This window comes from Flavobacterium sp., from assembly GCF_040383245.1.
Lineage (GTDB): Bacteria > Bacteroidota > Bacteroidia > Flavobacteriales > Flavobacteriaceae > Flavobacterium.
On the sequence record NZ_JBEIDX010000001.1, the window covers coordinates 1 to 216,063 of the forward strand.

General features: G+C 33.3%; 190 protein-coding genes and 6 tRNA genes. 104 read left to right on the forward strand and 92 right to left on the reverse strand.

Annotated elements, in window-relative coordinates; all coding sequences use genetic code 11:
• Positions 1–842: 842 nt before the first annotated feature.
• Positions 843–1,451, forward strand: coding sequence for a recombinase family protein (locus ABWO08_RS00005; protein ID WP_353082733.1), 609 nt, complete (start codon positions 843–845; stop codon positions 1,449–1,451).
• Between the two features lie 2 nt (positions 1,452–1,453).
• On the forward strand, positions 1,454–1,765 hold the full coding sequence (locus ABWO08_RS00010) for a hypothetical protein (protein WP_353082735.1): 312 nt from the start codon (positions 1,454–1,456) through the stop codon (positions 1,763–1,765).
• A gap of 16 nt (positions 1,766–1,781) precedes the next feature.
• Here the strand turns inward: ABWO08_RS00010 and ABWO08_RS00015 are convergent, their stop codons facing one another.
• On the reverse strand, positions 1,782–2,261 hold the full coding sequence (locus ABWO08_RS00015) for a hypothetical protein (protein WP_353082737.1): 480 nt from the start codon (positions 2,259–2,261) through the stop codon (positions 1,782–1,784).
• 130 nt (positions 2,262–2,391) lie between these two features.
• Positions 2,392–3,003: a hypothetical protein gene (locus tag ABWO08_RS00020; protein WP_353082739.1), complete on the reverse strand. Its 612-nt coding sequence runs from the start codon at positions 3,001–3,003 to the stop codon at positions 2,392–2,394.
• 300 nt (positions 3,004–3,303) lie between these two features.
• On the opposite strand from ABWO08_RS00020, the gene ABWO08_RS00025 reads away from it, so the two are divergent.
• From ABWO08_RS00025 to ABWO08_RS00040, 4 genes are all read left to right on the forward strand, one after another.
• Entirely contained in the window at positions 3,304–3,807 is a 504-nt protein-coding gene (locus tag ABWO08_RS00025) for a hypothetical protein (protein ID WP_353082741.1), read from the forward strand.
• A gap of 170 nt (positions 3,808–3,977) precedes the next feature.
• The gene (locus ABWO08_RS00030; protein ID WP_353082743.1) at positions 3,978–5,432 is read left to right on the forward strand and encodes a DNA modification methylase; all 1,455 of its coding nucleotides are present in this window, start codon (positions 3,978–3,980) and stop codon (positions 5,430–5,432) included.
• Positions 5,433–5,449: 17 nt separating this feature from the next.
• A complete protein-coding gene (locus ABWO08_RS00035) occupies positions 5,450–5,665 on the forward strand; it encodes a hypothetical protein (RefSeq protein ID WP_353082745.1) in 216 nt (71 codons plus the stop codon).
• Between the two features lie 2 nt (positions 5,666–5,667).
• The gene (locus tag ABWO08_RS00040; protein ID WP_353082747.1) at positions 5,668–7,227 is read left to right on the forward strand and encodes a recombinase family protein; all 1,560 of its coding nucleotides are present in this window, start codon (positions 5,668–5,670) and stop codon (positions 7,225–7,227) included.
• On the opposite strand, the gene ABWO08_RS00045 is transcribed toward ABWO08_RS00040, so the two are convergent.
• From ABWO08_RS00045 to ABWO08_RS00055, 3 genes are all read right to left on the reverse strand, one after another.
• A tRNA-Asn gene (locus tag ABWO08_RS00045) sits at positions 7,193–7,266 on the reverse strand. The genes ABWO08_RS00040 and ABWO08_RS00045 overlap by 35 nt on opposite strands.
• Positions 7,267–7,405: 139 nt before the next feature.
• Positions 7,406–8,749 carry an RIP metalloprotease RseP gene (gene rseP / locus ABWO08_RS00050; RefSeq protein ID WP_353082749.1) on the reverse strand — a complete coding sequence of 448 codons (1,344 nt, stop codon included), beginning with the start codon at positions 8,747–8,749 and terminating at the stop codon, positions 7,406–7,408.
• A gap of 76 nt (positions 8,750–8,825) precedes the next feature.
• The gene (locus tag ABWO08_RS00055) at positions 8,826–10,748 is read right to left on the reverse strand and encodes a M1 family metallopeptidase (protein WP_353082751.1); all 1,923 of its coding nucleotides are present in this window, start codon (positions 10,746–10,748) and stop codon (positions 8,826–8,828) included.
• A gap of 176 nt (positions 10,749–10,924) precedes the next feature.
• Here ABWO08_RS00055 and serS point away from each other — a divergent pair, with 176 nt between their 5' ends.
• From serS to mgtE, 5 genes are all read left to right on the forward strand, one after another.
• Positions 10,925–12,196, forward strand: coding sequence for a serine--tRNA ligase (gene serS, locus ABWO08_RS00060; protein ID WP_353082753.1), 1,272 nt, complete (start codon positions 10,925–10,927; stop codon positions 12,194–12,196).
• A gap of 81 nt (positions 12,197–12,277) precedes the next feature.
• On the forward strand, positions 12,278–14,056 hold the full coding sequence (locus ABWO08_RS00065; protein WP_353082755.1) for a tetratricopeptide repeat protein: 1,779 nt from the start codon (positions 12,278–12,280) through the stop codon (positions 14,054–14,056).
• A gap of 11 nt (positions 14,057–14,067) precedes the next feature.
• Positions 14,068–14,391 carry a DUF4286 family protein gene (locus ABWO08_RS00070; protein WP_353082757.1) on the forward strand — a complete coding sequence of 108 codons (324 nt, stop codon included), beginning with the start codon at positions 14,068–14,070 and terminating at the stop codon, positions 14,389–14,391.
• Positions 14,392–14,430: 39 nt separating this feature from the next.
• Positions 14,431–15,210 carry a 16S rRNA (adenine(1518)-N(6)/adenine(1519)-N(6))-dimethyltransferase RsmA gene (rsmA, locus tag ABWO08_RS00075; protein WP_353082759.1) on the forward strand — a complete coding sequence of 260 codons (780 nt, stop codon included), beginning with the start codon at positions 14,431–14,433 and terminating at the stop codon, positions 15,208–15,210.
• A complete protein-coding gene (gene mgtE, locus ABWO08_RS00080; RefSeq protein WP_353082761.1) occupies positions 15,200–16,552 on the forward strand; it encodes a magnesium transporter in 1,353 nt (450 codons plus the stop codon). Before rsmA ends, mgtE begins: the two co-directional genes overlap by 11 nt.
• A gap of 1 nt (position 16,553) precedes the next feature.
• Here mgtE and ABWO08_RS00085 read toward each other — a convergent pair whose 3' ends face one another.
• The 3 genes from ABWO08_RS00085 to ABWO08_RS00095 are packed head-to-tail and all read right to left on the reverse strand — an operon-like array spanning position 16,554 to position 19,796.
• Positions 16,554–17,636: a hypothetical protein gene (locus tag ABWO08_RS00085; protein ID WP_353082763.1), complete on the reverse strand. Its 1,083-nt coding sequence runs from the start codon at positions 17,634–17,636 to the stop codon at positions 16,554–16,556.
• 3 nt (positions 17,637–17,639) lie between these two features.
• On the reverse strand, positions 17,640–19,316 hold the full coding sequence (locus tag ABWO08_RS00090) for a DUF6029 family protein (RefSeq protein WP_353082765.1): 1,677 nt from the start codon (positions 19,314–19,316) through the stop codon (positions 17,640–17,642).
• Between the two features lie 3 nt (positions 19,317–19,319).
• Positions 19,320–19,796 (reverse strand): TlpA family protein disulfide reductase, encoded by a 477-nt coding sequence (locus tag ABWO08_RS00095; protein WP_353082767.1) that lies wholly within the window; start codon positions 19,794–19,796, stop codon positions 19,320–19,322.
• A 98-nt stretch (positions 19,797–19,894) separates the two neighbouring features.
• Between ABWO08_RS00095 and ABWO08_RS00100 the strand changes: the two genes are divergently transcribed.
• Genes ABWO08_RS00100 through ABWO08_RS00110 form a run of 3 tightly spaced genes read left to right on the forward strand, consistent with a single transcriptional unit; the run spans position 19,895 to position 21,978 of the window.
• Positions 19,895–20,722: an Omp28-related outer membrane protein gene (locus tag ABWO08_RS00100; RefSeq protein ID WP_353082769.1), complete on the forward strand. Its 828-nt coding sequence runs from the start codon at positions 19,895–19,897 to the stop codon at positions 20,720–20,722.
• Between the two features lie 56 nt (positions 20,723–20,778).
• Positions 20,779–21,231, forward strand: a complete 453-nt coding sequence (locus tag ABWO08_RS00105; RefSeq protein ID WP_353082771.1) for a 6-pyruvoyl trahydropterin synthase family protein — start codon at positions 20,779–20,781, stop codon at positions 21,229–21,231.
• Positions 21,232–21,978, forward strand: a complete 747-nt coding sequence (locus ABWO08_RS00110; protein WP_353082773.1) for a UDP-2,3-diacylglucosamine diphosphatase — start codon at positions 21,232–21,234, stop codon at positions 21,976–21,978.
• Positions 21,979–22,047: 69 nt separating this feature from the next.
• On the opposite strand, the gene tsf is transcribed toward ABWO08_RS00110, so the two are convergent.
• The 4 genes from tsf to rplM form a co-directional block, all read right to left on the reverse strand.
• The gene (tsf, locus tag ABWO08_RS00115; RefSeq protein ID WP_353082775.1) at positions 22,048–22,872 is read right to left on the reverse strand and encodes a translation elongation factor Ts; all 825 of its coding nucleotides are present in this window, start codon (positions 22,870–22,872) and stop codon (positions 22,048–22,050) included.
• Between the two features lie 105 nt (positions 22,873–22,977).
• On the reverse strand, positions 22,978–23,835 hold the full coding sequence (rpsB, locus tag ABWO08_RS00120; protein WP_353082777.1) for a 30S ribosomal protein S2: 858 nt from the start codon (positions 23,833–23,835) through the stop codon (positions 22,978–22,980).
• Positions 23,836–24,008: 173 nt separating this feature from the next.
• Complete coding sequence (rpsI, locus tag ABWO08_RS00125) at positions 24,009–24,395, reverse strand: 30S ribosomal protein S9 (RefSeq protein ID WP_353082779.1); 387 nt, start codon at positions 24,393–24,395, stop codon at positions 24,009–24,011.
• Positions 24,395–24,850 (reverse strand): 50S ribosomal protein L13, encoded by a 456-nt coding sequence (gene rplM, locus ABWO08_RS00130; RefSeq protein ID WP_353082781.1) that lies wholly within the window; start codon positions 24,848–24,850, stop codon positions 24,395–24,397. Before rplM ends, rpsI begins: the two co-directional genes overlap by 1 nt.
• 241 nt (positions 24,851–25,091) lie before the next feature.
• Here rplM and ABWO08_RS00135 point away from each other — a divergent pair, with 241 nt between their 5' ends.
• Positions 25,092–26,114 carry a LacI family DNA-binding transcriptional regulator gene (locus ABWO08_RS00135; protein WP_353082783.1) on the forward strand — a complete coding sequence of 341 codons (1,023 nt, stop codon included), beginning with the start codon at positions 25,092–25,094 and terminating at the stop codon, positions 26,112–26,114.
• On the opposite strand, the gene ABWO08_RS00140 is transcribed toward ABWO08_RS00135, so the two are convergent.
• Positions 26,101–26,838 carry a nicotinamide mononucleotide transporter family protein gene (locus ABWO08_RS00140; RefSeq protein ID WP_353082785.1) on the reverse strand — a complete coding sequence of 246 codons (738 nt, stop codon included), beginning with the start codon at positions 26,836–26,838 and terminating at the stop codon, positions 26,101–26,103. The genes ABWO08_RS00135 and ABWO08_RS00140 overlap by 14 nt on opposite strands.
• A gap of 45 nt (positions 26,839–26,883) precedes the next feature.
• Positions 26,884–29,742 carry a DNA polymerase I gene (gene polA, locus ABWO08_RS00145; RefSeq protein ID WP_353082787.1) on the reverse strand — a complete coding sequence of 953 codons (2,859 nt, stop codon included), beginning with the start codon at positions 29,740–29,742 and terminating at the stop codon, positions 26,884–26,886.
• A 167-nt stretch (positions 29,743–29,909) separates the two neighbouring features.
• Here polA and ABWO08_RS00150 point away from each other — a divergent pair, with 167 nt between their 5' ends.
• Positions 29,910–31,133: a metallophosphoesterase gene (locus tag ABWO08_RS00150; RefSeq protein WP_353082789.1), complete on the forward strand. Its 1,224-nt coding sequence runs from the start codon at positions 29,910–29,912 to the stop codon at positions 31,131–31,133.
• 84 nt (positions 31,134–31,217) lie between these two features.
• Complete coding sequence (locus ABWO08_RS00155) at positions 31,218–31,514, forward strand: thioredoxin family protein (RefSeq protein ID WP_353082791.1); 297 nt, start codon at positions 31,218–31,220, stop codon at positions 31,512–31,514.
• On the opposite strand, the gene ABWO08_RS00160 is transcribed toward ABWO08_RS00155, so the two are convergent.
• Together ABWO08_RS00160 and ABWO08_RS00165 are read right to left on the reverse strand one after the other, a co-directional pair.
• On the reverse strand, positions 31,511–32,149 hold the full coding sequence (locus ABWO08_RS00160; RefSeq protein ID WP_353082793.1) for a polysaccharide deacetylase family protein: 639 nt from the start codon (positions 32,147–32,149) through the stop codon (positions 31,511–31,513). The two genes, ABWO08_RS00155 and ABWO08_RS00160, sit on opposite strands and share 4 nt — an antisense overlap.
• A 67-nt stretch (positions 32,150–32,216) precedes the next feature.
• The gene (locus ABWO08_RS00165; protein ID WP_353082795.1) at positions 32,217–35,417 is read right to left on the reverse strand and encodes a glycosyltransferase family 117 protein; all 3,201 of its coding nucleotides are present in this window, start codon (positions 35,415–35,417) and stop codon (positions 32,217–32,219) included.
• Between the two features lie 215 nt (positions 35,418–35,632).
• Here ABWO08_RS00165 and ABWO08_RS00170 point away from each other — a divergent pair.
• Positions 35,633–35,703 (forward strand) — tRNA-Gln (locus ABWO08_RS00170).
• A gap of 102 nt (positions 35,704–35,805) precedes the next feature.
• On the opposite strand, the gene ABWO08_RS00175 is transcribed toward ABWO08_RS00170, so the two are convergent.
• The gene (locus ABWO08_RS00175) at positions 35,806–36,630 is read right to left on the reverse strand and encodes a universal stress protein (protein ID WP_353082797.1); all 825 of its coding nucleotides are present in this window, start codon (positions 36,628–36,630) and stop codon (positions 35,806–35,808) included.
• Positions 36,631–36,800: 170 nt separating this feature from the next.
• On the opposite strand from ABWO08_RS00175, the gene rimP reads away from it, so the two are divergent.
• Genes rimP through infB form a run of 3 tightly spaced genes read left to right on the forward strand, consistent with a single transcriptional unit; the run spans position 36,801 to position 41,286 of the window.
• The gene (rimP, locus tag ABWO08_RS00180; protein ID WP_353082799.1) at positions 36,801–37,268 is read left to right on the forward strand and encodes a ribosome assembly cofactor RimP; all 468 of its coding nucleotides are present in this window, start codon (positions 36,801–36,803) and stop codon (positions 37,266–37,268) included.
• An 8-nt stretch (positions 37,269–37,276) separates the two neighbouring features.
• The gene (gene nusA / locus ABWO08_RS00185) at positions 37,277–38,518 is read left to right on the forward strand and encodes a transcription termination factor NusA (RefSeq protein ID WP_353082801.1); all 1,242 of its coding nucleotides are present in this window, start codon (positions 37,277–37,279) and stop codon (positions 38,516–38,518) included.
• A gap of 38 nt (positions 38,519–38,556) precedes the next feature.
• Positions 38,557–41,286, forward strand: a complete 2,730-nt coding sequence (infB, locus tag ABWO08_RS00190) for a translation initiation factor IF-2 (RefSeq protein WP_353082803.1) — start codon at positions 38,557–38,559, stop codon at positions 41,284–41,286.
• A gap of 47 nt (positions 41,287–41,333) precedes the next feature.
• On the opposite strand, the gene ABWO08_RS00195 is transcribed toward infB, so the two are convergent.
• Positions 41,334–41,723, reverse strand: coding sequence for an SPOR domain-containing protein (locus ABWO08_RS00195; protein WP_353082805.1), 390 nt, complete (start codon positions 41,721–41,723; stop codon positions 41,334–41,336).
• A gap of 209 nt (positions 41,724–41,932) precedes the next feature.
• On the opposite strand from ABWO08_RS00195, the gene ABWO08_RS00200 reads away from it, so the two are divergent.
• From ABWO08_RS00200 to queG, 10 genes are all read left to right on the forward strand, one after another.
• Positions 41,933–43,288: a c-type cytochrome gene (locus tag ABWO08_RS00200; RefSeq protein WP_353082807.1), complete on the forward strand. Its 1,356-nt coding sequence runs from the start codon at positions 41,933–41,935 to the stop codon at positions 43,286–43,288.
• Between the two features lie 33 nt (positions 43,289–43,321).
• On the forward strand, positions 43,322–46,381 hold the full coding sequence (locus ABWO08_RS00205; protein WP_353082809.1) for a TAT-variant-translocated molybdopterin oxidoreductase: 3,060 nt from the start codon (positions 43,322–43,324) through the stop codon (positions 46,379–46,381).
• Positions 46,382–46,417: 36 nt separating this feature from the next.
• Complete coding sequence (gene nrfD, locus ABWO08_RS00210; protein ID WP_353082811.1) at positions 46,418–47,821, forward strand: NrfD/PsrC family molybdoenzyme membrane anchor subunit; 1,404 nt, start codon at positions 46,418–46,420, stop codon at positions 47,819–47,821.
• Between the two features lie 8 nt (positions 47,822–47,829).
• Positions 47,830–48,357, forward strand: coding sequence for a DUF3341 domain-containing protein (locus ABWO08_RS00215; RefSeq protein ID WP_353082813.1), 528 nt, complete (start codon positions 47,830–47,832; stop codon positions 48,355–48,357).
• 6 nt (positions 48,358–48,363) lie between these two features.
• Positions 48,364–48,927, forward strand: coding sequence for a c-type cytochrome (locus tag ABWO08_RS00220; protein ID WP_353082815.1), 564 nt, complete (start codon positions 48,364–48,366; stop codon positions 48,925–48,927).
• Between the two features lie 27 nt (positions 48,928–48,954).
• Positions 48,955–50,454, forward strand: a complete 1,500-nt coding sequence (locus ABWO08_RS00225; RefSeq protein ID WP_353082817.1) for a quinol:cytochrome C oxidoreductase — start codon at positions 48,955–48,957, stop codon at positions 50,452–50,454.
• 19 nt (positions 50,455–50,473) lie between these two features.
• Positions 50,474–51,640 (forward strand): cytochrome c oxidase subunit II, encoded by a 1,167-nt coding sequence (locus tag ABWO08_RS00230; RefSeq protein ID WP_353082819.1) that lies wholly within the window; start codon positions 50,474–50,476, stop codon positions 51,638–51,640.
• 22 nt (positions 51,641–51,662) lie between these two features.
• On the forward strand, positions 51,663–53,468 hold the full coding sequence (locus tag ABWO08_RS00235; RefSeq protein WP_353082821.1) for a cytochrome c oxidase subunit I: 1,806 nt from the start codon (positions 51,663–51,665) through the stop codon (positions 53,466–53,468).
• 80 nt (positions 53,469–53,548) lie between these two features.
• A complete protein-coding gene (gene ruvB / locus ABWO08_RS00240) occupies positions 53,549–54,571 on the forward strand; it encodes a Holliday junction branch migration DNA helicase RuvB (protein WP_353082823.1) in 1,023 nt (340 codons plus the stop codon).
• Between the two features lie 2 nt (positions 54,572–54,573).
• Positions 54,574–55,506, forward strand: a complete 933-nt coding sequence (gene queG, locus ABWO08_RS00245; RefSeq protein ID WP_353082825.1) for a tRNA epoxyqueuosine(34) reductase QueG — start codon at positions 54,574–54,576, stop codon at positions 55,504–55,506.
• Here queG and recJ read toward each other — a convergent pair.
• From recJ to ABWO08_RS00260, 3 genes are read right to left on the reverse strand one after another with little or no spacing between them, the layout of a single operon-like run.
• Complete coding sequence (recJ, locus tag ABWO08_RS00250; protein WP_353082827.1) at positions 55,503–57,194, reverse strand: single-stranded-DNA-specific exonuclease RecJ; 1,692 nt, start codon at positions 57,192–57,194, stop codon at positions 55,503–55,505. The genes queG and recJ overlap by 4 nt on opposite strands.
• A 16-nt stretch (positions 57,195–57,210) precedes the next feature.
• Positions 57,211–57,888: a 16S rRNA (cytidine(1402)-2'-O)-methyltransferase gene (rsmI, locus tag ABWO08_RS00255; RefSeq protein ID WP_353082829.1), complete on the reverse strand. Its 678-nt coding sequence runs from the start codon at positions 57,886–57,888 to the stop codon at positions 57,211–57,213.
• Positions 57,889–58,851 carry a DUF8457 domain-containing protein gene (locus ABWO08_RS00260; RefSeq protein WP_353082831.1) on the reverse strand — a complete coding sequence of 321 codons (963 nt, stop codon included), beginning with the start codon at positions 58,849–58,851 and terminating at the stop codon, positions 57,889–57,891. It lies immediately after the preceding gene.
• Between the two features lie 187 nt (positions 58,852–59,038).
• Between ABWO08_RS00260 and ABWO08_RS00265 the strand changes: the two genes are divergently transcribed.
• The 7 genes from ABWO08_RS00265 to ABWO08_RS00295 all read left to right on the forward strand — a co-directional run bounded on the left by ABWO08_RS00265 (position 59,039) and on the right by ABWO08_RS00295 (position 67,133).
• Positions 59,039–59,656, forward strand: coding sequence for a thymidine kinase (locus ABWO08_RS00265; RefSeq protein WP_353082832.1), 618 nt, complete (start codon positions 59,039–59,041; stop codon positions 59,654–59,656).
• 11 nt (positions 59,657–59,667) lie between these two features.
• Positions 59,668–62,112 (forward strand): bifunctional UDP-N-acetylmuramoyl-tripeptide:D-alanyl-D-alanine ligase/alanine racemase, encoded by a 2,445-nt coding sequence (locus ABWO08_RS00270; RefSeq protein ID WP_353082834.1) that lies wholly within the window; start codon positions 59,668–59,670, stop codon positions 62,110–62,112.
• Positions 62,113–62,188: 76 nt separating this feature from the next.
• On the forward strand, positions 62,189–62,584 hold the full coding sequence (gene mscL / locus ABWO08_RS00275; RefSeq protein ID WP_353082836.1) for a large conductance mechanosensitive channel protein MscL: 396 nt from the start codon (positions 62,189–62,191) through the stop codon (positions 62,582–62,584).
• Positions 62,585–62,744: 160 nt separating this feature from the next.
• Positions 62,745–63,734 carry an aspartate-semialdehyde dehydrogenase gene (locus ABWO08_RS00280; protein ID WP_353082838.1) on the forward strand — a complete coding sequence of 330 codons (990 nt, stop codon included), beginning with the start codon at positions 62,745–62,747 and terminating at the stop codon, positions 63,732–63,734.
• Positions 63,735–63,783: 49 nt separating this feature from the next.
• A complete protein-coding gene (locus tag ABWO08_RS00285; protein ID WP_353082840.1) occupies positions 63,784–64,128 on the forward strand; it encodes a hypothetical protein in 345 nt (114 codons plus the stop codon).
• Positions 64,129–64,175: 47 nt separating this feature from the next.
• Positions 64,176–66,554, forward strand: a complete 2,379-nt coding sequence (locus ABWO08_RS00290; RefSeq protein ID WP_353082842.1) for a TonB-dependent receptor — start codon at positions 64,176–64,178, stop codon at positions 66,552–66,554.
• A 12-nt stretch (positions 66,555–66,566) separates the two neighbouring features.
• Positions 66,567–67,133 (forward strand): type 1 periplasmic binding fold superfamily protein, encoded by a 567-nt coding sequence (locus ABWO08_RS00295; RefSeq protein ID WP_353082844.1) that lies wholly within the window; start codon positions 66,567–66,569, stop codon positions 67,131–67,133.
• A 59-nt stretch (positions 67,134–67,192) separates the two neighbouring features.
• Here the strand turns inward: ABWO08_RS00295 and ABWO08_RS00300 are convergent, their stop codons facing one another.
• The gene (locus ABWO08_RS00300; RefSeq protein WP_353082845.1) at positions 67,193–67,996 is read right to left on the reverse strand and encodes a TIGR00266 family protein; all 804 of its coding nucleotides are present in this window, start codon (positions 67,994–67,996) and stop codon (positions 67,193–67,195) included.
• Between the two features lie 175 nt (positions 67,997–68,171).
• Here ABWO08_RS00300 and ABWO08_RS00305 point away from each other — a divergent pair, with 175 nt between their 5' ends.
• A complete protein-coding gene (locus ABWO08_RS00305) occupies positions 68,172–68,546 on the forward strand; it encodes a DoxX family membrane protein (protein ID WP_353082847.1) in 375 nt (124 codons plus the stop codon).
• Positions 68,547–68,577: 31 nt separating this feature from the next.
• Here the strand turns inward: ABWO08_RS00305 and mtgA are convergent, their stop codons facing one another.
• The 3 genes from mtgA to ABWO08_RS00320 form a co-directional block, all read right to left on the reverse strand.
• On the reverse strand, positions 68,578–69,291 hold the full coding sequence (gene mtgA / locus ABWO08_RS00310) for a monofunctional biosynthetic peptidoglycan transglycosylase (RefSeq protein WP_353082849.1): 714 nt from the start codon (positions 69,289–69,291) through the stop codon (positions 68,578–68,580).
• Positions 69,292–70,404, reverse strand: coding sequence for an NAD(P)/FAD-dependent oxidoreductase (locus ABWO08_RS00315; RefSeq protein ID WP_353082851.1), 1,113 nt, complete (start codon positions 70,402–70,404; stop codon positions 69,292–69,294).
• 83 nt (positions 70,405–70,487) lie between these two features.
• Complete coding sequence (locus ABWO08_RS00320; RefSeq protein WP_353082853.1) at positions 70,488–72,260, reverse strand: 1-deoxy-D-xylulose-5-phosphate synthase; 1,773 nt, start codon at positions 72,258–72,260, stop codon at positions 70,488–70,490.
• A gap of 37 nt (positions 72,261–72,297) precedes the next feature.
• On the opposite strand from ABWO08_RS00320, the gene ABWO08_RS00325 reads away from it, so the two are divergent.
• Positions 72,298–72,741 (forward strand): nucleoside deaminase, encoded by a 444-nt coding sequence (locus ABWO08_RS00325; protein ID WP_353082855.1) that lies wholly within the window; start codon positions 72,298–72,300, stop codon positions 72,739–72,741.
• 3 nt (positions 72,742–72,744) lie between these two features.
• Here ABWO08_RS00325 and rpoN read toward each other — a convergent pair whose 3' ends face one another.
• The 3 genes from rpoN to ABWO08_RS00340 all read right to left on the reverse strand — a co-directional run bounded on the left by rpoN (position 72,745) and on the right by ABWO08_RS00340 (position 78,182).
• On the reverse strand, positions 72,745–74,205 hold the full coding sequence (gene rpoN / locus ABWO08_RS00330; protein ID WP_353082857.1) for an RNA polymerase factor sigma-54: 1,461 nt from the start codon (positions 74,203–74,205) through the stop codon (positions 72,745–72,747).
• Positions 74,206–74,279: 74 nt separating this feature from the next.
• Entirely contained in the window at positions 74,280–75,716 is a 1,437-nt protein-coding gene (asnS, locus tag ABWO08_RS00335; RefSeq protein WP_353082859.1) for an asparagine--tRNA ligase, read from the reverse strand.
• A gap of 48 nt (positions 75,717–75,764) precedes the next feature.
• Positions 75,765–78,182 (reverse strand): efflux RND transporter permease subunit, encoded by a 2,418-nt coding sequence (locus ABWO08_RS00340; RefSeq protein WP_353082861.1) that lies wholly within the window; start codon positions 78,180–78,182, stop codon positions 75,765–75,767.
• A 186-nt stretch (positions 78,183–78,368) separates the two neighbouring features.
• Here ABWO08_RS00340 and ABWO08_RS00345 point away from each other — a divergent pair, with 186 nt between their 5' ends.
• A complete protein-coding gene (locus ABWO08_RS00345; protein WP_353082863.1) occupies positions 78,369–80,639 on the forward strand; it encodes a cation:proton antiporter in 2,271 nt (756 codons plus the stop codon).
• Between the two features lie 88 nt (positions 80,640–80,727).
• Here the strand turns inward: ABWO08_RS00345 and frr are convergent, their stop codons facing one another.
• Complete coding sequence (frr, locus tag ABWO08_RS00350; protein ID WP_353082865.1) at positions 80,728–81,288, reverse strand: ribosome recycling factor; 561 nt, start codon at positions 81,286–81,288, stop codon at positions 80,728–80,730.
• A 29-nt stretch (positions 81,289–81,317) separates the two neighbouring features.
• Complete coding sequence (gene pyrH, locus ABWO08_RS00355; protein ID WP_353082867.1) at positions 81,318–82,025, reverse strand: UMP kinase; 708 nt, start codon at positions 82,023–82,025, stop codon at positions 81,318–81,320.
• Between the two features lie 144 nt (positions 82,026–82,169).
• Here pyrH and ABWO08_RS00360 point away from each other — a divergent pair, with 144 nt between their 5' ends.
• Positions 82,170–82,790 carry a thioredoxin family protein gene (locus ABWO08_RS00360; protein ID WP_353082869.1) on the forward strand — a complete coding sequence of 207 codons (621 nt, stop codon included), beginning with the start codon at positions 82,170–82,172 and terminating at the stop codon, positions 82,788–82,790.
• On the opposite strand, the gene truB is transcribed toward ABWO08_RS00360, so the two are convergent.
• Genes truB through ABWO08_RS00380 form a run of 4 tightly spaced genes read right to left on the reverse strand, consistent with a single transcriptional unit; the run spans position 82,756 to position 85,410 of the window.
• Complete coding sequence (gene truB, locus ABWO08_RS00365) at positions 82,756–83,445, reverse strand: tRNA pseudouridine(55) synthase TruB (RefSeq protein WP_353082871.1); 690 nt, start codon at positions 83,443–83,445, stop codon at positions 82,756–82,758. The two genes, ABWO08_RS00360 and truB, sit on opposite strands and share 35 nt — an antisense overlap.
• Positions 83,445–84,242, reverse strand: coding sequence for an undecaprenyl-diphosphate phosphatase (locus ABWO08_RS00370; protein WP_353082873.1), 798 nt, complete (start codon positions 84,240–84,242; stop codon positions 83,445–83,447). Before ABWO08_RS00370 ends, truB begins: the two co-directional genes overlap by 1 nt.
• Complete coding sequence (locus ABWO08_RS00375) at positions 84,243–84,479, reverse strand: DUF3098 domain-containing protein (RefSeq protein WP_353082875.1); 237 nt, start codon at positions 84,477–84,479, stop codon at positions 84,243–84,245. It abuts the gene before it with no gap.
• A 55-nt stretch (positions 84,480–84,534) separates the two neighbouring features.
• The gene (locus ABWO08_RS00380) at positions 84,535–85,410 is read right to left on the reverse strand and encodes a cell division protein FtsX (protein ID WP_353082877.1); all 876 of its coding nucleotides are present in this window, start codon (positions 85,408–85,410) and stop codon (positions 84,535–84,537) included.
• A gap of 141 nt (positions 85,411–85,551) precedes the next feature.
• On the opposite strand from ABWO08_RS00380, the gene leuS reads away from it, so the two are divergent.
• Positions 85,552–88,386 (forward strand): leucine--tRNA ligase, encoded by a 2,835-nt coding sequence (gene leuS, locus ABWO08_RS00385; protein WP_353082879.1) that lies wholly within the window; start codon positions 85,552–85,554, stop codon positions 88,384–88,386.
• A 6-nt stretch (positions 88,387–88,392) separates the two neighbouring features.
• On the opposite strand, the gene ABWO08_RS00390 is transcribed toward leuS, so the two are convergent.
• The 3 genes from ABWO08_RS00390 to ABWO08_RS00400 form a co-directional block, all read right to left on the reverse strand.
• Entirely contained in the window at positions 88,393–88,671 is a 279-nt protein-coding gene (locus tag ABWO08_RS00390; protein ID WP_353082881.1) for a hypothetical protein, read from the reverse strand.
• A gap of 125 nt (positions 88,672–88,796) precedes the next feature.
• Positions 88,797–89,399 (reverse strand): 50S ribosomal protein L25/general stress protein Ctc, encoded by a 603-nt coding sequence (locus ABWO08_RS00395; RefSeq protein WP_353082883.1) that lies wholly within the window; start codon positions 89,397–89,399, stop codon positions 88,797–88,799.
• Between the two features lie 30 nt (positions 89,400–89,429).
• Positions 89,430–90,371 (reverse strand): ribose-phosphate pyrophosphokinase, encoded by a 942-nt coding sequence (locus tag ABWO08_RS00400; RefSeq protein WP_353082885.1) that lies wholly within the window; start codon positions 90,369–90,371, stop codon positions 89,430–89,432.
• A 267-nt stretch (positions 90,372–90,638) separates the two neighbouring features.
• On the opposite strand from ABWO08_RS00400, the gene ABWO08_RS00405 reads away from it, so the two are divergent.
• The 5 genes from ABWO08_RS00405 to ABWO08_RS00425 all read left to right on the forward strand — a co-directional run bounded on the left by ABWO08_RS00405 (position 90,639) and on the right by ABWO08_RS00425 (position 97,018).
• Positions 90,639–90,718: transfer RNA gene (locus ABWO08_RS00405), tRNA-Leu, on the forward strand.
• Positions 90,719–90,809: 91 nt separating this feature from the next.
• Positions 90,810–92,237, forward strand: coding sequence for a glycoside hydrolase family 30 protein (locus ABWO08_RS00410; RefSeq protein WP_353082887.1), 1,428 nt, complete (start codon positions 90,810–90,812; stop codon positions 92,235–92,237).
• Between the two features lie 28 nt (positions 92,238–92,265).
• Complete coding sequence (gene bglX, locus ABWO08_RS00415; protein ID WP_353082889.1) at positions 92,266–94,485, forward strand: beta-glucosidase BglX; 2,220 nt, start codon at positions 92,266–92,268, stop codon at positions 94,483–94,485.
• Positions 94,486–94,578: 93 nt separating this feature from the next.
• A complete protein-coding gene (locus ABWO08_RS00420; protein ID WP_353082891.1) occupies positions 94,579–96,099 on the forward strand; it encodes a DUF5106 domain-containing protein in 1,521 nt (506 codons plus the stop codon).
• Between the two features lie 13 nt (positions 96,100–96,112).
• Positions 96,113–97,018: a pseudouridine-5'-phosphate glycosidase gene (locus ABWO08_RS00425; RefSeq protein WP_353082893.1), complete on the forward strand. Its 906-nt coding sequence runs from the start codon at positions 96,113–96,115 to the stop codon at positions 97,016–97,018.
• On the opposite strand, the gene ABWO08_RS00430 is transcribed toward ABWO08_RS00425, so the two are convergent.
• From ABWO08_RS00430 to aspS, 18 genes are all read right to left on the reverse strand, one after another.
• The gene (locus ABWO08_RS00430; protein WP_353082895.1) at positions 97,013–97,453 is read right to left on the reverse strand and encodes a LexA family protein; all 441 of its coding nucleotides are present in this window, start codon (positions 97,451–97,453) and stop codon (positions 97,013–97,015) included. The two genes, ABWO08_RS00425 and ABWO08_RS00430, sit on opposite strands and share 6 nt — an antisense overlap.
• Positions 97,444–98,718: a Y-family DNA polymerase gene (locus ABWO08_RS00435; RefSeq protein WP_353082897.1), complete on the reverse strand. Its 1,275-nt coding sequence runs from the start codon at positions 98,716–98,718 to the stop codon at positions 97,444–97,446. Before ABWO08_RS00435 ends, ABWO08_RS00430 begins: the two co-directional genes overlap by 10 nt.
• 127 nt (positions 98,719–98,845) lie before the next feature.
• Positions 98,846–100,246, reverse strand: a complete 1,401-nt coding sequence (locus tag ABWO08_RS00440) for an NADH-quinone oxidoreductase subunit N (protein ID WP_353082898.1) — start codon at positions 100,244–100,246, stop codon at positions 98,846–98,848.
• Between the two features lie 5 nt (positions 100,247–100,251).
• On the reverse strand, positions 100,252–101,694 hold the full coding sequence (locus ABWO08_RS00445) for a complex I subunit 4 family protein (RefSeq protein ID WP_353082900.1): 1,443 nt from the start codon (positions 101,692–101,694) through the stop codon (positions 100,252–100,254).
• 10 nt (positions 101,695–101,704) lie between these two features.
• Positions 101,705–103,582, reverse strand: coding sequence for an NADH-quinone oxidoreductase subunit L (gene nuoL / locus ABWO08_RS00450; protein ID WP_353082902.1), 1,878 nt, complete (start codon positions 103,580–103,582; stop codon positions 101,705–101,707).
• A 6-nt stretch (positions 103,583–103,588) separates the two neighbouring features.
• Positions 103,589–103,909: an NADH-quinone oxidoreductase subunit NuoK gene (nuoK, locus tag ABWO08_RS00455; protein WP_353082904.1), complete on the reverse strand. Its 321-nt coding sequence runs from the start codon at positions 103,907–103,909 to the stop codon at positions 103,589–103,591.
• A gap of 1 nt (position 103,910) precedes the next feature.
• On the reverse strand, positions 103,911–104,432 hold the full coding sequence (locus ABWO08_RS00460; protein ID WP_353082906.1) for an NADH-quinone oxidoreductase subunit J family protein: 522 nt from the start codon (positions 104,430–104,432) through the stop codon (positions 103,911–103,913).
• A gap of 2 nt (positions 104,433–104,434) precedes the next feature.
• Entirely contained in the window at positions 104,435–104,977 is a 543-nt protein-coding gene (locus ABWO08_RS00465; protein ID WP_353082908.1) for a NuoI/complex I 23 kDa subunit family protein, read from the reverse strand.
• Positions 104,978–104,993: 16 nt separating this feature from the next.
• The gene (nuoH, locus tag ABWO08_RS00470) at positions 104,994–106,052 is read right to left on the reverse strand and encodes an NADH-quinone oxidoreductase subunit NuoH (RefSeq protein WP_353082910.1); all 1,059 of its coding nucleotides are present in this window, start codon (positions 106,050–106,052) and stop codon (positions 104,994–104,996) included.
• Positions 106,045–107,100 (reverse strand): NADH-quinone oxidoreductase subunit G, encoded by a 1,056-nt coding sequence (locus ABWO08_RS00475; protein WP_353082912.1) that lies wholly within the window; start codon positions 107,098–107,100, stop codon positions 106,045–106,047. The genes nuoH and ABWO08_RS00475 overlap by 8 nt, the downstream gene beginning before the upstream one ends.
• A gap of 85 nt (positions 107,101–107,185) precedes the next feature.
• Positions 107,186–108,553, reverse strand: a complete 1,368-nt coding sequence (gene nuoF / locus ABWO08_RS00480) for an NADH-quinone oxidoreductase subunit NuoF (protein WP_353082914.1) — start codon at positions 108,551–108,553, stop codon at positions 107,186–107,188.
• 4 nt (positions 108,554–108,557) lie between these two features.
• A complete protein-coding gene (locus tag ABWO08_RS00485) occupies positions 108,558–109,088 on the reverse strand; it encodes a complex I 24 kDa subunit family protein (protein WP_353082916.1) in 531 nt (176 codons plus the stop codon).
• Between the two features lie 81 nt (positions 109,089–109,169).
• Complete coding sequence (locus ABWO08_RS00490; protein WP_353082918.1) at positions 109,170–110,405, reverse strand: NADH-quinone oxidoreductase subunit D; 1,236 nt, start codon at positions 110,403–110,405, stop codon at positions 109,170–109,172.
• A 26-nt stretch (positions 110,406–110,431) separates the two neighbouring features.
• A complete protein-coding gene (locus ABWO08_RS00495) occupies positions 110,432–110,953 on the reverse strand; it encodes an NADH-quinone oxidoreductase subunit C (protein WP_353082920.1) in 522 nt (173 codons plus the stop codon).
• Position 110,954: 1 nt separating this feature from the next.
• On the reverse strand, positions 110,955–111,497 hold the full coding sequence (locus ABWO08_RS00500; protein ID WP_353082922.1) for an NADH-quinone oxidoreductase subunit B: 543 nt from the start codon (positions 111,495–111,497) through the stop codon (positions 110,955–110,957).
• Between the two features lie 76 nt (positions 111,498–111,573).
• Positions 111,574–111,939, reverse strand: coding sequence for an NADH-quinone oxidoreductase subunit A (locus ABWO08_RS00505; protein ID WP_353082923.1), 366 nt, complete (start codon positions 111,937–111,939; stop codon positions 111,574–111,576).
• 204 nt (positions 111,940–112,143) lie between these two features.
• Positions 112,144–112,344 carry a cold shock domain-containing protein gene (locus ABWO08_RS00510; RefSeq protein ID WP_326369134.1) on the reverse strand — a complete coding sequence of 67 codons (201 nt, stop codon included), beginning with the start codon at positions 112,342–112,344 and terminating at the stop codon, positions 112,144–112,146.
• A gap of 219 nt (positions 112,345–112,563) precedes the next feature.
• A complete protein-coding gene (gene aspS, locus ABWO08_RS00515) occupies positions 112,564–114,315 on the reverse strand; it encodes an aspartate--tRNA ligase (RefSeq protein WP_353082925.1) in 1,752 nt (583 codons plus the stop codon).
• A 150-nt stretch (positions 114,316–114,465) separates the two neighbouring features.
• On the opposite strand from aspS, the gene ABWO08_RS00520 reads away from it, so the two are divergent.
• Positions 114,466–115,458 carry a TlpA family protein disulfide reductase gene (locus tag ABWO08_RS00520; RefSeq protein WP_353082927.1) on the forward strand — a complete coding sequence of 331 codons (993 nt, stop codon included), beginning with the start codon at positions 114,466–114,468 and terminating at the stop codon, positions 115,456–115,458.
• Between the two features lie 105 nt (positions 115,459–115,563).
• On the opposite strand, the gene ABWO08_RS00525 is transcribed toward ABWO08_RS00520, so the two are convergent.
• From ABWO08_RS00525 to ABWO08_RS00540, 4 genes are all read right to left on the reverse strand, one after another.
• On the reverse strand, positions 115,564–119,031 hold the full coding sequence (locus tag ABWO08_RS00525) for an efflux RND transporter permease subunit (protein WP_353082929.1): 3,468 nt from the start codon (positions 119,029–119,031) through the stop codon (positions 115,564–115,566).
• Between the two features lie 71 nt (positions 119,032–119,102).
• On the reverse strand, positions 119,103–120,242 hold the full coding sequence (locus tag ABWO08_RS00530; RefSeq protein WP_353082931.1) for an efflux RND transporter periplasmic adaptor subunit: 1,140 nt from the start codon (positions 120,240–120,242) through the stop codon (positions 119,103–119,105).
• A 17-nt stretch (positions 120,243–120,259) separates the two neighbouring features.
• Positions 120,260–121,603 carry a TolC family protein gene (locus ABWO08_RS00535; protein WP_353082933.1) on the reverse strand — a complete coding sequence of 448 codons (1,344 nt, stop codon included), beginning with the start codon at positions 121,601–121,603 and terminating at the stop codon, positions 120,260–120,262.
• Between the two features lie 4 nt (positions 121,604–121,607).
• Positions 121,608–122,207, reverse strand: a complete 600-nt coding sequence (locus ABWO08_RS00540) for a TetR/AcrR family transcriptional regulator (RefSeq protein ID WP_353082935.1) — start codon at positions 122,205–122,207, stop codon at positions 121,608–121,610.
• Between the two features lie 165 nt (positions 122,208–122,372).
• Here ABWO08_RS00540 and ABWO08_RS00545 point away from each other — a divergent pair, with 165 nt between their 5' ends.
• Positions 122,373–123,347 (forward strand): polyprenyl synthetase family protein, encoded by a 975-nt coding sequence (locus ABWO08_RS00545; RefSeq protein ID WP_353082937.1) that lies wholly within the window; start codon positions 122,373–122,375, stop codon positions 123,345–123,347.
• On the forward strand, positions 123,340–123,696 hold the full coding sequence (locus ABWO08_RS00550; RefSeq protein WP_353082939.1) for a hypothetical protein: 357 nt from the start codon (positions 123,340–123,342) through the stop codon (positions 123,694–123,696). The genes ABWO08_RS00545 and ABWO08_RS00550 overlap by 8 nt, the downstream gene beginning before the upstream one ends.
• 50 nt (positions 123,697–123,746) lie before the next feature.
• On the opposite strand, the gene ABWO08_RS00555 is transcribed toward ABWO08_RS00550, so the two are convergent.
• Together ABWO08_RS00555 and ABWO08_RS00560 are read right to left on the reverse strand one after the other, a co-directional pair.
• The gene (locus ABWO08_RS00555; RefSeq protein WP_353082941.1) at positions 123,747–124,271 is read right to left on the reverse strand and encodes a hypothetical protein; all 525 of its coding nucleotides are present in this window, start codon (positions 124,269–124,271) and stop codon (positions 123,747–123,749) included.
• A gap of 118 nt (positions 124,272–124,389) precedes the next feature.
• Positions 124,390–124,905, reverse strand: a complete 516-nt coding sequence (locus ABWO08_RS00560; RefSeq protein ID WP_353082943.1) for a hypothetical protein — start codon at positions 124,903–124,905, stop codon at positions 124,390–124,392.
• Between the two features lie 147 nt (positions 124,906–125,052).
• On the opposite strand from ABWO08_RS00560, the gene ABWO08_RS00565 reads away from it, so the two are divergent.
• From ABWO08_RS00565 to ABWO08_RS00665, 21 genes are all read left to right on the forward strand, one after another.
• On the forward strand, positions 125,053–127,812 hold the full coding sequence (locus tag ABWO08_RS00565) for a 2-oxoglutarate dehydrogenase E1 component (RefSeq protein WP_353082944.1): 2,760 nt from the start codon (positions 125,053–125,055) through the stop codon (positions 127,810–127,812).
• A 129-nt stretch (positions 127,813–127,941) separates the two neighbouring features.
• Positions 127,942–129,162, forward strand: a complete 1,221-nt coding sequence (gene odhB, locus ABWO08_RS00570; protein ID WP_353082946.1) for a 2-oxoglutarate dehydrogenase complex dihydrolipoyllysine-residue succinyltransferase — start codon at positions 127,942–127,944, stop codon at positions 129,160–129,162.
• Between the two features lie 84 nt (positions 129,163–129,246).
• Positions 129,247–130,014, forward strand: a complete 768-nt coding sequence (locus ABWO08_RS00575) for a TatD family hydrolase (protein WP_353082948.1) — start codon at positions 129,247–129,249, stop codon at positions 130,012–130,014.
• 70 nt (positions 130,015–130,084) lie between these two features.
• On the forward strand, positions 130,085–131,221 hold the full coding sequence (locus ABWO08_RS00580) for a 1-acyl-sn-glycerol-3-phosphate acyltransferase (RefSeq protein ID WP_353082950.1): 1,137 nt from the start codon (positions 130,085–130,087) through the stop codon (positions 131,219–131,221).
• A complete protein-coding gene (locus tag ABWO08_RS00585; RefSeq protein ID WP_353082952.1) occupies positions 131,211–132,236 on the forward strand; it encodes an asparaginase in 1,026 nt (341 codons plus the stop codon). The genes ABWO08_RS00580 and ABWO08_RS00585 overlap by 11 nt, the downstream gene beginning before the upstream one ends.
• 50 nt (positions 132,237–132,286) lie before the next feature.
• A tRNA-Ser gene (locus tag ABWO08_RS00590) sits at positions 132,287–132,373 on the forward strand.
• A complete protein-coding gene (locus tag ABWO08_RS00595; RefSeq protein ID WP_353082954.1) occupies positions 132,334–133,089 on the forward strand; it encodes a porin family protein in 756 nt (251 codons plus the stop codon). The genes ABWO08_RS00590 and ABWO08_RS00595 overlap by 40 nt, the downstream gene beginning before the upstream one ends.
• A 158-nt stretch (positions 133,090–133,247) precedes the next feature.
• Positions 133,248–135,536 carry an NADP-dependent malic enzyme gene (locus ABWO08_RS00600; protein WP_353082955.1) on the forward strand — a complete coding sequence of 763 codons (2,289 nt, stop codon included), beginning with the start codon at positions 133,248–133,250 and terminating at the stop codon, positions 135,534–135,536.
• 64 nt (positions 135,537–135,600) lie between these two features.
• Complete coding sequence (gene ruvA, locus ABWO08_RS00605) at positions 135,601–136,182, forward strand: Holliday junction branch migration protein RuvA (RefSeq protein WP_353082957.1); 582 nt, start codon at positions 135,601–135,603, stop codon at positions 136,180–136,182.
• Between the two features lie 3 nt (positions 136,183–136,185).
• A complete protein-coding gene (sov, locus tag ABWO08_RS00610; RefSeq protein ID WP_502902939.1) occupies positions 136,186–143,517 on the forward strand; it encodes a T9SS outer membrane translocon Sov/SprA in 7,332 nt (2,443 codons plus the stop codon).
• Between the two features lie 75 nt (positions 143,518–143,592).
• The gene (gene gcvH, locus ABWO08_RS00615; RefSeq protein ID WP_353082959.1) at positions 143,593–143,973 is read left to right on the forward strand and encodes a glycine cleavage system protein GcvH; all 381 of its coding nucleotides are present in this window, start codon (positions 143,593–143,595) and stop codon (positions 143,971–143,973) included.
• Between the two features lie 58 nt (positions 143,974–144,031).
• On the forward strand, positions 144,032–144,346 hold the full coding sequence (locus ABWO08_RS00620) for a VanZ family protein (protein WP_353082961.1): 315 nt from the start codon (positions 144,032–144,034) through the stop codon (positions 144,344–144,346).
• 40 nt (positions 144,347–144,386) lie between these two features.
• Complete coding sequence (gene deoC / locus ABWO08_RS00625) at positions 144,387–145,130, forward strand: deoxyribose-phosphate aldolase (RefSeq protein WP_353082963.1); 744 nt, start codon at positions 144,387–144,389, stop codon at positions 145,128–145,130.
• 102 nt (positions 145,131–145,232) lie between these two features.
• Entirely contained in the window at positions 145,233–146,135 is a 903-nt protein-coding gene (gene cyoE / locus ABWO08_RS00630; protein ID WP_353082965.1) for a heme o synthase, read from the forward strand.
• Between the two features lie 6 nt (positions 146,136–146,141).
• The gene (locus tag ABWO08_RS00635) at positions 146,142–146,720 is read left to right on the forward strand and encodes a cytochrome c oxidase subunit 3 (protein WP_353082967.1); all 579 of its coding nucleotides are present in this window, start codon (positions 146,142–146,144) and stop codon (positions 146,718–146,720) included.
• A 43-nt stretch (positions 146,721–146,763) separates the two neighbouring features.
• On the forward strand, positions 146,764–147,798 hold the full coding sequence (locus ABWO08_RS00640; protein WP_353082969.1) for a cytochrome c oxidase subunit 3: 1,035 nt from the start codon (positions 146,764–146,766) through the stop codon (positions 147,796–147,798).
• 20 nt (positions 147,799–147,818) lie between these two features.
• Positions 147,819–148,169 carry a cytochrome C oxidase subunit IV family protein gene (locus tag ABWO08_RS00645; protein ID WP_353082970.1) on the forward strand — a complete coding sequence of 117 codons (351 nt, stop codon included), beginning with the start codon at positions 147,819–147,821 and terminating at the stop codon, positions 148,167–148,169.
• Between the two features lie 78 nt (positions 148,170–148,247).
• On the forward strand, positions 148,248–148,919 hold the full coding sequence (locus tag ABWO08_RS00650) for a hypothetical protein (RefSeq protein WP_353082972.1): 672 nt from the start codon (positions 148,248–148,250) through the stop codon (positions 148,917–148,919).
• Positions 148,909–149,589, forward strand: a complete 681-nt coding sequence (locus tag ABWO08_RS00655; RefSeq protein WP_353082974.1) for an SCO family protein — start codon at positions 148,909–148,911, stop codon at positions 149,587–149,589. The genes ABWO08_RS00650 and ABWO08_RS00655 overlap by 11 nt, the downstream gene beginning before the upstream one ends.
• A 1-nt stretch (position 149,590) precedes the next feature.
• Positions 149,591–150,133: a DUF420 domain-containing protein gene (locus tag ABWO08_RS00660; RefSeq protein WP_353082975.1), complete on the forward strand. Its 543-nt coding sequence runs from the start codon at positions 149,591–149,593 to the stop codon at positions 150,131–150,133.
• Entirely contained in the window at positions 150,123–150,395 is a 273-nt protein-coding gene (locus ABWO08_RS00665; RefSeq protein ID WP_353082977.1) for a CAMCR motif-containing small membrane protein, read from the forward strand. The genes ABWO08_RS00660 and ABWO08_RS00665 overlap by 11 nt, the downstream gene beginning before the upstream one ends.
• A gap of 1 nt (position 150,396) precedes the next feature.
• Here the strand turns inward: ABWO08_RS00665 and ABWO08_RS00670 are convergent, their stop codons facing one another.
• On the reverse strand, positions 150,397–151,788 hold the full coding sequence (locus tag ABWO08_RS00670) for a DUF4403 family protein (RefSeq protein WP_353082979.1): 1,392 nt from the start codon (positions 151,786–151,788) through the stop codon (positions 150,397–150,399).
• A 134-nt stretch (positions 151,789–151,922) separates the two neighbouring features.
• On the opposite strand from ABWO08_RS00670, the gene ABWO08_RS00675 reads away from it, so the two are divergent.
• Genes ABWO08_RS00675 through tsaB form a run of 3 tightly spaced genes read left to right on the forward strand, consistent with a single transcriptional unit; the run spans position 151,923 to position 155,273 of the window.
• Positions 151,923–153,296 (forward strand): TolC family protein, encoded by a 1,374-nt coding sequence (locus ABWO08_RS00675; protein WP_353082981.1) that lies wholly within the window; start codon positions 151,923–151,925, stop codon positions 153,294–153,296.
• Positions 153,297–153,302: 6 nt separating this feature from the next.
• Complete coding sequence (locus ABWO08_RS00680; RefSeq protein ID WP_353082983.1) at positions 153,303–154,598, forward strand: efflux RND transporter periplasmic adaptor subunit; 1,296 nt, start codon at positions 153,303–153,305, stop codon at positions 154,596–154,598.
• A 15-nt stretch (positions 154,599–154,613) separates the two neighbouring features.
• Positions 154,614–155,273, forward strand: a complete 660-nt coding sequence (gene tsaB, locus ABWO08_RS00685; RefSeq protein WP_353082985.1) for a tRNA (adenosine(37)-N6)-threonylcarbamoyltransferase complex dimerization subunit type 1 TsaB — start codon at positions 154,614–154,616, stop codon at positions 155,271–155,273.
• Here tsaB and ABWO08_RS00690 read toward each other — a convergent pair whose 3' ends face one another.
• The 11 genes from ABWO08_RS00690 to ABWO08_RS00740 all read right to left on the reverse strand — a co-directional run bounded on the left by ABWO08_RS00690 (position 155,274) and on the right by ABWO08_RS00740 (position 165,773).
• On the reverse strand, positions 155,274–156,098 hold the full coding sequence (locus tag ABWO08_RS00690; protein WP_353082986.1) for a mechanosensitive ion channel family protein: 825 nt from the start codon (positions 156,096–156,098) through the stop codon (positions 155,274–155,276).
• A gap of 94 nt (positions 156,099–156,192) precedes the next feature.
• Positions 156,193–156,555 carry a nuclear transport factor 2 family protein gene (locus ABWO08_RS00695; RefSeq protein ID WP_353082988.1) on the reverse strand — a complete coding sequence of 121 codons (363 nt, stop codon included), beginning with the start codon at positions 156,553–156,555 and terminating at the stop codon, positions 156,193–156,195.
• 26 nt (positions 156,556–156,581) lie between these two features.
• Positions 156,582–157,445 carry a pseudouridine synthase gene (locus ABWO08_RS00700; RefSeq protein WP_353082990.1) on the reverse strand — a complete coding sequence of 288 codons (864 nt, stop codon included), beginning with the start codon at positions 157,443–157,445 and terminating at the stop codon, positions 156,582–156,584.
• Between the two features lie 68 nt (positions 157,446–157,513).
• Positions 157,514–158,293 carry a glutamate racemase gene (gene murI / locus ABWO08_RS00705; protein ID WP_353082992.1) on the reverse strand — a complete coding sequence of 260 codons (780 nt, stop codon included), beginning with the start codon at positions 158,291–158,293 and terminating at the stop codon, positions 157,514–157,516.
• Positions 158,294–158,360: 67 nt separating this feature from the next.
• Complete coding sequence (locus tag ABWO08_RS00710) at positions 158,361–158,858, reverse strand: OmpH/Skp family outer membrane protein (RefSeq protein WP_353082994.1); 498 nt, start codon at positions 158,856–158,858, stop codon at positions 158,361–158,363.
• 29 nt (positions 158,859–158,887) lie between these two features.
• Positions 158,888–159,883, reverse strand: coding sequence for an OmpH/Skp family outer membrane protein (locus ABWO08_RS00715; RefSeq protein WP_353082996.1), 996 nt, complete (start codon positions 159,881–159,883; stop codon positions 158,888–158,890).
• A gap of 36 nt (positions 159,884–159,919) precedes the next feature.
• A complete protein-coding gene (bamA, locus tag ABWO08_RS00720; RefSeq protein WP_353082998.1) occupies positions 159,920–162,682 on the reverse strand; it encodes an outer membrane protein assembly factor BamA in 2,763 nt (920 codons plus the stop codon).
• Positions 162,615–163,355 carry an undecaprenyl pyrophosphate synthase gene (gene uppS / locus ABWO08_RS00725; RefSeq protein WP_353083000.1) on the reverse strand — a complete coding sequence of 247 codons (741 nt, stop codon included), beginning with the start codon at positions 163,353–163,355 and terminating at the stop codon, positions 162,615–162,617. Before uppS ends, bamA begins: the two co-directional genes overlap by 68 nt.
• Before the next feature lie 4 nt (positions 163,356–163,359).
• A complete protein-coding gene (gene porG, locus ABWO08_RS00730) occupies positions 163,360–164,040 on the reverse strand; it encodes a type IX secretion system protein PorG (protein WP_353083002.1) in 681 nt (226 codons plus the stop codon).
• A 166-nt stretch (positions 164,041–164,206) separates the two neighbouring features.
• On the reverse strand, positions 164,207–165,091 hold the full coding sequence (locus tag ABWO08_RS00735) for an NAD kinase (RefSeq protein WP_353083004.1): 885 nt from the start codon (positions 165,089–165,091) through the stop codon (positions 164,207–164,209).
• A 22-nt stretch (positions 165,092–165,113) separates the two neighbouring features.
• Positions 165,114–165,773, reverse strand: a complete 660-nt coding sequence (locus ABWO08_RS00740) for a CBS domain-containing protein (RefSeq protein WP_353083006.1) — start codon at positions 165,771–165,773, stop codon at positions 165,114–165,116.
• Between the two features lie 111 nt (positions 165,774–165,884).
• Between ABWO08_RS00740 and ABWO08_RS00745 the strand changes: the two genes are divergently transcribed.
• From ABWO08_RS00745 to clpX, 6 genes are all read left to right on the forward strand, one after another.
• Positions 165,885–166,598: a pyridoxine 5'-phosphate synthase gene (locus ABWO08_RS00745; RefSeq protein WP_353083008.1), complete on the forward strand. Its 714-nt coding sequence runs from the start codon at positions 165,885–165,887 to the stop codon at positions 166,596–166,598.
• Positions 166,599–166,602: 4 nt separating this feature from the next.
• Positions 166,603–167,364: an alpha/beta fold hydrolase gene (locus tag ABWO08_RS00750; protein ID WP_353083010.1), complete on the forward strand. Its 762-nt coding sequence runs from the start codon at positions 166,603–166,605 to the stop codon at positions 167,362–167,364.
• A 10-nt stretch (positions 167,365–167,374) separates the two neighbouring features.
• Complete coding sequence (locus tag ABWO08_RS00755) at positions 167,375–167,722, forward strand: phage holin family protein (RefSeq protein ID WP_353083012.1); 348 nt, start codon at positions 167,375–167,377, stop codon at positions 167,720–167,722.
• Between the two features lie 82 nt (positions 167,723–167,804).
• Positions 167,805–169,130, forward strand: a complete 1,326-nt coding sequence (locus ABWO08_RS00760) for a trigger factor (protein ID WP_353083014.1) — start codon at positions 167,805–167,807, stop codon at positions 169,128–169,130.
• Positions 169,131–169,412: 282 nt separating this feature from the next.
• Positions 169,413–170,084 (forward strand): ATP-dependent Clp endopeptidase proteolytic subunit ClpP, encoded by a 672-nt coding sequence (gene clpP, locus ABWO08_RS00765; protein ID WP_353083016.1) that lies wholly within the window; start codon positions 169,413–169,415, stop codon positions 170,082–170,084.
• Between the two features lie 86 nt (positions 170,085–170,170).
• Positions 170,171–171,403 (forward strand): ATP-dependent Clp protease ATP-binding subunit ClpX, encoded by a 1,233-nt coding sequence (gene clpX, locus ABWO08_RS00770; protein ID WP_353083017.1) that lies wholly within the window; start codon positions 170,171–170,173, stop codon positions 171,401–171,403.
• A 45-nt stretch (positions 171,404–171,448) separates the two neighbouring features.
• On the opposite strand, the gene ABWO08_RS00775 is transcribed toward clpX, so the two are convergent.
• Positions 171,449–172,960, reverse strand: a complete 1,512-nt coding sequence (locus ABWO08_RS00775) for a GH3 auxin-responsive promoter family protein (protein ID WP_353083019.1) — start codon at positions 172,958–172,960, stop codon at positions 171,449–171,451.
• 102 nt (positions 172,961–173,062) lie between these two features.
• Here ABWO08_RS00775 and ABWO08_RS00780 point away from each other — a divergent pair, with 102 nt between their 5' ends.
• Positions 173,063–173,857, forward strand: coding sequence for a DUF2797 domain-containing protein (locus ABWO08_RS00780; RefSeq protein ID WP_353083021.1), 795 nt, complete (start codon positions 173,063–173,065; stop codon positions 173,855–173,857).
• 29 nt (positions 173,858–173,886) lie between these two features.
• Here the strand turns inward: ABWO08_RS00780 and ABWO08_RS00785 are convergent, their stop codons facing one another.
• The gene (locus ABWO08_RS00785) at positions 173,887–176,463 is read right to left on the reverse strand and encodes an AsmA-like C-terminal region-containing protein (RefSeq protein ID WP_353083022.1); all 2,577 of its coding nucleotides are present in this window, start codon (positions 176,461–176,463) and stop codon (positions 173,887–173,889) included.
• A 154-nt stretch (positions 176,464–176,617) separates the two neighbouring features.
• Positions 176,618–178,375 (reverse strand): signal peptide peptidase SppA, encoded by a 1,758-nt coding sequence (gene sppA / locus ABWO08_RS00790; RefSeq protein WP_353083024.1) that lies wholly within the window; start codon positions 178,373–178,375, stop codon positions 176,618–176,620.
• A 133-nt stretch (positions 178,376–178,508) separates the two neighbouring features.
• On the opposite strand from sppA, the gene folK reads away from it, so the two are divergent.
• A complete protein-coding gene (gene folK / locus ABWO08_RS00795) occupies positions 178,509–179,642 on the forward strand; it encodes a 2-amino-4-hydroxy-6-hydroxymethyldihydropteridine diphosphokinase (protein WP_353083026.1) in 1,134 nt (377 codons plus the stop codon).
• Here folK and ABWO08_RS00800 read toward each other — a convergent pair.
• Both ABWO08_RS00800 and ABWO08_RS00805 read right to left on the reverse strand, forming a co-directional pair.
• Positions 179,634–180,170, reverse strand: a complete 537-nt coding sequence (locus ABWO08_RS00800) for an RNA methyltransferase (protein ID WP_353083028.1) — start codon at positions 180,168–180,170, stop codon at positions 179,634–179,636. The two genes, folK and ABWO08_RS00800, sit on opposite strands and share 9 nt — an antisense overlap.
• A 63-nt stretch (positions 180,171–180,233) precedes the next feature.
• The gene (locus ABWO08_RS00805) at positions 180,234–180,692 is read right to left on the reverse strand and encodes a DUF1573 domain-containing protein (protein WP_353083030.1); all 459 of its coding nucleotides are present in this window, start codon (positions 180,690–180,692) and stop codon (positions 180,234–180,236) included.
• A gap of 152 nt (positions 180,693–180,844) precedes the next feature.
• Here ABWO08_RS00805 and mutS point away from each other — a divergent pair, with 152 nt between their 5' ends.
• The 4 genes from mutS to ABWO08_RS00825 all read left to right on the forward strand — a co-directional run bounded on the left by mutS (position 180,845) and on the right by ABWO08_RS00825 (position 184,279).
• The gene (mutS, locus tag ABWO08_RS00810; protein WP_353083032.1) at positions 180,845–183,451 is read left to right on the forward strand and encodes a DNA mismatch repair protein MutS; all 2,607 of its coding nucleotides are present in this window, start codon (positions 180,845–180,847) and stop codon (positions 183,449–183,451) included.
• A gap of 133 nt (positions 183,452–183,584) precedes the next feature.
• A tRNA-Gly gene (locus tag ABWO08_RS00815) sits at positions 183,585–183,657 on the forward strand.
• Between the two features lie 111 nt (positions 183,658–183,768).
• Positions 183,769–183,854 (forward strand) — tRNA-Leu (locus ABWO08_RS00820).
• A gap of 59 nt (positions 183,855–183,913) precedes the next feature.
• A complete protein-coding gene (locus tag ABWO08_RS00825) occupies positions 183,914–184,279 on the forward strand; it encodes a DUF1508 domain-containing protein (protein ID WP_353083034.1) in 366 nt (121 codons plus the stop codon).
• Between the two features lie 109 nt (positions 184,280–184,388).
• On the opposite strand, the gene ABWO08_RS00830 is transcribed toward ABWO08_RS00825, so the two are convergent.
• The 5 genes from ABWO08_RS00830 to ABWO08_RS00850 form a co-directional block, all read right to left on the reverse strand.
• Positions 184,389–184,607: a hypothetical protein gene (locus tag ABWO08_RS00830; RefSeq protein ID WP_353083036.1), complete on the reverse strand. Its 219-nt coding sequence runs from the start codon at positions 184,605–184,607 to the stop codon at positions 184,389–184,391.
• Positions 184,608–184,761: 154 nt separating this feature from the next.
• Positions 184,762–186,906, reverse strand: coding sequence for a S46 family peptidase (locus ABWO08_RS00835; RefSeq protein ID WP_353083038.1), 2,145 nt, complete (start codon positions 186,904–186,906; stop codon positions 184,762–184,764).
• Between the two features lie 12 nt (positions 186,907–186,918).
• Positions 186,919–188,664 carry a DUF4153 domain-containing protein gene (locus ABWO08_RS00840; protein ID WP_353083040.1) on the reverse strand — a complete coding sequence of 582 codons (1,746 nt, stop codon included), beginning with the start codon at positions 188,662–188,664 and terminating at the stop codon, positions 186,919–186,921.
• A gap of 28 nt (positions 188,665–188,692) precedes the next feature.
• Positions 188,693–189,919 (reverse strand): 3-deoxy-D-manno-octulosonic acid transferase, encoded by a 1,227-nt coding sequence (locus ABWO08_RS00845; protein WP_353083042.1) that lies wholly within the window; start codon positions 189,917–189,919, stop codon positions 188,693–188,695.
• Between the two features lie 64 nt (positions 189,920–189,983).
• The gene (locus tag ABWO08_RS00850) at positions 189,984–191,219 is read right to left on the reverse strand and encodes an ABC transporter permease (protein WP_353083044.1); all 1,236 of its coding nucleotides are present in this window, start codon (positions 191,217–191,219) and stop codon (positions 189,984–189,986) included.
• A gap of 84 nt (positions 191,220–191,303) precedes the next feature.
• Between ABWO08_RS00850 and ABWO08_RS00855 the strand changes: the two genes are divergently transcribed.
• Positions 191,304–192,497: an exo-beta-N-acetylmuramidase NamZ family protein gene (locus ABWO08_RS00855; protein WP_353083046.1), complete on the forward strand. Its 1,194-nt coding sequence runs from the start codon at positions 191,304–191,306 to the stop codon at positions 192,495–192,497.
• A gap of 4 nt (positions 192,498–192,501) precedes the next feature.
• Here ABWO08_RS00855 and ABWO08_RS00860 read toward each other — a convergent pair whose 3' ends face one another.
• Positions 192,502–192,996, reverse strand: a complete 495-nt coding sequence (locus ABWO08_RS00860; RefSeq protein ID WP_353083048.1) for a YkgJ family cysteine cluster protein — start codon at positions 192,994–192,996, stop codon at positions 192,502–192,504.
• A 74-nt stretch (positions 192,997–193,070) separates the two neighbouring features.
• Here ABWO08_RS00860 and ABWO08_RS00865 point away from each other — a divergent pair, with 74 nt between their 5' ends.
• Positions 193,071–193,769: a class I SAM-dependent methyltransferase gene (locus ABWO08_RS00865; RefSeq protein ID WP_353083050.1), complete on the forward strand. Its 699-nt coding sequence runs from the start codon at positions 193,071–193,073 to the stop codon at positions 193,767–193,769.
• A gap of 49 nt (positions 193,770–193,818) precedes the next feature.
• On the opposite strand, the gene ABWO08_RS00870 is transcribed toward ABWO08_RS00865, so the two are convergent.
• The 4 genes from ABWO08_RS00870 to der all read right to left on the reverse strand — a co-directional run bounded on the left by ABWO08_RS00870 (position 193,819) and on the right by der (position 196,871).
• A complete protein-coding gene (locus tag ABWO08_RS00870; RefSeq protein WP_353083052.1) occupies positions 193,819–194,268 on the reverse strand; it encodes a DUF2059 domain-containing protein in 450 nt (149 codons plus the stop codon).
• A 70-nt stretch (positions 194,269–194,338) separates the two neighbouring features.
• Entirely contained in the window at positions 194,339–194,746 is a 408-nt protein-coding gene (locus tag ABWO08_RS00875; protein WP_353083054.1) for an energy transducer TonB, read from the reverse strand.
• 8 nt (positions 194,747–194,754) lie between these two features.
• Positions 194,755–195,387 (reverse strand): 7-carboxy-7-deazaguanine synthase QueE, encoded by a 633-nt coding sequence (locus ABWO08_RS00880; protein WP_353083056.1) that lies wholly within the window; start codon positions 195,385–195,387, stop codon positions 194,755–194,757.
• A gap of 173 nt (positions 195,388–195,560) precedes the next feature.
• Positions 195,561–196,871 carry a ribosome biogenesis GTPase Der gene (der, locus tag ABWO08_RS00885; RefSeq protein ID WP_353083058.1) on the reverse strand — a complete coding sequence of 437 codons (1,311 nt, stop codon included), beginning with the start codon at positions 196,869–196,871 and terminating at the stop codon, positions 195,561–195,563.
• Between the two features lie 324 nt (positions 196,872–197,195).
• On the opposite strand from der, the gene ABWO08_RS00890 reads away from it, so the two are divergent.
• The 9 genes from ABWO08_RS00890 (at position 197,196) to pruA (ending at position 207,470) form a co-directional block, all read left to right on the forward strand.
• Positions 197,196–197,870, forward strand: coding sequence for a TetR/AcrR family transcriptional regulator (locus ABWO08_RS00890; protein WP_353083060.1), 675 nt, complete (start codon positions 197,196–197,198; stop codon positions 197,868–197,870).
• 2 nt (positions 197,871–197,872) lie between these two features.
• The gene (locus ABWO08_RS00895) at positions 197,873–199,537 is read left to right on the forward strand and encodes a peptidase domain-containing ABC transporter (protein ID WP_353083062.1); all 1,665 of its coding nucleotides are present in this window, start codon (positions 197,873–197,875) and stop codon (positions 199,535–199,537) included.
• A gap of 3 nt (positions 199,538–199,540) precedes the next feature.
• Entirely contained in the window at positions 199,541–200,890 is a 1,350-nt protein-coding gene (locus ABWO08_RS00900; protein ID WP_353083064.1) for an HlyD family secretion protein, read from the forward strand.
• The gene (locus tag ABWO08_RS00905; protein ID WP_353083066.1) at positions 200,890–202,299 is read left to right on the forward strand and encodes a TolC family protein; all 1,410 of its coding nucleotides are present in this window, start codon (positions 200,890–200,892) and stop codon (positions 202,297–202,299) included. Before ABWO08_RS00900 ends, ABWO08_RS00905 begins: the two co-directional genes overlap by 1 nt.
• A 42-nt stretch (positions 202,300–202,341) precedes the next feature.
• A complete protein-coding gene (gene map / locus ABWO08_RS00910) occupies positions 202,342–203,157 on the forward strand; it encodes a type I methionyl aminopeptidase (protein WP_353083068.1) in 816 nt (271 codons plus the stop codon).
• 2 nt (positions 203,158–203,159) lie between these two features.
• Entirely contained in the window at positions 203,160–203,930 is a 771-nt protein-coding gene (locus ABWO08_RS00915) for a class I SAM-dependent methyltransferase (protein ID WP_353083070.1), read from the forward strand.
• A 65-nt stretch (positions 203,931–203,995) separates the two neighbouring features.
• Positions 203,996–205,246: a type IX secretion system plug protein gene (locus tag ABWO08_RS00920; protein ID WP_353083072.1), complete on the forward strand. Its 1,251-nt coding sequence runs from the start codon at positions 203,996–203,998 to the stop codon at positions 205,244–205,246.
• Positions 205,247–205,312: 66 nt separating this feature from the next.
• A complete protein-coding gene (gene apaG, locus ABWO08_RS00925; RefSeq protein WP_353083074.1) occupies positions 205,313–205,699 on the forward strand; it encodes a Co2+/Mg2+ efflux facilitator ApaG/CorD in 387 nt (128 codons plus the stop codon).
• A 142-nt stretch (positions 205,700–205,841) separates the two neighbouring features.
• Positions 205,842–207,470: an L-glutamate gamma-semialdehyde dehydrogenase gene (gene pruA / locus ABWO08_RS00930; protein ID WP_353083076.1), complete on the forward strand. Its 1,629-nt coding sequence runs from the start codon at positions 205,842–205,844 to the stop codon at positions 207,468–207,470.
• A 56-nt stretch (positions 207,471–207,526) separates the two neighbouring features.
• Here pruA and rsmG read toward each other — a convergent pair whose 3' ends face one another.
• Positions 207,527–208,147 (reverse strand): 16S rRNA (guanine(527)-N(7))-methyltransferase RsmG, encoded by a 621-nt coding sequence (gene rsmG / locus ABWO08_RS00935; RefSeq protein ID WP_353083078.1) that lies wholly within the window; start codon positions 208,145–208,147, stop codon positions 207,527–207,529.
• 110 nt (positions 208,148–208,257) lie between these two features.
• Here rsmG and ABWO08_RS00940 point away from each other — a divergent pair, with 110 nt between their 5' ends.
• From ABWO08_RS00940 to ABWO08_RS00955, 4 genes are read left to right on the forward strand one after another with little or no spacing between them, the layout of a single operon-like run.
• On the forward strand, positions 208,258–209,352 hold the full coding sequence (locus ABWO08_RS00940) for a fatty acid desaturase family protein (RefSeq protein WP_353083079.1): 1,095 nt from the start codon (positions 208,258–208,260) through the stop codon (positions 209,350–209,352).
• Between the two features lie 31 nt (positions 209,353–209,383).
• Positions 209,384–210,574: a pyridoxal phosphate-dependent aminotransferase gene (locus ABWO08_RS00945; RefSeq protein WP_353083081.1), complete on the forward strand. Its 1,191-nt coding sequence runs from the start codon at positions 209,384–209,386 to the stop codon at positions 210,572–210,574.
• 29 nt (positions 210,575–210,603) lie between these two features.
• Positions 210,604–211,320: a pirin family protein gene (locus tag ABWO08_RS00950; protein WP_353083083.1), complete on the forward strand. Its 717-nt coding sequence runs from the start codon at positions 210,604–210,606 to the stop codon at positions 211,318–211,320.
• A gap of 15 nt (positions 211,321–211,335) precedes the next feature.
• Positions 211,336–211,743, forward strand: a complete 408-nt coding sequence (locus tag ABWO08_RS00955) for an AtaL-like protein (protein ID WP_353083085.1) — start codon at positions 211,336–211,338, stop codon at positions 211,741–211,743.
• Here ABWO08_RS00955 and ABWO08_RS00960 read toward each other — a convergent pair.
• The gene (locus tag ABWO08_RS00960) at positions 211,740–212,342 is read right to left on the reverse strand and encodes a hypothetical protein (RefSeq protein ID WP_353083087.1); all 603 of its coding nucleotides are present in this window, start codon (positions 212,340–212,342) and stop codon (positions 211,740–211,742) included. The genes ABWO08_RS00955 and ABWO08_RS00960 overlap by 4 nt on opposite strands.
• 160 nt (positions 212,343–212,502) lie before the next feature.
• Between ABWO08_RS00960 and fabD the strand changes: the two genes are divergently transcribed.
• Positions 212,503–213,375: an ACP S-malonyltransferase gene (gene fabD, locus ABWO08_RS00965; RefSeq protein WP_353083089.1), complete on the forward strand. Its 873-nt coding sequence runs from the start codon at positions 212,503–212,505 to the stop codon at positions 213,373–213,375.
• A gap of 103 nt (positions 213,376–213,478) precedes the next feature.
• Positions 213,479–213,733, forward strand: coding sequence for a hypothetical protein (locus ABWO08_RS00970; RefSeq protein ID WP_353083091.1), 255 nt, complete (start codon positions 213,479–213,481; stop codon positions 213,731–213,733).
• Here ABWO08_RS00970 and galE read toward each other — a convergent pair.
• Positions 213,730–214,743, reverse strand: coding sequence for a UDP-glucose 4-epimerase GalE (gene galE, locus ABWO08_RS00975; RefSeq protein WP_353083093.1), 1,014 nt, complete (start codon positions 214,741–214,743; stop codon positions 213,730–213,732). The genes ABWO08_RS00970 and galE overlap by 4 nt on opposite strands.
• Before the next feature lie 6 nt (positions 214,744–214,749).
• Positions 214,750–215,880 carry a DegT/DnrJ/EryC1/StrS family aminotransferase gene (locus ABWO08_RS00980; RefSeq protein ID WP_353083095.1) on the reverse strand — a complete coding sequence of 377 codons (1,131 nt, stop codon included), beginning with the start codon at positions 215,878–215,880 and terminating at the stop codon, positions 214,750–214,752.
• Positions 215,881–216,063 lie beyond the last annotated feature (183 nt).

Sequence of the window (216,063 nt, forward strand, 5' to 3'; positions counted from 1 at the left end):
AGTTATAGATGCTTGGTATAACAATAAATATACTAAAGACGAAAAATTAAGTATTCTTGACGAAAAATTACTTTCTCTTGAACAGAAGTTGAAGGAAATTAAGGAAATGAAAAATCAAATAGAAGAGTTCAAGAAAGATGTCCTAAACGATAAGTGCTAACAATAAAAACAAAAAAGGCTATCATTTCTGATAGCCTTTTTCTATTTGCTCCCTCTCTTGGAGAAAGTTATAATTTTAATGAGATGATTAGTTATTCAATACTCTTGAAATCAAGGAGATATATTTTATAAATATTATTTATTTATTAGTTTTTCATTTCTATTTTCTGCTAAGAAAATGGAAAGTTTCTTATTTTTTGCTGGGCTGGGGAGAACAAAGTTTATGTTCTCGCTCAACAATTAAGTTGAACCTGGTTGCTCAACTGATTTCTCAGCCCTACAGAGTTTTTAACGGAATTACCGACTACCAATATCCAACAACGTTCAAGGTAGATTTATAAAATAGATTTCATATTCCCCCACTTCATATCCTCTTCTTCTCGTGGTGGGGTTTGCCGGTCTTTAAGACCCATTATTATCTATTACTATAATAAATATAGTATTATTTGAAAAAGTGTAAATAGAATGATATGTTTAATTCAAATATTCTTTAGTAACATAAAAAAACATAGGACAATTTCTATACAACTAACCTCATCACATTTTTTATAAGGGTTCTGATTTTAGGGTATACCTTTTATTGTGATTCTTCAACAGGTTTAATTTAGCGTTTTTTTAGCATTATTCATAGCGCAAATTCACAATTATAGCTTGTAATTAGCCGTAACCTTAAATTGTGAGATATGAAAGTCCTATATGTTAGAACCAGCACAACAGAACAAAAAACCGACCGCCAAAGAGTAAATGAAAAAGATTACCATCTTGTTATTGAGGATAAGTGTAGTGGTTCAACTGATTTATTTGAAAGAGAGGGTGGCAGAAAATTACTAAAACTCATTGAAAAAGGTGTATTATCCGATTTGTACATTTGGGAAATTGACCGCCTTGGCAGAAATCTTTTATGTATCTTGAATAATATTAAGTTTTTTAACGAGAAAAACATTTGTATTCATTTTGTATCACAGGGATTAAGTACCCTTCAACCGGATGGGTCAGAAAATAATATTACCAAAATGATTATTTCTATTTTAGGGACATTAGCGGAAATGGAGAAAAAGATTTCCCGTGAACGACAATTGGAGGGAATTGCAATAGCAAAACTTAACAAAAAATATACAGGACGAGCTAAAGGAAGTAACGAAGATGTTCTTAAATTTTTATCTAAACCCAAGAACTCCAAGGCCGTAGAGTACATTAAAAAGGGATACAAAAATATCGAGGTAGCTAAAATAGTAGGTGTTCACATTAATACAATTACCAAAATTAGAAAGATTGCTAACCTAATAAAATAGTAATGAATCAGACGACACCTTTATCTAATGTATATGTCATTTTAAACAAAGTGTTGAATACACTTATTCGTAGAAAATTTGGTGAACAATATTCCGTTAGGTTGAATTCCTTATGCTTCATAGCTAATAGAACAGATGTTTGTCGTTTTCAGTATTTTACCGAAAAAATAGGATTAAAAACTAAAAAACCTGTAACTTTTTATGAATTAAATTTGATTAAAGAGTTCCTGTTGTTCTATATTAATTCATTGCTAATATGTATTGACTCTAAAAATTATGTGGAGGTCACCAATATTGAAGGCGTTATAATTTAATATGAGAATAGTAAAATTAAATTATGTCAATTAGATTTTTTGTGCGTTTAATATCCCCAAAAAGTTCAATTTTTGGTTCGTATTTATAATAGAATTCTCTTTCAAAAGCCAATTCAAAATCATATTCTTCTTGTTCTTTTGTTTTGATGACAATATCAAGATATGGGACTATTTTTTTTACCCTTGCTTTAAATTCGTTCTCATTTAATTTTGATTTAGTTTCCATAACGAAAGATAGAACAATAGTTTCTTTGTTTGGAGTAAAATCATAGAACCCATTTGGGTCTAATTTTTGCCACCATTCTCGATTAGTTGGATTTCCGGGCAGAGAGGTTTTTGAATTGGACAACCTCGCGTATAGTTCTGATATTGAATTCACTCGTCTATAAAATGTTTCCGTTGAAAATGTGATTGTTGCAACATACCAATACCTATTTGATTGTTGTGCTCTATACTCATTGAGTAATGACTTTATCCTTTGTTGTAGCTTATTCATAAATTGTAGTAGAGTTATTGGAGTGGGGATAATCCCCCTGACCTGTTTAAGACCAATTTTTAGAGAATGGATAGATTTTACTAGCTTTGTTTTCAAGCAAAAAGTGTCAGTATTCACCCCATTAAAGGCCTTAAAAAGGGAGTTCTATCCCGTTAAGAACACGTAAATGGTGTTGAAAATCTATGATTTGACCATTGTTATCAAACATAACCTCTTCCATTGGAAGAAATGTCATTTGATGAATTTCTAAAGTGTTAACATATTTTTCAAGGTCAGATATTCTTTTTGATGTAAATTGTTTAGTGTTTTCATAATGTATGGAACAGAATTGAATCATCTCATTAACATTGTTGATTAACGTGCCTTTGTCTTCAGATAATTGATAAAAGTGGATGTGTAGGTTTGGATATTTTTTCTTTTTTTCATAACTAACTTCCGGTTTAATAAACGTTGTTTTACCAATTAACTTTGACTTGTTTTCGTCAACAATTTTTTTAATCCCTTTAATATTGTAATAGTTCATAATAGTTTCTTTATTTAGGGGATTGATTGTATCTACAAACGAAATTAATCTTATCGGGAATTGAATTCGACTTTCTTTTATGTTATACTCTTCTAAACAATTGTAGAATAATAATGTGCTTTTACTCTGTTGTGGAAAATCACAATTTACTTCAACCTGATAGAATCCATCATCTAATCTTTTATATTCTAAACCTAATATTGTTTTTAACTTTTTCATATAATACTAATTTACTATAAGTATTTCAGATATCTTAAAAGGTTGTTTTTTCTATAAAAAATTGTAAAATTTTTTTAAACGGGTTTTAGTTTTATTTAAGTCATAATCCCCCCTGTAGGGAAATTTCAAAAGGTAGGCAGGGAGAGGAAAGATACCGAGCGAGGGCAGGGACTAGCCCAAGAGGGGCTTATTGGTAATGGGAGGAGGCATTAAGAAAATTAGGATAACTAAAAAAAATAAAAAAAAACTTGCACAGAATTAAAAAGCGTCGTAACATTGCAAAATAAAATCATATACATTTTGAAACCAATAAAAAATAATAACGGACGTTTAATTTCATTTGATTATGCAAAGGCATTTTCAGGATTAACTCGTTCTGAACTTAATCTTTTAATTGGTTTAATTCAAAATGATTATAATCAATTTATTTCGTCAGATTTAGAGGTAACAATTCCGTCAACTAAAGAATTTATTGAATTTTATGAATATTGGAAATCAAAAGTTGAAGAATTGAAATACCGAGATAATGTTACATACACTCTTTCGGTAGTTAAGAACAGAGAATCATCACCAACAATATTAGCCAAAGTGAAATGGCACTATAAATTAAACGGGAAGATACCTAAATCAAAGTATACAAGTGTCCACATTTGCTCTTTGGGCAAATATTTTAAGGACAAGGAGAGTGTTGACTTGAAAAACACTACATTGATTTATGACGCAGAAAACAAAATATGGGAATACCTTAATAGAGTATCTCCAATAGAGTTAATGAAGATAACAGGAGAAATATACACCCTGTAATTTTTTTTTGCTCAAAATGTATATGATTTTTTTATCATATACAATGTTCTTTGACATATTGAATAAATAATTTAAGATGCGTTGGTCATCTATAAAAACAAACCGCAATACAAACTGCGTAGTTAAACACGTTTATAACCTATCGTAAAGGTTCATAAAAACTTAAAATTATGAACTTAAACAATTTATCGCGCGTAGAATACGTTGCACCGAAATCTATAAATAGAAATAATGAATTAGGTAATCTTTACAAAATACCATCTAATTATGAGATGATTAGAGATAACATTTCAAAAATGGGTATTATTACCCCCCTTATCGTTAATTCCTATAATAATACTATTGTATCAGGAAATTTACGACATATAATTGCACTTGAGTTAGGCCTTACTTTAATACCTGTATTTTTTGTTAATTTAACAGGAGATATGACTTTGGTGTCATTATCATCTAATGTACAAAGAGAGAAATCTTCATTAGATAAGTACAGAGAAATGCAGTTATTCAAAACTATATTCCCTGTTAAGAAAGGCGATAGAACTGATTTGATTCCTGAACTTAAAGAACTCAAAGCGGAAAGAGACATTGCACTTTCGCCTATTAGTACAGACACAAAAAACAAACTAAATTCAATTGGTTTAATGTGTAAGGATTTATTTCCTGACGACCCGGCAAAATTGGAAGGCTTCTTTAATGAAATAGACAACGGGAAATCATCCTTAAATAAGGTTTACAAAAAAGTACAAAATCTTGTTATTAAAAGTAAATGTAAATCAGAGGTTGAGGGTGGTGATTACAAAAATGGTTCAGTGACCATTTATAATAAGTCGTCAGAGACGATGGAGGAGTTAAATAATAGCTCTGTTAGCGTAAGCATATCATCACCACCATATTGGGCTATGAAGTTGTATCAATTGGATTCTAATCAATTGGGTCAGGAACGCTCCGTTGAAGAGTATATTAATAACCTTAAAAAGCACTATTCAGAGGTTTTTAGAGTATTAAAAAATGATGGTAGCTTATTTGTCAATATAAACGATTGTGTAAAGGATGGAGCATATCAATTAGTTCCTCAACGTTTTGTTTTAATGATGGTTTCAATTGGTTTTGTCCTGAATGATGATTTTCAGTGGCTTAAGCAGAATCCGAGACCAACCGGTGGTAAAAGAAGTGTAAGAAGACACGAGCCAATTTTTCACTTTGTGAAATCAAAGGACTTCTACTATAACGAGGAGTGGTTAAAACAAAGTACAGATGAAACAAATTCATTTACTATTGGAACAACCAAAGAATGTCCAAAACTCACCTCTTCTTTAGATTTTTATGGAGGGGTTTTGAAAACAGGTGTTGCATCAACAAGAGAGTTGAAAGCAAAATGTGAAGAAGAGGGCGTGATGTTAGACCATCAAGCCACTTTCCCAATAGACGTACCTATGATGTGCCTATTGATGACTTCAAGACCTAATGACTTAATTTTGGATAACTTCAACGGCACTTCAGTTACCGGTTCTGCTGTTATGAATTTGGGTGAAGGTAGACGTTTCGTAGGTTATGAACCATCACCGGAGTATATGGTTGCTTCTAAAATGAGATTGTCAGAATATGATTTAAGTAATGTAGCATAAAGATAAAATAGACAATTATGATATCAAATACAGAACTTAAAAAACAATTGAAAAAAGACGGGTTGAATTTGGATGATAATCAACTAAACTCAATCCGAACCTTTTTGGTACAGATGGCAACTATTGAATACAATCAATATAGAGAACAAAAAAGCAAAGTTCAAAATTGCCAATCAAATGGTATTATTGAACTTAGCCTTAATAGAGAAGAATTAAACCTTAACATCGCTTAAATATGAAAAATGTAATTATATACTCCCGTGTTTCAACGGATGAACAGGCTCAACAAGGATATTCTTTAGAATATCAAGAAGAGGTTATAACAAGATATTCTCAACACAAAGGATATAATATTGTAAAAAAATTCAGAGAAGATAAATCCGCTAAAAATTTTAACCGCCCTGAATGGATAAAAATTATAGCAATGATTCAAGAGAGGAAGAGAAAATCAGATTCAATTGATGCTATTGTTTTTCTTCGTCCTGATAGATTCTCTCGTGATATGGTATTATCCTTTCTTGAGATTGCTAAACTTTCAAAAATAGGTTGTGACGTTGAATTTATGGAAGGAGATATTGACGTTTCTAATCCTGAAGCATTACTACTTCAAGCCATTGGATTCGCTCTGCCAGAGGTTGAAAATCGCAAAATATCTAAACGTTCTAAAGAGGGTTCACATAAAGCTCGCAAAAATGGGTGTTTTACAGGAACTGCTCCAAGAGGATATAAATGTGTCAGATTAGGAAAGGATGCGACTTTAGAGTTTAGTCAGGATGCGGACTTAATTCGTCAAGCATTTGAAAAAATGGCATCAGGACTTTATACAGCCGATGAAGTGAGACGTTGGTTGAATGGACAGGGAATGAAAATGTGTAAAAATCAATTTCCAAACATAATCAGAAATCTGACATACTCCGGTAAAATTTTAGTAAGAGCATTAGGGAATGAACCGGAGCAAATAGTTCAGGGACTTCATCCTGCTCTTATTACCGAAGAATTGTTTGCCAAGGCAAATGATGTATTAAGTGGGAGAAAAAGAAATATGGACTTTAAGAGTGATAAGATAAATTTATATCCTCTTAAAGGGCATTTGTGCTGTCCTAATCACGGAAGAACATTATCTGCTTATGCTTCAACAGGGAGGAGTGGAAATAAGTTTCACTACTACATCTGCACCAAACCCCACGTTAAGTGTGATAGATATCCAATTGAAGATGTTCATAATCAAGTGGAGAGAATCTTATCAAGCATTCAATTGTCAGCTCAATTGATGTCTACCTACCGAACCACATTGGAAGGGTTGTTTGAGAATGATGATTTGAATAGAAAAAAGAACATCCAAAAGTCATTAGATGAAGTTGAACGATTAAATAGAAGAAAGACATTTATTGAAGAACAATATATGGATGGAGAACTACCGGCACAAGAGTATCAAGACCTTAAAAATAACATCAATACTCGTTTATTTAATGAAAAAAGTAAACTACAAGAACAACAAGAATTCCTGTCACCATTCAGGGAATATTTGGACAATCAAGTTCCTATGTTAGAAGATTTGGTTGGGTTCTATAAATCTGTAGACGGGAGAACTAAAAATAAAATTCTTGGCTGCATCTTTTCAGAAAAGTTATACCTTGAAGAAAAAAAAGTTGCAACCCCAAAATTCACAACTCCAATAGAACTTCTTCTCAATGCCAGTAAGGTTTTGCAAAATTGTAGAAATAAAAAAGAGGTCAAAAATGACCTCTTTTTACAATTAGCTCCCCCTCTTGGGCTCGAACCAAGGACCCTCTGATTAACAGTCAGATGCTCTAACCAACTGAGCTAAGGAGGAAACTGTATTTTTAATTTTTTTAAGAACTTTTTTGTGGCTTTACCTAAATAATAGTACTACTAATTGCGGGTTAAGCGGTTGCAAATATAAAGCGATTTTTATTTTTTGCAAACAAAAAGAGATAATTTTTTATTTTTTTTTAATTACCTACAATTGCTTTGTAAATATCGTTTCCGTTTGCAAATAAAACCAAAGTTATAAGCAGTATAAACCCAACCATTTGAGCGCGCTCTAAGAACTTATCGCTTGGCTTTTTACCCGATATCATTTCGTATAATAAAAACATTACATGGCCACCATCTAATGCCGGAATTGGCAATAAATTCATTACTCCAAGCATGATAGAAAGTAACGCAGTTATATTCCAAAAGGCAAACCAGCTCCAAGTAGATGGAAAAATGCTGAAAATCGCTCCAAAGCCACCTACGCCTTTATAAGCACCGGTACTTGGTGTGAAAATAGCTTTCAATTGCTTTCCGTAACTTGCCAATTCATCAACTCCTCTTGTTAATCCAACCGGAATCGATTCGAAGAAACCAAATTCTTGTTTGTTTATTTTATACAATCCTAGTTTTTCTAAATTGTCATACGGTAAAATGGCTTGTTGCAAATACAATTTACCATCCTTGTTTACATTTAAAGTTACAGCTACTTCCTGGCCGTCTCTTTTTATGATTGCAGGAACTGTTTTTCCTTTAAAATTTTGAAAAATAGCAATAGCTTCGTCGGCATAAGTAATCTTTTGCCCGTTGCAACTGATGATAATATCTTTTGGGTTTAATACTTCTTTGTTTGGAGATTCGTTAGGAACAATACCAACAACATAGGGCATTCTTAAGTTTACAAGCATTCCACGTTGTGATTTCATTAATTGATCAATGAAATTTTCGGGCAATTTAATTTTAATTTCTTCGCCTGCACGGTTTAATACAACTTCTTTAGCAAGGAATAATTCTTTATTTACATCTTCAAATTTGGCTACTTTATTTCCGTCTATAGAAGCAATTTTGTCTCCCGTTTTGAATCCAAGTTTTTCAACCGTTGGGTTGTTTACCCAAATTCCATCTTTTACATTTTCATTAGCAATATACTGCTCACCATAAAAGAAGGTCATCCCAATATAAATGATAAAAGCCAAGATAAAGTTTACCGTAACGCCACCCAACATGATAATTAAACGCTGCCAAGCTGGCTTAGAACGAAATTCCCAAGGTTGCGGTTCGCCTTGCATTTGATCGGTGTCCATGCTTTCATCAATCATTCCGGCAATTTTCACATATCCTCCAAGTGGCAACCAGCCAATACCGTATTCGGTTTCGCCAATTTTCTTTTTCAATAATGAAAATTTCACATCAAAGAAAAGGTAGAATTTTTCTACACGAGTTTTAAATAATTTAGAAGGGATAAAATGTCCTAATTCGTGAAGAACAATAAGTATTGAAAGGCTCAGTAAGAACTGAGAAAGTTTAATTGCAAATTCCATTTTTGTGATTCAAAATTGTTATAAAAAGCAAAAGTAAGGTTTTCACCTTACTTTTTACTATATATATTGTTTGGGATTAATTTTTTATAATTTTTTTATGAAATTCTCCTTCCGAGGTTTGAATTGTCACAGCATAAACTCCAGAAGATAAAGTGTTTAAAGAAAATTCTGAATTGCTGTTTTCTAATACCAATTGCCCCAAATTATTATAAATTGAAACTTTTTCAAGTAAAACCGAACTCGGTAATTGCACATGCAGTTCATCTTTCACCGGATTTGGATACAATGCAATGGCTTTTTCTAATTCAAAAGTTTCATTTCCTAAAGTTATAGAATTATTCATAGAAATTAAATGCTTATCAGGGTCGAATACTACGCTGGTGATAGGAAAATTAACAGGCAAAATAAACACTTCACCGTTTACAATGTTGTTTAAAACTAAATCCTGTACTTGCCCAGAGGCCCCTTGAATTCTAACAGGGACAGGCATTTCAAAATAACTTACAGACGAATGCGATTGCGTTTGATTCACCGTAAAACGAGCTTGTCCTGCTCCCCAGTTTTGTGCCGTGATCGTATAAGTTGGGTAACCTTGGTTGTATACCCAATCATTAAAAAACTCGGTTAAACTACTTCCATAAACTGCCTCTAAATGCGATTTTAAATTGGCAGTAACTGCATATCCAAAGGCTAAACTTGGATCGGCAAGGTAATTTTTTAAGGCTTGAAAAAAGGCAGTATCGCCCATTTTAAAACGCAACATTTCCAACACCATCGCTCCTTTATTGTAGCTCAATCTGCTACTGAAAATACGGTTAACACTGGTAGCTTCAGTATCTGTTAAATAAACTGCACCTGTTAGTTGTAAGGTAATATTATTTATCATATTGGTTTTGTCTGTCACAAACGCCGCATTTCCATCAAAATTTTCTATAACCAAAGAAGCTAAATAAGTAGCAAATCCTTCATTTAACCAAATGTCTTTCCAGGTACCACAAGTAATTTTATCACCAAACCATTGGTGACCCAATTCATGGGCAATTAAACTTCGACTAAAATTATTCATAAATGAAACTGTAGTATGTTCCATTCCGCCTCCCCATCCAAACTGGGCATGACCATATTTTTCATTATGAAAGGGATAGATTTCAAATAAATTAGTAAATAAATCCATGATTAATGGAGTTTGATTCAACTGAGTTTGAACAACCGGAGTGAAATTTTCTGGATATATGTAATTTACAATCGGGAAAATATTAGGAGCGGTTCCAGCTGTTTGTGAATAAACGGTATAATCAGTTATTGCAATACAAATTAAATAAGCCGGAATAGGATATCCATGACGAAAATGAGTTGTTTTATTTACGCCATTAATAACAGGAGCTTCAGGTTCTACCCCGTTAGATACAGAAACATATTGGGATGGAGCAGTAATATAAACATCTATAGAATTAATTTTATCATTCAAATCTTGTTTGCACGGCCACCAATCTCTTGCTCCAAAAGGTTCAGATAATGTCCATAATACAGGAGTGTTATTATGCACTGTAGCTGCAAATGATCCGAAACCGCCACTTGGAGGCGCCCCCGAATAAATAATTTCCAATGTAGCAGCTGTACCGCTTGCTTGTGTACCAGGAAGTGTAATTACTAATTCGTTAGCTCCATTTTCTGAAAAGGTTAAATTTATTCCGTTTTTCTTAACAGAAGTAACGGTTAACTCATTTGCCATGTCAAAATAAATCGTATTCATATTGGCCAATGCAGTATAGGTTGTAGTGACTTTCCCCGAAATAAAATAAACAGCTGGATCTACTGTAAATTCCAGTTTATGATAGGTAACATCATAGTTTTGAGTATCTGGATTGGGAACAAATTGCATCAAGCTGCTTGCATTTCTCATTTCTGCAGAAGCTATTTTACATAGCGATTCTAATTCGTGTTGAGCAATAGCTGTTGTAATTGAAAAATAAAAAAGAAGAAGTAGTAATTTTTTCATAAAAGGGAAACATTTCTGCTAATATAATGACAATTATTATTTTCTACAACTTTGATTTTGTTAAAATTTATTTAAACACCTGAATTATAAATAGTTATTATGAAATCAAACTTTATTATATTATTCTTAATTTAGAAAGCAATTTCTTAAATTTGCAACTCATTAAAATTTAAGTCATGTTACAGATAGCGGTTATTAGAGAAAATAAAGAGAAAGTTATTGCAGCTTTAGCTAAAAAAAATATGGATGCCAAAGCTATAGTTGAAACTATAATTCAGCTAGATGAAAATCGTAGAGCGGCACAAGTAGAATTAGACAATACTTTATCAGAATCTAATAAGTTATCCAAAGACATAGGCGCATTAATGAAAAACGGCGAAAAAGCAAAAGCCGAAATATTAAAACAAAAAACAGTTCAATTAAGAGATCAAGGAAAAGCTATTTCTGAGAAAATTGAAGTTTACGCTGCCGATTTACTTGAAAAAATGTACTTGCTTCCCAATCTTCCAGCCGATATTGTTCCTGTAGGAAAAACAGCTGAAGAAAACCTTAATGTTTTTGAGGAAGGCGCTGTGCCAAAATTGCACCAAGACGCATTGCCTCACTGGGAGCTGGTAAAAAAATATGACATTATTGATTTCGAATTGGGAGTTAAAATCACAGGTGCAGGATTTCCGGTTTACAAAGGAAAAGGAGCCAAATTACAGCGTGCTTTGATCTCTTATTTTTTAGATAAAAATACCGATGCGGGTTATTTTGAATACCAAGTTCCGCATTTAGTAAACGAAGCTTCGGCATATGGAACTGGTCAATTGCCCGATAAAGAAGGGCAAATGTACCACGATGCTACTGATGATTTGTATTTAATTCCAACGGCTGAGGTTCCGGTAACAAATATCTTTAGAGATGTTATTTTCACCGAAAACGAATTGCCAGTAAAATGCACCGGATATACACCATGTTTCAGAAGAGAGGCAGGTTCTTATGGCGCTCATGTTCGTGGATTGAATCGTTTACACCAATTTGATAAAGTAGAAATTGTACGCGTGGAGCATCCAGATAAATCTTATGAAGCATTGGATGAAATGGTAGAGCATGTAAAAAACATCCTTAGAGAATTGCAATTGCCTTACAGAGTTTTGCGTCTTTGCGGAGGCGATATGGGATTTGCTTCGGCGTTAACGTATGATTTTGAAGTGTATTCTACCGCGCAAGAAAGATGGTTGGAAATTTCTTCAGTTTCTAATTTTGAAACCTATCAAGCCAATCGTTTAAAATTACGCTACAAAGATAAAGACGGAAAAAATCAATTGGCGCATACCTTAAACGGAAGCTCGTTAGCGCTACCTAGAGTATTGGCCGGAATATTAGAAAATTTCCAAACTCCAGACGGAATTGTAATTCCAGAAGTGTTGCGCAAGTATACTGGATTTGATATTATTAACTAATTGTTAATCTTAGTAATAGGATGTACTAAATAAACACAAATTGGTTTACTTTAGTACATTCTTTATTTAATTCCCTTACGAATGAAAAAAGCATTTTTTCTTTTTTGCTCGCTCTTTTTTTCGCTGCTGGTTTGGTCGCAATCCGAACAGTTGGCGCAAAATTATATGGACCGTGGCGAATTTGAAAAAGCTCAAATTGCTTATGAAGAATTACTAAAAGCACAGCCTGGTAATTTTAACTTCTTTCAAAAAACCATCGAATGCTACCAACAATTACAGCAATTTGCCAAGGCAGAAAATGCCATTCAGGATCGAATTGATAAATACAAGCAAGGAAATTATTTAGTGGAATTAGGGTATAATTATCAGCTTCAAAAAAATACCGAAAAAGCTAAAAAATATTACGAGCAAGCGCTAGAGAAAATAAAAAAGGTACCCAACGAAGTTTATTTAATCGCCAATACTTTTGAAAAAAAGGCACTGGTAGATTATGCGCTTCAGGCGTATCAAACGGGATTGAGTGTGCAGCCCAATTTCAATTTTAATTATCAAATGGCAGTGCTTTACGGTCAGAAAGGCGATACAGAGAGCATGATTGAAATGTACTTACTGGAATCCTATAAAACACCACAAAATATTGTGCCGATTCAGTTTCAGTTGTCTCGATTTATTCAAGAAGACAGTAAAGAAATCTTTAACGAAACCTTAAAAAAAGCGTTATTAATTCGGATTCAAAAAACACAAGATATTTTTTGGAATGAATATTTGAGTTGGTTTTATGTGCAAATGAAAGAATATGGAAAAGCATTTATTCAGCAAAAAGCCATTTACAAACGCAACCCCGAATCGTTTTCAAATATTGTAAACCTTGCCCAACTCGCTATTGAAGAAAAGGATACCGAAACGGCTAAAGAAATTTTCAATTTCATATTAGTAAATACAAAAGATTTAGATCTTCAAATTAAATGCAATGCGTATTTGATGGAGCTAAAAATTAGCAAAGCAGCGCCTCAAGAATATCCAGCCATTTTACAAGAAATAAATACTTTATTGAAACAATTTGGCGAAAGTCCTTATACCTTATCACTTTTAAAATTGAAAGCCCATTTTGTGACTTTTAATTTGAAAGACGCCGAAAAAGGGAAAGCCATTTTGAAAAACGTTTTGGAAATGCCAATCAACAGAGACCAAACTGCTGAAGTAAAAATGGAGTTGGCCGACATGTTGTTATTTGAAGAAAAATTCAATCAAGCATTAATTTATTATTCCCAAATAGAATCGGATGCAAATAACAGTCCGATTGGGCAAGAAGCCAACTTGAAGATTGCTAAAACTAGTTATTACAAAGGTGATTTTAAATGGGCCAACCACCAGCTAGAAGTGCTAAAATCAGCTTCCACACAATTGATTGCCAATGATGCTTTGGATTTATTTTTATTAATTTCGGATAACACTGTAGAAGATTCTACCCAAGTGGCCTTGAAGAAATTTTCGCGTGCGGATTATTTATTATTTCAAGATAAAAAACAAGATGCTTTGGCAGCATTTCAAGCGATATTAAAAGAAAATAAAGGAGATGCAATTGAGCCGGTAACGCTATTACGAATTGGTAAAATTTATGAAACTTTAGGCGATACCGCTTCGGCTTTGGCCAATTACAAACAAATAGTTGACAATTTTAAAGAGTGCATTTACATTGACGAAGCCTTGTTTTTTTCGGCCGAGATTTACTTTCAATTAAATGATGCAGTAATGGCTCAGCCACTTTATGAGGACATAATTACCAACCACGAAGACAGTATTTATTATGTATTGGCTCAGAAGAAATACAGAAAACTTCGGGGAGATAAAGAAATTTAATAAAATAGACCATGATATTATATAATGTAACTAGTAATATTGATACTTCTATTCAAAACCAATGGTTGAAATGGATGCAAGAAAAACACATTCCAGAACTATTAGCAACTGGAAAATTTACTTCGGCTCGATTAGTAAAAGTGCTTGTTGAAGAAGAGATGGGCGGGGTGACTTATGCCGTTCAATATACTACAGACAGCAAAGAAACTTTGCAACGCTATTATGATGAAGATGCGCCTAAATTAAGAGCTGAAGCATTGGCTTTATTTGGAGATAAAGTACTAGCATTTCGAACAGAACTGGAGTTTGTGTCGGAATTTTTTCAATCGAATTAATAATAAATAAGTGAGATTGCTTCGTGCCTCGCAATGACTATGGATAAAGTAAAAGCAAAAAAACACCTCGGACAACATTTTTTAATAGACGAATCTATTGCCAAGGCAATTGCGGATACTTTGAATTTGGAAGGATACGAATCGGTATTAGAAATTGGACCCGGAATGGGCGTATTGACAAAATACCTTATTGAAAAACCAATTACTACCTACGCCATAGAAATAGACACCGAATCGGTGGTTTATTTACAGCAAAATTATCCCGCATTACGAGATAAAATTATCTCTAAAGATTTTTTAAAATTTGATTTAAATGAAATTTTCAATGGGAATCAATTTGCCATTATTGGAAATTTCCCATATAATATTTCGACTCAAATTGTATTTCGAGTCATAGAATATCGCGCTCAAATTCCGGAGTTTTCGGGCATGTTTCAAAAAGAAGTTGCCGAACGTATTTGTTCTAAAAAGGGAAGCAAAGTGTATGGAATTTTGTCGGTATTGGCTCAGGCATTTTATGAAGTAGAGTATTTATTTACGGTGGATGAGAATGTATTTAATCCGCCGCCAAAGGTAAAATCGGGGGTGATGCGCATGCGCAGAAAAGAAAATTACACCTTGCCATGTAGTGAAAAAATGCTTTTTAAAGTGGTAAAAATGGCTTTTCAACAACGCAGAAAAACCATGCGAAATAGTTTAAAATCATTAAATTTGTCCGATAATTTAAGAGAAGATAGTATCTTTGACCTTCGTCCAGAGCAATTATCTGTAGAACAATTTATAGAACTAACCCAAAAAATAGAGGCCAATGCAGTTTAAAATCAGCAAAGAACTGTTAGTTCAAATCGAGCAACTTATTCATCAAAAAAACGACCAGGAATTGGAAGTTTTATTGAATGACTTGCACCATGCTGATATTGCCGAAATTTTTGCCGAGTTAGAAATTGAAGAAGCTACCTATATTTTTAAAATATTAGATAGTGAAATTACTGCCGAAATTCTTCCAGAATTGGAGGAAGATATTCGTGAAAAAATACTACAAGGACTTTCTGCAAAAGAAATTGCAGAAGAGTTAGATGAATTAGATACCGATGATGCTGCCGATATTATTTCGGAACTTTCCCAAAGTAAAAAAGAAGAGGTAATCTCCGAGCTGGAAGATGTAGAACACGCCAAAGACATTGTAGATTTATTGCGCTATAATGAAGATGAGGCAGGAGGATTGATGGGGAAGGAATTAGTGAAAGTTAATGAAAATTGGAACGTGCTTACTTGTGTTAAAGAGATGCGTATTCAAGCTGAGCATGTAACTCGAGTACATTCGATTTATGTGGTTGATGATGAAAACAGATTGAAAGGCCGATTGTCTTTAAAAGACCTTTTAACGACTTCTACCAAAACCATGATTAGTGCAGTTTACATTAAGAAAGTAGATTATGTAAAAGTAGATACGCCTAATGTAGAAGTGGCCAGAATCATGCAAAAATACGACTTGGAGGCCATTCCAGTTGTTGATGAATTAGGACGCTTAGTGGGAAGAATTACCATTGATGACATCGTTGATGTGATTAAAGAAGAAGCTGACAAAGATTACCAATTAGCTGCGGGTATCTCTCAAGATGTTGAAGCTGATGACAGTATACTTGAACTTACAAAAGCGCGTTTGCCTTGGTTGGTATTAGCACTATTAGGCGGTTTTATTAGCGTAAAAATGTTAGGCTTATTTGAAGGAGCCATGGCAAAACACGGAGAATTATTTTTCTTTACTCCGTTAATTGCTGCAATGGCAGGTAATGTTGGCGTTCAATCTTCTGCAATTATTGTTCAAGGTTTAGCCAATCATTCTATTAGCGGATCTATCTTTAATAGGTTATTAAAGGAAATAAGCTTGAGTTTATTAAATGGATCATTGCTAGCAATCATTTTGTTTGTTGGAAGTCATTTTTTATTGGATGTTAACCCAAAAATAGGAATGATTGTAACTATTGCTCTAATTTCTGTAATTATTATTGCTTCTTTATTAGGAACTTTTATTCCGCTTATTTTAAATAAATTTGGAATAGACCCCGCGCTTGCTACCGGTCCTTTTATTACTACAAGTAATGATATTTGCGGAATTTTGATTTACTTTTCAATCGCAAAATTGATTCTTGGATTCTAATTTAAAAAGAATTAATCCAATCTTGAATTAATTGTACTCCCAAATCATGTCGAACTGTTCTGCCAAGAGGAGGCATCATGTAGAAATTATCTGTTTCTGTTTGAACACGATAAAATAATATGGATTGTCCTATATTTCCAGGTTGTACAATTCTCCCATTATAGCCAGCTAAATAATGCTGAGCAGCAACTCCAAGACCCATTTGTGTTGGATCGGATGTTTGGTCAAAACTAAATCTTAAATCAAATACATCGGCTTCGCCTCCATCAAAATGACAGTGTGCACAATTTATGTCAAAATAAGAACGCACTCTTAAATCTAATGGTTTTGTAGTGTCTTTATAATCTACAACAGAAACAATTTGAGCAGGTAAATTATTTTCTAAATAACCAAATTCGATCCACTTACTCAATTGATTTTTTGAACCTTCTGTAAAATTATAATTGCTATTTAAATTTTGAGGTTTTATACCTAAAGGGAATCGCACACCGTTAGTAAAACCATGGCATCTTTTACAATCGGTAACTGTAGATGGAATTTTATAGTTTATAGTTCTTAAATTATTAAACTCGTCGGTCCAGGTGATGGAAGTTTGAGAACCTTGATTTTGCAAATACGCTTCCGTTTGTTGGTCATTCCAAACATATTCTGCAAAAATCCATCCAGTTTCTTTTTTAATCATTAATCTGGTTTCAATGATTCGGGTTGTATTGTTAGGAGCAACATGATTGTAGTAGAACATTTTAATAACTACCGATCCAATAGGTAAATTCAAAATAGTTGCATCACCTTGATAAGTCGCTTTTAAACCATTTGGAAACCAAACAAATCGTTTTTTTTCAGCATAATCTGTAAATAGTTCACTTGTTGGTTTATAAGGCAAAACGCCATAGGAAGGAGTCATGTTTTTTAATTCTCCTTCAAAAAACTTATAGTCTGATAATTTTGGATAGGGTACTTGGGTTAAGTCTACCACAACTGGAGATGTGGGTACATCAACATAATTGTCATCTGAACTACAAGAAAAAAGAATCGAAGTAACTCCGAAAGAAAGTAAAAACAGGATTCTTCTTAAATGTTTCATTTGTTAAAACGAAGTGTTAAGAGACAAAGCTAAACCAGAACTTTCAGGTACAAATCTACACACACCACCTACACAAACTAATCCACCTCTTTGACGACCATAGTTTAAAGCAATACGAGTTGCTTTTTTTCTAAAAGCACCACCAATGTTATAATAATGATTACGTAAATAATCGGTATCGTTTCCATAATTATATAAATCGGATAAGAAAAAAGAGAGTTTAGAATTCAAGTTCATTTCTACAGTTCCGCCTGCCCAATTTTTCTTATCGTGATCTGCCCATAAATGTTCTCCAACCACTCGTATCGATTTTGTAGCGTTAAATTTATAGGTTGCTTCCGCAGCAACAATGTTTGCAGTTACTTCACCAGAGGTTTCTTGGATCATCTTCTTGTTATAGTATTGGTTGCTATAGCTTAAAATAGTTTGCCATTTGGAATTCCATTTTTTGGTTATTTCCAAATTATAGTCGGTGAAATATCTTTTTCCAAAGCCTAAAAAGTCCGTTTTATAATCTTGTGGGTTGTAAATGTAAAAGGTGCCACTTAGTGCATTCCAATTTGAAAAATTAAAGGCCAATTTCATTCCGTTTTTTCCACCTAATGCAGTTCCTTTTTTAAAGTCATAAAACAAATCAATTTGACCACCAATTTCTCCAGCTTTTACCAAGTCTTTATCTGCAAGAATTACATTAGGTTGCGCTTGATAAACATAAATATTGGCTAAATTGTAATGATTTTGTTTGGTTAAACTCGGAATAAAATTCATTATTCGGTCGTTAAATGAATTTCCTTTTGCACCTCTTTCCGAAAAGAACCCCATGTTTTCAAGTCTTCTAAAGGTTCCGTCAATACCAAATCCTTTTTTAGAATAACCTAAATTAAGTAATAAGGCGCTTCCTGGTTTAATTAAATTATTATCAATTTGTTCTGTAACTTGAACAACCGCATCCTCTGATTTGTAATCAAACTCAGTTGAAAGGTAAAAAGAATTATGTGCTACACTTAATCTTCCAGCATATGCGTTTGTTAAACTATTGAATTTAGGATTTTGGATATCGGTTTTTTCATCTCTGCCTACATAAGTCAAACCCATACTTAGGGTGGTAGTATCAAATTTAAATAAATCCGAAAGTGTAATTTCAGTATCTAAACCATAAATATTACTATTTGCCACATCAAAACCAGTTCTTTGCTGACCGTAAATGGATTTAAAAGCCAAGAATTTTGTTGGTTTATAAATAAATCTACCACCTCTCAAGGCGTTATTTATCCCTAATGCTCGGTCTTCCCAGCTTCGAAAAAGTAATCCACTACCAAATTGCTCATAGAAATACCCTGCGGTAATATCTATTTTTTCATTTTTATATTGAATAAAATAAGTCGCAACATCAGTACCAATAAATTTTGGATTTAGGTTAAGTAAAGCATTTTTTTCATAGGCTTCCCCTTGAATTCCTGCGGTCCAATTCTTGTATTTGAAGTTTACAAATAAATAACTATTGGTTCGTAACGGATTTTCTGGCTGGGTTGTTGGCAGATTAAATTCATCCTTTAAACCAGTATCATTAAGATACCATTGCGAGTTGGATTCAAATCCTCCAAAGACATTTATTTTTTCTTTTTCTTGAGATAATACAGTAAACGGAACTAATAATAAAAGTAGTTTATATAATTTCATATTTTATAAAGTCTTCAATTTTTCAAATAAATCTACTTCGTTTCCTGGAACATATCCATTTTGAATATGAACAATTTTGTTGTTTTTAACCACAATGGTGTAAGGAATATTTACTATTGAAAGTGCTCTTTTAAAATCTTGATTGGTATCCAACAAAATGGTGTATTCCCATTCTTTTCCGCTTACTAATGGTTTAACTCTTTTTTGAGTTCTAGTATCATCTGTTGCTACAGCAATTACCTCAAAGTTGATTGTTTTTTTCCATTCTGCTTGAATTTCGTTCATTTCATCTAGTTCATTTATACAAGGGGCGCACCAACTAGCCCAAAATGAAAATATATATAATTTGTCTTTTTCGGCAAAATCATTTTTTAAGGATATATTTTTTCCGTCAAGGGCAGAAAGATTTAAATCAGGCAAGTTCTTTTGAGAGTAGGATTGCAATCCAACAAAAAGAAATAATAGAAGGAATTTTTTCATAATTACAATTTAACATACAAATTAATGAATAAAATGTATAGGATTAAAATTTATTTTGCTTAATTTGTATCTGGTTAAATGCAATATTTATTAAAGTTATGAAAAAAGTATATCTACTTAGTTTATTAATTTGCTCTTTTTTGTTTTTATCTTGTTCTGACACAAATGTTGTTGAAAACAAGCCTGATCAAAGTTCGGCTGCGCCTCCAATTTCTGGTAATTTTAAAAAACGAGTATTAATTGAAGATTACACCGGAACTTGGTGCGGCAACTGTACACGAGTTTCCCATGCTATTGAAGAAGTTAAACTTCAAACTGATAAAGCGGTAACAGTAGCTATTCATAACGGTAATGACCCTTATCATTTTGATGGAATAGCGCCATTAAAAAATCTAATTTTGCCTAATTCTCCATTGGCTTTGCCTGTTTCTAGATTAAATAGAATGACGGTTTGGACATTTCCAGAAGTAACAAATGTTCAACAAGCGATAGATTTAACTGGAAATAATACCACTTTAGGATTAGCATTAAATTCAACAGTGTCCATCGGAACAATCAATTTGGATGTAAACATGAAGTTTATTCAAAATTACACCGATTTGAAGTTGGTGGTTTATTTATTGGAAGATAAACTAATATACAACCAACGCAATTACACTAATTACTATAATGGAGTAAATCCAATTGTAAACTATGAACACAATCATGTTTTGCGTAGCTCTTTGACAAATATTTTAGGTGATGAAGTTACAGGAACCAATTATGGAAGTACAGTAACAAAAAGTTTTTCACTACCAATTCCTGCAAATATTGCCAATTCAGCTAATATTAGTTTTGCTGCATTTTTAGTAGGCAGCGATAATAAAGTGCTTAATGCTAGAGCATCTTTGGCAAATGAAAATCAATCGTTTGAAGTGAATCCATAATTAATAAGGCCTATTGGCCTTATTTTTTTACTAAATTTGCAGTCAAATAATTCCTTATGAGTAAAATTAGAATTACCAAACAATTTTCTTTTGAAACGGGCCATGCACTTTATGGTTACGATGGAAAATGTAAAAATGTGCACGGACACAGTTATAAACTATCGGTTACCGTTATTGGAACTCCTATTAAAGATACAACCAATGTAAAATATGGAATGGTAATTGACTTTTCGGATTTAAAAAAAATTGTAAGAGAAGAAATTGTTGACTTGTTTGATCACGCAACCGTTTTCAATAAAAATACCCCTCATGTGGATTTGGCCGAAGAGTTAAAAAACCGAGGGCATCATGTAATTTTAGTAAACTACCAGCCTACAAGTGAAAATATGGTGATTGATTTTGCAAAGAAAATTTCTGATCGCCTTCCTAACTCCATTCATTTACATTCATTAAAATTGCAAGAAACCGAAAGCTCATTTGCCGAATGGTTTGCTTCTGATAATAATTAAATGGCGTCAAAAAAAATATATTTTGCATCCGACCAGCATTTTGGAGCTCCAACTCCAGAGGCTAGTTTCCCTCGTGAACAAAAGTTTGTCGCTTGGCTTGATGAAGTGAAACAAGATGCAGAAGCTATTTTTTTATTGGGTGATTTATTTGATTTTTGGTTTGAATATAAAACCGTCGTTCCAAAGGGATTTGTTAGAATCTTAGGAAAATTAGCTGAAATTAGAGACAGCGGAATCCCAATTTATTTCTTTGTGGGCAACCACGATTTATGGATGGATGATTATTTTCAAAAAGAGTTGAATATTCCCGTTTATCACGATAATAAAGAATTTACTTTCAATAATAAAACCTTCTTGATTGGCCACGGCGACGGAAAAGGACCGGGCGATAAAGGTTACAAACGAATGAAGAAAGTTTTTGTTCATCCGTTTTCAAAATGGTTGTACCGATGGTTGCATCCGGATATTGGAGTGCGATTGGCGCAATATCTTTCAGTTAAAAATAAACTGATTTCTGGAGCAGAAGATGTGGTTTATCTTGGAGAAGATAAAGAATGGTTGATACAATATGCTAAGCGAAAATTAGAAACAAAACACTACAACTATTTTGTTTTTGGACACCGTCATTTACCAATGAAAATTTCGGTAGGAGAAAACTCAGAATATGTTAATCTAGGCGATTGGATTGGATATTTTAGTTATGGTGTTTTTGACGGAGATACATTTGAATTAAAGACCTTTGCTTAAATCAAAAGGTTATAAAACAAAAAACCTCGTTTCAATTGAAACGAGGTTTTTTTATTTGATTAGAAAAAATTATCCTAAAGCAACTCTACTAAATCCAGTAACAGTTAAAGCACTGTCAACCGATTTAACATAAGCAGAAACGCTCATAGAACCATCTTTAATATAATCTTGGTTTACTAAAGTATTGTCTTTGTAAAAACGTTGAATTTTACCTTTAGCGATATTGTCTAACATAGCTTCTGGTTTTCCTTCTTGACGTAATTGATCTTTAGCAATTTCAATTTCTTTTTCAATAATAGATGCATCAACACCAGCTTCGTTTAAAGCAATTGGGTTCATTGCAGCAGCTTGCATTGCAACGTTTCTTGCAGCTTCTTCACCACCAGCAACGCTAGCAGAAAGAGCAACTAAAGTAGCAATTTTGTTTCCTGCGTGAATGTAAGATCCAACAAAAGCACCGCTCAATCTTTCGAAAGAAGCTACTTCAATTTTTTCTCCAATAACTCCAGTTTGCTCGATTAATTTTTCAGCAACAGTAATTCCGTGGAAATCTGAAGCTAAAAATTCTTCTTTTGTAGCATAGTTTAATGCTTGGTTAGCTAATTCAGTAGCTAATTTTACGAAACCTTCATTTTTTCCAACGAAGTCCGTTTCGCAATTTAATGTGATTACTACACCAGTAGTTTTGTCTGCACTTACAACTGCAATTGCAGCTCCTTCAGTAGATTCTCTGTCAGATCTGTTAGCAGCAACTTTTTGACCTTTTTTTCTAAGGTTTTCAATTGCTAAATCAAAATCTCCATCAGCTTCTACTAAAGCTTTTTTGCAGTCCATCATACCTGCACCGGTGATTGTTCTTAATTTATTTACGTCTGCAGCAGTAATTGTTGCCATAATATTTTAAAATTAAAAGTTTTTAAAAAGTAAATTACGAATTACGAATTAGAAATTACGCTAAAACAACGTAATTCGAAATCCATAATTCGTAATTATTTTGTTTTATTCTTCAGATTTTGTTTCTTCAGTAGCTTCAGTAGCTTCATCTGCAACTGGTGCCTCAACAACAGCAACTTCTTCAGCAGCAACAGCTTCTTCTACAATAGCTGCAACTTCTTCAGCAGCTTCAGCAACTTCAGCTTCTGGAGCATCTTCTCCGTCTTTTTCAGAAGTTCTGTTAGCTAATCCGTCTTTTACAGCGTCTGTAACTAAAGTTAAAATCTTATCAATTGATTTAGAAGCATCATCATTTGCAGGGATAACATAATCTACCTCACGAGGATCAGAGTTAGTATCAACCATTGCGAAAACTGGAATGTTTAATTTTTGTGCTTCTTTTATTGCGATGTGTTCTGCTTTGATATCTACTACAAATAATGCAGCAGGTAATCTAGACATATCAGAAATAGATCCTAAGTTTTTTTCTAACTTAGAGCGTAAACGATCTACTTGAAGTCTTTCTTTTTTAGAAAGCGTCATGAAAGTACCGTCTTTTTTCATTCTATCAATAGTAGCCATTTTTTTAACAGCTTTACGGATAGTAACGAAGTTTGTTAACATACCACCTGGCCATCTTTCAGTGATGTATGGCATGTTGCAAGCTAAAGCTTTTTCTGAAACGATATCTTTTGCTTGTTTTTTGGTAGCTACGAAAAGTATTTTTCTACCAGATGCTGCAATTTTTTTCATAGCTTCTCCAGCTTCTTCAATTTTTGCAGCAGTTTTATATAGATTAATGATGTGAATACCATTACGTTCCATATAAATGTAAGGAGCCATGTTTGGGTCCCATTTACGAGTCATGTGTCCAAAGTGAACACCTGCTTCTAATAATTCTTTAACGTCAATTTTTTTTGCCATTGTGTAATAGTTTACGTTCCGTGATTAGCAATGTTCCTTTCGCTTTTGGCTTTTAGGCTTCATTTAGATGCTAAACTAATTCCCTTTTAATAAGGAATATCGACAACTTTGTTTTTAATTCAATTTTAATTGTAAAAATAGATTTGAAAAAATATTCTGATAAATATCGAATATTAACGTTTCGAGAATTGGAATCTCTTACGCGCTTTTTTCTGACCGAATTTTTTACGTTCTACCATTCTTGGATCTCTTGTTAGTAATCCTTCTGGTTTTAAGATAGCTCTGTTTCCTTCGCCAACTTCACACATTACTCTTGCTAAAGCCATTCTCACAGCTTCTGCTTGTCCTGTTGAACCACCTCCGTATACATTTACTTTTACGTCAAAGTTATTTACATTTTCTGTCATAGACATTGGTTGTAATACTTTGTACTGTAAAGTAGCTGTTGGAAAGTAAGTTGCAAACTCTCTTTTGTTTACGGTAATTTTACCTGTTCCTTCAGTAACATACACACGTGCAACAGCACATTTTCTTCTACCGATTTTGTGAATAACTCCCATTACTTTAAGTCGTTAAGGTTAACGGTTTTTGGTTTTTGAGCAGCATGTTTGTGCTCTGTACCAACATTTACATCTAAATTACGGAAAAGTTGCGCTCCTAATTTGTTTTTAGGCAACATTCCTTTTACAGCTTTTTCCACTAATAATGCAGGATTTTTTTGTTGCATTACTTTAGCAGTCAAGCTTCTTTGTCCTCCTGGATAACCTGTATGACGAATATACGTTTTATCGTCAAGTTTGTTTCCAGTTAGGTTGATTTTGTCTGCGTTGATAACAATTACGTTATCTCCACAATCAACGTGCGGCGAATAACTTGGTTTGTATTTACCTCTTAATAGCATAGCTACTTTTGAAGCAAAACGACCTAAGTTATGACCTTCAGCATCTACAACAATCCACTGCTTATCTGCTGTGGCTTTGTTCACTGAAACTGTCTTGTAGCTTAATGTGTTCACAATAATTTTTTTTAATTAAACATTCCATTCCCAATTACGGGAGTGCAAAAGTACAATTATTTATTATATATGCAAACAGGTTTTCGTTTTTCTTTTAGGTTGAATTATAGATATATACAAAAATGCACCATTTTTCATTCCAGCTGCAATAAAATGGGTCGTTTTACAATCCACTGCAGACTAAGTTTTAATTGATTTGTATAATTAATTTTTGTAGTTTTACATCTAATTTATTTGTAAGATGAAATCAAAAGCTACCTTAAAACAAATTGCCAAAGAATTAGGCGTTTCAGTATCTACCGTATCAAAGGCTTTGAACGATAGTCCAGAAATTAGTGAGCCTACAAAAATAAGAGTTAAAGAGTATGCCAAACTTAAAAAATACAAACCAAATAGTATTGGATTAAACCTTAAAAATCGATCTACTAAAACTATCGGGGTTATTATTCCAAATATCTTGAACTCGTTTTTTGCTAAAGTCTTTAAAGGAATTGAAAAAGTAGCCGATGAAAAAGGATATAAAGTAATTACTTGTATTAGTAATGAGTCTTTAGAAAAAGAAATTGGTGTTATGGAAATGCTTAGCAACGGAACAATAGATGGATTCATTTTATCTATTTCTCAAGAAGCACAAAAACTTCAGCAATTTGATCATTTCAAATCAATTATAAGTGAAGGCACTCCAATTGTCTTTTTTGATAGAATTACCGATGAGGTTAATTGTGATAAAGTGGTTGTAGATGATGTTGATTCTGCAATTAACGCAACGCAACACTTAGTTAAAACAGGATGTAAAAAAATTGCCTTATTTTCTGCAATCAATAATTTGAGTGTTGGCAAACTTCGTGTAGAAGGATACAAAAAAGCACTTGAAGGTGCTGGAATTAAAATTGATGAAAAAATCATAATCTTGTCGGAGACAGAAGAAGATTTTGATATTAAAACCAATGACTTTTTAGACAAAAATAAAGTAGATGCTATTTTTGCTGTGGATGAACATGCTTCAGTTATGGCTATGAAAATGGCCGTAAAAAAAGGATTAAAAATTCCAGAGGAAATTTCTATAATTGGTTTTGCCGATGGAGTTTGGTCTCGACGAATGACCCCAAGTTTGTCCACTGTGAGTCAGCATGGACCAGAAATTGGAGCAGAAGCGACTAAATTACTAATTGAAAGATTGGAAAATAAAGAAGAAAACTACGGTTATAAAACTTCAGTAATTAAAACGGAGTTACGTCAAAGAGATTCTACTAAGAAATTATAATATTTCTCTTTTTATCATCATTCCAAGTGATGTATCCAATAATGGCATTAAAGAAGTAAAATATATACTTAATGGTATTAGCAATATTTAAAATGAGTACGCTTTGTACAATTTTAGATAAGTTATATAATTGCCACATAAACCAGTTATCTGGATACATTCGGCTATTATTAAAAGTTCCACCAAAACTAATTCCTGCCGGAATTGCAATGGCAAAAAACAATTGCCAATCAATTGGTTTGTCACTAAAATTTATAAATCCAATATAATTTAATACAAGTGACAATACCATTCCAAAGAATAGATTTCGATAAAAAATAGCATCTATGCTATTCAGAATTTTGTTCTTTTTCCAAAATCGATAAGCAATATAATTTCCAACAAACGAAATAGGATAGGTAAGAATTGCGGCAGCATTTCCTAAAAGAAAATCAATAGTTCCGCTTAATGCTGTATTTATTGTTCCAATTAAATTTCCAAAATTATTTTTCTTGGTTACCAATCGAGTGGACATCATTGAAAAACCAACATTTAATATAGAAAAAATTCCTAATGGAAAATTATAGGTGCTATTGTTAAAATGAATTGGGATTTCGGTTTTATGATATCCCAAAACAATTGATCCAATTAATACAATTACTAATCCAACAACATCAAGATATTGGCTATTAGTAATAGCTTTAATCGTTTGTGTTGATTTTTTGGAAAATGTAATTAAAGCCATTTAAAAATATTTCGGCAAATATAGAAATTTTATTATAGGATGATTCTAATGTGCTTCCAACCAGTTTTTACCCACTCCAATCTCCACTTCTAAAGGTACATCTAGTTTAAATGCATTTTCCATTTCGTGTTTAATCATCTGTTGGATTTTCTCCAATTCGCTTTGGTGTACATCAAAAACTAGCTCATCATGAACTTGTAATAACATTTTAGATTTCCAGTTTTCAGAAGTTAATCTATTGTAAATATTGATCATGGCAATCTTAATAATATCAGCAGCCGATCCTTGAATAGGAGCGTTTACAGCATTTCTTTCAGCGCCACTGCGCACCATTTGATTGGCCGAATTGATGTCTTTTAAGTAGCGTCTTCTTCCTAAAACCGTTTGAACATAACCATTTTCTCTAGCAAAATCAACTTGGTTTTGCATGTAAGATTTCAATTTTGGATAGGTTGCATAATAGGCATCTATCAATTCGGCACTTTCTTTTCGAGATAAATTGGTTTGATTGCTTAATCCAAATGCAGAAACCCCGTAAATGATTCCGAAGTTAACCGTTTTGGCATTGCTTCGTTGTTCTTTGGTAACCTCTTCCAAAGGCACATTAAACACTTTGGCAGCGGTGCTTCGGTGAATGTCTTCGTTGTTTTGGAACGCCTTAATCATGTTTTCTTCACCCGATAATGCAGCAATAATGCGCAATTCAATTTGAGAATAATCGGCAGAAACCAAAGAATAGTTTTCATCTCTTGCAATAAAAGCCTTACGAATTAAGCGTCCGCGTTCGGTTCGAATTGGAATATTTTGCAAGTTCGGATTGTTAGAACTCAATCTTCCTGTTGCGGCAACTGTTTGCATGTAATCGGTATGCACACGGCCGGTTTTGGTATCTACTTGATTTGGTAAAGCATCAATATAGGTGCTTTGTAATTTTACCATTTGACGCCATTCCAATATGTCTTTTACAATTGGATTGTCATTTGCTAAATAAGATAATATTTCTTCTCCGGTAGCATATTGCCCCGTTTTGGTTTTCTTTTGTTTGGTTCCGCCAATTTTTAACTTGTCAAATAAGATGTCTCCCAATTGCTTAGGAGAAGCCAAGTTGAATTTTTCTCCAGCGGTTTCATAGATTTTTTGTTCTAAAGCATTGCTTTCTGCGGCCATCTCAACCGACATTGATTTTAAGAACGGAACATCCAAGTTGATTCCTTCCAATTCCATAGCGGCAAGTACAGGTATTAGCGGAATCTCAATTTCATCAAATAATTTTTTTGTTTCTGCCTTGTCTAAAATCGGACTGAAGTTTTGTTTCAGCTGCAAAGTAATATCAGCATCCTCGGCAGCATATTCCTTTATTTCTTCCAAAGAAACATCGCGCATAGATTTTTGATTTTTACCCTTTTTGCCAATTAAATCTTCAATAGATTTAGGGGAATATTTCAAATAGGTTTCCGATAACACATCCATATTATGACGCATGTCGGGATTAATTAAATAATGCGCAATCATGGTGTCAAATAATTTTCCTTTGATTTGGACTCCATAATTTGACAATATTTTCAAATCATATTTTATGTTCTGACCTATTTTTTCAATGTTTTCATTTTCAAAAAATGGCTTGAATTTATCAACTAATTGCTGTGCTTCTGATCTGTTTTCTGGAAACGGAACATAAAAAGCTTTTCCTTTTTCATAAGAAAAAGACATTCCTACTAACTCTGCATTTAAGGAATCAATTCCGGTTGTTTCGGTGTCAAAACAAACAGACGTTTGCAACAGCAAATTTTGCAATAATAACTTTACCGGTAAGTCACCTTGCACTGTTTGATAGAAGTGTTCGGTAGTTTCTAATGTAGCATAATTCGAATGTGCAACCAATCCGCCATCGCCATCTTCATCAGAAAACCCAAATAAATCAAATTGATCTTCATGCGATCTTTTTACTGGCGCTTTTCTTGGGGCTGCTTCATTGGTTTGCGACGTCGTTTCATTGGTTTCAATTTCATCGTATTCTTTTCCAGTGCCAAAAAATTTATCAAACTGCGCTTTCATTTGACGGAACTCTAATTCTTGAAAAAGAGCATCTGTTTTTTCTACATCTGGTTTTGACAATTCATAGTCGGGCGCATTAAAAGTAACCGGACAATCCAATAAAATACGAGCAAGTTTTTTTGATAATATTCCAAGTTCTTTATTGTTTTCAATTTTGTCTTTAAGAGCCCCTTTTAGTTTATCTGTGTTTTCTAAAAGGTTTTCCATGGTGCCAAATTCCTTCAATAGTTTTTTGGCTGTTACTTCACCAACACCAGGAAACCCCGGAATATTATCGGCAGAATCACCCATCATTCCAAGAAAGTCAATTACTTGTTCGGGTCTTTCAATTTCAAATTTGGCTAAGACTTCAGGAATTCCCCATATTTCAATGTCGTTACCCATTCTTGCTGGTTTATACATAAAAATATTTTCGGAAACTAATTGCGCAAAATCTTTATCGGGTGTAACCATAAAGACTTTGAAATTTTCTTTTTCGGCTTGTTTCGCTATCGTTCCAATTAAGTCATCGGCTTCAAATCCTGGCTTTTCAATAATGGGAATGTGCATGGCACGAAGCAATTCTTGAATGTAGGGCACTGCAATTTTTATAGCTTCTGGTGTTTCGTCTCTGTGTGCTTTATATTCTTGATACATTTCAAAACGGTAATCGCTACCGCCTTTATCAAAAGCTACCGCTAAATGATCGGGTTTTTCTCGTTTTATAACATCCATTAAAGCATTCATAAATCCCATAATGGCAGAAGTGTCCATTCCTTTCGAATTGATTCTTGGGTTTTTTATAAAAGCAAAATAACCGCGAAAAATTAATGCGTAAGCATCAAGTAAATAAAGTCGTTTTTGAGACATTTTTTGTAATTAAAAAGTAAATGAAATTCCAATTTTGTTGGAATTGTAAATGAAATTTGTGCTTCGGTAACAAAAATAGTTTTTAATAAATAAATATAATAATAAAGATTAACTAAAATTTATGTTTTGTACGAATAATCATTTCTACTTTTGCTAAAATTTTTTTTATGATTTTTCGTTTGCTACTCTTTTTATCGATGGTTCTAATATTAGAACTTTATGTTTTTCAAGCTGTGAAAACATATACCAAAGTAAAATGGGTATTATGGAGTTATATAATTATATCTGTAGGAGCAATTTTATTTATTGGCTACCAGTTTTCTAAATTTGATCGTAGTGTTGGGCAAACCCAAATGTCTATGATTACATTAGGGCTATTGTTGCTAGTAGTATTGCCTAAAATTGTAATTACTTTGATATTGTTTACAGAAGATATTTACAGAGTTTTTTACGGATTAATAAATCGGTTTTCGAGTACTTCTAACACTACTGCTTTTTTACCCGATAGACGAAAATTTGTGAGTCAGGTTGCTCTAGGTATAGCTGCTATTCCGTTTACATCTTTAATTTACGGAATGACTTTTGGAAAATACAACTATAAGGTGATTACCCAACAAATATTTTTTCCAGATCTACCAGATGAATTTGACGGGTTTAAAATCACTCAAATTTCTGATGTACATAGCGGTAGTTTTGATAATCCCGAAAAAATCAATTATGCAATTGACTTAATAAATGAGCAAGCTTCCGATATGATTTTGTTTACAGGAGATATTGTGAATACACACGCTAAAGAAATGCTTCCATGGATAACTACTTTTAATAAAATTCGACCACATAAATATGGTAAATTTTCTGTTTTAGGAAATCATGATTATGGCGAATATGTAGATTGGAAATCGGAAAAAGACAAAGAAGCCAACTTTCATGCTATTAAAGAGCTTTATGGTAAAATTGGTTTTGATTTAATGCTAAATGAACACACTTTCATTACAAAAGGTAATAGTAAAATAGCTGTTGTTGGTGTTGAAAATTGGGGAAGACACTTCAAGAAAGCAGGTGATTTAAATAAAGCTTCGGAAGGATTATCAAAAGATGATTTTAAAATATTAATGAGTCACGACCCAAGCCATTGGGATGCAGAGGTGAATACTCATACAAAAGATTTTCATTTAACGCTTTCGGGCCATACGCACGGATTACAATTCGGAATTGAAATTCCGGGATTTTTAAAATGGAGTCCAGCACAATATGTTTACGAACAATGGGCTGGTTTGTATGAAAAATCTGGCAAATATATCTATGTAAATCGGGGATTTGGTTACCATGCTTACCCGGGTAGGGTAGGAATTATGCCAGAAATCACTGTAATTGAACTAAAAAAAGGTTAAAATTTAGTATAATTATTTAAAAATGCTACATTTGTACTATAATATTTCTTTTTTTAGCTAAAGAAAATAAAATATTTTGGTTTTATGTCAAAATTTGGAGAACTTATAAATGCTCAAGTTCCAGTGTTAATTGATTTTTACACCGAGTGGAATGAATCTTCTATTTCGATGCATCCTGTTATCAGAGATGTTGCGGCAGCCCTTGGAGATAAAGCAAAAGTAATTAAAATTGATGTGGATAAAAATCAAGAATTGGCCGAAGCACTTCGCATTAAAGGACTACCAACTTTAATGATTTATAAGTCAGGTCAAATGATTTGGCGTCAATCAGGCGAGTTAGATGCCAACACCATTATTGGTTTGGTGCAAGAACAAGTTTAGTTCAATACTTCGCAACTATATCCTCTATTCTTTATGAATTCTAGAGTTCTTGGTAATACAAATTCCAAGTTCTTAAATCCTTTTATACTGTCGTGAAAAACGATAATGCTTCCGCTACTTATATTTTTTAGCACATTTTCTAAACATTCTTGAGGAGAAATGGTTTGGTCATAATCGGCACTAAGTACATCCCACATAATTATTTTATAGCCATTCTTTCTTAAGAAATTAGCTTGTGAAGACTTTATTTTGCCGAACGGTGGCCGAAATAAGTTGCATTTTCTAGTATCAATTTTATTTAATTCGGTTTCAAATAATATTGCGTTTTCAATATAGGTTTGCGTATTGGTTTTCCAGCCGTTTAAATGATTAAAGGTGTGATTTCCTATGGCATGTCCCTTTTGAATAATCTCTTTATAAATTTCAGGATATTTTATCAAATTGTCACCTATGCAGAAGAAAGTTGCTTTGGCCTCGTACTTTTGCAATTCGGTAAGTGTCCAATTAGTAATTTCTGGAGTTGGCCCATCATCAAAAGTTAAGTAGACTTTGTTTTCGGCATTAGGGATAGCCCAAATGTAGTTTGAGAATATCTTTTTTATTAACCAATGGGTTTTGATCCAGCGTAACTTCATATTTCAAAAATAAATAAAAAAAATGCCAATAATAAAATTACTGGCATTTAATTAATTCTATGTTTATTTACTCGTTTTCTCTTTGAAATCTAGAAAAACGTCCATTACTGGCATTAAATTCGCCTTTGCTTTTATTGTAAAGTTCGATGTCTCCATGCTCTTTAATAACTTGTAATAAACTTCTATAACGCTCAATTGCTCTTACAATATCTTCGGCCATAAAGCTTTGATCAGCAAAAGTGAATGTGCTGTAATACAATAGTTCTTCTTTGTATTTATTCATCAATTTTCCAACTAATTCTCTTGCTTTTTCTTTTTGACCAATTTCATAATAACCAGATACAAATGGCTCTAAAGTAAGGTAATAACCATAATAATCAACAGGAGTTTTTGTAACTGCAAGGTCAATTATTTTTTTGGCTTTGGCCAATTTGCCTTCGGCAATTAATTGCTTTGTTAGTCGAGAAAGGTTAGTTCTGTAGGAAATAGCATTTCTTCTAGTTTCTGGGTCATGGTATATTTTAGTACTTTCACCGTTACCCCAAAACCAACGCATTGCCAATTGATACATTTTATCCGTGTCTAATCTTCCCATATCTGGATAATCGTCTTCGTTTACTGGAGTTTTTATTGGAACTAATTTATAAACCATTCCATCCATTTGAAGGTAATCCTTCATCCATAAATAGTCGTCATCACCAAAGCTTCCTGGACTAAAATATATTGGACGCTTCCATTTGTTGTTGTTTAATATATCCAACATGATCAATCGATTTTTGTATAAAGCGCCGCCTTTAATATCAATATCAATAAATGGAACAATAGAATCATTTAATGCCGGATTTACAATTTTATTTGCAATTACATTCTTTTTGTCAACTTGAAAACGCACCTTATTAGTAGGGAAGAAATGCAAACGGTGACCGCTTTCCATTTCTACTTGAGATAAAGTGTCTTCTCTTTTTCCAAATTCAATGAAATCTTTTAAATCCCATCTGCTATCTACTTTTTTATTGAAAATAATGACATCTCTATTATCTGCAACATATTGTTGGTGGTTAAATGAAATTGGCAACCCATCTGATTTGTATGTTTTCATTTTCATTTGATCGATATACCAATCGGTCATTAACAAACTAGTACATACAATTTTCACATCGGTTCTATAACCTTCAATTTCTTGCGCATACCAAAGCGGGAAGGTATCGTTATCTCCAATGGTAAATAGTATTCCGTTTTGATCACAAGAATCCAGATAATTTTTAGCCATAGCAATAGCAGTATATTTTCCTGAACGATCGTGGTCATCCCAGTTTTGAGTAGCCATTAATATTGGAGCAACTAGTAAAGTTGCAGCAATAACTACTGGCCCTACCAATTTAGAGGCAACTTTCTCTTTAATCATTTCGTAGATGGCATACACACCAAATCCTACCCACATAGCAAATACATAAAACGAACCTACTAAAGCATAATCTCTTTCACGTGGTTCAAACGGACGCTCGTTTAAGTATATTTTTAATGCCAATCCAGTAAATAAGAATAATACTAAAAGAACATAAAAGCTTTTTAGGTCTCTTTGTGCATGATACATTAAACCTAATAGACCTATGAAAAATGGAATAAAATAATAAAAGTTTCTTCCTTTATTATTTAATACATCTGGGCTAATGTGTTCTTGCGATCCTAAATGTACCTCGTCAATATATTTTATTCCACTCATCCAATTTCCGTCAAGATTGTCGTATCTTCCTTGGTTGTCATTTTGTCTTCCAACAAAATTCCAAAGTAAATAGCGACCATACATATAACCAAATTGGTATTCGATCATGAAACTTAAATTAGATAAAGCAGAAGGTTTTTCAACATCTAAATAATCACCATAAGCTTTTAAGAAAGAAACATACCCTTCGTTATCTATTTTGTGCGAAGCATAAGCTTGACGAAATTCGGCTACAATATCAATTAGTTCTTTTTCTTCTGAATAATCCTCTTTAATTGTAAATTTTGGAACTCCAGTAAAGTTGATGTACCCTTGAATATTTTCGGTACTCCATAACCTTGGTAATAAAGCTTTATGCGCATCATCGGTATTTTGTTCGGCATTTTTGTAATTGTTTACAATTTCATATTTACCTGATTCATAATTTCTTTCATAGTTAGGCGCTTTATCTATATAAGGATTGTTTGGATCTAACCCTGCAAATGCATCAGTATATTGTGGGCCATAAAACAATGGATTCACACCATATTGCTCTCTATTGTAATACGCTAAAACCTCAGCAGCATCGGATGGCTTGTTTTCATTAATAGGGGTGTTGGCATTGGCGCGAACAGGCAACATGATCCAAGTTGAGAATCCTATTAATACAAATAAGATACATAATAAAATCGTATTGGAAGTTGGATGAATGTTAGCGCGCGTGTATTTTAATCCGAAATAGAAAAAAGCAACAATTAGTAGTATTGCGCTAATGGTCCCCGAGTTAAAAGGCAAGCCCATATTGTTTACCATAAATATTTCGATTTTTCCGAAGAAAGCCAAAGAATAAGGTAATAAGAGTTTGAATATAAAAAGTAAAACCGCAACTATAATCACATTTGCCAAAATGAAATTGGTAATTGTAATTTTCTTGTAGTTCTTAAAGAAATATAAAAATCCAATAGAAGGAATAGTTAAAAGTGCCATAAAGTGGACTCCAAATGATAATCCGACAACTAAGCTAATTAACAGCAGCCATTTGTTTCCTTTTGGCTCGTGCATTTCTTGTTCCCAACGCAATCCCAACCATAATAGCAATGCAATTAACAACATGGCCATGGCATATACTTCGGCCTCTACGGCATTAAACCAAAAGCTATCCGAAAAGGTAAAGGTTAACGCTCCAACAAAAGAACTTCCTAAAATAGCGATGCTATTGTCTTTATTTATTTCAGTGTAGGAAGAAACTATTTTCTTTAATAAAATAGTAGAAGACCAAAAAAGAAACAAAATGGTGAATGCACTCGAAATAACCGACATCATATTAACCATTAATGCTACAGATTCTTTGCTCATTGCAAACATAGCAAAAAAGGCACCAAGCATTTGAAACAAAGGCGCTCCAGGAGGGTGTCCTACTTCAAGTTTGGCAGCGGTTGCAATATATTCTCCACAATCCCAAAAACTCATGGTAGGTTCTACCGTTAAGGAATAGGTGATTAATGCAATAGCAAAAGCAGCCCAACCGGTAATGTTATTCCACTTTTTAAAGTTAAATGTTGTCATATAATAGGTCTTCTAAATTTACCTGCAAAGAAACTATTTTTTTATGTAAACTAGCATGGGTTAACATAATTTTCTAATTTATTCTTACTTATAAATTTGATTATTACCTACATAAAGAAAGTAATGAAATAAATGTCCTTTTTTTCAATAATATTTAAGTAAATATTTGCTTTAAATGAAATTTATATTAAATTTGCACCCGCAATAGCGCTTATTGGTCTATGGTGTAATGGTAACACAACTGTTTTTGGTGCAGTCTTTCTAGGTTCGAGTCCTAGTAGACCAACAGAAAAACTCCTCAAGAAATTGAGGAGTTTTTTGTTTTTATAAATTACACATTATAAAAAAACCCTCAAGTAGAGGGCTTTTTTATTGTAGAAAAATCTAATTAGATTTTAAAAGTAACTACTGGTCGTTTAGCGTGGTTTACTAAGTCTTCGCTGATGCTTCCGTTAAAGAAGTGAGAAAGACCTTTTCTTCCGTGCGTGCTCATTCCGATAAGATCGGCATTAATGCTGTTAGCAAAATTTAAAATTCCTTTTTCAACATTAGATTCGTTATAGATATGAGTAACTACTTTTTTTACATTGAATCCCTTTAAGAAATTATCCATTGTTTCTTGTGCCACTCCTGTTGATTTAAAATCATTCGGAGTGTTAACAGTTACTAAGTGTAAAGTTGCATCAAATTTATTAGCAAAATTTACTACTTTACTAAATGGCGCTTTTATTTCATCAGAAAAATCAGAAGCAAAAACAAAATCATTCACTTGAAAATTATCTTCCTTTTGTTTAATTATTAATACAGGCACTTCTGAGTTGCGCACCACTTTTTCGGCATTAGAACCGATAAACATTTCTTTATAGCCACTAGCTCCATGAGAACCCATAACTATAAGATCAACATCGTTTTTTTGACTTATTTTTAAAATTCCGTCAAATGCCATTTCAAATTGAATGATTTCAGAAACTTTGATTCCGTCTAAAAAATCAGAATCCATTAATTCTTCTAATTTATTGATGGCAGCATTTTTGAAAAACATAATTTCCGGAATGTCACTACCAGAGCCTATTGCATCACTTCCTTGTGAAGGTAGTTCTAACATGTGTAATAATATGATTTCTCCATTATTTTTTTTGGCAATTTGAGCGGCCACTTTTAAGGCATATTCAGCGTTTTTTGAAAAGTCGGTAGGAATTAGAATTTTTTTCATGATTGTAGATTTATTATTATTATCATTTTATATACCAAATATTACATTAAAGGTACAAAAAAATATAAAAGCCTTTGATTTAATTATAAAATATTTTTCTATATTTGCACCGTTATTAAACAATAATGGTATAATGAGGGAAGCACTGCTTCCCTCTTTTTATAAATATTATGACATTTAAAGAGCAGGTAGAACAACAATTAAATAACAGTTTGTTAGAAAAGCCCAGTCTTTTTTTGATAGACATTTCAATTTCAGATAGTTATAAAATTGTTGTAACTTTGGACGGTGATAACGGAGTAACGCTGCAGGATTGCATTGATGTAACAAGAGCTATAGAAAGCAATTTAGACAGAGAAGCTCAAGATTATTCATTAGAAGTAGCCTCGGTTGGCGTGGGATCACCATTAAAGTTGGTTAGACAATACATAAAAAATATTGGAAGAACTTTAATAGTTAAAACAAATGAGGCCACTATTGAAGCAGCACTTACCGCTGCAGACGATACCAAAATAGTGCTTTCATGGGAAGCTAGAGAACCAAAAAAAATAGGAAAAGGAAAAGAAACGGTTTTAAAAAACCAAGAAATACCATATAACGAAATAAAACAAGCAGTTGTTACAGTAAATTTTAATTAATAGAATAGATGGAGAATATTGCATTAATCGACTCGTTCTCAGAGTTTAAAGATGATAAACTTATTGACAGAGTTACGCTTATGGCGATCTTAGAAGATGTTTTTAGAAACGCTTTAAAAAAGAAGTATGGTTCTGATGACAATTTTGATATTATCATAAATCCCGATAAAGGAGATATGGAAATTTGGAGAAGAAGAGTTATCGTTGCCGACGAAGATTTAGATTTAGAAAATGAGGAAATTACCTTAACTGAAGCCAGAAAAATTGAAGCCGATTTTGAAATTGGTGAAGAAGTTTCTGAAGAAGTGAAATTAATAGACTTAGGAAGAAGAGCTATTTTGGCTTTACGCCAAAATCTTATTTCTAAGATACATGAGCATGACAACAACAATCTTTATAAGCAATTTAAAGATATTATTGGCGAGATATATACTGCCGAAGTTCATCATGTGCGTCCAAGAGTAGTCATTTTGATTGATGATGAAGGGAACGAAATTGTATTGCCAAAAGAAAAACAAATTCCTTCTGACTTCTTCCGTAAAGGAGATAATGTAAAAGGTATTATTGAAAGCGTAGAACTAAAAGGAAATAAACCTCAAATAATTATGTCTAGAACTGCCGAAGTTTTCTTAGAAAAATTATTTGAACAAGAAATTCCAGAAGTTTTTGACGGTTTAATTATGATTAAAAAAGTAGTAAGAATTCCTGGTGAAAAAGCAAAAGTAGCTGTTGATTCTTATGATGATAGAATTGATCCAGTTGGAGCATGTGTTGGTATGAAAGGGTCTCGTATTCATGGAATTGTTCGTGAATTAGGAAACGAAAATATTGATGTAATCAACTATACCACTAACCCAACCTTATTAATTTCTAGAGCTTTGAGTCCTGCAAAAGTATCTTCTGTTAAAATTAACGAAGAAACAAAGCATGCCGAAGTGTTTTTAAAATTGGAAGAAGTTTCTAAAGCAATTGGTCGTGGAGGTCAAAATATTAAATTGGCTGGTCAATTAACAGGATACGAATTAGATGTAATTAGAGAAGGAAGCACCGTAGAAGATGACGATGTTGAATTAACAGAATTCTCGGATGAAATTGATGGTTGGATCATTGATGAATTTGCAAAAATTGGTTTGGATACTGCAAGAAGTATTTTGAAACAAGATGTTGCCGATTTAGCAAGAAGAACTGATCTAGAAGAAGAAACTATTCAAGAAGTAATGCGCATATTGAAAGAGGAGTTTGAAGACTAATTTTTCACCAATATAAATAAGAATTTACAAAAGATTTTATGTCTGAAGAAAGAAATATTAGAATAAACAAAGTTTTAAGGGAGTTAAACATTTCCTTAGATAGAGCTGTCGATTATCTTAAGGATAAGGGTATCGCTATTGACGCCAATCCAAATGCTAAGATTTCCAGCAATGAATTTGATATTCTTCAAAATCAATTTGCCGGAGATAAAGGCAATAAAGAGGCTTCTAAAGGAATTAGCGAAGAAATTAAGAAGGAAAAGGAAGCACTTCGTGTAGAAAGAGAAAAAGAAATAGAAGACAAAAGAAAGCTAGATGAAGCCCGTCAACAAGCAGAGCTAATAAAAGCTAAAACTGTAGTTGCAGGTCCTAAGCAAATAGGCAAAATTGATTTAAATCAAAAAGCAGCTGCTGCTTCAAAATCAGAATCAGACAAAAAACCTGCTACTAAAAAAGCAGAAACAGTAAGTGAAAAAAAGACTGTCAAAGCAGAAGTTATTACTCCAGTAAATGAAGTAATAGAGAGTACATCAGAAGTAATCGATGAAACACATGCTACACAATATCAAAATCTTACTGGTCCAGTATTAACAGGTCAAAAAATTGATTTAGCTCAATTTAATAAACCTAAGAAAAAAGAGGAAACTCCAAAAATTAATAGTGGAAGCAAGTTAGATACAAATAAAAATAAGCGTAAAAGAATTCCGCCAAAACCAGGTGAAGCTCGTCCTGTAAATCCTGGAGCTCCAGGTGGAGCAAATAGACCAGCTGGCCCAGCAGGAAACAAATTTACTGCAAATAAACCTGGTGGTGGAGGTTTCCAAAAAGGAAATAGACCTGCAATTGTTCAAAAAGTTGAGCCTACCGAAGAAGAGGTTAAAAACCAAATTAAAGAAACACTAGAAAGACTGCAAGGAAAAGGAAATAAATCTAAAGCAGCCAAGTACAGAAGAGATAAAAGAGACACCCACCGTCAGCGTACGGATGAGGAGCAAAGAGCTATTGAAGAAGGAAGTAAAACTATTAAAGTTACTGAATTTGTTACTGTAGGTGAGGTAGCGTCTATGATGGATGTGCCAATTACTAAAGTAATTGGAGCTTGTATGTCTCTAGGAATCATGGTTACCATGAATCAACGATTGGACGCTGAAACACTTTCAATTGTTGCAGATGAGTTTGGTTATGAAGTTGAATTCATTACTACCGATATTGAAGAAGCAATAGAAGTTGTAGAAGATAGAGAAGAAGACTTAGTAACTCGTGCTCCAATTGTTACCGTTATGGGTCATGTTGACCACGGTAAAACCTCTTTATTGGATTACATCCGTAAAGAAAATGTAATTGCAGGAGAATCTGGAGGAATTACACAACATATAGGTGCTTATGCAGTACAATTAGACAACGGACAAAAAATCACATTCCTTGATACACCAGGTCACGAAGCGTTTACCGCAATGCGTGCTCGTGGTGCTCAAGTTACAGATATTGCTATTATTGTGGCTGCTGCCGATGATGACATCATGCCTCAAACTAAAGAAGCCATTGCTCACGCTCAAGCGGCAGGAGTTCCAATGATTTTTGCTATTAACAAAATTGATAAACCAGCAGCTAATCCAGAAAAAATTAAAGAACAATTAGCAGGTATGAATTTACTTGTTGAAGATTGGGGTGGAAAATACCAATCTCAAGATATTTCTGCAAAAGTTGGTACTGGGATAAAAGAACTTCTAGAAAAAGTATTATTAGAAGCGGAGTTATTAGAATTAAAAGCCAATCCAAATAAGCCTGCTGTAGGAACTGTTGTTGAAGCACAGTTAGATAAAGGTAGAGGATATGTTTCAACTATTTTAGTACAAGCGGGTACTTTAAAGGTAGGAGATTATGTATTAGCCGGTAAAAATCATGGTAAGGTTAAAGCCATGCATGATGAAAGAGGAAATAATATTTTAGTTGCAGGTCCAGCAACACCTATATCTATATTAGGTCTTGATGGCGCGCCAACTGCAGGAGATAAATTTAATGTTTTTGAAGAAGAAAGAGAAGCAAAACAAATTGCTGCTAAACGTACACAATTAATGCGTGAACAATCTGTTCGTACACAAAAACACATTACACTTGCCGAAATTGGTCGTCGTATTGCTTTAGGACAATTTAAAGAATTGAATATTATCCTTAAAGGAGATGTTGATGGATCTGTTGAAGCATTATCTGATTCCTTCTTGAAATTATCTACCGAAGAAATTCAAATCAATATTATTCATAAAGGAGTTGGAGCAATTACAGAAACTGATGTTATGTTGGCTTCTGCATCCGATGCGATTATTATCGGATTTAATGTGCGTCCTGCTGGAAATGCAAGACAACTTGCTGATAAAGAAGAAATCGACATCCGTAATTACTCGATCATCTACGATGCAATTGATGACTTGAAAGACGCAATGGAAGGCATGTTATCGCCAGTAATGAAAGAAGAAATCACAGGTACAGCCGAAATTAGAGAAATTTTCAAAATCTCGAAAGTGGGAACTATTGCTGGATGTATGGTTACTGATGGTAAAATATTTAGAAACTCTAGAATTCGAATCATCCGCGAAGGAGTTGTTGTTTTCACCGGTGAGCTTACTGCATTAAAACGATTTAAAGACGATGTAAAAGAAGTTGCAAAAGGTTACGATTGCGGTATTCAAATTAAAAATTACAACGACATCGAACAGTTGGATATTATCGAAGCTTTCCAAGAAGTAGAAGTGAAGAAAAAACTGAAATAGTTATAAGTTTAAAGCATAAAAAATCCCGAGTAATCGGGATTTTTTTGTTATTTATTTGGCTTAATTATTATTGCACTAGGGTATTTTTTCTTAATTAGATTCAAATTTCGTTCGGCTTCAATTCTTGATTTAAAATTACCAATCCATACTTTATATATCGGAGTGCTAAAAACAATAGTGGCATCGTAATCTTTATTGTCCTTTTTAAACTGAATCAAGATTTTTTTCGACTCTTCACTCGAGCCATTAAAAATTTGAATTTTAAATGGACTATTAATTGTAATTGAGGAATTTACTTTTCTTTTTTCCGATATTAATTGTTCAATTTTTGGATCTTGCGTTACCGTAATTTCTTGAGCAATTAATGTGTTAAAATTTATAAATATTAGAAAAATATAAACGCACTTTGAACTGCTAATTTTTGTTATAAAACTCATAATTAATTGATTTTAATGCAAATGTAAAACTTCTCAAAAGAAATAAAACTCTTTTATTATTTAGAATTAGTATAAATTATAAATTAAGATATTTTTGGGTTTTGAGAATAGTTCATATATTGTATTTTTGCTCAAGTTTTTAAATAAGTGAATTGGGTTTTAAATTAAAAAAAAATCAATCACAATTTAGTCGATAATCATTTTATAATATGAAAAAAGTGGGTAACCATAATTCGATTTCCAGAATTTATTCATTTGGGTTAGCGGTATTGCTAACAATCTCCTTGTCAACATTCGCGCAAACAGCACCACCTGCAGCTGCTACACCAGCAGCTCCTGCAGCAGATGCTACTGCAATGAAAGCTGATGCAGCTCCTGCCGCAGGAGGAGCAGATGCAGTAAAAGGAAAAGAATTATTCAACACAAATTGTGCAGCATGTCACAATTTAGACAAGGCTATGACAGGTCCAGCTCTTAGAGGAGTTTCTGCTCGTCATAAAAAAGAATGGCTTTATAGTTGGATAAAAAATAGCTCTGCCTTAATTAAATCTGGTGATGCAGCTGCAGTTAAACTTTGGGAGCAATATAAGCCTTCTGTGATGACTGCTTTTCCTCAATTATCAAATACCGATATTGATAATATCATAGCCTATACTGATGAGGTTAAAGCAGAAGTTCCTGCCGCATCAGCAACTGCTCCTGGCGCAACTACTGCAAACGATAGCGGAATTTCAAATGATATTATTCTTGGCGCGCTATCCTTAGTAATGTTAATGTTGGTGATTATGTTGTTCTTAGTTAACAATGTGTTAACTAAAATAGCAAAAGCTAACGGAATTGAAGTAGCGAAAAAAGAAGCAACTTTACCTATTTGGAAAGCTTTTGCTAAAAATCAATTTTTAATGGTTGTTTCTGCAATTGTATTCTTATTAGCAAGTGCTTATTTCATGTATGGATTCTTCATGCAAGTTGGTGTTGACCAAGATTATGCGCCAATTCAACCAATTCATTATTCACACCGAATTCACGCTGGAAATAATAAAATTGATTGTAAATATTGCCACTCATCAGCTAGAGTAAGTAAAAATGCTGGAATTCCTTCATTAAATGTATGTATGAATTGTCATAAAAACATTTCAGAAGTTTCTGACACTACTTCAACTGTTGATGGACACACTAAAGCATTTTATGATAATGAAATCAAAAAATTATATGCTGCAGTGGGTTGGGATGGAACTAAATACACTGGTAAAACACAACCAGTTAAATGGGTAAGAATTCATAATTTACCAGACTTTGCTTATTTCAATCACTCACAACACGTAACTGTTGCTGGTATTGAATGTCAAAAATGTCACGGACCAGTTCAAACTTACGAAGTACAAAAACAATTTGCTCCATTAACAATGGGATGGTGTATTGATTGCCACCGTCAAACCGAAGTTAAAATGGAAGGAAATGCTTACTATGATAAAATTCACAAAGAACTTTCTAAAAAATATGGTGTAGACAAATTGACTGCAGCACAAATGGGAGGTTTAGAATGTGGTAAGTGTCACTATTAATCAAATTATTAAGATCTAATATATATATATACGATGTCATCTAACAAAAAATACTGGAAAAGTGTTGAGGAACTAAACGAAAATAGTTCTATTGTTGAGACGCTAAGAAATAATGAATTTATTGAAGAAATTCCAACTTCAGATTTTCTTTCAGATAAAGATTCATTAGCTTCTTCATCAACTACTCGTCGTGATTTCTTAAAGTACGTTGGTTTTACCACAGCTGCTGCTTCGCTAGCTGCTTGTGAAGGACCAGTTCACAAATCAATTCCTTATGTGGTTCAGCCAGATACAATCATTCCTGGTGTTGCAGATTTTTATGCAACTACTATGTTTGATGGTTTTGATTTTGCAAACCTTTTAGTAAAAACAAGAGAAGGTCGTCCAATTAAAATTGAAAACAACACTATTGAAGGATCTAAGTTTGCTGCCAATGCAAGAGTTCACGCTTCTGTATTGTCATTATATGATAGCATGCGACTTAAATCTCCTAAAATGGATGCTAAATCTGCTACATGGAGCGAAGTAAACGCTGCTGTTAAAGCAAGTTTAGCAGATGCTAAAAGTAAAGGTAAACAAGTTGTATTGTTAACGAATACTCTAGCAAGTCCATCTTCTGAAAGATTAATTGCAGATTTCATTGCAAAAAATCCAACAGCGAAACACGTTGTTTATGATGCAGTTTCAGAATCTGCTGCTTTAGATGCTTTCGAAACTGTTTATGGTGAAAGAGCACTTGCAGATTATGATTTCTCAAAAGCAAATACTATAGTTGCACTTGATGCAGATTTCTTAGGAGATTGGCAAGGTGGAAGCTATGACGCTGGTTATGCAAAAGGTAGAGTGCCTCAAGCAGGTAAGATGTCTAAGCATTTTCAATTTGAAGCAAACATGACACTTTCGGGTGCTGCTGCAGATAAAAGAGTGCCAATGTCTGTTGCAAATCAAAAACTAGCATTAGTTAAAATATATAATGTAATTACTGGATCTTCAGTAGCTACAGGTAAAATAGAAAATGAAGCGGAAGTTGTTAAAGCTGCCAATCAGTTGAAAGCTGCTGGAAGCAAAGGACTTTTAGTTTCTGGAATTCAAGATAAAAACGCTCAGTTATTAGTTTTAGCAATTAATCAAGTTATTAAAAGCGAAGCATTAGCAACAGCTGGAGCAAGATTAATTCGTAAAGGATCTAATGAGAAAGTTGCGCAATTAATTGCTGATATGAATGCGGGTTCAGTTCACACATTAATTATGAGTGGTGTAAATCCGGTATATACTTTAGCAAACAGCAGCGCTTTTGTAGCGGGTCTTAAAAAAGTAAAAACATCAGTTGCCTTTTCTCTAAAAGAAGATGAAACTGCAGAAGTAGTTAATATAGCTGCTGCTGCTCCTCATTATTTAGAGTCTTGGAATGACCATACGTTAACTAAAGGGACTTTCTCTTTGGTTCAACCTACAATCAGACCTTTATTCAATACCAAACAATTTCAAGAAGCTTTAATGTATTGGAATGGAGTTGCGGGTACTTATTATGATTATGTAAAAGCTACTGCTGCTTCTTATATTGCGGGAAGTACTTGGAATAAAGTGTTACACGATGGATTAGTTGTTTCTGGAGCTACTGCAATTGCAGGTGGTACTGCTGATTATAGTGGTGCAGCTGCTGCTTTAGCAAAAGCGACTCCTTCTAAAGATTTTGAATTAGTATTGTATACTAAAACAGGTTTAGGAGATGGACAACAAGCTAACAATCCATGGTTACAAGAGTTTCCAGATCCAATTACAAGAGTATCTTGGGATAATTATGTTACTGTTTCTCAAGCAGACGCAACTAAATTAGAATTAGAAAACAAAATTGTTGCAAATGGTGGTCTTAACGGAAGTTATGCTACATTAACAGTTAATGGAGTTAAACTTGAAAACGTACCAGTAATTGTTCAACCAGGACAAGCAAAAGGGACTTTAGGTTTAGCGCTTGGATATGGTAAAAAAGCTTCATTAAAAGAAGAAATGCAAGTGGGTGTAAATGCGTACTTGTTATACAATAACTTTAATAATGTTCAATCGGCTACACTTACTAAAGGAAGTGGAGAGCATGAGTTTGCTTGTGTTCAATCACAAAAAACTTTAATGGGTAGAGGAGACATCGTTAGAGAAACTACACTTGAAATTTTCAACACTAAAGATGCTAAAGAATGGAATCCAGTTCCTATGGTTTCTTTAGATCACAAAGAAGTAGAAGCTACTAAAGTAGATTTATGGGAATCATTTGATCGTTCAATCGGACATCACTTTAACTTGTCTATCGATTTAAATGCTTGTACAGGTTGTGGAGCTTGCGTTATTGCTTGTCATGCTGAAAACAATGTTCCAGTAGTTGGTAAATCAGAGGTAAGAAGAAGTCGTGATATGCACTGGTTGCGTATTGATAGATACTATTCGTCTGAAGATACTTTTGCTGGAGATAATGAGAAAAAAGAAAACTTTGACGGATTATTTGGAGATAAAGGGTCATTAGGAGGTTTTGGAAGCATGGAGCATCCTGCAGACAATCCACAAGTGGCTTTCCAACCAGTAATGTGTCAACATTGTAACCACGCACCATGTGAAACTGTATGCCCAGTTGCTGCAACTTCTCACGGTCGTCAAGGTCAAAACCAAATGGCATACAACAGATGTGTTGGTACTCGTTACTGCGCTAACAACTGTCCGTATAAAGTTCGTCGTTTTAACTGGTTCTTATACAATAATAACAGCGAATTTGATTACCATATGAACGACGATTTAGGTCGTATGGTTATCAACCCAGATGTAAACGTTCGTTCTCGTGGGGTTATGGAAAAATGTTCTATGTGTATCCAAATGACACAAAAAACTATTCTTGACGCAAAACGAGATGGAAGAGAAATTAAAGATGGTGAATTCCAAACAGCTTGTTCAAATGCTTGTTCTTCTGGAGCAATGAAATTTGGAGATGTAAATGATAAAGAATCTAATGTTGCTAAGTTATCTGAAGACAAAAGAATGTATCATTTATTAGAGCATGTTGGAACTAAACCAAACGTTTTCTATCACGTAAAAGTTAGAAATACCTAGTATAAAAAGAATTATTAAGAAACAAGATAAAGGATTATGTCGTCTCACTACGAAGCACCCATTAGAAAACCATTAGTTATAGGTGATAAAAATTATCACGATGTGACTGTAGATGTTGCTGCCCCAGTTGAAGGTAGAGCAAACAAACAATGGTGGACCGTTTTTTCAATCGCATTAGCAGCTTTCCTTTGGGGAATAGGTTGTATCGTTTATACTATATCTACTGGTATTGGTTCTTGGGGACTAAACAAAACAGTAGGTTGGGCTTGGGATATTACCAATTTCGTTTGGTGGGTTGGTATTGGTCACGCAGGAACTTTAATTTCTGCAGTACTTTTACTTTTCCGTCAAAGATGGAGAATGGCTATTAACCGTTCTGCGGAAGCAATGACTATCTTCTCGGTAGTGCAAGCAGGATTGTTTCCAATCATCCACATGGGTCGTCCATGGTTGGCTTATTGGGTAGTTCCAATTCCTAACCAATTTGGATCATTATGGGTTAACTTTAACTCGCCATTACTTTGGGACGTATTTGCAATTTCAACGTACCTTTCAGTATCATTAGTATTCTGGTGGACTGGTTTACTTCCTGATTTTGCTATGTTAAGAGATAGAGCAGTAACTCCATTTACAAAAAGAATCTATTCTATTTTAAGTTTTGGATGGAGTGGTAGAGCTAAAGATTGGCAACGTTTTGAAGAAGTATCTTTAGTACTTGCAGGTTTAGCTACTCCACTAGTACTTTCTGTACATACTATCGTATCTATGGACTTTGCTACTTCGGTAGTACCAGGATGGCATACCACAATTTTCCCTCCCTACTTCGTTGCTGGAGCGGTATTCTCAGGATTTGCAATGGTAAACACCTTGTTAATCATTATGAGAAAAGTATCTAATCTTGAAGCTTACATCACTATTCAACATATCGAATTAATGAACATTGTAATCATGATTACAGGTTCTATCGTTGGGGTTGCTTATATTACAGAATTATTTGTAGCATGGTACTCTGGTGTTGAATACGAACAATATGCATTCTTAAATAGAGCAACAGGACCTTACTGGTGGGCATACTGGTCAATGATGACTTGTAACGTATTCTCTCCACAATTTATGTGGTCTAAAAAATTAAGAACTAGTATCATGTTCTCATTTATCATCTCCATTGTGGTAAATATTGGTATGTGGTTTGAGCGTTTTGTAATTATCGTTACTTCTTTACACAGAGATTACCTTCCATCTTCATGGACAATGTTCTCTCCTACATTTATTGATATCGGTATTTTTACAGGTACTATTGGTTTCTTCTTTGTATTGTTCTTATTATATGCTAGAACTTTCCCAGTGATTGCTCAAGCAGAGGTGAAAACAATCTTGAAATCATCTGGAGAAAATTACAAAAGAGAAAGAGAAAACAATAATCATTCAGATAAACATTAATAGTTGTTATGAGTAGTAATAAATTTATACACGCTATATACAATGATGATGATATATTAATGGATGCTGTAAAGCAAACCAGAGAAGCACACCATCATATTGAAGAAGTATTTACTCCATTTCCGGTTCACGGATTGGATAAAGCAATGGGATTACCATCAACACGATTAGCTATTTGTGCTTTCATCTACGGATGTATTGGAATTACAGTAGCAACTACCATGATGGATTTTATCATGATTCAAGATTGGCCACAAGATATTGGTGGAAAACCAAGTATGAGTTACATTCAAAACATGCCTGCTTTTGTACCAGTTATGTTTGAAATGACTGTATTTTTTGCAGCGCACTTAATGGTTATTACTTTTTATATGAGAAGTAAATTATGGCCATTTAAACAAGCAGAAAATCCAGATGTAAGAACTACAGATGACCATTTCTTGATGGAAGTTGCTGTAAATGATAATGAAAAAGAACTAACTACTTTCTTGAAAAAAACAGGAGCTGTAGAAGTTAAAGTAATTGAAAAGAACTAAACAGACATGAAAAGTTTATTAAAAATAACATTAGTATTAGGAATAGTAATTTCCTTTTCTTCTTGTAAGGATAATGGAGCTCCAAATTATCAATACATGCCTAACATGTATGAATCGGTTGCTTATGAAACCTATTCAGAATCATCAGCATTTAATTCTCCAAATGGTTTACAAGGAAAAGAAGGCCAATTGCCACCTGTAGGAACAGTTAAAAGAGGCTATGTACCCTATGAATTTCCAAATACTCCAGAGGCATATAATGCAGTTAAGGCTGCCAACATAGCTTCTCCATTAGATCCTGCAAAAATTGATATGAAAAAAGCAGAAGAGCTTTATAATATATATTGCGCAATTTGCCACGGAACTGCTGGTGATGGTAAAGGAAATTTAGTTACCCAAGGAAAATACTTAGGAGTTCCTAGTTATGCTGATAGAGTAATTAATCAAGGAAGTATTAATCATGTAATTAATTACGGATTAAACTCAATGGGTTCATACGCCAATCAATTAGACCAACAAGAGCGTTGGATGGTTGCTGCCTATGTAATGCAACTAAAAGGACAATTATAATACTTGAACAAACAGATTCTTATAGATATGTATACAATTTCAAAAAAATTAAAAACCACTGCACTTATTCTAATGACTTTAGGATTAGTAGGTATTGTGTATGGGTTTTTAGCTGCGCCAAAAACTTTAGAAGATGCAGAAGCAATTATTGCTGCTAGCCACCATGAAGGACATAATGCAGAAACAGTTAAAGAAGATGCTAAAGCGGTTGCAATGCCAACTGAAGAAGCAACACATGCAGAAGCAACACACGCAGAAGCAGTTGCATCAAAAGATACTACAGCTGTAGCACATGATACTTTAGTTGCGGCGGTTGACACTGCTAAAACTGAAGAAGTTGCAGTAGAAAAAGCTGCTACTCACCATGAAAGCGCAGAAGAATTGGCAAAAGAAAAAGAAGAGCATGCAGAACATGTATTGCATCAATTGCAAAATAAACCTTGGGCTGCTTTATATGTAGCTTGTATTTTCTTCATGTTAGTTTCACTTGGAGTACTTGCATTTTATGCAATTCAACAAGTTGCTCAAGCAGGATGGTCTCCAGTTTTATTTAGAGTTATGCAAGCAATTACAGCTTATTTACCTGTTGGGTCTGTAATTTTCTTTATATTATTATTCGTTACTGGAATGCATTTATTTGAATCAAATCATTTATTTGCATGGATGGCAGAAGGAATTACTGAAAAAGGAAATCCTAATTATGATGAAATTATCGCAGGTAAATCAGGGTATTTGAATTTTGCATTTTGGATCTCAAGAGCTGCAATCTTCTTATTAGGTTGGAATTTATACCGTTATATTTCAAGAAAAAATTGCTTAGCTCAAGATGAAGCTAATGACGATACTTTCTACAAAAAGAACTTTAAATTATCAGCTGGATTCTTAGTATTCTTTATCGTTTCAGAATCAATTATGGCATGGGACTGGTTAATGTCTTTTGACCCACACTGGTTCAGTACTTTATTTGGATGGTATGTATTTGCAAGTTTCTTTGTAAGTGGAATCACTACAATTTCAATGGTTACTATTTACTTAAAATCAAAAGGATATTTAGAGCATGTTAATTCAAGCCATATTCATGATTTATCAAAATTCATGTTTGGATTAAGTGTTTTCTGGACTTATTTATGGTTCTCTCAATTTATGTTAATTTGGTATGCTAATATCCCAGAAGAAGTTACATACTTTAAAACAAGAATTGATTTATACACATTACCATTTTGGGGTGCTGTTGTAATGAACTTTGTATTCCCATTGTTAGTTCTTATCAATACCGATTTCAAACGCGTAGCTCCAATCATTGTTGGCGCAGGTATTGTAATATTATGTGGTCACTATATTGATTTCTTTAATATGGTTATGCCAGCTACAGTTGGAGACCAATGGTTTATCGGTGTATCAGAAATTTCATCTGTTTTATTCTTTTTAGGATTGTTTATTTTCGTTGTATTTACTGCTTTAACAAAAGCACCACTTACTCCAAAACGCAACCCGTTTATAGAAGAAAGTAAACATTTTCATTATTAATATTTAAAGTAAACAACAAATGACGAGTTTATTAGTAATTCTTGTTTTAGTTTTATTATCTGTTGCTATGTGGCAACTAACTAAAATTTTCGATTTAACTCAAGTTGGCAAAAAAGGAGAAGAGTCTCTTGTAGCTGATGATAAAGACAATAAAGTTAATGGGTATTTATCTTTTGCCTTTTTAGCGTTCATTTATTTAATAACAATATATTGTTTTGCTTATTACGGAAAATTTCCATTAATGAGTAATTCAGCTTCTGTTCACGGTAAAGAAGTTGATCAATTAATGTGGATCTCAATGATCTTAATTTTTATTGTTCAAACAATTACACAAGCATTGTTATTTTACTTTTCATACAAATACAGAGGTAGAAAAGGTCAAGTTGCTACTTATTTTTCTGATAACAACAAATTAGAATTTATTTGGAGCTCTATTCCAGCTATAGTATTAGCAGTTCTAATTTTCTTTGGATTATTTACATGGAATGACATTATGTTCATTAATGAAAAAGTTGAAAAACCAATTGTTATTGAAATATACGCTCAACAATTTAAATGGACAGCTAGATATTCTGGTGCAGATAATGTATTAGGAAAAGCAAATGTTCGTTTAATTGAAGGAGTTAATACATTAGGAGTTGATCTTTCTGATCCAAATGCTCAAGATGATATTGTAACAGATGAATTACACCTTCCAAAAGGGAAGAAAGTTATTTTCAAAATACGTTCTCAAGATGTATTGCATTCAATGTATATGCCTCACTTTAGAGCGCAAATGAATTGTGTTCCTGGTATGGTAACTCAATTTGCTTTTATCCCATCTATGACAACTGAAGAGATGAGAGAAACCCCAGAAATGATTGAAAAAGTAGCTAATATCAATAAAATTAGAGAAGAAAATAGTATAGCTTTAGTTGCAGAAGGTAAAACAGCTTTAGATCCTTATACTTTTGATTTTTTATTGTTATGTAATAAAATTTGTGGAGCATCTCACTATAATATGCAAATGAAAATTGTAGTAGATACTCCTGAAGATTACAAAAAATGGTTAGCTGGCAAAACCTCTTTAGTAAAATCTGTTAAAGAAGAGCAAGCTGCTAAGGATGCTGAAAAAAATCCAGTAATTAAAGATACCACTGCAGTAAAAGTTGACACTACAATAGTAGCGGCAGCAAAAACAAAATAATAAATAATATATTTTATATACTATGAGTCACGCACACGATAATCACGCAATAGATCACGCAATAGATCACCACGAACACCACCATAAAGACACGTTTATTACTAAATACATTTTTAGTATAGACCACAAAATGATTGCTAAACAATACTTGCTTACAGGTATTTTTATGGGAATTATTGGTGTTGGAATGTCTTTGCTTTTTAGACTTCAATTAGCTTGGCCAGAACAATCTTTTAAAGTATTTAGTTTCTTTTTAGGAGAAAAAATGGCTCCAGGTGGAGTTATGACCAATGAAGCATACTTGTCTTTAATTACTATTCACGGAACCATTATGGTGTTTTTCGTTCTTACGGCCGCACTGAGTGGTACCTTTAGTAACCTATTAATTCCATTGCAACTTGGAGCACGAGATATGGCTTCTGGGTTATTAAATATGATATCTTATTGGTTATTTTTCTTATCAAGTGTTATAATGGTATGGTCCCTATTTGTAGAGTCAGGTCCAGCATCTGCAGGATGGACAATATATCCTCCATTAAGTGCCTTACCTCAAGCAATTTCAGGTTCGGGTATGGGAATGACACTTTGGTTAGTTTCTATGGCGATATTCATTGCAGCTTCTTTATTAGGATCTCTGAATTATATCGTAACCGTAATCAATTTAAGAACAAAAGGAATGTCTTTAACAAGAATGCCACTTACTATTTGGGCTTTCTTTATCACAGCTGTAATCGGTGTTATATCTTTCCCAGTATTATTATCTGCAGCATTATTATTAATAATGGATAGAAGTTTTGGTACTTCTTTCTTTTTATCTGATATTTATTTAGCAGGTGAAGTATTAAATTATCAAGGTGGTTCTCCAGTATTATTCGAACACTTATTTTGGTTCTTAGGTCACCCTGAAGTATACATCATTCTTTTACCTGCATTAGGAATTACCTCTGAAGTAATTGCAACTAACTCTCGTAAACCAATCTTTGGATACAGAGCGATGATTATGTCAATTCTTGCAATTGCATTCTTGTCAACAATCGTATGGGGCCACCACATGTTTATATCAGGAATGAATCCGTTCTTAGGTTCGGTATTTACATTTACAACCTTATTAATTGCAATTCCATCGGCTGTAAAAGCGTTTAACTATATTACTACTTTATGGAAAGGTAACTTGCAATTAAATCCAGCAATGTTATTTTCTATCGGATTAGTTTCTACATTCATAACTGGAGGTTTAACAGGAATCATCTTAGGAGATAGTACTTTAGATATTAATGTTCATGACACCTATTTTGTTGTGGCACACTTCCACTTAGTAATGGGTATTTCTGCACTTTACGGAATGTTCGCTGGAATCTACCACTGGTTCCCTAAAATGTTCGGAAGAATGTTAAATAAAACCTTGGGTTATGTTCACTTTTGGGTAACTGCAGTTTGTGCTTATGGAGTATTTTTCCCAATGCACTTTATCGGAATGGCAGGTCTTCCAAGAAGATATTATGAAAACACAAACTTCCCATTATTTGATGATTTACAAGATGTGAATGTGGTAATCACTACTTTCGCAATCGTTGGTGGAGTTTTCCAATTAGTATTTTTATACAACTTCTTTAGTAGTATTTTCTACGGAAAAAGAACTGTACAAAATCCATGGAGATCTAATACTTTAGAATGGACTGCTCCAATTGAGCACATTCACGGTAACTGGCCAGGAGAAATTCCTGAAGTTCACAGATGGCCATACGATTACAGTAAGCCAGGGCATGATGAAGATTTTGTTCCTCAAAACGTTCCAATGAAACCAGGTGAAGAAGAATTACACCACTAGGAAAAAAAATATATTTTTAAAATGCCTCTCAATTTTGAGAGGCATTTTAATTTACCTCTACTTTGTTATATATTTGTAATATGAACGAAAATTTAGATCCTACCAATTCCAATTATAACTCCGAAGAGCTCGACCTTGAAAAAAAGTTAAGGCCGCTTTCTTTTGATGATTTCACTGGGCAAGAACAAGTTTTAGATAATCTAAAAGTTTTTGTGGAAGCTGCTAATCAAAGAAATGAAGCGTTGGATCATACCTTATTTCATGGCCCTCCCGGATTGGGAAAAACTACATTAGCTAATATCTTGGCTAATGAACTAGGAGTCGGAATTAAAATTACTTCTGGGCCTGTATTAGATAAACCAGGTGACTTAGCAGGGCTACTTACTAATTTGGAAGAGCGCGACGTTCTTTTTATTGACGAAATTCATCGTTTAAGTCCTGTTGTAGAAGAATATTTATATTCGGCTATGGAAGACTTTAAAATAGATATTATGATTGAATCTGGGCCTAATGCTAGAACCGTTCAATTAAATTTAAATCCGTTTACTCTTGTTGGTGCTACAACACGTTCTGGTTTACTTACGGCTCCTATGCGCGCACGTTTTGGAATCCAAAGTAGATTACAATATTACAACACAGAACTATTAACTACCATTGTTCAAAGAAGTTCTGCAATCTTAAAGATGCCAATTACTATGGAAGCTGCTATCGAAATTGCAGGTAGAAGTAGAGGAACTCCTCGTATTGCCAATGCGCTTTTAAGACGAGTTCGAGATTTTGCTCAAATAAAAGGTAACGGAAAAATAGATATTCAAATTGCCCAATATTCATTACAAGCTTTACATGTAGATGCGCATGGACTTGACGAAATGGATAATAAGATTTTGAATACCATAATCGATAAATTTAAAGGAGGTCCAGTTGGTCTATCTACATTAGCAACTGCGGTTTCTGAAAGTGGAGAAACTATTGAAGAAGTATATGAGCCCTTCTTAATTCAAGAAGGTTTTATTATTAGAACTCCAAGAGGTAGAGAAGTTACTGAAAAAGCATACAAACACCTGGGTAAAATAAATACTAATATTCAAGGCGGATTGTTTTAATTTTGATAAACATAAGAGAAAAATACACGCAATTAATTAAAGCCGAATCCAAAAGACTCGGCTTTCTTTCTTGCGGGATATCCAAAGCAGGTTTTCTCGAAGAAGAAGCCCCTCGATTGGAATCCTGGTTGAATAAAAACAACCACGGTCAAATGTCTTATATGGAAAACCATTTTGACCTGAGATTAAATCCAACTTTGTTGGTTGATGATGCTAAAAGTGTCATCTCTCTTTTACTTAATTATTTTCCTTCAGAAGAACAAAATACAGACAGTTATAAAATATCAAAATATGCCTATGGGCATGATTATCATTTTGTAATTAAAGAAAAATTAAAGGAATTACTGCATACCATTCAATCGGAAATTGGTGCAGTTTCGGGTAGAGCTTTTGTCGATTCAGCTCCTGTATTAGATAAAGCTTGGGCAGCCAAATCGGGGTTGGGATGGATTGGTAAAAACAGCAATTTAATTTCTCAAAAAACAGGCTCTTTTTTCTTTATTGCCGAATTAATTATTGACCTCGAACTAGAATATGATCATGCCACTACGGACCATTGTGGAACCTGTACTGCTTGCATTGATTCGTGTCCTACCGAAGCAATTGTATCGCCATATGTCGTAGATGGAAGTAAGTGTATTTCTTATTTTACAATTGAACTCAAAGACAATCTCCCGCAAGAAATGAAAGGTAAATTTAACGACTGGATGTTTGGTTGTGATGTATGTCAAGATGTGTGCCCATGGAATCGTTTTTCAAAACCTCATTCCGAGCCCTTGTTCAATCCCAACAAAGAATTGTTGTCTTTTACCAAAAAAGATTGGGAAGAAATCACCGAAGATACTTTTAATAAAGTGTTTAAAAATTCGGCAGTGAAACGCACTAAATTATCGGGCTTAAGTAGAAATATTAAGTTCTTAAAAGGGGAATTTTAGTTCTTCAAATCTTTAATTCGCAATTGAACGGTTACCGTTCCCTTAAATTCATTTTCATCAATACAATAAACTGCGTCAAAAGGTTTTTGATTTGAAATCTGATTTAGTTTGTTGCCCATAAAAAATGCAATTGCACCAAAACCTTCCGAATTTTCTTGTTTCACAAATAATTTCAAATGCTCTTCCTCTTTTCCTAAAAGCTTAGGATATCCAGTGTCTTTTATGTTTTTAGTCATAAAAACAGGAGTCATATTTTCAGGACCAAAAGGCTCAAACTGATTTAATACCCGAATTAATTTGGGTGAAATATCCGATAAATTAATTTCGGCATCAATTTCAATTTCTGGAATAAGTAATTCAGAAGAAATAGTGTTACGAACTTCCTTTTCAAAAGCAGCTTTAAACGCTTCATAATTTTCTTCTTTCAAAGTCATTCCAGCAGCGTATTTGTGTCCGCCAAATTGCTCCAAATGCATGGAACAAGCTTCAATGGCATTATAGACATCAAAATCTTTTACTGATCGTGCCGAAGCGGCAAGTTTGTCTCCACTTTTAGTAAAAACAATCGTAGGCCGGTAATAGGTTTCGGTTAATCGTGAAGCTACAATTCCAATCACGCCTTTGTGCCAATTTTCTTGATAAATAACGGTAGTGAAATTCTCTTTTTCGTTATTGTCTTCAATTTGTGCAAGAGCTTCAACTGTTATTTGTTTGTCCAACCCTTTTCTGTCCGAATTGTGTTGTTCAATTTCGGAAGCAAATTGTTCCGCTTGATCCAAATCATATTCCGTTAAAAGTGCAACGGCTTCATTTCCGTGTTTGATCCTTCCGGCAGCGTTTATCCGCGGAGCGATAATAAAAACCACATCAGTTATGGTGAGTGATTTTTTATTTACATTTTGAATTAATGCCTTTATCCCAGGTCTTGGATTCGAATTAATAACCTCTAAACCGTATTTAGCCAAGATTCTATTTTCTCCAGTTATAGGTACGATATCGGCAGCAATTGCTGTAGCAACCAAATCCAAATAATGAATCAAATCTTCTAGCATTTGGCCTCTTTTTGAAGCAAGGGCTTGAATTAATTTAAACCCAATTCCGCATCCGCAAAGTTCATCATATGGATACGAACAATCATCCCTTTTAGGATCTAAAATAGCAACCGCATTAGGTAATTCATCTCCTGGGCGGTGGTGATCGCAAATGATAAAATCAATATTTTTAGCATTCGCATACGCAATATGATCGATCGATTTTATTCCGCAATCTAGCGCGATGATTAAGGAAAATTCATTGTCTTCGGCAAAATCAATTCCGGTATAAGAAATTCCATAACCTTCGTCGTATCTATCGGGGATGTATGTGGCAACATTTGGATAATAACTTTTCAAATAACTCGAAACCAACGAAACGGCAGTGGTTCCATCTACATCGTAATCACCAAAAACCAATATGTTTTCACCTTTAAGAATCGCTTCTTCAATACGAACAACCGCTTTATCCATGTCTTTCATAAGAAACGGATCATGCAAATCGGTTAACGAAGGACGAAAAAATGATTTGGCCTGATCATAGGTTTCCACGCCTCTTTGAACCAAAAGGGTTGCAATAAGCGCATCTACTTGAAGTTCGTTTTGTAGCTTTTGAACTTTCTCTTTTTCGGGCTTTGATTTTAAGGTCCACCGCATAAGTAGGGATTAATTATTACTTTGCATTCTTGCCACCAACTACGGCAACAATTTCTCCTTTTGGAGGTTTTGCTTCAAAGTGTTTTAGCACTTCTGCAGCAGTACCACGAACGGTTTCTTCATGTAATTTAGACAATTCTCTAGAGATAGACACCGGTCTATCTGAGCCAAAATACTGAACGAATTCGGTTAAGGTTTTAACTAATTTATGTGGGGAAACATAAAAAATCATGGTTCTTGTTTCTTCGGCTAAAGCCAAATAACGCGTTTGTCTTCCCTTTTTTTCGGGTAAAAACCCTTCAAATATAAAGCGATCGTTGGGCAAGCCACTATTTACTAATGCAGGAACAAATGCTGTTGCGCCGGGCAAACAATCGACTTCAATATTATTTTCAACACAAGCACGAGTTAATAAGAAACCGGGATCCGAAATTGCTGGCGTCCCAGCATCGCTAATTAAAGCTATAGTTTCACCACCTTTTAATCGTGCAATTAAATTCTCCACCGTTTTGTGTTCGTTATGCATGTGGTGGCTATGCATATGAGTAGCAATTTCGAAATGTTTTAGCAATTTTCCACTCGTTCGGGTATCTTCTGCTAAAATCAAGTCGGCTTCTTTTAGAACTTTTATGGCTCTAAAAGTCATGTCTTCAAGATTTCCAATGGGAGTTGGAACAATATAAAGTTTTGACATTTAGTTAAATTTGTTCTTCACAATTTCCATAAATCGCTCTGCATATTCTTCGCTTCCTACCCAATTTTCGTAATCGGGTTTGATGATTTCTTCAATAAAATCAATGGCTTCTTCTTTGGTTGTAAACGAATTTAATTGCGATAATACACGGTTGTAATCTTCGGCACTGTCGTCAAATAAATGCTTAACAAAAGCAATTCTGTCGTTCATTCCAATGTTTATTGCTTTCGAATGTTGGTCGTTTAACGACAATGGTTTTTCTTCAATTACTTCTATTAAAGAACTAGGAATTACCACATCATTAGGTTTAACAAATTCAGGTTCGTTAAAACTTTCTCCTAATAAATCTTCAAATGAGATTTGTCTTGATTCTATTTTATTTGACTCTACCGTTTTAGTATTTGGCTCAAATAGTTCTTTATCTTCATTATCATCTTCATCTTCTGATTCTTCAAATGAGCCTTCTAATTCAAATATTGGCTCAAAATGGATCGCATTTTCAAATTCCTCTTCGTCTTCAGCTTCTTCACTGTCGTCCTCATCTTCCTCATTTTCATCCTCTTCATCTTCCTCATCACTTTCGTCCTCCTCTTCCTCTAAATCCTCATCACTTTCGTCAAGGTCTTCTTCCTCGATTTCCTCTTCATCATCAATTTCTTCATCTTCGTCAACTTCTTCCTCAAGTACTTCTTCCATTTCTTGAGCAGCAACTACAACTTCTTCAACAGGAATTTCTTTAATTTCCTCTTGAATAATTTCCTCAGCAGCTAATTTTTCTTCAAGTTCTTCTTGAGAAACCTCCGATTTTACTTGTTCGTAGTTATCGCCATAAAATTTTAATACAGCTAAAGTTTCATATAATTTTCTAGTTTCTAAATACAATTGGTCTACCTCCGATTTATTTTTTAATTTTAATATTCGGTGCGCAATACTTATTAATTCGGATTCTAATCTTTTTTTCATGACTTTTGAAATTTGGGTAACTAGCTATTTTAGTGTAATTTTATAAAACTTTATTTTGTTAAGGAAAGAAACAACCTTAATAAATATTTTCTACATTTGAATCGTCGTAAATATATAAAATATTTAGGGCGTTTGTTTCATACAAAGTAATAAAAACAATTCCTTTTTTAAGGTCTAAATTTACAAAATGTTTCTAGAAAATACCGTAAATCATAAAGAACAATTTGGCTGGATAGAAGTTATCTGTGGTTCTATGTTTTCGGGAAAGACCGAAGAACTCATCCGCAGGTTGCGCAGAGCGCAATTTGCCCAACAAAAAGTAGAAATATTTAAACCATCTATTGATGTTCGTTACGATGAAGAAATGGTAGTTTCACACAATAAAAATGAGATTCGTTCCACTCCAGTTCCTGCAGCTGCCAATATTGCAATTTTGGCGCAAGGTTGTGATGTGGTCGGTATTGACGAAGCACAGTTTTTTGACGATGAAATTGTAAAAATTTGCAATGATTTAGCCAATTCTGGTGTGCGTGTAATCGTAGCGGGATTGGATATGGATTTTAAAGGAAACCCTTTTGGGCCAATGCCTGCATTAATGGCAACAGCCGAATATGTTACTAAAGTGCATGCCGTTTGTACCCGCACCGGAAATTTAGCAAATTATAGTTTTAGAAAATCCGACAGCAATAATCTAGTACTTTTGGGTGAAACCGAAGAATACGAACCATTAAGTCGCGGGGCCTATTTTAGAGCCATGCGCGATAATATGGAAGTTAACGATCCGGAGCAATTATCTGGAGAATAAAAAAATAGAATTTGACGCTATCCATTCGAAATATCATTCCAATTCTTAAAGCCAAATTTATTGGTAAAAACGAAGTGGCAATTATTGATTCTATTTCTATAGATAGTCGGTCGTTGCAAAACAGCGGCAGCACCTTATATTTTGCTTTGCTAGGACCAAATCACGACGGGCATCATTATGTAGCCGAATTGCTTGAGCAGGGAGTTACCAATTTTGTGGTGACTTACATTCCTTCTAATCTTCAAGGGAAAGCCAATTTTTTAGTGGTTGAAAATACGCTTCAGGCTTTGCAATCTTTTGCAGCTGCCTATCGTAGTGATTTTGATTTTCCGGTTATTGGAATTACAGGAAGTAACGGAAAAACCATCATTAAAGAATGGTTGAATTTCTTATTAAGTCCTGATTATAATATTATTCGTTCCCCTAAAAGTTACAACTCACAAGTTGGGGTGCCACTTTCGGTATTGGGAATTAACGAAAAGCACAATCTCGGAATTTTTGAAGCCGGAATTTCTACTACCAATGAAATGGTAAACCTGCAACGAATTATAAAACCAACTGTCGGAATATTTTCAAATATTGGTTCGGCTCACGACGAAGGGTTCCATGATGCAGGAGAAAAAATAAAAGAAAAATTAAAACTATTTAGTTCGGTTGATGTTCTAATTATGAACAAAAACCGCACGATTGAAGCCTTTCTAAATCCCAAAATAAAAACATTCACTTGGAGCTCCGATGATGGCAAAGCCGATGTTTTTGTAATTGCCAAAGAAAGTCCCGACAAAACGGAACTTAAAATAACGTATAAAAAACTGTGTTTTACGATTACCATTCCGTTTGCAGATCAAGCTTCTATAGAAAATGCATTGCAATGTTTGATGGTGCTGTTGTATTTCAATTACGATCAAGATATCATTCAGCAGCGCATGTTGCAATTGTATCCGGTTGAAATGCGATTGAAAGTAAAAAACGGGAGCAACAATACAACTCTTATCGACGACAGTTACAGCTCGGATTTCCAATCGTTAAAAATAGCCTTGGATTTCCTAGAAAGTCAAAAGCAATTCAAAAAGAAGACACTTATTTTATCGGATATTTTTCAAAGCGGATTGGTTACCGAAGAATTGTATTCAAGAGTTTCTCATTTAATTGTTTCTAATAAAATTAACCGAGTGATTGCCATCGGGAAAACTATTTCGGGATATAAAAGTAAGTTTCCAAATTGCCTCGCTTTCGAATCAACTGAGAAATTTCTAGCCGCAATTGAAACAATTCCTTTTGAAAACGAAACTATATTAATTAAAGGAGCACGTCACTTTTCATTTGAAGAAATCGTTTCTTATCTCGAAGAGAAAACGCACGAAACGGTTCTTGAAATTAATCTGAATGCCATCAGTCATAATTTGAATTTTTATAAATCTAAATTAAATCCAGAAACCAAATTAATGGTTATGGTTAAAGCTTTTGGTTACGGAAACGGCGGATTTGAAATTGCCAAATTGTTATCACACCACAAGGTAGATTATCTTGGTGTGGCTTTCGCCGATGAAGGAATTGCACTGAGAACGGCAGGAATCAGTTTGCCAATTATGGTAATGAATCCCGAAAGCACAAGTTTTTCGGCGATCATTCAGCACCAACTAGAGCCCGAAATTTATTCTATTAAAGGGTTAACGGCTTTTTTAAAACTTGCCGAACAAAAGAAACTAAAGAAATTTCCAATTCATATAAAATTGGATACCGGAATGCACCGATTGGGATTTGAAGAAGAAAATGTACCGGAGTTAATTTCGAAATTAAAAGACAATAACACCGTTGAGGTGAAAAGTATTTTATCGCACTTGGCCGCAAGTGACGACATGAAACATATTGATTTTACGCTTTCGCAAATTAAATTATTTGAAAAATTAGCTTCTGCTATTAGTGAAGAATTAAACATAAAACCAATTCTACATACTTTAAATACTTCTGGAATTTCTAATTTTCCACAAGCGCAATTGGATATGGTTCGTTTAGGAATAGGACTTTACGGAGTTTCTAACGACGAAGACGAACAAAAATTATTGGAAAATGTAGGAACTCTAAAATCTATTATTTCCCAAATAAGAACCATCCAAGCCGGAGAAAGCGTGGGCTACAGCCGAAGATTTATCGCAGACAAGCCAACTAAAATTGCCACGATTCCGATAGGTTATGCTGACGGAATTTCACGCCATTGGGGTAATGGAGTGGGTTATGTGCTTATTAAAAACAAAAAAGCACCTATTGTGGGCAGCATTTGTATGGACATGCTCATGGTTGATGTTTCGGAAATTGATTGTAAAGAAGGAGCCGAAGTGATCCTATTTGGAGAAAACCTTAGTGTGTCTTTTATGGCAAATCAACTAACTACGATACCCTACGAAATCATGACAAGTATCTCTCAAAGGGTAAAAAGGGTATTTTGTCGAGAATAATTACAAATTTCATTTATTGATTCAATTTTTTTTATATTTGAGTTACACATAGTATTAACCAAATAAAAAAAGAATTATGTTAAAAGAATTCAAGAATTTTATCATGACGGGCAATGTTGTAGAATTTGCAGTTGCTGTTATCATGGCGGGAGCGATTGGTGCGGTTGTCATTGGATTTGTTGGTGACATTATCATGCCGGTTGTAGGTCATTTTTCTGGCGGAATGGACTTTTCGTCTATGGCTTACACGCTAGATGAAGCCAGCAAAAAAGCTGATGGCACTGTAATTCCTGCAAATGTGATTGCCCTTGGTAAATGGATTAACACTATTATTAGTTTATTAGTGGTTGGATTTGTGATGTTTCTCATCGTTAAATCGTACAACAAAATGAAAAAACCAGAAGTTGCTGCTGCTGCAGGACCTTCACAAGAAGAATTGCTTACCCAAATTAGAGATTTATTAAAAAAATAATAAAGCTACTACCTAAATAAAACCTACTAAAAACGGCCTCCAATTGGAGGCCGTTTTATTTTTTATTTTACTACTAAATTTTATTTCAAAACTAAAACAAAAAGCAAATTTCTGTTTACTTTTGTTTTTTGAAATAAGTCTTTAATATAATTCAAATAATATGAGAGTTGCAGTTGTTGGCGCTACCGGTATGGTTGGTGAAGTAATGCTTCAAGTTTTAGCAGAAAGAAATTTTCCGGTTACCGAGTTAATTCCGGTGGCATCCGAGAAATCGGTGGGAAAAGAAATCGAGTGGAAAGGAGCCAAATATAAAGTGGTAGGCCTTGAAACGGCGGTCGCTATGCGTCCCGATATTGCTTTGTTTTCAGCTGGTGGAGAAACTTCTTTAGCTTGGGCTCCAAAATTTGCGGAAGCGGGAACTACCGTTATCGACAACTCCTCGGCTTGGAGAATGGATGCAACCAAAAAATTAATCGTTCCCGAAATCAACGCCTCTCAATTAACTAAAGACGACAAAATTATTGCAAATCCAAACTGTTCTACCATTCAAATGGTATTGGTATTGGCTCCTTTGCATGCGAAATATAAAATCAAACGCGTTATTGTTTCTACCTATCAATCGATCACCGGCACGGGAGTAAAAGCAGTGCAGCAACTAGAAAATGAATACGCTGGAGTGCAAGGCGAAATGGCCTATAAATACCCAATTCACCGCAATGCGATTCCGCAATGTGATAGTTTTGAGGCGAATGGTTACACCAAAGAAGAGATGAAATTGGTGAAAGAAACCAAGAAAATATTAAGCGATAATTCGATTGCAGTTACGGCTACCGCGGTTCGTGTGCCAATTGTAGGCGGACACAGTGAGGCGGTAAATATTGAGTTTGAAAACGACTACGAAGTAAACGACATTCGTTCGATATTACAACAAACCGATGGTGTAGTTGTGCAAGATGATTTGGATGCTTTTTCCTATCCAATGCCTTTATTTGCCCAAGGTAAAGATGCCGTATTTGTAGGTAGAATCCGTAGAGATGAAAGCCAAGCCAATTCTTTAAATATGTGGATTGTTTCGGATAATTTAAGAAAAGGAGCTGCTACGAACACCATTCAAATAGCGGAGTATTTAGTGGCACATCAATTGGTATAGTGCTTTATTAATGACTGTTTTTTTCTTTTTTTGATTTATATTTGTATCGATGAAAAGTAAGTATGCGCTAATAAGTATGATTTTTGGGTTGGCAATAGTGTTCGCAATAACGCTGCAATCCGTGCATTCTTATGATCATATCACTCGTGCTTTTTCAGAGAAGCAGTGTCACCACAAATATGCTGCAAACAAAACAGAAATTGGCCACAGTCACCACGATTCAGACCATTGTTTTGTTTGTGAGTTTACTTTGAGCTCTTGTTCTCAAATAATACTTGAGGATTATTTTTTAAAAACCCATTCTTTTTTTAAAAAAGTAACGTTTTTTCATTCAACTGAAAATATTTCTTTTTTCTCAGGATGTATTTATTCACTTCGAGGACCTCCACTTTAATTGTTTATTTCGTTTTAATTTAACGTAAACAATTCAAAGAAAAATAAATGCAAAAAATCATAATGTTTTTTTGCTTATTGTGTCTTGCATCTAATTACGGTCAAAACACAGTAAGTGGAAAAATAGTAGATGAAAATGAAAAACCGCTTGAAAAAAGTCATATTCATATTTCTTCTAAATCAACTGTTAGTAATAGAAATGGAGTTTATTCAATAAACGACATTCCATTTGGTCCTACAAAATTTTTAATAAGTTATGTGGGTTATCAATCTATTGATACTATCATTACTGTAACTCAAAATCAAGTCATTAATTTTAAATTAAGGCAAAAAGCGGAGCGTTTGAATGAAATTGTAATAAAACACAAAGATAATTATTACAACAATACCGTGTCTGAGCAAAAAATTAAGGAGACAGTAATAGAAAAGTATAGTAGTCAGTCTTTGGCTAATGCTTTGAAAGAAGTTTCAGGAGTTTCAATTTTGAAAAGTGGTAGTACTATAGCAAAACCTGTTATTAATGGATTGCATAGTAGTCGTGTTCCAATTTATAACAATAATGTAAAAATAGAAGATCAACAATGGGGTGTTGAACACGCTCCAAATTTTGATATAAATTCGGCAGGAAAAATTACAGTTTTAAAAGGCGCATCTGGACTACAATATGGCGGTGATGCTATTGGAGGAATTGTTGTTATCGAGCCGATTAGTATTAAGAAGGACACGCTATTTGGAAAAGCATTAACCACTTTGGAGAGTAATGGTAGAGGTGGAACAATTTCAACTAGTTTGCATAAAGGTAATTTTTGTGATTGGAGTTGGAACGTTCAAGGTAGCTTTAAATATTATGGAGATAGACAATCTCCAAGTTATAATTTATCAAATACAGGAAATAGAGAAGCCAATTTTTCTGGTGATATAAAATACATCGGAAAGAAATATGATTTTTCTGCTTTTTATAGTTTGTATAATGCTACAATAGGAATTTTGAGTGCATCACATATTGGTAATGTAAATGATTTATTTAATTCAATTAATAATAGCATACCTTACATCGTGAATGATTTTGATTATTCAATTAAAAATCCAAAGCAAAAAGTGATGCATCATTTAGCTAAATTGAATTATAATTTCAATTTTAATGATAATGAAGTTCTGGGTTTGCAATATTCTTTTCAATTTAATAATCGAAAAGAGTTTGATTTGAGAACCGGAATTCAAGATTCAAGACCAGCTCTTGATTTGAATTTAATTACACACACCTTTAATGCTGATTACAAACTTGTAAATGGAGATTGGGATTATAAACTTGGAGTTTCAAGTTCGTTTCAAAATAATACGGCTAGTCCAAATACAGGTGTTAGGCCTTTAATTCCAACTTATGACAAGGTTGATGCTGCAGTTTATGGAATTGTTGATTATCATTTTTCTAGTGATTTTTCTGTTGAGTTTGGTGCACGTTATGATTTTTCATCAATTCAAGCGACAAAATTTTATTTGAAATCAAGATGGGATGAAAGAAATTATAGTCCAGATTATAATGATTTTATTATAGGTGATTTTGGAAATCAATGGTTGACTAAGCCACAATTTTTGTTTCATAATCTTTCAGCTAGTTTGGGAGCACAATATTCATTTGGTTCAGATTATGATTTGTATTTCAATCTTAGTCGTGCAGTTAGAAATCCTAATCCATCAGAATTTTTCAGCGATGGTTTGCATCATTCTAGTGGCATGATTGAATTGGGAGATTTAAGAATCGTTAGTGAAAAGTCAAATAAAATCAGTACTTCACTTCAGAAAAAGTGGAATAATTTAGCTGTAAATATTGGACCATTCCTTAATTACATTGAAGATTTTATTTTTTTAAAACCAGTTGGTTTTGAAACAACTATTCGCGGTGCTTTTCCGGTTTGGGAATTCAACCAAACCAATGCTGTTTTAACAGGTGTAGATTTTAATTCACAATGGAAAATAACTAAATACTTTCAACATAAATTGATGATATCTTTTGTTAATGGAGCAGACATAACAAATAATGAATCACTAATAGATATGCCTCCATTAAATATTAATAATCGTGTTCAATTTAACAAAAAAGAATGGAGTAATCTAAAGTTAGAATTACAAAGTGAAATAGTTTTCAGACAAAATCAATTTCCAAATAATAACTTTATTTCAAATATTGTTGTTGATGGAAATTTAGTGCCAGTTGAAATAGATATCAGTTCACCGCCTCAAGCCTATAATCTTTTGCATTTTTCTTCTGATGTTAATTTTAAAACATCTAAAAATTCGTTTACAACCATAGGTCTTTCGGTATTTAATATATTTAATACTAAATACAGAGACTATTTAAACAGACAACGTTTCTATGCCGATGATTTAGGTAGAAACATTCAAATTCAAGTAAAAATTAATTTCTAAAATATTAAAAAAATGAAAACATTTAAATTTACAAATAAACTATTCTTATCTCTTTTTGCAGTTGCATTAATTTCTTGTAGCGATGATGATACATCAGCTCCTATAAATGAAGAGGAGGTAATTACAACTGTTAGAACAACATTAGTTGGAGGTGGTCAAACAATAACACTATTATCTACAGATTTAGATGGTGGTGACGGACCAAATCCTCCAGTTGTATTCGTTTCAGGAAATTTAACAGCCGGAACTACCTATACAGGTTCAGTTGCTTTCTTGAATGAAACAGTAAATCCAGCTGATGATATTACAACTGAAGTAGAAGAAGAAGGTGTAGATCACCAAATTTTTTATCAAGCACCTGCATCAATTGGTACTTTTACCTATACTGATACTGATGCAAATGGTAAACCTATAGGACTAGATTTTACTTTGGTTACTGCTTCTGCTGCAACAGGTGATCTTACGGTAACACTTAGACATTTGCCGAATAAATCTGCTGCTGGAGTTTCAACAGGTAATATAGCAAATGCAGGAGGATCAACAGATGCACAAGTTAAATATCCTTTAGTTGTTAACTAATAATAAACCAATTTAATTTAAAAAGGTTATTCTTTGATTTAGAATAACCTTTTTGTTTTTTAAAATCTATTATCACCGTCTAATAATCTCCCAATTCCACCAAGAAGACTTCCTTCTTCTTTAGAACTTCCGCCAGCTCTCGGAGCTGAAGCAATAATTCTATCGGCAAGACGACTAAAAGGCAATGATTGAACATAAACTGTTCCAGGTCCGCGAAGTGTTGCGTAAAACATTCCTTCTCCTCCGAAAATTGTATTTTTAATTCCGCCAATAAATTCAATGTCGTAGTCCACATCTTTTGTAAATCCTACTATGCAACCTGTATCAACTTTTAAAACTTCTCCAGCTGATAATTCTCTTTTAGCTAAAGTTCCGCCTGAATGTACAAAAGCCATTCCGTCTCCTTCTAGTTTTTGCATAATAAAACCTTCACCGCCAAAAAGACCTCGACCTAGTTTTTTAGAAAATTCAATTCCAACAGAAACACCTTTTGCTGCACACAAAAAAGCATCTTTTTGACAAATGAATTTTCCTTGAAATTGACGTAAATCTATCGGAACGATTTTTCCGGGATAAGGAGAAGCAAAACAAACTTTACTCTTGGTATTATTCTGATTTAAATAGGCCGTCATAAAAAGGCTTTCGCCGGTCAAAACTCTTTTTCCTGCAGAAAGTAATTTCCCAAAAACGCCACCTTGATCTTGGCCTGAGCCATCGCCAAAGATAGTTTCCATCTTGATTCCGTTGTCCATCATCATAAAACTTCCAGCTTCTGCAACGACAATTTCTTGAGGATCAAGCTCTATTTCTACATATTGCATTTCTTCACCAAAAATTTGGTAATCTATTTCGTGAGCTTGCATAATTTCAATTTTTAAGATTATTACTATTAGATAATTATTTAAACAAAAAGTTACAATGAAGATAATAAAAACAAATCAAATACAGAAATGTTTAAAAAATTAAGTTTTAAAATATTTATTATATAAAAAATTAATTATATTTTTACCATATTACTAACCAATAAAATAAATATTTATGAATTCAATGTTTACAAAAATTGTTAGAATACTATTAGGAATTATACTTCTAGTTTTTGGAGCTAATAAGTTTTTTGGCTTTATTCCTTTGCCAGAATTGCCTGAACATGCAAACAATTTTATGACCTCATTAGGTGCAACCGGTTATGTGCTTAAAATAGTTGGAGTATTAGAAATCGTTATTGGAGCCTTACTTCTTATGAAAAAGTGGGTTGCTTTTGCTTTAACTTTATTAGCGCCAATATCAATTAACATTCTATTATTTCATTTGTTTTTAGATGTAAATGGTATCGGAGGAGCACTATTAGTGACTGTTTTAAATGGAATTTTAATTTATAAATATTGGACACATTATAAATCGTTATTTCAATAAATTAAAAAGCTTCCATTATCGGAAGTTTTTTTTAGTATTCTAATTTACCAATATGATTCATAACTCTTACAATTTTTCTTTTTCTTTTTTCAATGTAAGAAGAAGAATTGGACGCTTTGTATTTTCTAGGATTGGGAAGAATTGCTGCAATTCCTGCTGATTGCATTTTGGTTAAATTGTCGGCTTTGGTATTGTACCAATATTCGGATGCTGCTTCCACTCCATAAACCCCTTCTCCCATTTCTATCGAGTTGAGGTACACTTCCATAATGCGTTCTTTTCCCCAAACGATTTCAATTAATATTGTGAAATAGGCTTCTAGTCCTTTTCTTACATAACTTCGTCCTTGCCACAAAAACACATTTTTCGCCGTTTGTTGGGATATAGTACTGCCACCTTTTAGTTTTCGGCCTCTTTCGTTATTTCTAAATGCTTTTTGCATGGCTTTAAAATCAAATCCGTAATGAGTTAAAAAAGTTCCGTCTTCACTTGCAATTACCGCTTTTTGCATGTTGGTTGAAACCTCTTCAAGTGGCACCCAAGTATGACTGCATGTCATTTCTTTTCCTGCAAATTTTTGTTCCAACGCTCGCGTTACCATTAATGGTGTAAATGGCACCGGTACCCATTTAAAGAGGATTACTAAAAACAAGGATATTCCAAAAAACCAAAGCATTGCTTTCCAAAGAAATGTTTTTAGTTTTTGAAAAAAGGTTGAATTGGAATTGTCTTTTTTTGCTGCCATTTATACTAAATCTGCTAGTTCTTTTCCTATTAAACTTCCTATTGCAACACCCATTCCACCTAATCGAACTCCACAATATACATTATTGGATAGTTGAGAAACAATCGGATTTTTGTGTGCTCCAATGCCCATAATGCCACTCCAACGGTGTGCAATTTGAAACTCTTGGTTTGGTAAAATTACATTTTTTAATAAGTCTTCCAATTTATTCTGAATTTTTTCTGTCTGCGATAAATTGGTGGTGGTTTCTCCTTCAAAATCTAAATTTCTGCCGCCTCCCAGTAGAATACGATCTTCAAAATTTCTAAAATAATAATATCCTTTATCTAAATGAAAGGTACCTTTGATGTCTAAATTGGCAATAGGCTCCGTAATTAAAACTTGTGCACGAGCGGGTTTCACTTCATTATTTGTAAGTTGCGAGGCAAAACCATTGGTAGCAAAAAGCAATTTTTTAGTATTGAAAGAGTAGTCGTTTACAACCAATTCTACCGAATCATTTTTGTCTGTATAGGAGGAAACTTCTGCTTGATTCAAAATTAAAATATCTTTCGAAGTTGCTTCTTTAAGTAAAGCTTGCATCATGTTTCCGGTGTCTATTTGTGCTTCAAACGGATTGAAAAACGAGTATTCTTTTATGTTTGCAAAGGCAAATCGATCAACCTCTTTTGAAAATACATCGGCTTTAAATAGCGGCTTTAATATTTCATTTAAAAAAGGCATTTTCTGCAAACATTCGCTGTAAGTTGCATCGTCATCTTGAAGAAATAATTCATAACCTCCGTATGGTTTGAAATCAAGCACGGCATCGCCAAGTCTTTTGCGAAGCAGTTGCAAGCCGGTCCAGCGTTTTTGCACTAACTGAATGACTTCTTCTTCGGAGTGCGTTTTTAGGTCGTCTATTAGTTCAGACAAACTTCCAAAACAGGCGAATCCTGCATTTTTTGTACTGGCTCCTTGTGGTAAAATTCCCTTTTCGAGGATCAGTATTTTACTCTCTGGAAATCGTTCACGCAATTCTATTGCGCAATGCAATCCTACAATTCCGCTGCCCACAATAGTGAAATCAACATTAGAAAACCAATTTTTTATTTCCCAATAACTTAGTTGCATGGAAGCTAATTTTTGCTAATTTAAATAAAACTAATAACCTGACAATTTAAAATTACTTCCTAATTTTCTTCTTTTTTATATTTTTAAGAAAGAATTTGAACTACTGCATCTACATCAATACCACAAATTTTTTGAAGCTCTTCAATGGTGCCATGTTCTATAAAAGAATCGGGAACCCCAAGCGTTTTAATTTTATTGGTATACTTATTTTGAGTAGCAAATTCAATTATGGTACTTCCAAAGCCGCCTTTTACAGCGCCATCTTCAAGAGTAATAATAGTTTCAAAAGAAGTAAAAATTTCATGTAAGAGACTTTCGTCTAATGGTTTTACAAATCCAAAATCATAATGTGCTGCAGTAGCATTTGAAATTTTTTGCAAAGCCAAAGTCACATTATTTCCAATAAAACCAGTTGATAAAACGGCCGTTTTAGAACCGCTTTTCAGCAAATGAGCTTTCCCTATTTCTATTTTTTCAAATGGCTTTTTCAAAATTTGAACTTCTGAATTTGGATATTTTCCACGGCCACGAGGATAACGAATGGCAATCGGATGATCCAATCCTAACGACGCGGTATAAAGAATATTTCTTAAATCGATTTCATCTTTAGGAGCATAAATAATTAGATTCGGGATACAGCGTAAATAAGCCAAATCAAAAACGCCATGGTGCGTTGCTCCGTCTTCTCCAACCAATCCGGCTCGGTCCAAACAAAAAATTACGGGTAAATTTTGTAGCGCTACATCGTGAATCACCTGATCGTAGGCGCGTTGTAAAAAGGTAGAATAGATATTACAAAAAACTACCATTCCCTGCGTTGCCATTCCTGCAGAAAGTGTCACCGCATGTTGCTCGGCAATTCCCACATCAAAGGCTCTTTCAGGAAAGGCATCCATCATGTATTTTAAAGAACTTCCACTTGGCATGGCAGGCGTGATTCCAATTATTTTTTCATTGGCTGCAGCCAATTCAACTAAAGTCAAGCCAAATACATCTTGAAATTTTAAAGGTAAATTTTCTTCCGATTTGGGATGGATTTCACCAGTTGTTTTGTCAAATTTTCCGGGAGCGTGGTATTTTACTTGGTCTTCTTCTGCTTGTTGTAAGCCTTTACCTTTGGTAGTTAAGATATGAAGAAACTTAGGACCTTTTACTTTTTTTAATCGTTCTAATTCTGATATTAACTTGGGTAAATCATGTCCGTCTATTGGCCCCGAATAATCAAAATTTAACGACTTAATCATGTTGTTTTGCTTCGGATTTTTTCCTTCCTTAACCGAAGTCAAATACTGTTTTAAGGCACCCACACTCGGGTCAATTCCTATGGCATTATCATTTAAAATAACCAATAAATTAGCATCGGTAACTCCGGCATGATTTAAGCCCTCAAAGGCCATTCCACTTGCTATGGAAGCATCTCCAATTACTGCAATATGGTGTTTATTTTCGCCTTTAAGTTGGGAGGCAATTGCCATTCCAAGTGCTGCCGAAATAGAAGTAGAGGAGTGGCCCACACCAAAAGTATCGTAATTACTTTCGCTGCGTTTCGGAAATCCTGAAATACCACCAAGTTGTCTGTTAGTATGAAATTTATCTTTTCTTTCGGTAAGAATTTTGTGCCCATACGCTTGGTGTCCTACATCCCAAACCAACAAATCTTCGGGGGTGTTGAATACATAATGCAAGGCAATAGTTAATTCTACCACACCTAAACTTGCGCCCAAATGCCCTTCTTTTACAGAAACTACATCAATAATAAAATCACGCAATTCTTTTGCCAATTGAGGCAATTGCGCGGTTTCCAATTTTCTTAAATCGGTTGGGTTGTTAATGTATTGGAGTAATTTATCAGACATGTAGCAAATGTACAAATTGAATTCTTATTTTTGTGGTATGGAAAATATTTTCACCGACGAATACTTCATGAAAAAAGCTTTGAACGAAGCAGAAATTGCTTTTGAAAAAGGTGAAATTCCGGTTGGCGCCGTGATAGTGGTGGCCAATAAAATTATTGCTCGAAGTCATAATTTAACCGAATTATTAAATGATGTTACTGCTCATGCCGAAATTCAATCGATAACTGCAGCGGCTAATTATTTAGGAGGAAAATATTTAAAAGACTGTACTTTGTATGTAACTCTTGAGCCTTGCCAAATGTGTGCCGGAGCACTTTATTGGAGTCAGATTTCTAAAATAGTTTTTGGCGCTCGCGATGAACAACGCGGATATATTGCTATGGGAACGACTTTGCATCCTAAAACAATTGTAAATCATGGGGTATTGGCAGCGGAATGTGCAGAGTTAATGACTCGTTTTTTTGCCAAAAAAAGATCCTAAATCTTATATTTTTTTACGCATTCTAGCCACTGGAATATCCAGTTGCTCACGGTATTTTGCAATGGTTCTTCTTGCAATAGGGTACCCTTTTTCTTTTAAAATTTCGGCCAGTTGATCATCGGGAAGGGGCTTATGCTTGTCTTCTTCTTCGATAACATTTTGCAGTATTTTCTTTATTTCTAATGTTGAAACATCTTCTCCCTGATCATTTTTCATGGCTTCAGAGAAAAATTCTTTAATTAGTTTTGTGCCATACGGGGTATCCACATATTTGCTATTTGCCACCCTAGAAACGGTAGAAATATCTAATCCAACCATGTCGGCAATGTCTTTAAGAATCATTGGTTTTAAACTGGTTTCTTCACCGTCTAAAAAGTATTCTTGTTGAAAATGCATGATGGCATTCATGGTTACAAATAGGGTTTCTTGGCGTTGTTTTATTGCGTCAATAAACCATTTGGCCGAATCTAATTTTTGTTTTATAAACTGCACAGCTTCCTTTTGAGAATTCGACTTATCGCGCGATTCTTTATAGGTTTGCATCATCTCTTGGTAGTCTTTTGAGACGTGAAGCGAAGGTGCATTTCTTCCGTTAAGAGTAAGTTCTAGTTCACCATCATTAATTCGGATAGCAAAATCGGGAACTATGTTTTCGGTAATTTTATTATTTCCAGTAAAAGATCCACCCGGTTTAGGGTTTAATTTTTCAATTTCGTGGATGGTCTTTTTTAATTGCTCTTGCGAGATGCCATATTTTTGAAGCAATTTATCATAATGCTTTTTGGTAAATGCTTCAAATTGGTTTTCAATAATATCCATAGCCAAGGCAATGTCTTGATTTGGCGTTTTATGTTTTAATTGTAACAATAAACACTCTTGCAAGTCGCGAGCACCAACTCCAGAAGGCTCTAGTTCGTGGATGACATGCAGCATGCGCTCCACATTTTTTTCATCGGTATAAATACCTTGAGTAAAGGCCATATCATCTACAATATCTTGAACTGTTCTACGGATGTAGCCCATGTCGTCGATACTTCCAACCAAAAATTCGGCAATTTCACGATCGGAATCGTCAAGAATAAAGGTATTTAATTGGTTGATTAAATCTTGATGAAAACTAACAGGTGAGGCAAACGGATTTTCTCTTTCTTCTTCCTCGCTATAATTGTTGGCTTGTAATTTATAGTCGGGGGTTTCATCGTTGCTTAAGTATTCATCAATATTAATGTCGTCTGTTTCAATGTTATCGCTTCCTTCATAATCATCATAATCCTCATTGTCAAACTCGTCTTTTTCATAGATTTCTTCTTCTTCTTTACCAGATTCTAAAGCAGGATTTTCATTCATCTCTTCAAGCAATCGTTGTTCAAATGCCAATGTAGGCAACTGAATTAACTTCATCAACTGTATTTGTTGTGGAGATAATTTTTGAGATAGCTTAAATTGTAAATTTTGCTTTAGCATTTTTTTTGTTTAATAGTTTAAAGATTGAAGTTTCAAATTACCGAACTGACAACCACTTGAAAACATAAACAATTTTAAAACTCTGCGTTCTGTGGTGTTCTTGGAAACGGAATTACATCTCTAATATTAGTCATTCCGGTTACGAATAAAACCAAGCGCTCAAATCCTAATCCGAAACCTGAATGTACTGCCGAACCAAATCTTCTTGTGTCTAAATACCACCAAAGTTCTTCTTCTTCAATTCCAAGAACTTTCATTTTTTCAACTAGCACATCGTAACGCTCTTCTCTTTGAGATCCACCTACAATTTCACCAATTCCTGGGAAAAGGATATCCATAGCGCGAACGGTTTTTCCGTCTTCGTTTAAACGCATGTAAAATGCTTTAATATTTGCAGGATAATCAAATAAGATTACGGGACATTTAAAGTGTTTTTCAACTAAATAGCGCTCGTGTTCACTTTGTAAATCGGCACCCCATTCGTTAATAATATAGTTGAATTTTTTCTTTTTATTTGGAGTACACTCTCTTAAAATGTCAATTGCTTCAGTATAAGAAACGCGTTTGAAATTATTTTCTAAAACGAAATTTAACTTTTCAAGCAAGGCCATTTCACTGCGTTCTGCTTGAGGTTTTGACTTTTCTTCGTCTAATAAACGATCTTCTAAAAATTTCAAATCGTCTTGGCATTTATCCATGGTGTATTTAATAACATATTGGATAAAATCTTCTGCCAAATCCATATTATCATTTAAATCATTGAACGCAACTTCAGGTTCAATCATCCAAAATTCTGCTAAGTGACGAGAAGTATTCGAGTTTTCTGCACGAAAGGTTGGCCCAAAAGTATAAACTTGACCTAATGCCATAGCATAAGTTTCAGCTTCCAATTGTCCGGATACCGTTAAGTTGGTTTCTTTCCCAAAGAAATCTTCTTTATAGTTTACTTTTCCGTCTTCGGTTCTTGGCGTTCCGTCAAATGGCAAAGCCGTTACTTTAAACATTTCTCCGGCTCCTTCAGCATCAGAACCAGTGATGATGGGTGTATTTACATACACAAATCCTTTTTCTTGAAAGTAATTATGCACAGCAAATGATAATACCGAACGCACTCTCATGATGGCTCCAAACATATTGGTACGCACACGTAAATGCGCATTTTCACGAAGAAAATCCAAACTTGGTTTGTTTTTTGGCTGAATTGGGAATTTCTCCGCATCGCAATCTCCCAAGATTTCAAGTTTAGAAACTTGTATTTCATATTTTTGACCAGCACCTTTACTTTCAACCAATTCTCCGGTTACAGAAACTGCAGCACCTGTGGTAATTCTTTTTAGAGTTTCTTCTGAAGTGTTTTCAAAATCAACTACACATTGAATATTGTGAAGGGTTGACCCATCATTTAAAGCTATAAATTGATTGTTTCTAAAAGCCCTAACCCAACCTTTGGCATTTACTTCCTTTAGTGTTTCATTGCTGTTTAATAAGTCTTTTACTTTTGTGCTTTTCATTTTTAATTTTTTAGAAAATACGATTCTTAGTACAAATATAAATTAATTTTATTTTTTTTGAATTTCCTCTTCCTCGTTATCTTCTTGTGATCTAAGGATATTCATTACAGGTTCTTCGATGATGTCTTGCTTCCCGCTCCATTTTTCGGTTGTTAATACTAACGCAGGTAACACTAATAAATTGGCAAACATTGCAAAGGTAAGAGTAACCGAAATTAATCCACCAAGTGCTATGGTACCACTAAATCCAGAAAGAGTGAATATTGCAAAGCCGAAAATTAATACTATCGAAGTGTAGAAGGTACTTACGCCTGTTTCGTGCAACGCACTGATAACAGATTTTTTAATTTTACCCTCGTTTCTTATTAAATCATGACGGTATTTTGCCATAAATTGGATGGCATTATCAACAGATATTCCGAAGGCAATACTAAATACTAAAATAGTTGATGGTTTTAACGGAATACCGAAATAACCCATTAAGCCCGAAGTGATACACAACGGCAAAATATTGGTAACCACCGATGCAAAAATCATTTTCCAAGATCGGAACATGTAGGCCATTAAACCAGCAATAAGTAATATTGCAAAAATCAAGGATTCAATAAGATTTTCAACCAAATAAGTAGTTCCTTTTTGAAATACTAAAGCCTTCCCTGTTAGCGTAATAGTGTATTTATCAGTTGGAAAAATTTGATCGATTCTTTTGTGAAGTCGTTGCTCAACTCTTGCCATTTCTTCGGTTCCAATATCTTTCATGAACGTGGTGATTCGGGCATATTGCCCGGTTGAATCTACATAACTTTTCATAAGATTTTCTTTCGAATTTTTTGTGGCATTTTTGGCATAACTCAGTATGAATGCTTGCTCTTGTGAAGTTGGCAATTCATAATATTCTGGATTTCCATTGTAGAAAGCTTGCTTAGAGTATTTTACTAAATTCACAACAGAAACTGGTTTTGATAATTCTGGAATGCTATCGATGGTTTTTTGCAACTCATCCATTTTTCTCATCATTGAAGCTTTCATCACTCCTTTTTTGCGCCCGGTATTTATCATTATTTCTAAAGGCTGAACACCATTAAATTCTTTTTCAAAGAATAATATATCTTTAAAAAACGAAGCGCTTTTTGGCATTTCGCCAATCAAGCTTCCCGAAACTTTCATTTGGGAAACCCCAATTACACTAAAAATCAACAGTAAGCCATAAATGAAATAAATGGTATTTCTTTTATAGCGAACAATTTTTTCAACCCAATTTAATATGGAAGATAGGTAGTTTTTAGTTAAATGATAAAGGTGTCTTTCTTTTGGTACTGGCATGAAGCTATACACAATAGGCACTACAACCAGCGTTAGTAAATATACCGTGATGACATTTATAGAAGTAACCAATCCAAATTCATAAAGCAAATCATTTCCAGTAATCATGAAAGTGGCAAATCCTATTGCGGTAGTCATGTTGGTCATTAAAGTAGAAACGCCAATTTTAGAAATTACCCTTTGTAAAGCTTTGGCTTGATTGCCATGTGTTTTAACTTCTTGTTGGTATTTGTTGATCAGGAAAATACAATTGGTGATTCCAATTACAATGATAAGCGGCGGAATAATTGCCGTTAAAATGGTAATTTTATAATGAAATAATCCTAAGGTTCCGAAGGACCACATTACTCCAAAGATTAATATGCAAATCGAAATAAATGTAGCGCGAAAAGATCGGAAAAACATGAAAAATATTAAGGAAGTGATAAACAAAGCGGCTCCAATAAACAGGCCGATTTCTCCCTTCATGTTTTCAGTATTTATTGTTCGAATGTAGGGCATTCCAGAAACCTTCAAATCTACATTAGTTTCTTTTTCAAATTTATCAACCGCAGGAACCAATACATTTAGAATGAAATTTTTTCGAATTGGTGAATTCACCATTTTTTTATTCATGTACAATGCGGCACGAATACTTCCTGATTTTTTATTGAATAAAAGGCCTTCGTAAAAGGGCAAATCATTAAATAATTCATTTTTTATTCCGGTTAAATAGGCACTGTTATTTTCTTGAGCAGGATTTATTAAAGGAACCAATTGAAACTTTTGGTTGATGGTATCTTTTTCTAATTTTTTCAAATTACTTATAGATACTACCAACTCAATTTCTTTATGTGCTTTTAGATTTTGCACCATTTTATTCCATGCAGCAAAGGCTTTTGGAGTAAAAAAGGCATCGTCTTTAATTCCAATAACAATAAGATTTCCTTCTTCGCCAAAGGTGTTTAAAAACTGGGTATACTCTTTATTTGCAGGGTGATCTTTTGGTAATAAGTTGGCCTCATTATAGGTCATTCCTACATTTTTCCATTGAAAAGCAAGAAAAACGGTAAGTAAAAATAAGATTACTAAAATTGTTACTCTATTTCTGAGTACAATTCCAGCAATATATTCCCAAATACCAGCTTTTATTTTCTTTTTCATGAGTAAAATTAAACGGAAACAAAGGTAATTAAAACACACGAATTGCAAAGTTCAAATAGCAAAACTTTTCCCAAAATTCGAGAAATAAAAATCCTATTATTTCTCCATTAATTAAAATGAAATTTATTTTTTATTAACTTTGTTTTTATCATATTTGTATCAAGACTACACGAAAGAAATTTTCATATGAAAAACATAAAAAATGCATTGTTTTATATAGCTATAACAGGAGGCTTTACAGCACTTATGTTTTGGATAGTTTCTAAAGGGAAGTTTTTGGAAGTAGGAAGAAATATTGTAGAAAAGTCGTCAAATGATACTTTATTCATGCAATTTTACAAGTCTCTGGTTCATAATTTAGAGCATCCATTAGCTATATTATTACTTCAAATTATTACCATTATTATTGTAGCTCGTTTTTTTGGATGGATTTTCAGAAAAATTGGTCAACCCTCAGTAATTGGGGAAATTATAGCAGGTATTTTTCTAGGTCCATCTTTGGTTGGCATGTATTTCCCAGAATATTCAGCGCTGCTTTTTCCCGCTGATTCTCTTGGAAATTTGCAATTTTTAAGTCAGATAGGTTTGATTCTTTTCATGTTTGTAGTTGGAATGGAATTGGATTTAAAAGTATTAAAAAACAGAGCCAATGAAGCAATCGTAATTAGTCATGCAAGTATTGTAATCCCTTTTACATTAGGCATTGGATTGGCTTATTTTATATATTATCGATTTGCTCCAGATGGGGTACCCTTTCTATCTTTTGCATTATTTATGGGAATTGCAATGAGCATTACTGCATTTCCAGTTTTGGCTAGAATTGTTCAAGAGAGAGGTATTCATAAAACAAAACTAGGAGCAATTGTCATCACCTGTGCAGCTGCAGATGATATTACGGCTTGGTGTATTCTTGCTGCGGTTATAGCAATTGTAAAAGCAGGAACTTTTGCTAGCTCTATGTATATTATTTCGTTGGCAATACTTTATGTTTTACTGATGTTGTTCGTAGTGAAACCTTTCCTTAAAAAAATTGGAGATTTATTTGCAACTAGAGAAAATTTAAGCAAACCGGTCGTTGCCATTTTTATTGTTACCTTAATAATTTCTTCCTATATCACTGAAATTATTGGCATTCATGCTTTGTTTGGCGCTTTCATGACCGGAGCAATTATGCCCGACATCACCAATATTAGAAAAATTATTATCGAAAAAGTTGAGGATGTATCATTAATATTATTATTGCCTTTGTTCTTTGTTTTCACTGGATTGCGAACTCAAATAGGATTAATTAATGATTCTTATTTATGGCAGATTACCGGATTAATCATCTTAGTTGCCGTTGTAGGAAAGTTTTTTGGAAGTGCACTGGCTGCAAGATTTGTTGGGCAAAACTGGCGTGATAGTTTAACCATTGGCGCCTTGATGAATACACGCGGGTTGATGGAATTGATTGTATTAAATATCGGATTGGATTTAGAAGTATTAACCCCCGAAGTATTTACAATGATGGTTATCATGGCATTAGTCACTACTTTTATGACAGGACCAGTTATTGATTTAATTGATTTTATATTTAATAAAAAAGTAGCAGTAATTCCAAATTCTATTCTTGATTCTAATAAATTCAAAATATTGATTTCTTTTGGTACTAATGAAAAAGGAAAGTCATTATTAAGACTCGCAAATAGTTTTGTAAAAAAACAAAAAGAGAATACCAATGTTACCGTTTTACATTTGTCTTTAAGTGATGAGGTGCATTCCTATAATTTAAAAGATTATGAAAAAGAAACTTTTGAACCAATTTTGGATGAAGCTTCGGTTTTAAAACAAGAAGTAACCCCTATTTTTAAATCTACTTTGGATATAGAAAGTGATATTGCCGAAATAGCTACTCGAGGAGAATTTGACTTAATTTTAGTAGGTTTAGGGAAATCAATTTTTGAAGGTTCCCTGTTAGGAAAAGTTTTAGGATTTACCACGAGAATTATAAATCCAGAGCGATTGCTAGACAAGTTTACAGGGAAAGAAGGGTTGTTTGAAAATTCTCCTTTTGATGATAAAACAAGGTTATTGATTTCTAAAAGCAAGATGCCTATTGGAATTTTGGTTGACAAAGATCTAACAGAAATTAATGAAATTTTTGTGCCTATATTTGGAATGGAAGATGCATTCTTAATTGATTATGCTCAAAAACTAATTTACAATAACGATTCAAAAGTGACGGTTTTAGAAATTAACGATCAAGTGAAAAACAATTTCATAATTGAAAATGCCATTAATTCTTTAGATAAATCATATCCGAATTCAATTTCTATAATTTCTGAGTCAGAGATGAAAGCAGGCTTTTTAGCAAAACAAGATTTGATGATAATATCTTTAGAAAGTTGGAAAAAATTAGTAGATGCACAAAGCATATGGTTAAGCACTGTTCCTTCGGTATTGATTATCAAACCATAATGAATCATACAAAATAGTAAGAAAAATAGATTATAAAAAAATCCGCACTATAATTAGTGCGGATTTTTTTTATCGTATTGAAGTAGAATTAAACCTTCATAATTTCAGCTTCTTTATGAGCCAAATGTTCTTCAATTTTTTTGATAAAACTATCTGTTAATTTTTGAATATCATCTTCTGCTTTTTTGCACAAATCTTCTGAAGTACCGTCTTTCTCTAATTTTTTAATATCCGAATTAGCATCTTTTCTATGGTTTCTAACTCCAATTTTTGCTTCTTCTGCTTCTTGTTTGGCTTGTTTTACCAAGTCTCTTCGGCGTTCTTCAGTTAATGGCGGCACAGTAATAATTACAATATCTCCATTATTCATAGGATTAAAACCTAAATTAGCAATCATGATTGCTTTTTCAATAGGCTGTAACATGCTTTTTTCATAGGGTTGAATTGTAATAGTTCTAGCATCGGGCACATTAACATTTGCTACTTGTGAAAGCGGAGTTTGAGAACCATAATAATCAACAAACACACTTCCTAACATTTGAGGCGATGCTTTTCCTGCTCTAATATTTAAAAATGATTTTTCTAAATGGTCAACAGAGCCAGTCATAGCTTCTTTAGTACTATCAATTATAAATTCAATTTCTTCCATTTTATTTAGATTTTTTGACTACTAATCTATTATATATTTACAACGGTACCAATATTTTTGCCTTCGCAAATTTTTAAAAGGTTTCCTTTTTGATTCATATCAAAAACCACAATAGGTAATTTATTTTCTTGGCTTAAAGTAAATGCAGTTGTATCCATTACATTAAGTCCTTTTTTAATTACATCTTCAAAGGAGATGTAGTCAAATTTTACTGCTGATTTATCTTTCTCTGGATCAGAAGTGTATATCCCGTCAACACGAGTTCCCTTTAAGATTACATCTGCGTGAATTTCTACTCCTCTTAAAACAGCTGCAGTATCGGTAGTAAAATAAGGATTACCTGTTCCTGCACCAAAAATAACAACACGCCCTTTTTCTAAGTGTCGCACCGCTCTTCTTTTTATATAAGGTTCTGCAATTGCTTCAATTTTTAAAGCAGTTTGTAATCGGGTTAAAATTCCTTTGTCTTCAAGAGCTCCTTGTAACGCCATTCCATTAATAACAGTAGCAAGCATTCCCATGTAATCTCCTTGAACTCGATCCATTCCATTACTAGCGCCTGAAACACCCCTAAAAATATTTCCTCCTCCAATTACAATAGCAATTTCAATTCCTTTATCGTGAATTTGCTTAATTTCATCTGCATATTCTGAAAGAATTTTAGGATCAATACCGTATTGTCTTTCCCCCATTAATGCTTCGCCACTTAATTTTAGAAGAATTCTTTTATATTTCATTATTGAAAGGTGTTGAATGAGTTATTTGAATGCAAATATAAACATTTACTTTTTTTATTTCGATGCTAATTTTAAAGTTATGAAACATTTCTTACAGTTTTATTTTTTTTGGAATTGTATATTTGCCCTATTAAATTTTAAAGCATGAATTCAATTATTACCAATAGTATTTCTAAAAGTTGTTCCTATAATGAGTATAGAAGCTTAATATCTACTTATGCCCAAGAAGGAAAAACTACCGGATTGATTTCTTCTCCCGATTATATTAATTACACTAAATTAAATGAGTCGCGCATGCACCGATTGGATAAAACGATCGAAGTGACGCAAGAAACAAAAGCACTATTAGAAAATTTATCAAAAGAATATATTTGGTTAGTAATTTCAGAAACTTGGTGTGGCGATGCTGCGCAAGTGATTCCTGTAATTAACAAAATGGCGGAGGTAGCTTCTAAAATTGACTTGCGAATTGTGCTTCGTGATGAAAATGAAGATTTGATGAATCTCTTTTTAACCAATGGTACCAAGTCGATTCCGAAATTAATTATTATCGAAAAAGAAACAGGCGAAGTTGTTGGTGATTTTGGGCCAAGACCTACACAAGCAAAACAATTAATAATTGATTATAAAGCGGCTCATGGAGTGGTTGATGAAACTGCAAAAATTGAACTGCAAAAATGGTATTTAGCCGATAAAGGGGTTTCAATTCAAAACGAAATTTGCGCTTTAATTAAAACAACTGCTTCTCAAAATCTTCCGGAGTAACTCCATTGGCTACTGAATAAGCGCCAATTTTTGTTCGTCGTAATTCAGATAAATGAGCACCCGAATTTAATGCGATTCCAAAATCAAAAGCGAGTGAACGAATGTAAGTTCCTTTGCTGCATTGCACTCGAAAAGAAATTTCCGATAAATTTATTTTGGTGATTTCAAATTCGTAAATGGTCGTTTTTCGTGCTGCAATTTCCACTTCTTCTCCAGCGCGTGCATGCTCATAAAGCCGTTTCCCCTCTTTTTTAATTGCTGAAAAAACTGGAGGCTTTTGATCTATTTCTCCCAAAAATTGTTTGGTTGTTTCAATAATCAATGTTTCAGTGATGTGTTCAGTAGGGAAAGTAGCATTCACTTCGGTTTCTAAATCATATGATGGAGTAGTAGCTCCAACGGTTATAGTTCCGGTATATTCTTTAGTTTGAGCCTGAATTTCGGTAATTTTTTTGGTGAATTTACCGGTACAAATAATTAGTAACCCAGTTGCTAATGGATCTAAAGTGCCGGCATGACCAATTTTAAACTTCTTTGGAAGATCGTATTTTCGTTTTAAAATGTATTTCAATTTATTTACCGCCTGAAACGAACTCCAAGTAAGCGGTTTGTCAATTAAAATAACCTGACCTTCTAAATATTCTTCTGCCGACATTAAATTACTTCTAGTTTATGGATGCAAAAATGAATTAGTAATAAGGCAACACCCACAGCTATTCTATAATAACCAAATACTTTAAATCCGTTTTTGCTTAAGAAGCCGATAAAGCTTTTTATAGCAATAAGTGCTACAACAAATCCAACAACATTTCCAATAATTAGAAAATTGATTTGATCTTGAGTTAAGACATAGCCGTCTTTATAATAATCATAGCATTTTTTTAGGGTTGCGCCTAACATGGTAGGCACCGCCAAAAAGAAAGAAAATTCAGCTGCAGTAGTTCTTGATAATTTTTGTGTCATTCCACCTACAATACTGGCGCCACTTCTAGAAACTCCGGGCACCATCGCTAAGCATTGAAACAATCCTATTTTTAAAGCGGTTACATAACTTATTTCTTGATTGTTAGCAACTTCGGTTTCTTTAGAAAACCAATCATCTACTTTTAATAAAATAATTCCTCCAACAAGCAAAGAGACAGCAACTGTTACTGGATTTTCTAACAAGGCATCAATTTTTTTACCGAATAACAATCCAAATATAACAGCAGGAATAAAGGCAACAAATAATTTTAAGTAAAAATCAAAACTTTGAAAAAAGCGTTTAAAGTATAACACCACCACCGATAGTATGGTTCCGAGTTGAATTACAATCGTGAAAAGTTTAGTAAATTCATCTTGGCTAATGCCAAAAAAGGAACTGGCAATAATCATATGTCCTGTAGAAGAAACAGGTAAAAACTCGGTGATACCTTCTATTATTGCCAATATAATGGCTTGTAAATAATCCATTTATTTTGATTTTTTGAAGATAGAATAAATAGTAATTCCAAATCCAATTAACACCATAGTTGGCGCTAATCTAATTCTTCTAAAACTAAATACATCTTCATTAAATACTTTTGGATCATCACTACCACCCCCCGACATTAAAATAAAGCCTACTGCAATTACTGCAATTCCGATAAGTAATATTTTATAATTTACATTTTCAAAAAGAAAATCGGGTTTTTGTTCGTTATTTTTCATGAGTATTTCATTGCGAGGAACGAAGCAATCTCCTCCTCATTATTAAAGTTTTGATCTAGTATAAATCGTCAGTTCTTAAATTTAGGAACCGTTGCGTTGCAAAGTAGGTTCCCGCCAATGTGATTACAACACCCAATACTAATACTCCAAACAATACTAAAATGGTAAGTAATTGGTCTCTAAAAATATCTAAAGCGGGATAATTAGTAGCAATATATATTAATACACAAATTAGCGCTATAATTGCTAACCCTGATCCAATTGTTCCTAAAATCACACTTCGAGTTAAAAATGGTTTTCTAATAAATGCTTTGGTTGCCCCAACCATTTGCATAGTTTTTATGATAAATCGGTTGGCATATATTGATAAACGAAGCGAACTATTAATTAATAAAATTGAAATTAAAGTAAAAATTCCGCTAATGATTAATACCCACAAACTAATTTTTTTAACATTATCATTCACCAAAATTATTAATTGTTTATCGTAAACTACATCTGCAACCATTGGATTTTTTCTAATTTCACTTTCTAAACTTGAAAAACCTGCAGTGGTAACATAATCGGCTTTAAGGTGAATATCATAAGAATTGTATAACGGATTGGCGCCCAAAAATTCGGTGAAATTTTCACCAAGCGTTTTTTCGTGCTCCTTAGCCGCTTGTTCTTTAGAAACAAAAGTAAAATCTTTTGCATATTTTCCGCTTTTCATTTCGGTTTCAAATGCTTTAAAAATGGTATCAGTAGCTTCCGTTTTAAAGAAAACTGACATTACAATATCTTCTTTAAAATTGTCAGAAAGTCTTTTCGAATTAATGATAAAAAGTCCCAATAAACCTAGCAAAAATAATACTAAGAATACACTTAAAACTACTGAAAAATAAGATGAGATTAATCTGCGTTTTTGAAATTTATCAAATGAAGATGCCATATAGATTTGATTTTAAGTTGTAAAAATAATAAACAATTTCTTTATTCATAGTTTATAACGATTAAAGTTTTGACTTTAGTACAATAAATGTAAATTTGTGGCTTAAATTTTGGTCATAACCAAAAACTGTAAACGCATAGAATGAAATATTTCCACGAAAAAATAGAGGCCAAATGGCGCAAGTATTGGGCAGAAAAACAAACTTTTGCTGCATCCAATAATTCAGATAAACCAAAGTACTATGTGCTCGATATGTTTCCTTATCCATCGGGAGCGGGATTGCATGTTGGGCATCCGCTAGGTTATATTGCCTCCGATATTGTGGCACGATACAAACGCCATCAAGGATTTAATGTTTTGCATCCGCAAGGTTATGATTCATTTGGATTGCCTGCAGAACAATATGCGATACAAACAGGTCAACACCCTGATACTACTACCAAAGAAAATATTACTCGCTACCGCGAACAATTAGATAAAATTGGATTTTCATTTGATTGGAGTCGTGAAGTGCGTACTTCAAACGCCGATTATTACAAACATACCCAATGGATTTTTATTCAATTATTTGAATCTTGGTATAACAACAATTCTAATAAAGCAGAGGCTATTTCTACCCTGATTTCAATTTTTGAAAAAGAAGGAAACGCTACAGTAAATGCTGTTTGTGATGACCATATTATTCCTTTTTCTGCTGCAGAATGGAATGCTTTTACAGCTGAAGAACAACAAAGAATTCTATTGCAATACCGTCTAACTTATTTGGCAGAAACCGAAGTGAATTGGTGCCCGGCATTGGGAACCGTTTTGGCCAACGATGAAATTGTAAACGGAGTTTCTGAACGCGGAGGGCACCCTGTTATTCGTAAAAAAATGACCCAATGGTCGATGCGAATTTCGGCTTATGCTGAGCGCTTATTGCAAGGATTGAATGAAATTGATTGGAGTGAATCTATAAAAGAATCGCAACGAAACTGGATTGGGAAAAGCGTTGGAGCTATGGTTCAATTCAAACTTGTTGATTCGGATAACTATATTGAAGTTTTTACTACCCGTCCCGATACTATTTTTGGAGTGACTTTTATGACTTTGGCTCCAGAACACGAATTGGTTTCTAAAATCACTTCTCCAACTCAAAAAGCAGCTGTTGAAGCTTATGTTGAAGCTACTGCTAAACGCTCGGAAAGAGAAAGAATGGCCGATGTAAAAACCATTTCGGGTGTTTTTACTGGGGCTTATGCCGAACATCCTTTTACAAAAGAACCAATTCCGGTTTGGATTGGAGATTATGTATTGGCAGGATACGGAACCGGAGCGGTAATGGCGGTACCTTGTGGCGATGAGAGAGATTATGCATTCGCTAATTTCTTTAAAGGCCAAAACGGAATGCCAGAAATCAAGAACATATTCAATAAAGATATTTCGGAAGCTGCTTATGGCGAGAAAGCTGGATTTGAATTGGTGAATTCTGATTTCCTTAACGGATTAGGATACAAAGAAGGAACAAAAAAAATCATCGAAGCGCTTGAAAAAATAAACCAAGGAAAAGGGAAAACCAATTACCGTTTGCGTGATGCTGTTTTTTCTCGTCAAAGATATTGGGGAGAACCATTTCCGGTGTATTATGTAAATGGCTTACCGCAAATGATTGATCAAAAGCACTTGCCAATCGTATTGCCAGAGGTTGAAAAATACTTGCCAACCGAAGATGGTCAGCCGCCTTTAGGCAATGCCACTACTTGGGCTTGGGACAGCGTAAATGGAAAAGTAGTTAGTAATTCCTTAATCGATCATCAATCGATTTTTCCATTAGAATTGAACACAATGCCCGGTTGGGCAGGTTCTTCTTGGTATTGGATGCGTTATATGGATGCACAAAATGCTTCTGAATTTGCTTCAGCCGATGCTTTAAAATATTGGGAAAACGTAGATTTATACATTGGCGGAAGCGAACATGCAACCGGACATTTATTGTATTCTCGTTTTTGGAATAAATTCCTAAAAGATCGGGGATATGCTCCAACAGAAGAGCCATTCAAAAAATTAATCAATCAAGGAATGATCCTTGGGATGAGTGCTTTTGTATATCGAAGCGAAGATTCTAAAAAATTATATTCCAAAGGATTAATCGCCGGTGTTAATGTGCATCCAATACATGTTGATTTGGCTGTTATTAATGACATTACCAATGAATTGGATATTGAAGCCTTCAAAAAACATCCTTTATATTCGGATTATAAGGATGCTGAATTCGTATTAGAAAACGGAAAATACATTGTAGGTCGTGAAGTAGAAAAGATGTCAAAATCCAAATATAATGTGGTTAACCCAGATGATATTTGCAACGATTATGGCGCGGATACTTTGCGTTTGTATGAAATGTTCTTAGGACCATTAGAGCAAGCAAAACCATGGAATACTGCCGGAATTACAGGTGTTTCGGGATTCTTAAAAAAACTATGGCGTTTGTATTTTGACGATAACGGATTGCAAGTTTCTGATGAAGAACCAACAGCAGAAATGTACAAAACATTACATAAAACCATTAAAAAGGTAACAGAAGATATTGAGAATTTCTCTTTCAACACTTCGGTTTCTCAGTTTATGATTTGTGTAAATGAGTTGGCGACACTTAAGTGTAACCATAGAGCAATTTTAGAACCTTTAGCGGTATTAATTTCGCCGTATGCGCCACATATTGCAGAAGAACTTTGGAGTCAGTTGGGTCACAAAGGTTCTATTTCAAAGGTTGCTTTTCCGGTTTGTGAAGAGAAGTATTTGGTTGAATCAGAAAAAGAATATCCAGTTTCCTTTAACGGTAAAATGCGTTTTACCATTAAATTGCCTTTAGATTTAACCGTTCCGCAAATACAAGAAATTGTAATGGCCGACGAAAGAACTATTAAGCAATTAGACGGAAGAACACCAAATAAAGTAATTATTGTTCCGGGGAAAGTGATCAACTTGGTTGGGTAGTATTAATTATTTGGCGAAAGCCGATAAAATTACTGCAATAGAGAGCCAAACTACGCCGTGAATTAATAAGCATTTGGTATAACTTTGATTGCCATACAATTGCTTAATTAAATGCGCCATAAAATAAATTATACTTATCGGAATAAATAGGTAGAGCATTAGCACCCCACCATTTGGGGTGTTTCCGTGGCTTGGAAATAGTTCGTAGCCAATTCCGGCAATTAGTATATAAATAGTGTAAAAAGCGATTAGTATATTTTCTTTCGATAATTCAGGTAACTTCATATGTTCTTTTCAGTTTAAAAAATCAAAAATAACACTATTAATTAATTAAATAGTGGTTTGTTAAAAATTGTATTGCATAAAAAAAGCACCAGATAACTGGTGCTTTTTGCTTTGATAAAAAGAAATTATTTTTTCTTTTTTGCTCCTTTTTCTGCTTTGGCAGCTTCTTGAGCAGCTTTCATTGCAGCACGTGAGATCTTCACTTGACAAACCACAGTATTATCTGGATGCATCAATTTGAAATTGTTTGTAGCGATTTTAGTTACATACAATTTGTTACCCATTTGTAACTCAGAAATGTTAGCCTCAACAAAATCAGGAAGATTTTTAGGTAAAGCTTTCACTTTTAATCTTCTTTGGTTAAGGTTTAACACCCCTCCTAAAAGTACACCTGGAGATGTTCCTGTAACTTTAACTGGCACTTCCATAATGATCTCTTTGTCGTCATTTAATTGGAAGAAGTCAATGTGAAGGATTTCATCACTAATTGGGTGAAATTGGATGTCTTGTAAAATAGCATTGTAAGTTTTTCCAGCCAAATCAATCGCAACAGTGTGCGCGTTTGGAGTGTAAACCAAGCTTTTGAAAGCTTTTGTTTCTGCTGTAAAATGCACTGGTTGACTTCCTCCGTAAATTACGCAAGGAACCATTCCAGCATCACGTACGGCTTTAGTTGCCTTTTTGCCTACGTTTTCTCTTTCTGATCCTTTAATCGAAATTGATTTCATTGTAAAAATATATAGTTAATAAAAAATAAATTACATTAAAAATTTTCCACTGATGGAATTGTTGTGTTGCACCATGTGCATAACTTCTGCAAAAAGAGGTGCACAACTCACTACTCTTATTTTTTTTGATTCTTTCTTTAACGGAATAGAATCGGTAACAATTAATTCTAATAATTTAGAATTCTCAATTTTTTCGTAAGCATCTCCTGATAAAATTGCGTGAGTACAAATAGCTCTTACGCTTAGTGCTCCTTTTTCTATCATTAGATCGGCAGCTTTTGCCAATGTACCTCCGGTGTCAATCATGTCATCTACCAGAATTACATTTCTACCTTTAACTTCTCCTATCAGCTCCATTGTATCAATTACATTGGCCACTTTTCTTTGTTTGTAACAAATTACCACATCCGATTCTAAAAATTTAGAATACGCATAAGCTCTTTTAGAGCCTCCCATGTCTGGAGATGCGATTGTCAAATTCTCTAGACCCAAGCTTTTTACATAAGGCAAGAATATAGTGGAAGCAAATAAGTGGTCTACTGGTTTTTCAAAAAACCCTTGAATTTGATCTGCATGTAAATCCATGGTCATAATTCGTGTAGCCCCAGCTGTTTCTAATAGTTTTGCTACTAGTTTTGCTCCAATTGGCACTCTTGGCTTGTCTTTTCGGTCTTGTCTAGCCCATCCAAAATAAGGAATTACGGGAGTAATGTGTCTGGCAGAAGCTCTTTTTGCAGCATCAATCATTAACAATAGCTCCATTAAATTGTCTGCACTAGGAAAAGTAGAGCAAACAATAAAAACGCGTAAACCTCTTATAGATTCTTCAAAGGAAGGTTGAAATTCCCCGTCACTATAATGTGAGAACGTAACTTTACCTAACGGAATTCCATAGTTTTTAGCTATTTGTTCCGCTAAATGGACACTTTGGGAACAAGCAAATATTTTTGCTTCTGGTTCTTGATGTGACATTAGTTTGTTGTTTTTAGCCTTTGATATTTATAAAAAACGAGCAAATTGCATGTTAGATATAAATGCCTCGGGGGTAGTTAGTTAGTTGTGATTCGTTTTTACGAGCTGCAAATTTAGAAATAAAAACCGATTTGAGAAGGATATTTTTAACTATTTTTATAAAAAAGTGCAGAAATATTATTTACATTTGCACCGTGTTAAAGGAAAAAACATTTTATAATGTTTCTTTATTGCGTTAAAATAACTGTTGTTATTTTTGTCTGCTAAGCCCGGATGGCGGAATTGGTAGACGCGCTGGTCTCAAACACCTGTGGGAAACCGTGCCGGTTCGACTCCGGCTCCGGGTACAAATAACCTCTAAAGCAATTTAGAGGTTATTTTTTTTGCTAATAATTTTTCCTAACTTTCAACCTTATTAAAAGCAATTATTCTCTACTCATGAATAAATTTCTGTTATTTTCATTTTCAATTTTATCTGCGGTATCTTTTTCACAGATAAAAAATAAATCAATTGAAGTGTATACTTCTGCTGATAGCACTTCGTATCGATTGTCTAAAACAAATTCCGATTTGAAGTTTGTAGCGATGAAACAACCTCTTGAAACCCAAGTTTGCATTTTTGTAAATCCCGATAAAAAATTCCAAACTTTTATGGGAATTGGTGGTGCAATAACCGATGCCAGTGCTGAGGTATTTGCAAAATTAACTCTCGAAAAACAAACCGAATTTATTAACGCTTATTACAGCAAGGATAAAGGAATTGGCTATTCGCTTATAAGAACCAACATGTCTAGCTGTGATTTTAGCTCGGATATGTATGATTATGTAAAAGAAGGAGATAAAAGTTTGAATTCCTTTTCAATAGATCACGATAAAAAATTCAAAATTCCATTAATTCAAAAAGCCATGCAATCCATTGGGAAAGACGCAAGTTTTTATATTAGTCCGTGGTCGCCACCTGCTTTTATGAAAGACAACAACAGCAAACTTCAAGGTGGAAAACTGCTGCCTGAATTTCAACAATCTTGGGCGAATTATTATGTGAAATATATAAATGCGTTACAAAAAGAAGGAATTCCGGTATGGGGATTAACCATTCAAAATGAGCCCATGGCAAAGCAACGCTGGGAATCTTGTATTTTTTCTGCAGAAGAAGAAAGAGATTTTCTAAAAAAATATTTGGGCCCAACTTTGGCGAAAGCCGGACTTGGATCAAAAAAAATTGTTATTTGGGACCACAACCGCGATTTAATTTCACAGCGCGTGAGCACTATTTTATCTGATGAAGCCGCAAATAAATATGTTTGGGGAATTGGATTTCACTGGTATGAAAACTGGAGTGGCGGTGAAATGATGTTTGACAATATTGGTAAAGTAAATGAAATGTATCCCAACAAAAACTTATTATTTACTGAAGGTTGCGTGGAACGATTTAATGCCAATAACTACCAATTATGGAAAAATGGGGAACGTTATGGGAAATCGATGATAAACGATTTTAATAATGGAACAGTAGGTTGGACCGATTGGAATGTGCTTTTAGATCAAAACGGCGGACCTAATCATGTTGGGAATTTTTGTTTTGCACCAATTCATGGCAATGTGGAAACAGGCGAATTAATTTACACGCCGTCCTATTATTTCATTGGCCATTTTTCAAAATTTATTTCTAAAGGAGCTAAAAGAATAAGCAGCATTGCCAGCAGAAGTCAATTGTTAACGACTTCTTTTCAAAATCCAAATGGGAAAATTGTTACTGTGGTAATGAATCAAAGTAATGCTAAAATTACGTATAACTTGTGCATTGGAACTTCGGCTTCAGAAGTTACTATTTTGCCACATGCCATTCAAACTTTAGTTTATTAAATCGAATCGATTTATTTATTTTTACAAAATGAAATACATCCTCAAAACCATATTATTACTTACTTTTTCTATTTCCTTTTCTCAAAGCAAATCTATTGATTTACGAGTGGAAGAGTTATTGAAAAAAATGACTTTAGAAGAAAAAATAGGGCAATTAAATCAATACACCGACGATTGGAATATTACTGGACCATTAATTGTAAATCCAAATAAAGAAACCGATGTTAAAGCGGGAATGCTTGGCTCGATGCTTAATGTAAATGGGGTTGAACGAACTCGGAAATACCAAGAATTAGCGATGCAATCGCGGTTAAAAATTCCGTTATTGTTTGGTTTTGATGTCATTCACGGATACAAAACTACCTTTCCAATTCCATTAGCAGAAGCCGCTTCTTGGGATTTATCGGCTATGGAACTTTCGGCACGAATTGCTGCTACGGAGGCCGCGGCAAGTGGAATTCATTGGACTTTTGCGCCCATGGTAGATATAGCGCGCGATCCGCGCTGGGGCCGCGTTATGGAAGGAGCAGGGGAGGACACTTATTTAGGAACTAAAATTGCTTATGCTCGAGTTAAAGGATTTCAAGGAAAATTAGGAAATTTGAATTCGGTTATGGCTTGCGCCAAACATTTCGCTGCCTATGGCGCAGCGGTAGGAGGAAGGGAATATAATTCGGTTGACTTGAGTGATCGAATGCTTTGGGAAGTGTATTTGCCTCCGTTTAAAGCCGCTGTGGATGCTGGTGCTGCTACTTTTATGAATGCTTTTAATGACATTAACGGAATTCCATCCACAGGTAATAAATACATTCAAAGAGATATTTTAAAAGGCAAATGGAATTATAAAGGATTTGTAGTTTCCGATTGGGGATCTATTGGTGAAATGTATACGCATGGCTATTCCAAAGACGGAATCGAAGCTGCTTTTTCTGCCATCACCGCCGGTTCAGACATGGATATGGAAAGCAATACTTATCGCAATACTTTGGCACAATTAGTAAACAAAAAAAGAATTTCAGTTGCATTAATTGACGATGCGGTAAAGCGAATTCTTAGAAAGAAATTTGAATTAGGGTTGTTTGAAGATCCGTTTCGATTTTGTAATTCAGAGCGACAAAAGATGGCATTAAATAATTCTGAACATACCAAAGCGGCAAGAGAAGTTGCTGCTAAATGTGTGGTTTTACTTAAAAACGAAAAAAATATTTTACCCCTTTCTAAAGAAACTAAAACAATTGCCGTAATTGGGCCAATGGTTAAGCCAAAAAGAATCAACCATGGTTTTTGGGCAGTTAATTTAAAGGATGTTGATTCTACTTACATTGTCTCGCAATGGGAAGGTTTGGAAAATAAAGTTGGGAAAAACACTAAGTTGCTTTACGCAAAAGGATGTGATATTGAAGGCGATAATAAAGCAGGCTTTCAAGAGGCAATTGATGTGGCCAATCAATCGGATGTGGTGCTATTGAGTATTGGAGAACGGTACAATATGAGTGGCGAAGCCAAGAGCAGAAGTAACATTCATTTGCCTGGAATTCAAGAAGAATTAATTAAAGAATTACAAAAAACGGGGAAACCTATTGTGGTACTAATTAATGCGGGTCGCCCATTAGTTTTTAATTGGACTGCAGACAATATGCCAACGATAGTATATACATGGTGGTTGGGGTCGGAGGCAGGAAATGCCATTGCCGACGTGCTATTTGGTGATTATAATCCAAGTGCAAAATTACCCATGACTTTCCCAAGAGCAGAAGGTCAAATTCCAATTTATTACAATCATTTCAATACAGGAAGACCTTCAATTAATGAAGAAAAGTTGTATAAATCAAGTTATATAGATTTGCCAAATACGCCTAAATTTCCATTCGGGTTCGGGTTGAGCTACACGACTTTCAATTACTCTAATTTGAAATTATCGAAAACCAAAATGAAATCTAACGAAAAAATTGAGGTTTCATTGGATGTCACAAATACCGGAAAATATGAAGGTGAAGAAATCGTTCAGTTGTATCTTCAAGATAAATTTGCTTCTTTGATTCGGCCAATTAAAGAACTAAAGGATTTTCAAAAAATCAAATTAGCGGTAGGAGAAACCAAAACGATTACTTTTGTAATTGACAATGAAAAGCTATCTTTTTACAATGAAAAACTTGAATTTAAATCGGAGGCAGGAGACTTTGATTTGATGATTGGCGCTTCCTCGGAAGATATTCGATTAAAAAGTAGCTTTGAATTGCTGCCGTAAATTATTTTAAGAATCTTTTATAAAAATCAAATTTTTAATTGCATTATATTTGAACCAAAATTAGTTTAACTTATAATTTTGAATAATCAGTTTATGAAAAGAATTATTGTAGCTTTTATTTGTTATTTTATTTCCAATTTTGCTAATGCTCAATCAGGGTATGACATTACAATTAATCTAAAAAATTGCAAGGATTCAATTGCCTATCTAACTTACTATCAATTTGATAAAACCTATTTAAAAGACACTTGTAATACGGTTAAAAATGGCAAAATTATATTTAATGGTAAAACCAAATTAGAAAAAGGGATTTACTCTTTAGTGAGCCAACAAAAATCAATCGTTTTTGATTTTTTTGTTGATGATCAAAATCAAAAATTAGAATTTAAAAATGATAGTGAGAGCACAACTATTGAAGGATTGGAAGCCTTAAATTCGCCAATTCAAAACAACTTCATTAACTATTTGAAGTTTGTAAATAAACAAAACGCAGATTTTATAGCTTACAAAAACAGTCTTAACATTAAAACCAAAAAAGACACCCTAACACTTCAAGAAAAGCAAAAAGAATTTGACCAAAAAATCATCGATTATGAGCATGATTTTTATGATAAACATAAATCGACTTTTATTGGTGATGTGATGAATTTAAAAATGGAAAAAGTCCTGAAAGATATTCCAAAAGCTTCCAACGGTAGGCCAGACAGTTTGTATGTTTATAAATATTATAAAAAACACTATTGGGACAATGTTGATTTTAAGGATGATGGTATTGTTCGTAATCCATTTTTTCACAACAAACTAAAAAGATATTTTGAATCGGTTATTGTTTCCCATCCCGATTCTGCGATTGTTGAAGTGGATCGAATTATAGAAAAAACGAAACCAGGAAGTATGCTTTATAAATTAGTACTTTCTAACATGCTTTATACTTTTGAAACCTCAAACAGAATGGGATTTGACAAAGTTTTCGTTCATTTATCAGACCGTTATTTTAAAACCGGTAAAGCGGTTGGAATTTACGATGATGAATCGGTTGTTGCCAAAATTATTAAAAGAGCCGATTTGCTAAAACCGTTGTTAATTGATGCCGTTGCTCCAGATCTATCGATGATTAAAGCCGAAGATTTTCCAACTGTGAAAGCAATGGGTTTCGAAGCGGCCAAAAATAGTGAAGAAGCTACCAAGGTCTATATGGCAAATATTGACAAACTAAATAAACTCTATTACCGACTTCATTCAGTTGCTGCCGATTATATTATTTTAGTTTTTTGGGATGTTGATTGTGGGCATTGCCAAAAGGAAATTCCAAAATTAATTGAGGTCTATAACGAACTTAAAAAGGAGAAAAAAAATGTAAAAGTTTACAGCGTTTACACTTTACATGAAGGAGAAAAATATTTAAAATACATTGCAGAGAAAGGCCTTACCGATTGGATAAATGTATATGACGGCGCTCATCTTAATAATGTAGTTAATAAGTACGATGTTTATTCTACTCCTGTGATTTATTTATTAGACAAAAACAAAAAAATCAAGGCCAAAAGAATCGGTGTGGAACAAATAAAAACAGTGATTCAAGGAATGGAAAAAGAATACCAGTTAAAGAAATAATACTATAGAAAATTTGATAATTATTAGTCCCGAAGTGCAACAGGCATTAGATGCTAATTTGCCCATTGTTGCCTTAGAGTCGACCATAATTTCCCACGGGATGCCTTGGCCTCAAAATGCTATTACGGCCAAATTAGTTGAGGATGAGGTTCGAAAAAATGGCGCTGTTCCTGCAACTATTGCCATTCGAGACGGAAAATGTTTGGTGGGTTTGCGTGAGGAAGATATTGATTATTTAGGTCAAACTCCGGGCGTTTGGAAAGTGAGTCTTCGAGACATGCCTTATGTAATTGCTAAAAAATTACCTGGAGCAACTACCGTAGCTGCTACCATGCGCATTGCTTCAATGGCTGGAATTAAAATATTTGCTACTGGCGGAATTGGTGGCGTGCATCGTGGTGCTACCGAAACCATGGATATTTCTGCCGATTTAACCGAAATGGCGCATACCAACGTAGCTATTGTAGCTGCAGGTGTAAAATCAATTTTAGATATTGGATTAACTTTAGAATATTTAGAAACTTCTGGAATTCCGGTGGTGACTTATGGACAAGATGCTTTTCCAAGTTTTTACTCTTCAAAAAGCGGATTTCAATCGCCATTGCGCATGGATACACCGCAAGAACTAGCATCACTTTTAAAGGCCAAATGGGACTTAGGTCTAAATGGTTCGGTGTTGATTGCAAATCCAGTTCCAAAAGAATTTGAAATGGAGCAAGAAGCCATAGAAGTACATATTTTAAATGCTTTAAAAGAAGCTGATAAATTGCAAATTAAAGGGAAAGAAGTGACACCATTTTTATTGAAAGCTATTGCGGAACATACCCATGGCGAAAGTTTGGAAGCCAACATTGCACTAATAAAAAACAATGCTAAAATTGCATCTCAAATTGCGGTTGCCTTACACCAAAAGTTATAAGTTTTTAATTACATAGGTTACCATTCCCCAAATTACCAATTCGCTTTCTTCTGTAACTTTTATGGGTTGGTAACTCGGATTTTCCGGCATTAAATACAAGCAATCGTCTTCAACTTGTATGCGTTTTACGGTGAATTCTCCGTCAATAAAACACACGGCAATTTTATTGTTTTGAGGCTCCAAACTTCGATCTACAATTAAAATATCTTTATCGCTAATACCCGCATTTATCATCGAATTTCCATTGACTTTTATATAAAAAGTAGCCAACGGATTTTTACACAATTCTTTATTCAAATCAATCTCATTGCCTAAAAAATCGGTTGCCGGCGAGGGAAAACCAGCCGAAACACCTTCCTTTACATACGGAATTCGGAGTTTGCTTTCAAAATTAGGAAGATGAAATGTAAGCGAAGTTTCTTTTTTTAGTGACATTTTATTTCTAGTAATTCCTTAAAGTTGGTGGTATAATTTGGGGATAAATGATTTTGTTTCATGTTCCAAGTTACTTTTAAATCTTGCGATGCCAATTTCACTTTTCGATTTCCAATTTTTGTATTTAGTGAATCCATTGCTTTCATAAGCGCTAAGTGCTTCGGATTTTCTTCTTCAAATAATTGAAATTGCTTTTTATTTTCATCAATAAATTGGGTTACAATAACCCCTGCTTTTTTAAACTGAAGCCCTTCATTGCCTTCATGCAATTCTTTTAAAATTGCAATGGCAGCATTAGAAATGGTTATGGTAGAATTAGTCGCATAAGGCAGTGTGATTGCCCTGTTGTAATAATATTTTTGGTTTTCATATTTATGCCGATCTACTACAAGCATCACGATAATGGTATGGCAACAGGATTTTTGCTTGCGTAATTTTTCGGCACAAACCGCTGCAAAAGTCGCAATTCGTTCGCGCAAAGCATCCAAATCGGATAGTTGTTTTGGAAAACTTCGGGTGGTGGCAATGCTTTTTTTCTGTTCTTTGATAGGTTCTAAATCCAACACCGATTTTCCTTCCAATTCATACTTTAAGCGCATGCCCAATACGCCCATTTCTTTTCGAATCCAGAATTCGTGTTGGGGTTTGGTAAAGTCATAAGCCGTAAGAATGTTGTGGGCGTGCATCTTCTTTTTTAGTCGGTAGCCAATACCCCACACATCTTCAATTTTAGTCCATTTTAAAGCTTTAATGCGCTTTTCTTCGGTGTCAATTACATAGACGCCTTGCGTACGATCTTGGTATTTTTTGGCAATTTTATTGGCTACTTTGGCCAATGCTTTGGTTGCTGCAAATCCCACACAAACCGGAATTCCAACCCATTTTTGCACTCTGCGTTTCATCTGTAATCCATAGTCATGAAAATCAGAAACTGGCATGCCGTCAAAGTTCAAAAACGCTTCGTCAATGCTGTACACTTCAAGATTTGGAGTGAAGCCTTCTAGAATTTTCATCACCCTATTGCTTAGGTCGCCATACAGCGCATAATTGGACGAGAAGACCTGTACTTTGTTCTGCTTTAGCTCTTGGCGCACTTTAAACTCGGGTGCTCCCATAGGTATCCCTAATGCCTTTGCTTCATTGCTTCTCGAGATAATGCAACCGTCGTTATTTGACAAAATAACGACCGGTTTTCCAATTAAATTAGGTTGGAAAACGCGTTCGCACGAAGCATAAAAATTATTACAATCTACTAAAGCATACATTTTGTAAAATTACAGAATCGGAATTTTAGTTGGGCAACTAACAGTTGTTAAATTTGCCAATTGTTGATAAATAAAAAACCACCAAAATTGCTTTTGATGGTTTTGATATAATTTGAAAAGAGACTTTTTATTTCAATAAATTGGTTACTAATGAAGGATACAATCCGATGATTACATTTAGTAAAATAGAAACTACACCTACTGCATAATACACGAACGGAGTTGCTTGTTTTTCTTCATTAGGCTCTCTAGTGTACATTGCCAAAATTAATTTGAAATAATAACCAACACTTACAATAGAGTTGATTACTCCGGCAATAACCACAACTAAATAACCTGCTTTAATGGTTTGTGTAAACAGCATAAATTTCGCAAAGAAACCAGAGAAAATTGGAATCCCAGCCATAGAAAGTAAAGCTGCAGTTAATACCGCTGCCATTAATGGATTGGTTTTACCTAAGCCATTGAAATTAACTATGTTTTCGTTGTCTTTGTTTCCTGTTACAGTTATGATCACGGCAAATGCTGCAATTCCGGCTAGTGCATAAGCGCTTGTGTAATACAATAAAGTTGAAGAAGAATTGGCCATTGTAAGCAATGCCATCAACATGAATCCAGCGTGTGAAATACCAGAGAAAGCCAACATTCGTTTTACATTATTTTGGCGTAAAGCCATAATGTTTCCAATTGTCATTGAGGCAATAGAAACCACAATAATAATTAGTTGAAATGAGGTTAAAATGTCCTGATTATCGAATGAAGAATTTAAGTTTAATGCGGTTACTAATTTGTATAAAGTAGCGATAGCCACCACTTTTACCAAGGTGCTCATGGTAGCAGTAACTAAAGATGGAGAACCTTCATAAACGTCTGGTGCCCAAAAGTGAAAAGGAACTGCTGCAATTTTAAATAACATTCCAACCACTACTAATATCACTCCAATTGGAAACCAAGAAGGCAATTCGGCAGATAAAGATGCACTCGAAATTTCTGCAACATCAAAGCTACCCATAGCTCCATAAATTAAGCATATTCCAAATAAAATGATTCCGGATGCAAAGGAACCCATAAGGAAATACTTCATTCCGGCTTCGTTACTTTTTATATCCAATCGGCTGCTTCCAGCTAAAATATATAATGCAATAGAAAGGGTTTCAATTCCGATGAAGAACATGGCAAGATTGGTAAATGATACCATTGCAATAGCTCCTGCTAATAGGAAAACCTTGATTGAAATGTAATCGGAAATTTTGGTTGGATGATCTTTATACACCTCATTTCCCATGGCAACAATAAAAATGGTTAGTAGGATAAACAGCGAAGCAAATGCAGAAGACGTTGAATCGGCTGCAATCATATTGCTGTATTTTTCATTTGCAGAAAAACCTAAAGTCCAAAGGTGTAAAGTAGTTCCTAATACTGCTAGTAATCCTAGAATTACTACGGGAACGATTGCTTTTCTTAAATTAAAGATTTCAGCTATAAGACAAAAAACGCCTAAACCTGATAGTGCTATTAGTGTATTCATTTGTATTAGTTAAATCTATTAATTTGAGTTAGAATTTCTTGTACACTTGGGTTAACCAAATCTACAATGGGTTTTGGATGGATTCCGTAGAATAATAAAAAGGCAATTAGTATCACAAATACGATTGTTTCATTTAGGGTTACCTCTGCAAATACTTTGGTGTTGGTTTCGCCAAGCATTACATTTTGGAACATTTTCAACATATAATAAGCCCCTAAAATGATTGTGGTTCCACCTAATACGGCAAACCATATATTTACTTGCGACAAACTGTATAAAACGGTGAATTCTCCAATGAAGTTGAAAGTTCCTGGCAATGCAACAGATGCTAAAACCAAAATCATAAACAACGAAGTAAACTTAGGCGCTTGTGAACGAATTCCGCCTAATTCTTCAATAGTATTTGAATTAAATCTTCTATAAATCACTTCGGCAGCAAAGAACAATCCAACGATTACAAAACCGTGGGCAATCATTTGCGATACCGCTCCGCTGATACCGTCGGCAGTTAAAGTATAACAACCTGCAGCAATTAATCCAACGTGCGCTAATGAAGAATAAGCCAATAATTTCTTAACGTCTTTTTGGCGTAAAGCCACAATCGAACCATAAATTACTCCCGCAATACTCAATCCAATTAGTATTGGCATGTAGGTTTTAGCAGCTAATGGCGCAATAGGAATTTGCCAACGGATCACGCTGTACAATCCCATTTTTAGCATGATACCAGATAAAAGCATCGTTCCAACAGTTGGTGCTTTTTGGTACACTTTTGCTTGCCATGTATGGAAAGGAATAATCGGAATTTTAATTGCGTAGGCTAAAAAGAAAGCAAAGAAAATCCAGAATTGTTCGGTTACTGATAATTTTAATTTCGTTAAATCGGATAGCATGAAACTTCCTGCTTTGTCATATAAATAAGCAAAAGCTACTAGCATAAATAACGATCCTGCAAGTGTGTAAATAAAGAATTTTACCACTGCTTTTTTGCGTTCTTCAAGATCTCCGTTACCCCAAACTAATGCTATAAAATAGATTGGAATTAAAGATAACTCCCAAAAAATATAGTATAACAATCCGTCTGTAGCTAGGAAAGTACCGGTCATTGCAAATGCCATGAACAATACTAAGGCATAGAAATTTTTGGAGTTATTAAATTTATTTGCAAAAGAAGATAACAGAATTATCGGAATTAAAGACACGGTTAATAAAACCATGGCAAGAGCCAATCCATCTGCTTTTAATGCAAAGGATACATTGGGTTGTAAAATCCAAGGATTGTTAAGGCTGATGTCAACCCCACCAAGATAGTGATTTACTAAAACCGTGGTGCAACCTAATGCTGCCAAACTAAAGAATAGTGCCACTTTAGATGCCAATTTATCTCCAGAAACGAAGGTTACTAAGGCACCAATTAAAAGGACAAATAATATAAGGGATACGTTCATTTTCTTTAAATTATTGTGCTAAAAATAAATAACTAACTATGGCTAATACTCCAATTACAAATGCAAAAAGGTACAAACCAATACTTCCAGATTGTAATTTTTTACCTTGATTACTTAACCCATTTGCAACGGTTCCGAAACCATAAACAATCCCTCCAAGAGCAGGCTCAAGAGTAGTTCTAAAGAAGTTGGAAAGTGCGTTTATTGGGGTAATAATTAGGAAGGTGTAGAACTCATCTACATAATATTTATTGTAAATAGCTTTAGAAACACCTGCAATTTCTGAATCTTGTTTTGGAACAAATCCTTGTTTGATGTATTTGGCATACGCCCAAACAATTCCAATGATAGCTCCTGTTAAAGCAATTCCCATTAACATATATTCTTGGCTTCCAAGAGCATGTTCTTCGTGTTTTCCTGCTAAAATTGGTTCTAAGAAATGGTTTAACCAATTGCTTCCTGGTAAATTAATTAATCCACCAACAGTTGCTAATGCAGCTAAAATGATTAATGGTAAGGTAATTAAACTCGGGCTTTCGTGTAAATGGTGTTTTTGTTCTTCGGTACCCCTAAAGTCTCTGAAGAAAGTTAAATACATCAATCTAAACATATAGAAAGCAGTCATGATAGAAGCAATAGATCCGATGATCCATAAGGCTTTATTGTGTTCGAAAGCAACCATTAAAATTTCGTCTTTAGACCAAAATCCAGCAAATGGGAAAATACCTGCAATAGCTAATGTAGAAATCAACATTGTTGCAAAAGTGATTGGCATTGCTTTACGCAAACCACCCATTTTACGCATATCTTGTTCGCCATGTAACGCGTGTATTACCGATCCTGATCCTAAGAACAAACACGCTTTAAAGAAGGCATGTGTAATTACGTGGAAAACGGCAACAGTGTAAGCACCCATTCCTAAGGCTAAAAACATTAACCCTAATTGCGATACGGTAGAATAAGCCAATACTTTTTTAATATCATTTTGTAATAATCCAATTGATGCAGCAACTAAAGCAGTGATTGCTCCAACAATGGCAATGATGTTTTGAACTTCTGGAGTTAAATCGAATAAGAAATTCATTCTTGTAATCATAAAGATACCTGCAGTTACCATCGTTGCAGCGTGGATTAACGCCGAAACTGGTGTTGGACCAGCCATTGCGTCTGGTAACCAAGTGTATAATGGTAATTGCGCTGATTTTCCGGTTGCTCCAATGAAAAGGCATAAAGCAGCCAATCCTAGTAAAGCAGTATTTGCAGTTCCCGCTGATAGGGCTTGTTTCATTTCAACAAAGTTCAAAGTAGAGAACATAAATGCCAATATGAATATTCCAATTAAGAAACCTAAATCTCCAATACGGTTCATGATGAATGCTTTCTTAGCCGCATCATTGTAATCTTGGTTTTTATGCCAAAATCCGATTAGTAAGTAGGAGCAAAGTCCAACGCCTTCCCAACCGATAAACATAACTAGTAAGTTATTTCCAACAACTAAAGTAATCATGAAGAACACAAACAAATTTAAATACGCAAAGAACTTATGCATATTTTCATCCTCGTGCATATAGCTGATCGAATATAAGTGAATTAACGAACCAATTCCGGTTACAAAAAGCAACCATAATAATGATAATTGGTCTAATAAAATTCCGAAATCTACTTTAAGTTTTCCTATTTGGATCCAATCCAATAAGGTAACCGAAACGGGTTTTCCTGTTGCATTTAATTGAAGGAAAAAATACAAACTCATTGCAAATGATACCACAACTGCTATAGTTCCGATAGCACCAGCAATGCTTTTTCCTGCTTTTTTCCCGAAGAAAACATTAAATAAGAACCCAACAAATGGGGTTAATAATAAGAGTAAAACTAAGTTATTGTCCATTAGGGATTATCCTTTTAAGTTCTTTAAATTTGAGATATCAACCGATCCAATATTTCGGAAAACCGAAACTAGTAATGCCAATCCAACGGCTACTTCGGCAGCAGCAACAGCCATCGAGAAGAATACAAATACTTCTCCTTTAGGATCTTGCCAGTAGGTTGCAAATGCAATAAATAACAAGTTCACGGCATTTAGCATAATTTCGATTGACATGAAAACGATGATGGCATTTCTTCTATATAACACTCCAAAAATTCCGATACAAAAAAGTAAAACGGAAAGGAAAATGTAATTTTCAATACCTATTTGATTTAATATATTTTCCATATTATTTAGATGTTTTTTCTTTTTTAGACAATAATACTGCTCCAATCATTGCAACTAATAATAATATTGAAGCAAATTCAAACGGAACCATAAATCCGTCTTTATCGTCTAATAAAACGGTTCCTAATTTTTTTATCGATTGGAAATCTTCGTGACTGGTATAATATTCGCCAACAAATGGTTTTGAATACATGAATATTAATACCAAGGCAGTGCTCAATAATACAAAAACGGTGATAGCACCAAGTCTGGTAATTCTAGGTTTGTGCACTTCATCTTCTTTGTTTAAATTCATTAACATGATGGTAAATAAGAAGAGCACCATGATGGCTCCCGAATACACGATTATATGTACAATTGCTAAAAATTGTGCATTAAATAATAAGTAATGACCTGCAATTGAAAAGAAGCACAACACTAAATAAATAGCACTATGAATTGGGTTTTTACTGTAAATTGTTAAAAAGGCTGTTGCCAGTGTAAAAGCCGCTAGGATATAAAATATAATAAGTACTGGTGCCATAATTAATTTAGGTTTTTAGTATTTGCTATAGCCATCTCTAAAGGCATAACCAATTTGTCTTTTCCAAAAATAAAATCTTCTCTATGGTACTGCGCAGGAACTAATTCTTTTGAAATTGTTAAGTAAATTGCGTCTTTTGGACAAGCCTCTTCACACAATCCGCAGAAAATGCAACGCAACATATTGATTTCATAGATCTCAGCATATTTTTCTTCGCGGTACAAATGTTTCTCATCTGGTTTACGCTCGGCAGCTTTCATAGTAATTGCTTCGGCAGGGCATGATAGTGCGCACAAACCACAAGCAGTACAATTTTCTCTACCTTGTTCGTCGCGTTTCAACATGTGTTGACCACGATACACAGGACTAAATTCCCGAACTTGTTCTGGATAATGAATGGTTGCTTTTTTGCTAAAAAAGTGTTTGATGGTAATCCACAAACCTTTTACAATAGCAATCAGGTATAGTCTTTCTAAAAAAGTCATTTCCTTATTGGAAACCTGCTTTTTACTGCCTGATAATGAAATATTTTGTATTGATGACATAATTGTTATTTCCTAATTAAAACCCTAAATAAGTTAAAATTTCACCTCTTAAATTGATAATTCCTGTAATGATAATATTTACAATTGATAGCGGAATTAAGATCTTCCAACCTAAATTCATCAATTGATCGTATCTAAATCTTGGTATCTTCCATCGAATCCACATAAAGAAGAAGATGAAAAAGCAAAGTTTTGTAAACAACGCTCCCATTCCAATTATATTTCCAAGATTTACACCCCAATTTTCAACAACCCAACTCATTCCCGGGTAGTTATAACCACCAAAGAACAATACAGATATAATAGTTGAAGAGATGAACATATTAGCATATTCTGCAAATAAATAGAATCCCATTTTCATGGAAGAATACTCCGTGTGGTAACCCCCAATTAATTCTGATTCGCATTCTGCTAGATCGAAAGGCGTTCTATTGGTTTCTGCGAAAGCACAAATCAAAAAGATAAGAAATGATAACGGTTGATAGAAAACATTCCAATGAAAACCATGTTGTTGTACCGAAATTTCTTTCAAGCTCAACGTTCCAGTCATCATCAATAAAGCAATCATCGACAATCCCATGGCAATTTCATAAGAAACCATTTGTGAAGCAGCACGAACCGCACCCATTAAAGAGAACTTATTATTCGATGCCCATCCACCAATCATGATTCCGTATACTCCAATAGAAACTATTGCAAAAATATAAAGCAATGCACTATCAGTATCAGTAGCTTGAAGTATAACATCCTTACCAAAAATATGTAATTTATCCCCCCACGGAATTACAGCACTGGTCATTAAAGCCGCACTCATTGCGATGGCTGGTCCTACAAAAAACAAAAATCTATTTTTTGTATCTGGTTCAAACTCTTCTTTTGCAAAAAGTTTCATTCCGTCTGCAAGTGGTTGTAATAAACCTCCCCATCCCGCACGATTAGGGCCAACTCTATCTTGAAGAAAAGCAGCAACTTTACGTTCTGCCCAAGTAGAATACATGGCCATGATCATTGTTACAGCAAATACTACAACAATAATCACACTTTTTTCTACAATGAAGGCGGTACTACTATCCATTTTGTTTAGTATTTATTGGGTTACCATCTATTTTTTCGTTGTATGCAATCTCGGTCATACTAATTTTTTTACGGTCTTGATCTCTTCCTTGAAGAATACCTTTTTCAGTTTCAATCACTACTTTTTCAGTGGTGTTGTATTTTTTATTTTGGTTGATAACGGAATCTTTTTCGAATTTTCTAGGTCCTTCGATAACCCAATCCGAAACTTCCTTTTTATCAAAACGACATGTATTACAGATAAAATCTTCTACCTCATGATACTCGTCTTTTCTTGCTGTAACTCTTTGTATTTCGTTTCCAAACATCCAAACTGTTGTTTTTCCGCAACATCCTGGAGTAGTACATTCTCTGTGTGCATTGAATGGTTTGTTAAACCAAACTCTCGATTTGAATCTAAACGTTTTATCTGTTAAAGCTCCAACCGGACATACATCAATCATGTTTCCAGAGAACTCATTATCAATAGCTGCAGATACACAAGTCGAAATTTGAGAATGATCTCCACGGTTTAAAACTCCGTGAACTCTACCATCGGTTAATTGATCGGCAACTTCTACACAGCGTTGGCATACAATGCAACGGTTCATGTGTAATTGAATTTTGTCGCCAATATTTTCTGGTTCGAATGTTCTTTTTTCTTCTATGAAACGCGTTTCCGATTTTCCGTGTTCGAAACTTAAGTTTTGCAAATCACATTCTCCCGCCTGATCGCACACTGGGCAATCTAATGGGTGGTTGATTAAAAGAAACTCGGTTACCGCTTTACGCGCTTCCGTAACTCTTTCTGAAGATTTGCTGGCAACTTCCATTCCGTCTTGACATCCTGTTACACAAGATGCTACTAGTTTTGGCATTGGTCGTGGATCCGCTTCGCTTCCTTTAGTTACATCAACTAAGCAACAACGGCATTTTCCACCGGTACCTTTTAGTTTAGAATAATAACACATGGCTGGCGGAACAGATTCTCCACCAATCATTCGAGCTGCTTGCAGGATGGTTGTTCCTGGTGCTACTTCAATTTCTTGACCGTCTATGGTTACTTTCATTATAATTTTTGTTTTTTTAGTTTTAAGTTTAAAGTTTCGTTTTGTACAATTTGAAACTTAAATAACTTGAAACCGGAAACTATTTTTAAACTTCTTGCTTTGTTATTAAATGCCTTACTTTTTCAAAAGGTTCAGCTACAAAGTGATTTCTATTTTTTACTTTTTCTGGGAAACGAATGTGGTATTCAAACTCGTCTCTAAAATGGCGAATTGCCGCAGCAACTGGCCAAGAAGCAGCATCTCCTAATGGACAAATGGTGTTTCCTTCAATTTTAGATTGGATGCTCCATAATAATTCGATATCTTCTTCACGACCTTGACCGTTTTCAATTCTCCACAAAACTTTTTCTAACCAACCTGTTCCTTCTCTACAAGGGGTACATTGTCCGCAGCTTTCATGGTGATAAAATCTTGAAAAATTCCAAGTGTTGCGAACAATACAAGCTCTATCATCATACACAATAAATCCACCTGAACCTAGCATCGAACCAGTCGCAAAACCTCCATCAGATAAACTTTCGTAAGTCATTAATCGGTCTTCGCCAGCAGCTGTTTTATAGATTAAATTAGCTGGTAAAATAGGCACCGAACTTCCTCCTGGCACCAATGCTTTAAGTGGTCTGTCCGTTTGCATTCCGCCACAATATTCATCCGAATTCATGAATTCATAAACAGATAAGCCCAATTCAATTTCGTAAACGCCTTGGTTTTTAATATTTCCAGAAGCCGAAATTAATTTGGTTCCTGTAGAACGACCTATTCCTATTCCTGCATAATCAGCACCTGAATTATTTACGATCCAAGGCACAGCAGCAATTGTTTCTACGTTATTTACTACGGTTGGATTTTGCCAAAGTCCTTTTACAGCAGGAAATGGTGGTTTTAATCTAGGATTTCCACGATTTCCTTCTAAACTTTCTAAAAGTGCAGTTTCTTCACCGCAAATGTAGGCTCCACCACCAATTTGAACATAAAGTTCTAAATCGTATCCAGATCCTAATATATTTTTACCCAACCACCCAGCAGCTTTTGCTTCGGCGATGGCTTTTTCTAATATTTTATAAACCCACATGTATTCTCCACGAATGTAGATGTAAGATAGGTTGGCACCCAATGCGTAACTTGAAGTAATCATTCCTTCTATTAATAAGTGCGGAATGTATTCCATTAAGAAACGGTCTTTGAAAGTACCTGGTTCCGATTCGTCTGCATTACAAACTAAATGTCTTGGGTTACCCGATTTTTTGTCGATGAAACTCCATTTCATTCCGGCTGGAAATCCTGCGCCACCACGACCACGAAGTCCCGAAGTTTTTACTTCTTCTACAACTTCATCCGGGGTCATTTTTTTCAACGCTTTTTCTACCGATGCATAACCGCCTTCTTTGCGGTATACTTCATAAGTTTTTATCCCCGGAACATTGATTTTGTCTAATAATATTTTTCTTCCCATGATACTATTTATCGTGTAAAGTGATTTTTCCGTCTTTACAGTCAGAAATTAACTGATCAATTTTTTCTTTGGTTAAATGCTCTTGGTAAAAATCTCCCAATTGCATCATTGGTGCATAACCACAAGCACCTAGACATTCCACTCCGCGAACTTCAAATTGTCCGTCGGCAGTTGGTTCACCTACTTTTACTCCAAGTTTAGAACACGTATAATCCATTAAATCTTCAACCCTATTTTGACAACATGGCGAAGTTTGACAAAATTCAAACATGTATTTTCCAATTGGTCTTTGGTTAAACATGGTGTAAAAAGTCACCACTTCAAAAACTTCAATAGGTTGTATTTCTAGAATTTCAGCTACTTTTATTTGTAAATCGGTGCTTAACCAATTGTCATGAGCATCTTGAACTTCATGCAATACAGGAAGTAAAGCCGATTTCTTTTTGCCTTCCGGATAATGACTGATTAATTCATTGATGCGTGTCATCAAAGATTCAGTCATGTTTATTTCTTGTTGGATATTTGTTTTTTCCATTTTTATTATTTTAAATTTTGAATTATAAATTTTAAATGGTTTGAATAATTTATAATTTAAAATTCATCATTTACAATTTCATTATGCGTCTAATTCTCCTGCAATTACATTTAAACTGGATAATATTACAATAGCATCCGATAACATGCCGCCTTTAATCATTTCGGTATACGCTTGGTAATAAATAAAGCAAGGTCTTCTAAAGTGTAAACGGTACGGTGTTCTACTACCATCGGTTACTAAGTACATTCCTAATTCTCCGTTACCACCTTCTACAGCATGATATATTTCGGCAACCGGAACTGGAACTTCACCCATCACAATTTTGAAGTGATAAATTAAACTTTCCATATTGTGGTATACATCTTCTTTTGGTGGAAGGTAATAATCAGGAACATCAGCATGAATTGGACCTTCAGGTAATTTTGCTAATGCTTGACGGATGATGCTTATACTTTCCCAAACTTCTGCATTACGAACACAAAAACGATCGTAGGTATCTCCTGATTTTCCTACGGGAACTTCAAAATCAAAGTCTTCATATGAAGAATAGGGTTGTGCTTTTCTTACATCATAATCAATTCCTGCAGCTCTTAAATTCGGACCTGTTAATCCGTATTGCATAGCCAATTCCGCAGTTATTGGACCCACATTAACCGTACGATCAATAAAGATTCTATTTCTTTCGAATAGGTTTTCAAATTCTTTCCAAGCAACTGGAAAATCAGTTAAGAAAGTATCTAATTTTTTGAATGCCTCTTCAGACCATTCTCTTTCAAATCCACCAATTCTACCCATGTTGGTAGTCAATCGAGCACCACAAATTTCTTCGTAGATTTCGTATATTTTTTCTCTAAATTGAAATACATATAAAAATCCAGTATAGGCCCCGGTATCAACACCAAGAATCGAATTACAAATTAAGTGATCTGCAATTCGAGCCAATTCCATTACGATAACTCTTAAATATTGAGCTCTTTTTGGAACTTCAATTTCTAAAAGTTTTTCAACTGTCATCCACCAAGCCATGTTATTGATAGGCGAAGAACAGTAGTTCATACGATCTGTCAAGACATTTACTTGATAAAATGGACGGTTTTCTGCAATTTTTTCGAAGGCACGATGAATGTAACCAATGGTTGGTTCTGCATCAAGAATTCGCTCTCCATCCATCAACAAGATATTTTGAAAAATACCATGTGTTGCTGGGTGCGTTGGCCCAAGATTTAATATTGAAAGTTCGCTTCCGTCTTCGTTGCGCGTCTGTTCAATGATTTTGGCATAGCGATGCTCTGGTAATAATAATAAGTCTGACATCTTAAATTATAAATTGATAATTAAAATTATCCATTATTTGCTGTTCTTCCAAAGAAACGATCGTCTTTATCTGTTCTTCCGCCATCTTCCATTGGGAATTCTTTACGCATTGGATGAGAAACCATCTCAGGCATATTTAAAATTCGTTTCAATTGTGGATGACTAATAAAATTAATGCCATAAAAATCGAAAGTTTCTCTTTCCATCCAATTGGCAGTTAAAAATAAATCGGTAATTGTATTTACTTCTGGATTTTCTCCAGATAAATAAGTTGTGATTCTTAATCGAACATTTTCTACCCAATTGTGCATGTGATACACTACAGCAAACTGATGGCTTGCTTCATTTTCTGGATAGTGGACTCCACATAAATCGGTTAAGAAATGGAAGTTTAAATCTTCTTCAACTTTAAGGGTTCGAATTACTTCGTGAATTGCATCAGGGGTAGCTTCGAAAGAAAAAATATCGCGACTCATTTGAAAGTTCAAAACTTTATCGCCAAATGTTTTGATTAATTTTTCTTGTATTGTGTTCGTTTCTAAAGCCATATTATAGGTTATAAGAAGCTAATAATTCTTTATATTCTGGTGAATTTCTTCGTCTTACCGATTCGTTCTTTACCAATTCTTGCAACTGCATTACGCCGTCTACAATTTGTTCTGGTCTTGGAGGACAACCAGGAACATATACATCTACAGGGATTACTTTATCGATTCCTTGTAAAACAGAATAGGTGTCAAAAACCCCACCCGAAGTAGCACAAGCACCTACAGCAATTACCCATCTAGGCTCGCTCATTTGCTCATATACTTGACGTAAAATAGGCGCCATTTTTTTAGAAATAGTTCCCATAACTAATAACATATCCGCTTGACGAGGAGAAAAACTCACACGCTCCATACCAAAACGAGCTAAGTCATAATGCGATGCCATTGTTGCCATGAACTCAATTCCGCAGCAAGAAGTTGCAAATGGAAGAGGCCAAAGCGAATTGGCTCTAGCTAATCCAACAACATCGTTAAGCTTTGTTGCGAAAAATCCTTCTCCTGTAACTCCTTCTGGAGGAGCAACCATTTTTGTATCTTTATTCATTTCATTTGGAATTTTGAAATATAAATTTTAAATGAAAACTAATTTAAAATTCAACAGTTATAATTTAAAATATTTTTTACTCCCACTCTAGGGCTTTCTTTTTGATAATATAAAAGAATCCTACTAAAAGCAATAACATAAATACAATCATTTTTAGCATACCATCAAGACCTAATTCTTTAAAATTTATTGCCCAAGGATATAAAAATATAACCTCCACATCAAAAAGTACAAAAAGTATGGCTACCAAAAAATATTTAACAGAGAATGGGATACGCGCATTTCCTACAGATTCTATTCCACACTCAAAGTTTTTATCTTTATTTTTCGAATGTCTTTTTGGACCTAAAAAGCTTGATCCAATGATAGTTGCAACAACAAATCCTATTGCAAGAAGTGCTTGCATTAGTATTGGAATATAGTCATGTTGTGTAGATTGCATAGCGTAAATTTTTTAGTCTTTTTTAAAATTTGCACAAATATACATTGCATTATTTAATTCGCAAAAACCTAGGGTTAATCGTTTCATAAATATTGGTTAAAATCAGTTATTTAAACCAATTCTAAATAAAATAATTAGGTATAAAAAAACGCCCCAAATTATTGGGGCGTTTTAACCATTGAGGTAACCAAAAAATAATATATATTAGTCTTCGATAACTACTACTTGAGCAGCCACTTTACCTTTTCTTCCTTCTTCTTCTTCGTAAGAAACTTTATCACCTTCGTTTAGTGACTCCGCTTTAATACCTGTAGCATGAACGAAAATGTCTTTTCCATTTTCATCATCTGTAATGAATCCGTAACCTTTTGATTCATTGAAAAATTTAACTGTTCCTGTGCGCATTTTATAATGTAAAAAATTAATAATGTTCAAAGATATACTTATTTATGACATAGCAAACAAAAAATAAATAAAAAATGAAAATATTTTTAACAAAGTTGATTTATAAATGAATGATTTTCAAGTAAATATTTGAATAATTTTCATTAAATTAAATAAAAAAGCAGATATTTTTTATAATTTAAATAACTGCTTTCAAATTAGTTGCGAATTTGATATTAATTACCTCATATCCAATTTGATATGTAATTCGTTCAATTGCAATTCATCAATTACCGATGGAGCGTCAATCATAACGTCTCTACCTGAATTATTTTTTGGGAATGCTATAAAATCTCTAATAGTTTCTTGACCGCCAAGAATTGCTACCAATCGATCCAATCCAAAGGCTAAACCTCCGTGAGGTGGCGCTCCAAATTGGAAAGCATCCATTAAGAATCCAAATTGATTGCGGGCTTCTTCTTCGGTGAAACCTAAATATTTAAACATCAATTGTTGGGTTGCTTTATCGTGAATACGAATTGAACCTCCACCAATTTCATTTCCATTTAACACCATATCATAAGCATTAGCACGAACTTTACCTGGGTTGGTTGCTAGCAATTCCATGTCTTCTGGTTTAGGAGACGTAAATGGATGGTGCATTGCATGCCATCTTCCTGATTCTTCATCTAATTCTAATAATGGAAAATCAACTACCCATAATGGAGCAAATTCGGCTGGATTTCTTAATCCCAAACGCGTTGCTAATTCCATTCTTATTGCTGAAAGTTGTGTTCTTGTTTTATCTGCTGGGCCCGAAAGCACAAAAATCATATCACCCGCTTTAGCACCTGTAGCTTTTGCCCATTGTGCTAAATCGGCTTGATCGTAAAATTTATCTACCGATGATTTAAAAGTTCCGTCTTCTTCACATTTTACATAAACCATTCCTGTAGCACCAATTTGTGGACGTCTTACCCAATCAATTAAGGCATCTATTTCTTTTCTTGTAAAAGCGGCACAACCTGGTGCAGCAATACCAACTACTAATTCGGCCGAGTTAAATACCGGAAATTCTTTATGTTGTGCAACGGCATTTAATTCACCAAACTCCATTCCGAAACGGATATCTGGCTTGTCATTTCCGTAGGTTTTCATGGCGTGATCGTATGTCATTCTTGGGAATTTCTCAACATCCAATCCGTGTATTTCTTTCAGTAAATGTCGGGTTAATCCTTCAAAAACATTTAAGATATCTTCTTGTTCTACAAAGGCCATTTCGCAATCGATTTGAGTGAACTCCGGCTGTCTATCTGCACGCAAATCTTCATCTCGGAAACATTTTACAATTTGAAAATATTTATCCATTCCACCCACCATCAATAATTGTTTGAAAGTCTGTGGTGATTGCGGAAGCGCATAAAATTGTCCTTCGTTCATTCTACTTGGCACCACAAAATCTCTTGCTCCTTCGGGAGTAGATTTAATTAAATAAGGTGTTTCTACTTCGCAGAAATCTAAATTAGAAAGGTAATTTCTAACCGCTTGCGCTACTTTATGACGAAAAAGCAAACTGTTTTTTACCGGGTTTCTTCTTATATCTAGGTAACGGTATTTCATTCGGATGTCTTCACCACCATCGGTTTCATCTTCAATTGTAAACGGCGGTGTTAAAGAAGCATTAAGAATTGTCATTTCGGTAACCAAAATTTCGATATCTCCTGTTGGCATATTTTTATTTTTGGCTTCACGCTCAATAACAGTTCCTTTTACCTGAATTACAAATTCTCTTCCAAGAGTTTTAGCCAACTCGAAAACGCTTTTTTCTGAACGACTTTCGTCAAATAATAATTGCGTAATCCCATAACGGTCGCGCAAATCAACCCAATTCATAAATCCTTTATCTCTTGATTTTTGAACCCATCCCGCAAGGGTAACTTGGGTATTAACATGACTAGCGTTTAATTCGCCACAATTATGACTTCTATACATTGGAATTATTTTTTTAAATATCAGTTCGACCTTTGGTCTCGAGTGCAAAAGTAAAAAACTTCCAACGAAATAAACACTAAATTTTTCTTAATGATGAAATGGCATAAATATTTTTGTATACATTTGGTTTAATTAATCAATAAAAAAAATATGAAAAAAATAGTTATAATTTTATGTGCAATTGCGATGACTGCATTTGGGTTTGCACAAGAAAAGGTAAGTTTTCAGGCAGAGATTGCAAATAGAAACGGAGATGTTATTTACATTAAAGACAATAAAAATGCAATTGTCAAAGAAATAAAAGTTGACAAGAGTGGTTTGTTTTCTGACAAATTTGATGTTAAAGATGGTTTTTATGTTCTGTTCGATGGTCAAGAATATGCTCAATTATTTTTGAAACCAGGATTTGATTTGAAGTTAAAAATGGATGCAAAACTATTTGACGAAACTCTTTCTTATACAGGAAAAGGATCAGGAGAGAACAACTTCTTAGCTCAGCAAGCAATAAGCAACGAAGTTTTTGGAACTGAAAACTTTACAAAAGAAAAAGATGCATTTTATTTGGCTTTTGATGAAAAAAAGAAAACCGATTTTGAAAAATTAGAAAAAGGTGATTTTGATGCTAATTTTAAAGCTCAAGTTAAAAAGAACATGACTCAAGAGTTTTTTGGGATGCAAATGGAATACAAATCTTCACAAGCCCTTAAAAATGTTGTAGGAAAAGCAGCGCCAACTTTTGATTATGAAAATCACGCTGGTGGTAAAACTAAATTATCAGATTTAGAAGGTAAGTATGTTTATATTGATGTTTGGGCAACTTGGTGTGGACCTTGCAGAGGAGAAATTCCTTTTCTTCAAAAAATTGAAGAAAAATACCACGATAAAAAAATTGCTTTTGTAAGTATTTCTGTTGATGAAGATAAAGACCACGAAAAATGGAAAAAATTTGTGACCGATAAATCACTTGGTGGAATTCAATTATTTGCAGATAAAAACTGGTATTCTGAATTTATTACCTCATTTGGAATTAATTCAATTCCGAGATTTATATTAATTGATCCAAAAGGTGTTGTGCTTAGCGCAGATGAATTAAGACCTTCAGATTCTAAATTACAAGAAAAATTAGACAGCTTATTGAACTAATTTAAATTTATAAATATAAAAAAGGGCGTTTCATATGAAACGCCCTTTTTTTACTCTCTATATATTTGTCACATTGAGCTTGTCGAAATGACCGAAGAAATTAAATTATTCTTCTGTGCTTATTCTTGATTGTCTTTGATCACGAAGCCAATATTTTACTCGTTTTACCAAGTAGAACATTACAGGAACCATGATTAATGTTAGGACAGTTGCATAGGTTAATCCGAAGATAATGGTCCAGGCTAAAGGTCCCCAGAATATTACATTATCACCACCAATGAATAGGTGTGGATTTAAATCGGTAATTAATCCGAAGAAGTCAAAGTTTAATCCAATTGCCAACGGAATTAATCCTAATACCGCAGTTAAAGCAGTTAATAATACTGGTCTTAAACGCGATTTTCCAGATTCGATAATGACTTCTTTTATTTCTTCAAGTGATAAATCATCGTGGCTTGCTAGATGTTTATCGGCTACTTTTTTATCTAATAATAAAACAAAGAAATCCATCAATACAATTCCGTTTTTCACTACAATTCCAGCTAATGAGATGATTCCCATCATGGTCATAAGAATTACGAAATCCATTCCAGCAATAACATATCCGTAGAATACACCACTAAAACTTAAGATTACGGTAAACAAAATAACCATCGTTTTTGAAACGGAATTAAATTGTAAAACGATAATAATTGTGATTCCTGCCAATGCTAAGAATAAAGCATACATTAGGAAACTTTGATTTTTTCCTTGCTCTTCTTGAACTCCCGAAAACGAGTAGCATACTGTTTTTGGTAACTCAAAACCTTTTAATTCGGTTTTAATTTGTTTTGTAATTTCATCTCCGTTATAACCTGTCAATACATTTGAATAAACCGTCATTACACGTTTTTGGTTTTTTCTTTTGATTTGGTTATAAGTAGTTGTTTTTTCTGTTTGTGAAACGGCAGAAATTGGCACTTGCATCATTTGTCCATTATTCTGGTTTCTAAAAGTTAGCGATTGATTGAAAAGAATATTTTCGTTCTTGCGTTGGTCGTCTTGCATACGCATGGTAATGTTATAATCGTCATCTCCTTCTTTGTATGTAGAAATTTCTTGACCATAAACCGAACGACGCAAATTAAATCCTAATTGGCCTGTTGACACACCAAGGCTTCCTGCATTTACTCGATCAACTTTTACTTCTAGCTCCGGACTTTCTTTATTTACATCCACACTTAATTTTTCAATTCCTGGGATGTTTTTGGCATTGATAAAAGCAATCATTTTATCGGCTTCTCTCAACATTTCGTCATAATCAGTACCAGTTAATTGAATACTAATAGGGTAACCTGCAGGAGGTCCATCTGCATTTTTTTCAACTATAACCGTAGCGCCTGCGATTCCTTTTACTTTACCTCGAATTTCTTCTAATATGTCTGCAGTATTTATTCCTTTACGGAATTTGAATTCAGAAAAATTCACGGTTACTTTTCCTTTGTAAGGTGTTTCAGAAGCTGATCCTGCATCAACATTTGGATTACCGGCACCAACACCAACTTGAGAAACAATAGATTCAGCTAAGAAGTTACTCTTAGTATCCTCATCAACATATTTACTCAAAATACTAATTACTTGTTTTTCTACAAATAAGGTAGCCTTGTTCGTTTTTGCAATATCAGTCCCTTGTGGATATTCAATGTAAGTAATTACTTGATTTGGAATGTTATCTGGGAAAAACAATACTTTTCTTGGGAAAATTCCAAGTAGCATAAAAGAGAAAAATAACAATCCAATAATTCCAACTAAAGCAAACCAAGCTTTTTTTCCAGTTAATATTTTAGCTAAGAAATTCTTGTATTTATCTTCCATTTTCGGAAAGAAACTGTACTGAAAATCTTGAGTCCATTGGTATAATTTTAATTTGTATAACCACATTAACCCTAGTGAAATAATGGCTAAATGGCCAATTCCTCGCGCTAATTTTGAATCGAATATATTTCCGATAAGGACAAAAATAACAGCAATAATTGTAAATATTATGGTGTATAATTTTGCCGATTTTTTAGTTACATTTCTATCTGTAGTATCCATAGAACCTCCCGTCATAGCAGCATTCACAACCATTGCCACGAATAAAGATGCGGTTAAAGTAACAGTTAATGTAATTGGGAAATATTTCATGAATTTACCCATTGTTCCAGGCCATAGCAAGAACGGTAGAAAGGCCATTAATGTGGTTGCTGTTGAAGAAATTACAGGCCAAGCGATTTCACCAATTCCAATTTTGGAAGCTGAAACGCGATCCATTCCTTTTTGCATGTTGGCAAATACATTGTCAACCACCACAATTCCGTCGTCAACAAGCATTCCTAATCCCATTACTAATCCAAAAAGTACCATAGTATTTAAGGTTAATCCAAATGCAGATAGAATACTAAACGCCATCAACATAGATAAAGGAATTGCCGCTCCAACAAATAAAGAGTTTCTTAATCCCATGGTAAACATTAACACAATCATTACCAACACAATTCCAAAAATGATGTGGTTGGATAGTTCGTCTACTTGGTGTTCAACTCTTGATGATTGATCGTTTGTTAATTGTAATTCAAGGTTAGAGGGCAAATACGATGTTTTTGCTTTTTCTAGTTTTTCTTTTACTTGCTCAATCGCAGAAATCATGTTTTGATTGGAACGCTTTTTCACGTTTAACATAACAACTTCTTTCCCCGATTCACGAGCATAAGTAGTTTTTTCTTTTTCTTTAAAGCTAATAGTTGCAATATCTTTAAGGTATACAGTACCTCCATAAGACTTGACAATTATATTTTCTAATTCTTTCGGGTCTTTAATTTCCCCTACAATTCTAATGTTGTTTCTTGAACCTTGTGAAATCAAATTTCCACCCGAAAGGGTCATGTTTTCATATTTCACAGCGTTTTGAATTTCGTCAAAAGAAACTTGAGCAGCGGTCATTTTGAAAATATCAACTGCAATTTCAACCTCTTTATCATCCACTCCAAGTATCTCTATTTTTTTAACTTCTGGGATTTCTTCAATATCGTCTTGAAGCAATTCACCATACTTTTTAAGTTGTTGTGTAGTGTAATTTCCTTTTAAGTTGATGTTTAAAATAGGCACTTCTTCCGAAATATTTAATTCGAAAACATTCGGCTCCACTTTACTTCCGTTGTCTAAATTTGGCCAATCGGTATCTGCTTTTGAGAAATCTACTTTGTCTTTAATTTTAACTTTTGCATCCTCAATAGTTACTTTGTCGGCAAACTCTACGATGATCATTCCATAATCTTGAAATGAACTTGAAGTAATTTTTTCAACACCCGAAATGTTTTTAAACTCCTTTTCAAGTGGTTTAATTACTAATTTTTCAACATCCTCGGCTGAATTCCCAGGAAAAACAGTAGAAATATATACCTTGTTTTCAATGATTTCAGGAAAATCCTCACGAGGCATTGTGATATAAGCAACTGTTCCTGTGATTACAATTAACAAGGTCAAAATATAAACAGTAACTCGATTATCTACTGCCCAATTTGAAATACTAAATTCTTTATTTTTATGACTCATAATTTTAGTTTCAGGTTTAAAGTTTAAAGTTTCAGCTGGAGCTAAAATTTTTAAACTTTAAACAATTTAATTTAGAAGTTAAGTTTCATTCCTTCAGAAATACTATTTACACCTTCTGTTACGATGATGTCACTTGCAGATAATCCGCTTACTATTTCAGTTACATTATCTGATGATTTTCCTATTTCGACAAGTACTTTTTTAGCAGTTCCAGTCTTACCATTTGAATTAGCAACAATAAAAACAAATTTATTTTTTTCACCATCTTCTTGTACCACATTTGTTGGAACAACTATAGCTTTTTTGTTGCTATAATCCATGATTTTTAAATTCGCAACTTGATTAGGGCGTAACAAGTTTTCTGGATTTGGAACTCCAACTTCAATTCCGAAACTTCTGTTGTTTGGATTGATGAAATTACCCACTTGACGCACTTTACCTTTATAGGTTTTACCTAATGATTTCAAAAAAACATCTACTTCGGTTCCAACTTTTAATTTCCCAATGTAAGATTCAGGAACAGTAGTTGATACATACATATTTCCTAAATTTACAATTCTCATTAATCCTTGTTGACTTGGCGCTACAACTTGCCCTCTTTCGGCAAAAACTTCATCGATTGTACCACTAAATGGAGCACGAATTACAGTTTTAGACAATTGAGCTCTCATTTGAGCAACTCCTTTTTGAGCAGAAATCATTTGAGTTTGAGCTTGAAGAAATTGAATTTCTGAACCAATTTTTTTAGCCCATAGATTTTTTTGTCTTTCAAAAGATGTTTTAGCTAATGCATATTGATTTTCTAAACTAGCTAATTGTTGACTCATTCCGGCATCATCAATGCGACCTAAAATTTGCCCTTTCGAAACTCTTTGTCCCGCTTTAACATTTAAAGAAGTCAATGTTCCACTAAATTCAGGCTGAATTAAAATATTTTCTTTGGTATCTACATCACCTTGAATTTCTAAATAGTGATTAAAAACGGTGTCTTTTACTTGTAATACTGAAACTAATGCTTCTTCTTTTTTTACATCTAATGTTGCAAGCGCCTCTTCAATTTTTGCAATATCTGCTTGCAAAGCACTTTTTTTAGCTTGAAGTTCTTTTATGTTTTTCGATTCAATTAAATTTTCAATTGACTGATTCGTTTCTTTTCCACCGCAAGAAAATAGAAGGATAGAAAGCGCTGATATTGATAGTAATTTTCTCATTTTATTTTGAATATTTATTAGTTTTTGTTTAGTAATTTTTCCAATGTGGCTCTTTTGTTGATTACATCAAGCATGGTTTGCAAATAAGTTTGCTGTGCAGCATAAAGTTGTTCTTGTGCTTTGGTTAACTCGAAACTGCTTGCCAAACCTTCTTTAAACTTAATTTGATTTTTATTTTCAATTCGCTCTGCTAAATTCAAATTGCTTTTTGAAGTTGTCAATTGCTCTAAACTAAATTCGTAATCGCTTTTTGCTTTTTCAAATTGTAATTTAAGTTGTTGTTCGGTTTGTGTTAACTGTGTTTTTGATTGTTCTAAAGCTATTTTAGCTTGTTGGGTTCTTGAACTTCTCCCTAAACTACTAAAAATAGGAACATTTAAACTCACGCCCACATTTGAAAAGTTGAAATATCTTTGTCCTTGATTTAAAAAAGTAAATTCATTTCCAAAAGAATTATATCCAAAGTTTACTGCTGCTCCAAGCGAGGGAAGTGCTTTACTTTTTTCTAATTTTAATAACAATTCTTTACTTGTTAATAGGTTTTGTCCTATCTTGTAATCAATAGTATTGGTTACGTCGAAGTCTGCTTTAAGCAGTTCTAAATCAACATTGTTTTGTGATAAAATATCCAGTTTATCTTTTAAAGATAATTCATTTTGTAAATCGATTCCTAAAACAAGCTTCAACATGTTATTTGCAATTGTTTTTTGACGCTTCACATTTTCTAATGAACTATTAATTGATGCCAAAGTAATTTGCAACTGTTCTACATTTTCCTCTTCAATTAAACCGTTTTTGTAGATCTCTTTGGTATCCGAATAAGTCTTTTCTAAAATTGTTTTGTTTTTTTGCAAAATCAAAATACTTTCATCGGCCAAAAGCACATTTCCATATGTATTGATAACAATTTCTTTAATCTCTTGATCTGTTTTTAATTTAGCATTTTCAGAAATTTTCAAATAGGTTTTTGCCGATTGCAATCCAACCAAATAAGAACCATCAAAAAGTAATTGACTCAAAGTTAAACTAGAACTTAAATTGTGATTAGTTCCAAAAGCTACTTCAGCAAATTCCCCTGGTTGACCACCAAAAATCTCTGCTGGAATTAATGATCTTTGTATTTGAATGTTGTTTTGATAGCCAATATTTCCATTAATTTGTGGAAGCCCCATGGTTGTAGTTTCCCACTTTTTTTGTTTTGCGGCCTCAATATCTCTATTGGCATTTTTTGCCGAATAATTGTTTTGAATGGCATGTTCTATAGCTTCTTTTAGTGTAAATGTATAAGACTCTTTTTTGTCTTGAGCCTTTAATACACTAGCAATAAGTAAAAGAGAAACTACAACGAGATTGTTTTTCATGAATTTATGTGTTATTAATATTTGATAATTGTTTTTCTAGTTCTATAATTCCATTAGGAGTTGCTAGTGCTCTAGTGTGATATTCTAGCGCTTGCATTTCAAGTTTTAAGGATTCACTTTCTAATTGTGTGGTTTCTTTTATTGAAAAAATTAATGTGTAATAAAATCTTACAAAAGATTCAACATCTATATTTTTTCTGTACAATCCTTGAGCAATTCCTTTATTGATGTTTTGGGTAAATAAATCGGTACAATCCTCTAATTCATTTGCAATTAGTTTCTCATATATTTCAGGATAATGTTTTTTTAATTGATAAACTGGCGAGGCTTCGTAGGTTTGAAAAGTATCTCGCATCATTTTTACAATCTCAAAATTTTCTTCAATTGCATTGTAGTTTTTTGAAATGATTTTATCAATTGTACTGTGTATATTTTGGTGAATAATTTCAGTACCCTCTTCAATAAGTGCTTCTTTATTGCTGAAGTATTTGTAAATTGTTTTTTTAGAAATACTCATTTCACAAGCAATATCATCCATAGTTACACTCTTGAAACCCAGTTTCAAGAACATATCAGTTGCCTTTTTGATGATTTTATCTTTCAATTATTTGATTTTTGGTTTGCAAATATAAGACGGAAACTTTTAATACTATATTAGTTTCCTATGTATTTACATAAATTTAACATAAGAGTTGTTTTCTCTTTTATTGTTTAAAGTTTTTTAACTTACTTTGTACAAGCTGAAAACTTAATCATAAAAGAAGAATTAATGCATTCTATTTCCCATTATCAAGAATTAATTTCAAGTTATTTTTCAAATTTACATTTGACTAAAGAACCTAAAAATTTATATGAACCAATTGAATATATTTTAGCTCTTGGTGGAAAAAGAATGCGTCCTGTTTTGACATTAATGGCGACCGAAGTTTTTGATGTTGATTGCAATAAAGCATTAGCAGCAGCTACGGCAGTTGAGGTTTTTCATAATTTTTCTTTAGTTCATGACGATATTATGGATGATGCCCCATTGCGAAGAGGGAATAAAACGGTTCATGAAAAATGGAATATCAACACCGGGATTCTATCGGGAGATGCGATGTTAATTTTGGCATACCAACATTTTGAAGAATACGAACCAAATATATTTAGGGATCTAGCCACTTTATTTAGTAAAACTGCTTTAGAAGTTTGTGAAGGGCAACAATACGATGTTGATTTTGAGACTAGAGATGATGTCACTATTCCAGAATATCTTAAAATGATCGAATATAAAACAGCAGTTTTAGTTGCAGCTGCTATGAAAATGGGTGCAATAGTTGCAGAAACATCCTCTGAAAATGCCAATTTGATTTACGACTTCGGATTAAATCTTGGAATTGCGTTCCAGTTGCAAGATGATTATTTAGATGCTTTTGGCGATCCAAAAACATTTGGTAAGCAAGTGGGTGGAGATATTATTGAAAACAAAAAGACTTATTTATATTTAAAAGCAATTGAATTTTCTGATGCCAATCAAAAAAATCAATTAACACAATTGTTTTCAATTCACCTTTCAGATAATGAAAGTAAAATTGCAACAGTTAAAGAATTGTTTAATGCAACAGGATCTTCCAATGCTACTCAACAAGCAATTCAAGCATATACGATGAAAGCTTTTGAGACTTTAGATAAGATGGCCATTTCTGAAGAAAAGAAAACTGTTTTACGCACATTTGGCGAAAATCTAATGAATCGAAATGTCTAGTTTTATAGCTCCAATTTCAACAGATAACTTGCTTTCTGAAGCCGAAAAGGAAGCACTTTATTCAAAGTTAATTGAGCAACTAAATAAAGATTTTAATTTTGCTAATGAGCCAATTGACTTGCCTTTTAGTATTTCTCCAGAACAATTAAAAACCGAGCTCCACGAAAAAATTTATCGCTTAATACAATATAAATTCACCGAATATTTGAGCCTTCTATATATTGTAGATGTGCCCGAAAATGAAGTAAAGAAACTAGATGGATCGGATATTATGGAGTTATCTCAGCAAGTAACTTTTTTAGTTTTAAAACGAGAATGGATGAAAGTGTGGTTTCGAAATAAGTATTAAAAAAAAAGGTTGTCAAATTTTGACAACCTTTTTTTTATTTTAAAATTAGATTAGTATTTATAAGCAACTCCAACCATTCTAGCTTGAGAACTTCCTAATCCTTTATTTAAACGATTACCAACATCATAATCTTTATCTTCTGTAACTAATACCACAACACCACCAAGATTAAAGCAATCTTCTTTTAATCTTTCTTCTGATTTTTTATCGGCATTAGCACCAGTTCTGTAGCTGATAAAAGCAGTTTTACCTTTTACTTCACCAATTCTAGTTAAACCTTCAACATCTTCTGGGTTTTTAGTTAAAATTACATTTTTAAAACCATCCTTTCCTTCAATATTGATTCTTTCAGTAATAACTTGTTTTCTTCCAGAAGCAAATTTTACACTATTGATGGCTATTTTAGAGATTTTTTGAGATAAATCTTCACCTTTATACACAAATGTAATTGCAGAACCATCAATACTTAATACTTTACCTTCAATAGTAGAACCATTATGCATGGTTAACATATCTTGAGCGCTACTTGTAAGAGCAAGTAATAATGCACAAGAAATTAAAATAATTTTCTTCATTTTTTTTATATTAAATTATAGTATTATAAAATTCTTGGCAATAATACAAAAATTATTTTCAAGTAATAATCTAATTTTTTCTTTTTATTAAGAACAATTTAATAATTCAATTCTTACATTAAAAATAAACCCTAATAAAAGGCATCATTGCATCGGTATAAACCATTTTTTCTTCATTATACAAAAGATTATAGCGAATGCCCATAGTTACATTTTCCATTCTATAGCCGCCACCAATAAAGAGTCCAGTGTTCCAAAAATCATCTTTTTTTGTCCCTGTTGTTGGATTTCGAAAGGTATTATTAACTCGTACTTGTTCTAACTCTATAGATAATTGCACTTCTTCTACAGGATTAAAAAGTGTTATTGCATTAACTCCATATATGATAGAACTAAAAACATCCTTTTGCGAAACAATACTTCCTTGTAAACCTGCTCCCAAAGAAATATATTGGTTTAAATTATAAATTGCATTTGGAGCCAATGTAATATCGGTAAAACCTGTTCCAATACTTAATCCAAATCCTCCACCAAATTGCACCTGTTTCCAAAAATCACTTTTTGGTTTTACCTCTTGGTCGGTTTGTCCATATAATTTTGAAAAAGCGCCAATTAATAGCAATAAAATAAACATTCTTGATAAAATTTTAAACGAATTCCTTACCATTTTTAGTGTAAATTTATTTAGCGATATAAATGTATCAAAAACATAGAAAGATTGTTATAAATATTTTACTTTTGCATAAATTTTTTCAATTATACGATTACTTATATAAAAAATATGGATAGGTTTTCTTTCTTAAACGCAGCGCATACCGAGTTTTTCGCACAATTATACGAGCAATATGTAGACAATCCAGATAGCGTAGAGCCAAGTTGGAGAGCATTTTTTCAAGGTTTCGATTTTGGAATGGAAACTTACAATGAAGAAAATGCAGGAGCTCAATTTGCCAATTATGCTGAAAACGGAGTAGTTTCAGAAAAACTTCAAAAAGAATTTAATGTTTTAAAACTAATTGAAGGCTACCGTACAAGAGGTCATTTATTTACGCAAACCAATCCGGTTAGAGATAGAAGAACTTATGAGCCAACTTTAGATTTAGTTAATTTCGGACTTTCTGATGCTGATTTAGATACGGTTTTTGATGCTGCAAAATTATTAGGAAAACAGCCTTCTACTCTTAAAGATATTTTAACTCATCTTAAAAATGTGTATTGCCAACATATTGGTATTGAGTACATGTACATGAGAAAACCAGAAGTAATTCAATGGGTTCAAAACAGATTAAACATTAATGATAATCTTCCAAATTTTGATGCAAATCAGAAAAAACACATACTTGATAAATTAAACGAAGCCGTGTCTTTTGAGAACTTTTTACATACTAAATATGTAGGTCAAAAGCGTTTCTCATTAGAAGGTGGAGAAAGCATCATCCCAGCTTTAGATTCTTTAATTGAGGCTGCTGCCGAAAAAGGAGTAGAGCATTTTGTAATGGGAATGGCGCACCGAGGTAGATTAAATGTGTTAGCAAATATCTTCGGGAAAAATACCCAAGATATCTTCTCAGAATTTGACGGAAAAGATTACGATAAAGAATATTTTGACGGTGACGTAAAGTACCATTTAGGTTTAACATCAGAAAGAACTACCGATTCTGGAAAAAAAATTAACCTGAATTTAGCTCCAAACCCTTCGCACCTAGAAACTGTTGGAGCCGTAATTGAAGGTATTACAAGAGCAAAACAAGACCGCCATTTCCCAAATGATTTCTCTAAAGTATTGCCAATTGCAGTACACGGAGATGCTGCAGTTGCAGGTCAAGGAATTGTATACGAAATTGTTCAAATGGCACAATTAGACGGATACAAAACCGGTGGAACCATTCATATTGTAATCAATAACCAAGTTGGTTTTACTACCAATTACCAAGATGCTCGTTCGTCTACTTATTGTACGGATATTGCAAAAGTAACTTTATCGCCGGTACTACATGTGAATGCAGATGATGCTGAAGCAGTGGTTCATGCCATGTTGTTTGCATTGGATTTCCGTATGGAATTTGGTCGTGATGTATTTATTGATTTATTAGGATATAGAAAATACGGACATAACGAAGGGGATGAACCTCGTTTCACCCAACCTGTTTTATACAAAATCATTGCTCGTCATAAAAATCCTAGAGATATTTATGCAGAAAAATTAATCGTTGACGGAATTGTAGATCAAGCCTATTTAACCAAAATAGAAAACGAATACAAAGAACGTTTAGATGAGAATTTACAAGAATCGCGTAAGAAAAGTTTAACCATCATCAAGCCATTTATGCAAGATGAATGGAACGGATTTGAACAAGTTTCAGACGATGTAATGCTTCAAAAAGTAGATACCAAATTTACTAAAAAGCAATTAGACGAAATCTTGGAAGTTGTTTCTAGTTTGCCTTCCGATAAGAAATTCATCAATAAAATTTCTAAAATTGTTACCGACAGAAAAACCATGTATGATAACAATGCTATCGACTGGGGTACTGCTGAAACATTGGCTTACGGATCATTATTGTATGAAGGATATGATATTCGTGTATCGGGTCAAGATGTTGAGAGAGGAACTTTCTCCCACCGTCATGCCGTTGTAAAAGTAGAAGACAGTGAAGAAGAAGTAATTCTTTTAAATAACTTAAAAAATAGTAAAGGAAGATTCCAAATTTACAATTCCCTATTATCTGAATATGGAGTTTTAGGATTTGATTACGGATATGCCTTAGCAGCACCAAAAACATTAACTATTTGGGAAGCACAATTTGGAGATTTCTCTAATGGATGTCAAATCATGTTAGACCAATATATCTCTTGTGGTGAAGACAAATGGAACAACCAAAACGGAATTGTTTTATTACTTCCTCACGGATATGAAGGGCAAGGAGCAGAGCATTCCTCTGCAAGAATGGAGCGTTATTTACAACTTTGTGCACGCCACAACATGTATGTAGCCGATTGTACCACACCAGCCAATTTCTACCACTTGTTGCGTAGACAAATGAAAACTAATTTCCGTAAACCATTGGTTGTATTTTCTCCAAAAAGTTTGTTGCGTCACCCGCTTTGTATTTCTACACAAGAGGAGTTGTACAACGGACAATTTCAAGAAACTATTGACGATATTACAGTAGATAAGAAAAAAGTAAAAACAGTAGTTTTCTGTACCGGAAAATTCTACTACGATATTCTTGCCGAAAGAGGAAATTTAGAAAGAAATGATGTAGCTTTGGTTCGAATTGAGCAATTATTCCCTTTGCCAGTAGCGCAATTGAAAGCAATTATTGCTAGTTATCCAAATGCCGATGATTTTGTTTGGGCACAAGAAGAGCCTAAGAATATGGGAGCTTATAGCTATATGTTGATGAATTTCGATTTAGTAAAATGGAGATTAGCATCACTTAAAGCTTATGCAGCACCAGCAGCCGGAAGTAGCACGCGTGATAGAAGACGCCACGCCGATGCAATTAGAATGGTTTTTGATAAAAATTTATTTAGATAATTTTTTCAGGAGCATTTCCCGCTTTCCGTTTCAATCTTTTCATAAAAAAGGATTTTTACTGCAATCGGGGCTAGAATATAGAAGACACAACAAGAATAATTTATAATTCATCATTTAAAATAATATACAATGATTTTAGAAATGAAAGTCCCATCACCGGGAGAATCAATTAAAGAAGTTGAAATAGCTACTTGGTTAGTAAAAGATGGCGATTATGTAGAAAAAGACCAAGCAATTGCTGAGGTAGATTCTGATAAAGCAACACTTGAATTACCTGCAGAAGCTAGCGGAATTATCACGCTAAAAGCAGAAGAAGGTGATGCAGTTGCTGTTGGTGCTGTAGTTTGTTTGATTGATACAAGCTCTGCTAAACCATCTGGTGCTGCGCCAGCAGCTGAAGCAAAACCAGCAGCTGTTGAGGCTCCAAAAGTTGAAGCTCCAAAAGCAGCTCCTGTTGCTGAAAAAACATATGCAACGCAAGCGCCATCTCCGGCAGCTAGAAAAATATTAGACGAAAAAAATATACAACCATCCGATATTGTTGGAACAGGAAAAGGTGGAAGAATAACCAAAGAAGATGCAGTAAATGCAACCGCTTCTATGGGAACTCCAACAGGTGGAAGCCGTGGATCTGAAAAAACAAAACTATCAATGTTGCGTCGTAAAGTAGCCGAAAGATTGGTTGCTGCTAAAAATGAAACCGCCATGTTAACTACATTCAATGAAGTAAACATGACGCCAATCAACATGATTCGTAACGAGTATAAAGATGCTTTCAAAGCAAAACACGGCGGATTAGGTTTAGGGTACATGTCGTTTTTTACAAAAGCGGTTACTAGAGCTTTAGCTTTATTCCCAGATGTAAACTCAATGATTGATGGCGATTATAAAACATCTTATGATTTCTGCGATATTTCTATTGCAGTTTCTGGACCTAAAGGGTTAATGGTTCCGGTTGTTCGTAATGCAGAATTATTAACTTTTAGAGGTGTTGAAGCTGAAATTAAAAGATTGGCTATCAAATCTCGTGACGGTCAAATTACAGTGGATGATATGACAGGTGGAACCTTCACTATTACTAATGGTGGTGTTTTTGGAAGTATGTTATCTACACCAATTATCAATCCTCCACAATCTGGAATTTTAGGAATGCACAATATTATTGAGCGTCCAATTGCAGTAAATGGTAAAGTTGAAATTCACCCAATGATGTATGTAGCGCTTTCATATGACCACCGAATTATTGATGGTCGTGAGTCAGTTGGATTCTTGGTAGCAGTTAAAGAAGCCTTAGAAAATCCATTAGAATTATTAATGGATGGCGATGCTAAAAAAGCATTAGAATTATAATAAATATTTCAAAATGAGTATAATTAATCCCGTTCAGTTAAATGAACGGGATTTTTTGTTTATTTGTGTTTCGAACAAATTAATATGATTTTAACAGACACCCATACCCATTTATATTCTTCCCAATTTCAAGAGGACCGAAACGAAATGATGCAACGCGCTATTGAAGCGGGTGTATCCCGGCTATTTGTTCCTTCAATAGATTCGACTTACACCCAAAAAATGTATGATGTAGAAGCGCAATTTCCGGATAATGTATTTTTAATGCTGGGATTACACCCTACCTATGTCAAAGAAAATTATTTAGAAGAATTGGCTTTTGTTGAAACCGAATTAGATAGAAGAAAATTCTATGCCGTTGGAGAAATAGGGATGGATTTGTTTTGGGATAAAACATTTTTGAACCAACAGCAGCATGCTTTTCAGCATCAAATTCAATTGGCCAAAAAGCACAAACTCGGAATAAATATTCATTGCCGAGATGCTTTTGACGAAACGTTTGAAGTATTAGAAAGTGAAAAAGCATCCGACTTATTCGGAATATTTCATTGTTTTACGGGTGATTTAGATCAAGCGCAACGCGCCATTTCGTTAGGAATGAAACTTGGAATAGGAGGTGTTGCGACATTTAAAAATGGAAAGATAGATCAGTTTTTGAACGAAATAGATTTGCAAAATATTGTCTTAGAAACAGATTCACCTTATTTGGCTCCTGCGCCTCATCGCGGAAAGCGAAATGAAAGTAGTTACACTCTTTTGGTTGCTCAAAAATTAGCTGAAATTTATAAGGTTTCTGTTGAAGAAATTGCTCAAATAACAACCGAAAATTCTAAAGCTGTTTTTGGGATTTAATACATAAATTGATAAAAAAGTCCTTTTTTTTTTGTTCATTTGTTCCAGAAATTAATCCAGAATTAGAGAGATGCAGAAATTTGATGCAATTCGACCATTTTATGATACCGAAGTGAATAACGGTATTAAAAGCCTGGTTAACCATCCAATGATGAGGGCGATCATGAATTTTACATTTCCCGATTTAGAAGATGTGGATTGGAAAAATCAATTATTAAAAACACACTCTATCCGCGATTTTCAATGTAATTTTATATATCAATCAGTTCAAAAAGTACTTGAAAATTCATCTGAAGGATTAACTACTTCTGGTTTTGAAAAATTAGAAAAAAACACTCCCTATCTTTTTATATCTAATCATCGCGATATTATTTTAGACACATCGATTCTGAATGTTTCTTTATTTGATCATGGTTTGGTAATGACTGCATCTGCAATTGGAGATAATCTAGTTAAAAAAGATTTTCTTTTAAACTTATCAAAACTCAACAGAAATTTTTTAGTTCAACGCGGTTTGCCGCCAAGAGAATTATTGCAAAGTTCCAAATTAATGTCCGAATATATTGGAAAATTAATACTAACAGAAAACCGCTCGGTATGGATAGCCCAGCGCGAAGGAAGAACTAAAGACGGAAACGATGCAACCCATCAAGGAGTATTAAAAATGTTGGGAATGGGATCAAACGAAGAAAATTTGATGGAATACTTCAAAAAACTACAAATTGTTCCAGTTTCTATTTCTTATGAATATGATCCTACCGATGCCTTGAAAATGCCACAATTAATGGCGGAAGCAAAAGCAGAAAAGTATGTAAAAGAGAAAAACGAAGATTTTATTACACTTTTAAGCGGAATCATCGGACAAAAGAAACGCATCCACATTCATGTGGGTTCCATTTTGAATAAAGAATTAGATGAAATTGCAATGGAAAATGACAACACCAATAAGCAAGTTCAGGCAGTTGCTCAAGCCATTGATGATTCTATTTTGCAATCCTATAAATTATGGCCTACGAATTATATTGCCTACGATATTTTAAATAAAACCGACCGATTTAAAAATCAGTATACCGATAATGAAAAATCTTTATTTGAAAGAAGATTAGAAATGAAAATTGATGCTTCAAATGGTATGATGATGGAAAGTTTTTTAAATATGTATGCCAATCCAGTGGTTAATAAGTTGAAATACGGAAATGCAATCTAAACCAAATATATTATTGCTTTATACCGGTGGTACCATCGGGATGGAAAAGGATCTTTCTACAGGTGCTTTAAAGGCATTTGATTTTAATAAATTGCTTCAAAACATCCCAGAATTAAAACAATTAGATTGTATTATTGAAACCAATTCTTTTGAAAAACCAATAGATTCTTCTAATATGAATCCAGATAAATGGGTTCAAATTGTTTCAATTATTGAAGATAACTACAATCAATTTGATGGTTTTGTAGTGCTTCATGGCTCCGATACGATGTCTTATTCTGCATCGGCAGTGAGCTTTATGCTAGAAAACTTGGCAAAGCCAGTGATTTTTACCGGATCGCAATTGCCAATAGGAGATTTGAGAACCGATGCAAAAGAAAATCTTATTACAGCAATTCAAATTGCTTCACTTCAAAATAATGGACAACCTTCAATTCAAGAGGTTTGTTTGTATTTTGAATATAAATTATACCGCGGAAATCGAACTACTAAAATAAACGCAGAACATTTTAATGCATTTACGTCTCCTAATTATCCTGCCTTGGCAGAATCGGGAGTGCATTTAAATGTGAATTCTAGTTCGCTTCACGCTAGTAACAATAAGAAATTGGTAGTTCACAAAGTACTAGAAGATAATGTAGTAATATTAAAAATATTTCCAGGAATTAGTCAGTCTGTATTAGAATCTATAACAGCAATTCCGAATCTTAAAGGGTTGATTTTAGAAACTTATGGATCTGGAAATGCACCTTCAGAAGATTGGTTTATTGCAGTACTAAAAAAGGCAATCGATAAGGGTTTATACATCATTAATGTCACCCAATGTTCGGGCGGAAGTGTGAGTATGGGACAATATGAAACCAGTACCCAATTAAAGAAAATCGGAATTATTTCTGGAAAAGACATCACTACTGAGGCAGCAATAACTAAATTAATGTACTTGCTTGGACAAAATATATCTCCAATAAATTTTAAAGCTATTTTTGAAACCTCTTTACGAGGTGAAATGGCCTAACTATGTTTTGATTATTGCAAAATTTTGTTGTTCTTTGTATCATAATTTTTAGAGGGGTGTCCGAGTGGTTGAAGGAGCAAGCCTGGAAAGTTTGTATATGGGTAACTGTATCGTGGGTTCGAATCCCATCTCCTCTGCTAATTTCTTCCTAACGTTTACATCTATGCGTTTACTATATTTCATATTATCTTTCTTTCTCTTTTTTGGAGCTTTCGCCCAAGAAAAAACGGATGTCATTAAGCCGGTAGATTCTTTATATAGAGAAGATCAATTTTATGTTAATTTCACCTACAATCAACTACAAAATATTGTAGGATTAAGTCAAACAAAATTTTCACCTGGTTTTTGTTTTGGAATTCTTAGAGATATGCCAATAAATAAAAGCCGAACTTTTGCAATCGCAACAGGTTTAGGGTATTCTTTCAATATTTTTGACAATAATTTACAAATAATAAATGGAGAAAATTCAGCTCCAAACAGTTATAATTTTTTAACTACTGCAAAATTTAACAAAAACCAATTAACGCTACATTATTTAGATGTGCCAATTGAAATTAGATGGCGTACTTCCACCCCAAGTGATCATCAATTTTGGCGAATTTATACCGGTTTAAAATTGAGTTATTTAGTTTCAGATAGTTATAAATTTGAAAATGTAGACCAAAATAATTCAATTCAATCCAACCCGGACTTAAATAAATTAGTTTATGGAGCTTATCTTACAATTGGATGGAATACCTGGAATTTATATGCATATTATGGATTAAATTCGATTTTTAAATCGGGAGAAATTAATTCACAAAAAATAAATACCAGTAGTTTTAATATAGGGTTGCAGTTCTACATTCTATAGTTGAATTACTTTATTTAGGAACAATCTTCTTCTTATATTTTTGCACTCAAATAGTGTATATTGATTTTCAAAAAAATTAATTAAAAGAAACTCCTTAAAAGTTTCCTTTTTTCATGGATACTTTTACCTTTGCAAGTTCGAATGCAAAAAAGTATAAAATGAATAAATCTAGTAAGCGAAGAGAAGCTCTATTATATCATGCAAAACCTACCCCAGGAAAAATTCAAGTTGTTCCTACCAAAAAATATGCAACACAACGAGATTTATCATTGGCTTATTCTCCCGGAGTTGCAGAGCCTTGTTTGGAAATTGCAAAAGATGTAGATAACGTTTATAAATATACTTCCAAAGGGAATTTAGTTGCAGTAATCACTAACGGAACTGCGGTTTTAGGCCTTGGAGATATAGGACCAGAGGCCTCTAAGCCTGTGATGGAAGGTAAAGCGTTATTATTTAAAATTTTTGCTGACATCGATGTTTTTGATATTGAAGTAGACACAAAAAATATAGATGAATTTATTGCTACTGTTAAAAATATTGCCCCAACCTTTGGAGGAATTAACTTAGAGGACATTAAAGCACCTGAGTCATTTGAAATAGAAAGACGCTTAGTTGAAGAATTAAATATCCCGGTGATGCATGATGATCAGCATGGTACTGCAATCATTTCTTCGGCCGCTTTATTGAATGCATTAGAACTAGCAAAAAAAGATATTAGTAAAGTAAAATTAGTAGTCTCGGGAGCAGGATCTGCTGCTTTGGCATGTGCTAATTTATATGTTTTACTTGGCGTAAAAGCTGAAAACATCTTGATGTTTGATGTTAATGGGGTTTTATCAAAAGATAGAACGGATTTATCAGAACTTCAAAAAATATATAGTAACGGAACTAAAGGCATTAGCTTACAGCAAGCACTTGTTGGAGCCGATGTGTTTTTAGGTTTGTCTGCAGGAAATATTCTAACTCCAGCAATGTTATTAGTTATGGCCAAAAAACCTATTGTTTTTGCAATGGCCAACCCAATACCCGAAATTGATTATGAACTTGCCATTGCCACAAGAAAAGATATTATTATGGCAACCGGTAGATCGGATCATCCTAATCAAGTAAATAATGTTTTAGGTTTCCCTTATATATTCCGAGGAGCCCTTGATGTGAGAGCTACTAAGATTAACGAAGCCATGAAAATGGCAGCAGTTAGAGCATTGGCAGCATTGGCAAAAGAGCATGTTCCAGAACAAGTTAATATTGCTTATGGTGAAACCAAATTAAATTTTGGTACCGATTATATTATTCCAAAACCATTTGATCCAAGGTTGATAACCATGGTGGCGCCGGCAGTTGCAAAGGCAGCTATGGATAGCGGTGTAGCTTTGAATCCAATTACCGATTGGGAAAAGTACCAAGAAGAATTGATGGAGCGAATGGGATCTGACAATAAAATGGTTCGATTGTTAACCAATCGTGCTAAGACTGATCCGAAGCGAATTGTATTTGCAGAAGCAGATCAATTGGATGTATTAAAAGCAGCTCAAATTGTTTATGAAGAAGGAATTGGGCATCCAATTTTATTGGGAAGAAAAGAAGATATTTTAGAACTCAAAGAGGAAATTGGGTTTGATGCCGATGTACCAATATTAGACCCTAAAACCAATGAAGAAGATGAACGAAGATTGGGATATGCTGAAATTTTTTGGAAAGAAAGACAACGCCGTGGAGTATCTTTATTAGACGCTCAAAAATGGATGCGAGAACGAAATTATTTTGCTGCAATGATGGTAAATCAAGGGCATGCAGATGCTATGGTTTCTGGATATTCTAGAAGTTATCCTTCGGTGGTAAAACCATTAATGCAATTAATTGGAAAAGCTCCAGGAATTTCTTTGATAGCGACTACTAACATGATGATGACCAATAGAGGTCCGATGTTTTTATCGGATACGGCTATTAACCCAAATCCTACCGCAGACGATTTAGCAAAAATTGCATTAATGACAGAAAAAACTGTTCGAATGTTTGGAATGGAGCCAGTAATTGCAATGGTATCGTTTTCTAATTTTGGATCTTCAACAGTAGATAGCGCAAGTAAAGTGAGAGATGCAGTAGCTTATTTACATAAAAATCATCCCGATTTAATTGTTGACGGAGAAATTCAAGCCGATTTTGCTTTAAATCCTGAAATGTTAAAGGGGAAATTCCCATTTTCTAAATTAGCTGGTAAAAAGGTGAATACTTTGATTTTTCCAAATTTAGAATCGGCGAATATTACATATAAATTATTAAAAGAATTATATAAAGTAGATTCTGTTGGACCAATCATGTTGGGAATGGACAAACCAGTTCATATCTTTCAACTAGGAGCAAGTGTTGAAGAAATGGTCAACATGGCTGCAGTAGCAGTTGTAGATGCTCAAGAAAAGCAGAAAAAGCAAAAAACCAAAAAATAACAATAGAATATCAACGACTAGGGCTTAAAGTTTTTAGTATATTTGAAACAAGATAAAAAGTAAAATGATAGCACAAATTCAAGGGAAATTATTAGAAAAAACTCCAACCGAAGTTGTAATTGACTGCAATGGAGTTGGTTATCATATTAATATTTCTTTGCACACCTATACGTTACTTCCAAAAACCGATTTTATTAAATTGTATACCCATTTAATTATCAAAGAAGATGCACATTCTTTGTATGGTTTTGTTGAAAAATCGGAAAAAGAAATCTTTAAAATGTTATTGACTGTATCTGGTATTGGAGCAGGAATAGCTAGAACTATGCTTTCTTCATTAGAACCTAAACAAATAATTCAGGCACTTGCTAGTGGTGATGTAAATACCATTCAATCCATTAAAGGAATTGGCGGCAAAACAGCACAACGAGCAATATTGGATTTAAAGGATAAAGTGTTAAAAATATATGATTTGGATGAAGTTTCTATGTTTCAAAACAATACAAATAGAGATGAAGCGTTATCTGCTTTGGAGGTTTTAGGATTTGTTAGAAAAACTTCCGAAAAAGTAGTGGATAAAGTGATTAGTCAAAATCCTGATGCTACTGTAGAATTGATTATTAAGCTAGCATTAAAAAATTTATAATTTTTGAAAACAAACCAACCAAAATATATATTTCAATACCTTAAAATAGCTTTTGTTTTTGCTATATTAGTTGTAAGTCAAGAGGGTTTTTCACAAGTAAGACCAAATGATACTACATACAATAAGGGGCAAATGGTATTAGAAAATCCAAAAAGTATTACTGAAGCTTATACTTATGATCCCGCTACAGATAGATATATTTTAAATAAATCTTTTGCTGGGATTGACATTAATTATCCAATTATTCTTACACCAAAAGAATACGAGAAACTGATACTTAAAGAATCAATGCATGATTATTTTAAGCAAAAATCAGATGCAATTGCAGGTCAGAAAGAAAAAAGTATTGCTGAGAAAAAGAATTTATTACCAAAATACTATGTGAATTCTAGTTTTTTTGAAGCAATTTTTGGAAGTAACACCATAGATGTTAAACCAACTGGATCTGTAGAGGTTGACCTAGGTTTTAGACATACAAAACAAGATAACCCTTCTTTTTCTCCTAGAAATAGATCCATGACCACCTTCGATTTTAATCAAAGAATCAGTATGAGTTTAATGGGTAAAGTGGGAACAAGATTAAATGTTAATGCAAATTATGACACGCAATCTACTTTTTCATTTCAAAATTTAATTAAGCTGACCTTTGATCCATCTGCTTCAGGAGGAGAAGATTCTATCATCAAAAAAATTGAAGTAGGAAATGTAAGCATGCCATTAAATAGCACACTTATTCAAGGTGCTCAAAGTTTGTTTGGAGTAAAAGCACAATTACAATTTGGAGGGACTTCGGTAAATGCTGTATTTGCCGAACAACAATCTCAAACAAGAACGGTTACAGCTCAAGGTGGTGGAACAATTCAGAATTTTGAATTATTTGCTCAAGAATATGATTCAGACAGACATTACTTTTTATCACAATACTTTAAAAATCAATATGATAAATCGTTAATTAATTATCCATTAATTGATAGTCGAGTTCAAATTACAAGAATTGAAGTATGGATTACAAATAGACAAAACAGAGTAAATACTACAAATAATAACCTAAGAAATATTATTGCAATTCAAGATTTGGGTGAAGCAAGATTAACAGACACAGCTACATCCGCGGCATTGAGTGACAATCAAGTTGTAGCTATTAACCCTGCCGACATCAATCCTTTTCAACCAAACGATTTCTTTTTAAAACCTATAAATACGCCACCAAATAATGGTAACAACCGTTATGATCCAAATTTAATTATTCCTTCAACTCCACCAAATCCTAATTATCCTGGTTTATTAAATACAAACATTAGAGAAATAATTACTACTAATCAAGGATTTAACAATACAGTTCAGGTTAATGAAGGTACCGATTATTCTAAACTAGAAAATGCAAGAAAATTATTACCTAACGAATTTACTTTTCATCCCCAATTAGGATATATTTCCTTGCAACAACGATTAGCAACTGACGAAGTTCTGGCAGTAGCTTATCAATATACCATTGGTGATGAGGTATATCAAGTAGGTGAATTTGGCACAGATGGTGTAGAGGCAACCCAGGTAAGTGCCACAGGGGTTCCATCATCTCAATCTTTGGTGTTGAAATTACTTAAGAGTAGTTTGACTAATGTACAACAACCAATTTGGGGATTGATGATGAAAAATATTTATCAAATACCAAGTGGTTTTCAATTACAAAAAGAAGAATTTAAATTTAATATCTTATACGCAGACCCTTCTCCATTAAATTATATTACGCCTGCTAATACCACTTCGCCTTTGCCAGGTGGTGTTGTTGATACTCCGTTATTAAAAGTTTTTGGACTAGATAGATTGAATTATAATAATGATCCACAAAATGGTGGAGATGGATTTTTTGATTTTCTTCCAGGATTAACAGTTGATCAACAAAATGGCCGTTTAATCTTTACCTCTGTAGAGCCATTTGGAAAATTTTTATTTAATAAATTAAAATCTGGAAGTCCGGTTGAAAATTACGATTTGCCAGAAACAACTCCTGGAGCTTATAATGATAACCAATTAAAATATGTGTATTCTAGCCTATATAAATCTACACAAGCTGCCGCACTTCAAAACAGTTCAAAAAATAAATTTCAATTAAGAGGAAAATTCAAGTCTTCGGGTGGAGATGGAATACCAATTGGGGCATTTAATGTTCCTAAAGGATCTGTTGTAGTTACTGCAGGTGGAAGAAGATTAATGGAAGGTGTTGATTATACTGTAAATTATCAAGCAGGTAGAGTGCAAATTTTAGACCCTGCTTTATCAGCTTCCAATACTCCAATTCAGGTTTCGGTAGAAAATAATTCAACTTTTGGAAGACAAACCAGAAGATTTTATGGAATAAATATAGAACACAAATTCTCAGATAAATTTTTATTGGGCGCTACCATGTTAAAAATGTCGGAGCGACCATTTACTCAAAAAACTAACTATGGTCAAGAATCGGTGAACAATACCATTTATGGTTTAAACACCAGTTTTTCATCGGAAGTTCCATTCTTAACCCGATTAGTCAATAAATTACCAAATATTGATACTGATGTGCCCTCAAATGTTTCATTTAGAGGCGAAATTGCATACTTAAAACCAGATACTCCTGAAGCTGATCGATTTAATGGAGAATCTACAGTTTATGTTGAAGATTTTGAAGGAACTCAAACTAATATTGACTTAAGATCACCTTATTCTTGGTTTTTATCTTCAACACCAATTCGACCTACCACTGGTGTCGCTCCTGATTATTCAGATTTTGGAGGTAACTCAACTGCACTAGATTATGGTTTTAAAAGAGCCAAAATAGCATGGTATACTATCGATCCAATTTTTTATGCTCAAAGGCCTTCCGGAATATCTGATGATGATTTATCTTTAAATAGTTCAAGAAGAATTTTTAGCCAAGAATTATACCCTGCAACCACTATTGCAGCTGGACAAACTCAAGTTGTAAATACATTAGATTTAACTTATTTCCCTAAAGAACGCGGACAATATAATTTTAATCCAGCAACTGGAACAGATAATTCTTTGCCAAATCCGGAGACTAATTTTGGAGGAATATTTAGATCATTAACTACAACAAATTTTGAACAATCAAATATAGAATATATTCAGTTTTGGATGTTAGATCCATATACTGATACTAGAGTTTCTCCAACACCAATTAATCCTAATAATACAGGAAGAATTTATTTTAATTTGGGGGAAATTTCAGAAGATATTCTTCAAGATGGTAGAAAATTTTATGAAAATGGTATAGGAAACAATCAAACCTTAGCACCACCTACTGTATGGGGAGATAGCCCTGCTTCACAATCTTTAATATATGCTTTTGATTCTAATGAAGGAAATAGATCCTCTCAAGATGTTGGTTATAATGGTTTAAATAATGCTCAAGAAGCTGCAAAATATCCAAATTTTGCTTCCTTTTCTGACCCTGCAGAAGACGATTATAATTATTTTTTAAATACGGGTGGTGATATTTTTGAACGCTACAAATATTATAATGGAACCGAAGGAAATTCACCTATAGATGTTACTGATACCAATAGAGGCTCTACAACTGTTCCCGATGTAGAAGATGTAAATCGAGATAATACTATGAATACCATTAATGCCTATTATGAATATAGCATTAAAATAAGCCCATCCGATTTATCACAAGTAGGAAATAATTTTATCACTAATATTTTACCAACTACAGTTTCACTTCCTAATGGTGAAACAACTACTGCTCGTTGGATACAATTTAAGATTCCTGTTAAACAACCAACTAATATTATAGGTAGTATTTCTGATTTTCGTTCTATTCGATTTATGAGAATGTTTATGACTAAATTCACTGATCAAATGACACTTCGTTTTGGATCATTAGATTTAGTTAGAGGTGATTGGAGAAAATATGATCTTACTTTAGATCCATTAGATACAGATACCTCTGATGACAACACCGACTATGACTCTTCTGCAGTTAATGTTCAAGAAAATGGAGCAAGAGAACCTATTCGTTATGTTGTTCCACCAGGAGTAGAACTAGAACAATTGTTCAATAACAATACCTTAATTCCTCAAAACGAACAATCATTGTCTATTAGATTAGGAAGTTTAACAGATTATGGATTAGAGCCCGGAGATTCTCGTGCTGTATTCAAAAATGTGAGTGTTGATATGCGTCAGTACAAAAAATTAAAAATGTTTGTTCATGCCGAAGCAATTCCAACTGACCCAGGTTCAATTGAAGATAATGAGTTAATGGGATTTGTTCGTTTTGGTAATGACTTTACTGATAATTTTTATCAAGTAGAAAAACCATTATCAAAAACCCAATTTGGTGATAACTCTCAAGAGGGTGTATGGCCAGAAGCAAATAATATGGACATTTCATTAGAATTAATTACCAGAATGAAAATTCTTGCAATGAGCCATGTTTATAATGTTGGGGAAATTTATTATCCAGATGATGATGTCAATGTAACTGATGGAGATGGAGATCCTAACTTACGCCTTGGTATTCGTGGTAATCCTAATTTTGGTTTAGTTCGTACCTTAATGCTTGGAGTAAAAAACCAAACCAATGTGCTAAATACACCACAACATCCATTAAATCCGAAGCGCCTTAAAGGAGAAGTTTGGTTTAATGAACTTAGATTAGCAGGAATGGATAATAAAGGGGGTATGGCAGCCGTTGCAAGTATGGATGCCAATCTTGCCGATTTTGCAAATATATCTGCTACTGGTAAAATGAGCACTATAGGTTTTGGTACCTTAGAGCAAGGACCTAATGATAGAAGTAGAGAAGATGTATTGCAATATAATATAGTTACCAATTTGAGTTTGGGTAAATTATTACCAAAAAAATGGGGAGTTAATCTGCCGTTTAACTATGGTATAGGGGAAGAATTTATAACACCTAAATATGATCCATTTAATCAAGATATTGAATTAAAGCAATTAATTGACGAAACAGCAGATGAAGGAGAAAAAAGAAATATTAGAAATAGAGCGATGGATTACACCAAGAGAAAAAGTATAAACTTTATTGGTGTAAAAAAAGAAAGAGGTGAAAAAGCAAAACCTCATTTCTATGATATTGAAAACGTAACGCTTTCTTATTCTTACAACCAAGTAGATAGACACAGTTATGAGTTGGAAAGTTATATAGATCAAAGAGTTAGTACCACTGCCGATTATACTTTTGCTTTTCAGCCAAAACCTGTCGAGCCATTTAAATCGGTTAAGTATTTCAAGAAAAGTAGTTATTGGAAATTATTAAGCGATTTCAATTTTAATTATAAGCCTACAAATATTTCATTTAGTACAAATATTACTAGACAATTTAACAGACAACAATTCCGTTTGGTTGATGTTGAAGGAATAGGATTGGATGCCTTATATCAAAGAAATTTCTTGTTTAATTATCAATACGGATTTAATTACAACCTGACCAAATCATTGAAAATAAACTTGAATGCAAATTCTAATAATATTGTTAGAAATTACATGAATGAAAACAATGAGCCAGATAATTCGTATACTATTTGGTCTGACTATTGGAATATTGGTTTGCCAAATTTACACAACCAACAGGTAACTGTAAACTATGAATTGCCTGTAAATAAAATTCCGTTTTTGAGTTTTGTAAAATCAAATTATACCTATGCGGGAACTTACAGCTGGCAACGCGCTTCAATTGCAATGTCTTCTGTTGTAGATTCTGATACAGGAATTCAATATAATTTAGGAAATACAATTCAAAACTCCGGTTCACATAAATTGAATACCTCTTTTAATATGGATTCTTTTTATAAATACATTGGTTTATCCAAACAAAAAACACCTAAAAAAGCAGCGCCTGTAACACCACCTAAACCGGGAGAGAAAGTTGTAAATGTGAAACCTCTTCCTGTAAAAAATTCTAATGTTTTTGTTGATGGTTTAATAGGAGTCGTTACCAGTATTAAAAATATTCAAATTAACTATACAGAAAACCAAGGAACCGCTTTACCAGGGTTTTTACCAGGAATTGGATTTTTTGGAACTTCAAGACCAAACCTTGGTTTTGCTTTTGGTGGTCAAGACGATGTACGTTTTGAAGCGGCTAAAAATGGTTGGTTAACAAATTATCCTAATTTCAATCAAAATTATACTCAAGTTCTTACAAAAACACTTGACTTTAGCGCCAATATAGATTTGTTTCCAGATTTTAAAATTGATTTAACTGCTAATAGATCTTATTCAAGTAACTATTCTGAGCAATATGATGTTATGGACGGAGTTTATAACTCTAGATCGCCATACAGTACAGGAAACTTTGCAATTTCTACAGTAATGTTAAAATCTTCATTTAGACATAGTGATGAGTTTTTCTCTACCTCATTTGAAGAATTTAGAAATAACCGAATTATTATTGCCAACCGTTTGGCAACGGATTATTATGGCACGACAAATTTCCCAGTAAATGCAGATGGCTTCCCTGCCGGATTTGGTAAAAATAGCACCGAAGTATTATTACCTGCTTTCTTAGCAGCATACACCGGATTTGACATACCTGCATTAAAAGAAATTGGTGTCAATATTGCTCCAACTGGTGAGGCAAGAGCGGGTAAAATTTCTTTAAATGCTTTTAAAGATATTCCAATTCCAAACTGGAATATTAAATATAATGGATTAATGCGTTACAATTTCTTTAAAGAAAGATTTAAGCGTTTTTCTATTCAACACGCTTATAAAGCTTCTTATACTATTAACTCGTTTCGTTCTAATTTAGAATATGCACAACATGCTAATGAAATAAACCCATTAAATGGTAATTTTTATAGCCAAACTATAATTGGAAATGTGAATTTAGTGGAGCAATTTAATCCTTTAATTCGATTGGATTTTGAAACAAAAAGTTCATTAAAAATCCTAGCTGAAATAAAAAAAGATAGGGCTTTATCTTTAAGTTTTGATAATAATTTATTAACAGAAGTTAATGGAATTGAATATATTATCGGAACAGGATATCGATTTAAAGATGTTATTTTTTCATCTAAACTTGCAGACAGTCCAACAGGAATTATTAAAAGTGATATCAATTTAAAAATTGATTTCTCCTACAGAAATAATAAAACAATTGTTCGTTATTTAGATTATAACAATAATCAATTAGGTGGAGGTCAAGACATTTGGACCTTAAGATTATCTGCAGATTATTCATTTAGTAAAAACCTAACGGCTATATTTTATTACGATCATTCGTTTTCACAAGCTGTTATTTCAACTTCTTTTCCAATGACAAATATCCGGGGTGGATTTACACTACGATATAGTTTTGGAAACTAAAAAAAAACGAAACGAATTCCTTTTTAAATTTTAATAATTAATAATACCTTTGACAATAATTAAATTACAAAAAAAATGAACATACCTACCAATTTAAAATACTCTAAAGATCACGAATGGATTGCTATGAACGGTGAAATTGCAACTGTTGGAATTACTGAATTTGCTCAAAAAGAATTGGGTGATATCGTTTATGTTGAAGTAGAAACATTAGATCAAACTTTAGATAAAGATGAAGTTTTTGGAACTGTTGAAGCAGTAAAAACAGTTTCGGATTTATTCTTGCCAATGGCTGGAGAAATCATTGAATTTAATGAAGACTTAGAGCGCGATCCAGAATTAGTTAATACCGATCCTTATGGAAAAGGATGGATGGTAAAAGTTAAAGTTTCTGATGCCTCTCAATGGGAAGACCTTTTAGATAGTGATGCTTATGCAAAATTAATTGGCGCTTAATAATAAAACATATTTTTTTATTGCAATTCTTTGGACTTGCTTTGTTTCAACTTTAAGTTTGATAACAATAAGTCCAGAAATTGGTAAGTCTTTTGTTTTTGACTTAAATGATAAATATGTACACTTTGCTTTTTATTTTGTTTTTGTAATAGTTTGGTTTTGGTTTTTAATTAAAACAAAATTTGCCAAAAACGCCAAAAATTTAGCATTGATTACGGCAATTTTATACGGAATTATAATAGAGATTTGTCAAGGGGTTTTCACCACTTTAAGGAATCCAGATGTATATGATGTCATAGCAAATACTCTAGGCGCTTTAACCGGAATTATAATAATTAAACTAACTTATAAAAATAGTAAAACCACTCATTGAGTGGTTTTTTTGTATATTTATACTTTATTAATTGAGCAGTATGAATGTTAAAAATTATTTAGATTCAACCTATTTAAAAACTCCCCAACAAGAAGGAATTTCCGAAAAAGAAGACATTAATATTGTTAATGGATTTGTACAAGAGGCAATTGAAGAAGGTTTTAAATTGGTAATGATTCGCCCAAACAGAGTAAAATTAGCAAAAAAAATAATCACAGCTGCACATTCAAAAGTTTCTGTTGGAACCGTTATTGGTTTTCCGGAGGGAACTTATTCATTAGAACAAAAATTAACTGAAGCTCAACAAGCAATAAATGATGGAGCCGATGATTTAGATTTTGTTTGTAACTATCAAGCCTTCAAAAATGGAAATATCAATTTGGTGAAATATGAAATACTAGAAGGAACAAAATTAGGTCTATCTCATCATAAAATTGTAAAATGGATTATTGAAGTAGCTGCACTAAATGGCGAACAAATAATTAAGCTTTCAGCATTAATAAAAAATGTAATTATCGCCAATTTTAAGGAAGAATGTTATTCTTCTGTATTTGTTAAATCTTCAACCGGTTTTTATAAAACTAAAAACGGTTTGCCAAATGGCACTACTATTACTTCCATAAAAATGATGCTCGAAAACGCATCGCCATTGCCCGTAAAAGCTGCTGGCGGAGTAAAAACTTACGAAGAAGCAATTGAATTGATTAGATTGGGAGTTAAAAGAATTGGCACCTCCTCGGCCAAAGCAATTGCAAATGGACAAGTTGTAAACGGGGATTACTAATTTTTTCAAATATTTGTAATTTATAACTATTATTTGTGAAATGTTTTTTGTCAAATCCTTTTCGATAAACTACTTTTGCACAAGTTTTAATTAAAATCATTTTTGGAAACACTGCAGTCTCAATTTTCGCCAATAAAAATCTACCATGATTTTAAACAAATAACCAAAGCAGGGTTGGCAATTAGCGTTGTTTTCTCTTCTATAGCAGGTTATTTATTGGGTTTTGATGAGGAACACCCATTTAGTTGGATTACTCTTTTAATTCTAATAGTGGGAGGTTATTGTATGGTTGGCGCTTCCAATGCTTACAATCAAGTAATTGAAAAAGATTTGGATGTCTTAATGGATCGAACTAAAAACAGACCCGTTCCTGCAGGAAGAATGACTCCAAATATGGCTTTATTTATTGCCAGTTTATTGACTATTATCGGAATTGTATTATTGTATTTTATTAATCCAAAAACAGCAATGTTTGGCGCAATTTCAATTTTCTTATACACTAGTGTTTATACTCCTTTAAAAACGGTTACACCTCTTTCAGTTTTTGTTGGAGCTTTTCCAGGAGCAATTCCTTTTATGCTGGGTTGGGTTGCTGCTACAAATCAATTTGGTATAGAAGCCGGAACTTTATTTTTAATTCAGTTTTTTTGGCAGTTTCCGCATTTTTGGGCTATTGGATGGTTTTTATTTGAAGATTATGAAAAAGCAGGATTTTTTATGTTGCCTACCGGAAAAAAAGATACTAAAACGGCCACACAAATTATTTTGTATACTTTGTGGTTAATATTAACTTCTTTAATACCATATTTAGGTTACACAGGTAAATTACAAATCAGTTTACCTGCTGCAATTTTAGTATTTCTTGCTGGGATATGGATGTTGATATACGCAGTTAAATTATATCAAACAAGAACTCCAAAGGCGGCAAGAACCTTAATGCTGGTAAGTGTTTCTTATTTAACCCTATTGCAAATTATATATATAGTTGATAAATTTTTAAGATAAAAAATTATGATGACACCCGAAGAACATAAACAGCGAACGGCAAGATCATACAAGCTCTTATTGGTTTTTGCAATGATAAGCATGACCATGATGTTTGCGGGATTAACAAGTGCATTAGTTGTTAGTAAATCGAGACCAGATTGGATGAAAGATTTTCAATTACCGAGTTCCTTTTTTGTTAGCTTGGGAGTAATTATTTTATGTAGTATTGCCATGCATTTTGCTAAAAGTGCAATTAAAAAAGATAACAGAGCGCTTACAACCAAATTGCTCTTGGCTACTTTAGCTCTAGGATCGGCGTTTGTATATTTTCAATTTCAAGGGTTTTCACAATTGTTTGAAAACCATTTATATCCTGTTGGAGGTTCTGGTTCAATAACTATTTCCTTTTTGTATGTATTAGTATATGTGCATCTTGCACACCTTGCTGGAGGAATAATTTCACAATTAATTATAATTTATAATCATTTTAAACAAAAGTATAATTCGTCACAATTTCTTGGTATTGAGCTAGGTGCAATGTATTGGCACTTTCTTGATTTCTTGTGGGTCTATTTATTTTTGTTTTTATATTTCTTTAAATAAGAAAAAAATGTAAATTTGGAAACTTTTTAACAACAACTTTTTTATGGGATCGAAAGGTACTGCTACAACTACTGTAGGAAAAACTTGGGATGGCGGAAATGAGCCATTAGGAGCAAGTTACGGAAAATTAATGATGTGGTTTTTCATCGTTTCAGATGCATTAACTTTTTCTGGTTTTTTGGCTGCTTACGGTTTTTCAAGATTTAAATTTATCGAAACATGGCCATTAGCTGATGAGGTGTTTACACACTTTCCATTTGCACATGGTGTTTCTATGCCAATGTACTATGTGGCGTTAATGACTTTTATTTTAATTGGTTCTTCTGTAACTATGGTTTTAGCTGTAGATGCAGGTCACCACATGAAACAAAGTAAAGTAGCATTTTACATGTTCTTGACTATCATAGGAGGTCTTATCTTCGTTGGTTCACAAGCATGGGAATGGAAAAACTTTATTAAAGGTGAATATGGTGCGGTAGAATCAAAAGGAGGAAGTTTATTACAATTTGTAGACGCAACAGGAAAAAGAGTAGCATTAGAAGAATTTGCAGATACTAGTATTCCTAAAGAAAGAGAGCAACTTACTCGTAGCAAAGGAAAATGGTTTATGGAAGAAAGTTCAATACCAACTTATTCTTTAGAGCAAGTTCAAGCAGGTTTTAAATCGCATCCTGATTTATTAGTTAGAATTGAAACTATTAACTCTCCAGAAACTATAGCTACTACTAAAGGAGTTAATGAAAATCCAGCTTTGAATTCTCCAAAACATAAAATTATCTTATCAAGAGCAGAATCTGAAAAAAGATTAGCAGATGGAATAATTGTTATCGAAGGAGCGAACTTACATAGAAACGAATACGGAAGTAAATTATTTGCTGATTTCTTCTTCTTTATTACAGGTTTTCACGGTTTTCACGTATTCTCTGGAGTTATTATCAATATCATTATTTTCATTAATGTTCTTATAGGAACTTATGAAAAAAGAAGAACCTATGAAATGGTTGAAAAAGTTGGACTTTACTGGCACTTTGTCGATTTAGTTTGGGTTTTCGTATTTACATTCTTCTATTTAGTTTAATATCATAGAAATTATATATTATGTCACACGAGCACGTTTCTAATACAAAAAGAATTTGGTTGGTTTTTGGAATCCTATCTGTTGTAACAACAGTAGAGGTTATCCTTGGGATAATTAAACCAGAATCGCTTCATATGACCAATTTTATTGGTATGAATTTACTTAATTGGATCTTTATTATCCTTACAATTTTTAAAGCATATTACATTGTTTGGGCCTTCATGCACATGGAAGGTGAAACTACTATCTTAAGAAGATCTGTAGTTTGGACTGTAATTTTCTTAATTTTATATTTAACTTTTATATTGTTAACCGAAGGAAATTATGTCTTCGGAGTGTTTAAAGACGCCACAATTAAATGGAATTTTTAATACTATATTAATTCAAAAAAAAGGTACGCATTGCGTACCTTTTTTTTATTTTTGTATCAACCAAAATTTATAATTCTAATGAAAAAGAATTTAGTGCTTTTCGTTCTGTTTATTCTTCCTATAGTTGCCTATCTTTTTTTTGCTTCGGGCATTAATAGTTTTGCAAAGTTGCCAACAATAACTTCAAATATTCCAGAAATAAATTCTTGGAAAACATTAGATGATAAGCCGGTTAATTTAAAAGGAAAAATTACGGTTTTAGGATTTATTGGTCAAGATGTGTTGCAGCATAAAGGCAATGTTTTTAATTTATATGAAAAAATATTTGATAGAAATAAAAATTTTAAAGATTTTCAAATGGTAATGATAATGCCAGATGGAACTCAAAATGAAGTAAAAGAATTACAAAAAATATTAGTTTCACTTGGAACTCAAGCGGGATGGAATTTTGTTTTTGGCACTCCAGATGAAATTTTAGGGTATTATAATTCACTAAAATTGGTTGGCAAATTAGATGCTAAATTAGGAACGCCAAATGTATTTATTATAGATAAAAATAGAAACCTTCGCGGCAGAAAAGGTCAAGATAAAAAAGGGAAAGTTGAATATAAAGAAGGATATAATACTAAGTTTGTTTCTGAGCTTTATAATCAAATGATAGACGATGTAAAAATTATATTAGCTGAATACCGTTTGGCTTTAAAGAAAAATCACAACGCAACCAAACAATTACTTTCCAATGAAAAATAAATCCTATATCGGAATTTCTTTAATTATTTTAATATTCGGAATTATATTTATTCCACGAATAGTAAATAGAATAAAAAATGGGGGGTTAGTACAAAATGATAGAATGAGTCTTTCAAATGAAATGATCAAGGAAGATGCATTATATAAAGTTGGACCCGCTCCAGCATTTGAATTAACTAATCAAAACAACATCAAAATATCAAATAAAAATTATGCCGGTAAAGTGTATGTATTAGAATTTTTCTTTTCAACCTGCCCATCTATTTGTCCTATCATGAATAAGAATATGGCGGAAATTGATAAGATGTTTTCTAAAGATAAAAACTTTGCTATCGCTTCCATCACAATTAATCCTGAAAACGATACTCCAGAGGTTTTAAAGGAACACGCTAAGAAATTAGAAATTACTTCAGAAAATTGGAATTTTCTTACCGGAGATAAAGATTATATTTTTAATTTAGCCAACAAAGGTTTCAATCTTTATGTTGGTGAGAACAATAAGGCATTAGGAAATTTTGAACATTCCGGACTTTTTGCGCTTATTGACAAAGAAGGAAACATTAGATGTAGAAAAGACAAACAAGGCAACCCAATTTTATATTATGACGGTTTAGAACAAACTGGAGTGGATGCCATAAAAGAAGATATTAATTTATTATTAAACGAATAACATGGAAAATTCTAACCTAGAAAAGAAATTCAAAACACCTATTATATTAGTTTCAATTATCATTCCGGTTGCGGTTGTATTACTTTTTAGCATCCGATTAAAAGATTTCGGAATTAATGTAGCGCCACTTTCTTTTTTACCTCCAATTTATGCAACTATAAACGGGATTACTGCTGCATTATTAGTTTCTGCAGTAGTTGCAATAAAAAAAGGAAATCGAGCAGTTCATGAAAAGTTAATGACATCGGCAATCGTTTGTTCAGTAGTTTTTTTACTTATGTATGTTGCCTATCATATGACTGCAGATCCAACTAAATTTGGTGGGGAAGGCGCAATAAAATATGTGTATTTTTTTCTTTTATTAACCCATATTGCTTTATCAGTTACCATAATTCCTTTAGTGTTATTTACTTATGTAAAAGCTTTAGCAGGGCAATTTGATAATCATAAAAAATTAGCAAAAATTACATTTCCACTTTGGCTATATGTTGCCGTAACTGGGGTTGTAGTTTATCTTATGATTGCACCTTATTATGCAAACTAAAATTAGTTGTTGGAAGTTGGAAGTTGGAAGTAATACTTTTTTCTCAAAAGGTATTCTCTATATTCTATTGTCTATATTTTCTACTCTCAATACCCAAGCCCAATGTGCTATGTGTCGTGCCTCTTTGGAAAGCGAAGGAAGTACCGCTAAGGCCGAAGCAATAAATGACGGAATTGTTTACCTGATGGTAATACCTTATGTGCTAGTAGCAGTGGTTGGAGTAATTGTATATAGAATGTATACCAAGAAAAAGGAATCCTAAGTTATTCCATTCCTTCAATTTTTACATTCATTTTTCCAGATGTGGTTATAAATGCAATTATGGCATTATTTGTAAGTTCTACTTTTTCAAATTCAAAATCATTCAAAGTTCCATTTACAAACACCCCTTTCATTGGCGAATAATTGCTCAAATATGGCAATAAATTCTTTTTCCCTTCTTCAAGGTTTTCCTTTATTGAATATTTACAATTTTCTTGAATTTTCTTCAAAATAACCCCTTGCAATAACCAATTTGCAGTTTTTGTTAGAAGCCCTTTTGTGTTTAAAACATAATCCATTTGGTCAAAATAGATTTCCTTAGTAGTAGTGTTGTAGTTAGGAATTCCACTTAAATAAATGGTTCCATTTAAACTGCCAGTCATTTCAAGAGCAATAATCATGCGTCCATCTTTTGCCCATAAATCTACTTTCTGAATCACAATTTTTCTTTTGCCAGAAGCAAATTCTTTCCCTTGAAAGTTTTTTGTTATTATTCGCGAAGCGCTCTCATAGGTAGAAACAGCAGCTACAGTTGCAGTTGTTTTATCAGCTATTTTATCGGCCGATTTAAAAAGGATTGCGTCTTTATTAAAAGCAGCATTTGGTTTTTGACCGATCATGGTTTGCATGGTGCATTTTAGTCCTAAGTCCATTGAAATTTTACTTTTTGAGACCAATGCATCAGTTACATTCACTTCAATTGGGTTTAATTTAAACCAAGTTTCGTATTGAGAATTTACTTCAAATGGTGTACTAATGGTTTTAATTACATTTAAGACATAAGGTTTAAAGTCGCATGATGCTTCAATTGCTTCGTCAATTTTTTTAGCCATTTTTGATTTAAATATGGATAAAGTTGGATTGATAATATAAGTGATTGGCACCTTCTTCCCCGCAACTAAAATACTTGGACTTTCAGTCCAATTATAGTCTTTTATTTTTGAGTCGGTACTCATTTTCCAATTAGATAATTTTACATTGCTTAACAAAGTTATGGTGCCGTTTAGTTCTATTTCTTTGGTATCATTCAGTCCCATAAAATCTGTGCCGTACTTAAATTTTGCCCATATTTTTAATGGAAGTACAGTTTCAACTTTACCCTCTTTATCAATTAATTTAATGGGTGCAGTCTTCCAAATTTTCATTTCTGTTTTGTCATCTTCAAGATTAGTATCCTCATAGATTAATCCGTTTAGCGATTTATTTAATTGATTTTCAATTTCATTTAACGAAATTTCTAAGGGCATGCTAACAAAAGAAGTCGTGTTGTTGTATGCAATTTTAGTATTTACAGAAGGTTCTGGTTTTAAAGCTTCAATTTTACTAGTTGTTGAACAACCTATTAGTAATAAGGGTAGCGTGAAGGCGAATAGTGAGGCAATAATTTTTTTCATTTAATACTAAAATTTTTTTCTTAATTTATGTAACAAAAATACTAAATAATCGTCAGATTAAGGAGTAATTAGTGAGAGGTATTCATAATAAAGAATTAAATTTGCATTAGGTTTTCACTATTGAAAATAGGAATATGAAAAAAGTATCGGTTAAATTGATTTTACTGTTTATGTGTTTTGTAGGGTTTTCTGCAATAGCACAAAACAAAAAATGGACTTTACGGGAATGTGTTGATTATGCTATTAAAAATAACATTTCAATTAAGCAATCCGAATTAGATTTGGAAACTACAGCTATTGGAAAAAATACGGCAATTGGAAGTTTTTTACCTAATTTAAATGCCAATGCTTCCCATTCATGGAATATTGGTTTGAATCAGAATATAACAACGGGTTTGTTAGAAAATCAAACTACCCAATTTACATCTGCAGGATTGAATTCTAATATTACCATTTATAATGGTTTGCAAAATCAAAACAGATTACGAAAAGCAAATCTTTCTATCATTGCGGCTCAATATCAGGTTACAAAAATGAAAGATGATATTTCTTTGAATGTTGCTAATGCTTTTTTACAAATATTATTTAATAAAGAAAACCTAAAAGTTCAAAAAGAGCAATTAGCTAATGATGAAAAACAACAATTAAGAAGTGAGGAATTGGTAACTGCTGGAGTTGTTGCAAGAGGGGATTTATTAGATGTAAAAGCAACAGTAGCTCTTGACAAACAAAAAGTAATCGCGGCCGAAAACAGTTTATTTTTATCAAATTTAAGTTTGGCACAATTACTTCAAATTGAAGATTTTCAATCATTTGAAATTGCTGAAGAAGATTATCCAGCAACATCAAGCCCTACCATGTTAGAAAAACCAGAAAATATTGTTGCAAAAGCTAAACAAGATAGAGTAGAACTTAAAATAGCTAAGGCAAATTTAGAGCTTGCACAAAAAGATGTAAAAATTGCCAAAGGGGCTTTTCAACCAAGTTTAACGGGGTTTTATAGTTTTAGCTCTAGAGTTAGTTATGCTGATAGAGTTATAGGTTTTAATGCAAATGGCACACCTATTTTAACTGGTCCACTTTCTTTTATGGATCAAATCAGTAACAATAAAGGACATAATTTTGGAGTTCAATTGAATATTCCAATATTAAATGGATTCTCTGCAAAAAATAATTTAGATCGATTTAAAGTAGAGTTAGAACGATCTAAAATTAATGAGAAACAAGTTGTTTTAGATTTAGAGCGAAATGTTTATACTGCAATTACTAATGCAAAAGCGGCGCTTAATTCCTACGAGTCAGCAATTGCAGCATTTGAATCTAGAAATGAAGCATATGTTTATGCTAAAGAAAAATATGTAGTTGGCTTGATGAATAGTTTTGATTTTGCTCAATCTCAAACGCTATACACCAATGCCCAATCGGAAGTATTGAGAACAAAATACGATTACATTTTTAAAGTTAAAGTAGTAGAATTTTATTTCGGAATCCCTATCATAGAAAAATAATAGATCATGTCAAAAAAGAAAATTTACATTATTATTGGAGTATTTGTTGCATTAATTGTTGTTTTAATAGCGCTATCTAAAGCCGGAGTTATTGGAAATAAAGACAATGCTATTGAAGTTGATATTGCTAAGGCAAATGAAATAACAATTGTAGAGACCGTTTCTGCAACAGGAAAAATTCAACCAGAAATTGAAGTTAAAATATCTTCACAAGTTTCAGGTGAAATTATTGATTTGCCTATTAAAGAAGGTCAAGTTGTTAAAAAAGGTGATTTATTAGTTAGAATAAACCCTGACTTATATACTTCTGGGTTAAATAGATCTATATCTAATTATTCTGGAACTAAATCTGGATTAAGCCAAGCTGATGCGTCTTTCAAAGAAGCTCAAGCAAGTTATCAAAGAAACAAAACGCTTTATGAAAAAGGCATTATTTCTAAATCGGAGTGGGAGAGAGCAATTGCTTCATTTGAAGTTGCTAAAGCCAATAAACAAACCGCCTATTTTAATGTACAAAGTGCCTCTGCATCTGTAAAAGAAGCTAAAGACAACTTAGGAAGAACTACAATTTATTCACCAAATGACGGAACTATTTCTAAGCTAAGTGTAGAATTAGGAGAGCGTATCTTAGGAACGCAACAAATGGCTGGAACTGAATTGCTTCGCGTTGCTAACCTTAACAACATGGAAGTTGAAGTTGATGTAAATGAAAACGACATCGTTAAAATAAATATTGGTGACGAAACTAAAATTCAAGTTGACGCCTATTTGAAAAAAGAATTTAAAGGAGTGGTAACCAGTATTTCAAATTCTGCAAGCTCGGCTACAACTGCTGATCAAGTAACAAATTTTAAAGTAAAAGTTAGAATTCTAAAAGAATCGTATCAAGATTTAATAGAAGGGAAACCAGCTACCTATTCACCTTTTAGACCAGGAATGACTGCAACTGTAGATATCATTACTAAGAGAAAAGAAAATGTTATTGGTATTCCAATTAGTTCTGTTGTGATTAAATCGGATACAACTGCTACTCCAAAAATTGAAGTACCTGAATCTGGAGATAAAGTAAAAACTAAAAGTGATAAAAAACTAGAATGTGTTTTTGTAAAAGTTGGAGATAAAGCCAAAATTAGAATAGTAAAAACTGGAATTCAAGATGATACTAACATTGAAATAATCTCTGGTTTGAAAAAAGGCGATGAAGTAATTACGGGTCCTTTTGTTACTGTTTCAAAAGATTTAAATTCTGGTGATAAAGTAAAATTAGCAACAACAAAAGATAAGGATAAATCCAAAAAATAATCTTTTGAATTAACGATGCATTATATTCTTAATATTGAAACGGCTACTAAAAACTGTTCGGTTTCTATTGCTGCAAATGGTAAAACATTAGTTTGTAAAGAAATATCGGAACTTGGGTATTCCCATGCCGAAAAATTGCATTTATTTATTCAGGATGTAATTCAGGAAGCTGCAATTTCATTTTCACAATTAAGCGCAATTGCTGTTAGTCAAGGTCCTGGCTCATATACCGGTTTGCGAATAGGTGTTTCTGCAGCAAAAGGATTGAGTTATGCCTTGCAAATTCCATTAATTTCGGTTGATACTTTATTAGCGTTAGCACATGAAGTTTCAGAGAATGATGGATTGATAATCCCGATGATTGATGCTCGTAGAATGGAAGTTTACAGCGCTATTTTTGATTCAAATAAGCAAAAAATAAGAGAAGTTCAAGCTGAAATTATCTCAGAAGAAAGTTTTGCTGCAATTTCTGATAAGATTTACTTTATTGGAGATAGTAATGAAAAAGTAAAATCGGTGTTGACAAAATCTAATTTTGTTTTTTTGGATGCTATTCAATATCCTTCTGCTAAAGAAATGAGTACTATTTCCTATCAAAAATATTTAGAAAAAGACTTTGAAGATGTGGCTTATTTCGAGCCCTACTATTTGAAAGACTTTTTATTTGCTAAATAATTACTTAGAAAGTTCTCTACTGAATGGCATAGTTGCAATTCCTTTTTCTTCAAAAGCAGACTTGCAGTTTTCTAAAATATCAGAAGAAACCACTCCAAAATCTTCGTTTTTTATCCAAGGTCTAATTGCCAAATGAATAGCAGAATCGGTTAAATCTTTGACTAAAACTATTGGTTCAGGAGATTTTAATATTTTATCATGATTCTGTATAACCTGCAAAACAGTTTCTTTAGCTAATTTAATATCGGTATCATAAGAAAGTGAAAACACTAAATCCAATCTTCGTATTCCAGAAATCGAATAATTGGTAATTATTCCGTTTGATAAGTTGGCGTTTGGTATAAAAATAGTTTGGTTGTTTGCAGTTAGTAATTTGGTTACAAAAATTTGTATTTCGGTAACTGTGCCAATTACTCCTTGCGCTTCAATTGTGTCGCCAACTCTAAATGGCTTGAATAAAATAATTAACATTCCACCAGCAAAATTTGAAAGAGAACCTTGTAAAGACAATCCAACTGCCAAACCGGCAGCTCCAAGAATTGCTACAAAAGAAGAAGTTTCGATTCCTAATTTGGATATGAAAGTTACAAATAGCAACACGCGTAACACCCAAATTAATATATCGGCTAAGAATTTAGATAACGTAGGATCTAAATTTCTTTTTATCATTATTTTCTTTGCCAATCTATTAATAAATCGAATAGCATATAATCCAACAATTAAGATTACTAAAGCAGAAATTAATTTAGGTGAATATTCTAAAAGCGCTTTCATAAAACCTTCCGAATAATTTTTAACGGTATTAATGTAAATTAGTTTTCCCATAGTAAAATGCCACAAGTTTACGTTTGACTTCTATTTTGTAAAGATAGTTATTTTGTAAAATTATTTAAATAAATCAACTTTTGCTGAATTAGTATTATCCATGGTAAACCCGTGACGTAACAATAAGCCCTTCTTTAATTTCCAATACTTCGGCTACCAACATGTTTTCTTCTTGGTCAACAATTCTTATGTATTCCATAAAAACTCTATCCGAATTTGCGGTTAATGAAGTTACTTTGTAATGCAATGAAGGCAATCTCTCAAAAGCATCTCTCCACCATTCTCTTAATGCCTCTTTTCCGGTGACTAGACCGTTAGTTTCAGGATGTCTAATCTTTAATTTTGGGCTATAATGTTTGGCTTCATCATCATATAACGAAATTAATTTCTCTAAATTATGTGAATTAAATGCTTCAAACCAAGCATGTGCGATAGATAAGTTTTTTTGTATTACCATATTCAAAAAACCACGCTTTAGCGTGGTTACATATTTTTGATATTAATTATTTCTTGTTCTGTAAGTGCTCTCCAATTTCCTCTTGGTAGATTTTTCTTTGTTAATCCAGCAAATGCTACGCGGTCAACTTTAATTACCGTGTATTTGAAATTCTCAAAAATAGCTCTCACCACTTTTACATTAGGCGTACGTAATTTTATACCAATTTCATTTTTAGCTTCATTTTCAATGTAACTAATTTCGTCTACATATAGTCGATGGCCGTCTAAGGTTACACCTGATTGTATTTTTTCTAAATCTTCAAATTTTAAATTTTTATCTAAAGTAACTTGGTAAATTTTAGCAGATTTTTGATTTGGTAAACTAAATTTTCTAATGATATCGGTATCATTTGTAAATAATAATAAACCAGTTGTGTTTTTGTCCATTCTTCCAATTGGAGAAAGTGAAGCAATTGAAGCTCCTTTTATTAATTCAGAAACATTTCTATGTTCAACTTCTTCTGCCGATGTCGTGAAGTTTTTAGGTTTATTTAATAAAATGTATTCTTTTTTTTCTGGTGTTAAAACGGCTCCATCAAAATTTACCACATCGCCAGGCTTAACTTTGTACCCCATTTCTGTTACGGCTACACCATTTACTTTTACATTCCCCGATTGAATATATATATCTGCATCTCTTCTTGAGCAAGCTCCAGAATTGGCAATGTATTTATTTAATCGGATTTCGTCAGATTTTATTGGTTTTGGAATATTTGGGGAATCTTTTTTAACGACCGGCTTTCTGTTTTGAGCTCTTTTTGGCATTGCAGGCTTTGAACTTGAAGCCGATTTTTTTCTATCAGAGTTCGGTTTACTTGAGCTTGGTCGTTTTTTATTGGAATTATTCATGCTGAATTATTTTTGCAAAGATACTCTTTTTGAGCGTAACTATTAGTAATAATGTATGGCAGAATACTCTAGAAATCTTGAGCAATAATGGGGTATTTGTTTTCCAATATTTCTTTAAGTACTTCCGGATTTGTATTTGTGTAAAACAAGTTTTTGCTTAGATGAGTATTTTCATTCATGCCAACCACTTCTTCAAGAACTTTTTTTGTTTGTCTTGCAACAGCTTCACCAGAATCTATAATAGTAATTTTTTTTGGAATAATTTTTTTAATTTGTGGAATTAAATAGGGGTAATGGCTGCATCCAAGTACCAAGTAATCTATATTGGCTTGAACCATTGGATTAAGATATTTTAGTAATAATTCATGCATTTCTGCAGAATCTATTTTACCTCCTTCAATTAATTCTACCAATCCAAATCCTATTTGTTCAATAATTTGGATGTCTTGATATTGCTCTACATTTTTATAAAACAATTCACTATTAAGAGTTCCTTTAGTAGCAAGTATGCCAATTTTTTGTGTTTTTGAATGTAATGCTGCTGGCTTAATTGCTGGCTCAATCCCAATAAAAGGGACATTGTATTTAGCTCGTAATTCCTTAATTGCGTTGGTAGTTGCGGTGTTGCAGGCAACTACAATTAGTTTGCAATTTTGATCTAAAAGAAATTCGGTATTCTTACAGCTAAGTTCAATAATTTCTTCTTTTGATTTTTGTCCGTAAGGTGCGTTTTTACTATCCGCAAGATAAATTGTATCTTCTGAAGGAAGTAATTGGTGAATTTCCTTCCAAATAGAAGTGCCGCCAATTCCTGAATCAAAAAGTCCTATTGGATTTTTATTTATCATAAAACAAATGTAAAAAAAAACTGCTCAAATAATTCGAGCAGTTTTGGTTTTTTGTGTTGTTAAGATATTAAAATCCTAAATCTTTTTTAATGTCAGCAGTTAAATCTGGACCATCAGCTAATAAAAGATCTGATGCATTAATTACATATTGATAACCTTTTAGTTTACCAACTTTTTGAATTGAAGCTTTTACTTTATCTGTAATAGGTTTCATTAAGTCAGATTCTTTCTTTTGTAAATCTTTTTGAGCAGTTTCTTGATAATCACTAATTCTTTTAGCCATATCTTGAACCTCTTGTTGGCGCGTTTGATTAACAGCATCAGTTACAGTGCTCGCTTCTGTATCGTATTTTTTTAATTTACCTTGGTATTCTTCAACCATTGTTTTATACTCTGCAGTATACGTATCACTTAATTTTTTTAATTGATTTTGAGCGTCTAATACCGCTGGCATTTTTGACATTAATTCATTTACATCTACATGAGCAGTTTTAGCTTGTGCGTTAACGGTTTGAAATCCAACTAAAGCTATTGCAGCTATCATAAGGGTTTTAATTTTTTTCATCATTTTTTGTTTTATTATTGTTTTATTTATTAGGGTTTTTTGTTTTTTGCTTCTTCTTTTGCTTTTTTGACTGCTTCTCTATCAGCAATTATTTTTAATCTTCTTTCTTCAGCGACTTTTTTTCTTTCTTCAAGTGCTTTTTGTCTTTCTTCTAATGTTTTTTTCTTCGCTTCTTCTGCAGCAGCTTTTTTATCTGCTACCTCTGTATTTACTGGTTTAGAGTTTTCTTTTGGATCGTCTGCTGAATTCTTAGCAGAAACTGTGCCATTTCTTTTAGCTGCAGCTTCTTCTTGTTGTTGTTTTCTTTTAGCTTCTGCAGCAGCTCTCTTTTCTTCTGCAGCTATTTTTTTATCTTCAACCATTTTTAAACGAGCCGCTTTTCTTTCCTCGGCAAGTCTTTGTTTTTCTGACATTTCAGGGTTATCATCCAACAAATCTTGTTTTCTTTGATTTTCTTCTTCAAGTTTTTGTTGCTTTTTAGTCATTTGTTCCCTTTTTTCCGATCGGGTTAATGCTTGAATCACGCGTTCGCTAAGATCATGTTTATTTGCTGCAAATAGCATAGTCAAATTTGACGATTTGTCAAAAATGTAGTCATATTTTCTAGCTTCTGCTAAATCCTGAACAGCATTAAATACTTGATCTTGAATTGGTTTTATAAGCATTGCTTTTTGAACAATTAATTCTCCATTTGGACCAAACTTTTTTTGTTGATACTCGGACATTTCATTTTCTTGAAATGCAATTTCTGCTTCTCTTTCTTCAATTAATTCCTTAGTCAATAAAACTTTTTCAGTTTTTAAAGCTTCTTTAAGTTTAGCAATATCGCTTTTCTTTGCTTCAATTTCTTGTTTCCATTTCTCAGCTTTTTGCTCTAATTGGTTTTTTGCTTCGGCATAACTTGAAGTTTTTTCAAGTATGTATTCCATATCAATATAACCAATTTTAATTCCTCTAGATTGCGCATTTACATTACTATTAAATAATAATGTTGCGAAGAGAAATGCTGTTATATATTTTTTCATAATGGTTATATTATTAATCTTTATTAGGCAAATATACTAAAATTGTTGACCAATAATAAAATGTGTTTGCCATCCACTTTTTTCACTGGTACCAGGAATTGGATCAAATCCATGAGCAAAATCTATTCCTAATAATCCAAATGCTGGCATAAAAATTCTAATTCCAAATCCAGCAGATCTCTGAAATATAAACGGATTATATTCTTGAAAATTGTCAAAGGCTGTTCCGCCCTCAAGAAATGTTAATCCATATATAGAGGCTGCAGCTTTTAATGTTAGTGGATACCTTAGTTCTAATGAAAACTTGTTGTAAATTGAACCGCCTGCAGCAGAAGATAAGGATTGATTAGGATAACCTCTTAATTGAATTACTTCTCTTCCATCTAAGGCAAAATTTGCTAATCCATCACCGCCAACAAAAAATCGTTCGAAAGGAACTATTCCTCTATCTGAATTAAAGGCTCCAAGGTACCCAAATTCTGCTAGCGATCTTAATACTAGAGCATTTTGATCACTGCCAAATAATTTACTATACCAATCAAATTTAGCTTTTATTTTATAAAATTCTAACCAATCAAATCTTTTTTGATCTACTTTTCCTTGATTCACATCGGCTTCTTGGTAATTATCGGTTCGAACAATTCCGGTTACTGTTTGTCCTTGAGGGTTAACTACTGTAGCTGTTTTTATATAATCACCATTATTAATATAAACTCCATCCGCTCCAAAGTTTTGATCAGCAATTGAAGAAGATTCATATGTTTTTTTGTACTCAGCTAAATTTTTTAAATTAGCATAGTCTATATTATTAAAATAAGAATATGGTAATGAAAATTTAGTAGAAATACTAAATTCTGAACCTTTTGTAGGGAAAATAGGATTTACCCCTTTACTATTTCTTGTCAATCCTATATTGAATGCAAAGTTTTTAGACGATCCATTTCCAAATGTGAATAAACCGGTATTGTAATTATTTAAATCATAGTGTTGGAAACTTATACCTGTTGACAATACAAAATAATCATCTGGTATAGTAAGTCTTTTTGCGATACCAACATTAATAGAAGTAATGTTGAAACTTTTGTTTTTATCAATACTATTAAATGAACCGGAGAAAAGATATTGTATACTTTGAGAAATAGAGGTTGAAAAACTAACCGGTTTTTTTCCTCCAAACCATGGTTCAGAGAATGATAAGCTATAGGTTCTAAAAAAAGTACTTGCCTGTAATCTCAATGAAACTTTTTGTCCATCACCCATAGGAAGCGGATGGTATGCTTCTTTTTTAAAGATGTTACGCATTGAAAAGTTATTGAAAGACAATCCTAAAGTTCCTATGAAACCGCCACCGCCATAACCACCTTGGAGTTCAATTTGGCTAGATCCTTTTTCTACCAAGTTGTATTCAATATCTACTGTACCAGCTGTTGGATCTACATTTTTAAATTTTGGATCAATTGCCTCAGGATCAAAGAAACCTAGTTGTCCAATTTCTCGAATTGTACGAACTAAATCATCTTTACTATATTTTTCACCTGGTTTTGTTCTTAATTCTCTATAGATTACTTTATCGTTGGTTTTATCGTTTCCAACTACCGATATTTTGTTAAAATAAGCAATAGGTCCCTCAGTAACTCTAATTTCAAAGTCGATAGAATCATTTACAGTTTTAACTTCAACAGGGTTAATAGTAGAAAATAAGTAACCATTATTTTGATAAAGATTTGTAATGTCCTCTCCGTCAGGTTTAGTTTTATCTGCAATTCTTTTTTCAAGCAGCACTCCGTTATATGAATCTCCTTTTTTAATTCCAAGAATACTACCTAAAAGTTGATCTGAATAAACAGAATTTCCTAAAAATTTAATATTACCAAAGTAATATTTTTGACCCTCTTCTACTTTAATATTAATTCCTAGTTTGTTTCTTTTTTTGTCTAACCAAACTGAGTCAGAAACAACTCTAGCATCTCTATACCCTTTTTCTTTGTATGTTTCAACTAATTTTACTAAATCTTCTTCGAATTTATTTTTAATAAATTTTGACGCTTTAAAAACCCTTATTGGGTTAACTTGTTTGGTATTCTTTAATGCTTTACGAAGTTTTTTATCTGAGAACTTTTCATTCCCTTCAAAGGAAATTTGTCGAATTTTAAGTTTATTTCCTTTGTCAATATTAATTAACATATTTACTCCATTATCTGTAGTATCGGCAATGGTTCTTATAGAAACTTTTGTATTGAAAAAACCGTCTTTTTTGTATTTATTTTCTAAATAATTTTTGGTAGTAGTTAATAAATTTTCGTTTACTATCTTTCCTTTAGTTAAAGAATTTTCTTTAATTAATTCTTCGACTTTATTTTTCTTAACTCCAACAAATTTAACTTCTTTTAATTTAGGGATTTCAGTTATTTCTAAATCTAAATAGATACTGTCTTCTTTAACTTCATTTATATAAAAATCTATGGCGCTAAAAAGTCCAAGTTTTCCTAATTTTTTTATTGCGTTACTAACCTCTTCTCCTGGTACTGTTATGTTTTGTCCTTTTTCAAGACCAGCAAAAGTAACTACAGTTTGTTCGTTATAGCTTATTTTTCCGATAACATTAACATTGGCTAAAATATATTTCTTACCTTGATCAAATGTGACATTATTTTGGGCAAATGATGTAGAAACAACTCCTAATAATATAAGCGTTATGTAATAGTAGGTATAGTTTTTAAGCACTTTAATTTTATTTAATTTGTTCGCTAGTTTTTCCAAATCTTCGTTCTCTTTTTTGATAGCTGATAATTGCTTCATATAAATTTTCTTCTGTAAAATCGGGCCATAATACCTCGGTAAAAAATAATTCTGAATAGGCTATTTGCCATAATAAAAAATTACTTATTCTGTGCTCACCACTAGTTCTAATTAATAAATCAACATCAGGTAAATTGCGCGTGTAAAGATGCTGATTAATAATTGATTCATTAATAGCTTCAACCGAAATTATATTATTTTTAACTTTATCACTAATAATTTTAACAACATTTAATAGTTCCTCACGAGACCCATAACTTAAAGCTAAGGTTAGTGTCATTCTAGAGTTGTTTTTTGTTTTTTCAATAACCTCATCAAGTTCTTTTAAAATAGGTGAGGGTAATTTTGATAAATTTCCAATTGAATTCAATCGGATATTATTTTTTTGTAATGTTTTTAATTCTTTTTTTAGAGAATGAACTAATAATTTCATTAGCGTATCCACTTCTAGTTTTGGTCTACTCCAATTTTCAGTAGAAAAAGCATATAATGTTAAATTTCCAATTCCTAACTTAGCACATGCTTCAACAGTTTTTTTTACAGATTTAGTTCCATTTTCGTGTCCTAATGAACGCAACAAGCCCTTTTGTTTAGCCCAACGACCATTTCCATCCATGATAATTGCAAGATGGTTAGGCAGTTTTTCGGTATTTATTGATTCTATTAAACTCATTTTGTTAATATGAACAGTAGCAGGGCTTTTCTCCAAAAGTATAAGTTAGTGTAATGCCACTTACTACATACCAATCTCTACTATTTAAGTTCCCAAATTTTAAGGACGCTAAATTAGCGTTTTTCGGATTACTTCCGTCTAAATTATCTGTATATGTATACCTGCTTCCAACTTCTAATCCTAAAATTAATGCCGGTGTAATATTTGATTTAATTCCTATTATCATTGGGATTGTAAATGCTCGTCCATCACTGTCTTTTTTTCTTATTCCATTTACAAAATACAGCTCTTCATACATGGTATAACTTAAACCTGAATAGATGTAAGGAGTTACCTTTACTCCAAATTCATGAAGATTAAAATCAAAAAAATTAAACTCTAATCCAGCCGATATTTCAGAAATGTTATTTTCAAAATTATAGCCTCTTTTATATCTACCAGGTACTTTTGAATCTAAATCATTTCCAGCAATTTTAGTTTGTATGTATGATATTCTCCAAGCATGCCTTGGGCTTTTGTTCCATTTATACAAAATTCCATAAGCCGGTTGATTTGGCGCAATAAAATCTGTATTGCCAACATCTCCTATATAATTGCTACCCCCCAACAAAAAACCAACTTCATGAATTTGAGCACTTAATTTTGTTATTCCTAAAATAAAAATATAAAAAATAAATTTTTTCATTAATCGAAAAATAGCGTGCAAATATAACAATTAAAGCAACTAATAAGGCATCATATTAGTATTAAAAACAAATTATATTTAACAACATTAGAGTTTTCTTTGCATTTCTTTTGCAAACGAATAGTTATCAAACGAAAAATAAGGGTTTGTAGTATGAATAAGAGTATTAATTTCGCTTATCTTCTCCCCATAAAAGTTTATTTCGTAAGGTTTTTAGGAAGGTTTCTTCTGGAATCTCAACCATGTTAATTTGAAATGGAGTTTTGCTAATTGTAAGAACAGCATTTTTATCTAAAGTTGCAATTCTAGAATCCAATGAAACTAAATATTGATCTTCTCTTCCAGAAACTTGCAAAGTGATTTTGGTGTCATCAGAAATTACCAAAGGTCTTGCATTTAGATTATGTGGAGCGATTGGAGTAATTACCAAAACTTTTACATCGGGAGTTAAAACGGGTCCGCCACAGCTTAAGGAATAACCTGTTGATCCTGTTGGCGTTGATACAATTAATCCATCTGCCCAATACGAATTTAAATGTTCGTCATTTAATGCAGTATCAATGGTAATCATTGAAGTGGTATCTTTTCTGCTCACACTAATTTCGTTCATGGCAAAATTAAGTTCCGAAATTTGCTTGTTTTCTGGATGGCACTCCAAGCTCAGTAATGTTCTTTTAGAAATAGTATATTTTTTTTCTAACACTAATTGAAGAAATGCCTCAATATTTCCTTTTTGGACTTTGGCTAAAAATCCCAATCTACCAGCATTGATACCGATAATTGGAACACCAGAATTTCTTACATAGGTTGCAGCTCTTAATATAGTTCCGTCGCCACCAATACTTACCATAATATCAAAACTGCTGTCTATGCACTCGAAACTATTAAAGGTTTTATATTCTTTTTGAACAATATTTTCTTCATACAATATTTTCAAAAAAGTATCTTCAATAACCAATTCTACATTATTGGCGTTAAAAAAAACAAAAATGTCTTTAATAATTGGACGCGTGTCGTTTTGATAATATTGACCAAAAATGGCTACTTTCATTTTCTAAAGTTTTGCTACTTAATTAAATATTTAAGTATTTATCTAAATATTCAGATCGTTCTTTCAAACTATTAATATAATTGTCTTCGTGATGTTCTGATAAGATATCATAATTATATCTTCTAAAAGTTTGGATGATATCATTCATTGGGCCCAATGCAATTTTAATTGTAACCTGGACTTTATCTGCGGAAGCATCCGAAATAAATAGCCCCAACAACTTTCCGTTATTGCTTTCTACAATTTGTGTAATTTGACCAATAGAATAATCTACAGCATTTTTTTCTACTACAATTATTGCACCATGGTTTTTTAAAAACGGCGTTTCATATAAGAATTTTACTACATCTTCCAATTCATAATAACCCAAATAGGAGTTGTCTTCATCCAAAACCGGAACGATGTTACAATGGTTTTTCGCAAAAACTTCCAATACATCCAGCCAATTCATATTGGTTCGGGCAAAAAAGCCTTCCAAAGTATATTTGTAATCGCTTACTTTTTTGTCAAAATCAAAAGTCTCTACATCATCTGCAGCTATGCATCCAATATAAACACCTTCTTTTAGTACCGAAAAATGCGAAAAGGCAACTTCGTCAAAAAACGATTGCACATCAGCAATAGTTTCTTGGCTATCAATAGCTTTGAAGTCGTTTGAAATGTATTCGGAAATTTCGGTCATAATTGGTGTTCAATATTCGTTGCAAAATAATCAAATTTTTGAACATAAAACCTTATTTTAACTTTGTATTTTTGTAACCACAATTTCTAAAATGAAATACAAAAAGAACCAATGACAAAATTAAGTGTAAACATCAATAAAATTGCCACTTTGCGTAATGCACGTGGAGGCAATGTGCCCGATTTACTTCAAGTTGCAAAAGATATTCAAAAATTTGGAGCGCACGGAATTACCATTCATCCGCGTCCAGACGAAAGACATATTCGTTATCAAGATGCACGCGATTTAAAAACGATTGTATATACTGAATATAATATTGAAGGAAATCCGCAGCATAATTTTATCGATTTGGTTTTAGAATGCAAGCCAACACAAGTTACTTTGGTTCCTGATGACATAGGAGCCATAACATCTTCTGCAGGTTGGGATACGATAAAAAATCAAACTTATTTGACGGAAGTTATTGCTGAGTTTCAACGTAACGGAATACGAACTTCTATTTTTGTAGATCCTATTTTAGAAATGATTGAAGGAGCAAAAGCTACGGGAACCGATCGAATTGAATTGTATACCGAAGAATTTGCACACCAATATGGTTTAGGGAATAAAAAAGGAATTGAATCGTATGCTAAAGCTGCTGTTTTCGCTAATGAATTGGGATTAGGAATAAATGCCGGACACGATTTGAGTTTGGATAATATTCAATTTTTCAAAGAAAATATTCCCGGTTTACTAGAAGTTTCTATTGGGCATGCCCTAATTTCGGAAGCACTTTATTTGGGATTGGATAATGTAGTAAACATGTATTTGCAAAAATTAAAATAACAAAATGTTATATTCAAGAATAGAAGGTCAAGGCAAACCCTTGTTAATCATCCACGGATTTTTGGGTATGTCCGATAATTGGAAATCTTTCGGATCGCTTTATGCTGCCGAAGGTATTCAAGTACATATTTTAGATTTAAGAAATCACGGAAAAAGTTTTCATTCAGATAATTTTTCTTACGAAATCATGGCGCAAGATGTTCTAGAATATTGCCAAGAAAATGATTTAGACAAGGTTTCAATCATAGGACATTCTATGGGAGGCAAAGTAGCGATGTTGTTTGCAACTACCTATCCAGAACGCGTAGAAAAATTAATTGTGGCTGATATTGGTCCGAAATACTATGCGCCTCACCACCAAGAAATTCTAGCTGGATTGAACGCTGTAGATTTTTCTGAAAAACCAGACCGAGCTCAGGTTGAAGAAACACTTTATCCATACATTCCTGATTTTGGAACCCGTCAATTTTTGATGAAAAACTTGTATTGGAAAGAACCTGGTCAATTGGCTTACCGTTTTAACTTAGCTGTTTTTAATGCTAAAATTGAAGTAATTGGAACTGCATTGCCAGCAAGCGCCTACTTTGAAAATCCAACTCTATTTATTCGCGGTGGAAATTCAAATTACATTTTAGATTCCGATTTACCCGAAATAAAAAAACATTTTCCTAATTTTGAATTAGCAACCATTCCAAATGTAGGTCATTGGCTGCATGCCGAAAACCCAAAAATGTTTTTTGAGGAAACGGCTAAATTTTTAAAATAAACTATATCCTATGAATTTACTTTTTAGAATTCTTGTAACCTCAATTTTGGTTTTAATCATTTCTTATTTTTTCCCAAGTATTGCACACGTTGCCGGAGTAAAATCGGCAATAATTGTAGCAATAGTTTTAGGATTGTTGAATGTTTTTGTAAAACCAATATTTGTATTTTTTACTTTTCCAATAACTGTATTTTCACTCGGCCTTTTTTTATTAATTATAAATGCTGGTATGATTGCATTGTGCGCAAATCTTGTTGACGGCTTTGTGGTAAAGGGCTTTTTTGGAGCGCTTTTATTCAGCATCATACTTTCATTATCCCAGTCGGTTGTGTATAAACTTGCTGGAGAAAACAAATAAAAATCAGCATAATAAAAACTTGGTTGGGTTGCAAAAATGTTATAATTTTGCAACCCAATTTTATTATATAAAAATTATCAAGATGGATATTAAAAGAGTTGCAATAGATGCAGTAAATGAAGTAATTGTACTTACCGTTCCACACATGGATTACAAAGGTCAAGTAGCAAAAAGAATTAATGAAAAAATGCCGTTGGCAACTGTAAAAGGGTTCCGTAAAGGAGCAGTGCCAAAAGCATTAGTAGAAAAACAATACGGTGCTGCAATAAAAGTTGAAGAAGTAAACAAAGTGGTAAACCTAGCTTTGGAGCGCTTTTTGCAATCAGAAAGAATAAACCTTCTTGGTTCTCCACTACCTAAAGTGAATGAAAATTTTAATTGGAATGAGGAGGAGTTAACTTTTGAATTTGAAATTGGAATTGCTCCAGAATTCGAAATCAATTTAGATGCAAAAAATAACATCGTAAAATATGAAATTGTTGCAGACGACGCAATGCTAGATGCGCAAGTAGCAAGAATTCAAAAACAATACGGAAAAATAATCTCTCAAACAGTTGTTGATAAAGGGAATGATGTTTCAGGAGTATTTGTAAACGAAGCAGAAGGAATTAACAACCGAACTACAATTGACCTTGAAGAATTAGCGGATGCAAAATTAGCAAAGTCTTTTATTGGTAAAAAAGTAGGTGATGTAATCACAATGAAAACCAACGGGTTATTTCATGATGCACACAAACTAATGGATTATTTAAATGTGTCGCATGATGTGGTACACGATTTAGATGTAAAAGTTACGTTTACTATTGATGAAGTTGTGTCACACGAACCAGCAGAATTAAACCAAGAGTTATTTGATAAACTTTTCGGACCTGGAGTAGTAACCTCAGTGGAAGAAGTTAAAGCAAAAATCAAGGAAGATGCCGAAAAACATTTTGCTACACAATCAGAGCAAAAATTAATGGCAGATGTTCAAGATTTCTTAATTGAAAACACCAAATTTGACTTGCCAAAAGAATTCCTTGTAAGATGGTTGCAAACTGTAGGTGAGAAAAAATTATCTGCAGAAGAAGCAGAGGTTGAATACAACCGTTCTGAAAAAGGATTGCGTTTTAAATTAATCGAAGGAAAAGCATTGGCACAAAGTAACACTCAAATCACTTTTGAAGACTTAAAAGCATTTACTGCAAATGCAATCCGTCAGCAAATGGCACAATACGGTCAAATGAATCCAACCGATGAAGAGGTTGAAGGAATTGTAGCGCGTGTACTTTCAAATCAAGAGGAGGTTAAAAAACTTTCAGAGCAAGTGGTAGCAGAAAAAATGTTGCAACTTTTCAAAGAAAAAGCCAATCCTAAAGCCAAAAAAGTTACATATGAGCAATTTGTTGCAGCAATGTACAACGAATAAATCCAAAATTATAGTATATTTGAGCGTCAAAGTCAATATGATTTTGACGCTTTTTTTTAGAAGCTATTCCAGCTATTCGTTGCAATCTTTTTTAGAAAAACTAAAAAAGGATTTCCTCTGCTATCTGGGCTAGAACTCTAAAGGAAATAAACTAAATATCTAAGCAACAGTTTGTCACATAAAATAAAAGGTACGACCTTTGCATAGATTAAAAATAATATCGGTTTTTAGTTCAATAACTTTAAACTTTAATCATATAAACCTTTTAAACTAAAATTTAAAATGAATTACGGAAAAGAATTTAGAAAATTTGCGACCAAGCACCAAGGTGTGAACGCAATGTATTATGATAAAATTGTTGGCGCTATGAACCCAACAAATATGACTCCTTATATTATTGAAGAGCGTCATTTAAACGTATCTCAATTGGATGTTTTTTCTCGTTTAATGATGGATAGAATTATCTTTCTTGGTACCGGAATAGACGATCAAATTGCTAATATCGTACAAGCGCAATTGTTGTTTTTAGAAAGTGTTGACGCTTCTAAAGATATTCAAATTTATCTAAACTCTCCAGGCGGAAGCGTATATGCAGGTTTAGGAATTTATGACACCATGCAATACATCAAACCCGATGTAGCTACAATTTGTACCGGTATGGCAGCTTCAATGGGAGCAGTATTGTTGTGTGCAGGAGCTGCAGGAAAGCGTTCGGCATTACCACATTCAAGAGTGATGATTCACCAACCATCAGGTGGAGCACAAGGAGTTGCTACCGATATGGAAATCAACTTACGCGAGATGCTTAAACTAAAAGACGAATTGTATAAAATAATTTCACATCATTCTGGGCAAACATTTGATAAAGTACACGCCGATTCAGAACGCGATTATTGGATGATTGCCGACGAAGCAAAAGAATACGGAATGATTGATGAGGTTTTAAGAAGATAAAATAATGTAACTAAGGTCCTAAGTTACTAAGGCCCTAAGAAAAAACCTTAGAACCTCAGAAACTTAAACCTTAGAACCTATAAATAATGGCAAAAGAAAAATTAGAATGTTCCTTCTGCGGAAGAAAAAAACCAGAAACCAATTTATTGATAGCTGGTATTGATGCTCACATTTGTGATAAATGTATTGAGCAGGCGCACGGTATTATTTTGGAAGAATTAAAAAGCAATTCAAATTCAAAAACCCCTAGTGATTTAATTTTGCGTAAGCCAAAAGAAATCCGTGCCTTTTTGGATGAATATGTTATTGGGCAAGACCAAACCAAAAAAGTAATGGCGGTAGCGGTTTACAACCACTACAAACGATTAATGCAACAGCAACACCACGAAGATGTAGAAATTGAAAAATCAAACATTATTATGGTAGGACAAACCGGAACCGGAAAAACATTAGTAGCTAAAACTATTGCTCGAATGCTAGACGTCCCTTTGGCAATTGTAGATGCAACGGTATTAACCGAGGCAGGATATGTAGGAGAAGATGTAGAAAGTATCTTAACTCGTTTACTTCAGGCTGCCGATTATGATGTGTCTAAAGCCGAACGCGGAATTGTTTTTATTGATGAAATTGATAAAATTGCTCGTAAAAGCGACAATCCATCTATAACGCGTGATGTTTCTGGAGAAGGGGTGCAACAAGCTTTATTGAAATTACTAGAAGGAACTGTTGTGAATGTGCCACCAAAAGGAGGTAGAAAACATCCAGATCAAAAATTTGTTGAGGTAAACACGCAAAATATTCTTTTCATTGCAGGAGGTGCTTTTGACGGAATTGAACGAATCATTTCTAAGCGATTAAATAGAACTGCAGTTGGTTATGCAACATCAAAAAATACAGACAATATAGATAAAGACAATTTGTTGCAATACATCATTCCAAAAGACATCAAAGATTTTGGATTAATTCCCGAAATCATAGGGCGTTTGCCGGTATTAACTCACATGGATCCTTTAGATAAAGCTACTTTGCGTTCTATTTTAACCGAGCCAAAAAATGCTTTAATCAAGCAATATGAAAAGCTTTTTGCTATGGATGAGGTACAGTTTTCAATGTCAAATGAAGCTTTAGATTATATTGTAGATAAAGCTTTAGAATATAAATTGGGCGCCCGTGGATTGCGTTCACTTTGTGAAGCTATCCTTACCGATGCCATGTATGAATTGCCAAGTTCTGAGGAGAAAACTCTAGAAATTGATAAAGAATATGCTGAGCATGCACTGAATAAAAATTTATTGAAACGATTGGAGTTAGCCTCTTAATTATTCAAATTAACAAAAAAAAGCTCAGAATTTTCTGGGCTTTTTTTATTGCATATCTTTTAATTGTTCCAAATAATCCCTTTGATTAGATAATCTCGGAATTTTATTTTGGCCTCCTAATTTGTCTTTTAATTTTAACCAATCATAAAATAAATTTTCTCGAGCTACATTTATTTTCAATGGGTTTAAGGTCATGTTTTTATAGCGTTTGGCCTCATAATCAGAATTGACAGATTGCAAGGTTTCGTCTAGAACTTTTGCAAATAATGCCAAATCCTCTGGCGTTTTTTTAAACTCTATCATCCATTCGTGAGAGCCTTTTTCTTTATTTTTCATAAAAACCGGAGCCACAGTATAATCTTTTACATCGCAATTCAATTGCGAACAGGTTTTGGCAATGGCTAGATCGGCATTCTCTACCATTAATTCTTCGCCAAATACATTAATGTGGTGTTTGGTTCTTCCAGTAACTCGAATTCTATAAGGATTTAATGAGGTAAATCGAACGGTATCTCCAATTAAGTAGCGCCACAAACCGGAATTGGTTGTAATAACAACTGCATAATTTTTAAACAGCTCTACTTCGGCAAGTGGAATTACAATTTGGTTTGGTGTACCAAAAGTATCCATCGGAATGAATTCATAAAAAATACCATAATCCAACATCAACAATAAATCGTTCGAATAATTCATATCCTGAATAGCAAAAAATCCTTCAGAAGCATTGTAGATTTCGTAGTATTTAAAATCGGAATTGGGTAATATTTTTTGGTATTGTTCTCTATAGGGCTCAAAGTTTACGCCTCCATGAAAATAGACTTCTAGATTGGGCCATAACTCAAATAGGGAGGTGTGATTTGTTTCGGATAAAATTCGGTTGAGTAAGACCAGCATCCAAGAAGGAACCCCCGCAAAACTGGTCACATTTTCTTTTTTGGTTTCGTTGATGATGGCGGTAAGTTTGGTTTCCCATTCACTCATAAGGGAAATCTTATTGCTAGGTGTACTACTAAATTCGGCCCACATCGGCATGTTTTCAATTAATATTGCCGATAAATCACCAAATGAAGAGTTGTTGTTTTCATAAATCTGCGAACTTCCGCCAAGTCGTAAACTCTTACCTAAAAACATTTCCGAGTTTTCGTTGTTGTTCAAATACATGCACAACAAATCTTTGCTTCCTTTATAATGACAATTTTCTAAGGCACTTTCACTTACTGGAATGAATTTACTTTTAGCATTTGTAGTCCCACTTGATTTGGCAAACCATTTTATGGGTTCTGCCCAAAAAACATTTTGTTCTCCTTTTCGCGTGCGTTCAATCAGTGGCTCCAACTCTTCGTAAGTTGAAACCGGAACCCTTTCGCAAAAAGTTTTATAATTTTTTATTGATTCAAAATCTTTTTCTTTGCCCAGTTCTGTATCTTCTGATTTTCGAATTAAATTCATCAATAACTCTTCCTGTACCTCATTAGGATATTTTAAAAACAGCTCAATTTGATGGATGCGCTGTTTTAAAACCCAAGTTGCGATAGAATTAATTATTGGAAATGGCATTTTTATAGTTATGAGTTATGAGTTGTCATTTTTGAATTATAACTTTACCAAAAATAACAAATTTTGTTGAACTTGTAACTTTAATCCTGAAACTTGAAATAAATGATTTACGAAGGGGTATTAACCAAAATGCAAACAGAATATTCGAATCCAATTCAATACTATTTGGTTTTTGAAAATAGTTTTTTGAGTTTGAATCAATTATTGGACAAGAATATTGAAATCAATTTTTTGGGCTACCAATGTTTGCAATGCGGTAAAAAAAAGAAAATATTCCGTCAAGGATTTTGTTACGATTGTTTTATGAGCAGTCCTGCTGCAGGCGATTGGATTATGAAACCCGAATTGAGTACCGCGCATTTAGATCTTGAAGATAGAGATTTAGAATACGAAAAGAGAGTTCAATTGCAGCCACACATTGTGTATTTAGCATTGTCAAGTGAAGTTAAAGTTGGCGTAACAAGAAAAACGCAAGTTCCAACGCGATGGATAGATCAAGGAGCGGTGCAAGCCATTCCGATTGTTGAAGTTCCAAATCGATATTTAGCAGGAATCACAGAGGTTGCCTTAAAAGAGCATTTTGCAGATAAAACCAATTGGCAGAAAATGCTTAAAAATGAAGTTCCTGATGCCGATTTGATTCAGGAAAGAGCCAATTTAAAATATATAATCCCAAAAGAAGTTCAAGAATATTTCCATCCCGAAAAAGAAGATTTATATGATCTTCATTTTCCAGTATTGGAATTTCCCAAAAAAGTCACCAGTTTGAATTTAGATAAAACTCCAAATTTTTCAGGAAAGTTAACGGGCATAAAAGGGCAATATCTAATCTTTCAAGACGGCACGGTTTTTAATGTGCGCACGTTTGAAGGGTATGTTGTAAAGATTAGCTTGTAAATAGCAAATGTTTTGTTCCTCGCAATGACTTATGGAGTTTTCTTTTTGAACAAACCATTCAATAAATCTTTAGCTTGATTCACTACTTTTTTAGTTTTAGTAGTATCCCCCGATTTGGTATTGTTATTAATAATGTTTTCTAAAGCACTTGTGCCTTGTGAAAGCAATTTTTGCTTTTGTTGTTTGGCTATGCTAGTCACTAAACTAGTTGTTGCCGATTTAATATCGGTAGTGACTTTTGGTTTAGAAAAACTTCCTGTTAGGTTTGCATTTACCGGAATATTCTCCAATTTAGAAATTTCACCAGGAGATAATTTTGCCAATAATCCTGCCGCTTCATTCCCTAAATATTTCGCAGGCACATCAAATTTTAAATTGTAATTCATCAATTGATCAAAACCATGAGTTCCTGCAACAGAAACCTTAATGTCCTGGTATTTTATGTCAAATGGTTTTACAGTTACTTTTCCGTCTTGGAATGCTATAGCCATTTTTACATCGTTTACATTCAATTTTTTCAAATCAATAAATTTCAGATTTTGACTTATAGTATTTAAAATATTCGAACCGTTTGGATTAATAGAAGTCCCACTCATTTGACCTAATAAATCTCCATTAAGTGTATTTAAGTTTGGAGTAATTTCTTTATCGTTTAAATCTCCAGATAACTTAACAATAGAATTAAATTTTCCGGTAATTACACCAGCAATTGGAGCAATTTTTTTAAACATATCTAATTGTGTGAAAGTTTGGGTGATGTCTACTTGGTCCATGCCTAATTTCATATTGAAATTAGATATTTTCTCTTTTGTAGAAACCATTCCGTTAAGATCAATCTGTCCTCCAAATACATTTGTTTTCACATTCTCCAATGAAACGGCTTGGTCTTTAATTGCTAATTTTCCCGAACAATTTTTCAAGGTTAAATTATCATAAAGCACAGTGTTGGCTTTAGCAGTTAAAGTACAATTTAAAAATGAAGGTATTTTCATTGCCGTTTTGGTGGACTTTTCATCGGTTTTTGTTGTGGCATCCGTCATAAAATCAGACACAGCGATTTGATTGGAAGCCATGGTAAAATTCCCTTTTAATTCTTGGTTTCGGAAAACAAATCCATAAAAATTATCTAGCGTACCCGTTGCATTAATATCGCTTTTTCCGGTTGTTGCATTAAATTCTTGAAGATTAACGCGGCTTGGATTGAATTGTATTTTGGCACTGCTGATGGTCATTGCTTTTCCAGCATCGTCAACATATTTAAATCCCGCGAGGCTCATTGAACCAGCATTATTGATTTTTTGATAGTCGCTTTTTTCCACAGAAGCCATATCAAATTTGGTCGTTACATCGGCTTTTAATATTCCAGAAAGCGGAATTTTTAATTTTACCGGATAAGCTTTAGAGAAGTTTCCTAAATTGATAGTCCCCTTAAGCGAAGCATCTACTAATGCATTAGTAGCTACATTTTTTATGGTTGCTTTTGCATTAAAAACATCGCGATCAATAGAAAAAGAAAGCTTATCTAAATTAACATAGGTGTCATTCATCACGCCACTTTCATTAATTATTTTAGTATCGATTATGATATTTTTAACCGATTTTGGTAAATCAGGATATTGAAAAGAGGCATTGTTGGATGCAATTGCAATATTAAATTTTGGAACTGAAGTATCTGAAAGTAACCCTTTGGCAAAACCAACCACTGTAAAATCGCCCGAAGTTTTTACATTTTCAATATTACTTCGGTAGGCTGCCGGAATTAATCCTAAGAAATTTTTGAATGAAGAAGTAGGGGTTTTAAATTTCATATCATATAACTGTCCTGTAGAAACCAGTTGTAAAAATCCATTAAACTCTAATTCCAAGTCATTAATCTTGGCTTTGTTTTCCTTAAAAGTATATTTGCTTTTGTCTAAGTCCATTCCCAAAACAGCATCTAATGATACAGCTACATTTTTCATGTAATTCATCTTGTCCATGCTCATCGATACTTTGGCTGTGGTTTTGGTATCTAAATCTAAAATATTGTTTGTAAAATCGCCAGAGCCCGAATGGTTAATGCTGTCCAACTCCATTTTTATTTTAGTAGCTTCGTTGGTGAATCTGAATTTAAAATTTTCAACTTCGTAATTGTTTATTTTAAATGCTAAGGGTTTGCTTTTATCGGCACTTTCCTGCTTCTTATTTTTCAAGGCAATGTCGTAATTACCCACACCCTCTTTGTTAAAAATAATGTTTATTAATCCATTTTTAGACGCAACACCTTCAATTTTCATTGGATCATTAGCATCATTAAAAAGTTCCATCACCGACATTTTTATATTCAGTTCTTGAAACGCCACTAAGGTGTCACCTTCAAAAGGGGCTTTGTTTATTACGGCTAATTTTTCGATTGAAATAGTAGCTTTTGGAAAACTAGAAAACAAACTTAAATCGGCATTTTTAAATGTTATTTTAGCATCAACATTATCATTAAGTGCTTTTGTTATTTTTTCTTGTATCTTGTCTTTAAACAAATATGGAACTGAAAAAGCTGCTACAAATAGCACCAATAAAACAATTCCACTAATTTTCAAAACTTTCTTAAATACCATTTTCTTATCCATAATCTACTTATCTATTTTTCTTGTTCTTTCTATCTAAAGTTAAAAAACAAAAACGAATTAATCGTTAAAATTGTGTTATAAATTCCCTTAATTTACTTAATAAAAAAATCCGCTTTTTAGTAAAACGGATTTTTTGTATTTTAGTGTTGAAAGTTTATTTTATTTTCAATTCGTAAGCCATTCGAGCTTGCATTCCTTTTTGGGATGTCATCTGTTTTACATGTTTTAACACCTCATAATTTTCTGCTCCAATTGACTCTTTTATGATACTTTCTTTGCTTTGTGCTATACCAAATTGTGATAAAATATCTCCAATTTCTTTATCAATTTCTGGATAATTTTTAGTTCTGTATTGGTTTGTTTTACCAAGTTTAGCTGCCTCATTTAAGGCTTCATCCATACCACCAATTTTATCTACAAGTCCAATTTTAAGTGCGTCTTGACCACTCCACACTCTTCCTTGTCCAATGGCATCAACTTGTGCTGTTGTTAGTTTTCTACCTGCAGCAACTCTTTGTAAAAATATCCCATATATTCTTTCCACTCCTTCTTGTGCAAAGCCTCTGTAGTTTTCGTCTAACGGTTTGAACGGACTGTACTCTGCCGCGTTGGAATTAGTTTTAACGAGTTCCGTTGAGATTCCAATTTTTTTAGCTGCTTCCGAAAAGTTAGGCAATAAACCAAAAACACCTATTGATCCGGTAATGGTATTTGCTTCCGCAAATATTTTATTCGCATTACAAGCAATATAATAACCGCCAGATGCAGCATAATCTCCCATAGAAACCACAACAGGTTTTACTTTTTTAGTAATTTCAATTTCTCTCCAAATCAATTCTGAAGTTAAGGCATTTCCACCCGGACTATTAATTCGTAAAACAATTGCTTTTACATTTTTATCTTTTCTTGCATCTTGAAGTGAACGACGCATTGATCCTTCACCAATTTCATTTACATCACCTTCTCCACTGCCAATTTCTCCCTGCGCATAAATAACTGCAATAACATCTTTTGATGAAAAATCAATGGTTGAAAGTGCTACTTCATTTGCATAATCAGATATGGAAACTGTATTGTAGTCTTCGTCAGATTTTACTTGAAGTGCTTTTCTGATGTCGTTATGATAAATATCTTCATAGGCAATAATGTCTACCAAGTTTTCTTTTTTAGCCATTTCGGGTGTTCTAGCTAATAGACCTTCTGCAATTTGATTTAATCTTTCGGTTGTTACTTTTCTGCTTTTTGCTATGTCAACCAAAATAGAATTCCAAATAGAGCTTAATAATTGGGTAGTTTGTTCCCGGTTGGCTTCGCTCATTTTATTTTCTAAAAAGGGCTCCACTGCACTTTTGTATTTCCCGTGGCGAATTACTTCCATTTTTAATCCCGATTTATCTTCAAAATCTTTAAAGAACATAATTTCTGCAGATAAACCTTTAAAACTAAAATCGCCAATTGGATTAATGTAAATTTTGTTGGCAACCGAATTTAAAAAATATTCTTTTTGGGAATAACTATCCGCATAAGAATAAATGAATTTCCCTGATTTTTTAAAGTCTTCCAGCTGATCACGAAGTGCTTTTGTTTGCGCAATCCCTAAATCGGAAACTGAGTTCAGTATCGAAATTCCTTTAATCTTATCGTCAGTTTTAGCGTGTTCAATTGCTTTTATCACATCCGATAACCCATTATGATCTGCTACTGTATAGTCAAAATCTTTAAAATTGACTTTCCCTGCATAATCATATTTTATTTCAGACAAATCCAATTCAATTACTGAATTGTCTTTAATAGTAACCGTATCTTCCGAGCTGCTGAAAAGTGCTCCAATTACCACGAGTCCAAAAAAACTAACCATAAAAAACACAAACAACCCTACAATCGTTGCTAATACATTACTTAAAAACTTCATAATATTTAATTTTTCAATTAGTTGCGTGATGTTGATTTTTGTTACAGAATCAATTTAGAGTAAACAAAATAGTTATCAACAGAAAGCACAAATATACTTTAATTCTGAATTTCTTTTAGTTATTTTGTAGACTATGAATTTGCAACAACAAATAATCCTATCATTAGGCAGTAATCAAGGAAATCGTCATGAAAATATTGAGCAAGCCATTGCTTCAATACATCATGAAGTTGCTACTGTTGTGAAGGTTTCTTCTTTATATGAATCGGATTCTTGGGGATTTGAAAGTGACTCTTTTTACAATTGCGCTGTTGCCGTTCATACTAATTTAACTCCGGTTAAATTAATTAAGAAAATTCTAAAGCTTGAAAAAAAGTTAGGCAGAATTAGAACGGATAGTTCAACTTATTTACCTCGAATAATTGACATTGATATTATCGCTTTTGGAGCAGAGGTTTTGCAATCTGATTTGCTTGAGGTTCCTCATAAACAGTTACAAAATCGTCTTTTTGTTTTGTTGCCACTTTCAGAGATTGTTTCCGATTGGATGCATCCATTTACAAATAAATCAATTTCCGAATTACTAACAGCATGCACCGATTCAGGGGCTTGTACTAAAATAGCACCACTTACTGCGCCACTTTCTATAATTAGTTTAGAAAATTTTAATTACATCGCAGTCGAAGGTAATATTGGCGCCGGAAAAACTACTTTGGTTTCTAAAATAGCAGAAGATTTTAATGCCAAAACGGTTTTTGAACGCTTTGCTGATAATCCTTTTTTGCCAAAATTTTATAAAGATCAAAACCGATATGCATTTCCGTTAGAGATGTCTTTTTTAGCTGATCGCTACCAACAAATATCAGATGATTTAGCACAATTTGATTTATTTAAAGATTTCATTGTGGCCGATTACCACATTTTTAAATCTTTAATTTTTGCAAAAGTAACTTTGGCAGAAGATGAGTTTAGATTGTATAAAACGCTATTTGATATTATCTATAAAGAATTGCCAAAGCCCGATTTGTATATTTATTTATATCAAAATACAGAGCGGTTACTTCAAAATATTAAACGAAGAGGTAGAAGTTACGAGCAAGAAATTCCTGCCGAATATTTAGATAAAATCAATAACGGCTATTTGGATTATATCAAAACCCAACAAGATTTGAATGTTCTAATTATAGACGTCTCGGAACGTGATTTTGTAAAAAATCAAGAAGATTATATTTTTGTCTTAGAGGAAATTCAAAAGAAATTAGCTTAAGTTTTTCATTTTTTGAAATAAATCCCAAACTACTATTCCAGCACTAACCGAAATATTTAAGGAATGTTTGGTTCCCAATTGTGGTATTTCAATACAACCGTCACACATTTTTATGGCTTCTTGAGAAACGCCATATACTTCGTTTCCAAAAACTAATGCATATTTATTTTGTTTTATAGGTTGAAAATTATCTAGAAAGACAGCATTTTCAACTTGTTCAATTGCATAAACAATTGTGTTTTCAGCTTTTAATTTGGAGATAACTTCTAATACATCTTTAGCATATTCCCAAGCCACAGTATCTGTAGCGCCCAGAGCGGTCTTATGAATTTCTTTGTTTGGAGGCGTAGCGGTAATTCCGCACAAGTAAATTTTTTCGATTAAAAAAGCATCCGAAGTTCTAAATACTGAACCAATATTATGCAAACTTCTAATGTCATCAAGAATAATGACGATAGGAGTTTTGTCGGCCAATTTAAAATCAGTAACCGTTTTACGGTCTAATTCACTATTTTCTAATTTACGCATTACTTATTAGTTAAAAAAAAAGCTTCCGTTTAACTGGAAGCTTTAAATTATATATAAAAAATATTAGCTTTTTGATTCAGTAGCTGGAGTTGGAGCATCTGGTAATACATTACCTTTAATAGTAAGAACTTTAGTTTCTTGACCTGCAGCGTTAGATTTAACAGTTACTGTTTTTGTAAATTGACCAACTCTATCAGTTGCATAGTGAACTTTAATTACACCTTTAGCACCTGGAGCGATATCACCTTCTGGTTTTTGAGGAACTGTACATCCACAAGAACCTTGAGTACTTTCAATTTTTAGAGGCTTGTTACCATTGTTAGTAAGTACAAACTCTCTATCTCCATTTGCATTGTGTGGTATAGTACCATAGTCAATAGTTTCATTTTCAAAAACCATTCCTGCACCATCTACTTTTGGAGATACTACTTTAGTAGCAGCAGCTTTTTTAGAATCTTTTTGTGCGTTAACCGAAGTTACACCGAATATAGCTAAAGCAGCTAATAATACAATTTTTTTCATTTTCTATTAGAATTAAAGAATTAACAAGCAAATCTAATTAAAAAAACCAAAGTTAGCTCATAAAAAAAACTTAATTTTTAAAATTTATTTCTATCGATGTTTTTTGAATAGAAATAATTAAATTCGTACACTTAATAAATAAATTGCACAACTTGTCTTCAAAAGAAAAAAATCCAAAGGAAACCCCGTTAATGAAACAGTACAACGAGATTAAAAGGAAATATCCTGATGCTTGTTTGTTGTTTAGAGTGGGTGATTTTTATGAAACTTTTGGAGAAGATGCCATTCGAGCATCTAAAATTTTAGGAATAATACTTACAAAAAGAGGCGCAGGATCTGAAACGGAAACTGCCTTGGCAGGGTTCCCACATCATTCTATAAATACCTATTTGCCTAAACTGGTTAAAGCCGGACTTCGCGTTGCCATTTGCGACCAATTGGAAGATCCAAAAATGACTAAAACCATTGTGAAAAGAGGTGTAACCGAATTAATTACTCCGGGTGTTTCGATGAATGATGAGGTGTTACAATCCAAATCAAATAATTTTTTAGCCTCGGTTTATTTTGGTAAAAAGAACTTAGGAGTTTCGTTTTTGGATGTTTCTACCGGAGAATTTTTAACAGCTCAAGGAAATGAAGAATACATTGATAAGTTGCTTCAAAATTTCAGCCCGAGTGAAGTATTAATTCAGAAGAATAATAAAAATCAATTTAAGGATGCCTTTGGCGAAGATTTTAATGCTTTTTATTTAGAAGATTGGATTTACAAAGAAGATTATGCCCTAGAAACATTAACCAATCATTTTCAAACCAATTCATTAAAAGGATTTGGAGTTGAAGAGTTAATGGATGGTATTATTTCTGCAGGTGCTATTTTATATTATTTATCAGAAACTCAACACAATAAAATTCAGCATATAACTAATATTCAGCGTATTGCTGAAGATGCGTATGTATGGATGGACCGATTTACGATTCGTAATTTAGAATTATACCATAGTTACAACCCCAATGCGGTAACCTTATTGGATGTGATAGACAAGACGCTTTCGCCAATGGGAGGCCGATTGTTAAAACGTTGGTTGGCACTGCCTTTAAAGGATTTAGATAAAATTAGAGGCCGACACGAAGTGGTTTCTTATTTGTTGGAAAACCAAGAAATTTTACATCAAATTCAACATCAAATCAAGCAAATATCTGATTTGGAGCGATTGATTTCTAAAATAGCTACCGGTAAAGTTTCGCCTCGCGAAGTGATTTATTTAAAAGATTCATTAGACGCTATTATTCCTATTAAAGAGTTGGCTTTGAAAAGTCCGCAAGAGGCTGTTCGGGTTATTGGAGATAGTTTCCATAGCTGTGATTTGCTTCGCGAAAAAATAAAAACTACACTTAATCCCGATGCACCGGTTGCTATTGCAAAAGGAAACGCAATTGCTGTTGGAGTTCATGCCGAATTAGATGAATTGCGCGCCATTGCTTTTTCGGGTAAAGAGTTTTTAGAAGGCATTGAAAAAAGAGAATCGGAAGCGACTGGAATTTCCTCATTAAAAATATCATTTAATAATGTTTTTGGTTATTATATAGAGGTCCGAAATACCCATAAAGATAAAGTTCCAACCGAATGGATTCGCAAGCAAACACTTGTCAATGCAGAAAGATACATTACCGAAGAATTAAAAGAATACGAATCAAAAATTCTAGGTGCCGAAGAAAAAATACATCAAATTGAAGCGCAATTGTTTGATCAATTGGTGCAATGGATTGCGACCTATATTAAGCCAGTGCAAATGAATGCTAATTTAGTAGCGCAATTGGATTGCTTAACTTCTTTTGCGCAATTGGCTCAAGAAAACAAATATGTTTGTCCTGCCATGGACGATAGTTTTGAGTTGGAAATCACAAACGGAAGACATCCTGTAATTGAAAAGCAACTGCCTGTTGGAGTGCCTTATATTGCGAATGATGTGTTTTTAGATAGAGATTCCCAACAATTAATTATGATTACGGGTCCGAATATGTCTGGTAAATCGGCTATTTTGAGACAAACGGCCTTGTTAGTTTTGTTGGCTCAAATGGGAAGTTTTGTCCCTGCAGATTCCCTGCGAATGGGTGTTGTGGATAAAATATTTACTAGAGTAGGCGCAAGCGATAATATTTCGATGGGCGAATCTACTTTTATGGTGGAGATGAACGAAACGGCTTCAATTTTGAATAATATTTCCGATAGAAGTTTGGTGCTTCTTGATGAAATTGGTAGAGGAACTAGCACCTACGACGGTATTTCTATTGCATGGGCTATCGCCGAATTTTTACACGAAAATCCTGCACGACCTAAAACACTTTTCGCAACCCATTATCATGAGCTAAATGAAATGTGTGAGCAATTGCCTCGAATACATAATTTTAATGTTTCTGTAAAAGAATTAAAAGACACCGTGTTATTTATCCGAAAATTAGTTCCTGGCGGAAGTGCACATAGCTTTGGTATTCATGTTGCTAAAATGGCAGGAATGCCACAAATAGTGATTCAGAAGGCGCAAAAATTATTAAAAAAATTAGAGAAAGACCATTCTAGTGATGCATTGCACGGCATAAAATCGAATAAGGATGAAATGCAGCTGAGTATTTTTAATTTAGATGATCCTTTGTTGGAAGAAGTTAAAGAGGATATTATTGGTTTAGACATTAATACTCTAACGCCAATGGAGGCTTTAATGAAACTAAATGAATTAAAACGAATGCTTAGTAAAAAGTAATCTTTAGGTTATCAGAGGGTTAAGATATTCGTCATTTTTTTATTAAAAAGGTTTGTATAATTCAATATTAGTGTTACATTTGCATCCGCAATACGGTAGAAGTATTGTTCATGTTCCTATAAAATTTGATAATGCGAAAATAGCTCAGTTGGTAGAGCGCGACCTTGCCAAGGTCGAGGTCGCGGGTTCGAGCCCCGTTTTTCGCTCAACCAACTATAACTTTTTTAGTTTTATAAACTTAAAAGTATTCGCTCGGATGGTGTTGTATTTAATTAATTTTTTCTAAAAATTAGAATATAACAGTAGAAAAGCATAACGCTCGGATGGTGAAATTGGTAGACACGCTGGACTTAAAATCCAGTGAACAGCAATGTTCGTGCGGGTTCAAGTCCCGCTCTGAGTACTAAAAGCTTCAAACTTAATGTTTGGAGCTTTTTTGTTTTATTAAACTTGTGTTTCTGTATGGGTACTTTTGTAATTACCAAGCGGCTTAATGGTTCATATAAATATGAATTTAACTCGCGAAAAGGTAAAGCCATTTTAATTAGCGAAGATTACGAACTCCGTTTTGAATGCGAAGAAGCAATCGAAGCGTTAAAGAAGGCTGTAGATGTGATTTTCTTTATGCGATTCAAGACTAAAAACGGTAAGATGTACTTTAAGGTAATCGTAGATGAAAAAGAAGTTGCTATAAGTAGAAAATACAATACCCAATTTTTAATGGAAAAAGGAATTGCTGAGATTACTCGATCACTACATGTATCTGAAATATTAGATTTTTCTTTTCCTGCAGATGTATTTTCCCCAGCTGAAGATATTTTTGGATAACATTTAATTTAAATGATTCGTCTGTCTGAGCCTGTCGAAGACTTAAAATTAAGCATAAAAAAAGCTCCGCATTGCGGAGCTTTGATTTTAAATCAGAACTAAGTTCTAATTATTTTTTTGCAGGTGCAGCAGCTTCAGCAGCTGGAGCAGCAGCTTCAGCAGCAGCAGTTGTGTCAACAGCAGCAGTATCAGCTACAGCAGCAGTATCAACAGCAGCAGTGTCAACAGCAGTTGTGTCAGCAGCAGCAGCATCAGCGTTTTCAGATTGTTTACAAGATACTACAGTTAATGCAGCGATAACAGCTAAACTTAAAAATACTTTTTTCATCTTAATTTAATATAAAAGGTTAATTATTAATTCGGAGCAAAGATATAATTTTTTTTTATTGAAAAAACTTTTATTTCACTTTTTTAAAAATTTTCTCCTTGAATTCCATTTTTTATTTATCAATTTTCATGCCAAACTTAAAGAAATGTTAAATTTATTTCTTTTTTGTGGTTTGAACTAGCTTTAATTCATTTATAATATTCTGAGCACCAGCGAATTTATCAATTATGAATAATACAAATCGCGCATCAACCATAATATTTCTACAGATATCTGGAGAGTAAAAAATATCGCTCATAGTGCCTTCCCATACTCTATCAAAATTCAGGCCAATTAAATTTCCGTTAGCATCTAATGCAGGACTACCCGAATTTCCTCCTGTAGTGTGGTTGGTTGCAATAAAGCAAACCGGCATTTTTCCATTTACACCATAGGTGCCGTAATTTTTTGTTTGGTATAAGTCGATTAATTTTTGAGGCACATCAAATTCATAATCTCCCGGAATATATTTTTCCATGACTCCATCTAAAGTTGTAAATGGCTCATAGTAAACGGCATCATTAGGTTCATAACCTTTCACTTTTCCATAAGTAACTCTTAGTGTACTATTGGCATCTGGGAAGTTTCTTTGATTTGGGAACAATTCCAAGATGGCTTTCATGTAGGTTCTTTGAGTTGCTATATTTTTTAAATTTAAAGCATCATAAGTTGGCGCTACTTTTGAAGTATAAGCGTCCGCCATGGCTTTAATTAATTGATATCCGTTATCGTTATTTATTTTTTCAATAACTGTTTTTGAATCTCCTTCTAATAATTCTCTAAATGCGTTCAAAGAAGTTAGTTTTGAATTAGAAAAGATAGCATTTGTTAACTGCGAAGCGTCTACATTTAGCAAGTTTTCCGGAAGAAATTGTTTAGGCGATTTAGTAGCATATAATTGAATTAATTGCTCAAATACATTTTTATCTACTTCGGCATTGTAATCTTTATAAAAATCATCAATTCCTTTAGAAAGAGTATTTTTTCTATCGTTAAATGATTGCTCGCCTTTGCTAGCTAATAATTGCTCTAATTGATATAATTTGTATCCAACAGCTAATATTTCGGTATTTCTTAAAGCCACTTCGGTAAAGTAATCTCTAGCCAAAGCATAGTCTTTAATTTCAGAATAATTTTTTTCAAAATCAGAAAGTAAAGTTCCGTATTCGGCTTGTTTTCCTGCTTGAATCACTTTTTCTTGGAATAGTTTTTCAAATTTTTGCTTTGCTGCAACGGCATTGGCTTTTTTCAACCCTTTGGTTTCTCCCGCCCATTTTTTCCAATAATTGGCAACACCAGCATATTTGGAAGCATATTGAATTTTGATCGCTTGGTCTTTTCTCATAAAGCGATCTTGAACTTTTAGCGCCGCATCACGAACTTCTATTTTGGCTGGATTTAAAGTTTCAACAATTTGATTTACCGCAACTGAAGGCAAATATTCTTGCGTTCTTCCTGGATATCCCATAACCATTGTAAAGTCGTTTTCTTTCACGCCAGAAGTTGAAATTGGAAAGAATTTTTTAGGTTTATAAGGTACATTATCTGCAGAATACGCTGCCGGATGGTTGTTTTTATCGGCATAAATTCTAAACAATGAAAAGTCCCCAGTGTGTCTTGGCCAAACCCAATTATCGGTATCTGAGCCAAATTTTCCAATAGAGCTAGGTGGAGCTCCTACGAAACGAATGTCTTTAAAAGTTTCGGTTACAAATAATAGGTATTGGTTTCCGTCGTAAAAGGTTCTAATTTTATTCTCTTGCCATGATTCTTTTGGCAAAGAATTACTTAAAGAAGAAATATTATCTTGAATTTTCTTTTGTTTTTCAGCTTCTGTAGCAAGTGTAGCAACCCCTTCCATAACTTTGGCAGTTACATCTTCTATACGCACAACGAACATCACCGTCATATTTGGATTGGTTAATTCGTCTTCCATTTTGTATGCCCAAAATCCATCACGAAGGTAATCGTGCTCAACAGTTGAATGATTTTGAATAGCATCAAATCCGCAATGGTGGTTGGTTAAAATTAATCCTTTATCTGAAATTACTTCGGCAGTACATCCGCCATCAAATTGCGGAACCGCATCTTTAAGGCTCGATTGGTTTGCGTCATAAATATCTTTGGCAGAAATTTTCATTCCCAACGATTTCATTTCGGTTTCGTTCATTCCTTTCAATAAAGAAGGAATCCACATACCGCCTTGTTGCGCTTGGGTTTGAAATACAAATAATAAGAGTGCTAATTTTAAAAATTTCATGGATTTAGGTTTTTATTTTGATTTTACTAAATAGATTGTTTCTTCAAAGTTATAGTTATTTCCTTTTGTATACCAATTAATGGAGTTAAATAGAATTTTTATTTGGTAGTTTTTAAAATCAACTGTAAAGGACAAATCATCAACTAAAACATCTTTGGAAGCGGATTTGTATTTGTTGCAAAAGGCTTTTATTTGCGGCATAATGTCTTTTACTTCTTCATTTATTTTTATTTCAAAAGTAGGGTTTTGATAATTATATGTATTTGTAATATTAATTAAATCCTTGCCAATAGTTGTCTCTATATTACCTCGGTTTTCACTATTTAAAATATATTGATAATCTTTAATTTCGTAGGTGTTTTTCTTGGTGTAAATTCTAACATAGTTATCTACCCCTTTGTTTGTGTAGGTTACATTTTTAAATAAACCGTTGTACCAATACTTGTCTTTTTCAACTAATGCTTTAGTTTCAGCATTTAAAAAAGTTTTTAAATATTCTTTATCACTGCGTTGACTCAGGTATTCAAATTTACTTTCTACCTCGTTTTTCAACGAATCTGCAATTGGAGCTTTAAAATCGATTAAGCCATTTACCATTAATTTATTGTTGGTAAGGATTTGTTTTAATTCATTTTCCTGACTTTTTTTTGAGACTGAAAACGCATTAATATAGGGGAAAATCAGAGCAAAAACTCCGAATGCAAATAAGGAAATCGGAATGAACTTAATAGTGGCTCTTTTTGAAAAAATAAAATAAAATACAACTGTAGTAAGCCACACCGAAATTAATAATACAAAGTAACGGGCTTCGGTATAACCATATTGTAAAACTCTAGTGAAAATAGCCACAAAAAGCAATACAATTAATGGAATCAAGGTGTAATAAAATATTTTACTAAATAAAATAATCCAAGATTTTGCTTTTTCTTTATGTAATGGATGCACCAATAAAAGTGCAAAAATTCCAACAATGGAGTAGGCAAGCACTAAATAAGAAACCCAACCTCTTGGTAATTCCCAGTTAATGGTGATTTTTAAGCAATAAAAATATAAGATTACCACATAAATAATCAATAGCGGAATTAATATAAATTGAGTGAAGAATTTAAAAACCACTGGATACGAACCTTCTTTTTCAAGGTATTCTAACCCCGATTCGTTAAAAAGTAAAAAGATACTTGTGCTTCCTAATATGGATAAAGCGGCAAATGTTTCGAGATAAATCTCACCTTTAAAATCAAAGTTAAATAACTCTTGAACAGCTAAAATAGCCAGTTGCACCCCGCTTGTTAATACTCCGGTGAATACTGCTGTAAGAAATAAATTAATGAATAAGTTCTTGTTGTATTGCCAAAAATTGGTTTCTTCATTTTCATTTTTTGTAAACGAAATAAAAGCTACCAATAAATGGGAAAGAATAAAAGTAGGAACAATAATAAACCCGTAAACTTCAGAGAAATTTTTCTCTTCACTCGGAAAAACAAAGAAAAACCCAATTAAAAACAAGATCCCGGTAAGTTGCCAAACCAATCCGTTTTTGATTCTTTGTGCTAGCATTTTTAATGCAAATTGAGAAGAAATACCTAAAGCAAAAGTGATTCCTAATCGCAATAATAAATATTCCTCTACATTATTTGGATTCGTTTCAATTCCGTAAACAATTACAATTACGGTTGCCAAAGACATTAATAACACTAACGGATAGTTTAAAACTAGCGCTGTAATTTTAGATAAAACAAGGCTAAATTTGTTTTTCATAATTTCAAAAATTTAAGTAATCTATTAGTTAAATATTTTTCAAAATAGTTACAGTGGCGCCTTTATTCATTTGAACAAATGTTTCGCAAATATGTCCTTTTTCGTGTCGAATGTCTTCGTTGGAAATTAAATTATCAAATGCTTCATTTAATTCTTTTTGATTGGAAATAGAAACACAGCCTCCTTGATGTACTAAAGCTGTTGCTTCAGCAAAGTGCGAATAATTTGGCCCAATTACAATTGGAACTCCAAAAGTTGCAGGTTCCAGAATGTTATGCACTCCGGGATTTCCAAATCCTCCGCCTACATAAGCAATATCGGCATAAGAATAAATTTTGGTTAAAATTCCAATGGTGTCGATTATGAAAATTTGAAATTCATTTAGATTCTGATTTTCTTTTTCAGAATACAAAATGGTCTTTTTTGTGATTAACGTTTGAAGTTTATCGATTTCTGGTTTATGAATGTTATGCGGCGCAATTATAAATTTCAAATCTGCGGAAGCAGAATTAATATAATTAACCAATAAACTTTCATCTTTTGGCCATGAACTTCCTATAACAATTGTTGTTTTTTGGTCTTTAAATTGTTCAATAAAATCTAAAGAATTATCTCTTTCTAAAATAGAAACTACTCGGTCAAAACGGGTGTCTCCAGAAATTTTTACATTAGTAAATCCAATGCTTTGTAATAGTTTTTTTGAATTTTCGTTTTGCACAAAAAAGTAATCAAATGTATTTAGTGCGTTTCTGTAAAAACCTCCGTATCCTTTAAAAAAGGCTTGATTTTCTCTAAATATTCCTGAAATCAAATAGGTTTTTATAGTGCGTTTTTTTAATTCGTTAAGGTAATTTGGCCAAAATTCATACTTAATAAAAAATACCATTTCGGGGTGAACCAATTCTACAAATAATTGCGCATTGTGCTTGGTGTCTAGTGGCAAGTAAATGGTTAAATCGGCTACGGTGTTGTTTTTTCGAACTTCATATCCCGAAGGTGAAAAAAAGGTAACTACAATTTTGTGGTCAGGAAATTTAATTTTGATTTGTTCAATAACTGGCAACCCTTGTTCGTATTCACCTAAGGAAGCCGCGTGAAACCAAATGGTTTTGTCTGAAGGATTTATTTTTTCTCTAATTCTCTCAAAAACACCTTTTCTTCCATCAACAAAAAGTTTCATTTTCGGATTAAAAAGCGCCAAGAGTTGTATCACTTGGAATGCGAATAACAGAATAAGATTATAGAGAAATAGCATCTTTTTTTATTTGTGTTGCTAAGTTAAGTTATTTTGAAACAGGTTTAGAAATTTTCACTTTTCATTAATCAAAACGAATGGTTTTTGCAGGGACAATTTTGGTAATTAAATACGACGGAATTAACAAAACAACCAAACAAACAACAACCGTTCCTATATTTAGCGCAGCGATGAATAATAAATTAATATCAACAGGAGCAACGGTTACATAATAATTTTCAGGAGGTAATTTTATGATTCCAAAGTATTTTTGAATTACCAATAATCCAATTCCAATAAAATTTCCCCAAAATAATCCACGAAGAATAAGATAGTAGGCATTGTAAAGAAATATTTTTCGGATGCTCCAATTATTGGCTCCCATCGATTTTAGAATTCCAATCATTTGGGTTCTTTCTAAAATCAAAACAAGTAAAGCTACAACCATATTGATGGTAGAAACCACAATCATAATAATGAGAATGACCACAATGTTAAAGTCAAAAAGTTTGAGCCAATCAAAAATATAAGAATATTTTTCTTCGATGGTTTGCGATTTTAATACAGAGGAAGTTTCTTGATATACTTCGTCTCCTTTTTGTTTTATTTGTGTAAAATCGGATATAAAAACTTCAAAACAACCCACTTGATCTGGGCTCCATCTGTTCATTCTTTGTAAGTGGCGAATGTCTCCCAAGATATAAGAAGAATCAAATTCTTGCATGCCCGAATTGTAAATGCCTACAATTTTAAATCGGCGGATGTTTGGCAAACCATTTCCATTTTGCTTCATGAATAAGGTATTGAAATTGGCACCCAATTTTAAATTAAGACGGTTAGCTAAATACTCAGAAATTACAATTTCATTGTTTAATTCCCCTTTTAGATTAGGAATCGTACCCGAAACCAAATATTCTTTTAGGTTTTCCCAGTCAAAATCTTTACCAACTCCTTTGTAAATTATTCCTTCAAAATCGGTTGCGGTTCTAATAATTCCAACCTTGGTTACCACAGCTTGAACGTGTTGAATACCTTCTATATTTTTAAATTTAGGATAAAATTTTTGATGAATCGAAATGGGCTCTGTGCTCACATCCGATTCGTTTCCATTGAAATTTGAAATAATAATGTGTCCGCTGAATGCAGCAACTTTTTGACGAATTTTTTGTTGTAATCCAATCCCGGTTGCAATTGAAACGATCATCATAATCATGCCCAACGCAATTGCAGTGATTGCAATTTTTATTATTGGCGCAGAAATACTACTTTTATGGTCTTTAGTAGTAAGGAGTCGTTTGGCTATGAAATGCTCGAAGTTCAAAGAAATTGAATTTGAAATTGTAGCAAATATACGCAAAGTTTTTAGCCAGCATCGATTCCGGTTTCACAGATTAAAAATAGTTTTATGAAATATTTTATAAATAGTTTTTTGCTTTTGGTTTGTTACCTGTTTGCTTCTGCTTCGTGTGGAACTCCAAAAAATAACTTTTCAAATTCTAAAGATCCAATAATTACTGGTGCCGAGCGATCTGATTTTTATTTACCACTATTAAAAGATAAAAAAGTAGGTATCGTTACCAATCAAACAGGAATTATCAAGATTTCAAACGAGGGTACTGTTTCAATAGTTGATTATTTAATTTCAAATAAAATAGCCGTTCAAAAAATATTCGCTCCCGAGCATGGTTTCCGTGGCACAGCTGATGCTGGTGAACATGTGGTAGACGGAAAAGATACCAAAACGGGGTTGCCTATTATTTCCCTTTACGGAAATAATAAAAAGCCTAAACCCGAGCAACTGGCAGGAATTGACATCATGATTTTTGATTTGCAAGATGTGGGTGCACGATTTTACACCTACATTTCTACGTTACATTATATTATGGAGGCTTGCGCCGAAAACAATATTACTTTAATGCTGCTGGATAGACCCAACCCAAATGGTGCTATTGTGGATGGACCAATGCTAGAAAAAGAGTACACCAGTTTTGTTGGAATGCATCCAATTCCTTTGCTTCACGGCTTGACCATTGGGGAATACGCCCGAATGATAAATGGAGAAAAATGGTTAAAAGGCGGGATTCAATGTGATTTGAAAGTAATTCATTGCCTAAATTATAAACGCGAAATGGTTTATGATTTACCTGTAAAACCATCGCCTAATTTACCCAATTCACAAGCGGTGAATTTATATGCAAGTTTGTGTCTTTTTGAAGGTACGAATGTGAGTGTGGGACGTGGCACCGAAAAACAATTCCAAATTTATGGCTCTCCCTATTTGTCAAAAAGTGATTTTAGCTTTACACCGATTCCAAATTTTGGTGCTAAAGAACCTGTTTATAAAGATCAATTGTGTTACGGTGAAGATTTAATCCAAATTGAAAAAGTAAAGCAATTGGAATTAAAATGGTTGTTGAAAGCTTATAATTCAACTGCTGATAAGTCAAAATTCTTTAATGAATTCTTTACCAAATTAGCCGGAACAAAAAAATTACAGCAACAAATTGAAAGTGGTTTATCCGAAACTGAAATTAGAAAATCCTGGGAAAAAGGGTTGAATGATTTTAAAGGAATGAGAAAAAAGTATTTAATTTATTAAAAAATTACACCGGCAATTTCTCTTTCATTTTCTCTACAATATTAAACGCAGCCGGGCAAATCTCAACATTCTTTAAAGTTAAATTTGCAATCTGTTGGAATTTTTTTCTGTCGGTGTGCGGAAATTCTCTGCAGGCTTTTGGTCGCACTTCATAAATAAAACATTTATTATCTGCTTCTAAAAAAGTACACGGAACGCTTTGCAAAACATAATCGTTGTCTTCGTCAATGCGCAAATATTGATCAATAAATTGTTGTGGTTTTTGCTTGAAATGTTTTGAAATACGTTCAATATCCGCCGAGGTAAAAAGTGGCCCGGTTGTTTTACAACAATTGGCACAATCTAAACAATCGGTGCGCTTAAATTCGGCATCGTGTAAATCCTGCATGACATAGTCCAAGTTTTTGGGTGCTTTCTTTTTCAGCTTATCAAAATACTTTTTGTTTTCGATATGCTTATCTTTGGCAAGTTTAGGAAGATTGTTTAAAATATTTTTCAATTTGACGGATCCAAGTTATGCCGCAAAATTAGAACATTTTAAACTTGAAACTCTAAGCCTTAAACTAATTTTTTATGAAAGACCTTTTTGGTAAAGCCATTTTAGATTATCAAACCAATAATTCGCCAGAAGATATCTTAACCGAAACCAACATTTCGGAGGCCGATGAAATGGAAGTGGCCTATCTTTTTCGTGATTTTAATTCCATGCCCAAATTGGAACAAAAAGCGTTACTACTTGCAAAAGGCAAAATTTTAGATGTGGGTTGTGGTGCTGGTAGTCACAGTTTGTATTTACAAGAAAAAGGTTTGGATGTAACCGCAATTGATATTTCGCCTAGTGCTATTAAAGCGTGTGAATTGCGTGGAGTCAAAAATGCAAAAGTTCAAAATATTTTGGATTTAGAAAATGAAAAATTCGATACTATTTTATTACTAATGAATGGTACGGGAATTTTCGGAACCTTGGCGGAAACGACTACCTATTTAATGAAGTTAAAAAGTTTGCTTGCGCCAAATGGGCAAATATTGATTGACTCTTCGGATATTATTTACATGTTTGATGATGCCGAAGACGGTTCTAAATGGATTCCAGCTGAAGGGTATTATGGCGAATTAACCTTTACGATTTCTTATAAAAAGGAAACAGAAACCTCTTTTCCTTGGTTGTATTTAGATTACAATACGTTACAAAATGCAGCACATGCCAATGGATTGGAATGTGAACTGATTATTGAAGGCGAACATTTTGACTATTTAGCGAAGTTGTATTAAATAAAAAACCCAAACTATGTTTGGGTTTTTTATCAATTGTAGCAACTAATTATTGCATGTATTTCATTACTAAAGCTTGCATTTCACCTTGAAGTGCCATCATCTCTTCTTGGGATTTTGTTGCGATAACTTCAGCTTTCTCAGCCATTTTCTTTCCTACTGGACTGTCATAAAATGCTAACATTGCTTTAACGTCTTCTTTAGTATATTCTTCCATGTAAGTTTTTACTGTAGAGTCAACTGCTTTTCCAGCTAATGCATCAAATTCTACTAAAAATGCAGCATGTTTTTCTTCTGGAATCATTCCTAAGATTTGTTTTTTTGCAGCAGCTAATTGACCACTAGCACCACTTCTTTCAACCACTCTTAAAACATCTTTTTTAAATGCTTCGTCAACTGGTGCAGCAGCTATTTCAGCAGCAGGTTTAGTTGAATTGGTTTGAGCAACTCCAAACTGGCTTGCAAGAACTATTCCGAAAGTTAAAATTAATTTTTTCATTTTGAGTTTTTTAAATTAGATTATAAAAGTAAAATTTTGAATGTATTCTACCAAATTATTTAGGTTTTTTTTAAGGAGCCTGAATATTTATCGGCAGCATAAATGTGCAACGCACCTTTTTTCCTTTTTGTTCTGCTGGTGTCCAATTCGGACATTTTTTTAAAATTCGAATAGCTTCTTCACCTGTTCCGTAACCAATATCTTTAAGTACTTTGATATCGGTAATCGATCCATCCTTTTCTACTACAAAGGAAACTAATAATTTGCCTTTTAATCCTTGAACATCAGGAGTTCGGTAGTTTTTTGCTATGTATTCGTAAAATTTATTAAACCCTCCTTTATATTCGGGTTTGATTTCAAGTCCTGCCGAATTGTAAACGGAATTGTCTTCATTTGTGTCAGGCGCTATGGGTTCTGTTTGAGAATTTACATTTTGGAATGAAATCAAACAGATGAATAGAAATACTAACTCTTTCATTATTTTGATTAGGGAATATTAAGGTATTTGTGCGTTTGTAACGAAACCCTCCATTTTGGATTATTCATTACATAATCTACAATGAGTGGTGTCATTTCTTCTTTTTTACTCCATTCGGGTTGTAAGAAAAGTATTGCGTTTGGATTTACTTTTTCGGCTTGTTCTTCGGCAAAAATAAAATCATGCTTGTTGTAAATAATTACTTTAAGCTCGTTTGCAATTGTGTAAGCTCCTGCAACCGGTAATTTATTTTTCTTTGGAGAAAGGCAAAACCAATCCCAAGTTCCTGTAACGTCATAACAGCCCGAAGTTTCAATATGCACCTTAAGGTCTTGCTCTTTTAGCTTATTGGTTAGCAAAGTCATGTCCCAAGTAAGCGGTTCGCCACCTGTGATTACTACCGTATCGGCATATTTTTTTGCGTTTGCAACAATAAGGTCCGTTGATGTAGGTGGGTGCAATTCGGCATTCCAACTTTCTTTAACATCACACCAATGGCAGCCTACGTCGCAACCACCAATTCGAATGAAATAGGCAGCAGTACCTGTGTGATATCCTTCCCCTTGGATGGTGTAAAACTCCTCCATTAAGGGTAGCATTTCGCCTTTATCTACTGCAATTTGTATGTTTTTGTCTAGCATTTTTTTTAAGGTTCTAAGGAACTAAGTTGCTAAGTTTTGTTTCTTTATTATTATCAAATAGTGATAAATGGTTTGCTTAATAGCCCTGATGCAAGGGAAAAGCCTCGCTTGCGAGCTTAGGAAAAGCAGCAGGAAATTCGTTTACCGATAAATCCCAAGCCATTCGCTTCTAATTATTTTTCTCTCATGTAAATATCCATCGGTACTCCCGAAAAATCCCAATGCTCCCGAATTTTATTTTCTAGAAAACGTTTGTAGGGCTCTTTTACATATTGCGGCAAGTTGGCAAAAAACACAAACTGAGGCGTTGGCGTTGGCAACTGCATGCAATATTTTATCTTCACATACTTTCCTTTAATTGCAGGCGGAGGATGATTCTCTATGATTTTCAACATATAATCGTTGAATTTTGAGGTCGAGATACGCTGACTTCTATTTTCGTGCACTTTTACTGTTGCTTCAAGCGCTTTTAGCAAACGTTGTTTTGTTAAGGCCGAAATGAATAAAATAGGCACATCGGTAAAAGGTTGCAATTCTTCTCTAATTTTAAGCTCATAGTCTCTTGTAGACATGGTATCTTTTTCAACTAAGTCCCATTTGTTTACTAATATTACAACTCCTTTTCGGTTTTTTTCGGCCAACCAAAAAATACTTTGGTCTTGTCCTTCAAATCCTCTAGTTGCATCGATAATTAGAATACAAACATCAGAATGCTCTATGGCACGAACCGAACGCATCACCGAATAAAATTCTAAATCTTCTTTTACTTTGGCTTTTCTTCGAATTCCTGCAGTATCCACAAGGTTAAATTCAAATCCAAAACGGTCAAATTTAGTATCGATGGCATCTCTGGTAGTTCCAGCAATATCGGTAACAATGTATCGATCTTGCCCAATTAATGCATTGATGAAACTAGATTTTCCTGCGTTAGGTCTTCCAACCACTGCAAATCGAGGTAATTCAATTTCTTCTTGAGTAGGTAATGGTTTTACCGGAAAGGAATCAATTAGAGCATCTAATAAATCTCCTGTTCCGCTTCCAGAAATACTGGCAAACGAGTAATATTCGCCCAAACCTAAATTATAAAATTCCACTGCGTCTTTTTCACGCATGGCGTTGTCTACTTTATTAACGGCAAGTAAAACGGGTTTGGTTACTTTTCGAAGTAATTTTGCCACTGCATCATCCATTGGGGTAATGCCTTCTTCTACATCAACAACAAAAATAATGACATCGGCTTCGTCAATAGCCAATTCTACCTGCTTGCGAATTTCTTCTTCAAATACATCATCGCTTCCTTTAATGTATCCTCCCGTATCAATAACTGAAAATTCCTTTCCGTTCCATTCGCTTTTTCCGTAATTTCTATCTCTGGTTACACCAGAAACCGAATCCACGATAGCTTCTCTTCGTTTAATCAACCTATTAAAAAGGGTTGATTTTCCTACATTTGGTCTTCCTACAATGGCTACAATGTTATTCATAGTATTTTTAAATAAGCTGCAAAGGTACTATTTAGAGCTGTAAAATCAATTTTTTTAGATTTTAAGTGAAATAATATTTTAAATTATTTAATAAATACAAGAATATTTATAATTTATTGGGTTAGGATATATAAATAATTGAGCAAATAAATTTACACTAAGTTAAATTCCGGCAGGTTAAAATAAATTATAAAAAAACTCATATTATTAGCAAATTTAATCTTGTAAATTAATATAAATAAAAGTTAAAATTTCTTTTTTAATAGTATTACTATTATATTTGCACTTAAATTAATTATATTTGATAAATAGTATTCAATCCAAATGGAAAATTTATTCAAGAATATAAAAATTCAAGTCAATAATAAAATTTATTTAAAGGATCCTGAAACATCGGCTTTAGGTAAAAAAATTATTGAAAATAGTATCATATTAATCAATGAAATAGGCTTTGAAGAATTCACTTTTAAAAAACTTGGTGATTTAATTGGGTCTAATGAGAGTTCTATTTATCGTTATTTTGAGAGCAAGCATAAATTATTGGTTTATTTATCCTCTTGGTATTGGAGTTGGATAGAATACCGATTGGTTTTTGCAACCAATAATATTGCTGATCCAAATGAAAAACTTAAAAAAGCTATTACTATTGTAACTGAAAAAATTATTGACGATGCTGCTACAGCTCATATTAATGAGTCAATATTAAACAAGATAATTATTGCCGAGTTTACTAAAGCGTTTCACACAAAAGAGATTGGCAAAGAGAACAAAGAGGATTTTTTTTACATCTACAAAAATGTAATAAATAGGATTGTAGTAATGATTAATAATGTAAACCCTGATTATCCTTTTGCTAAGAGTTTGGTTTCAAATATTGTTGAAGGCGCTTTACACCAACATTTTTTGCAAGATCATTTAAAGACCATTACCAATTGTAATGAAACAATTACCCCAACTGATTTTTACCTTAATTTAGTAGAAAACACAATACGAAAATAACCATGAACGAAAAGCCATTAAAACGATTTTTTAATCTAATTAGTTTGGATAAAAAAGACATAAGTCAAATTTTTTTCTATGCTATTTTTGCGGGTTTAATTAGTCTTTCTTTACCCCTAGGAATTCAGGCAATTATTAATTTTATTCAATCGGGGAGAATTAGTGCTTCTTGGATTGTGTTGGTTGTATTAGTTGTAATTGGAGTAGTTTTTGTTGGAATTTTATCTTTAATGCAACTTCGAATTACTGAAAACTTGCAACAAAAAATATTTGTTAGATCTTCATTTGAATTTGCTTACCGATTGCCAAAGATAAAATTTGAAGAAATTTACAATATGTATCCACCCGAATTGGCCAATCGATTTTTTGATACGATTTCTATTCAAAAAGGAACTTCAAAATTATTAATTGATTTCTCAGCTGCGATTTTACAGATTGTATTTGGAATTTTATTGTTGTCATTATACCATCCTTTTTTTATTGTTTTTGGATTATTTTTGATTGTATTGCTTTATGTTATTTTCAGGTATTCGTATCGACCAGGATTGGATACCAGTTTAAAAGAATCAAAGTATAAATATAAAGTAGCCGGATGGTTGCAAGAAATCGCTCGAAACAATTTTAGTTTTAGAAAGCCACAAAATTTTGATTACGCACTAAATAAAAACAATGCTTTAGTAGTAGACTATTTAGTTTATCGCGAAAAACATTTTGCCGTAATTAAAAAACAGTTTACCCAATTAATTATTTTTAAAATAATAATTACAGCCAGTTTGTTGCTTATTGGTGGTTTTCTAGTTATAAATCAACAAATGAATATAGGACAGTTTGTAGCTTCTGAAATTATTATTCTTTTAGTAATTAATTCGGTAGAAAAAATAATTTTGGGCTTAGAAACTTTTTATGATGTGTTGACTTCAATCGAAAAAATAGGTCAGGTTACCGACATGAATTCTGAAACTGAAACCGATATTGAACAGAATGATTGTTTTACAAATATCACTCTAGAAACGGATAATTTAGATTTCAAATTCCCAGATGGTGAAGATGCTGTATTAAATACAATTAATTTAAAAATAGAGCAAGGAGAAAAAATACTATTAACCGGTGAAAACGGTTCGGGTAAATCTACATTAATTCGCTTACTTTCTGGGTTAATTCAGCCAACATCGGGGTCCTTTTTTATTAATGACGATACTTTTAATAAAATTGATTTAAAGCATTATCGAACTCACATAGGAACTATAATTCAAGGAGAAACACCTTTTGAGGGCACTGTTTTAGAAAATATTACATTCAACAATCCAACCATATCCAAAGCCGAATTAAAATGGGCTTTAGATGCGGTTCAGCTTACTTCTTATATAAAAACATTGCCTAAAGGATTAGACACTATGATTTTTTCTGAGGGAAAACAATTGTCTTCTTCCAATGCTCAAAAAATACTGTTAGCGCGAAGTATAATAAACAAGCCTAGATTGCTTTTTTATGAGGATCCAACTGATAAAATGGACGAAATTGCAGCAAGTGAAATTATTGATTTCATTCTATCCGATGAAAATCCATGGACAGTTATTGTGTCTTCTAAAAATAAAAATTGGAAGAATAAAACAACTAGAGAAATTATATTAAAAGAAGGAACTATTTATAAAGATATAAAAAAATAAAACATGCTAAATTTATCTAAAAATAATCCGATTGCAATAAAAAATCTACTGCAATATTCTACGGTAAAAGAGTTAAGTAATCGTCCGCATTATAAAATTCTGAACAGAATTATTTTAGCTTTTTCTATTATTGGATTAATTGTATTATTTCTTCCATGGACTCAAAATATTTCGGGTTCTGGAGCAGTAACTACATTAAAACCTAATCAAAGACCACAAACGGTTCAATCGTTAATATCTGGAAGAATTGAAAAATGGTATGTTAAAGAAGGTGATTTTGTAAAAAAAGGGGACACCATTTTATTTATTTCTGAAATAAAAGAAGATTATTTAGATCCAAACCTAGTTTCAATTACTAAAAATCAAATGGACGCCAAAAAAATGTCTGCTCAATCCTATTCTGGAAAAGTTACAACATTATCCTCGCAAATTCAAGCAATAGAATACGAAAAGAGGTTAAAAATGCAACAAGCACAAAATAAAATTAGACAAGCTTTATTTAAAATAAAAAGTGATAGTATTGATGTAATTGCAGCAAAAACTCAAGTAAAAATTGCAAATACGCAATTCAATCGTTCGGTTCAGTTAAACAAAGAAGGATTAAAGCCGTTGACCGATTTGGAAGAAAAAAGATTAAAATTGCAAGATGCTGAAGCCAAAATAATTACTCAAGAAAACAAATTATTAGCTAGCAGAAATGAACTCATTAATGCGCAAATAGAAATTAATAGAATTTCTGCAGAATATACCGATAAAGCATCGAAAGCAAGAAGTGATCAATTCACGGCATTAAGTAATCAATATGATACCAATGCCCAAGTAAATAAACTTGAAAATCAATATGTAAATTACAGCATTCGAAATGGCATGTATTACATTAAGGCCCCTCAAGATGGCTATATAAACCGTGCTTTACAATCTGGAATTGGTGAAAATATTAAAGACGGAACTTCAATTGCAAGTATTATGCCATCAAATTATGAAATTGCTGTTGAAACCTATATCTCCCCAATTGATTTACCTCTAGTAAGAAGAGGAGAAAAAGTTCGTGTTTGGTTTGATGGATGGCCAACCATAGTTTTTTCGGGATGGCCAAATATGTCCTATGGAACTTTTGGAGGAAAAATTGTAGCCATTGAAAATTTTATTAGTGAAAATGGAAAATACCGCGTGTTAATTGCACCAGATGAGAAGGAAGCAAAATGGCCAAAACAATTAAGCATTGGTGCGGGAGCACAAACAATTGCTCTGTTGGATATCGTTCCAATTTGGTTTGAAGTGTGGCGAACTTTAAATGGGTTTCCGCCAAATTATTATCAACCTAAAAATAAATCAATTAAAGAAAAGAAATAATGAAACGATTTTATTTAATTTTCTTATTTTTTTCAGTATCTATTTTTGCTCAAAATACTCCTGTAACTTTGAATGAACTTACCTATGAAGAATATTTAGGTTATGTAAAAAAGTTTCATCCAGTTGTAAAAAGTGCTAATTTAATCATTAGTAATGCACAAGCCAATTTAATGATGGCTCGTGGTGGATTTGATCCAAAAATAGAAGTTGATTTTGATAAAAAGCAATTCAAAAACACTGATTATTACTCTATTCTAAATAGTAGTTTTAAAATTCCTACTTGGTACGGAATAGAAATTAAAGCTGGATTTAACAATAGTGAAGGGGTGTATTTAAATCCCGAAAATTCAATTCCAAATCAGGGAATATCATCGTTTGGAATTTCAGTTCCCATTGGTCAAGGATTGTTAATTAACCAACGCATGGCTGACATTAGAAAAGCTAAAATTCAACTAAATCTTAGTCAAGCCGAAAGAAAACTACAGGCAATAAGTATACTTTATGATGCTTCTGTAGCTTATTTTAATTGGAAAAGAAATTACAGTGAAGTTCAACTTTATGAAAGTTATTTGATAAATGCAGAAAAACGATTAACAGGTGTTTCAAGTTTAATATTAAATGGAGATAAACCAGCTATTGATAGTGTGGAGGCAAATATTATTGTAAGAAATCGAAAATTAAGTTTGGAAGATTCCCGATTAAAATTAGCCAAATCAAAATTAGAATTATCTAATTTTTTATGGTTAGATAATAATTTACCATTAGAATTACAAGATACAATTATTCCAGAAAAAGAACTAAACGATAAAATAAAAATTACACTTAAAACGGATGGATTTGTATTTGATGAAGCTCAATTAGTAAATCACCCAAAAATTAAAGCTTTAGAAAATAAAATCCAGATTTTAGATATCGAGCGAAAGCTTAAAGTTAACTCGCTATTGCCTAAAATTAATTTAGATTATCAATATTTATCAGTTCCTCAATCTTTTACTTACTCCAATTTTTTGTACAATAATTTCAATGATTATAAATTAGGTATGAACTTTTATTTCCCTCTATTTTTAAGAAAAGAAAGAGGAAGTGTAAAATTAGCAAAGAATAAAATTCAAGACACCCAATTTGAATTAAATTTGGAACGCGTTCAATTAGTAAATAAAATTAAAGCACAGCAAACAGAGATTAATTCGTTAGAAAAACAATTAAAATTAATTAATGAGCTGGTGGCAGATTATTCTACAATGTTAACTTCTGAAGATCGATTGTTTTCTTTTGGAGAAAGTTCTATTTTCTTAATTAACACTCGTGAAAATAATTTAATTGTTTCACAATTAAATGCATTGAGTCTAGAAAACAGACTTTTTACTTCAAATGCTGAATTGTTTAAAGTTATGGCAAATCCTGATTAATTTATTTTAAATAGTTACTTTTGTCGACTGAAATTTAGTAAAATGATTATTCCAAAAACTAGAGAAGAAATAGAATTGATGCGCGAAAGTGCACTGATTGTTTCTAAAACCTTAGGAGAAATAGCAAAAGTAATCAAGCCCGGTGTAACTACTTTATATTTAGATAAAATTGCAGAAGAATGCATTAGAGATCATGGTGCTGTGCCAGGATTTTTAGGTCTTTATGGATTTCCAAATACATTATGTGTAAGTCCAAATACGCAAGTAGTTCACGGAATTCCAAATAACAAACCACTTGAAGAAGGCGATATTATTTCGGTAGATTGTGGAGCATTGAAAAATGGTTTTTACGGAGATCATGCGTATAGTTTTGAAATTGGAGAAGTTGCTCCCGAAGTGAAAAAATTACTTCAGGTTACCAAAGAAAGTTTGTATATCGGAATTAGAGAATTTCGAGTTGGAAATAGAGTAGAAGATGTTGGCAATGCCATTCAAAAATATTGCGAAGGGCATGGATATGGTGTGGTGAGAGAATTAGTTGGGCACGGAATTGGAAAAAAAATGCATGAAGATCCAGAAATGCCAAATTATGGAAAAAAAGGCCGCGGAAAAATGTTTGTTGAAGGAATGGTGGTAGCTATCGAACCGATGATTAACATGGGTACTAAGAATATAAAACAGTTAAAAGACGGCTGGACTATTCTTACTGCCGATGGAAAACCAAGTGCACATTTTGAGCACGATGTGGCTATTATTGACGGAAAACCAGAAATCTTATCTACTTTTAAATATGTCTATGACGCACTAGGAATTGTAAGTAATGAAGAAGATGAATTCCGAAAAAATCCATTAAGTTAGGCATGAAAAAAATATTCAAATTTATATTAAATACCATTCCAAGGCCAATATTAATTCGGCTGAGTATTGTGGTGCGGCCCATATTAGCCTTTATATTAAAAGGAAATCGATTTACCGATCCTATTGACGGAAAAAGTTTTAGCATGTTTTTACCCTATGGTTATGGAAACCAAAGAAACAATGTGCTTTCACCAAGCACACTTTCATTAGAAAGACACCGTTTATTATGGTTGTATTTGCAAAATGAAACCGACTTTTTCACTGCAACTCTTAAGAAAAAAGTATTACATTTTGCACCCGAACAAGAGTTTTACAAACGATTCAAAAAACAAACCAATATTGAGTATACTACAACCGATTTGCTTTCACCTTTGGCAGATGTAAAAGCAGATATTTGTGATTTACCTTTTGAAGATAATAGCTACGATGTTATTTTTTGCAACCACGTTTTAGAACACATTCCAGATGACACCAAAGCCATGCAAGAATTGTATCGTGTATTAAAGCCAGGTGGGATGGGAGTTTTTCAAATTCCGCAAGAGTTGTCAAGAGCCACTACTTTTTCAGATGATACGATTGTAGATCAAAAAGAAAGAGCAAAAATCTTTGGTCAATACGATCACGTTCGTGTATATGGTAGAGATTATTTTGACAAATTAAGAAGCATCGGATTTCAAGTGGTTGAAGAAGATTATACGGCAAAATTGTCTACCGAATTAGTAGAAAAATATTGTTTGGCAAAAGGAGAAATCATTCCGGTTTGTTTTAAATAAATTATTTATTTGGCTTAATTGAAGATAATATTATTTGTTATCTTTACATTTATAATACCTATACTATGTTTAGAAAGTATTTATTTCTTATAACTTTTCTTATTACTGCAACTATTTCATTTTCTCAAGAAAAAGAAGTAGTTCCTCCTTATTATATTAAGACAGTTTCTTTTGTTCAAAACGGGCAAAATGCAGTTCCTTTATTTTTATTGGGAGATACTTTTCAATTACAATTTGACGATTTGCACGGCACAGAGGATAATTATTATTATAAAATCACTCATTGTGATTATGACTGGAAGCCATCTCAATTATCAATAAATGAATACCTAGGAGGATTTGATGAATTAAGAATTCAAGATTATTATAATTCGATTAATGCACTCCAAATTTACTCACACTATAAACTTACAATTCCAAATAAACAAATCCATTTAAAAGTAAGCGGAAACTACATAATTAGCATCCTAAACGAAAGTAGAGAAGTAGTTTTTTCAAGGAAAATAATTATTTGTGAAGACTTAGTTTCTGTTCCGATGCAAGTAAAAAGAGCTCGAACTAACAACAATTTGGAATACAAACACAATTTAGAATTTGCTGTAAAATCAAACGCTATAACTTTTCAAAGTCCGCTTACGAATGTAAAAGTATTGTTAATGCAAAACGGTCGATTTGATAACTCAATTTCCAAAATCAAACCCATGTATACTATTGGAAATGATCTTATTTATAAATACGATACTGAAACACAATTTTGGGCAGGAAACGAATACCTGTTTTTTGAAAATAAAAACATAAGAGTGGCTACAAATAGTATTGCTCAAGTTGATTTAAATAGTGGTTTATATAGTTGTTATTTGTATACTAACGGAGCAAGAGCTTCACAACAATATACTTTTTGGCCAGACATAAATGGAAATTTTTTAGTTAACAATCTTAATGCCGAAAACAACGAAATTGAATCGGATTATGTTTGGATTTATTTTTCACTTTCTGCACCTGCCTTTTACCTAGATAAAAACATTTATGTAACCGGAATGTTTAATAATTATGTACTTTCTGATGAAAATAAAATGGACTATAATGAAAAAAAGGGCATTTATGAAAAGGCCATGATGGTTAAACAAGGATTTACAAATTACTCTTTTTCAGTAGGGGATGGGAAAGGTAAAATTGATGCAGAAAATGCTATTGATGGTAACTTTTGGCAAACAGAAAACAACTACCACGCCATCATTTATTACCGAGAAAATAACCAGCGCTACGATAGAGTAATCGGTAAAGGAATTGCAACTTCTACAGAAATAATTAATTAATCTTTTTTTTAGATTAATTTAATATTGCAAGTCCAATAAATTTGTAACTTTACAAAAAGTTCGTTTATGGTTACTCAAATAACAAGAGGCATAAAAATTTCTGTAAACACAAGTTTTGAAGGTACTTACTTCAAAAACCACAAAATTCATTTTGCTTTTTCTTACGAAATAACTATAGAAAATTCTAGTAAAGATACCGTTCAATTAATTACCCGTCACTGGGAAATTTTCGATTCTCTAAATGATTTAGAAGTTGTAGATGGCGAAGGCGTAATTGGGAAAAAACCAGTTATAAAACCGGGTGAATCCCATACGTATTCTTCTGGCTGTTTGCTTTCTTCACCACATGGCGCCATGAAAGGTTTTTTTAACATGATTAATTTTACTACTACAAGAAATTTTCGAGTGATAGTGCCTACATTTCGACTAAGTGCGCCTTATGCTTTAAATTAGGAGCCAATCCATTTCTCCATTTCAAGTTTACTTGTAAAAATTCAAAAAAACCTTTGTACTTTTGTTGCCAATTGAATAATTAGATGGCAATTATCTAATATTCTAACAATCTAATTAGCCTAACAATCTAACGAAATATATTATGTCAAAAGGATTTTTTCATGTACCTAAAGCGGTTAACGAACCCGTAAAATCATATGCTCCAAATTCTCCAGAAAAAGCAGCGGTATTAGCAGCTTACAAAAAAATGTGGAATGAAACTATTGATGTGCCTATGTACATAGGCTCAGAGCAAGTGCGCACCGGAAACACCCAAAACATGTCGGCTCCTCACGATCACCAGCATATTGTAGGAACGTATCATTTAGCAGAAAAAAAGCATGTAGATGATGCCATCGCTGCAGCATTAGAAGCTAGAAAAACTTGGTCGCAAATGCCTTGGGAACACCGTGCAGCGATTTTCTTAAAAGCAGCCGAATTAATTGCTGGTCCTTACAGAGCCCGAATTAATGCAGCAACTATGATTGCACAATCAAAAACAATTTTTCAAGCAGAAATAGATGCTTCTTGTGAGCTAATTGACTTCTTGCGTTATAACGTGGAATTCATGACTCAAATATATAATGACCAGCCAAAATCGGTTTCTGATATTTGGAATCGAGTGGAATACCGTCCGCTTGAAGGGTTTGTTTATGCAATTACTCCGTTTAATTTTACCGCTATTGCGGCCAATTTGCCTGCAAGTGCAGCTTTAATGGGTAATACCGTGGTTTGGAAACCTAGTGATAGTCAAGTTTTTTCTGCCAAAATCATTATTGATATTTTCAAAGAAGCAGGAGTTCCAGATGGGGTTATCAATGTAGTATTTGGAGATCCAGTTATGATTACCGATACGGTATTAGCAAGCCCAGATTTTGCTGGAGTGCATTACACAGGATCGACTTTTATATTCAAAGAGATTTGGAAAAAAATCGGAAACAACATCCATACATATAAAACCTATCCAAAAATTGTTGGAGAAACAGGCGGAAAAGATTTTATTGTAGCACATCCATCAGCCAATGTAAAACAAGTGGTTACCGGAATTACCCGTGGAGCTTTTGAATTTCAAGGGCAAAAATGTTCAGCAGCGTCTAGAGCTTATATTCCGCAAAGTTTGTGGCCGGCAGTTAAAGCGCAATTAATTACCGATGTGAATTCTATGAAAATGGGATCACCAGAAGATTTTGGCAACTTTATTACTGCAGTTATTCACGAAGGTTCTTTTAATAAATTAGCTGGCTTTATTGATCAAGCTAAAAAAGATGCTGATGCAGAAATTATACTTGGTGGAAACTACGATAAATCAAAAGGATATTTCATCGAACCAACGGTTATAGTGACTACCAATCCTAAATATGCAACCATGGAAACCGAACTTTTCGGACCGGTTATTACCATCTATGTGTATGAAGATGCAAAATGGCAAGAAACATTAAAACTAGTTGACGAAACTTCAGAATATGCATTAACTGGAGCTATTTTCAGTCAAGATCGCTATGCGATTGTTGAAGCTACAAATGCTTTACAAAATGCAGCTGGAAACTTTTATATTAATGATAAACCAACCGGAGCTGTTGTTGGAATGCAGCCATTTGGAGGTGCAAGAGCTTCAGGAACCAATGATAAAGCAGGATCTATGCAGAATTTATTGCGTTGGGTTTCTCCAAGAACAATCAAAGAAACTTTTGTTACGCCTGAAGATTATCGTTATCCTTTTTTGGGAGAATAGTTTTAATTCAGAAATTATAATTTATAAAAAAGCCCAAACATCTGTTAGGGCCTTTTTTATTTTAAGGGTAAGTGCACCACTTTTTTAGTTTCAAAAAAATCTTCTTCAAAGAAATCGGATAAATTGTATTGAGTTGCTTTTGGAAAGTTTTTTAACTCTTCGGTTAAGTCGCCTCCTTTTAAATATAATATTCCGTTTGACAACTCGTTAGCATCTGTTTTTTTAATTTTACCCGACACCCAAGATACAAAATCGGGCATGTTAGTTACGGCTCTACTCACAATAAAGTCATAGTCTTGCTTTACATTTTCAGCTCGCATTTGCTCGGCTTTTACATTTTTAAGTCCAAGTGCACTAGCCACTTCATTAACCACTTTTATTTTTTTGCCAATAATATCGATCAAGTAAAAATCAACTTCCGGGAATAATATAGCTAACGGAATTCCAGGAAAGCCTCCGCCGGTGCCCACATCCAAAATTTTAGTATTTGGCTTAAACGTAATTACTTTCGCAATTCCCAAGGAATGCAATACATGGCGGGTATACAATTCGTCAATATCTTTTCTCGAAATGACATTAATTTTCGAATTCCAATCTTGATATAAATCTTGAAGTTTTTCAAATTGATGTAGCTGATTTTCTGTAAGTTTTGGGAATTGTTTTTTAATTTCCTGCATATAATTCATTTTAGGCAAAAATAGTATAATTAGTTAATAATTATGACTTGATTTTGAGTTTAAAAAAATTATAATAATTACATTTGTACAAACTTATGAATTTCAAAATCATGAATAACGCTACCCCAATATTTTCTAAAAACGATAGTATTAAATTTTTTAGAACCCTTAATAAAAAAGTAAATGATTACTTTAAAGATAATAATCTAGAAAAAACAGGAAACTGGAAATTGCACTTAAAAACAATTGTAATGTTTTCTATTTTTCTAACTCCTTACTTCTTTTTATTAGCGATGGATATGCCTTTTTGGACCTATTTATTGTTAAATGTAGTTATTGGAATAGGAATGGCTGGAGTAGGGATGAATGTGATGCACGATGGAAACCATGGAGCGTATTCTAGTAAATCTTGGGTTAATAAAATCATGGGCGGTAGTATTTATATTCTTGCCGGAAATGTATACAATTGGCAAGTGCAACACAATGTTTTGCACCACACTTACACCAATATTCTAGGTCATGATGAAGATCTTGAAGCAGGTAGAATTTTGCGTTTTACCAAAGAAGCCAAATGGTATAAACACCATAAATTCCAACAATATTATTCCGTTTTTCTATATGGATTATTGACATTCAATTGGGCAATTACTACCGATTTTCTTCAAATGAAACGCTACTTAAAACGCAATTTATCTTATGGTGAATTTAAAAAACCAGTTATTCATTGGACAACTTTAATTATAACTAAAATCATTTATTTTTCAATTTGGTTGGTAATCCCAATGGTAATGGGAATTACTTGGTGGAAAGTTGTTATAGGATTTGTAGTTATGCATTACACCGCAGGGGTAATCTTAAGTGTGGTCTTTCAGTTAGCGCATGTTGTTAATGAAACTGACAATCCTGTTCCAGATCAAAATGGCGAAATTGAAAACACTTGGGCAGTGCACCAATTGTATACCACAGCTAATTTTGCACCAAAAAACTGGTTGGTAAACTACTACACAGGAGGTTTAAATCACCAAATAGAGCACCATATTTTCCCAAATATTAGTCACATACATTACAGTAAAATAGCTGAATTTGTGAAAGAAACAGCTAGAGAATGTAATCTGCCTTACTACGAATTCAAAACAACTCGAGCTGCAATTTATTCACATTTTACACATTTGAGAGATTTAGGTCGAAATCCACAATTAGCATAAAACACACTTTAAATATACAACCAACACAACAATGAACAACAATCCGTTATCGGACAGAATTAACAACCTGTCTACATCACAAACACTTGCTATGGCTGCCTTAGCAAGAGAATTAAAAGCACAAGGAAAAGATATTATTAGTTTAAGTTTGGGTGAACCCGATTTCAACACACCTGATTTCATTAAAGAAGCTGCAAAAAAAGCTATTGATGAAAATTATTCAACGTATTCACCAGTAGATGGATACCAAGAATTGAAAGAAGCCATTTGCAGAAAATTTAAAAGAGATAACAATTTAGATTACAAACCAGCAAATATTGTAGTTTCTACTGGAGCAAAACAATCGTTATATAACATTGCTCAAGTAATGCTTAACGATGGGGATGAGGTAATTTTGCCTGCTCCATATTGGGTTTCTTACTTTGAAATTGTGAAAATGGCTGGAGGAGTTCCTGTTGAAGTACCTACTTCAGTTGAGAGTGATTTTAAGATTACGCCACAACAATTAGAAGCTGCTATTACTCCAAAAACGAAAATGATTTGGTACAGTTCTCCTTGTAATCCAAGTGGATCGGTATACAGCAGAGAAGAATTAACCGCTTTAGCAAATGTGTTAGAAAAATACCCAAACATTTATGTGGTTGCAGATGAAATTTATGAACACATTAATTTTTCAGGTACTTTTTGTAGTATCGCATCCATTCCAGGTATGTTTGAAAAGACAATTACTGTAAATGGAGTTGCGAAAGCATTTGCAATGACCGGATGGAGAATAGGATATATTGGCGCACCAGAAATAATTGCTAAAGCATGTACTAAAATGCAAGGGCAAGTAACTTCGGGAGCTAATTCTATCGCGCAACGCGCAACAATAACTGCTGTAGATGCAGATCCAAGTGTGCTAAATGAAATGGTTGCCGCCTTTAAAAGCCGAAGAAATTTAGTAGTTGGATTAATCAATGCAATTCCAGGATTGAAATTAAATGTTCCAGAAGGAGCGTTTTATGTATTTCCAGATGTTTCTTCTTATTTTGGAAAAACGTTACGCGGAAAACTAATCAACAATGCAGATGATTTTTCAATGTATTTATTAGCTGAAGCAAATGTTGCTACCGTAACAGGAGATGCATTTGGTAATCCAAATTGCATTCGTTTTTCTTATGCTATAAGTGAAGAATTATTAACAGAAGCATTGCGAAGAATTAAAGAAGCTTTGGCATAAGTATTTGTAAAGACAAAGCAATAAAACAAATGATAAAAACTGTTTTACATAAAGCCAATACAAGAGGTCACGCCGATCATGGTTGGTTAAATGCGTACCATAGTTTTAGTTTCGCAAGCTGGTACAATCCTGAAAGAATTCAATTTGGAATGCTTCGCGTTTTAAACGATGATACCATTGCTGCAGGAATGGGTTTTGGAACACATCCGCACGATAATATGGAGATTATCACTATTCCATTGGAAGGCGATTTGGCTCATAAGGATAGTATGGGCAACGCCGAAGTGATTAAAACAGGAGACGTTCAAGTAATGAGTGCCGGAACCGGAATTCAGCACAGTGAGTTCAATCCTAATGCAGACCAACGCACTAAATTATTTCAAATTTGGGTTTTCCCAAAATATAGAAATGTTACGCCTCGTTACCAGCAAATCACTTTAGATGAGACAGAACAAAAAAATAATTTTGCTCAAATCCTTTCTCCAAATGCAGACGATGCCGGAGTTTGGATTTATCAAGATGCCTGGTTTTTCTTAGCCGATTTTGACAAAGATTTTCCTAAAACCTATGCCATTAATAAAGAAGGAAACGGCTTGTATGTTTTTGTGATATCTGGTTCAATTACCGTGGACGGACAAGAATTAGAAACGCGCGATGGATTCGGAATTTGGGATTTCACCAATTTAGAAATAAAGGCTACGACTGAAGCTAAATTTTTATTAATGGAAATTCCAATGAATCAGTAAGTAATTTCAATTCTTATGGTCCAATTTTCAACTGTAGTAAATGCTTCCTTAGAAAAAGTTTGGGAACATTTAATTTATAAAATTGAAAAGCCAGAAAATTTTGTTCCTGGAGTGAGTGATGTTATTATTTTTGAAAAAAATACAAATTTTGTTTCTAGACAAATGACAGTTACTACTGATGAAAGCAGTACAATTTTAAAAGAAAAAATAACTTTTATCCCTCATAAAGTTCGGTTTCTTTTATTAGAACATCCTCAATTAGAAGGCTATGTTGATAATGATGTGCTTGCAATTTCAGAAAATGAAACTGAAATGACTTTTACAATTAATTGGATAGACAAAAAGACGAAAATAGAGATTAATAATTTTGAACTGGCGAAAAATGCCGTTTTAAAAACTAAACAATATATTGAAGGAATTTAATTATTGAAAAAAGTTTCCGGATAAATTATGATTTTAGCGATATAAATCGGTGCGTCAAATGTTGTATTGAGTGCCGATTTTTTATTTAATAAATTTCGATGACCAAAGCCAGCGCCTAGACCAATCCATTTTGTCAATTTGTAATTTACCTGACCAGAAATTTCATTAATATATAAATTGACATCTACATCACTTACTATATCACTATTCACTTCTTTAGTAAAATTAGGTCTTCCAAAACCTATTTGCTCTGTAGCAAAACACTCCCACTTTTTATTTTTAAAAATAATCCAATCATTGAATAGACTAAAATACCAAAAACTAATTTTATTGGTTTCTTCTGCTTTTAGTTTTTTGTTAAAATAATATATATAAACCGGATTTACTATAAAGGAGCTTCCAACACCAAATCGAGTTAGTTTTTTATATTGCATTCCAACTTTGACTCCAAAAACAGTAACTTCTTTTCCTCTAATACTTGAAAATCTATTATCTAATTGAAATGAAAATTTCCATTTTTTGACTTCCTCTTCTTGACTGAAAACAGTAAAAGTTGAAAGTAATAATAGGACAAGAAGTTGACGTTGATATTTTCTCATTTTGTAGAAGTTATCTATCAGACAAAATTAAATAGAAATAGTTTAATTTAGAGGTTAATAATTTACCAAAGTAATATGCAAAGACTAAAAATAATTCTATTGAATTTTACTATTTTTGTCCTGAGTTAAGTAATGATAATTAAAATAATAAATTATAATAATGAAAGCATATATATTTCCTGGTCAAGGAGCACAATTTTCGGGAATGGGCAAAGAATTGTACGAGAATTCGGCATTAGCCAAAGAATTATTTGAAAAAGCAAATGAAATTCTTGGTTTTCGAATCACCGATATTATGTTTGAAGGAACAGCAGAAGAACTAAAAGAAACCAAAGTAACCCAACCTGCGGTTTTCTTGCATTCGGTAATATTAGCAAAAACATTAGAAGATTTTAAACCCGAAATGGTTGCCGGACACTCGTTAGGTGAATTTTCTGCACTAGTTGCTAATGGCGCTTTGTCATTTGAAGACGGACTAAAATTAGTTTCTCAAAGAGCTTTGGCAATGCAAAAAGCATGTGAAATTACACCTTCTACAATGGCAGCAGTATTAAACTTAGACGATAAAATTGTTGAAGATATTTGTGCTTCAATTGATGGAGTTGTTGTTGCGGCAAATTATAATTGCCCGGGGCAATTAGTAATTTCCGGAGAATACAGTGCGGTTGAATTAGCTTGCGAAAAAATGAAAGAAGCTGGTGCAAAAAGAGCACTTATACTGCCTGTAGGTGGTGCTTTTCATTCGCCAATGATGGAGCCTGCAAGAGAAGAGCTTGCAGCTGCTATTGAAGCAACCCAATTTTCGCAACCTATTTGCCCAGTATATCAAAATGTAACTGCAAATGCAGTTTCTGATCCAAATGAGATTAAGAAAAATCTTATCATTCAATTAACAGCTCCTGTTAAATGGACGCAATCGGTACAGCAAATGATCGCTGATGGCGCATCGAGTTTTACAGAAGTAGGTCCAGGTAAAGTATTAGTTGGGTTAGTAAATAAAATTGACCGAGAAGCAGTAACCTATAATGCCTAATTAGACATTTAAATTTTTATATCAAATCCCTAGGAAATTAATTTCTAGGGATTTTGTTTTTGGTATTAATTTTGCTTACATTTAAGATATAAATTATTTAATTATGAAAAACATTCTCTTATCTCTAGTAGTTGCAATCGGATTAGTTTCTTGTAAAGAGGACACTAAAGAAAAAGTAATAGATGCTTCTAAAGCAGTTGGTGCTGAAGTGAAAGAATCAATAGATACTGTTAAAGTTAAAGCAGAAAAAGCAATTGATACTTCTAAAATAAAAGCAAAGGAACTTATAATAAAAGGTGCTGAGAAAGTGGAAGAAGGCGCTAAAAAAGTAAAAGAAGCTGCTCGGAAAAAAGATTAACTTCTAATCTTTTGTTCCCATTTCCAGGCACTGGCCAAGGCATCCTCCAGACTTAATTGGGTTTTCCATCCTAAAATGGAATTGGCTTTATCGGTGTTGGCATATGCTGAGGTAATGTCTCCTTCTCTTCTGCCTACAATTTGGTAATTTAATTTTTGTCCTGAAACTTTTTCAAAGGCTTGAATAACTTCCAATACAGAGCTTCCGGTGCCGGTTCCCAAATTAAAAGTTTCTACTTTATCAATGTTTTTTTTGTTTAGTAAGCGCTTTAAGGCAATAACATGGGCTTTCGCCAAATCTACTACATGAATATAATCACGAACGGCAGTGCCATCAGGTGTAGGATAATCACTTCCAAATACCGATAATTTTTCACGTAAGCCAATGGCTGTTTGCGTAATAAAAGGAACTAAATTTTGTGGAACTCCAAGCGGTAATTCGCCAATCTCAGCACTTGGATGCGCGCCAATTGGATTAAAATAACGCAATAATATCGAATTAATAGAAGTCACTTTTGCAGTGTCAATAATAATTTCTTCGCCAATTTGTTTTGTGTTTCCATAGGGAGACATCGCTGTTTGAATAGATGCATTCTCGGTTATAGGCATCTTTTCGGCTTGACCGTAAACCGTACATGAAGAACTAAATATAAAATTAGCACTTGGCAATTCTTTTAGTTCCTGCAAAATATATACTAAGGAATTTAAGTTGTTTTCATAGTAAAGTAAAGGATTTCCAACACTTTCACCAACCGCTTTAGAGGCGGCAAAATGAATTACTCCTGAAATATCTTGGTGTTTTTTGAAAAATTGTTGAACGGATCCTTTATCTCTTAAATCCATTTTTTCGAAAATAGGACGCTTTCCAGTAATATTAAAAATACCGTCCAAAACACTTTCAGATGAGTTATAAAGGTTATCAATTACAACCACTTCAAACCCCTCATTTTGTAATTCAACAACAGTGTGTGAACCAATAAAACCTAATCCTCCGGTAACAACTATCTTCATTTTGTATTAGTTTACGTATTCTAAGATACTATCGGTGATATATTTAATTTGATCGTCTTCCAATTCGGTATGCATTGGTAATGCAATAACCTCTTTACACAATTTATTAGTAACCGGAAAATCTTCTTCTTTATTTCTAGCATCTGCATATGCCTTTTGGCTATGAAGCGGGATTGGATAATAAATAGCACACGGTATTCCTTTTTCTTGTAAGTGTGCTAAAAGTCCATCGCGCTTGCCATTCGTAATTCGGATCACATATTGATGAAAAACATGGCAATCACAAGCATCGCAAATGGTTGGCGCAATGATATTGGGATTCATGCCTAAAGCCAAACTGTATTTTCTTGCAGCGTCTTGACGCGCACTATTGTAAGCATCTAAATGGGGTAATTTTGCTTTTAATACGCCCGCTTGAATACTATCCAATCGTGAATTCACTCCAACTACATCATGATGGTAGCGCTCATACATTCCGTGATTTACAATACCTCTCAACTTGTGAGCTAAGGCGTCATCGTTGGTAAAAATCGCTCCTCCATCTCCATAACATCCTAAGTTTTTAGAAGGGAAAAATGAAGTGGCACCTACATGTCCAATAGTACCTACTTTCTTTTTAGATCCATCTTTCGAAGAATAATTTGCACCAATTGCTTGGGCATTATCTTCAATAACATATAGGTTATGTGCTGCAGCAATTTCCATAATCGCATCCATATTCGCTGCGCGGCCAAATAAATGCACCGGAACAATCGCTTTTGTTTTTGGAGTAATCGCTCTGCGAATGCCTTCCAATGAAATATTCATGTTATTTAAATCTACATCCACCAATACCGGAGTCAATTGCAATAATGCAATTACTTCAACAGTAGCAGCAAAAGTAAAGTCGGCCGTAATCACTTCATCACCGGGTTTTAAATCCAATCCCATCATGGCAATTTGAAGTGCATCGGTACCATTTGCACAAGGAATAACATGTTTTACTCCTAAATATTTTTCTAAATCCGCTTGAAATTGGTGAACTAAAGGTCCATTAATATAGGTGTTCGTATCTAAAACTTCCTGAATAGAAGCGTTAACTTCATCTTTTATTTTATCATATTGACTCTTTAAGTCAACCATTTGTAGTTTTTTCATGGTATAAAAATTGGAAAAACAAAAGTATACTTTTTCTTATTATTTGCAGCGAAAGTTCAGTGCTTTTTTGTAAACTGTTTTCCTGCTTTTCGTTACAATCTGTTTTGGCGTGGGACGAATCGATTTAAAGCAGCTATAATTCATCGCCAATCCAGGATTTCCACTTCAATCAGGGCTAGGGGG

What these genes read in the sequence shown, in the direction of transcription:
- ABWO08_RS00395 (WP_353082883.1), bottom strand. Translation starts at nt 89,399, where the DNA reads ATGAAATCAATTTCGATTAAAGGATCAGAAAGAGAAAACGTAGGCAAA.
- ABWO08_RS00980 (WP_353083095.1), bottom strand. Translation starts at nt 215,880, where the DNA reads ATGAAAAAACTACAAATGGTTGACTTAAAGAGTCAATATGATAAAATA.
- ABWO08_RS00325 (WP_353082855.1), top strand. Translation starts at nt 72,298, where the DNA reads ATGGAAAATATTTTCACCGACGAATACTTCATGAAAAAAGCTTTGAAC.
- tsaB (WP_353082985.1), top strand. Translation starts at nt 154,614, where the DNA reads ATGCATTATATTCTTAATATTGAAACGGCTACTAAAAACTGTTCGGTT.
- tsf (WP_353082775.1), bottom strand. Translation starts at nt 22,872, where the DNA reads ATGGCAACAATTACTGCTGCAGACGTAAATAAATTAAGAACAATCACC.
- ABWO08_RS00285 (WP_353082840.1), top strand. Translation starts at nt 63,784, where the DNA reads ATGAAAAGTAAGTATGCGCTAATAAGTATGATTTTTGGGTTGGCAATA.
- ABWO08_RS00545 (WP_353082937.1), top strand. Translation starts at nt 122,373, where the DNA reads ATGCATTCTATTTCCCATTATCAAGAATTAATTTCAAGTTATTTTTCA.
- ABWO08_RS00195 (WP_353082805.1), bottom strand. Translation starts at nt 41,723, where the DNA reads ATGAGTTTTATAACAAAAATTAGCAGTTCAAAGTGCGTTTATATTTTT.
- ABWO08_RS00300 (WP_353082845.1), bottom strand. Translation starts at nt 67,996, where the DNA reads ATGCAAGCTCACGAAATAGATTACCAAATTTTTGGTGAAGAAATGCAA.
- ABWO08_RS00460 (WP_353082906.1), bottom strand. Translation starts at nt 104,432, where the DNA reads ATGGCACCAGTACTTATTATATTTTATATCCTAGCGGCTTTTACACTG.
- bamA (WP_353082998.1), bottom strand. Translation starts at nt 162,682, where the DNA reads ATGAAGCAATTATCAGCTATCAAAAAAGAGAACGAAGATTTGGAAAAA.
- ABWO08_RS00675 (WP_353082981.1), top strand. Translation starts at nt 151,923, where the DNA reads ATGAAAAAAGTATCGGTTAAATTGATTTTACTGTTTATGTGTTTTGTA.
- ABWO08_RS00830 (WP_353083036.1), bottom strand. Translation starts at nt 184,607, where the DNA reads ATGAAAAAAGTATTTTTAAGTTTAGCTGTTATCGCTGCATTAACTGTA.
- ABWO08_RS00090 (WP_353082765.1), bottom strand. Translation starts at nt 19,316, where the DNA reads ATGAAATTATATAAACTACTTTTATTATTAGTTCCGTTTACTGTATTA.
- ABWO08_RS00200 (WP_353082807.1), top strand. Translation starts at nt 41,933, where the DNA reads ATGAAAAAAGTGGGTAACCATAATTCGATTTCCAGAATTTATTCATTT.
- ABWO08_RS00345 (WP_353082863.1), top strand. Translation starts at nt 78,369, where the DNA reads ATGAAAAACATAAAAAATGCATTGTTTTATATAGCTATAACAGGAGGC.
- recJ (WP_353082827.1), bottom strand. Translation starts at nt 57,194, where the DNA reads ATGCGGTGGACCTTAAAATCAAAGCCCGAAAAAGAGAAAGTTCAAAAG.
- ABWO08_RS00755 (WP_353083012.1), top strand. Translation starts at nt 167,375, where the DNA reads ATGAATTTACTTTTTAGAATTCTTGTAACCTCAATTTTGGTTTTAATC.
- ABWO08_RS00030 (WP_353082743.1), top strand. Translation starts at nt 3,978, where the DNA reads ATGAACTTAAACAATTTATCGCGCGTAGAATACGTTGCACCGAAATCT.
- ABWO08_RS00805 (WP_353083030.1), bottom strand. Translation starts at nt 180,692, where the DNA reads ATGAAAAAAATTGTATTATTAGCTGCTTTAGCTATATTCGGTGTAACT.
- der (WP_353083058.1), bottom strand. Translation starts at nt 196,871, where the DNA reads ATGAATAACATTGTAGCCATTGTAGGAAGACCAAATGTAGGAAAATCA.
- ABWO08_RS00600 (WP_353082955.1), top strand. Translation starts at nt 133,248, where the DNA reads ATGAATAAATCTAGTAAGCGAAGAGAAGCTCTATTATATCATGCAAAA.
- rsmA (WP_353082759.1), top strand. Translation starts at nt 14,431, where the DNA reads ATGGATAAAGTAAAAGCAAAAAAACACCTCGGACAACATTTTTTAATA.
- ABWO08_RS00015 (WP_353082737.1), bottom strand. Translation starts at nt 2,261, where the DNA reads ATGAATAAGCTACAACAAAGGATAAAGTCATTACTCAATGAGTATAGA.
- ABWO08_RS00900 (WP_353083064.1), top strand. Translation starts at nt 199,541, where the DNA reads ATGCTAAATTTATCTAAAAATAATCCGATTGCAATAAAAAATCTACTG.
- ABWO08_RS00110 (WP_353082773.1), top strand. Translation starts at nt 21,232, where the DNA reads ATGGCGTCAAAAAAAATATATTTTGCATCCGACCAGCATTTTGGAGCT.
- ABWO08_RS00565 (WP_353082944.1), top strand. Translation starts at nt 125,053, where the DNA reads ATGGATAGGTTTTCTTTCTTAAACGCAGCGCATACCGAGTTTTTCGCA.
- sppA (WP_353083024.1), bottom strand. Translation starts at nt 178,375, where the DNA reads ATGAAGTTTTTAAGTAATGTATTAGCAACGATTGTAGGGTTGTTTGTG.
- ABWO08_RS00280 (WP_353082838.1), top strand. Translation starts at nt 62,745, where the DNA reads ATGAGAGTTGCAGTTGTTGGCGCTACCGGTATGGTTGGTGAAGTAATG.
- ABWO08_RS00070 (WP_353082757.1), top strand. Translation starts at nt 14,068, where the DNA reads ATGATATTATATAATGTAACTAGTAATATTGATACTTCTATTCAAAAC.
- ABWO08_RS00175 (WP_353082797.1), bottom strand. Translation starts at nt 36,630, where the DNA reads ATGAAAAAAATTCTAATTCCTACCGACTTTTCAAAAAACGCTGAATAT.
- ABWO08_RS00535 (WP_353082933.1), bottom strand. Translation starts at nt 121,603, where the DNA reads ATGAAAAACAATCTCGTTGTAGTTTCTCTTTTACTTATTGCTAGTGTA.
- map (WP_353083068.1), top strand. Translation starts at nt 202,342, where the DNA reads ATGATTATTCCAAAAACTAGAGAAGAAATAGAATTGATGCGCGAAAGT.
- ABWO08_RS00650 (WP_353082972.1), top strand. Translation starts at nt 148,248, where the DNA reads ATGAAAAAGAATTTAGTGCTTTTCGTTCTGTTTATTCTTCCTATAGTT.
- ABWO08_RS00550 (WP_353082939.1), top strand. Translation starts at nt 123,340, where the DNA reads ATGTCTAGTTTTATAGCTCCAATTTCAACAGATAACTTGCTTTCTGAA.
- ABWO08_RS00710 (WP_353082994.1), bottom strand. Translation starts at nt 158,858, where the DNA reads ATGAAAAAAATTAAAACCCTTATGATAGCTGCAATAGCTTTAGTTGGA.
- ABWO08_RS00680 (WP_353082983.1), top strand. Translation starts at nt 153,303, where the DNA reads ATGTCAAAAAAGAAAATTTACATTATTATTGGAGTATTTGTTGCATTA.
- gcvH (WP_353082959.1), top strand. Translation starts at nt 143,593, where the DNA reads ATGAACATACCTACCAATTTAAAATACTCTAAAGATCACGAATGGATT.
- ruvA (WP_353082957.1), top strand. Translation starts at nt 135,601, where the DNA reads ATGATAGCACAAATTCAAGGGAAATTATTAGAAAAAACTCCAACCGAA.
- ABWO08_RS00905 (WP_353083066.1), top strand. Translation starts at nt 200,890, where the DNA reads ATGAAACGATTTTATTTAATTTTCTTATTTTTTTCAGTATCTATTTTT.
- rimP (WP_353082799.1), top strand. Translation starts at nt 36,801, where the DNA reads ATGACATTTAAAGAGCAGGTAGAACAACAATTAAATAACAGTTTGTTA.
- odhB (WP_353082946.1), top strand. Translation starts at nt 127,942, where the DNA reads ATGATTTTAGAAATGAAAGTCCCATCACCGGGAGAATCAATTAAAGAA.
- rseP (WP_353082749.1), bottom strand. Translation starts at nt 8,749, where the DNA reads ATGGAATTTGCAATTAAACTTTCTCAGTTCTTACTGAGCCTTTCAATA.
- ABWO08_RS00890 (WP_353083060.1), top strand. Translation starts at nt 197,196, where the DNA reads ATGGAAAATTTATTCAAGAATATAAAAATTCAAGTCAATAATAAAATT.
- ABWO08_RS00920 (WP_353083072.1), top strand. Translation starts at nt 203,996, where the DNA reads ATGTTTAGAAAGTATTTATTTCTTATAACTTTTCTTATTACTGCAACT.
- ABWO08_RS00835 (WP_353083038.1), bottom strand. Translation starts at nt 186,906, where the DNA reads ATGAAATTTTTAAAATTAGCACTCTTATTATTTGTATTTCAAACCCAA.
- polA (WP_353082787.1), bottom strand. Translation starts at nt 29,742, where the DNA reads ATGTCTCAAAAACGACTTTATTTACTTGATGCTTACGCATTAATTTTT.
- ABWO08_RS00445 (WP_353082900.1), bottom strand. Translation starts at nt 101,694, where the DNA reads ATGAACGTATCCCTTATATTATTTGTCCTTTTAATTGGTGCCTTAGTA.
- apaG (WP_353083074.1), top strand. Translation starts at nt 205,313, where the DNA reads ATGGTTACTCAAATAACAAGAGGCATAAAAATTTCTGTAAACACAAGT.
- infB (WP_353082803.1), top strand. Translation starts at nt 38,557, where the DNA reads ATGTCTGAAGAAAGAAATATTAGAATAAACAAAGTTTTAAGGGAGTTA.
- porG (WP_353083002.1), bottom strand. Translation starts at nt 164,040, where the DNA reads ATGAAAAAATTTATTTTTTATATTTTTATTTTAGGAATAACAAAATTA.
- rsmG (WP_353083078.1), bottom strand. Translation starts at nt 208,147, where the DNA reads ATGCAGGAAATTAAAAAACAATTCCCAAAACTTACAGAAAATCAGCTA.
- ABWO08_RS00875 (WP_353083054.1), bottom strand. Translation starts at nt 194,746, where the DNA reads ATGAAAGAGTTAGTATTTCTATTCATCTGTTTGATTTCATTCCAAAAT.
- ABWO08_RS00490 (WP_353082918.1), bottom strand. Translation starts at nt 110,405, where the DNA reads ATGTCAGACTTATTATTATTACCAGAGCATCGCTATGCCAAAATCATT.
- ABWO08_RS00320 (WP_353082853.1), bottom strand. Translation starts at nt 72,260, where the DNA reads ATGTCTGATAAATTACTCCAATACATTAACAACCCAACCGATTTAAGA.
- ABWO08_RS00555 (WP_353082941.1), bottom strand. Translation starts at nt 124,271, where the DNA reads ATGAAGAAAATTATTTTAATTTCTTGTGCATTATTACTTGCTCTTACA.
- murI (WP_353082992.1), bottom strand. Translation starts at nt 158,293, where the DNA reads ATGATAAATAAAAATCCAATAGGACTTTTTGATTCAGGAATTGGCGGC.
- ABWO08_RS00340 (WP_353082861.1), bottom strand. Translation starts at nt 78,182, where the DNA reads ATGAAAAAGAAAATAAAAGCTGGTATTTGGGAATATATTGCTGGAATT.
- ABWO08_RS00020 (WP_353082739.1), bottom strand. Translation starts at nt 3,003, where the DNA reads ATGAAAAAGTTAAAAACAATATTAGGTTTAGAATATAAAAGATTAGAT.
- ABWO08_RS00915 (WP_353083070.1), top strand. Translation starts at nt 203,160, where the DNA reads ATGAAAAAAATATTCAAATTTATATTAAATACCATTCCAAGGCCAATA.
- rpoN (WP_353082857.1), bottom strand. Translation starts at nt 74,205, where the DNA reads ATGCTAAAGCAAAATTTACAATTTAAGCTATCTCAAAAATTATCTCCA.
- ABWO08_RS00595 (WP_353082954.1), top strand. Translation starts at nt 132,334, where the DNA reads ATGGGTAACTGTATCGTGGGTTCGAATCCCATCTCCTCTGCTAATTTC.
- ABWO08_RS00005 (WP_353082733.1), top strand. Translation starts at nt 843, where the DNA reads ATGAAAGTCCTATATGTTAGAACCAGCACAACAGAACAAAAAACCGAC.
- ABWO08_RS00260 (WP_353082831.1), bottom strand. Translation starts at nt 58,851, where the DNA reads ATGAAAAAAAGATTAGAATCCGAATTAATAAGTATTGCGCACCGAATA.
- ABWO08_RS00430 (WP_353082895.1), bottom strand. Translation starts at nt 97,453, where the DNA reads ATGTCACTAAAAAAAGAAACTTCGCTTACATTTCATCTTCCTAATTTT.
- ABWO08_RS00235 (WP_353082821.1), top strand. Translation starts at nt 51,663, where the DNA reads ATGAGTCACGCACACGATAATCACGCAATAGATCACGCAATAGATCAC.
- ABWO08_RS00055 (WP_353082751.1), bottom strand. Translation starts at nt 10,748, where the DNA reads ATGAAAAAATTACTACTTCTTCTTTTTTATTTTTCAATTACAACAGCT.
- leuS (WP_353082879.1), top strand. Translation starts at nt 85,552, where the DNA reads ATGAAATATTTCCACGAAAAAATAGAGGCCAAATGGCGCAAGTATTGG.
- ABWO08_RS00205 (WP_353082809.1), top strand. Translation starts at nt 43,322, where the DNA reads ATGTCATCTAACAAAAAATACTGGAAAAGTGTTGAGGAACTAAACGAA.
- ABWO08_RS00645 (WP_353082970.1), top strand. Translation starts at nt 147,819, where the DNA reads ATGTCACACGAGCACGTTTCTAATACAAAAAGAATTTGGTTGGTTTTT.
- ABWO08_RS00690 (WP_353082986.1), bottom strand. Translation starts at nt 156,098, where the DNA reads ATGGGAAAACTAATTTACATTAATACCGTTAAAAATTATTCGGAAGGT.
- ABWO08_RS00295 (WP_353082844.1), top strand. Translation starts at nt 66,567, where the DNA reads ATGAAAACATTTAAATTTACAAATAAACTATTCTTATCTCTTTTTGCA.
- mscL (WP_353082836.1), top strand. Translation starts at nt 62,189, where the DNA reads ATGTTAAAAGAATTCAAGAATTTTATCATGACGGGCAATGTTGTAGAA.
- ABWO08_RS00780 (WP_353083021.1), top strand. Translation starts at nt 173,063, where the DNA reads ATGATTTACGAAGGGGTATTAACCAAAATGCAAACAGAATATTCGAAT.
- ABWO08_RS00800 (WP_353083028.1), bottom strand. Translation starts at nt 180,170, where the DNA reads ATGCGTAAATTAGAAAATAGTGAATTAGACCGTAAAACGGTTACTGAT.
- ABWO08_RS00390 (WP_353082881.1), bottom strand. Translation starts at nt 88,671, where the DNA reads ATGAAGTTACCTGAATTATCGAAAGAAAATATACTAATCGCTTTTTAC.
- ABWO08_RS00505 (WP_353082923.1), bottom strand. Translation starts at nt 111,939, where the DNA reads ATGCAATCTACACAACATGACTATATTCCAATACTAATGCAAGCACTT.
- ABWO08_RS00040 (WP_353082747.1), top strand. Translation starts at nt 5,668, where the DNA reads ATGAAAAATGTAATTATATACTCCCGTGTTTCAACGGATGAACAGGCT.
- ABWO08_RS00225 (WP_353082817.1), top strand. Translation starts at nt 48,955, where the DNA reads ATGTATACAATTTCAAAAAAATTAAAAACCACTGCACTTATTCTAATG.
- ABWO08_RS00105 (WP_353082771.1), top strand. Translation starts at nt 20,779, where the DNA reads ATGAGTAAAATTAGAATTACCAAACAATTTTCTTTTGAAACGGGCCAT.
- ABWO08_RS00700 (WP_353082990.1), bottom strand. Translation starts at nt 157,445, where the DNA reads ATGAATAATTCCAATAAAAAACGACCAAGCTCAAGTAAACCGAACTCT.
- pruA (WP_353083076.1), top strand. Translation starts at nt 205,842, where the DNA reads ATGTCAAAAGGATTTTTTCATGTACCTAAAGCGGTTAACGAACCCGTA.
- clpP (WP_353083016.1), top strand. Translation starts at nt 169,413, where the DNA reads ATGAATTACGGAAAAGAATTTAGAAAATTTGCGACCAAGCACCAAGGT.
- ABWO08_RS00955 (WP_353083085.1), top strand. Translation starts at nt 211,336, where the DNA reads ATGGTCCAATTTTCAACTGTAGTAAATGCTTCCTTAGAAAAAGTTTGG.
- ABWO08_RS00825 (WP_353083034.1), top strand. Translation starts at nt 183,914, where the DNA reads ATGGGTACTTTTGTAATTACCAAGCGGCTTAATGGTTCATATAAATAT.
- ABWO08_RS00085 (WP_353082763.1), bottom strand. Translation starts at nt 17,636, where the DNA reads ATGAAACATTTAAGAAGAATCCTGTTTTTACTTTCTTTCGGAGTTACT.
- ABWO08_RS00880 (WP_353083056.1), bottom strand. Translation starts at nt 195,387, where the DNA reads ATGCTAGACAAAAACATACAAATTGCAGTAGATAAAGGCGAAATGCTA.
- ABWO08_RS00945 (WP_353083081.1), top strand. Translation starts at nt 209,384, where the DNA reads ATGAACAACAATCCGTTATCGGACAGAATTAACAACCTGTCTACATCA.
- ABWO08_RS00305 (WP_353082847.1), top strand. Translation starts at nt 68,172, where the DNA reads ATGAATTCAATGTTTACAAAAATTGTTAGAATACTATTAGGAATTATA.
- ABWO08_RS00510 (WP_326369134.1), bottom strand. Translation starts at nt 112,344, where the DNA reads ATGCGCACAGGAACAGTTAAATTTTTCAATGAATCAAAAGGTTACGGA.
- ABWO08_RS00745 (WP_353083008.1), top strand. Translation starts at nt 165,885, where the DNA reads ATGACAAAATTAAGTGTAAACATCAATAAAATTGCCACTTTGCGTAAT.
- ABWO08_RS00525 (WP_353082929.1), bottom strand. Translation starts at nt 119,031, where the DNA reads ATGAGTCATAAAAATAAAGAATTTAGTATTTCAAATTGGGCAGTAGAT.
- pyrH (WP_353082867.1), bottom strand. Translation starts at nt 82,025, where the DNA reads ATGAAATATAAAAGAATTCTTCTAAAATTAAGTGGCGAAGCATTAATG.
- ABWO08_RS00290 (WP_353082842.1), top strand. Translation starts at nt 64,176, where the DNA reads ATGCAAAAAATCATAATGTTTTTTTGCTTATTGTGTCTTGCATCTAAT.
- ABWO08_RS00435 (WP_353082897.1), bottom strand. Translation starts at nt 98,718, where the DNA reads ATGTATGCTTTAGTAGATTGTAATAATTTTTATGCTTCGTGCGAACGC.
- ABWO08_RS00475 (WP_353082912.1), bottom strand. Translation starts at nt 107,100, where the DNA reads ATGAAAGTAACCATAGACGGTCAAGAAATTGAAGTAGCACCAGGAACA.
- uppS (WP_353083000.1), bottom strand. Translation starts at nt 163,355, where the DNA reads ATGAGTTTAATAGAATCAATAAATACCGAAAAACTGCCTAACCATCTT.
- ABWO08_RS00410 (WP_353082887.1), top strand. Translation starts at nt 90,810, where the DNA reads ATGAATAAATTTCTGTTATTTTCATTTTCAATTTTATCTGCGGTATCT.
- ABWO08_RS00940 (WP_353083079.1), top strand. Translation starts at nt 208,258, where the DNA reads ATGAATAACGCTACCCCAATATTTTCTAAAAACGATAGTATTAAATTT.
- nuoK (WP_353082904.1), bottom strand. Translation starts at nt 103,909, where the DNA reads ATGGAAAATATATTAAATCAAATAGGTATTGAAAATTACATTTTCCTT.
- ABWO08_RS00785 (WP_353083022.1), bottom strand. Translation starts at nt 176,463, where the DNA reads ATGGATAAGAAAATGGTATTTAAGAAAGTTTTGAAAATTAGTGGAATT.
- ABWO08_RS00495 (WP_353082920.1), bottom strand. Translation starts at nt 110,953, where the DNA reads ATGGCTTTAGAAACGAACACAATACAAGAAAAATTAATCAAAACATTT.
- ABWO08_RS00635 (WP_353082967.1), top strand. Translation starts at nt 146,142, where the DNA reads ATGATGACACCCGAAGAACATAAACAGCGAACGGCAAGATCATACAAG.
- ABWO08_RS00140 (WP_353082785.1), bottom strand. Translation starts at nt 26,838, where the DNA reads ATGGCTTTAATTACATTTTCCAAAAAATCAACACAAACGATTAAAGCT.
- ABWO08_RS00670 (WP_353082979.1), bottom strand. Translation starts at nt 151,788, where the DNA reads ATGAAAAAAATTATTGCCTCACTATTCGCCTTCACGCTACCCTTATTA.
- frr (WP_353082865.1), bottom strand. Translation starts at nt 81,288, where the DNA reads ATGGAAGAAATTGAATTTATAATTGATAGTACTAAAGAAGCTATGACT.
- ABWO08_RS00160 (WP_353082793.1), bottom strand. Translation starts at nt 32,149, where the DNA reads ATGAAGTTACGCTGGATCAAAACCCATTGGTTAATAAAAAAGATATTC.
- ABWO08_RS00575 (WP_353082948.1), top strand. Translation starts at nt 129,247, where the DNA reads ATGATTTTAACAGACACCCATACCCATTTATATTCTTCCCAATTTCAA.
- ABWO08_RS00100 (WP_353082769.1), top strand. Translation starts at nt 19,895, where the DNA reads ATGAAAAAAGTATATCTACTTAGTTTATTAATTTGCTCTTTTTTGTTT.
- aspS (WP_353082925.1), bottom strand. Translation starts at nt 114,315, where the DNA reads ATGTATAGAAGTCATAATTGTGGCGAATTAAACGCTAGTCATGTTAAT.
- ABWO08_RS00135 (WP_353082783.1), top strand. Translation starts at nt 25,092, where the DNA reads ATGAAATCAAAAGCTACCTTAAAACAAATTGCCAAAGAATTAGGCGTT.
- ABWO08_RS00895 (WP_353083062.1), top strand. Translation starts at nt 197,873, where the DNA reads ATGAACGAAAAGCCATTAAAACGATTTTTTAATCTAATTAGTTTGGAT.
- ABWO08_RS00750 (WP_353083010.1), top strand. Translation starts at nt 166,603, where the DNA reads ATGTTATATTCAAGAATAGAAGGTCAAGGCAAACCCTTGTTAATCATC.
- ABWO08_RS00400 (WP_353082885.1), bottom strand. Translation starts at nt 90,371, where the DNA reads ATGTCACATCAAGAACCAGAAGCAAAAATATTTGCTTGTTCCCAAAGT.
- ABWO08_RS00440 (WP_353082898.1), bottom strand. Translation starts at nt 100,246, where the DNA reads ATGAATACACTAATAGCACTATCAGGTTTAGGCGTTTTTTGTCTTATA.
- rpsI (WP_353082779.1), bottom strand. Translation starts at nt 24,395, where the DNA reads ATGGGAGTTATTCACAAAATCGGTAGAAGAAAATGTGCTGTTGCACGT.
- ABWO08_RS00655 (WP_353082974.1), top strand. Translation starts at nt 148,909, where the DNA reads ATGAAAAATAAATCCTATATCGGAATTTCTTTAATTATTTTAATATTC.
- ABWO08_RS00520 (WP_353082927.1), top strand. Translation starts at nt 114,466, where the DNA reads ATGAAAAAAATAGTTATAATTTTATGTGCAATTGCGATGACTGCATTT.
- ABWO08_RS00865 (WP_353083050.1), top strand. Translation starts at nt 193,071, where the DNA reads ATGAAAGACCTTTTTGGTAAAGCCATTTTAGATTATCAAACCAATAAT.
- ABWO08_RS00315 (WP_353082851.1), bottom strand. Translation starts at nt 70,404, where the DNA reads ATGCAACTAAGTTATTGGGAAATAAAAAATTGGTTTTCTAATGTTGAT.
- ABWO08_RS00375 (WP_353082875.1), bottom strand. Translation starts at nt 84,479, where the DNA reads ATGAAAAATAACGAACAAAAACCCGATTTTCTTTTTGAAAATGTAAAT.
- ABWO08_RS00155 (WP_353082791.1), top strand. Translation starts at nt 31,218, where the DNA reads ATGTCAAAATTTGGAGAACTTATAAATGCTCAAGTTCCAGTGTTAATT.
- ABWO08_RS00360 (WP_353082869.1), top strand. Translation starts at nt 82,170, where the DNA reads ATGAATTCAATTATTACCAATAGTATTTCTAAAAGTTGTTCCTATAAT.
- ABWO08_RS00150 (WP_353082789.1), top strand. Translation starts at nt 29,910, where the DNA reads ATGATTTTTCGTTTGCTACTCTTTTTATCGATGGTTCTAATATTAGAA.
- ABWO08_RS00035 (WP_353082745.1), top strand. Translation starts at nt 5,450, where the DNA reads ATGATATCAAATACAGAACTTAAAAAACAATTGAAAAAAGACGGGTTG.
- rpsB (WP_353082777.1), bottom strand. Translation starts at nt 23,835, where the DNA reads ATGGCAAAAAAAATTGACGTTAAAGAATTATTAGAAGCAGGTGTTCAC.
- ABWO08_RS00760 (WP_353083014.1), top strand. Translation starts at nt 167,805, where the DNA reads ATGGATATTAAAAGAGTTGCAATAGATGCAGTAAATGAAGTAATTGTA.
- fabD (WP_353083089.1), top strand. Translation starts at nt 212,503, where the DNA reads ATGAAAGCATATATATTTCCTGGTCAAGGAGCACAATTTTCGGGAATG.
- ABWO08_RS00465 (WP_353082908.1), bottom strand. Translation starts at nt 104,977, where the DNA reads ATGTCATCAATACAAAATATTTCATTATCAGGCAGTAAAAAGCAGGTT.
- ABWO08_RS00230 (WP_353082819.1), top strand. Translation starts at nt 50,474, where the DNA reads ATGACGAGTTTATTAGTAATTCTTGTTTTAGTTTTATTATCTGTTGCT.
- mtgA (WP_353082849.1), bottom strand. Translation starts at nt 69,291, where the DNA reads ATGGCAGCAAAAAAAGACAATTCCAATTCAACCTTTTTTCAAAAACTA.
- clpX (WP_353083017.1), top strand. Translation starts at nt 170,171, where the DNA reads ATGGCAAAAGAAAAATTAGAATGTTCCTTCTGCGGAAGAAAAAAACCA.
- nuoF (WP_353082914.1), bottom strand. Translation starts at nt 108,553, where the DNA reads ATGGGAAGAAAAATATTATTAGACAAAATCAATGTTCCGGGGATAAAA.
- ABWO08_RS00370 (WP_353082873.1), bottom strand. Translation starts at nt 84,242, where the DNA reads ATGGATTATTTACAAGCCATTATATTGGCAATAATAGAAGGTATCACC.
- ABWO08_RS00640 (WP_353082969.1), top strand. Translation starts at nt 146,764, where the DNA reads ATGGGATCGAAAGGTACTGCTACAACTACTGTAGGAAAAACTTGGGAT.
- ABWO08_RS00095 (WP_353082767.1), bottom strand. Translation starts at nt 19,796, where the DNA reads ATGAAAAAATTCCTTCTATTATTTCTTTTTGTTGGATTGCAATCCTAC.
- ABWO08_RS00840 (WP_353083040.1), bottom strand. Translation starts at nt 188,664, where the DNA reads ATGAAAAACAAATTTAGCCTTGTTTTATCTAAAATTACAGCGCTAGTT.
- ABWO08_RS00220 (WP_353082815.1), top strand. Translation starts at nt 48,364, where the DNA reads ATGAAAAGTTTATTAAAAATAACATTAGTATTAGGAATAGTAATTTCC.
- ABWO08_RS00695 (WP_353082988.1), bottom strand. Translation starts at nt 156,555, where the DNA reads ATGGTAATACAAAAAAACTTATCTATCGCACATGCTTGGTTTGAAGCA.
- nuoL (WP_353082902.1), bottom strand. Translation starts at nt 103,582, where the DNA reads ATGGACAATAACTTAGTTTTACTCTTATTATTAACCCCATTTGTTGGG.
- asnS (WP_353082859.1), bottom strand. Translation starts at nt 75,716, where the DNA reads ATGAAAAGCACAAAAGTAAAAGACTTATTAAACAGCAATGAAACACTA.
- ABWO08_RS00500 (WP_353082922.1), bottom strand. Translation starts at nt 111,497, where the DNA reads ATGAATAAAGATACAAAAATGGTTGCTCCTCCAGAAGGAGTTACAGGA.
- truB (WP_353082871.1), bottom strand. Translation starts at nt 83,445, where the DNA reads ATGTCGGCAGAAGAATATTTAGAAGGTCAGGTTATTTTAATTGACAAA.
- ABWO08_RS00010 (WP_353082735.1), top strand. Translation starts at nt 1,454, where the DNA reads ATGAATCAGACGACACCTTTATCTAATGTATATGTCATTTTAAACAAA.
- ABWO08_RS00420 (WP_353082891.1), top strand. Translation starts at nt 94,579, where the DNA reads ATGAAAAGAATTATTGTAGCTTTTATTTGTTATTTTATTTCCAATTTT.
- ABWO08_RS00870 (WP_353083052.1), bottom strand. Translation starts at nt 194,268, where the DNA reads ATGAAAAAATTAATTTTAACTTTCGGAATAGTTCTTGCAAGCCAGTTT.
- folK (WP_353083026.1), top strand. Translation starts at nt 178,509, where the DNA reads ATGAATTTGCAACAACAAATAATCCTATCATTAGGCAGTAATCAAGGA.
- ABWO08_RS00735 (WP_353083004.1), bottom strand. Translation starts at nt 165,091, where the DNA reads ATGAAAGTAGCCATTTTTGGTCAATATTATCAAAACGACACGCGTCCA.
- nusA (WP_353082801.1), top strand. Translation starts at nt 37,277, where the DNA reads ATGGAGAATATTGCATTAATCGACTCGTTCTCAGAGTTTAAAGATGAT.
- ABWO08_RS00660 (WP_353082975.1), top strand. Translation starts at nt 149,591, where the DNA reads ATGGAAAATTCTAACCTAGAAAAGAAATTCAAAACACCTATTATATTA.
- ABWO08_RS00665 (WP_353082977.1), top strand. Translation starts at nt 150,123, where the DNA reads ATGCAAACTAAAATTAGTTGTTGGAAGTTGGAAGTTGGAAGTAATACT.
- rsmI (WP_353082829.1), bottom strand. Translation starts at nt 57,888, where the DNA reads ATGTCAAAACTTTATATTGTTCCAACTCCCATTGGAAATCTTGAAGAC.
- ABWO08_RS00775 (WP_353083019.1), bottom strand. Translation starts at nt 172,960, where the DNA reads ATGCCATTTCCAATAATTAATTCTATCGCAACTTGGGTTTTAAAACAG.
- mgtE (WP_353082761.1), top strand. Translation starts at nt 15,200, where the DNA reads ATGCAGTTTAAAATCAGCAAAGAACTGTTAGTTCAAATCGAGCAACTT.
- bglX (WP_353082889.1), top strand. Translation starts at nt 92,266, where the DNA reads ATGAAATACATCCTCAAAACCATATTATTACTTACTTTTTCTATTTCC.
- ABWO08_RS00215 (WP_353082813.1), top strand. Translation starts at nt 47,830, where the DNA reads ATGAGTAGTAATAAATTTATACACGCTATATACAATGATGATGATATA.
- ABWO08_RS00530 (WP_353082931.1), bottom strand. Translation starts at nt 120,242, where the DNA reads ATGAGAAAATTACTATCAATATCAGCGCTTTCTATCCTTCTATTTTCT.
- ABWO08_RS00855 (WP_353083046.1), top strand. Translation starts at nt 191,304, where the DNA reads ATGAAATATTTTATAAATAGTTTTTTGCTTTTGGTTTGTTACCTGTTT.
- ABWO08_RS00580 (WP_353082950.1), top strand. Translation starts at nt 130,085, where the DNA reads ATGCAGAAATTTGATGCAATTCGACCATTTTATGATACCGAAGTGAAT.
- ABWO08_RS00950 (WP_353083083.1), top strand. Translation starts at nt 210,604, where the DNA reads ATGATAAAAACTGTTTTACATAAAGCCAATACAAGAGGTCACGCCGAT.
- galE (WP_353083093.1), bottom strand. Translation starts at nt 214,743, where the DNA reads ATGAAGATAGTTGTTACCGGAGGATTAGGTTTTATTGGTTCACACACT.
- ABWO08_RS00165 (WP_353082795.1), bottom strand. Translation starts at nt 35,417, where the DNA reads ATGACAACATTTAACTTTAAAAAGTGGAATAACATTACCGGTTGGGCT.
- ABWO08_RS00065 (WP_353082755.1), top strand. Translation starts at nt 12,278, where the DNA reads ATGAAAAAAGCATTTTTTCTTTTTTGCTCGCTCTTTTTTTCGCTGCTG.
- ABWO08_RS00380 (WP_353082877.1), bottom strand. Translation starts at nt 85,410, where the DNA reads ATGGCATCTTCATTTGATAAATTTCAAAAACGCAGATTAATCTCATCT.
- ABWO08_RS00970 (WP_353083091.1), top strand. Translation starts at nt 213,479, where the DNA reads ATGAAAAACATTCTCTTATCTCTAGTAGTTGCAATCGGATTAGTTTCT.
- ABWO08_RS00845 (WP_353083042.1), bottom strand. Translation starts at nt 189,919, where the DNA reads ATGCTATTTCTCTATAATCTTATTCTGTTATTCGCATTCCAAGTGATA.
- ABWO08_RS00265 (WP_353082832.1), top strand. Translation starts at nt 59,039, where the DNA reads ATGTTTCTAGAAAATACCGTAAATCATAAAGAACAATTTGGCTGGATA.
- deoC (WP_353082963.1), top strand. Translation starts at nt 144,387, where the DNA reads ATGAATGTTAAAAATTATTTAGATTCAACCTATTTAAAAACTCCCCAA.
- ABWO08_RS00560 (WP_353082943.1), bottom strand. Translation starts at nt 124,905, where the DNA reads ATGTTTATTTTATTGCTATTAATTGGCGCTTTTTCAAAATTATATGGA.
- ABWO08_RS00740 (WP_353083006.1), bottom strand. Translation starts at nt 165,773, where the DNA reads ATGACCGAAATTTCCGAATACATTTCAAACGACTTCAAAGCTATTGAT.
- ruvB (WP_353082823.1), top strand. Translation starts at nt 53,549, where the DNA reads ATGAACGAAAATTTAGATCCTACCAATTCCAATTATAACTCCGAAGAG.
- ABWO08_RS00485 (WP_353082916.1), bottom strand. Translation starts at nt 109,088, where the DNA reads ATGGAAAAAACAAATATCCAACAAGAAATAAACATGACTGAATCTTTG.
- ABWO08_RS00585 (WP_353082952.1), top strand. Translation starts at nt 131,211, where the DNA reads ATGCAATCTAAACCAAATATATTATTGCTTTATACCGGTGGTACCATC.
- serS (WP_353082753.1), top strand. Translation starts at nt 10,925, where the DNA reads ATGTTACAGATAGCGGTTATTAGAGAAAATAAAGAGAAAGTTATTGCA.
- ABWO08_RS00960 (WP_353083087.1), bottom strand. Translation starts at nt 212,342, where the DNA reads ATGAGAAAATATCAACGTCAACTTCTTGTCCTATTATTACTTTCAACT.
- nrfD (WP_353082811.1), top strand. Translation starts at nt 46,418, where the DNA reads ATGTCGTCTCACTACGAAGCACCCATTAGAAAACCATTAGTTATAGGT.
- ABWO08_RS00715 (WP_353082996.1), bottom strand. Translation starts at nt 159,883, where the DNA reads ATGAAAAAATATATAACAGCATTTCTCTTCGCAACATTATTATTTAAT.
- nuoH (WP_353082910.1), bottom strand. Translation starts at nt 106,052, where the DNA reads ATGGATAGTAGTACCGCCTTCATTGTAGAAAAAAGTGTGATTATTGTT.